Annotated in this window: 209 protein-coding genes, 2 tRNA genes, 1 other RNA gene and 2 pseudogenes (1 of these 214 cut by a window edge); 149 read left to right on the top strand and 65 right to left on the bottom strand. The window is 36.8% G+C overall.

What is annotated here, in order from left to right:
* Positions 1-10: 10 nt before the first annotated feature.
* The 11 genes and pseudogenes from E4O04_RS06505 to E4O04_RS06555 all read right to left on the bottom strand — a co-directional run bounded on the left by E4O04_RS06505 (position 11) and on the right by E4O04_RS06555 (position 9910).
* Complete coding sequence (locus tag E4O04_RS06505; RefSeq protein ID WP_253710655.1) at positions 11-1135, bottom strand: tetratricopeptide repeat protein; 1125 nt, start codon at positions 1133-1135, stop codon at positions 11-13.
* Complete coding sequence (gene ispG, locus E4O04_RS06510) at positions 1132-2295, bottom strand: (E)-4-hydroxy-3-methylbut-2-enyl-diphosphate synthase (RefSeq protein ID WP_253710656.1); 1164 nt, start codon at positions 2293-2295, stop codon at positions 1132-1134. Before ispG ends, E4O04_RS06505 begins: the two co-directional genes overlap by 4 nt.
* Positions 2296-2348: 53 nt before the next feature.
* Positions 2349-2459, bottom strand: a pseudogene (locus tag E4O04_RS06515) (methyl-accepting chemotaxis protein); the annotation flags it as partial.
* A 46-nt stretch (positions 2460-2505) separates the two neighbouring features.
* The gene (locus E4O04_RS06520; RefSeq protein ID WP_253710658.1) at positions 2506-3474 is read right to left on the bottom strand and encodes a cache domain-containing protein; all 969 of its coding nucleotides are present in this window, start codon (positions 3472-3474) and stop codon (positions 2506-2508) included.
* 43 nt (positions 3475-3517) lie between these two features.
* Positions 3518-4594, bottom strand: coding sequence for a phosphoribosylformylglycinamidine cyclo-ligase (gene purM, locus E4O04_RS06525; protein WP_253710660.1), 1077 nt, complete (start codon positions 4592-4594; stop codon positions 3518-3520).
* 33 nt (positions 4595-4627) lie between these two features.
* On the bottom strand, positions 4628-5932 hold the full coding sequence (gene purD / locus E4O04_RS06530; RefSeq protein WP_253710661.1) for a phosphoribosylamine--glycine ligase: 1305 nt from the start codon (positions 5930-5932) through the stop codon (positions 4628-4630).
* A 157-nt stretch (positions 5933-6089) separates the two neighbouring features.
* Entirely contained in the window at positions 6090-6467 is a 378-nt protein-coding gene (locus E4O04_RS06535) for a hypothetical protein (RefSeq protein WP_253691362.1), read from the bottom strand.
* An 88-nt stretch (positions 6468-6555) separates the two neighbouring features.
* On the bottom strand, positions 6556-7437 hold the full coding sequence (locus E4O04_RS06540) for a DNA-methyltransferase (RefSeq protein ID WP_253710664.1): 882 nt from the start codon (positions 7435-7437) through the stop codon (positions 6556-6558).
* Positions 7438-7442: 5 nt separating this feature from the next.
* Complete coding sequence (locus E4O04_RS06545; RefSeq protein WP_253710667.1) at positions 7443-8270, bottom strand: type II restriction endonuclease; 828 nt, start codon at positions 8268-8270, stop codon at positions 7443-7445.
* A gap of 13 nt (positions 8271-8283) precedes the next feature.
* Positions 8284-9165, bottom strand: coding sequence for a DNA adenine methylase (locus tag E4O04_RS06550; protein WP_253710669.1), 882 nt, complete (start codon positions 9163-9165; stop codon positions 8284-8286).
* Positions 9166-9220: 55 nt separating this feature from the next.
* Positions 9221-9910, bottom strand: coding sequence for a hypothetical protein (locus E4O04_RS06555; RefSeq protein WP_253710672.1), 690 nt, complete (start codon positions 9908-9910; stop codon positions 9221-9223).
* A gap of 189 nt (positions 9911-10099) precedes the next feature.
* On the opposite strand from E4O04_RS06555, the gene E4O04_RS06560 reads away from it, so the two are divergent.
* Positions 10100-11575, top strand: a complete 1476-nt coding sequence (locus tag E4O04_RS06560; RefSeq protein ID WP_253710675.1) for a 4Fe-4S dicluster domain-containing protein — start codon at positions 10100-10102, stop codon at positions 11573-11575.
* 9 nt (positions 11576-11584) lie between these two features.
* On the opposite strand, the gene E4O04_RS06565 is transcribed toward E4O04_RS06560, so the two are convergent.
* Complete coding sequence (locus E4O04_RS06565) at positions 11585-12139, bottom strand: TIGR01440 family protein (protein WP_253710677.1); 555 nt, start codon at positions 12137-12139, stop codon at positions 11585-11587.
* A 35-nt stretch (positions 12140-12174) separates the two neighbouring features.
* Positions 12175-15021: a phosphoribosylformylglycinamidine synthase subunit PurL gene (gene purL / locus E4O04_RS06570; protein WP_253710679.1), complete on the bottom strand. Its 2847-nt coding sequence runs from the start codon at positions 15019-15021 to the stop codon at positions 12175-12177.
* 236 nt (positions 15022-15257) lie between these two features.
* Between purL and E4O04_RS06575 the strand changes: the two genes are divergently transcribed.
* The 9 genes from E4O04_RS06575 (at position 15258) to E4O04_RS06615 (ending at position 24248) form a co-directional block, all read left to right on the top strand.
* Positions 15258-15872 (top strand): TM1812 family CRISPR-associated protein, encoded by a 615-nt coding sequence (locus E4O04_RS06575; RefSeq protein ID WP_253710682.1) that lies wholly within the window; start codon positions 15258-15260, stop codon positions 15870-15872.
* Positions 15873-15884: 12 nt separating this feature from the next.
* Positions 15885-16826 (top strand): hypothetical protein, encoded by a 942-nt coding sequence (locus tag E4O04_RS06580; RefSeq protein ID WP_253710685.1) that lies wholly within the window; start codon positions 15885-15887, stop codon positions 16824-16826.
* 86 nt (positions 16827-16912) lie between these two features.
* Positions 16913-17152, top strand: coding sequence for a patatin-like phospholipase family protein (locus E4O04_RS06585; protein WP_253710687.1), 240 nt, complete (start codon positions 16913-16915; stop codon positions 17150-17152).
* A 61-nt stretch (positions 17153-17213) separates the two neighbouring features.
* Positions 17214-17909: a patatin-like phospholipase family protein gene (locus E4O04_RS06590; RefSeq protein WP_371922283.1), complete on the top strand. Its 696-nt coding sequence runs from the start codon at positions 17214-17216 to the stop codon at positions 17907-17909.
* 3 nt (positions 17910-17912) lie between these two features.
* Positions 17913-18842: a cyclic GMP-AMP synthase DncV-like nucleotidyltransferase gene (locus E4O04_RS06595; RefSeq protein WP_253710690.1), complete on the top strand. Its 930-nt coding sequence runs from the start codon at positions 17913-17915 to the stop codon at positions 18840-18842.
* On the top strand, positions 18830-19474 hold the full coding sequence (locus tag E4O04_RS06600) for a hypothetical protein (RefSeq protein WP_253710693.1): 645 nt from the start codon (positions 18830-18832) through the stop codon (positions 19472-19474). The genes E4O04_RS06595 and E4O04_RS06600 overlap by 13 nt, the downstream gene beginning before the upstream one ends.
* A 46-nt stretch (positions 19475-19520) precedes the next feature.
* Positions 19521-21887: an AAA family ATPase gene (locus E4O04_RS06605; protein ID WP_253710696.1), complete on the top strand. Its 2367-nt coding sequence runs from the start codon at positions 19521-19523 to the stop codon at positions 21885-21887.
* 6 nt (positions 21888-21893) lie between these two features.
* Complete coding sequence (locus E4O04_RS06610; protein WP_253710698.1) at positions 21894-22178, top strand: hypothetical protein; 285 nt, start codon at positions 21894-21896, stop codon at positions 22176-22178.
* Between the two features lie 12 nt (positions 22179-22190).
* On the top strand, positions 22191-24248 hold the full coding sequence (locus E4O04_RS06615; RefSeq protein ID WP_253710700.1) for a VWA domain-containing protein: 2058 nt from the start codon (positions 22191-22193) through the stop codon (positions 24246-24248).
* Here E4O04_RS06615 and E4O04_RS06620 read toward each other — a convergent pair.
* A complete protein-coding gene (locus tag E4O04_RS06620; RefSeq protein WP_253710703.1) occupies positions 24245-24946 on the bottom strand; it encodes a DNA alkylation repair protein in 702 nt (233 codons plus the stop codon). The two genes, E4O04_RS06615 and E4O04_RS06620, sit on opposite strands and share 4 nt — an antisense overlap.
* A gap of 98 nt (positions 24947-25044) precedes the next feature.
* Between E4O04_RS06620 and E4O04_RS06625 the strand changes: the two genes are divergently transcribed.
* From E4O04_RS06625 to E4O04_RS06665, 9 genes are all read left to right on the top strand, one after another.
* A complete protein-coding gene (locus E4O04_RS06625; RefSeq protein ID WP_253679674.1) occupies positions 25045-25317 on the top strand; it encodes a BrnA antitoxin family protein in 273 nt (90 codons plus the stop codon).
* 28 nt (positions 25318-25345) lie between these two features.
* Entirely contained in the window at positions 25346-26659 is a 1314-nt protein-coding gene (locus E4O04_RS06630; RefSeq protein ID WP_253684751.1) for an ABC transporter substrate-binding protein, read from the top strand.
* A 5-nt stretch (positions 26660-26664) separates the two neighbouring features.
* Positions 26665-28788, top strand: coding sequence for a methyl-accepting chemotaxis protein (locus tag E4O04_RS06635; RefSeq protein ID WP_253684750.1), 2124 nt, complete (start codon positions 26665-26667; stop codon positions 28786-28788).
* A gap of 80 nt (positions 28789-28868) precedes the next feature.
* Positions 28869-29933 carry a flagellar motor switch protein FliG gene (locus E4O04_RS06640; protein WP_253710706.1) on the top strand — a complete coding sequence of 355 codons (1065 nt, stop codon included), beginning with the start codon at positions 28869-28871 and terminating at the stop codon, positions 29931-29933.
* A gap of 64 nt (positions 29934-29997) precedes the next feature.
* Positions 29998-30678 (top strand): tetratricopeptide repeat protein, encoded by a 681-nt coding sequence (locus E4O04_RS06645; protein ID WP_253684748.1) that lies wholly within the window; start codon positions 29998-30000, stop codon positions 30676-30678.
* The gene (gene mfd / locus E4O04_RS06650) at positions 30679-34146 is read left to right on the top strand and encodes a transcription-repair coupling factor (RefSeq protein ID WP_253710709.1); all 3468 of its coding nucleotides are present in this window, start codon (positions 30679-30681) and stop codon (positions 34144-34146) included.
* Positions 34147-34171: 25 nt separating this feature from the next.
* Entirely contained in the window at positions 34172-35161 is a 990-nt protein-coding gene (locus E4O04_RS06655; protein ID WP_253710711.1) for an ABC transporter ATP-binding protein, read from the top strand.
* Complete coding sequence (locus E4O04_RS06660) at positions 35158-35913, top strand: ABC transporter permease (protein WP_253710714.1); 756 nt, start codon at positions 35158-35160, stop codon at positions 35911-35913. The genes E4O04_RS06655 and E4O04_RS06660 overlap by 4 nt, the downstream gene beginning before the upstream one ends.
* A complete protein-coding gene (locus E4O04_RS06665; RefSeq protein ID WP_253710717.1) occupies positions 35914-36687 on the top strand; it encodes an ABC transporter permease in 774 nt (257 codons plus the stop codon).
* Between the two features lie 18 nt (positions 36688-36705).
* On the opposite strand, the gene E4O04_RS06670 is transcribed toward E4O04_RS06665, so the two are convergent.
* The 13 genes from E4O04_RS06670 to E4O04_RS06730 form a co-directional block, all read right to left on the bottom strand.
* Positions 36706-37281, bottom strand: a complete 576-nt coding sequence (locus E4O04_RS06670; RefSeq protein WP_253710720.1) for an HDOD domain-containing protein — start codon at positions 37279-37281, stop codon at positions 36706-36708.
* 12 nt (positions 37282-37293) lie between these two features.
* Positions 37294-38598 carry a TldD/PmbA family protein gene (locus E4O04_RS06675; protein ID WP_253710723.1) on the bottom strand — a complete coding sequence of 435 codons (1305 nt, stop codon included), beginning with the start codon at positions 38596-38598 and terminating at the stop codon, positions 37294-37296.
* Positions 38598-39980, bottom strand: a complete 1383-nt coding sequence (locus E4O04_RS06680; protein ID WP_253710726.1) for a TldD/PmbA family protein — start codon at positions 39978-39980, stop codon at positions 38598-38600. Before E4O04_RS06680 ends, E4O04_RS06675 begins: the two co-directional genes overlap by 1 nt.
* Before the next feature lie 14 nt (positions 39981-39994).
* Entirely contained in the window at positions 39995-40261 is a 267-nt protein-coding gene (locus E4O04_RS06685) for an HPr family phosphocarrier protein (RefSeq protein ID WP_253684740.1), read from the bottom strand.
* Between the two features lie 12 nt (positions 40262-40273).
* Positions 40274-41263 (bottom strand): HPr(Ser) kinase/phosphatase, encoded by a 990-nt coding sequence (hprK, locus tag E4O04_RS06690; RefSeq protein WP_253684739.1) that lies wholly within the window; start codon positions 41261-41263, stop codon positions 40274-40276.
* 75 nt (positions 41264-41338) lie between these two features.
* Positions 41339-42439, bottom strand: a complete 1101-nt coding sequence (locus E4O04_RS06695) for an ISAs1 family transposase (RefSeq protein WP_253687638.1) — start codon at positions 42437-42439, stop codon at positions 41339-41341.
* A 136-nt stretch (positions 42440-42575) separates the two neighbouring features.
* Positions 42576-42866: an HPF/RaiA family ribosome-associated protein gene (locus E4O04_RS06700; RefSeq protein ID WP_253676748.1), complete on the bottom strand. Its 291-nt coding sequence runs from the start codon at positions 42864-42866 to the stop codon at positions 42576-42578.
* 88 nt (positions 42867-42954) lie between these two features.
* The gene (locus tag E4O04_RS06705; protein ID WP_253710740.1) at positions 42955-43812 is read right to left on the bottom strand and encodes a murein hydrolase activator EnvC family protein; all 858 of its coding nucleotides are present in this window, start codon (positions 43810-43812) and stop codon (positions 42955-42957) included.
* The gene (locus E4O04_RS06710) at positions 43812-44348 is read right to left on the bottom strand and encodes a cyclic nucleotide-binding domain-containing protein (RefSeq protein ID WP_253710743.1); all 537 of its coding nucleotides are present in this window, start codon (positions 44346-44348) and stop codon (positions 43812-43814) included. The genes E4O04_RS06705 and E4O04_RS06710 overlap by 1 nt, the downstream gene beginning before the upstream one ends.
* A 19-nt stretch (positions 44349-44367) precedes the next feature.
* The gene (locus tag E4O04_RS06715) at positions 44368-45564 is read right to left on the bottom strand and encodes an HD domain-containing protein (RefSeq protein ID WP_253710746.1); all 1197 of its coding nucleotides are present in this window, start codon (positions 45562-45564) and stop codon (positions 44368-44370) included.
* Complete coding sequence (locus tag E4O04_RS06720; RefSeq protein ID WP_253684735.1) at positions 45561-46370, bottom strand: hypothetical protein; 810 nt, start codon at positions 46368-46370, stop codon at positions 45561-45563. The genes E4O04_RS06715 and E4O04_RS06720 overlap by 4 nt, the downstream gene beginning before the upstream one ends.
* An 11-nt stretch (positions 46371-46381) precedes the next feature.
* Positions 46382-48067, bottom strand: a complete 1686-nt coding sequence (gene recN, locus E4O04_RS06725) for a DNA repair protein RecN (RefSeq protein ID WP_253710749.1) — start codon at positions 48065-48067, stop codon at positions 46382-46384.
* Between the two features lie 61 nt (positions 48068-48128).
* On the bottom strand, positions 48129-48560 hold the full coding sequence (locus E4O04_RS06730) for a bacteriohemerythrin (protein WP_253710751.1): 432 nt from the start codon (positions 48558-48560) through the stop codon (positions 48129-48131).
* Positions 48561-48671: 111 nt separating this feature from the next.
* Between E4O04_RS06730 and E4O04_RS06735 the strand changes: the two genes are divergently transcribed.
* The 9 genes from E4O04_RS06735 (at position 48672) to E4O04_RS06775 (ending at position 62577) form a co-directional block, all read left to right on the top strand.
* Entirely contained in the window at positions 48672-50165 is a 1494-nt protein-coding gene (locus E4O04_RS06735; RefSeq protein ID WP_371922284.1) for a hypothetical protein, read from the top strand.
* A 19-nt stretch (positions 50166-50184) separates the two neighbouring features.
* Entirely contained in the window at positions 50185-52209 is a 2025-nt protein-coding gene (gene tkt, locus E4O04_RS06740) for a transketolase (protein ID WP_253710757.1), read from the top strand.
* 48 nt (positions 52210-52257) lie between these two features.
* Positions 52258-53685 (top strand): TldD/PmbA family protein, encoded by a 1428-nt coding sequence (locus E4O04_RS06745; RefSeq protein WP_253684730.1) that lies wholly within the window; start codon positions 52258-52260, stop codon positions 53683-53685.
* Positions 53685-54983, top strand: coding sequence for a metallopeptidase TldD-related protein (locus E4O04_RS06750; RefSeq protein ID WP_253710760.1), 1299 nt, complete (start codon positions 53685-53687; stop codon positions 54981-54983). Before E4O04_RS06745 ends, E4O04_RS06750 begins: the two co-directional genes overlap by 1 nt.
* A 32-nt stretch (positions 54984-55015) precedes the next feature.
* Complete coding sequence (locus tag E4O04_RS06755) at positions 55016-56620, top strand: ATP-binding cassette domain-containing protein (RefSeq protein ID WP_253710762.1); 1605 nt, start codon at positions 55016-55018, stop codon at positions 56618-56620.
* Positions 56621-56730: 110 nt separating this feature from the next.
* The gene (locus tag E4O04_RS06760; RefSeq protein WP_253684727.1) at positions 56731-58278 is read left to right on the top strand and encodes a helicase HerA-like domain-containing protein; all 1548 of its coding nucleotides are present in this window, start codon (positions 56731-56733) and stop codon (positions 58276-58278) included.
* 15 nt (positions 58279-58293) lie between these two features.
* Positions 58294-58851 carry a signal peptidase I gene (gene lepB / locus E4O04_RS06765; protein WP_253710764.1) on the top strand — a complete coding sequence of 186 codons (558 nt, stop codon included), beginning with the start codon at positions 58294-58296 and terminating at the stop codon, positions 58849-58851.
* Positions 58839-60701, top strand: a complete 1863-nt coding sequence (locus tag E4O04_RS06770) for a penicillin-binding protein (protein ID WP_253710766.1) — start codon at positions 58839-58841, stop codon at positions 60699-60701. Before lepB ends, E4O04_RS06770 begins: the two co-directional genes overlap by 13 nt.
* Positions 60682-62577, top strand: a complete 1896-nt coding sequence (locus E4O04_RS06775) for a motility associated factor glycosyltransferase family protein (RefSeq protein ID WP_253710768.1) — start codon at positions 60682-60684, stop codon at positions 62575-62577. Before E4O04_RS06770 ends, E4O04_RS06775 begins: the two co-directional genes overlap by 20 nt.
* Here the strand turns inward: E4O04_RS06775 and E4O04_RS06780 are convergent.
* Positions 62553-63047 carry a CPBP family intramembrane glutamic endopeptidase gene (locus E4O04_RS06780; RefSeq protein ID WP_253710769.1) on the bottom strand — a complete coding sequence of 165 codons (495 nt, stop codon included), beginning with the start codon at positions 63045-63047 and terminating at the stop codon, positions 62553-62555. The genes E4O04_RS06775 and E4O04_RS06780 overlap by 25 nt on opposite strands.
* A gap of 32 nt (positions 63048-63079) precedes the next feature.
* Between E4O04_RS06780 and E4O04_RS06785 the strand changes: the two genes are divergently transcribed.
* Genes E4O04_RS06785 through E4O04_RS06800 form a run of 4 tightly spaced genes read left to right on the top strand, consistent with a single transcriptional unit; the run spans position 63080 to position 67552 of the window.
* Complete coding sequence (locus tag E4O04_RS06785; protein ID WP_371922285.1) at positions 63080-64231, top strand: PilZ domain-containing protein; 1152 nt, start codon at positions 63080-63082, stop codon at positions 64229-64231.
* Entirely contained in the window at positions 64228-65400 is a 1173-nt protein-coding gene (locus tag E4O04_RS06790) for a hypothetical protein (protein ID WP_253710773.1), read from the top strand. Before E4O04_RS06785 ends, E4O04_RS06790 begins: the two co-directional genes overlap by 4 nt.
* On the top strand, positions 65394-66935 hold the full coding sequence (locus E4O04_RS06795; RefSeq protein WP_253710775.1) for a ComEC/Rec2 family competence protein: 1542 nt from the start codon (positions 65394-65396) through the stop codon (positions 66933-66935). The genes E4O04_RS06790 and E4O04_RS06795 overlap by 7 nt, the downstream gene beginning before the upstream one ends.
* On the top strand, positions 66932-67552 hold the full coding sequence (locus E4O04_RS06800) for a YigZ family protein (protein ID WP_253710776.1): 621 nt from the start codon (positions 66932-66934) through the stop codon (positions 67550-67552). The genes E4O04_RS06795 and E4O04_RS06800 overlap by 4 nt, the downstream gene beginning before the upstream one ends.
* Here E4O04_RS06800 and E4O04_RS06805 read toward each other — a convergent pair.
* The 3 genes from E4O04_RS06805 to E4O04_RS06815 are packed head-to-tail and all read right to left on the bottom strand — an operon-like array spanning position 67511 to position 69856.
* Positions 67511-68203, bottom strand: a complete 693-nt coding sequence (locus E4O04_RS06805; RefSeq protein ID WP_253710778.1) for a FecR family protein — start codon at positions 68201-68203, stop codon at positions 67511-67513. The genes E4O04_RS06800 and E4O04_RS06805 overlap by 42 nt on opposite strands.
* Before the next feature lie 29 nt (positions 68204-68232).
* On the bottom strand, positions 68233-69405 hold the full coding sequence (locus E4O04_RS06810; protein ID WP_253710781.1) for a hypothetical protein: 1173 nt from the start codon (positions 69403-69405) through the stop codon (positions 68233-68235).
* Positions 69406-69415: 10 nt separating this feature from the next.
* Positions 69416-69856 carry a hypothetical protein gene (locus tag E4O04_RS06815; protein WP_253684716.1) on the bottom strand — a complete coding sequence of 147 codons (441 nt, stop codon included), beginning with the start codon at positions 69854-69856 and terminating at the stop codon, positions 69416-69418.
* 157 nt (positions 69857-70013) lie between these two features.
* Here E4O04_RS06815 and E4O04_RS06820 point away from each other — a divergent pair, with 157 nt between their 5' ends.
* The 15 genes from E4O04_RS06820 to E4O04_RS06890 all read left to right on the top strand — a co-directional run bounded on the left by E4O04_RS06820 (position 70014) and on the right by E4O04_RS06890 (position 87580).
* A complete protein-coding gene (locus E4O04_RS06820; protein ID WP_253684715.1) occupies positions 70014-71777 on the top strand; it encodes an ATP-binding protein in 1764 nt (587 codons plus the stop codon).
* A gap of 113 nt (positions 71778-71890) precedes the next feature.
* A complete protein-coding gene (nrdR, locus tag E4O04_RS06825; protein WP_253684714.1) occupies positions 71891-72355 on the top strand; it encodes a transcriptional regulator NrdR in 465 nt (154 codons plus the stop codon).
* Positions 72356-72385: 30 nt separating this feature from the next.
* The gene (locus E4O04_RS06830) at positions 72386-74512 is read left to right on the top strand and encodes a ribonucleoside triphosphate reductase (RefSeq protein ID WP_253710783.1); all 2127 of its coding nucleotides are present in this window, start codon (positions 72386-72388) and stop codon (positions 74510-74512) included.
* A 44-nt stretch (positions 74513-74556) separates the two neighbouring features.
* The gene (hflK, locus tag E4O04_RS06835) at positions 74557-75513 is read left to right on the top strand and encodes an FtsH protease activity modulator HflK (protein WP_253684711.1); all 957 of its coding nucleotides are present in this window, start codon (positions 74557-74559) and stop codon (positions 75511-75513) included.
* A 4-nt stretch (positions 75514-75517) separates the two neighbouring features.
* Positions 75518-76573, top strand: coding sequence for a protease modulator HflC (gene hflC / locus E4O04_RS06840; protein WP_253710785.1), 1056 nt, complete (start codon positions 75518-75520; stop codon positions 76571-76573).
* Between the two features lie 115 nt (positions 76574-76688).
* Positions 76689-77315: a periplasmic-type flagellar collar protein FlbB gene (locus tag E4O04_RS06845; protein ID WP_253684707.1), complete on the top strand. Its 627-nt coding sequence runs from the start codon at positions 76689-76691 to the stop codon at positions 77313-77315.
* Between the two features lie 22 nt (positions 77316-77337).
* The gene (locus E4O04_RS06850) at positions 77338-78813 is read left to right on the top strand and encodes an MBOAT family O-acyltransferase (protein WP_253710787.1); all 1476 of its coding nucleotides are present in this window, start codon (positions 77338-77340) and stop codon (positions 78811-78813) included.
* Positions 78814-78827: 14 nt separating this feature from the next.
* Entirely contained in the window at positions 78828-80219 is a 1392-nt protein-coding gene (locus E4O04_RS06855) for a DUF459 domain-containing protein (protein ID WP_253684703.1), read from the top strand.
* 75 nt (positions 80220-80294) lie between these two features.
* On the top strand, positions 80295-81149 hold the full coding sequence (gene ispE / locus E4O04_RS06860; RefSeq protein WP_253684701.1) for a 4-(cytidine 5'-diphospho)-2-C-methyl-D-erythritol kinase: 855 nt from the start codon (positions 80295-80297) through the stop codon (positions 81147-81149).
* A 64-nt stretch (positions 81150-81213) separates the two neighbouring features.
* Complete coding sequence (gene spoVG, locus E4O04_RS06865) at positions 81214-81501, top strand: septation regulator SpoVG (protein ID WP_253684699.1); 288 nt, start codon at positions 81214-81216, stop codon at positions 81499-81501.
* Between the two features lie 80 nt (positions 81502-81581).
* Positions 81582-81654 (top strand) — tRNA-Gln (locus E4O04_RS06870).
* Positions 81655-81724: 70 nt separating this feature from the next.
* The gene (locus tag E4O04_RS06875) at positions 81725-82360 is read left to right on the top strand and encodes a 50S ribosomal protein L25 (protein WP_253684698.1); all 636 of its coding nucleotides are present in this window, start codon (positions 81725-81727) and stop codon (positions 82358-82360) included.
* Positions 82361-82503: 143 nt separating this feature from the next.
* Complete coding sequence (gene tilS, locus E4O04_RS06880) at positions 82504-83859, top strand: tRNA lysidine(34) synthetase TilS (RefSeq protein WP_253707015.1); 1356 nt, start codon at positions 82504-82506, stop codon at positions 83857-83859.
* A 9-nt stretch (positions 83860-83868) separates the two neighbouring features.
* Positions 83869-85905 (top strand): tetratricopeptide repeat protein, encoded by a 2037-nt coding sequence (locus E4O04_RS06885; protein WP_253707017.1) that lies wholly within the window; start codon positions 83869-83871, stop codon positions 85903-85905.
* Complete coding sequence (locus E4O04_RS06890; RefSeq protein WP_253688105.1) at positions 85883-87580, top strand: S1C family serine protease; 1698 nt, start codon at positions 85883-85885, stop codon at positions 87578-87580. The genes E4O04_RS06885 and E4O04_RS06890 overlap by 23 nt, the downstream gene beginning before the upstream one ends.
* 10 nt (positions 87581-87590) lie before the next feature.
* Here E4O04_RS06890 and E4O04_RS06895 read toward each other — a convergent pair whose 3' ends face one another.
* On the bottom strand, positions 87591-88832 hold the full coding sequence (locus E4O04_RS06895; RefSeq protein WP_253707019.1) for a S41 family peptidase: 1242 nt from the start codon (positions 88830-88832) through the stop codon (positions 87591-87593).
* 106 nt (positions 88833-88938) lie between these two features.
* Between E4O04_RS06895 and E4O04_RS06900 the strand changes: the two genes are divergently transcribed.
* Positions 88939-89394 (top strand): PepSY-like domain-containing protein, encoded by a 456-nt coding sequence (locus tag E4O04_RS06900; RefSeq protein WP_253707021.1) that lies wholly within the window; start codon positions 88939-88941, stop codon positions 89392-89394.
* 244 nt (positions 89395-89638) lie between these two features.
* Here E4O04_RS06900 and E4O04_RS06905 read toward each other — a convergent pair whose 3' ends face one another.
* On the bottom strand, positions 89639-90403 hold the full coding sequence (locus E4O04_RS06905) for an Rpn family recombination-promoting nuclease/putative transposase (RefSeq protein ID WP_253707023.1): 765 nt from the start codon (positions 90401-90403) through the stop codon (positions 89639-89641).
* Positions 90404-90623: 220 nt separating this feature from the next.
* On the opposite strand from E4O04_RS06905, the gene dnaG reads away from it, so the two are divergent.
* From dnaG to rodA, 10 genes are all read left to right on the top strand, one after another.
* Positions 90624-92411 carry a DNA primase gene (gene dnaG / locus E4O04_RS06910; protein WP_253707025.1) on the top strand — a complete coding sequence of 596 codons (1788 nt, stop codon included), beginning with the start codon at positions 90624-90626 and terminating at the stop codon, positions 92409-92411.
* Positions 92404-94266 (top strand): RNA polymerase sigma factor RpoD, encoded by a 1863-nt coding sequence (gene rpoD, locus E4O04_RS06915; protein ID WP_253707027.1) that lies wholly within the window; start codon positions 92404-92406, stop codon positions 94264-94266. The genes dnaG and rpoD overlap by 8 nt, the downstream gene beginning before the upstream one ends.
* A gap of 13 nt (positions 94267-94279) precedes the next feature.
* A complete protein-coding gene (locus E4O04_RS06920; protein ID WP_253707029.1) occupies positions 94280-95110 on the top strand; it encodes a zinc ribbon domain-containing protein in 831 nt (276 codons plus the stop codon).
* Between the two features lie 8 nt (positions 95111-95118).
* Positions 95119-95464: RNase P RNA component class A (rnpB, locus tag E4O04_RS06925), an RNA gene on the top strand.
* A 16-nt stretch (positions 95465-95480) separates the two neighbouring features.
* Positions 95481-96416, top strand: coding sequence for a tetratricopeptide repeat protein (locus E4O04_RS06930; protein ID WP_253707031.1), 936 nt, complete (start codon positions 95481-95483; stop codon positions 96414-96416).
* Between the two features lie 17 nt (positions 96417-96433).
* A complete protein-coding gene (locus E4O04_RS06935) occupies positions 96434-97468 on the top strand; it encodes a rod shape-determining protein (RefSeq protein WP_253688098.1) in 1035 nt (344 codons plus the stop codon).
* Between the two features lie 5 nt (positions 97469-97473).
* Positions 97474-98337 carry a rod shape-determining protein MreC gene (gene mreC, locus E4O04_RS06940; RefSeq protein ID WP_253688097.1) on the top strand — a complete coding sequence of 288 codons (864 nt, stop codon included), beginning with the start codon at positions 97474-97476 and terminating at the stop codon, positions 98335-98337.
* Between the two features lie 4 nt (positions 98338-98341).
* The gene (gene mreD, locus E4O04_RS06945) at positions 98342-98851 is read left to right on the top strand and encodes a rod shape-determining protein MreD (RefSeq protein WP_253688096.1); all 510 of its coding nucleotides are present in this window, start codon (positions 98342-98344) and stop codon (positions 98849-98851) included.
* Complete coding sequence (mrdA, locus tag E4O04_RS06950; RefSeq protein WP_253688095.1) at positions 98848-100701, top strand: penicillin-binding protein 2; 1854 nt, start codon at positions 98848-98850, stop codon at positions 100699-100701. The genes mreD and mrdA overlap by 4 nt, the downstream gene beginning before the upstream one ends.
* Positions 100698-101999, top strand: coding sequence for a rod shape-determining protein RodA (gene rodA / locus E4O04_RS06955; RefSeq protein WP_253688094.1), 1302 nt, complete (start codon positions 100698-100700; stop codon positions 101997-101999). The genes mrdA and rodA overlap by 4 nt, the downstream gene beginning before the upstream one ends.
* Positions 102000-102052: 53 nt before the next feature.
* Here rodA and E4O04_RS06960 read toward each other — a convergent pair.
* Both E4O04_RS06960 and E4O04_RS06965 read right to left on the bottom strand, forming a co-directional pair.
* Positions 102053-102125, bottom strand: a tRNA-Met gene (locus E4O04_RS06960).
* Between the two features lie 53 nt (positions 102126-102178).
* Positions 102179-103174 (bottom strand): phosphate/phosphite/phosphonate ABC transporter substrate-binding protein, encoded by a 996-nt coding sequence (locus tag E4O04_RS06965; protein WP_253688093.1) that lies wholly within the window; start codon positions 103172-103174, stop codon positions 102179-102181.
* A gap of 75 nt (positions 103175-103249) precedes the next feature.
* Here E4O04_RS06965 and E4O04_RS06970 point away from each other — a divergent pair, with 75 nt between their 5' ends.
* The gene (locus tag E4O04_RS06970; RefSeq protein WP_253688092.1) at positions 103250-104305 is read left to right on the top strand and encodes an aldose epimerase family protein; all 1056 of its coding nucleotides are present in this window, start codon (positions 103250-103252) and stop codon (positions 104303-104305) included.
* Here E4O04_RS06970 and E4O04_RS06975 read toward each other — a convergent pair.
* Positions 104302-105729: a hypothetical protein gene (locus E4O04_RS06975; protein WP_253707033.1), complete on the bottom strand. Its 1428-nt coding sequence runs from the start codon at positions 105727-105729 to the stop codon at positions 104302-104304. The two genes, E4O04_RS06970 and E4O04_RS06975, sit on opposite strands and share 4 nt — an antisense overlap.
* A 128-nt stretch (positions 105730-105857) precedes the next feature.
* Between E4O04_RS06975 and E4O04_RS06980 the strand changes: the two genes are divergently transcribed.
* The 7 genes and pseudogenes from E4O04_RS06980 (at position 105858) to E4O04_RS07010 (ending at position 111835) form a co-directional block, all read left to right on the top strand.
* On the top strand, positions 105858-107162 hold the full coding sequence (locus E4O04_RS06980; RefSeq protein ID WP_253707035.1) for an NCS2 family permease: 1305 nt from the start codon (positions 105858-105860) through the stop codon (positions 107160-107162).
* A gap of 27 nt (positions 107163-107189) precedes the next feature.
* Complete coding sequence (locus E4O04_RS06985; protein ID WP_253707037.1) at positions 107190-109907, top strand: valine--tRNA ligase; 2718 nt, start codon at positions 107190-107192, stop codon at positions 109905-109907.
* Positions 109908-109912: 5 nt separating this feature from the next.
* Positions 109913-110431, top strand: a complete 519-nt coding sequence (locus tag E4O04_RS06990) for a histidine phosphatase family protein (protein ID WP_253707039.1) — start codon at positions 109913-109915, stop codon at positions 110429-110431.
* Positions 110432-110565: 134 nt separating this feature from the next.
* Positions 110566-110745, top strand: a complete 180-nt coding sequence (locus E4O04_RS06995; RefSeq protein ID WP_253707041.1) for a type II toxin-antitoxin system HicA family toxin — start codon at positions 110566-110568, stop codon at positions 110743-110745.
* 16 nt (positions 110746-110761) lie between these two features.
* Positions 110762-111154 (top strand): type II toxin-antitoxin system HicB family antitoxin, encoded by a 393-nt coding sequence (locus E4O04_RS07000; protein ID WP_253707043.1) that lies wholly within the window; start codon positions 110762-110764, stop codon positions 111152-111154.
* 27 nt (positions 111155-111181) lie between these two features.
* Complete coding sequence (locus E4O04_RS07005; protein ID WP_253707045.1) at positions 111182-111433, top strand: CopG family transcriptional regulator; 252 nt, start codon at positions 111182-111184, stop codon at positions 111431-111433.
* Positions 111411-111835, top strand: a pseudogene (locus tag E4O04_RS07010) (type II toxin-antitoxin system VapC family toxin). Before E4O04_RS07005 ends, E4O04_RS07010 begins: the two are co-directional and overlap by 23 nt.
* A 105-nt stretch (positions 111836-111940) precedes the next feature.
* Here E4O04_RS07010 and E4O04_RS07015 read toward each other — a convergent pair.
* The gene (locus E4O04_RS07015; RefSeq protein WP_253707049.1) at positions 111941-112378 is read right to left on the bottom strand and encodes a GNAT family N-acetyltransferase; all 438 of its coding nucleotides are present in this window, start codon (positions 112376-112378) and stop codon (positions 111941-111943) included.
* A gap of 106 nt (positions 112379-112484) precedes the next feature.
* Here E4O04_RS07015 and E4O04_RS07020 point away from each other — a divergent pair, with 106 nt between their 5' ends.
* From E4O04_RS07020 to E4O04_RS07085, 14 genes are all read left to right on the top strand, one after another.
* A complete protein-coding gene (locus E4O04_RS07020) occupies positions 112485-113423 on the top strand; it encodes a helix-turn-helix transcriptional regulator (RefSeq protein ID WP_253707051.1) in 939 nt (312 codons plus the stop codon).
* 160 nt (positions 113424-113583) lie between these two features.
* On the top strand, positions 113584-114336 hold the full coding sequence (locus E4O04_RS07025; RefSeq protein WP_253695083.1) for a hypothetical protein: 753 nt from the start codon (positions 113584-113586) through the stop codon (positions 114334-114336).
* A gap of 191 nt (positions 114337-114527) precedes the next feature.
* Positions 114528-115394 (top strand): CPBP family intramembrane glutamic endopeptidase, encoded by an 867-nt coding sequence (locus E4O04_RS07030; RefSeq protein ID WP_253707053.1) that lies wholly within the window; start codon positions 114528-114530, stop codon positions 115392-115394.
* Between the two features lie 155 nt (positions 115395-115549).
* Complete coding sequence (locus tag E4O04_RS07035; RefSeq protein ID WP_253707055.1) at positions 115550-115801, top strand: hypothetical protein; 252 nt, start codon at positions 115550-115552, stop codon at positions 115799-115801.
* 44 nt (positions 115802-115845) lie between these two features.
* A complete protein-coding gene (locus E4O04_RS07040) occupies positions 115846-116679 on the top strand; it encodes a CPBP family intramembrane glutamic endopeptidase (protein WP_253707056.1) in 834 nt (277 codons plus the stop codon).
* 74 nt (positions 116680-116753) lie between these two features.
* A complete protein-coding gene (locus E4O04_RS07045; protein WP_253688085.1) occupies positions 116754-116984 on the top strand; it encodes a hypothetical protein in 231 nt (76 codons plus the stop codon).
* A 35-nt stretch (positions 116985-117019) separates the two neighbouring features.
* Positions 117020-117304 (top strand): hypothetical protein, encoded by a 285-nt coding sequence (locus tag E4O04_RS07050; protein ID WP_253688084.1) that lies wholly within the window; start codon positions 117020-117022, stop codon positions 117302-117304.
* Between the two features lie 40 nt (positions 117305-117344).
* Positions 117345-117866 carry a hypothetical protein gene (locus E4O04_RS07055; RefSeq protein WP_253707057.1) on the top strand — a complete coding sequence of 174 codons (522 nt, stop codon included), beginning with the start codon at positions 117345-117347 and terminating at the stop codon, positions 117864-117866.
* Between the two features lie 17 nt (positions 117867-117883).
* Positions 117884-118150 (top strand): hypothetical protein, encoded by a 267-nt coding sequence (locus tag E4O04_RS07060; protein ID WP_253688082.1) that lies wholly within the window; start codon positions 117884-117886, stop codon positions 118148-118150.
* A gap of 14 nt (positions 118151-118164) precedes the next feature.
* The gene (locus E4O04_RS07065) at positions 118165-119664 is read left to right on the top strand and encodes a radical SAM protein (RefSeq protein ID WP_253707058.1); all 1500 of its coding nucleotides are present in this window, start codon (positions 118165-118167) and stop codon (positions 119662-119664) included.
* A 6-nt stretch (positions 119665-119670) separates the two neighbouring features.
* Positions 119671-121293: an ABC transporter transmembrane domain-containing protein gene (locus E4O04_RS07070; RefSeq protein WP_253707059.1), complete on the top strand. Its 1623-nt coding sequence runs from the start codon at positions 119671-119673 to the stop codon at positions 121291-121293.
* Between the two features lie 81 nt (positions 121294-121374).
* Positions 121375-122163 carry an ABC transporter permease gene (locus E4O04_RS07075; RefSeq protein ID WP_253707060.1) on the top strand — a complete coding sequence of 263 codons (789 nt, stop codon included), beginning with the start codon at positions 121375-121377 and terminating at the stop codon, positions 122161-122163.
* The gene (locus tag E4O04_RS07080) at positions 122144-123166 is read left to right on the top strand and encodes an ABC transporter ATP-binding protein (RefSeq protein ID WP_253707061.1); all 1023 of its coding nucleotides are present in this window, start codon (positions 122144-122146) and stop codon (positions 123164-123166) included. The genes E4O04_RS07075 and E4O04_RS07080 overlap by 20 nt, the downstream gene beginning before the upstream one ends.
* A gap of 31 nt (positions 123167-123197) precedes the next feature.
* Positions 123198-123989: an ABC transporter permease gene (locus E4O04_RS07085; protein ID WP_253707062.1), complete on the top strand. Its 792-nt coding sequence runs from the start codon at positions 123198-123200 to the stop codon at positions 123987-123989.
* Between the two features lie 50 nt (positions 123990-124039).
* On the opposite strand, the gene E4O04_RS07090 is transcribed toward E4O04_RS07085, so the two are convergent.
* From E4O04_RS07090 to E4O04_RS07100, 3 genes are read right to left on the bottom strand one after another with little or no spacing between them, the layout of a single operon-like run.
* Positions 124040-124831, bottom strand: coding sequence for a helix-turn-helix domain-containing protein (locus E4O04_RS07090; RefSeq protein WP_253707063.1), 792 nt, complete (start codon positions 124829-124831; stop codon positions 124040-124042).
* Positions 124824-125411, bottom strand: coding sequence for a GNAT family N-acetyltransferase (locus E4O04_RS07095; protein WP_253688074.1), 588 nt, complete (start codon positions 125409-125411; stop codon positions 124824-124826). The genes E4O04_RS07090 and E4O04_RS07095 overlap by 8 nt, the downstream gene beginning before the upstream one ends.
* A 29-nt stretch (positions 125412-125440) precedes the next feature.
* Positions 125441-126043: a PadR family transcriptional regulator gene (locus E4O04_RS07100; RefSeq protein WP_253688073.1), complete on the bottom strand. Its 603-nt coding sequence runs from the start codon at positions 126041-126043 to the stop codon at positions 125441-125443.
* A 180-nt stretch (positions 126044-126223) separates the two neighbouring features.
* Between E4O04_RS07100 and E4O04_RS07105 the strand changes: the two genes are divergently transcribed.
* Positions 126224-126478, top strand: coding sequence for a DUF6364 family protein (locus tag E4O04_RS07105; protein ID WP_253707064.1), 255 nt, complete (start codon positions 126224-126226; stop codon positions 126476-126478).
* A 203-nt stretch (positions 126479-126681) separates the two neighbouring features.
* On the opposite strand, the gene E4O04_RS07110 is transcribed toward E4O04_RS07105, so the two are convergent.
* The 8 genes from E4O04_RS07110 to E4O04_RS07145 all read right to left on the bottom strand — a co-directional run bounded on the left by E4O04_RS07110 (position 126682) and on the right by E4O04_RS07145 (position 136796).
* On the bottom strand, positions 126682-127251 hold the full coding sequence (locus E4O04_RS07110; RefSeq protein ID WP_253707066.1) for a DJ-1/PfpI family protein: 570 nt from the start codon (positions 127249-127251) through the stop codon (positions 126682-126684).
* 99 nt (positions 127252-127350) lie between these two features.
* Positions 127351-127737 (bottom strand): thioesterase family protein, encoded by a 387-nt coding sequence (locus E4O04_RS07115; protein ID WP_253707068.1) that lies wholly within the window; start codon positions 127735-127737, stop codon positions 127351-127353.
* Positions 127738-127858: 121 nt separating this feature from the next.
* Positions 127859-128890: a hypothetical protein gene (locus tag E4O04_RS07120; protein WP_253707070.1), complete on the bottom strand. Its 1032-nt coding sequence runs from the start codon at positions 128888-128890 to the stop codon at positions 127859-127861.
* On the bottom strand, positions 128871-129509 hold the full coding sequence (locus E4O04_RS07125; RefSeq protein WP_253707072.1) for an ABC transporter ATP-binding protein: 639 nt from the start codon (positions 129507-129509) through the stop codon (positions 128871-128873). Before E4O04_RS07125 ends, E4O04_RS07120 begins: the two co-directional genes overlap by 20 nt.
* Before the next feature lie 17 nt (positions 129510-129526).
* Positions 129527-131515, bottom strand: coding sequence for an excinuclease ABC subunit UvrB (gene uvrB, locus E4O04_RS07130; protein WP_253707074.1), 1989 nt, complete (start codon positions 131513-131515; stop codon positions 129527-129529).
* A complete protein-coding gene (locus tag E4O04_RS07135; protein WP_253707076.1) occupies positions 131512-133011 on the bottom strand; it encodes an NAD(P)H-hydrate dehydratase in 1500 nt (499 codons plus the stop codon). Before E4O04_RS07135 ends, uvrB begins: the two co-directional genes overlap by 4 nt.
* Before the next feature lie 13 nt (positions 133012-133024).
* Positions 133025-134896 (bottom strand): ribonuclease catalytic domain-containing protein, encoded by a 1872-nt coding sequence (locus E4O04_RS07140; RefSeq protein WP_253707077.1) that lies wholly within the window; start codon positions 134894-134896, stop codon positions 133025-133027.
* Positions 134897-134927: 31 nt separating this feature from the next.
* Complete coding sequence (locus E4O04_RS07145) at positions 134928-136796, bottom strand: hypothetical protein (RefSeq protein ID WP_253707078.1); 1869 nt, start codon at positions 136794-136796, stop codon at positions 134928-134930.
* A gap of 282 nt (positions 136797-137078) precedes the next feature.
* Here E4O04_RS07145 and E4O04_RS07150 point away from each other — a divergent pair, with 282 nt between their 5' ends.
* Genes E4O04_RS07150 through coaD form a run of 3 tightly spaced genes read left to right on the top strand, consistent with a single transcriptional unit; the run spans position 137079 to position 138212 of the window.
* Positions 137079-137291, top strand: a complete 213-nt coding sequence (locus E4O04_RS07150) for a DUF2281 domain-containing protein (protein WP_253688061.1) — start codon at positions 137079-137081, stop codon at positions 137289-137291.
* Entirely contained in the window at positions 137291-137680 is a 390-nt protein-coding gene (locus E4O04_RS07155; protein ID WP_253707080.1) for a type II toxin-antitoxin system VapC family toxin, read from the top strand. The genes E4O04_RS07150 and E4O04_RS07155 overlap by 1 nt, the downstream gene beginning before the upstream one ends.
* A 49-nt stretch (positions 137681-137729) precedes the next feature.
* The gene (gene coaD / locus E4O04_RS07160; protein WP_253688059.1) at positions 137730-138212 is read left to right on the top strand and encodes a pantetheine-phosphate adenylyltransferase; all 483 of its coding nucleotides are present in this window, start codon (positions 137730-137732) and stop codon (positions 138210-138212) included.
* Between the two features lie 30 nt (positions 138213-138242).
* Here the strand turns inward: coaD and E4O04_RS07165 are convergent, their stop codons facing one another.
* Genes E4O04_RS07165 through E4O04_RS07175 form a run of 3 tightly spaced genes read right to left on the bottom strand, consistent with a single transcriptional unit; the run spans position 138243 to position 140127 of the window.
* Complete coding sequence (locus E4O04_RS07165) at positions 138243-138902, bottom strand: YoaK family protein (RefSeq protein ID WP_253688058.1); 660 nt, start codon at positions 138900-138902, stop codon at positions 138243-138245.
* Between the two features lie 52 nt (positions 138903-138954).
* Entirely contained in the window at positions 138955-139506 is a 552-nt protein-coding gene (locus E4O04_RS07170; protein WP_253688057.1) for a hypothetical protein, read from the bottom strand.
* Positions 139507-139509: 3 nt separating this feature from the next.
* On the bottom strand, positions 139510-140127 hold the full coding sequence (locus tag E4O04_RS07175) for a V-type ATP synthase subunit E (protein ID WP_253688056.1): 618 nt from the start codon (positions 140125-140127) through the stop codon (positions 139510-139512).
* Positions 140128-140271: 144 nt separating this feature from the next.
* On the opposite strand from E4O04_RS07175, the gene E4O04_RS07180 reads away from it, so the two are divergent.
* Together E4O04_RS07180 and E4O04_RS07185 are read left to right on the top strand one after the other, a co-directional pair.
* Positions 140272-140625 carry an ArsR/SmtB family transcription factor gene (locus E4O04_RS07180; protein WP_253688055.1) on the top strand — a complete coding sequence of 118 codons (354 nt, stop codon included), beginning with the start codon at positions 140272-140274 and terminating at the stop codon, positions 140623-140625.
* Positions 140626-140627: 2 nt separating this feature from the next.
* Positions 140628-143018, top strand: coding sequence for a heavy metal translocating P-type ATPase (locus E4O04_RS07185; RefSeq protein ID WP_253707082.1), 2391 nt, complete (start codon positions 140628-140630; stop codon positions 143016-143018).
* Positions 143019-143099: 81 nt separating this feature from the next.
* On the opposite strand, the gene E4O04_RS07190 is transcribed toward E4O04_RS07185, so the two are convergent.
* The gene (locus E4O04_RS07190; protein WP_253688053.1) at positions 143100-144350 is read right to left on the bottom strand and encodes a DUF4026 domain-containing protein; all 1251 of its coding nucleotides are present in this window, start codon (positions 144348-144350) and stop codon (positions 143100-143102) included.
* A 175-nt stretch (positions 144351-144525) separates the two neighbouring features.
* Here E4O04_RS07190 and E4O04_RS07195 point away from each other — a divergent pair, with 175 nt between their 5' ends.
* Complete coding sequence (locus E4O04_RS07195; RefSeq protein ID WP_253688052.1) at positions 144526-146361, top strand: methyl-accepting chemotaxis protein; 1836 nt, start codon at positions 144526-144528, stop codon at positions 146359-146361.
* Here E4O04_RS07195 and E4O04_RS07200 read toward each other — a convergent pair.
* A complete protein-coding gene (locus tag E4O04_RS07200; protein ID WP_253707083.1) occupies positions 146350-147294 on the bottom strand; it encodes an RluA family pseudouridine synthase in 945 nt (314 codons plus the stop codon). The genes E4O04_RS07195 and E4O04_RS07200 overlap by 12 nt on opposite strands.
* A 61-nt stretch (positions 147295-147355) precedes the next feature.
* On the opposite strand from E4O04_RS07200, the gene E4O04_RS07205 reads away from it, so the two are divergent.
* From E4O04_RS07205 to E4O04_RS07265, 13 genes are all read left to right on the top strand, one after another.
* Complete coding sequence (locus tag E4O04_RS07205; RefSeq protein ID WP_253688050.1) at positions 147356-147844, top strand: divergent PAP2 family protein; 489 nt, start codon at positions 147356-147358, stop codon at positions 147842-147844.
* Between the two features lie 5 nt (positions 147845-147849).
* On the top strand, positions 147850-149301 hold the full coding sequence (locus E4O04_RS07210; RefSeq protein ID WP_253707085.1) for a hypothetical protein: 1452 nt from the start codon (positions 147850-147852) through the stop codon (positions 149299-149301).
* Positions 149298-150584: an SLBB domain-containing protein gene (locus E4O04_RS07215; RefSeq protein WP_253688048.1), complete on the top strand. Its 1287-nt coding sequence runs from the start codon at positions 149298-149300 to the stop codon at positions 150582-150584. Before E4O04_RS07210 ends, E4O04_RS07215 begins: the two co-directional genes overlap by 4 nt.
* Positions 150581-151615, top strand: a complete 1035-nt coding sequence (locus E4O04_RS07220; protein WP_253707087.1) for an RnfABCDGE type electron transport complex subunit D — start codon at positions 150581-150583, stop codon at positions 151613-151615. The genes E4O04_RS07215 and E4O04_RS07220 overlap by 4 nt, the downstream gene beginning before the upstream one ends.
* On the top strand, positions 151608-152093 hold the full coding sequence (locus E4O04_RS07225; RefSeq protein WP_253707088.1) for a hypothetical protein: 486 nt from the start codon (positions 151608-151610) through the stop codon (positions 152091-152093). Before E4O04_RS07220 ends, E4O04_RS07225 begins: the two co-directional genes overlap by 8 nt.
* Positions 152094-152687: a hypothetical protein gene (locus tag E4O04_RS07230; RefSeq protein ID WP_253707089.1), complete on the top strand. Its 594-nt coding sequence runs from the start codon at positions 152094-152096 to the stop codon at positions 152685-152687. It begins immediately after the preceding gene.
* The gene (locus E4O04_RS07235; RefSeq protein WP_253707090.1) at positions 152684-153223 is read left to right on the top strand and encodes a hypothetical protein; all 540 of its coding nucleotides are present in this window, start codon (positions 152684-152686) and stop codon (positions 153221-153223) included. The genes E4O04_RS07230 and E4O04_RS07235 overlap by 4 nt, the downstream gene beginning before the upstream one ends.
* Before the next feature lie 91 nt (positions 153224-153314).
* The gene (locus E4O04_RS07240) at positions 153315-155198 is read left to right on the top strand and encodes an alpha-amylase/4-alpha-glucanotransferase domain-containing protein (RefSeq protein ID WP_253707091.1); all 1884 of its coding nucleotides are present in this window, start codon (positions 153315-153317) and stop codon (positions 155196-155198) included.
* 439 nt (positions 155199-155637) lie between these two features.
* The gene (locus E4O04_RS07245; RefSeq protein WP_253707092.1) at positions 155638-156780 is read left to right on the top strand and encodes a nucleotide-binding protein; all 1143 of its coding nucleotides are present in this window, start codon (positions 155638-155640) and stop codon (positions 156778-156780) included.
* 11 nt (positions 156781-156791) lie between these two features.
* Positions 156792-158978, top strand: coding sequence for a FapA family protein (locus E4O04_RS07250; RefSeq protein ID WP_253688041.1), 2187 nt, complete (start codon positions 156792-156794; stop codon positions 158976-158978).
* An 11-nt stretch (positions 158979-158989) separates the two neighbouring features.
* The gene (gene lgt, locus E4O04_RS07255) at positions 158990-160006 is read left to right on the top strand and encodes a prolipoprotein diacylglyceryl transferase (protein ID WP_253688040.1); all 1017 of its coding nucleotides are present in this window, start codon (positions 158990-158992) and stop codon (positions 160004-160006) included.
* Positions 159999-161990: an NAD(+) synthase gene (locus tag E4O04_RS07260; protein ID WP_253707093.1), complete on the top strand. Its 1992-nt coding sequence runs from the start codon at positions 159999-160001 to the stop codon at positions 161988-161990. The genes lgt and E4O04_RS07260 overlap by 8 nt, the downstream gene beginning before the upstream one ends.
* A gap of 9 nt (positions 161991-161999) precedes the next feature.
* Positions 162000-162623: a DedA family protein gene (locus E4O04_RS07265; protein ID WP_253707094.1), complete on the top strand. Its 624-nt coding sequence runs from the start codon at positions 162000-162002 to the stop codon at positions 162621-162623.
* Positions 162624-162635: 12 nt separating this feature from the next.
* Here the strand turns inward: E4O04_RS07265 and E4O04_RS07270 are convergent, their stop codons facing one another.
* The 5 genes from E4O04_RS07270 to E4O04_RS07290 all read right to left on the bottom strand — a co-directional run bounded on the left by E4O04_RS07270 (position 162636) and on the right by E4O04_RS07290 (position 168789).
* Complete coding sequence (locus tag E4O04_RS07270; RefSeq protein WP_253710824.1) at positions 162636-164612, bottom strand: ABC-F family ATP-binding cassette domain-containing protein; 1977 nt, start codon at positions 164610-164612, stop codon at positions 162636-162638.
* A 4-nt stretch (positions 164613-164616) separates the two neighbouring features.
* Complete coding sequence (locus E4O04_RS07275; protein WP_253688037.1) at positions 164617-165936, bottom strand: SH3 domain-containing protein; 1320 nt, start codon at positions 165934-165936, stop codon at positions 164617-164619.
* Between the two features lie 26 nt (positions 165937-165962).
* Positions 165963-166778, bottom strand: coding sequence for a phosphoribosylformylglycinamidine synthase I (purQ, locus tag E4O04_RS07280; protein WP_253688036.1), 816 nt, complete (start codon positions 166776-166778; stop codon positions 165963-165965).
* Positions 166778-167479, bottom strand: a complete 702-nt coding sequence (locus E4O04_RS07285; RefSeq protein ID WP_253688035.1) for a late competence development ComFB family protein — start codon at positions 167477-167479, stop codon at positions 166778-166780. Before E4O04_RS07285 ends, purQ begins: the two co-directional genes overlap by 1 nt.
* A 71-nt stretch (positions 167480-167550) precedes the next feature.
* Positions 167551-168789 carry an HD domain-containing protein gene (locus E4O04_RS07290; protein ID WP_253707095.1) on the bottom strand — a complete coding sequence of 413 codons (1239 nt, stop codon included), beginning with the start codon at positions 168787-168789 and terminating at the stop codon, positions 167551-167553.
* A gap of 205 nt (positions 168790-168994) precedes the next feature.
* On the opposite strand from E4O04_RS07290, the gene E4O04_RS07295 reads away from it, so the two are divergent.
* Together E4O04_RS07295 and E4O04_RS07300 are read left to right on the top strand one after the other, a co-directional pair.
* Positions 168995-169705, top strand: a complete 711-nt coding sequence (locus tag E4O04_RS07295; protein ID WP_253688033.1) for a flagellar filament outer layer protein FlaA — start codon at positions 168995-168997, stop codon at positions 169703-169705.
* A 21-nt stretch (positions 169706-169726) separates the two neighbouring features.
* Complete coding sequence (locus tag E4O04_RS07300; protein WP_253688032.1) at positions 169727-170461, top strand: flagellar filament outer layer protein FlaA; 735 nt, start codon at positions 169727-169729, stop codon at positions 170459-170461.
* 74 nt (positions 170462-170535) lie between these two features.
* On the opposite strand, the gene E4O04_RS07305 is transcribed toward E4O04_RS07300, so the two are convergent.
* Positions 170536-171201 (bottom strand): DUF8091 domain-containing protein, encoded by a 666-nt coding sequence (locus tag E4O04_RS07305; protein ID WP_253688031.1) that lies wholly within the window; start codon positions 171199-171201, stop codon positions 170536-170538.
* Positions 171202-171225: 24 nt separating this feature from the next.
* The gene (locus tag E4O04_RS07310; RefSeq protein ID WP_253688030.1) at positions 171226-171465 is read right to left on the bottom strand and encodes a hypothetical protein; all 240 of its coding nucleotides are present in this window, start codon (positions 171463-171465) and stop codon (positions 171226-171228) included.
* 168 nt (positions 171466-171633) lie between these two features.
* Between E4O04_RS07310 and E4O04_RS07315 the strand changes: the two genes are divergently transcribed.
* The 36 genes from E4O04_RS07315 to hisS all read left to right on the top strand — a co-directional run bounded on the left by E4O04_RS07315 (position 171634) and on the right by hisS (position 213424).
* On the top strand, positions 171634-173358 hold the full coding sequence (locus E4O04_RS07315; RefSeq protein ID WP_253707096.1) for a cation:proton antiporter domain-containing protein: 1725 nt from the start codon (positions 171634-171636) through the stop codon (positions 173356-173358).
* 286 nt (positions 173359-173644) lie between these two features.
* Positions 173645-174067, top strand: coding sequence for a nucleotidyltransferase substrate binding protein (locus E4O04_RS07320; protein WP_253707097.1), 423 nt, complete (start codon positions 173645-173647; stop codon positions 174065-174067).
* Between the two features lie 29 nt (positions 174068-174096).
* On the top strand, positions 174097-174408 hold the full coding sequence (locus E4O04_RS07325; protein WP_253688005.1) for a nucleotidyltransferase family protein: 312 nt from the start codon (positions 174097-174099) through the stop codon (positions 174406-174408).
* A 21-nt stretch (positions 174409-174429) separates the two neighbouring features.
* Entirely contained in the window at positions 174430-175731 is a 1302-nt protein-coding gene (gene aepX, locus E4O04_RS07330) for a phosphoenolpyruvate mutase (protein ID WP_253707099.1), read from the top strand.
* Positions 175732-176868, top strand: coding sequence for a phosphonopyruvate decarboxylase (aepY, locus tag E4O04_RS07335; protein ID WP_253707101.1), 1137 nt, complete (start codon positions 175732-175734; stop codon positions 176866-176868).
* Positions 176861-178711 (top strand): 2-aminoethylphosphonate aminotransferase, encoded by a 1851-nt coding sequence (locus tag E4O04_RS07340; protein WP_253707103.1) that lies wholly within the window; start codon positions 176861-176863, stop codon positions 178709-178711. Before aepY ends, E4O04_RS07340 begins: the two co-directional genes overlap by 8 nt.
* A gap of 95 nt (positions 178712-178806) precedes the next feature.
* Positions 178807-180024 carry an ATP-binding protein gene (locus E4O04_RS07345; RefSeq protein WP_253707105.1) on the top strand — a complete coding sequence of 406 codons (1218 nt, stop codon included), beginning with the start codon at positions 178807-178809 and terminating at the stop codon, positions 180022-180024.
* Between the two features lie 31 nt (positions 180025-180055).
* Positions 180056-181852, top strand: coding sequence for a sulfatase-like hydrolase/transferase (locus E4O04_RS07350; protein WP_253707107.1), 1797 nt, complete (start codon positions 180056-180058; stop codon positions 181850-181852).
* A 15-nt stretch (positions 181853-181867) separates the two neighbouring features.
* A complete protein-coding gene (locus E4O04_RS07355) occupies positions 181868-182719 on the top strand; it encodes an ABC transporter permease (RefSeq protein WP_253707109.1) in 852 nt (283 codons plus the stop codon).
* Positions 182720-182725: 6 nt separating this feature from the next.
* Entirely contained in the window at positions 182726-184012 is a 1287-nt protein-coding gene (locus tag E4O04_RS07360) for an ABC transporter ATP-binding protein (RefSeq protein WP_253707111.1), read from the top strand.
* A gap of 9 nt (positions 184013-184021) precedes the next feature.
* On the top strand, positions 184022-185284 hold the full coding sequence (locus E4O04_RS07365) for a CDP-glycerol glycerophosphotransferase family protein (protein ID WP_253707113.1): 1263 nt from the start codon (positions 184022-184024) through the stop codon (positions 185282-185284).
* 32 nt (positions 185285-185316) lie between these two features.
* Entirely contained in the window at positions 185317-186240 is a 924-nt protein-coding gene (locus E4O04_RS07370) for a hypothetical protein (protein WP_253707115.1), read from the top strand.
* A gap of 74 nt (positions 186241-186314) precedes the next feature.
* Positions 186315-187661 (top strand): sulfotransferase family protein, encoded by a 1347-nt coding sequence (locus E4O04_RS07375; RefSeq protein ID WP_253707117.1) that lies wholly within the window; start codon positions 186315-186317, stop codon positions 187659-187661.
* Between the two features lie 14 nt (positions 187662-187675).
* Positions 187676-188701, top strand: coding sequence for a glycosyltransferase (locus E4O04_RS07380; protein ID WP_253707119.1), 1026 nt, complete (start codon positions 187676-187678; stop codon positions 188699-188701).
* A gap of 15 nt (positions 188702-188716) precedes the next feature.
* The gene (locus E4O04_RS07385) at positions 188717-189064 is read left to right on the top strand and encodes a WxcM-like domain-containing protein (RefSeq protein ID WP_253707121.1); all 348 of its coding nucleotides are present in this window, start codon (positions 188717-188719) and stop codon (positions 189062-189064) included.
* A gap of 1 nt (position 189065) precedes the next feature.
* Positions 189066-189500, top strand: coding sequence for a sugar 3,4-ketoisomerase (locus E4O04_RS07390; protein WP_253707123.1), 435 nt, complete (start codon positions 189066-189068; stop codon positions 189498-189500).
* Complete coding sequence (locus tag E4O04_RS07395; RefSeq protein ID WP_253707124.1) at positions 189488-190486, top strand: GNAT family N-acetyltransferase; 999 nt, start codon at positions 189488-189490, stop codon at positions 190484-190486. Before E4O04_RS07390 ends, E4O04_RS07395 begins: the two co-directional genes overlap by 13 nt.
* Positions 190487-191230, top strand: a complete 744-nt coding sequence (locus tag E4O04_RS07400; RefSeq protein ID WP_253707125.1) for a methyltransferase domain-containing protein — start codon at positions 190487-190489, stop codon at positions 191228-191230.
* A gap of 27 nt (positions 191231-191257) precedes the next feature.
* Complete coding sequence (locus E4O04_RS07405; RefSeq protein ID WP_253707126.1) at positions 191258-192364, top strand: DegT/DnrJ/EryC1/StrS family aminotransferase; 1107 nt, start codon at positions 191258-191260, stop codon at positions 192362-192364.
* Positions 192365-192367: 3 nt separating this feature from the next.
* On the top strand, positions 192368-193765 hold the full coding sequence (locus E4O04_RS07410; protein WP_253707127.1) for a glycosyltransferase: 1398 nt from the start codon (positions 192368-192370) through the stop codon (positions 193763-193765).
* Position 193766: 1 nt separating this feature from the next.
* Entirely contained in the window at positions 193767-195113 is a 1347-nt protein-coding gene (locus tag E4O04_RS07415) for a hypothetical protein (RefSeq protein ID WP_253707128.1), read from the top strand.
* A complete protein-coding gene (locus E4O04_RS07420) occupies positions 195110-196111 on the top strand; it encodes a glycosyltransferase family 2 protein (RefSeq protein WP_253707129.1) in 1002 nt (333 codons plus the stop codon). The genes E4O04_RS07415 and E4O04_RS07420 overlap by 4 nt, the downstream gene beginning before the upstream one ends.
* A 14-nt stretch (positions 196112-196125) precedes the next feature.
* Complete coding sequence (locus E4O04_RS07425; protein WP_253707130.1) at positions 196126-196875, top strand: glycosyltransferase family 25 protein; 750 nt, start codon at positions 196126-196128, stop codon at positions 196873-196875.
* Positions 196876-196884: 9 nt separating this feature from the next.
* Entirely contained in the window at positions 196885-198195 is a 1311-nt protein-coding gene (locus E4O04_RS07430; protein ID WP_253707131.1) for a sulfotransferase family protein, read from the top strand.
* Positions 198192-199208, top strand: coding sequence for a glycosyltransferase family 2 protein (locus tag E4O04_RS07435; protein ID WP_253707132.1), 1017 nt, complete (start codon positions 198192-198194; stop codon positions 199206-199208). Before E4O04_RS07430 ends, E4O04_RS07435 begins: the two co-directional genes overlap by 4 nt.
* On the top strand, positions 199189-199833 hold the full coding sequence (locus tag E4O04_RS07440; RefSeq protein WP_253687983.1) for a glycosyltransferase family 25 protein: 645 nt from the start codon (positions 199189-199191) through the stop codon (positions 199831-199833). Before E4O04_RS07435 ends, E4O04_RS07440 begins: the two co-directional genes overlap by 20 nt.
* Positions 199834-199859: 26 nt before the next feature.
* Positions 199860-202544, top strand: coding sequence for a membrane protein insertase YidC (gene yidC, locus E4O04_RS07445; RefSeq protein ID WP_253707134.1), 2685 nt, complete (start codon positions 199860-199862; stop codon positions 202542-202544).
* Positions 202545-202776: 232 nt separating this feature from the next.
* Positions 202777-203148, top strand: a complete 372-nt coding sequence (locus E4O04_RS07450; RefSeq protein WP_253687981.1) for a hypothetical protein — start codon at positions 202777-202779, stop codon at positions 203146-203148.
* A 12-nt stretch (positions 203149-203160) separates the two neighbouring features.
* Positions 203161-204378 carry a CDP-glycerol glycerophosphotransferase family protein gene (locus E4O04_RS07455; protein ID WP_253707136.1) on the top strand — a complete coding sequence of 406 codons (1218 nt, stop codon included), beginning with the start codon at positions 203161-203163 and terminating at the stop codon, positions 204376-204378.
* Positions 204372-207080, top strand: a complete 2709-nt coding sequence (locus tag E4O04_RS07460) for a YidC/Oxa1 family membrane protein insertase (protein ID WP_253707138.1) — start codon at positions 204372-204374, stop codon at positions 207078-207080. Before E4O04_RS07455 ends, E4O04_RS07460 begins: the two co-directional genes overlap by 7 nt.
* A gap of 8 nt (positions 207081-207088) precedes the next feature.
* Positions 207089-207913: a glycosyltransferase family 32 protein gene (locus E4O04_RS07465; protein ID WP_253687979.1), complete on the top strand. Its 825-nt coding sequence runs from the start codon at positions 207089-207091 to the stop codon at positions 207911-207913.
* Between the two features lie 8 nt (positions 207914-207921).
* The gene (locus tag E4O04_RS07470) at positions 207922-208992 is read left to right on the top strand and encodes a glycosyltransferase (RefSeq protein ID WP_253687978.1); all 1071 of its coding nucleotides are present in this window, start codon (positions 207922-207924) and stop codon (positions 208990-208992) included.
* Positions 208993-208997: 5 nt separating this feature from the next.
* Entirely contained in the window at positions 208998-209987 is a 990-nt protein-coding gene (locus tag E4O04_RS07475) for an NAD-dependent epimerase/dehydratase family protein (protein ID WP_253707139.1), read from the top strand.
* A 49-nt stretch (positions 209988-210036) separates the two neighbouring features.
* Positions 210037-210912 carry a glucose-1-phosphate thymidylyltransferase RfbA gene (gene rfbA / locus E4O04_RS07480; protein WP_253707141.1) on the top strand — a complete coding sequence of 292 codons (876 nt, stop codon included), beginning with the start codon at positions 210037-210039 and terminating at the stop codon, positions 210910-210912.
* 18 nt (positions 210913-210930) lie between these two features.
* A complete protein-coding gene (rfbB, locus tag E4O04_RS07485) occupies positions 210931-212019 on the top strand; it encodes a dTDP-glucose 4,6-dehydratase (protein WP_253707143.1) in 1089 nt (362 codons plus the stop codon).
* Between the two features lie 58 nt (positions 212020-212077).
* Complete coding sequence (gene hisS, locus E4O04_RS07490) at positions 212078-213424, top strand: histidine--tRNA ligase (protein ID WP_253687974.1); 1347 nt, start codon at positions 212078-212080, stop codon at positions 213422-213424.
* On the opposite strand, the gene rlmB is transcribed toward hisS, so the two are convergent.
* The 3 genes from rlmB to E4O04_RS07505 are packed head-to-tail and all read right to left on the bottom strand — an operon-like array spanning position 213421 to position 216520.
* Positions 213421-214197: a 23S rRNA (guanosine(2251)-2'-O)-methyltransferase RlmB gene (rlmB, locus tag E4O04_RS07495; RefSeq protein ID WP_253707145.1), complete on the bottom strand. Its 777-nt coding sequence runs from the start codon at positions 214195-214197 to the stop codon at positions 213421-213423. The two genes, hisS and rlmB, sit on opposite strands and share 4 nt — an antisense overlap.
* Positions 214198-214200: 3 nt before the next feature.
* The gene (locus E4O04_RS07500; protein ID WP_253687972.1) at positions 214201-215613 is read right to left on the bottom strand and encodes an MBL fold metallo-hydrolase RNA specificity domain-containing protein; all 1413 of its coding nucleotides are present in this window, start codon (positions 215611-215613) and stop codon (positions 214201-214203) included.
* Positions 215614-215671: 58 nt separating this feature from the next.
* Entirely contained in the window at positions 215672-216520 is an 849-nt protein-coding gene (locus tag E4O04_RS07505) for a hypothetical protein (RefSeq protein ID WP_253687971.1), read from the bottom strand.
* Between the two features lie 93 nt (positions 216521-216613).
* On the opposite strand from E4O04_RS07505, the gene E4O04_RS07510 reads away from it, so the two are divergent.
* From E4O04_RS07510 to E4O04_RS07540, 7 genes are read left to right on the top strand one after another with little or no spacing between them, the layout of a single operon-like run.
* Positions 216614-217243 carry a hypothetical protein gene (locus E4O04_RS07510; RefSeq protein ID WP_253687970.1) on the top strand — a complete coding sequence of 210 codons (630 nt, stop codon included), beginning with the start codon at positions 216614-216616 and terminating at the stop codon, positions 217241-217243.
* Positions 217244-217255: 12 nt separating this feature from the next.
* Positions 217256-218158, top strand: coding sequence for a tRNA (adenosine(37)-N6)-dimethylallyltransferase MiaA (miaA, locus tag E4O04_RS07515; protein ID WP_253707147.1), 903 nt, complete (start codon positions 217256-217258; stop codon positions 218156-218158).
* A gap of 37 nt (positions 218159-218195) precedes the next feature.
* A complete protein-coding gene (locus tag E4O04_RS07520; RefSeq protein ID WP_253707149.1) occupies positions 218196-219878 on the top strand; it encodes an ABC transporter ATP-binding protein in 1683 nt (560 codons plus the stop codon).
* Complete coding sequence (locus E4O04_RS07525; RefSeq protein ID WP_253707151.1) at positions 219871-221499, top strand: ABC transporter ATP-binding protein; 1629 nt, start codon at positions 219871-219873, stop codon at positions 221497-221499. Before E4O04_RS07520 ends, E4O04_RS07525 begins: the two co-directional genes overlap by 8 nt.
* 40 nt (positions 221500-221539) lie before the next feature.
* Positions 221540-222358, top strand: coding sequence for a glutamate racemase (gene murI, locus E4O04_RS07530; RefSeq protein WP_253707153.1), 819 nt, complete (start codon positions 221540-221542; stop codon positions 222356-222358).
* Between the two features lies 1 nt (position 222359).
* Positions 222360-223307 carry a ribosome small subunit-dependent GTPase A gene (gene rsgA / locus E4O04_RS07535; RefSeq protein WP_253707155.1) on the top strand — a complete coding sequence of 316 codons (948 nt, stop codon included), beginning with the start codon at positions 222360-222362 and terminating at the stop codon, positions 223305-223307.
* A 9-nt stretch (positions 223308-223316) separates the two neighbouring features.
* A complete protein-coding gene (locus E4O04_RS07540) occupies positions 223317-225746 on the top strand; it encodes an endonuclease MutS2 (protein ID WP_253707157.1) in 2430 nt (809 codons plus the stop codon).
* Positions 225747-225799: 53 nt separating this feature from the next.
* Here E4O04_RS07540 and E4O04_RS07545 read toward each other — a convergent pair whose 3' ends face one another.
* Positions 225800-226993 carry a transglutaminase-like domain-containing protein gene (locus E4O04_RS07545; RefSeq protein ID WP_253687963.1) on the bottom strand — a complete coding sequence of 398 codons (1194 nt, stop codon included), beginning with the start codon at positions 226991-226993 and terminating at the stop codon, positions 225800-225802.
* 113 nt (positions 226994-227106) lie between these two features.
* Between E4O04_RS07545 and E4O04_RS07550 the strand changes: the two genes are divergently transcribed.
* The 4 genes from E4O04_RS07550 (at position 227107) to E4O04_RS07565 (ending at position 230008) form a co-directional block, all read left to right on the top strand.
* On the top strand, positions 227107-228471 hold the full coding sequence (locus E4O04_RS07550) for a glycoside-pentoside-hexuronide (GPH):cation symporter (RefSeq protein ID WP_253707159.1): 1365 nt from the start codon (positions 227107-227109) through the stop codon (positions 228469-228471).
* Between the two features lie 87 nt (positions 228472-228558).
* A complete protein-coding gene (locus E4O04_RS07555; protein ID WP_253707160.1) occupies positions 228559-228822 on the top strand; it encodes a type II toxin-antitoxin system RelB/DinJ family antitoxin in 264 nt (87 codons plus the stop codon).
* Positions 228823-228861: 39 nt separating this feature from the next.
* Positions 228862-229518 carry a response regulator transcription factor gene (locus E4O04_RS07560; RefSeq protein ID WP_253707162.1) on the top strand — a complete coding sequence of 219 codons (657 nt, stop codon included), beginning with the start codon at positions 228862-228864 and terminating at the stop codon, positions 229516-229518.
* Between the two features lies 1 nt (position 229519).
* Positions 229520-230008 (top strand): ATP-binding protein, encoded by a 489-nt coding sequence (locus E4O04_RS07565; RefSeq protein ID WP_253707164.1) that lies wholly within the window; start codon positions 229520-229522, stop codon positions 230006-230008.
* Here the strand turns inward: E4O04_RS07565 and E4O04_RS07570 are convergent.
* On the bottom strand, positions 230005-230686 hold the 3' portion of the coding sequence (locus tag E4O04_RS07570) for an ABC transporter permease (protein ID WP_253707166.1). 1940 nt of this gene lie beyond the right edge of the window; only the last 682 of its 2622 coding nucleotides appear in the window; its start codon lies beyond the right edge, outside the window — the gene reads right to left on this strand; it ends in the stop codon at positions 230005-230007. The genes E4O04_RS07565 and E4O04_RS07570 overlap by 4 nt on opposite strands.

A 230686-nucleotide genomic window follows, 5' to 3' on the forward strand; every position in this document is an offset into this window, starting at 1 on the left:
ATATTTACTCTTATAACGATTTTTTGTTTAGCTGTTCTTTCTTATATAAGGCTTCTTGTGCATATTTTATTGAAGGAATAGATTCTGCCAGCTTTGAATAAAGATAAGATGCTTGTTCAAAATTTCCGTTTTTTGAAAGAGCATCTGCAAGATTCATAAAGGACCTCCAAAAATTTTGTTTTTCGGCCCACAGTATTATCTCAGGTTTTCGGTTAAGTTTATGAAGTAGACTTGCAAATTCCGTATATTCGTAATTATAGTCATCTTTGGAGATAACATCATCAAGATTTGTTATTGCTATTATGGAAGCTAAAACAGCAGTTGCAAGAGATCTTCTTGTTTTGCCGGCTTCCAAATATATGTCCGTTAAATCCATGTAGGCTTTTAAGGCTATCGGATTACGGTTTCTGTACAACAAAAAGAATTTTTCCGTTGTTTTTTCTGAGGTTATTGTTTTGATCATCGCTTGAAGGGCATCGCTTTCTAAATTTGTGGTTCCGTATATCGGGTCCTCGGTTAAAACAAGCAAAAGGTATTTTTCCTGTTCGTCGTACTTACGCAAAAGCTTTGATGTGTCGGCAAGTGCGTAGATTATATTGAAGCGCTCTTCGGGAATTTCCAAAAACATGCGTGCATTCCATGCCTCTTTATAATAATGCATTGCTTGTTCATAGTCTCCTTCTGCAAAATAAATTTTACCTGCCATAAAATCGGTTTCAGGAAGGGCTTTTCGTTTTTCGAGCCATGACATTAATTTTGAGATAGACTTATCAAAAAATACCGGCGGATGAGTTAAAAAAATATCATCCAAGATTTTACATGCATCATAGTCTTCTCTCTTATTTAAGATTGCATAGACGTCCGAAATGTTATCTCCCTCGAGTTTTACTCTTTTCGGCTTTAAGGCATTGAACATATAATTGTATTTTTCTTCTATTTGTGCCTTATGAAGATCTCGTGCCTTATTTGTTAAGTGAAGAGCCAGACCGAACTCTCCTTTTTCAATTTGAATTTTTGCCTGTTCTAAAAGATGCCAGGGCTTTTCGTTTTTATCCACTGCTTCCAGACAAAAAACGGTTGAGTAAAAATAAAAAATACATAATGCAATAAAAATAGTTTTTAATTGTTTTTTCATAAACTTTGAAGCTCCTCATTAAAGGCCTTATCTACTGCCTCAATTTTTTCTTCTTCGGTTAAATTTTTTAAATCTAAACGTTTAATAATTTCTCCGTGTTTAAATATTATAACGGAGTCTTCGGCTCCGGTAACTCCAAGATCTGCGTGTTTCCCTTCTCCGGGGCCGTTTACCACACAGCCCATTACTGCAATGCTTATATCTTTTTTTTCGGATAAGAGTTTTGTCTGCCAGCGTTTTACAAAACCTTGAACATCAAAGCCCTTTCTTCCGCATCGCGGGCAGGATACAAGTCTTATTCCGCCCTGCCTTTTACCGCACTCGGCTAATATCTCTCTTCCAGCTATAATTTCATTTTCGCAAGAGTCGGAAAGGCTTACTCTTATTGTGCTTCCTATGTTTTGCTCCAAAAGCCTGTAAAAGGCTATCGTGCTTTTTACAATGCCCTGAATCAGGGGGCCTGCCTCGGTAACTCCAAGGTGAAGGGGATTATCGAATTTTTTAGCAAAGATTTCGTTTGCTCTAACCGTTTCCCATACATTGGAGGCCTTCATTGATACTACGGCATTTTTAAAATTTGCTTTTTCAAAGATTTCCAGTTCTTGTGCTGCGGCTTCCGTTAAGGCCCCGGCTCTTAAAGCGGAAATCTCATCCTCAAAGGCTTTTTTATCCATACTGAGGTTCTGTTTCACTTTCATTTCTTCTATTTGCTTTTTTAAGGCGGAAGGAAGCGAACCTGAGTTTACTCCTATGCGTATTACTGTTCCGGTATCCTTTGCTTTTTGTATAACCGCCTGAGTTCTTTCTTTTGAACCGATGTTACCCGGATTTATGCGTATTTTTGCCGTGTCCCCGTCCATGCACCTTAGGGCCAGCTTATAATCAAAATGAATATCTGCCACAAGGGGCATCGGAGTCAGGCGGGTGAGTTTTACAAATTGTTCCGCAGAATCCATGTCCGGCACGGCAAAGCGTACAAGATCACATCCTAATTGCTCGAACTCGTTTAGGCTTTTTGCAATATAATTAAGATCCGCACCCAATAGGCTTTCTTTCCACATGGTCTGAAGTAAGATTGGGGAAGAGCCTCCGAGAGTAAGTTTTTTAACCTGTCCTTTTCCGCCGATTTCAATTTTTCGCGGTACTATTGTCGAGTTCATATCAGTTCATTATCGGCAGAAAAGGTTCTTTGTTTTAATTGGAATTTATTCTACGCAAAGCCATTTCCTGTTTCGCCTGCACGGGCAGCTTCGATTCCGGTATTCATAGATAACAAATTTGTTTGAGCTGCGATGTTTTGAATGATGTCGTCCGTCATAATTAAAAAACTGAAAATAATCAAAAGCTTGTCTTTATGGAAGCGGATTATATTACATAATTTGATTTTTAATAAAGTTATCTATTTTATTGGCTATGAGAAAAACAACAATAAGACTTATAAGTAAAAAAATAAAGCCGATTATCATCATTGTTGATTTTAAGACATTAATTGTCCCAATTAATTCTTTGAGTGGGACACTTAATATGACTGTCCAACCTGTTGTTTTCATAGGCGCATAAGAAGCCGCTTTTTTTATATTTCCATATTCATAATAACCTGATGAAGGAGTGTCCATTTCGATAGCTGTTCTTTCAAACTGTGCAAGCGATTCTAAAGCCTTATCGGTTTTTGCATCTATTTGTATATTTATCATTTTTTCAACTAGTGAGATATTTGGGTGAGCAATTATTGTACCCGTTAAACTCAGTATATAAAAAAAACCTGTTCGGCCTATTTCCAGATCGTTTATTTCTTTTGAAAGTTGTTCTGCCGGAACATCGGCACTCAATACGCCTATTAAATTTTTATCGCTGTCGTATACAGGCATGGAAAAAGTTATAAATAAATTATTGCTTCTTGTTTTATCGGTATAGGGCTCTGTAGAAATATTTTTCCCTTTCGTTGATTCTTTGAACCATAACTCTTGTGAATAGTCATTTTTAGTACCGTCAGGATGATATTTGATGCCCGATTTATCGACAATGTATAGTTCCTGTATAACGGAGTGGAATTTTGCTTCATTTAAGAGAATGTTATTTTTTTGCTGATAAGAAATAGATTTATTTTGAATTTGCGGCAGCCGCGTAAAAATTTCCATCAATTGAAAAAGCGATAAAATTTTTCCATCAAGAATTTCTGCCGTTAAAGCCGTTTTATCTTGGAGGTAAATTTCGGCTTCTTTGGTTAGTGCTTTTTGGGCAAGTCTTACTCCCAAAAATGAAAGGGAAAATCCTACCGTAAAAAGCAAAAGGCCGAGCGCAATTATCAAATTCCTCTTAATAGAATGTTCTGTTTTCATAAAAACTCCATTTATTTAAACCCATAAGTTTTATTTTGAAAATTTACTCCAACACGGTTTCGGCCTTGGCTTGAGGATTTTCTGCCTTTTCCAGTTTACCGATTATCCATGATTCCTCTCCGACAAGTTCACGGTATTTTTCAGCCATGTCGGGGGAAACTACGGCTATCATTCCTATTCCCATATTGAAGACCCTGTACATTTCGTCCTCGCTTGCTCCCGTCAATTTTTGAATTAGAGGATAAAGAGGCGGCACGGGCCATGATCCTTTTTTGACCTTTATAACCAGTCCTTCGGGAATAACCCGCGGAATGTTTTCGATAAAGCCGCCTCCCGTGATATGGGCGAGGCCTTTTACGATTTCGGGATGCTCCTGCAAAATCGGATAGATTGCATTAAGATAGGAGCGGTGAGGTTTTAGAAGAACCTCATGCAAGGGGGCCTTTAATTCGGGGTAAACCGTATTAAGATCTATGCCCTTAAAGGCTGTTCTAATCAAGGAGTAGCCGTTTGTATGTGGACTGGCCGAGGCAAGACCGATGAGGATATCTCCTTCTTTTATGTTCTGTTTGGGAAGAATTTTTTCTTGGTCTACTGCTCCGACAATGGTTCCGGCTATATCGAATTCTCCCTCCATGTAAACGCCGGGCATTTCAGCAGTTTCGCCTCCTATGAGGGCACAGCCGGATTCTTTACAAGCCTTTGCCATGCCTCCCACTATGTCGGCAATCATTTGAGGATCCAACTTTGAGCTTGCAACATAGTCCAAAAAGAAGAGGGGCTTTGCTCCCTGCACGAGGATGTCGTCAATGCAGTGGTTGACTATATCCTGGCCTATTGTTGTATAGATACCGGCCTCTGCTGCAATCTTCACCTTTGTACCGACGCCGTCTGTGGAACCTACTAAGACGGGCTTTTTCATTTTAAAAAGCTCTTCGGTACCGAAAAGACCTCCGAAGGAGCCTACATCCGAAAGGACGGATTTATTGAAGGTTGACTTAACCGCTTGGCTCATCAGGCGGACAGCTTCGTTTCCTGCATCGATGTTTACGCCTGAGGCGCTGTAAACCGAGCTTTTATCTTTGGATAGCTCTTGGCTTTTATCTTTTGTTTCGTTCATTTTCTTTTTTCCTTTTTATTTTATATTTTAAGCTTATTTTAAATGTTCCAGTCCGCGTTTTGCAATATCCTTTCTGTACTGCACCCCGGGAAAGTTTATGGTTTTTATTTTTGCATAGATCTTATCCATGGCCCTTTGTAAGCTATTATCGTTTGAGCTTATGCAAAGCACCCTTCCTCCGGCTGTAAAAATTTTGCCGTCTTTGAGTGCTGTGCCTGCATGTATTACGCTTACATCAGCATTACTTTGCAGCTCTGTGCTTGATAACTCTACCGGCTTTGATGAAAAAAGAGGGTAGCCTTCGCTTGCAAGCACTACTGTTGCCGCATAGCCTTCCTTCCATTTAGGCATTGCCGTTTCGAGTCTTCCTTCCGCGCAAGACTTCATAGTTAAGGCGAGGTCTCCGTCAAAAAGCTGCATCAAACTTTGAGTTTCCGGATCGCCGAAACGGCAGTTATATTCAAGCACCTTGGGGGCAAAGCCATTACCTTCCTTCGTGAGCATGAGGCCTGCATAGAGGACTCCGATGTAGGGGGTGCCTCTTTTTTTCATTTCTTTTATAATAGGAAGAATCGTAAGCTCTGCATATTTTTGAGCCGTCTCGTATGAACAAATTGGGGCAGGGGCGTATGCGCCCATTCCGCCTGTGTTGGGTCCCTCATCATTGTCCTTTAAGCGCTTGTGATCTTGAGAGGGCGGCATTACGGCTATCTTTTCTCCATCCGAAAAAGCGAGGATGGAAACTTCCTCTCCTTCAAGGCGTTCCTCGATAACTACCTTGTCTCCCGATGAACCGAATTGTTTTTTTACCATTATATTTTTAAGCTCGGTTATGCCTTCTTCTTTTGAGGACGGGAGGATGACACCCTTTCCCGCAGCAAGTCCGTCGGCCTTGATAACAAAGGGATAGTTCAAGCCCTCAATATATTCTTTTGCTTTTTGAAAATCGGTAAAGGATGAATATCTTGCAGTAGGAATTGAGAGGAGGCTCATCATTTCTTTTGAAAAATCTTTGGACGCTTCCAATCGGGCACAAGCCTTTGAAGGCCCAAAAAAGGCAATTTTTTTGTTTTGCTCTTTTGCTCTTGTCTTTATGAGGTCTTCGAGGCCTAAACATAGGGGAACCTCAGGCCCTACAATTACAAGGTCTATTGAAGAGCAAAGAGTAAAATCGGCAAGACCTTCGATATTTTCGGCCTTTATCGGAACATTTTCCCCCAAAAGAGCCGTCCCCCCATTTCCGGGCGCTATAAAAAGTTTACCGAGCGAGGGGGATTCTTTTAGCTTTAAAGCTATAGCGTGTTCCCTTCCTCCCGATCCGATAAGCAGTATGTTCATCTTTTCCTCCAAAATAAGGCACTGATGTTTTGAATTTTGAGTATATCAGAATAAGGGGCAATGAGCAAGGGGCGTGAAAAAGTAAAAAAACGCACCCTTACGGCATAGCCTAAAAGATGCGTTTTTGTAAATAATTTAAGGTTTTTATTTAAGAGAATTAATTTTTTTTCCCTGTGAAAGTTCCTTTCTCGTCAGAATTTATGTACCAGGAACCGGAAACTTTTTTGAATTTAATTTTTCCTTTAATTTCAAAGATGTTGGAACCTGAGTCCGATTTTGCTGAAATGTTTCCGCGTCTATCTACGTTCCCTTCGAGTTCAAAACTATGGGCTCCTGTAGTAAAAGTTCCTAAAAATCTTCCGGAAGCATCTATCGTTCCTGACCAATTTCCTGTATCTGTTTTATCAGTAAAAGTACCGCTATACTTTCCGGCATATCTTTCTATATACCATGACGTGGGGCATCCGGTCAAACTAAGCACAAGTGTAAATAAAACCAATGCACTGAGAATTAAACTTAATCTTTTTTTGTTCATATTAAACTCCTTTCTGCAAAATTTTACAGACTTTACATATCTATAATAACATAATAGAGATATTTGTGCAAGGGCTAGGTTAATTAATTTAAGCTATGGGTAAATCCGGTCCGTAGTACGGTTCTTTATTTTGTATTTCGATTATATCTTGTATAGGTTTATCGGAATATTTGTAAATTCTATTTTTATAATCCTCTCTTATCTGAAGGGAGTCAATTTCTTCCCTTCGTTTTTTTGAAAGTTCTAGAAATTCCAATTCTTTATCTATGCCTAAAAACTTTCTATCCAATAGACTTGATGCAATCCCTGTTGTGCTTGATCCTGTAAAAGGATCTAAAATCCATGCATTAGGCTTTGTTGAGGCAAGAATTATTCTTGCCAATAAAGGAAGAGGTTTTTGTGTAGGGTGTTTTCCGCATGATTTTTCCCATTTTGCTATGGCGGGCAAGCTCCACAAGTCCCTCATCTGTGTTCCTCCGTTTATTTGCTTCATCAGCTCATAATTATAAAAATGTGTAATTTTTTTATTTTTTCTAGCCCAAAGAATAAATTCGGTAGAATGGGTAAAGAATTTACAGGATAGGTTGGGCGGCGGATTTGTCTTTGCCCATGTAACACAATTTAATATTCTAAAATTTAATTCTGTCAGCATTTGTGCAGCAGAAAAAATATTATGATATGTACCGGAAATCCAAATTGTACCGTCTTCTTTTAGCTTTTCACGGCATGTACTTATCCAGCGGTAGTTGAATTCGTTATCTCTAACAAAGCCTTGCGATTTATCCCAAAGTCCTTTATTTACGCTGACCTGTTTTCCGCTATGGACAGAAATGCCGTCATTTGATAGAAAATAAGGCGGATCGGCGAAAATCATGTCAAATTGAAAATTCAAATTTTTCAGAATCTCGATGCTGTCACCTTGTAAAAGATTAAAATCATGATTTATTGATTTATAAAAAGCTTTTAACATTAATTTTACAACTCATTTTTTATTTTTTGTATGAATTCCGTAAGATTTGAAAGATTGTAAATACTTGGGATAATTGAATATGCTTCTTCCAATTTATTTTTTGCAGAAAGCCATCCTTTTCCGTCAGTGATCCAAACAAATTCATAATTAGGGTATTTGTTTATTTTCGGTGCTATTTCAGAATATGCTCTTGCTACCTCGTTTAATTTGGAACCTCCGACATTATAAAAATTTGTTTCAATAAGATAAGTTTTTTTCTTTGTAGAAACTGCAAAATCAAATCTTTTTAAATCTTGACCAAGGCTTTGAATGTCGCTAAATTCTGAGCTGTTTACTTCTGTGTTAAATTTTATTTCGGCTTTTTTAAAAGTTTGAGCAATCAAATTTGCCATATTATCGCCGCCCCTGTTTTTTCTTGCATTTGTATCAAGGCCTACTTCAATTCCGAATACATAGTCAACAAGGTTTGTGATTGATTTATTTTTTAGAATGTCAGCCAATCCTGTTTTTTCGATATATTCAATTATACCTTGAAGTGATGAAAAATAAGTTTTTAAAAATACGCATTCTCCATAATCGTTTAAGACCTTTTTATTGTCATTATCTCTTACAGCAATAAGAATATCCAATACTTCAAAAGCTGAAGGATTTTCATTGTATATTTCCGTTACCGCTTTTTGTAGATCTGTTTTTCCGATTAAGTAATTCAGTTGGTTTAATTTCATTTCTATTTTTGCCGTATTTTTTCTTACCTTTGAAAAGTCGGTAAAATAATCCAGTCTTGCATTGGTCTCGCTTAAAGTATCTATAAATGTTTGAAAATTCGTTTTCATTGTTTTTCTCCGTTTAAAAATTATAGATCAAAAGTTCATTAATATTTCCGCGTTTTGAGGCTCTGCTGTTTATCATTCTTTTTGCGGCAATGCGATCTATTTTGTATTTTTTGTATAGGTCATCAAAAAAATTATCGTCAGCATTGTTATTTTTAGGATCTGAATTACTTATAACGGCTCTTGCCCTTTTTTTTGTTATAGCATCTACAAAATCCTTAAGTTTTCTTTGTTCTTGATCAGTAAATCCAAATTCGGAATATGAGGTAAAAAAAGAAGTTTCCGAAATAGGCCGATACGGCGGATCCAGATAAACAAATGTTTTTGAATCAATAAAGTCCAAGGCCGAAAAAAAATCTGCGCAGCTTATTTGTACATTTTTTAATAATTGAGAGCATAATTTTATATTTTTTTCGTCACAGATTGGAGGCCATTTGTATGAACCCATTGGAACATTGAAAAGTCCTTTTGAATTAACTCTGTAAAGACCATTAAAGCAGGTCTTATTTAAAAAAATAAATAAGGCTGCTTTTTCCGTATTTTTTCCGGTATCTATTTTTAAAGTGTTAAATTCTTCTCGTTTTTGCATATAGATTAATTTTCTTTCGGAAAGGTTTGCATCCCAAAAAATAGATTGTAGTTCCAATAAGATGCCTATCAGTTTGTCCGGCTCTGATTGAATCTGTCTATAAGTGTTTATAAGTTCTCTGTTTATATCATTTACAAGGACTTCTTGAGGATGAAAATTAATTAATATGTCAAATAGTACCGCTCCTCCTCCTAAAAAAGGCTCACAATATTTTTCGATGTTTTTAGGATATTTTGTGCGAATTTTCTCTAATAGCTGACTTTTTCCTCCGGCCCATTTAACAAAGGGCTTTACCGTTACATAATTCATTGTCAGATTTTACCACAATTTCACATAACTTTCTACTAATCGGCCTATTTCCGGATTACTCCCTATCAAACACATCCTTCACCGTTTCTTTTTGAGCTTTCTCTTTTGCTTTTTCGTAGTCGCCTTTAAAAATAAACAAAAGGGAGCCTAGGTTAAAGCCTATATCGCAAAAGAAAAGGGGCTTCCTATCGGCATATCTAAAACCTGTTCTTGCACTTACAAGTTTTGATTTTAGAGGATATTTTCTCCCGGCAAAGGGATAGATTTCTTTTGTAATTGCAAACTCCAAGCCTGCATTTATTTGGAACCTTGAAATGATTACGGGATCGGCGGCATGAATACTTGTAAAAAGATTGAGTTCAAAGGTATCTGATATGGAATTTAAGGTATTATAGCTTAATTCCGCATTTAGCAGCGACATTATAAAAAGGCCGTGTTTTAAAAAAATTGCTCTTTGAGCGGAGTCTCCATTGATATTTTCTATTTCGTTATTGCCTCCTTTTATATCCATATAAAAAGGACTCAAGGATAAGTTAAAGCCGGAATCCAAATCTTTAAAATAAAATTTAAAGGCAGAAATATTCAGATTGAAGGCTGTCTTAGGTTTTTGTGCTTGGAAAAGTCCTCCAAGTTTTGCATCTCCCAAGGACCAATAAGGTTCAAGCTCAAAGGCATAGGAGTAGAGGGGGAGGCTTAAAAATAAAATAAAAAGTATCTTTTTTATATAATTTTTAAATAAAACCATTTTTTCAACTCCTTAAGTAAAACCAATTCATAAATTATGGAAAGTTGCCGTTATTATAAGTTTATCTTTTTTAGAATTTTTGTCAAGTTATTTTTCGATTTTCTATGTACAGGTTATTTCTTCCCCCTTGACTATATAGATATTTTTTTATATACATTTATCGTGCCTTTTTAAATCTTAGGGGAGAGTATGCTTAACATAAATAATAACACATCAAATATCAAAAGAGAAATCCTTGTCCGCATTGCAAAACTTCAGCTTGAAGGAAAACTTGAAGAGGGTGTACACTATATTCCGAGGGAAATGGTTCCGCGAAACAGTACGCCTATAAGATGCTGTATTTTTCATGACAGGGAAATAATGCGCCATCGTGTAATTGCAAGGCTCGGCTGTTCATTGGAAAACTATGATGAAGAGAAGACCTTGGCAGAATTTGCAAAAGAAGCCTTGGAAAGAAAAAAGCCGACATGGCCCATGCTCACCGTTTTAGATGAAGCCTGTAATGCCTGCGTAAAAAGCAAATTTATGATAACAAACGCTTGTCAGGCCTGCGTTGCCCGTCCCTGTATGATGAACTGCCCCAAAACTGCAATAGCAATTTCGGGAGGAAGGGCCCGTATCGATGAAGAAAAGTGCATAAACTGCGGTATCTGTTTAAAAAACTGCCCCTACCATGCCGTTATAAAAATTCCCGTTCCTTGTGAAGAATCCTGTCCTGTCGGTGCCATCTCAAAGGACGAAAACGGCAAAGAAAGAATCGACTATCATAAATGTATCTTTTGCGGAAACTGCATGAGGGAATGTCCCTTCGGTGCTATGATGGATAAGGGACAGATTGTGGATGTCATAAAGCATCTAATGAGCGGGAAGAAGGTTTCTGCCCTCTATGCGCCTGCTGTTGCAGCCCAGTTTAAGGCCGTTCCCGGGCAGCTTGAATCCGCCTTAAAAAAGGCCGGCTTCAACAAGGTTTGGGAGGTAGCTATAGGAGCCGACATAACGGCCGACCGAGAGGCTTTAGAATTTGAAGAGAGAATGGAGCACGGCCATATCTTAATGACCACCTCCTGCTGCCCCGCCTATGTCAGGGCCGTAAGAAAACACGTTCCTGCCCTTGTTCCATGTATTTCGGATACAAGAAGCCCGATGCACTATACTGCAGAATTGGCAAAAAAAGAAGACCCGGACTGTGTTACAGTCTTTATAGGCCCCTGCCTTGCAAAGAGGAGGGAGGGTTTGGAAGATGAGTTTGTAGACTATGTTTTGTCGATAGAAGAATTGGGAGCCTTGCTGACCGCCAAGGAGATAGACATTACCAAGGAAGATGCCCTGCCCGGAACAATAACGCCGACCTCGTCGGGAAGGGGTTTTGCAGCCTCAGGCGGCGTTGCAGAAGCTGTCCGAGTCCGCCTTAAAAGACCTGAAAACCTTCGCCCCGTACTTATAAACGGCCTTAACAAGGAAGGTATGAAACAGCTTTCCTCTTATGGTAAGATTCAAAGCGGAGAGCTTTCTCACGATTCGTCTACGCCCAACCTTGTAGAAGTTATGGCCTGCGAGGGCGGCTGTATAGGCGGCCCTTCGGTTATCACAAACCAAAAACTCGCCGCAAGCCAGCTAAAAAAATATGCAGAAGAAGGTCTTTCGTATTCGGGAGAAAAGAGCTAGTCTGTTTATTTAATTTTCATACACAGCCCTTGCGCCTCCGATTAGTTTGGGGCGGCTTTTGAGGGCTGTGAGTCTTGCCGAGCCTATGAGCTTGGTTTTAAGCCTTACGGGGACTTGCACAAACTTTACATGCATTCCTATTTCGGTGTCTCCTATGTCAATGCCTGCATGGGCTGTTACGTGCTCTATCATGACGGGGGACTTAAAAAGAGTGTAGGCTGCGAGGGAGGCGGCTCCTCCTGCGTGAAGGGCCGGAACTACCGACACCTCCTCAAAGCCGTATTTTTCTTGTGCCTCCTTTTCGATGACGAGGGCACGGTTTATGTGCTCGCAGCCTTGAACGGCCAAAAAGATTCCCTTGGGTTCAAGGATTGAAAGCAGGGCGGAAACTATTGTCCTTCCGGCTTCTTCATTTGAGGCCTTACCGATAACTCCTCCCGAAACCTCGCTTGTGCTGCATCCTAAGACCAGTATGTCCCCGGCTTTTAAGGATGAGGTTTCAAGGAGTTCGGTTAAGGCGCCGATAGTTTCTTCTTTTATTTTTTCTAAATCGATCCCGCTCATATTTTCCTCACTTAACCTTTGTTAAAGTAAGCCCATTAAAGTTTAAGGCCTGCCTTTCCGCAAGTTTTTCCGATTTCGTAAATTGCCGAGCCTGCCATTTCCTTTTCAAAGGCTGAACGGTTTTCTTCTGCAATTTCTACAAGGAGGCAGCCTGTGGTTTCTCCAAAGAGGCTTGCAATCTTTGAAGCTCCCAGTTTTATGTGAAAGTCACTGCTCAGCTCGGCTCCTATTCCGCTTAAACACATTTCGTAGAGGGCGGCAGCCAAGCCTCCTTCGCTCAAGTCGTGGCATGAAAGCACCAAGCCCTTCATTATGTTGGAGTGAAGTTTTTTATAAAGCTCTGCCGCTTCTTTTTTAAAGGGCGGAACTTCTCCGCTTTCTCCTTGAGGAATGCCGAAAAGTTCTGCAAAGACCGAGCCTCCGAAAGAGAATTGGGGCTTACCCATAAGGTAGATGGCAGAGCCTTCTTTTTTAAAGTCGGAACCGGGAACTTTTCCGATATCGGGAACTATTCCCATCGCCGAGATTAAAAGCGAGGGCGGAATCGAAACCCTCTCTCCTTCCGAGGTCAGATACTCGTTATTAAAGGAATCTTTCCCCGAAATAAAGGGGGTTTTAAAGACAAGGGCCGTGTCGTAGCAAGAGCGTGCCATTTCGATCAGTGCCCACATGGTTTCGGGTCGGTTGGGGTCGCCTAAGCAAAAGTTATCGAGGATGGCGGTTTTTTCGGGGTCAGCTCCGACTGCAACGGCATTTCGGACAGCTTCGTCTATCGCACTTGCTGCAGCTGCATAAGGATCCAAGAGCCCCTGCCTCGGGTTTAAGGCATTCGAGATTGCAACGGCTTTTTTTCCTTCCGTTTCCATAGGCTTTATAACGGCTGCATCCTGAGGAACATTTCCTTCGGGGCCATCATAGGGACGGAGGATTGTGCCGCCTTGAACCTCATGGTCGTAAAGCCTTACTATATCTTCCTTTGAATTTACGGCGTGATGGTTTACCACAGCCTTTAAGGCCTCATTTAGATCAGGCTCCTTATATTCGGGATATTTTATAAGAGCCCTTCCTTCTTTGGGAGGAGCCGCTTTGAGCTTTCTTTGCGGCGGGCCCGAATGTAAAAAGCCGCATGAAAGATTTATTATTTCCTTTTCGCCGAAGCGCACCTTTAAAACTGCATCTCCGGTAAAACGGCCGAGGTCGGTTAATTCCACATCGTTTGCATCGCAAAGCTTTTGCAAGGTTTCGAGTTTGTCATGAGGAACGGCGATGACCATTCTTTCCTGAGCCTCCGAAAGCCATAGCTCCCATGGAGCAAGCCCCTGATATTTTACGGGGATTCTCGCAAGGTCTACATCGCAGCCGAGGGTAGAGGCCATCTCTCCTACGGCAGAAGAATAACCTCCTGCTCCGCAGTCTGTAATTGCAGAATAGAGCCCCTGATCGCGGGCATCGATGAGTACTTCCGCAACCTTTTTTTGAATTATGGGCTCGCCTATTTGAACGGAGGAGCCTGCAACATCTCCTGTGCTTGCATCCATAACCATCGAAGAAAAGGTGGCTCCCCTAAGGCCGTCTCGTCCGGTTTTTCCGCCTAAAGAAACAATGTGGTCTCCGACAGAGGGGCTTGTGCGGTGTTTACCTCTGGGGGCGATACCTGCACATCCGCAGTAGACTAGCGGGTTTGAAGCGTAGGCTTCGTGGTAGTGAACGCTTCCGTTTACGGTCGGAATGCCCATCTTGTTTCCGTAGTCCTTAACTCCTTCGATAACGCCTGAAATTATGCGCTTAGGATGAAGGGTTCCCTTGGGAACGTTTTCTGCCGGAGTGTCGGGATGGCCGAAACAGAGAACATCGGTTACGGCAAAGGGGCGGGCCGAAACGCCCATAACGTCCCTTATAACGCCGCCGACTCCCGTGTTAGCTCCTCCGAAGGGCTCAATGGCAGAAGGATGGTTATGAGTTTCTGCCTTAAAGGAAACTTCGTATTTGTCGTCAAATTCGATTATACCGGCGTTGTCCACAAATGAAGAAAGAACCCAAGGGGCATTAATGTCGTCGGTGGCCTTTTTGATATAGGTTTTAATTATGCTGTTTACGCAAAGATCGGGATAGGCTTTTTTTTGCTCATCGTTGAGAGATGCCCCGTCAATGTCTATTTTTGCCTTAAAGGTTTTATGAACGCAGTGCTCGCTCCAAGTTTGGGCTATCATTTCAAATTCCGCATCGGTGCAAGGCCTTTTTTCTTCCTTGTAGTATTCGCGGATAGCCCTCATCTCGTGGATATCCAGAGCAGCCCGTCTTTCGTTTGAAAGGGCTAAAAGTTCCTCATCGCTCATGGAGGCTATGTCTATGGTTTCAACGCTTGTGTTAGGCCCGTTTTTTCCGTCATGTTCATGGGCCCAGGCAGGCTCTACAAAGCCTATTTTATACTGCTCTATGACATCATTACATAGAAGGTTTTTTGCAAGTTTTTCTATTTCGGTTTCGTTAAGTTCTCCCCGAATTTCGTAGGCCTTTCCGCTGGTAATTTCTTCGACGCCTCGGATTCCGAGTTCTTTTACGGCTCTCAAGGCCTCGCGTGAGGAGGAGTCCGTAACGCCGGGTTTTAAGGCTGTTTCGATATGGAAAATATTTTTTTTATCTTCGATTATAAAGCCTTCGGTTTGGCTGTACTCGTAAAGCTCATCGCAAAACAAGAAGTCGGCTAAGGTCTTCTTTTCTTCATTTGAAAGATTCCCGCGTACAAAATAAAGGTTTTCCGTACTTATTTCTTTAACGGTCTTAAAGCCCAGAACATGGGCCTGCTTTAAAAGCTCCTCATTTTTGGGCATTTGAAAGTGTAAGTCCTTCTTACTTTTAACACAAAATCGGTAAATATTCATAGACAACCTCTTAACTTCCGATGGATTTTAAATTAAGTATACTTGAAGCGAGGGAAAAATTCAAGATAGGGGGGAAGGGGAGATCGGGATTTAACCTTTTAGACATAGTTATAACCTTGTTTTTTTCTTGAAACTGAACTACAATTCTTTAAGAAAAAATGTCAACTTTTTATTAAAATAAACTATAATTTAAATAATGCTTTTATAAAATTATAGCATTTTAAAGAGGTTTATATATGAAGATTATTTTCACGACGATTCCTATGAAGGACAAAATCGAAAAACTTAAGTATCCGGTTCAAGGGTACAAGGATTTGGAATATGAGCATCCCGTAATATTCCCTGTAAATGCCGTTCTTGCAAAAACCTTGCAAAAAGGAGAGAGGGTGAAGGTTGTTCAGCTGATGAATGATTCGGGTTCAAGTAAAAAAAATGCAGAAATTTTTAAGACTGAACTTAAAGCTCTAAATGAGAAAATAGGAGCTGACATTTCTTTTTTTGATGTGATCGAAGCCTTTGAAGAAAGCAAGGAAAAACACGAAAGCCGCTTTAGAAAGCTGCTCGATTATCTTGAGCCTGATGCAAAAATAATTGCCGATATCACCTTCGGTCAAAAGACCTTGCCTATAGTACTTTTTTGCGTTTTAAATTTTGCCGAAAAATTTTTTAATGCCGAAATAAAACACATCATTTATGGTAAGGCTGAGTTTGAAAAAGGAGAAATTAAAAAGGGCAGTCAATGCATTTTTGATTTAACTCCTCTTTATTATTTAAATACTTTGACATCGGCTATGGAAGCTTCTGACGGAAAATCTGCAATAAAAACTATAGATAAATTCTTTGCTCTGTAGGAGTGTTTTTTAATGAGAGCAAGCAAAGAGAAAAAAGAAAATTTCGAGGCAGAAATTAAATACTTAGCAGACGAGTTTTTCTCAATTCCAAAAGAAGATAACTCTATTGCTTCAAAACGCAACACTTTAAAAACCGAACTTTGGATTGAGTTGTGGCGGTATTATAAAGAGATTCAATATACCGGACTTGAAAATGATGATGAGATAACTGCCGAAAAGTATAGTGATGTAATAAACGATACAATATCAAAATCTATGGAAGCATATAAGATTGAAAAGGAAACTCCTTTTTTGCATTATGTTAATGCAGCCGTTAAAAACGAAATTTCACGGGAAAGACAAAAAGAGTATTTACACGGATTAAAGGTACCGCAAAAAATATTCCGGCAATGGAAGGAGCTTGTGCAGCTTGCTCATTCACGCGGAATTGATATCAGGGATATAAATAAAATGCGGGAGCTTGGGTCCCTGCTCCATTATTCCGAAAACATATTGGAGCAAGTTTTAGACTTAGGGAAAGTGAAGATTGGTTCCGATCAAACCAAAATTGACGGCAAGGAAAGAAGTGTATTTGATATACTGGAATCGAGTATCGGAAATCCCGAAAAAGGGTTTGAAAAAAAAGAAGAGCTGGAAGCCGTTCTTCATAGGTTCATCATTATGGATAATTTTTTCCAAAAAAAACAAGAACGGGTAAAAAAATATTTGTCGGCCCTTCTTACCCTTGAATTCTTTTCTGCACTCGATGCCTTAAATAAGATGATCGGTCAAAAGCAGAATTTTTCTTTTGTAGATTTAGAATTATATGCTGAGTTGGAGGAAATTGAAGTCAAAGGTTTCAAAGTACCGGCAAAACAGGATATTGCAGCCCGCTTCAAAAGAGATAAAACCGATGCAAGCAGAACTTTAAAAAACTTTTTAAAAGAAATAGAAGAAAAAGTGTCAACTTTGTGATAGAATGCAGTATAAAAATATGATAAAAATTTGCCGATACTATAAAATTTTATTATATTGATTAAATCTAAAATTGAGGAGGGTGCATGGAAAGTAATGATAGAATTGATAAGCATAAAACTTTTAACATACTTTCTATAGATGGCGGCGGTATTTTAGGTTTATATTCTGCTGAGCTATTAAATCTCATTGAAAAAGAACTATTTAAAAACAATAAAACATTTTCTGATAAATTTAACTTGATAGCAGGTACTTCAACCGGCGGTATTATCGCATTGGCTCTTGCATTAGGTTTGCTCCCCGGCTCAAATATCCGAACTTTATAAATTTCATGGAGAAAAAATATTTCATAAATCTTATTTCAACTGTCTTTTTAAAAATTGGATAATCACAAATAGATACTCTTCTATTCCGTTACAAAATGCTCTTACCGAATTTTTTGGTGATAGAACTGTAAAGGATTGTAAAACAAATATTTGCATTCCGGCAATTGATGTATCTAATTGTCAGCCCATTATTTTTAAAACAAATCATAACGGAAATTTGACACGGGACATTGATGTAAAATTAACAGATATTGCTCTTGCAACGTCTGCAGCACCTACCTATTTCCCATTGCATAGTTTCGGCTATTATCGAGGCTTGGCTGATGGCGGTTTATGGCAAAATAATCCTGCTCTCTTTGCGGTAATAGAAGCGTGTACTTATTTTGTGGGAGAAGATAAAGCGTATGATAGTATAAATATACTTTCGATTGGCAATCCCTTATCTGCGATAAAAGAAACCGTTTCTGTAGAAACAAGAAAATCAGGTTTAATAAAATGGGCAGCAAAAATGGTTACCATGCCGATGAAAATATCTTCTTTTGGTGTACATAATATTATAAATTTCCTTTCTAAAAATGAAGCTCTGTTCATCAATAAATATTTACGTATTGAAAGTGAAAATTTACCGGATAAACCGGAATGTAAAAAACTATCTTTAGATTCTGCCAATAGGAAAACATATAGATTGTTATCGGAATTAAGTTTTAATGATTTCAACAAAAATAAAACAAATATAATTAATTTTTTTAAGGAGTAATGTATGGCAAATTTACATCAGGCATTTATTGATTTTGACAAAACCGTTAAGCTCACCGAAGCTAAAAAAACCGATATTCGGCGAAGGCGTGATGTTGTCCGCAATAAAATACGGGTATTTTTTAAAGATGAATTGAAATACAACCAGCCGAAATTTCAATCACAAGGTTCCTTTACCATAAATACCGCCCTAAATCCGATTAACGGAAATGAGGTTGATATTGATGACGGAATTTACTTACAGCATGTTTCACAAAATGAAAATGAATGGCCGTCTCCTAAAGAAGCTCATAGGCTCATTGTTGAAGCACTTGAAGATCATACAAAAGATGGGTGTGAAAGTAAAACCTCCTGTGTAAGACTTACTTATGCAAATGACTTTCACATAGACTTTCCTATTTATATTATGAAAAATGGACATGCAAGGTTAGCTAATACAAAAACCAATACATGGATTAAAAGCGATTCAAAAGATTTTAAAGATTGGTTTTATAATAATAGGAAAAATGAGCAAACAAACCGTATCATAAGGTACCTAAAAGCATGGAGAGATTTTACTAAAACAGATTTTACCAGTATAGAATTAACAATATTAGTTGTAAATAATTTTTACGGTAATGATCGTGATGATGTGACATTGTATCAAACATTGGAAAAATGTGTGACATTTCTCAATACAAACCGAGGAATAAAGAAAACTGTTTCCCCATACGAAGAGTTATGGGAGAATTATTCTGAATCAAAGAAAAATACTTTAATACAAAAACTTTCTGATCTTATGAATGATATAAAAACCGCAATCAATAATCAATCCGATAATCGATCATCAATTATCATGAGGGAACAGTTTGGAGATAGATTCCCTAAGCTGAATGACAAAACTATCACTCCTATTAAAGAATTTAGTATAGGCGCAAAACCGTGGCAATTATAGACGAAAGTATTGATTTTATACATCAGACATTTCCTGAAGTTGCCATACGGCAAGAAGCCTCATCTGTAATTTTTGAAGGACGTTTTATTTTACGCGGTAGATATAAGGACTTTATTATGGAAGCCGCTCCGCGATTAAAGCTAGTGATGGACAATAATTATCCGCATATATTACCGAAAGTTTTTGATGTGGACGATGCTGTTAAATATGATCACAAATTTCAAGATAACTCTCTCTGTCTTGCAACGCCCATAGATATTAGACTCAGATTACTATCTTCAAAAAATATTTCCGATTACATTGATGATTTTTTAATCCCCTATTTTATTTCTTATAAATATTGGGAACAATCCGGTAAAAAGATTGATATTTATGGAGACCGTAGTCACGGTAAAAAAGGAATTATTGAATCTCTCGCTGATTTTTTTAATCTTGATTGTAACGATGAAATTACAATACGGCTATTGTTTTCATGGGCTGCCAAGGTAAATAAATTTAAAAAATTGATTCCAAAGGAAAAGCAATATGGTTTTATACAGAAATACAGTAATCAAATCTCAAAATTACGGAAATTAGGAATGATGGAATTAAAAAGATATTATAAATGTTTCATAAAAGTGTCAATTTTGTGATAGAATAAACTATATATAAATACAACATAATAATAAGGAGTGTAATGTGAACTATACAAAAGAAGAAGTAATTGAAAAGATTAACAAATCATTTTATGAATTAAAAGAAAAAATACCTGAAGATGATATTTTGATAAATCGGGTGATTGAAAATGCCGGATTTAAAGGTGAAGAAAAAAATGAAATACTGGAATTATTTGGTGTAAATAAATATGCAGAGTTACTTCAAACCCTTGATCAATATGAAGCATATATTCCCGATGGGAAAAAGGACAAGGCCGTGAGAAAAAAGCAATCGGAAGAACAGATACGCAATACCATAACTGAGGAGAATAAAATGACAAAAACAAATAAAATCCACAAAAGAATAAAATCAATTATAAGCAGCTTGAATGAAGGTTTGTACGAAAAAGAAGAAGCGGTACGGCTTGCCCTGCTTACGGCAATCGCGGGAGAAAGCATATTCTTTTTAGGTGCACCCGGCTGTGCAAAGAGTATGATAGCCTGCAGTATCGCCAAGGCGTTTAAATCGGACGGTGATAAGCCTGTAAAATATTTTGAAACTCTGTTGAACCAATTTTCGACACCGGAAGAAGTTTTCGGCAATATTTCGCTCAAAGCTCTGAACGGCGAACTTGAAGATGAAAATGGGAATAAAAAAGAGGAATACCGCCGTTTAACCGAAAATATGCTGCCTGAAGCTGATATTGCATTTTTAGATGAAATTTGGAAAGCCAGTCCTGCCATTTTGAATACCCTATTGACCATTGTAAATGAACGTAAATTTCATAACGGCAGCAAGGTTATGGATGTACCCTTAAAAGCCCTGTTTGCAGCTTCTAATGAATTGCCTGCAAAAGACCGCAGTCTTGAAGCCTTGTATGACCGCTTTGTCCTCAGGCTTTGTGTCGGTTTTATTGCTGATGAAGATAATTTCTTTGATATGGTAAATGAGCCCTCTATATCGAATTTTGAGCTATCCGAAGAAATAAAAAAATTACAGATTTCCAATGAGGAATTGGAGGATTGGAAAACTCGGATTGATTCCGTTACTCTTTCAGAAGCGGCACGGGCTGTTATTTCTGCAATCCGCAAAGAATTGACAGTACAAAATGAAGCCTTGAGCGAAGAAGATAAAAAGAACGGTGAGCTCTTTGAAGCCGGAGACCGCCGTTGGAAAAAAATTGTGAGAATTCTTAAAACTTCAGCATTTTTGAATGAACGAACCGAAGTAGATTTAATGGACTGCCAGCTCATTGAATACTGTATTTGGGGTACCGAAAAACAGCGGGAAAAGGTTCGTGAAATTGTCGAAAAATGTATTAAAGAAAACGGTCTTGACTGCGACACCGCAATAGAAGAAATCAATGAACAGATTGAGCAATTTAAAACAAAAGTTAATGAAACATGGTTTGAAGAAATTGAAGAACCGGCAACCGATAAAATTGTTACTGTTGACGGACAAAAATGCTATGAATGTATCCGAACCGGAACAACCGAAACATGGTATGTTACCACAGCAAAAGGAAAACATGGTTATTATGATTATGAGCATGATGTCTATGATTCAAATAGAAACTATCGTGCTCGCTCAAACTTTCAAAAAAACGGTAATGCGATTTCCTGTTATCATAATTTTACCGTTAAAAAGAATCCTGCAAAAACACATAGAGAACAAAAAAAATTCTCGGATATTACTCAAGAAACAAAACAGAAAAATTTTGACAAAGATTACTATGCACCGATAGTAGATACCATTCAATCCGAAATTGAAGCTTTAAAAAACAAAAAAGAACAGGATGCCGAGCCGTTTAAAGCCAATCTTTTTGCAAATCAGGAGTATAATACAATTCTTACCTCAAAACTTGATGAGGCAATTCATGCATTGGAAGATGCAAAAATCAATCTTGATAAGGAACATTCACGGTATTTTAATTCCAACCTGAAAGCCGAATACTCCGTAGGCGATATTATTCTTAAAAACGGCATTGTTTTATCGTCCGAAGAAATACAAAACATAACCGAAGAACAAAAAAAGAATGTTATTGCAGTTGTGTGTATTACCGGCGAAAAGGTATTTGCAATGGGAATAACCGAAAAGAAAATGCACTGGAATTCAATTAAAGATTTTGCATCTCATTATGGTGAAAACCTGCCCAAAGAATATTCCGCAGATTGGATTGTGCCTGATAAAGAAGCTCTTAATTCAATTTGGGAAAATAGAGCAATTATTAACAATTCCTTAGAAGCAATCGGAACGAATAATACTGTTCTTGGTGATTATGAATACTGGTCTGCCGCTGCTAATGGGGATTCAGCCGCCTTTTATCAGCTTTTTGATGAAAAAGGCGTACAGGATCATACAACGAAAGATCACGAATATGCAGTCCGTGCGATACGGGAATGGAAGTAAGATACAATGAGCGGATTTATACAAGCTAAAAATGCACTTACTGCATTAAAACAAAAATTTCCTGACGGTATAGCCGATGTATCTATTCTTTCAGAGGAGCAAAAGGCATGGCTGGTTCTGCAAGTGCTTGCACTTGCAGATAGTGTGCCGCATATGAAAACTATTGTAGAGCTGAAAAAAATCCGCAACCGCTTAGCTCATGCTACAGAAGATATACCGGATAAGGAATTGCAAAAAATAATGTCATTTGTATTTGATAATATAAACGATATTGAGTGTGTCATAAACTAAAGCCGAGGCATTATGAATAAAAGAGAGAGAAATTCAAGAAATCATACCAGAAAAGCATTACAAGCACTTCAATCCATTACGGATAAATATCCTAAAGGTATTAAGGATATTGCTTCCATTTCGGAAGAATTTCGTGCATGGATTCAAGTGAAAGTGCTGCATTTGCGGGAGTGCTTAAAGAAGACCCGCTTTGCTTCTAAACCTGAGTGGTGGGAAGATATCCGATTATCGCGTAATAAAGCCGCTCATAAAACGGAAGATATGACCGACACCGAATTTGCCGATTTGTGCAATACAATATTTACAAAAAACGATACAATCAAACAAAATTTAGAAAATAATCTCAATCGTTATAAACAGCCTTCAAAGAAAAAGCGGAAGTTTGAAAACTCCGCTTCTCCGGCATTAGGATCACCATCCGAACGCAAGCAGATTGTGGATGCACTGGAAGATGCGATACAGCCTATTGAACCTAAAGAAATTGCTATCGAGTTCCCGCAAAATATCTTTGCTCAAGCAGCTGATAAAGCCGTTTCGGAAATTTTATCCCGTGACGACATAAAAGATTATGCACTAAACCATACAGGAGTTTCCGAAAATATCCAGACGGATATACTTGAATGGCTCCAAACAACACAGAGTACATTGGAAAAGGAAAATCCCTTTTTTGAAGAAGAGATTTTCCTTGCACAGCAAAAAAAACGTTCTGCACAGGATATTGCTTTGGATCTTTCAGATGAGAATTCAAAAATCCAATATCATTATAAACGGCTTCCTTCTGTAAGTAATTCAAAAAGAGGTAATATTGCCGAGAGTTTATTGAATTTCGATTTTTATAAAAAGGCATTTTCCGAACAGAAACAAATTGTAAAAAAAGAAACCGCAAAGATTAAAGAAAAAGAAGAATTTATCGTTCAATGGAAATCAAAAGAAGAATTGGAAGCTCTGCGTAGAAATTTTATTGCAGATATGGAAAAAGAACTGATAAAGCGAAAAATTCAATGGGAGCTGGAAAAGATTGAAGCTATGCGGAAATCTTTTTTGGAAAAACTATACGAAAAAATCAAAAATTTTATCCGTCTCGAAAAATTGCTCTCTCCTTTTATCAAGGATTTAGGACGATTATGGGATTTATCGCAGCAGCCGTTTGAAACAAGCGGATTTGAAATTTTGGAAAGTTTTGCACAATTACTTGAACAGGATGTATTCTTGCAGGAACTCGCTGCTCTGCTTGGAACACAAAGCCGTGCGCAAACTTTGTTTGAAAAAGAACTTCGAGATAAGACCGTTATCAAAACTGAATGGCATCCAAAGACAGCCTACCGCGGAGAAATAAACGGTCTTTGCTATTCTAATGATATTTCCGCCGCTTTACCGGCAGAACTTGCCATGCTGAAAAATCCCGCCGCAGAGAAATTGTTTCAATTAAAATTTGCTCAAAAACAGCTGCTTTCATTTGATTATCAAAATTATGCAGAAAAAGAAAAGGAGATTATCGAACAAGAAGAAGTTTCCGTTGAAAAACAGGAACCCAAAGGACCGATTATCATCTGTGTCGATACGAGCGGTTCCATGCACGGAGCACCTGAACAGATTGCAAAGACCGTTACCTTTGCACTTGCCAAAATTGCGATGAACGAAAAGCGTTCTTGTTATCTTATTTCTTTTTCTACCGGTATAGAAACATTGGATTTAAGCAGCTTTAAGGGAGCCGATGCACTTTCAAAATTAGTACAGTTTTTGCGTATGAGCTTTAACGGCGGAACCGATGCGGCTCCGGCACTCACACACGCGGTAAAACAACTACAAACAAATGAATGGAAAAATGCAGATGTTCTTATGGTTTCCGATTTTGTAATGGGCGAACTTCCGGCAGGACTTGAAGAAAAAATAAAAGCCGAACAGGAAAAAGAAACCGGTTTTTACTCGCTCGTTATCGGATCCGACGGAAATAAGCAAACACTGAAAGCCTTTAACGAAAACTGGAATTACAATCCGGGCAATACGGATGCACAAAAAGAGCTGGTACGTCAGCTTGATTCATTGCGAAGAAGAAAAACTAAAAATTAGCCCTTCACCTTCATCCCTCGCAAAAGTTCTTTTACCTCTTTAGGAATTTGATAGCTTTCGATTGCTTTTTGAATAGCCTTGTTGTGGGTGAAGGTGTCAAGTTTTTTTTCTTCGATGTATGGGATGGCTGTCTTGTATTGCTTGACGAGGGCAATGCTGAAGTACCAAGCTATCATCATGTTTACATAATAATCGTCTGATCTGATTTTTGAAACAAGCTCAAGCATTTCGGGTTTAAAATGCTCATCAAGATAATTCGATAATAAAAGCCCTATAGCGTACCTTACGGTATAGGTATGTTTCGATTTTATCCACACCAAAATTTTTTTGTAAATTTCTTCGTGGTATTTTTTAAACAGTTTGGGAGAGAAGCTGTCGCAGGTTGCCCAGTTGTCGATGTAGGGCAAAAACTTTTCGGTTTCTTTTACCGCTTCATCAAAATCTTTTATATTTTCAATAAAAAAGCAGTGCAGGTTGTTCTCTTCAAAGTACTTGTGCGGCACATCCTTCATAAAGGCCGATACCGCTTCCGGTTCCGACTTAAAAAACTCCTTTGCAAATTTACGTAAGACAGGCGTTCTTATGCCTATCATAGTATTTTCATCAATATTAGGAATCAGCTTTTTATTAAAGTCCTTGTACTTTTTATCTTCAAATGAAAAAAGTTTAGTTTGAATTAATGTTTGTTTTGTTTTCATCGAAGCTATTATACCGCTTTTTTTAATTTTTGTCGAGGAGAATAGGCCGGACTTGACAAAATACTATTTTGTATATACAATAAAATGCGGGAAAATCAATGAATATTACGGAAGCTAAGAAAAACTTAACAAAAGAAAAGATTGAAGAATTAAAAGCTTTAAATGATAGGCCGATAGATACTTCAGACATTCCTGAACTAACAAAAGCTGATTTTTTGGAAATGTACCGCCCTGTTAAAAAGCCTTTATCAATAAGACTTGATTCCGATATTATTGCTTGGCTTAAATCATACGGAAAAGGTTACCAAAGCCGTATAAATACTATTTTAAGACAAGCTATGAATACCGATAAAAAAGCAAATGTTTTTTAACGATTAATATTATACTGAGAGGTTTTATATGAAACTTTTAAAAAAGAAATCTTTATGTATTTGTTTTGTGATGTCTTTTTTAATTCTTGTAGGATGTATAAACAAAGAAAAGAAGCAGGTTACTGCCGAAATCGAATTTTGGAGTTTTCCTAATTTTACATCTGAAACAGGAGAAAGCGGCGGTTTTGAAAAAAGCCTTATCGAAGCCTTTCAAAAAGAATATCCGGGTATTAAGGTTAATTTTACGCTTATAAGTTTTGCAGACGGGCAGGCAAAAATCGAAGCTGCAATAGCTGACGGCAAGGCTCCGGATGTCGTTTACGATGCACCCGGCCGCATTCTTGCTTGGGCAGCGGCGGGCTTACTGGAACCGTTGGATGATATTCTTGCAGCCGAAAAACCTTATATTACCACAGGACTTTTGGAAATTTCCGCCGGTAAAGACAGGCGTTCGTACATGTATCCCATGCATGAAGGCCCTTTTTCCATGGCCTTCAATAAAGAGATGCTTGAAGATTTGGGACTTATAGATCTTTTACCTTATAAACGCTTGGATCGGCGCTGGACTGTAGCCGAATATGAAACGCTTCTTAGATCTTTAAGAGAAAAACTGCCTAAAGAAAAAACACCCGGAGTTTTTTATTATAAAACTATGGGAGGTGATCAAGGCACAAGGGCTTTTTTGGTAAACCTATTCGGAAATGCTAATCTTTTAAATGAAGACTATTCAAAATATATTTTTAATTCTACTCAGGCCGTAAAAAATTTGACATGGACCATAAATGCAATGAATGAAGGCCTTTTGCTTGACGGTGCAGAGCTTACTTCCAATGATGCAATTTCCATGTTTGCAGAGTCAAAAGCGGCTCACACTATTTTATATTCACCCCAGCTTAATAAAATGTATGACGGAAAACGAAACTATAAGGGTAAAGATTTTACTCCGATTTATATGCCTTTCCCGAATGATTCTTCTGCGCCTTTACTGGAATTTTTAGCAGGCGGAGCATGCGTGTTTAAAAGCTCCGATAAACAAAGAATAGAAGCCGCAAAACTGTTTTTAAAATTTGCTGCAACCGATGAAGTTTGGGCAGGTAAACTTGTAAAAGCTTCAGGAGGTTTTCCGGCTACATCTAAAATTCAAATTGAAACTTCCGATGACGAAATATTATATAATTCTGTACTTCAAAAATTCTTTGGGCAATATTATAATAATATAACCGGATTTTCAAAAATGCGGGAATATTGGAATAAGGCATTAAAGGAAGCTTCATCCGGTAAAGATATCCAAAATGTTCTTAACTCTTTTGTAAAAGATGCGGACCGTACGCTGGGAGAATAAAAATTATGAAACAAAAAAACGAAAATACAGGCGGAAGATTAAAATTATTTTCAATAAAAAATAAGATGATAGGGGTTTTTATATTTTTTGCCGTATCTCTTTTAACGGTAATATGTATAATATCGGTATACCTTGCTTCTTTTTCTCTTATGCGTAATACCGAATATTTTATAAATGAATTAGCTGAAGGTTCTTCTAAAGTTTTAAATGAGAGGGCAGATTCAATATTCAAAAAGTTGGATACATTTTCAAATATGCCGATCATTCAAGATAAGGGAATTTCTTATTCACAGAAAATTGATTTTTTTAAAAATGAAATCCAAATGCTGAAGCAAAGCGGGTGGCTTAGTTTCGGAATAAGCGGACTTGACGGTATTTTGTACACCACAGACGATAAAGAGGAAAACATAAAAAATGCCGAGTGGTTTAAATCCGTCATAAAAGGAAAATATGTAATTACGGAACCTGAAATGTCTTTAACAAAAAGAAAATATGTTTCTATAATTGCAATTCCCCTACGTGATTTACAGGGAAAAATTGTGGGCACTATTAATGCTTCCATTTTAGGCGACTCTTTATCTAATTTAATAAGCGATATAATTGTCGGTAAAACGGGGCAGGCTTATCTTATAAGTCCTTCCGGAATTATTCTGGGAAGCCGCAGGCCGGAAATTTTATATAAAAATTTTTTTGCCGAAATATTAAATTCGAAAGAAACGGATTTTTCGATATTCTTAAAAGATATGCTCACTTCAAAAAAATCGGCTGTAAAAGTTTCTAAAATAAACGGAATAAAACATATTTCGGCCCTGTCTACAATGAGATATTCGGGATGGAAATTATTGATAACGGCTCCTTCTTCAGAATTTATTTCGGAGAACGTATCCAACTTTTTAAATATTTTTATCCTTGTTGCCTTATGCGGTATACTTATTGCGGTACTTATAGGATTTTTTACCGCAAACAATATTGTTAAACCTATTAACAAAGTAATTGGAGTTCTTAAAAATATTTCTCAAGGCGAGGGTGATTTAACCGTAAGGCTGCCTCTAATTGGTAATAATGAAATTACGGAACTATCCGAATATTTTAATAGAACAATCGAAAAAATAGGAAATTCAATGCAGTCTGTAGGGCTTAACAGCCGCTCAATGGCCGAAATCGGTTCTAACCTGGCTTCAAATATGAACCGGACAGCCGATTCCGTTCATGAAATTACTGAAAATATCAACGGCGTAAAACAACAGGCTTTGACACAAGCATCAAGTGTTACGGAAACGGCCGCCACAATTGAACAGATAATCAAAACAATTAAGCAACTAAATGCCTCAATTGAAAATCAGGCTGAAAGTGTTTCACGCTCGTCGGCTTCGATTGAGCAGATGACTGCAAATATTGCTTCAATAACTAAAACCTTGGAAAAAACCGATGAACTTATTAAGACTCTTGCCGAATCAACTGAAGACGGAAAAGAAACCGTTTCTAAGTCAAATAGAGTAACTCAAAAAATTGCAGAAGAATCAGGCGGGCTTTTGGAGGCAAGCAGTGTTATTCAGCATATTGCAAGCCAAACAAATCTCTTGGCTATGAATGCCGCGATTGAAGCCGCTCATGCAGGAGAAGCAGGAAAAGGGTTTGCCGTAGTTGCCGACGAAATCAGAAAATTAGCCGAAGAGTCAAGTGCTCAGGGAAAAACAATTACGGCGACTCTTAAAGCTTTAAGCGGCGAAATCGATTCCTTATCTGCATCTTCTAGAACGGCTGAAGAAAAATTCGGCTTAATTTTCAATCTTTCAGAACAAGTAAAATCTATGAGTGAATCTTTAACGCAATCAATGCGTGAACAGGAAAATGCAGGTGTAGAAATTTTAAATGCAATAAAAAATATTAATTCCGTAACTATTGAAGTAAACAACGGCTCGGCTGAAATGTTAAGAGGCGGTGAGCAGGTTGCTGAAGAGATGACTAAATTAGATGAGTTAACCCGAAAAATTACGCTAAGTATGAATGAGATGGCTTCGAGTGCTGTCCAAATAAGTGATGCAATGAAGGAAGTCAATGAAATTACGCAAAAAAATAAAATCAGTATTGAGAATTTGGCATTTGAGGTTAATAAATTTAAAGTATAGAGCTCCTTGAACAATTTATAACTTTTCTTTACCCTTGCTATTTAGAGCTAATCTATGCTATAATAGCCCCTGAGGTTTTTATGAGCGATATTGAAAGTCAAATGCTAAAGAAGGGGCTTATAAAGGTTCCCATTGCTGAAAGTACGGAAAAAGAAAGTCCTTATAAGAAGGTTGCAAAATTCCTTTTTATAATCGGGGCGGAACAGGCGGCCGATGTTTTACGGCAGCTCAATAAGGAGCAAATAGACAAGGTTGTAGCCGAGCTTGTTACGGTTCAATCAATAGACAAAAAAGAAGCCTACGATATTCTAAACGAATTTAACGATATCTACAATAAAAACAAAAACCTTTTGGGCGGTGTCGATACGGCTAAAACCATTTTAACAGAGGCCTTCGGCGAGGCCAGGGCTGAAGAGATTCTTGAAAGTGCCGTGCCTCCCAAGATGCCTGTGCCCTTTGAATATCTTGAAGGCATGGATAAAGACCGCCTGAGCCGAATACTGCAAGGCGAGCTTCCGGCTACAAAGGCCATAGTTCTTTCGCAATTGGAGCCTAAGCAGGCCGCTGCCTATATAAGTTCCATCGAAGATGAAGACGAAAAAAAAGACATCATTTTGCGTCTTGCAAAGCTTAAAAAAATAGATGTAGAAGTTCTCAATCAGGTAAGCGAGGCCTTAAAGAAAAAACTTGCCGATGTAAATTTAAACCGCACAAGCTCAGTTGACGGGGTTTCCGTCTTGGCCGATATTTTGCGTAAACTGGATTATGAGACTGGTTCCAATATCTTGGATTCCCTTGATCTTGAAGATGAAACCTTGACCGAAACTATAAAGCGCAGGCTCGTTACCCTCGATGATGTTATAAACATGTATCCAAAGCACATTCAGTACCTTATCTCTCCCATGACCGACAAGGAATTGGCTCTTTTAATTCATAATCAAAGTGAAGAATTCAGAAAAGTAATTTTAGCAAATATGTCTAAGAGCCGAGCTTCTTTGGTGCTCGATGAAGAACAGTACATGGGGCCTGTTCTTAAACGCGATCTGAATAATGCCGTCGACCTCTTCTTAGCCCGAGTTAAAAATGAAGCAGAGCGGGGCAGGGTTTCCATCGTAAAAGACGAAGAAGATAAGTTCGTGTATTAGACAGGCTTGTGCTCCCCGATTGAATAAAATATAAATTTATGTAAAATACTATACGGAGAAAATTATGATAACCGGAAAACGTTTTAAATTTATTCTATTAACTTTTATTTTTACTTCAGGCCTTTTTTTTACGGAGGCCGGCCTTCTTTTTGCACAAGATAAACCTGACGCTCTAAAGCTTTATAGGCAGGGCCGCAGTCTTGATTCTATAGGGAGACGGGATGATGCCAGGACTGCTTATTTATCTGCTATCGAAATTTGCCGTAACGAATTAAAGGTAAATTCTAAAAACATGGATTCTTATGCCGTATATACGTGGTGTCTTTTTCGATTAGGAAGATATAAGGACACTGAGCTGGTGTGTAGTGATGCCTTAAAAATAGGGAAGGATGCCCGAATTATCGAAACATTAGGGGAAGCTCAGTTTTTCCTTGGAAACTATAAGGACTCTTTGCGGAACATGGAAATGTATATCGAAATGGCTCCCAACGGAGAGCGTATAAGCGTTGCCCATTTTTTTGTCGGCGAAATTTACCGAAATACCAAAAAGTATCACAAGGCCGATATAGCTTATTCTATTTCGGTTCACTTGGAGCCTTCCAACTCTCTTTGGTGGTATAGACTCGGAATCGTCCGTGAAGCGGCCGGGGAAAAAGAAGGTGCGATTGCGGCTTATCAGACAGCCGTAAAACTCCGTCCCGATTTTAAGGATGCAGCTGATGCCCTCAAACGAGTAAGAATTTAAATGCCTCAGCCTCTAATAGATTCCTTACAAAGTTCTATCCGCTCATGGAAGGATATGAAAAATGCCTTCGATGAGATAGATGAAAATTCTTATCCCTACAACCTCACAGGGATTTCGGGAGGCCTTTTCGGTTTTTTTTTAACGGAGTATCTGTATAGAACCCGCAAGCCCGTCCTCGTTGTAGTGCCTACCGAAAAGGAAGCTGAGGCCGTAAGGGCCGACTTGGATTTTTCCGGAATAGAAAATTTTGTTTTGCCTTGGTGGGGCTCTCTTGCCTATAGGCCGATTTCGCCGACGGCTCCCGTTTTTTCGGAAAGAGCCGAAGTGCTGATCCGTTTGTTGGAATCCGGGAATGAATCTTATGCAAAAAATAAGCCTCCCGTTTTTATTAGCTGTCAGCGCTCTTTTTTAACTCCGGTTCCTCCGGCCGATTATTTAAAACAAAACAAGGTAGAAATCTCTGCCGGTTCAAGTTTGGATATTTTAAGCGTTGCAGAGCTTTTAACCCTTTGGGGGTATACAAGGGTTCCTCGTGTAAGCGTGAGGGGGGAGTTTGCCCTGCGCGGTGAAGTCTTGGATATCTGCCTTGCTTCCAATTCGGGCTCCGAAAAAACGGCCTACCGAATTCAATTTGATTTTGACAGGGTAGAAAAAATAAAGAGCTTTGATATAGCAAGTCAGGGTTCTTTAGAAGAACATAAAAAGATTAACCTTTATCCCGTAAAAGAAGTTATTTGGAATGACGAGCGTATCGATTGCTTGGAAAAAAATTTAAAAACCTATTCGGAGTTCTCCGAAAACATTTTAAAGATTGTTGATGCCTTAAAAGAATATAAAACCTTTGAGGGAGAAGAAATTTTTTATCCGCTTGCATTTGAAAAAAGCTCTTCAGTTTTGGAATATGCGGAACTAAATGAGATTCCTGTTTTTTATGCCGATTATGACAGACAAAAAAATTCTTCCGAAGTTTTACTTAGAGAATACATGGGGCTTTATAAAAAAACAAAAACTCAATTTGACGAAAACGAAAAACGAAAGGCCCTGATTTCGGAATATCCCGAACCTCAACGCATCTTACTTCAATTTGAAAGCAATGTACAAAAATATAATAAGTCGATTTATTTTAGAACGCTTGCTGAACAAGAAAATAAAACAAAAACTCTTAAATTTAAAACCGATCCGCCCCGCAGTTTTTTCGGGAACATAGTTTATTTGCGGGAAGAATTAAATAACCTTTTAAACGATAATTGGTCTATCTTTGTATTTGCCGAAAGCGATAATCAGGCTCTCCGTATCGAAGAGATTTTGCATGAAGAGCGGATAAAGATTTTGCCATACAACCTTTCAGGCGGCTTCGGTATTCCCGGCCTGAAAATTTTGGTAATTCACGAAAACGAAATTTTCGGCCGCCGCAGAAGAATTCCAAAATCGGTAAAGACTGCAAAGAGTTCCGTTATCGATACTTTCATCGAATTAAATCCGGGAGACTATGTTGTTCATGTAAATTACGGCATAGGAAAATTCCGCGGTATCGAGCGTGTTAAAATTTTAGACACTGAAAGAGATTATATAAATCTTTTATATGCAAACGATGAAACCGTTTTTATTCCGATTGAGCAGGCCGACCTTGTTCAGCGTTATATAGGAAACGAAGGAGAGGCTCCACACCTCGATATCCTCGGCTCCAAGTCTTGGGAGAACAGAAAAAACAAGGTAAAAAAATCGGTTGAAGATATAGCGGCAAAACTCATCGACCTTTATTCCAAAAGAAAGGCGAGTACCGGTTTTGCTTTTCAAAAAGACGATGAATGGCAGACGGCCTTTGAGGCTGCCTTTCCTTATGAAGAAACCGATGACCAGCTTACCTGCATAGCCGAGGTAAAAGAGGATATGGAAAAACCCGTTCCTATGGATAGGCTTATCTGCGGTGATGTAGGTTACGGTAAAACCGAGGTTGCAATGCGCGCGGCTTTTAAAGCCGTTATGAGCGGAAAGCAGGTTGCCTTTTTGTCTCCTACAACTATTTTGACGGAACAGCATTTTGAAACTTTAGATAAGAGGTTTAAAAACTTTCCCGTAAAGCTGGCCCGTCTTTCCCGTTTTGTTCCAAAGGGAGAACAAAAAAAAGTTTTGGAAAAATTAAAAAAAGGCGAAGTTGATATTTTGATCGGAACTCACCGCATAATTCAAAAGGATGTTGTCTTTAAGGATTTGGGTTTGATGATTGTCGATGAAGAACAGCGCTTCGGTGTTAAGGATAAGGAAAGATTAAAACAGATGAAGCACAATGTGGACTGTCTTTCTCTTTCTGCAACTCCAATTCCGCGCACCCTTCACATGTCTCTTTTAAAAATAAGAGACATGAGCGTAATTGCAACTCCTCCTCAAAACAGAAAGCCTGTCGAAACCGTTATTGCCGAGTTCAATGCCGAAAAAGTTGCCGAGGTTATAAGGCGGGAATCTTCTCGGGGCGGGCAGGTTTTTTATCTTCATAACAGGGTTGAAAGTTTAGATGAAACTCTTTTTATGCTTCAATCCCTTTTGCCTGAGATTATGATTGAGACAGCCCACGGTCAAATGTCTCCGAACCAACTTGAAGAAATTTTTGAACGGTTTAGTATGGGCGGTTTTCAGGTTTTAATTGCGACCACCATTATCGAAAACGGTATCGACATTCCGAATGCCAACACCATCATCATAGACAGGGCCGACATGTACGGAGTTTCCCAGCTTTATCAGTTGAGGGGAAGGGTAGGCCGCTCCGATAAAAAGGCCTATGCCTATCTTTTATATCCTGACGATAAGGCCCTTTCCGAAATTGCAATGAAGCGGCTTCAAGTTATTTCCGACTTTACCGAGCTCGGTTCCGGCTTTAAAATTGCGATGAAGGATATGGAAATAAGAGGAGCCGGAAATCTTTTGGGCAGGGAACAATCGGGCGATATTTATTCCGTCGGCTTCGATTTATATTTGCGCCTTTTGGATGAGGCTGTTCAAAAACTTCAAAACCAAGATTATGAGCCCGTTCAAGAATCCGTTATCGAGCTTGAGTACTCGGGCTTTATCCCCGATTCCTATATTTCAAGTCCCGAAACGAAGATGGAAGTTTATAAAAAGATTGCCGCCGTTAAGGTTCAAGGAGACCTCGACCGAGTCTACTCCGAAATTCTTGACCGTTTCGGTCCTGCGCCTTCCGAAGTGGAAAGTCTTTTGGCTCTTTCCGAAATAAAAATTATCTGTAATCATCTTTCGATTGCAAGCCTAAAAGAAAGAAAGGCCGCCGTCCGCATAGAGTTTGCACGCGTATCAAAAATCTCGGTAGATAAACTTTTGCGCATGATAAAAGAATCTGCAGGGCGTGTAAGTCTTGACCCCAAAGCTCCGAATGTCCTCATTCTCCAAACCGGCAAGATAGGCCTAAAAGAAAAAAGTGAATTTATCCGCGAAAAACTCGGCAGCTTGATGTAGGGTAAACCGCAAAGGAAAAATAATTATGCTTGAACTTAAAGATATCAATAAAACATATAAAACTCAAGAAAGAAGATTCGGATTTTTAGGTATCGTAAAAGATATGTTTAAGGCCGATTATTCTGAGGTTAAGGCTTTAACGGATATTTCTTTTAAGATTGAGAATAATGAAAATGTTGCGATAGTCGGCAAAAACGGTTCAGGGAAATCGACTTTGATAAAAATTATTTCGGGTATTTTGCGGCCTACGAGCGGAGAAGTTTTATTTAATCAAAAAAATATTTATGAAAATCAAAAAGAATACAAACGGAATATAGGTGTTATTTTCGGTCAAAGAAGTCAGCTCTACCAAAATATGATTTTTAGAGAATCTTTAGAGCTTTTTAGGCTTATTTATAAAATCGAAAAAGATGAAGCAAATAAAAGGCTCGACAGTCTTATCGATTTGCTTAAGCTTGAAAACCTTTTAAAAAAGCCCATTAGAGAAATGTCTTTAGGACAAAAAATGAAGTGTGAAATCGCTTTGGTTTTATTTCATAATCCTAAAATCCTTCTTTTAGATGAACCGACAATAGGTTTGGATCTTGAAGTAAAAGAACAATTTTATAATCTGATAAAAACTTATAAACAATCTAATGATATTATTTTAATTTTAATTTCTCATAATTCCGATGATATAATCAATCTGTCTGAAAGATTGTTGGTTTTAAACAACGGAAGATTACAAGAAGATATAAGAACTCATGAATTTATAGAAAATTACGATAAGTCTAAAATTGTTACACTTTTGTATAAAAAGAATATTGATTTAACCCAAAAACTACAAAACAATTTTAATATAAGAGAAAAAGATCTTCAAAAAAACAGTATTTCATTTGAAGTTGACAAACAGATTACAATGGAAGAAATTTTTAATTCTTTAGATGATAAAGAAAATATTTATGATATAAAAATTGAAAATGAAGATTTTTCTAAAATTTTATTAAACTATTACAAGGATAAAAAAACGGAATGAAATATTTACTTGGAATTATTTATTTAAATATTAAACAGCACTTGTATTTTAAAATATCGGCCGTTTTTTCTATATTTTCCTTGTTGTTTTTATTTTTAATAAAATCTTCAATTTGGTCGCAAATAGGAAATACGGATTATATTTCTTATTTTGCAATTATAACTATAGTCGGTTCTTTTATCGTCGTAACTACCGATAGATATTTTCAAACTATTTATCAAACCGGTTCTATTTCTTTTCTTTTATTAAGACCGATTAATTTCGGTCTTAATATCTTTTTAAAAGATTTTGCGGCAGCTATTACAAGATTTATATTAAAATCTCTGCCTTTGCTTATAGTCTTAATTTTATTTTTTGATGTGAATATCTATTACGGTGCCGTAAATTTAAGTTTATTTATTTTTTCAGCTTTTTGTGCATATTTATTTAATTGGTTTACGGCTTATATTATAGGTTTGTGCGTTTTCTTTTACGGTAATAATGAGGGGTTTATTCAAATTAAAAATATTTTATTTTTATTTTTTTCAGGTTCCTTGATTCCTTTTGATTTTTTTCCTAAAACTTTGCAAAAAATTTTAAATTATTTACCGTTTCGAGTGCTGTATCAAATTCCTATTGAGGTTTTAAACAGCAGCAATTTAAAATCATTTAGTTTAATATCAAGACAATTATATTGGATATTTTTTCTTTTGGTGGTTACCTGTATTTTTCATAGAAGGGCAATAAAAAAAATAGAGATAATGGGCGGTTAGATGAATTATTGTTATAAACTTTTGGTTTTAAAAATAAAGGAACAGCTTTCTTTTAAAAACGATTCTGTTTTATGGTTAATTGTTCGAGTCTTAAATTCCATAATGGGAATATTGGTTCTTGTTTTTATTTTCAATAAAACTCTTGATATAAAAGGTTTTAATAGAGAAGAATGTTTGTTAATTTATTCTTTGTACACAATTTCCGTCGGTATTTTTTATTGTTTTTTTGCTTGGACACTTTGGTATTCAAATACTTATATACTGCAAGGTAAATTAAGTTTGGTATTAACTCTTCCGGTTAATCCTTTTTTGTACATCACTTTTGATAACTTTGCCTTATCTGAAGTTTTTGGAATTGTTACAGGTTTATCAATTTTTATATATTCGGCTTATACTTTAAATTTAGGCATAATAACCATCTTATCCTTATTCTTATTTTTAATTGCAGGAACTTTCGGTATTATCGGCATATTTTTGATAGTCTCATCTTTTTCTATAAAATATCCTAAAATAGAAGAAGCTTTTTCGCCCCTAATGGATATGCTCGATTTTGCTCAATACCCCATATCTATTTATAATGCGTTTATCAAGTTTATTTTAACATACATATTTCCTGTCTCAATGATAGCATTTTATCCGGCTGCTTTTAGCTTGCATAAATATTCATTTAATATTAAATTTATTCTTTTACCGATGTATTCCATAATTATATTTATAATCGGTTATCTATTCTTTATGAAAAGCATAAAAAAATATGAAGGAACAGGAGCTTAGGAGAAATTAAAATGAATCTTACACTCCGATTCCGAGATTATCTATATCCAAGCCGGATTTTTGTTCAAAGTATTTTTTTAGTTCGATATGTTTGTCCCATTTGTCTTGAGGATAATAGCCGTGGCGTTTTTTGACATCGCTCATTCTTTCTTCTATTTTTGTTGAGCCTTGAGGCAGAGCAATGCTGTCGCATAGCTGGATGAGTCTGTCGTAATCATCATATTCGTATTCGTCGATAAGCTTTTTTATTTTTTTATAAGCTTCCGGGCTGACATCATTTTTGCCTATGTAGGTTTCTATATCTTTTATGGAAAAGGAATGAGTTATACATACTCGGGCTGCTTCATCATAGCCTAATTTCATAAGATATTCATAACCGTCTATCACATGGGCTAGGGCGGTTACGCCCTCCTGCCGTCCTATATCGTGGAGAAGTCCCAAGATATAAGCCTTGACGGGATCCAAGTCCTTACAGGCTGAAGCGATTTTTTGTGCGCACTTGCCTGCAACTATGGAGTGTTCCCGCCAAGGACCGGGATTTTTTAAACAAGCCTCTTCAAGTAATCTTTCTGCTTCTTCTTTAGAAGGTAACACTTTTTTATCGTTTTACTTTCCTGAAATAGTAATCCCTGTAGAATGCATCCACGGAACTATTGCATTTCCATAGTCTACTTTTTCTTTTGAAACCGAAATTATATCGCTGAACATTTTTACGATGTTTCCGGCTATCATCGTTTCGGAAAGAGGTTTTGTAATTTTGCCGTTTTCGATGAGGTAGGAGTTTTTTGCAATACCCGAAAAGTCTCCGTTTGCCGCAGGGCTTCCGCCTGAAAAACGTCCGAGTAAAATTCCCTTTTTGACGGCTTTAATCATATCTGTCTTTGCCGTATTTCCGCTTTCGATGATTAGACCTTCTCCTCCCGAAACGCAGCGGGGAAGTCCGGTTTTTTTGGAACCGTAAAGGCTCAAAACAAAGTCTTTTAAAACTCCCTTTTCGATGAGGGTTTCGTTTTCGGCCTTAAAACCGTCTCCCGTATAGAGGCTTTCAAGTTCCGTACCCGGCTTTCGAGGGAATGAATGGAGGGTAAATAAATCCGATAATACTTTTTGGTTTAATTTATCCTTCCAAATAGACGTGCCGGTAATGAGAGGCATGTCGCTCATAAAAAGCCCCAGCATGGTACCTGCAAAATCTATCATACTCATAGGCGTTATAATTATATCCCCTGTAAAGGAGCCTGAAAGAGGGGCGGTAATAGTTTGCTCGCAGTTTTCCCTCATAATCTCATCGAGGTTTCCCCAGTCTTTTAAGGGTTTATCCAAATTAAGGTGAGCGGCTCCGCTATAGTTAAAGCTGCTTGTTCCCTTGCCGTCTTTTGCAAAGAACATTGCAGCAAAATTATATATGCCTGAGCTTTGCGTAAAGCGCACTCCGTTCGAGTTTGCAAGAACTTTTTCACTTCGTGTGAAGTCCAAAATACATTGGTTTAACTGGAGGGTAGGATAGGTAGATTTTGTATAATCCAAAAACTCTTTGAGCCTATCATACATTTTTTCGTTATTGGGTTCGCTATCTCCGTAAGAAAGAGTTTCTGCCTTTTGCATAGGAGAAATATCGTTTCCATCATCTTTTTCGGAAGAGCGTGAAAGGGAAACTGCCTTTGCCGCGTTTTCTTTTAATGCCTTTTCGCTTAAATCATTTCCTGAAATATGCCCCTTTTTGCTTTCAACAAGGGAGGTCATCGCAACGGAAATATCCGTAGTACTCCTGTAAAGGCTTAAACGGCCTGCATCAATATTCATTTCGCTTTTTACGCTTTTTGAAACCCTTGTTACTGCCTTATCGGCTCCCTCTTTTTTTATGGTCTCCAAGATAAATTCCGCATGTTTTATTCCGTCAAATCCGCTCATTATTCACGTCCTCCTACTCCGATTTTACACTTGATGGCAGGCCCGCCCATTCCTACATTGATGAGCTGCTTTTTTCCGCACATGCCGGCATTGCTCCAACTCATATCGTCGCTTACCATAGTTACGGTTTTTAGCATGTCGAAGGCAACTCCCGCTATTGTGCAGTCCTTTACTGCTTTGCCGATTTTTCCGTTTTTAATTTCATAGCCTAAAACTACGCCGAACATAAATTCGCTTGTAGAATCGGCCTGCCCGTTTGAAGAGCGTACAAAATAATATCCGTCATCGATGCTGGCTATCATATCCTTAAGCTTATCTTTGCCGGGAAGGATGGCCGTGTTTCTCATGCGTACTAGTGGTTCATCAGAAAACTCGTTGGCTCTGGCATTGCCTGTCGGGTCTACTTTGAAGATTGCTGCCGACTGTTTGTTATGCATGTAGGAGCGCAAAATTCCGTCCTTGATGATTACTGCATCTTTTGCGGCAACTCCCTCATCATCTATCCAAATCGGAACAGGGCAGAGATTGCCGTTGTACTCATAGGCAAAGTCTACGAGGGTTACGAGAGGTGTTGCAACTTCCTTATTCATAAAATCTGCTGCGATAGAGCCGGACATTACAAAGTCGGATTCCGTGGTGTGGCCGATTGCTTCGTGGGCAAGAATACCTGCAAGGTCGGGGCCGAGAACTACGTCGTGAACTCCCGGACGGGCATAGACTCCGGCTGCCTTTTGTTTTAGGTTTTCAACCATTTCGTCTATCTTGGAATAGTAAAGAGAAGGTTCATCGAAAAGGTTTTTAAACTGGCCGCAGCCTCCGAAAACATCGTAAAGGTCTATGGGCTGTCCTTCCGAAAGGAGCTTAAAGCTCATCATTAAATTTGCCCTTGAAATATAGGTGTGGGCATCGGCCTTGTCCGAGGTAATAAGATGCCTTTCGGTTCCGTTTGCCGAGATTCTAAAAATTCTTGATTGAAGTTCGGGATATTTTTTTGCCGTGTAGTTTTCAAGGTCTTTTATAAAGTCTATAGCTTCCTTTTGATCGGCATCCTTGGAAGGATCGTATTTTCCGTAGGTTCCCTGTCCCGTAAAGGCAGGAAGTTCAGCTTGACCGCTTCCCGTTTTTTTAGCTAAGAACTTAACGTTTTCGCTTGCCACTTTTATAGAAGAGGCTATGGCCTCATCCGTCTGCTCAGGAGATGAGGCAAAGCCCCATACTCCATCCTTAAAAGCGCGGGCACAAACCCCGGCTTTTCGGGCTTGAACATTGTTTACAAGATCTCCGTTTAAAGCTGCGACAGTCATAAATGTATCATCTTGAACTCGAAGCTCTGTGTACTCCGAAAAAAGCCTTGCATGACTCTTTAAATCATCAAATTTCATGGTCTTCCTCCATTTTATTCTTCTTCAAATTTATTGTTAAAAATAGTTTCGATTGCCTCGCAGGCCTCAGCTTCATCGGGTCCGTCACAGGTTAAAGTTATCTCCGTGCCGTAGGCTGCTGCCATAGTAATAATTCCTATTACCGACTTGGCATTGATTTTTGCGTCTTCCCTGCATAAAAAAATCTCCGAAGAAAAGTTGTTCGATTTTTGTGCAATGAGAGCTGCGGGGCGGGCATGTATTCCTGCCCGGTTTTGAACCTTAATAATTTTTGAAATCATAATTTAATCCTTTTAATACGTATCGTCATCAGTGTAGTAGGGTGCCCTTGCCGAATCGGTTTCAATCCATCTGAGCACATTTCTGCTGAATTCCCTTGCAGAAAAATATCCCATACTCTTTAGTCTTTCATTTTTAGCTGCCGTTTCCAAAATGATCGGCACATTCCTTCCCGGTTTTACCGGTATTTCCAACATAGGAATCTTAACGTCAAGAATTTCGGTTGTAAGCTGTTCCGTTCCCAATCTGTCATAAACTTTTTCTGCATCCCATTCTTCAAGCTTTGCAACCAGCTGAATCTGCTTTATTTCTCTTATAGCACCTATACCGTAAAGCCGGCGTATGTTTATAATCCCTAAGCCCCTTATTTCCATGTGGTGGCCTATAATCTTATTGGCTCCGCGGCCTACAAGGGTGTTTCCGTTTATGCAGGAAATCTCGACTACATCATCGGCCACAAGACGGTGTCCCCTTTCGATTAGCTCAAGGGCCGTTTCGCTTTTTCCTACGCCTGAGCTGCCCATTATGAGGATTCCGAGGCCGAAAACCTCTACCAAGACCCCATGAATCGAAATTTTAGGGGCAAAGATATTTGATAAAATTCTTAAAAGGCGCAAGGCCAGCTCATTTGATGAAAGGGTTGAAATCAAAACCGGACAATTGTGCTTGTCGCTTATTTCTAAAAATTCCTTAGGCGGTTTTAAATCGTTTGAAAATAAACAGCATGGAATTTTAAAGGAAAACATTTTTTCGATTGTGGATAGGTCTTTTTTTTCTGTAAGGGTGGCAAGATAGGCATATTCTCCCCGTCCGAAAAGCTGTACTCTTTCATTTGCAAATGAATCGAAAAAGCCTGAAAGGGCAAGTCCCGGACGGTTTATATTAGGCTCGATAATCTTATTTGCAAGGCCCATTCTCCCCGATACGCAGGTCAATTCAAGGGAGTCATGTTTTTTAAGGTCTAATTCCAAAAGGTTGAGCACCGAAAAGCTTATGTTAGCCATGTTTTTACTATACACATTTACGGCTCTTTTGTAAACAGACCTTGCCTGATTTTCCACGGCTTACGCATGAATTCCTTAGCTAAATAAAACATTAAACCTAAATGAATCATCAAAAGTACAAAGCATTTTCTTCCTTTTCAGAGTTTTACCATTTTGATACATTTTTATTCGATTAAAGCAAATCCTCCTTAAAATTGCTATGTTTTCAGCAGTATTTTTTTCTCGAATTTGACATTCATCGTCTCTAAATATTACATCCAGCGACCAGTGTAAAGTGTTTTCTATTGTCCAATGTGTTCTTACAGCTGTTACAAACTCATTTATATCCTCTATGCTGCTAATAAAGTAACGCTTTTCACTGTATTGTTTGCCTTTGCACCTTACAGTGCTTTTGACCATTCCAAAACTCTTTAAATTTGCCCATTTATTCTTATCTGCAAACCAGTTTATATTAGTTGAAAGAAAGTATTCTCTTTTTTCTTCTCTGCCATGCCCTATATCCAAGGTTTCAAATCTTAAAAGTGTGTTTTGAAAGTCTTTATCTTCTATAGAAAAATAATCTTTTACATCATTATACGCTGCCGGCTGATTTTCTTTTAGAGCCAATACATAATCACATTTTTTCTTTGTGATTTCTTTTGCTATTTCTTTTTGACACCCCATGGCATCTATAGTAATTATCGAGCTTTTTAGTTTTAAAAGGTTAAGGAGTTCAGGAATTGCTGTGATTTCATTCGATTTTTCAGCACATTTTATTTGTCCTAGTACAACTCCCGCTTCGTGAGCGAATGCACTTACCAAATGAATACCTCTACTTTGTTCACTTGCACTTCCACGTAATGTTTTTCCATCAATGTGAATGTATGAACCTGTTGGAATATTAAGGGATTGTTCAATCCACGAGATAAAAAGGCTTTGAAATTGTTTGGGATTAATCATCGCAAGGACTCTTCCTATGGTGTCGTGCGAAGGAACTCCATTTTCTAACAAGAGTCCTACCTCATTTTTTAGCCAATCCTTTTTTACTTCGGCAAATTCCCCTATTTCAAATACAGTTTGAACTCCGCTACAAACAGCACACAGTGCTATTACCAATATTTCGCTGATTAGATGTTTTACTTTGCCCGACTGACGATTATCATTAAGTTCGTTAAAATATTCTTTTAATGTTTTCATACTTTAAATATCGGCTATTTTTTTTCATGCGTAAGCCGTGCCTGATTTTCTGTCTCTTTTAAAAATTTAAGAGCTTAGAAAATAAAAAGGGGAGCCCCTTAGAGCTCCCCTAAAAATTTAAACCTTAAGCCTAAGTTTATTTCTTTTCTTGAACCTTGTCCTTTTCTTTTTTGACTTTTTGGTCGGCTATATCCATCATTTTATTGACGCCGGCCTCAAACTCATAGTTTTCGGTTGAAACATGGGCTGTGCCCCCCCACCTAAAGTTAATTGTTGTGTCGTAGATAAACTTTTTATCCAGTTTGATAAAGCACTGAATGTCGGTAATAAGATTATCCGCATATTCAATTCTTTTAAACTTTTGATCAAGATAGTTTTTCTGATCCTCGTCCATCGTAAATTTTACTGCTTGAATGTTAATGTTCATAATTTCCTCCACACAATTTCATTGTACTTATAGGATACTACACTTTTGCCGAAAAGTCGAGCATTAAATACAAATAAATGGGAAAAAATTAAAGACCTCTCGGGGCCTTTGCAGGATCAATGGGTTTATTTTTATCGTAGACCATAAAGTAGAGCCTGGCCTTACCTGTCAGCAACTCTACTCCTAATTCTCCCAATTTTTGGCCTACTGTTATGGTATCTCCTTTTTTGACGATGACCTTCTCCATTCCGCCGTAAACATATATGTGTTTTGTCTTAGATTGAACAAAGACGACCTGCCCGAAGCCTCGGTGAGGACCTGTAGATACGACTTTTCCGGAACTGACGGCCTTTACAGCCTGTCCTTTTACCGAATCTATGACGACTCCCGTAATTTTTCCGGACAAATACGCAACCTTTGAGGCCGGAACGGGCCAAAGCAGCTTGGAATCGGCCTGTTTTGTTGAAGTGCTCGGCTTTACGGCTTTAGAACCCTTATCCGGAGCAGTCTTTGTAATTGAAGTCTTGTCTTGCTTATCGGCTTGAACCTTATCTGTAGGAATCTTTAAAATTTGGCCTATTTTTAGGGGTGTTTTTTCGTTAAGGCCGTTTAGATTAAGAATATCCGAAAATTTGACGCCAAATTTTTTTGCCAAGGCATAAAGGGTATCTCCTTTTTGGATGACATAGGTAAGGCCGTCCAAATTGGTTTTTGTATTGGCTTTTGAAGAATTTTCTACCGGAATTATGAGTTTTTGTCCTATTTTTATCTTTGAAGGATCGCTCAAGTTGTTTCTTTTGAGAATGATATCTATAGGCGTATTATATTTTTTGCTTATAGCATAGAGGGTGTCGCCCTTTTCGATTATATGTACAACATCCTCTGCAAAGGCAGCAAGAGATAAAAATATAAAAAATAAAAGCCGTAAAATGTTTTTTTTATACATTAAGCCTCTGCATTTGGAGGATTAAACATATCAACCATAAAGGCTAAATCTTCCGGAGAGAATTCAAGATTCTTTTCCTGTACCCTCTCTTCATTTGTAGTATTGAGTTTTTGCAATAAGCTAAAAACTATATAGGTTAGGATAACGTTTCCTGCCTTTGGATGAGCATTTATATATGCTGTAAATTGCTCCTTAGATATAAGTAAGATTGTCGAAGGATCTAAGGCATTTACGGTGGCCGTTGCAGGCTGATCTTTAAAGAGGGAGGTTTCACCGAAACTTGCATTGTTTTGTAAAATGCCGATTTTAACATCTCCCCATTTTCCGTTTTTTACTATTTCAAGCTTTCCGCTTAATAATACAAAAAAGCCCTTGTTTTCGGTGCCCTCGGTAATAATGCTTTCGCCTCGTTCATAGGAAATAATTTCGGAAAAATCTATTATCTGCATTAAATCCGCATCTTCAATGCACGAAAAAATAGCGGTTTGCTTTACTTCTTGGAAAAAAATGTCCCTATCCATTTCTACCTTGTTCATATCTACTCCCTATCTCCCATTAACGGTATGCATTAAAAAATACATCCGTGCTTAAATTATTTATCTTTGTTCCTACGGGGTAAGCCCCCAGTATGTTTTTGCGGCCTTCTTCCAAATGCTTGGAGGTAATTCCGTATTTTATTGAGCTTTCAGCTTCAACAAAGGCAGCGATCTGGTCGGCAACTCTTACCAATCTTCCATCAACAGCCTTAAATTTCTTATCGACATATTTTTGAGACAATTCTTCAAAATTTACAATTTTAACCTGTTTGTCTACAATAACCCTGTTTTCAAATTCATCGGATATATAATATAGAACCTCGTCTATAAAAGATTCGTCCATCAAGGGTAAAAGCTCATCCTTGACTATGCGCTCCTCGATTTCTTTTACGACGGCAGGGAGATGATCTGTTGCCTGTTTTACAGGCGAAATGATATCCCTTGTAACCGCTTCAGGTAAATCATGAAAAAGGGCCGAAAAGAAGTTGTTGTATCTTCTTTCCTTGTTTATGTTTAAGTCGTAACACATTAAGAGGGTTAGGGCAGCCACATAAAAGGAGTGGCCCAGCACTGTTGTCGGGGGAACTCTCGGCGTTTGATTCCATCTGACTTGAAATCTTAGCTTTTCTATTTCGGTTATAAGTTTATGAGGATTTTGGTTTGCAAGTAAAAGCTGAATGCCGGTTAAATCCATAAACTCACATATTTCTTCTTTTAAAAAGCCGTCTATTTCGGTTAGGCGGAAAGCTTCGTTTACCGGTTTTAGCATTTCGAATTCTCTTATCGTAGAATACTTATGAGCTGCCCGCGAAACCTTCCATGTTATGTCATCTTTATCGGGTTCTTTAAAAAGATAGGAATGAAATTTACTCTTAAATTCCCCGTCAGGAAAAAGGTCATTATACTTTTCGAAGATCCATTCGTTAATTTTTTTATATTCTTCAGGATATTCTTTGCGGATTCTCCTTTGGACAGGAGCTTTGATGTCGCAAAGGGCTATTTTTCTTAAAATATCGAATACTGAACCGTCGATTATTTTATCCCAATCAATTGTTTTTCCTTTTTTTTCTTCGTATTTGCCGATTATGTAGGCCAAAAAGGTTTTTTCGGCCGTTTTGTCCATTTCGACTATTTCAAAGGGCCGGATAAGATCGTTCCAGCGCTGGATAGAGAAAGCTTCAAATAATTTTAAAACGGTTTTTGTCGTAAAAATCATTTTTTAGGTTTATCCTTTTGCTTTAGATCCTTTTCCATTTTGTCTTTCCAGATTTCGATTTTACGTTTGATTTCTTCAACTTCTCTGTGTTCATTTAAAACCATGTGCACCCTTCTTAAGCCTTCCAAAAAAAGGATTGCAGTGCGGAAGTCGCTTATGTTGTTTGTAACGATTTCGTATTTTTCGCGGTATTTGTCGGCTGCCTTTGTAAAAAGCTTTTTTACAAGGCGGAGGTGATAGATGACTGTGTCATAATCTTCCGCAAGAGGGTTTAATCCGGTTTTGCTTATTTCCTTTAGGTCCATGATGTTTTTGGCTACTACCGCAAAACGGGCTTCTATATCTATAAAAGACCAGCGCCATTTTGTGTTTTCTCCATAAGCATCTATTACCAAGTTTATCACCAGGCCGAGCTTTCGTATAAGATAGTATCTTTGCTTTTCGGTAATCTTTGAAATTTGAGCAACCCCTTCTTCATATTCGGAAAAGGGTGCATCTATGAGGTCGGTTACAATTTCTTCAAGATAGATTATGGGCTTATATAGGGTCTTTCGTGCTTCATTTAGAATGTTTTCGTTTTTTCCTCCAAGGAGGGCTACAGAGAGTCTGAATTTGGCCAGATAAAGGGTTGCCAAGTAGATCATCTCGTCGGCAAGTACAAGCCTTTTATAGGCGGCGCCGAAGGTGTCTTTTTTTATAAGCGAAAGAATATTTTGTTCATGCTTTAAAACTTGGTTTATTACCTGCTCATATTCATAAACCCGTTTTGTATACAGTTCCCTGTTTCCGCTTTTTTCCCCTTCCACAACAATCTCCTCTATCGGACATATTTTAAAAGAAGCTCTTCAGCATGTCTGAGAGATGCTTCACTTAATTCGTCTCCCGCCAGCATTCTTGCTATTTCTTCAAGCCTTGCCTTACCTGAAACGGCAGCTGCGGAGGTTTTAGTAGTTTGCCCTATCGTATTTTTTTCTATCTTAATATGATTATCGGCATGAGAAGCTATTACCGCAAGGTGCGTAATGCAAAGAATTTGCTTTTTTTTCGACAGCTTTTTCATATGGGATGCCACATTTACAGCAACTTCTCCGCCGATACCCGTATCGATTTCATCGAATATTAAGGTATCCGCTTCATCCCCTGCGGATAAAACGGTTTTTAAGGCCAACATAACGCGGGAAAGCTCTCCTCCCGATGCAATCTTTGCAAGAGGACGCAAGGGTTCACCTGCATTGGGGCTTATCATGAATTCTATATCGTCAAAACCGTAAGGATTTGCCGAGAGTCTGTTCCCTTGAGGGAGCCTTGTATCTACCCTCACCTGAAACTTTGTTTTTGGCATTCCTAAATTGGAAAGCACTTCTTCAACATCCTTTTGAAGTTTAGAAGATGCTGCTTTTCGTTTTTCGGATAGGTTTCTTCCAAGCTTTAAAAGTTTTGACTCCAAAATGCCTATAGCGTTTTCAAGTTCGGCCTTTCCGGCTTCCCGTTTGGTAAGCCCCTCAAGCTGTTCTTCTGCACTTTGGGCATAGTTTAAAACGTCTTTTATCGTTGCCCCGTATTTTTTTGTAAGCTTATATATTAAAGAAAGCCTTTCTTGTACTTGTTCAACCCTTTCAGGATTAAAGGTTTGATTTGAAAGATAGGAATCTATAGAAGAGCTTATATCGTCCAGCTCATAATAGCTTGTTTCCAGTCTTTTTGAAAGGTCTTCAAGTCCTTCATCGCAATTTTTTGCGGCTTCAAGATGGTGTAAGGCTTTTTTTGTAAGACTGATGATGCCCGCCTCATTGGAAAAAAGCTGAGATGCCGTGTTTAAGGCTTCAAAAAGTTTTTCAAATTGGCTTAATTTTTTTTCTTCCGCTTCCAGCTCTTCCTTTTCATCTTCCTTTAGCTTTGCCTTGTTTATTTCATCGATGGCAAACTGCAAAAGTTCCTGTTTTTCGGCCAGTTCTTTTTCGGAAAGGTTTAAGCCTTCCAGTTCCGTTCTTTTTTCGGCAAGTTCAGCATAAAGAGAGGTGAACATTTTAACTTCATTGTTTATGCCTGCAAAGCTGTCCAAAAAACGACGGTGTTCTGCAATTTTAAAAAGAGATTGGTGGTCATGCTGGCCGTGTATATCGACTAAAAGAGAGGTAAACTCCTCAAGTTCATTCCTTGTTACCGGCGTGCTCTGTATCCAAGCATTGGATCGGCCGTTTTGCTTTAAATTTCTGCGTATAAGAATTCGGTTGTCTTCGGGTTCGATTCCGTGTTCGCCAAGCCACTTTAAGGCCTCGCTGTGTTCACTCCCGATAAAAAAACTTCCCGATACGACGGCCTCATCGGTACCTGAGCGGATAAGGTCTGTAGTTGTTTTTCCTCCAAGCAAAAGGGTCAAAGAGCCTATCAATATCGACTTTCCCGCACCCGTTTCACCGCTTAAAACGTTTAAGCCGTTTTCAAATTCTACAAAGAGGCTGTCTATTAAAGCTATGTTTTTTACCGATATATTTTCAAGCATTTACTTTCCTTAAATTACAACGCTCTTAAGTATAGACTAAAATGAAGCAAATTTCAAGTGATTAAAATTCGGCTTCGGGGTGATTTGTATGAATGTATTCGGCCCACTCATGGTCGGCTCCGGCGATGTGATCTACCAGCCATTTGCCTAAAAAGTCATAGAATTGAAGGCCGGTTTCAATATTGCCTGATGCCATGGGTATAATGGCTTCCTGTATTTTTTTTATAAAAGAGTTATGGATGGATGCATGTTCTTTTAAGCCGGGATATCCGTATTCTTTCATTACTTTTTCTTCTTCTTCAAAGTGATAATAGGTGTAGTCGGACAAGTTTTTTATTATTTTGCCGATTTTCAGCTTGTATTCTTCTTGAGATAATTCAAACAAATTTTTAAACTGTCCCATTATCGATAAAAGTTTTTTATGATGTAAATCTATTGTATTATAACCTACGCTTAATGAGTCTTCCCACTCAAAACCTATAATCTCACTCATAAGCCTATTGTAACTTATTATTAAAAAATGTCAAGTGAAGGGAACTTTATTTAAATTTTTAGTTTGATGCAGTTTACGATTTTTCTTCGATCTTGAAAAAAAAAGATGAATATGCTAAAATGCCGGACAATGTTTGACCGATTAGAAACCTTATTGCCTGAAATTAATCTATTTTTAAAAAATGTCGGAGAAGCCTTTACTCTTGAAGATCTTAAAAATTTTATCGGTCTAAAGAATTTTGATGATTCTAATCTGGGGGTCTTTTTAATTTCCTTGTCGCTTGCTTATTTTTTTCCTGATCCCGATTCGGATAGCGGGGTATGGATTAGCAAGCACGGATTTTTTACCGGCAAGAAATTTTCCGTTCAAATTTCAGATACGGAAGATGAAATGAAAATTTTTATCCCCGGCTCGCGTTTTTTACCCTTTTTACCGGCAGATAAATATGTTCATGAGGCAAAGCTTTTTTATGAGGGAAAAGAAATTCCCAAGCGCAGGGTGTATTTGAGTTTTGATAGACTTTCTTCCTTCTATTTTTTATATACCGAAAGCGATCTTTCCAATGTTTTATGTGAAGACTATGAAGAAAATGTAGAGACCTTTTCTGGTTTGCATGACAGTTTTAATCCCGAAGCCCGGTTTGCCGTAAGTGCTTGGGACTTTTCGGCTGTTTTTGATAAATGTAATTTTAATTATCCTATGCGTCTTTTTGTGCATATCAAGGATTGGTCTGGTGCGGAATTTGAAATTTTAAAAGAACGGCATGAATTTTTAGAAGAGAATATATCAAATTGGTTTGATCTATTTGAAGCGGCAGTCCGCTCCTCCTTAAAAATCCTGCCTATGGAATCTACAACTCAGGATATCTTATCTTTTGCTTACTTTTTGGGTGAAGATGCTCTTTTTAATGAAAATTCGGCACCTATGGAATTGTTTTTTGAGCGTAAGGATGTGTTCGGGGTTATACCTTACGGTATCGAGGAAAAATTTTGGGTCTTGGATGAACCTATAGCCGTCCCGGCTAACTGGTTTTATTATCCTTATAACGAGACCAAGGAGGACAATTTTTTTAACTCTATAAATAGGCCTGTTACAGAGGCCGTTATAGACTGCTTTGTTTTGGATTTTTTATCTTCAAATTATATGGCCCGCTTTGATGATGAGGTAAAAGGACTTTTTATAAAAGAGTCTTTAGACCTTTTCATACCGGAATTTATGAATAACCATAAAACCTTATCTTCAAAGTGTAAAACCTATTTGGAGATGCATTACGATTATTGGGTTAACCTATATAATCCCTTTAAGGACGATGGTTCAAAAGATTTACGTTCAGACTTGGTAGACTTTTATAAAAATCTTATCGTATTTTTTAATGAGCTTGATGAACGTAAATTAAAAACATCGGACTTTGACGGTCAATCAGCCTTAATGATTTGCCAAATTTTTGACAAGGTTTTTCAGTGGACCGAATTCGTTTCTTCTATCGAAGCGGAAGATTATAACTTTATTGAAGTAATATCTATGTCTCTTGAAAATTTATCTTATGTCTATACAGATGTAAAAGTCGAGATAATCAATAAACTATCGGCTCTTACAAAAACATAACAAGCTTGGAGGTTTTTTTATGAACAATGCACTTGATGCTATAGCTCTTTCAATCAAAAGTCTTTCGATGGACGCAATCGAAAAGGCAAATTCCGGCCATCCGGGGCTCCCTCTGGGAGCTGCCGAGTTGGGTGCGGCTCTTTATGCCAAAATATTAAAACACAATCCTAAAAATCCGGATTGGAAGGATAGGGACCGCTTTGTCCTTTCTGCAGGTCACGGCTCGATGCTCTTATATTCTGCCTTGCACATTTCAGGCTATGATGTTTCTATTGACGATATAAAGAGTTTTAGGCAGCTCGGTTCCAAATGTCCCGGGCATCCCGAATACGGCGACACTCCCGGAGTTGAAACTACCACGGGCCCCTTGGGTCAGGGTATTTCTACGGCAGTAGGTATGGCCATCGCCGAAAAAATGCTTGCCGCCCGCTTTAACACAAACGAACACAAAATAGTGGATCACTACACCTATGCCCTTGTCGGTGAAGGCTGTTTGATGGAAGGCGTATCTTCCGAAAGCTCAAGTTTGGCAGGCCACCTAAAATTAGGAAAGCTCATCGTTTACTACGACGAAAATAAGATTACTATTGACGGTTCTACCGATCTCACCTTTACCGAAAACATTGAGGAAAGATACAAGGCCTACGGCTGGCAGGTATTGCGGGGCTCGATGTACTCCTTTGAAGATATTGAGCGGCTTACTCTTGAGGCCAAGAAGGATGAAAGGCCGACCCTTATCATCTTAAAGTCGGTTATAGGGCAGGGTGCTCCGACTGTTGCAGGTAAAAACAAGGCCCACGGCGCTCCTCTCGGAAAGGAGGGCCTTGCCGAAGCCAAGAAAAATCTCGGCCTTGAAGGCAAGGGAGACTTTTATGTTGCGGAAGAAGCCTATGCCTTCTTTAAAAAGAGAAACGAGGAATTAGCCCAAGCCGAGGCCGAATGGAACAAGACCTTTGAGGCTTGGTCAAAGGCCAATCCCGAAAAACGAAAGGAATGGGATCTTTCCTTTGCTCACGGCGGAGCCGATGAAGCCATTGTAAACTCTGTTAAGCTCCCCGAATTCAAAAAGGATGAGGCGATTGCGACCCGTGCCGCCTCAAAAAAGGCCTTAAACGAGTTTGCAAAGGCTCTTCCCAATCTTGTAGGCGGTTCTGCCGACTTGGAAGGCCCCAATGCGGTAGGCTTGGAAGGCATTTCTGCCTTTTCGCCTGAAAATCCTTTAGGCCGCTACCTTTATTTCGGCATCAGAGAATTCGCAATGGGTACAATTACAAACGGAATCCAGCTTCACGGCGGGTTTAGAGCCTTTTGTGCGACCTTCTTGGTCTTCGCAGATTACTTAAGACCGGCTCTCCGTCTTGCAGCCTTGATGAAGCTTCCTTCGATCTATGTTTTTACCCATGACTCAATCTTTGTAGGCGAAGACGGCCCCACCCATCAGCCTATAGAGCTTTTAGCCTCCTTGAGGGCTATCCCGAATGTGCTTGTTTTACGCCCGGCCGATGCGGAAGAAGCCGGAGAAGCATGGAAAGAGGCTCTCTTACACAAGGACGGTCCAGTATGCCTCATCCTAAGCCGCCAAAATTTACCTGTCTTGGAAAAGTCGGATCTTTTTTGGAGAGAGTCGGTTAAAAACGGTGCCTACATTGTAAAGGATGTTGAAGCTTCTGCCTGCGGCTGTACCCTGGGTAAGCCTGACAGGACTCCCGATGTAACGGTCCTCGCTACGGGTTCCGAGGTAAGTATGGCTGTAAAGGCTGCAAGTCTTGTAAAGGATAAAAAGGTCAGGGTTGTCTCGGTTATGTCGAAAGAAAGATTTGAAACTTCTCCTAAGGACTTTAAACATTCCGTTTTGGGCGGATGTAAAAAACATATCCGCGTTGTTACCGCAGAAGCCGGAGTTGCCCAAGGCTGGGAAGGCTGGACAGGCTGCAAGTGCGACAATTTTTCGATAGAGCGCTTCGGCACCTCAGCTCCCGGCGGAAAGGTTGCAGAACACCTCGGCTTTACGGCAGAAAACCTGGCAAAGCTGATAGAGAAGTAAGATAGTTTATTTTGAGCTTTTAAGCTCAAGATTGGAGGTATTATAAAGATGACTCAAAAGATGAGTAAGTTTTTAAAGGACAGTAAGCCTGTCTTAAAAAAACTGGTAGAAGAGCTTTCAAAGGAATTTGAATATGTTTCGATTTTAGGCTGCGACTCAAATGGAAAGTCTTATTCGGTACGCAAAACGGCCGTTTCGGTAGGAGATTCTTTTTCGACGGAAAGGGGCTTTGTCTTGCGCGTTTATAACGGGCTTGGGTACTCCGAGTATTCCTTCGATGTGGTTGATGCCGAATCTGTCAAAAAAGAAATAAGGCGCATTGCAAATGCCGATATCGCATTTTTTAAATCGAAAAACCTTGAGGGTCTTAAGTATCCCGTAATCAAGGAAGAGGCCTTAACGAAGAGCTTTTATGCCGAGGTAAAAGAAAGCTTTGATTCTATGAATGATGAGCAAAAGATAAAAAGGCTTGAAACCATAATGAAGCAGGGCTTTGACTACTGCCCCGAAATGATAGATTTTCAGGTTAGGTATGAAGAAGTTTCCGTTTGTAAAATTTTCCTTTCGCAAAAAAAAGATTTGGAGCAGGCCTACGCTTACGCAATTTCTTATCTTGTTCCGTATTTAAAAAAGGGAGAATCCGTAAAGTACAGCTTCCAAGCTTTTTCGGGAAACTGCGGCCTTGAGATTTTACACGAGGTTGAAGACAATATCAAAAAAAGCATCGATTCTACAAAGGAACTTTTGGATGCCGAAAGGATTAAGCCGGGAGTTTACGATATTATCTGTAAGCAAAATGTTACAGGTCTTATAGCCCATGAAGCCTTCGGACACGGGGTCGAGATGGATATGTTCGTTAAAAACCGAGCAAAGGCTAAGGAGTTTATCGGCAAAAAGGTCGCTTCCGAAATTACCGACATGCACGACGGGGCTGCAGCTGCCGAGCAGGTTTCTTCATATCTTTTTGACGATGAAGGAGTCTTGGCTCAAGATACGCATATTATCGAAAAAGGAATTTTAAAGCGGGGAATCTGCGACACCCTCTCAGCCTTAAGCCTCGGCATAAGACCCACAGGTAACGGCAAAAGGGAATCCTTTGAGCGCAAGGCCTACACCCGAATGACAAACACCTTTTTCAGCACAAAAAATTCTTCCCTCGATGAGATGATAAAATCGGTCGATTCGGGTTATCTTTTGGACGGCTATTTTAGCGGAATGGAAGATCCTAAAAACTGGGGTATTCAATGTGCCGTCGAAAAGGGTTACGAAATAAAGGACGGAAAGCTTACAGGCAAAATAGTCGGCCCGATTTTTTTGACAGGCTACGTTCCCGAACTTCTTTCTTCTATTTCGATGATTTCGGGAGAGGAAGACTTTGAATTGGGAGGCTCCGGTTTTTGCGGAAAGGGTTATAAGGAATATGTAAGAACCTCTGCAGGAGGCGGATATATTAAGGCTCGCGGGAGATTGGGATAATGAAAGATAAGATAATTTCTATTTTAAAGAATAAAAAAAACATAGACGGATACAGGCTTGTCCTTACAAAGATAAGATCGGGTGAGATGTTTTTGGTAAGGGATAAGATGGATATGAACCGCGGGAAAAATGTTCTTCATGCCTCGCTTACGGTTTATAAGGATTTTGAAGAGGCGGGAAAAAAATACAGGGGTTCTGCCGATGTAAGCCTTTCGCCCACAATGGACGATGAGGAAATAAACAAAAAGATTGAAGAAGCGGCCTTTGCTTCTCAATTTGTTAAAAACGAATGGTATCCTCTTAGCCGTCCTTCTTCCGAAAAGGCCTTTGCTCTTTCTTCTTCATTCGATACCGAAAACTTAAATGAAGAATTGGTCAAGATTCAAAAGGCAATTTATAAAAAGCGCGATACGAAGGCCGAAATCAATTCTGCCGAAATCTTTATCGACAATATGGAAGTTCAAATAGTAAACTCCGAAGGAGTGGATGTAAGGTTTAAAAAATATAAGGGCTATATTGAAGTTATAACCGACTGCTCTATCGGTAAAGAAGAAGTTGAAATTTACGGAGATAATTCTTTTTCGACTGAAAACGAAAAGCTTGTCGATGAAATGGTCTCGGAGCAATTAAAGGAAACTGAAGAAAGGGCACTTGCCGAAAAGGCCAAGCATCTTAAATCGGTAAACGTAATAATCACAAATAAGGCTGTTGCCCCCTTCTTTGACTTTTACATTTCGCAAGCCTCGGCTTCAATGGTTTATACAAAATCCTCCGCAGCTAAATTGGGAGAGAACTTTCAAGGAAGCGGGGTAAAAGGAGACAAGGTTAATATCAAGCTCGTTCCGGATATGGCTGGTTCTCCTTATTCTTCCCCCTATGACGGAGACGGCCTTCTTTTAAAAGAGCACGAGCTTTACAAGGACGGCATCGTAAAAACCTATCACGGCTCTATAAAGTTTGCCCATTACCTAAATGTGGAGCCTACGGGCAATATATCTAATTTTGAAGTTGCTGCCGGAGCTAAAACGGAAGCCGAACTAAAAAAAGGACCCTATGTTGAAATATTAACCTTTTCCGACTTTTTTCAAGATGCGGTAACCGGAGACTTCGGCGGCGAGTTTAGGCTTGCCCGCTATTTTGACGGAAAGGATATTCACATAATAAATAACGGCTCAATTTCGGGAAACATGTTTGAAGCCCAAAAAGAATTTTACTTTTCAAAAGAAAGGGTTCAACATTCAAATTATTTCGGCCCCAAAAGCGTTATGATTCCGGGCATGGAAGTTTTAGGAGATTAGTGCCCGCCCGAAAGTTTTTATTGGAGGAAGTTATGTCTATATTTAAGTTAATACTGTCTAAGAAAAAAGAATTATTTATAATTACGTTTTTTATGATAGTAGCCCAGCTCTTGTCGCAAGGAATTCCCACTTTAATAAAATTTATATCCGATAGTTTTATTGACAGTACGCCATTGATAGTTTTGTTGGTAGCGGGAGGCTTGACGGCCGCAGGATTTGTACAATATTTTTCGGATTATTTTGCAGATAAATATTATTGGAAATTTACAAACGGTATCGGTTTGGAATTATTAAAAGAATTTTTAATGATAGTAATGAACTGTAAAACTTTACACCTTTCTAAAATGAACCCTGATGAACTATCAAGAATGGCAACAAGCGATATTCAACAGTTAAAAGAAGCTGTAATTAAGCAATATTTTATATCCATAAGTACCGTCATTAAGGTGCTTACCTTATTATTGTTTGTTTTGCTATTGGATTATAAATTGGGTTTAATAACGATTATTTGGTATATACTTTTTTATTTTGTAAGTAAAAGGCTTGTAGATAAAATAAGTAAGGATAGAATAAATGAAAGAGCTGACTATACGGAAGTTATGGCTTTAGCAAAGGATGCCGTATATGGAAATTTTGATTTAAAATATTACGCCTCCTATGAAGGCTTTTTAAAACATTTGGAAAAGATAAATAAAAAATATATTTCGTCTCATATTTCTCTTATGCTGACAAGTTCTCAATCCCGCTATTTAAAATATATCGGAAACTTTACAAGTATAGCCATTATTATTTGTTATAAAACTTTTATATCTCCCGATGTAAGCACGGGAACCGTTTTGGCAATGTATATGTATTCCATAAATTACTCTGCCGTCTTTAATAGTATTTTAACATTAAGAACTTATTCAAAAGATGTTAAGGCTTTAAAAAAGCCTGTAGAAGACTTTTTTAAATCGGCAAGGGAAAAAGAAAATGCCGGTTCTATCATTTGTGAAAAAATAAATAATATAAACTTTAAAAATGTAAGTGTTTCTTATGATGATAAAAATGTCTTCGGCAATTTTAATTGTGAATTTACAAGTCATAGAGTTTATTTAATAAACGGTAAAAGCGGAGCCGGAAAGACAAGTTTAATCAATGCGCTTTTAGGAGAAATTGATTATGAAGGTTCTATTTTTTTTAATGATATTCAATTTGAAAATATCGATAAAAATTCGTTAAAAGAAAAAATAGGGATTATCCATCAAAATATCTATTTAATCGGCGGAACCGTCAAAGAAAATATTTTATTGTTTAATGAGAAGTTTTCTGATAAAGACCTTGAGACGGCCGCAAAAATTGCAGGTATTAAGGATTTAACGCAGCACATCGGTACGAGCGAAATTGATAAGGTTTCGGGTGGAGAAAGAAAGCGGATTGCTTTGGCCCGCCTGATGCTTGTCATTGCCGAAAAGGATTTAATTATTCTGGATGAAACATTTGCGAATTTGGATATAAATTCCATTCAATCAATTTTAAAGGAAGTCCTTAATAAATCTAAAGATAAGATTCTAATTATCATATCCCATGATGAAGCAGTACAAAAATTCCTTAGCGCTAATACCGATTTAACGATAGTAAGGATTGGGAGTGAATAAAAATCCTTAACTATGATTTAAGGATTGATATTATATCCAAATTGATTTATATTACATACTATAAAATCGGAAGTCAATCGGTTTAAACATAATTTCTTGGGAGCTTATGTATGGAAAAAGGAATTTTTATCGGATTGGGCGAGAGCAGGGTAGAGCTTTTGGCTGATCGTGCAAATAGGCACGGCCTCATTGCCGGGGCTACGGGAACGGGGAAGACTATTACCTTAAAGGTAATTGCTGAGGCCTTCAGCGATATGGGTGTCCCTGTTTTTTTACCCGATGTAAAGGGAGACTTATGCAGTTTTGCCGAAAAGGGTGAAGCTAACGAAAAAATAAACGAAAGGTTAGGCCTTTTAGGGCTTTCGGAATTCGAGTTTAAATCCTATCCTATACGCCTTTGGAGTATCTTAAAAGAAACAGGCCATCCCATACGTACGGCCATATCTGAGATGGGGCCTCTTCTTTTGTCAAAGCTTTTAAATTTAAACGAGGTTCAAGCAGGTGTTCTCAACATTGCCTTTAGAATAGCAGATGAAGAAGGCCTTCTCCTTTTGGATATAAAAGACTTAAAGTCGATCTTGGTTTATATAGGCGAAAACAGCAAGGATCTAAAGCTTAAATACGGTAATGTTTCCGATTCTTCAATAGGCGCAATTCAAAGAGCTCTCCTCATTTTGGAAGGGGAAGGGGCAAATGATTTTTTTGCAGAACCTGCCTTGGAGCTTGCCGATTTTTTTAAGCTTACCTCGGACGGGAGGGGCTATATAAATGTTTTAAATTCTACAAGCCTCTATCAAAGACCCAATCTTTACTCGACCTTTTTGCTTTGGTTCTTATCCGAGCTTTACGAAAACCTCCCCGAAGCGGGAGATACCGAAAAACCTAAAATCGTTTTCTTTTTTGATGAGGCCCACCTTCTTTTTAATAATCTGTCTTCGGCCCTCATCGAAAAGATAGAAACCATGATAAGGCTTATCCGCTCAAAGGGCGTTGCAGTTTTTTTTGTTACGCAAAATCCTGCCGATGTGCCTGAAAGTATTTTAAGCCAGCTGGGAAATAAGATACAACATGCTCTCAGGGCCTTTACTCCCAAAGACCAAAAGGCTATAAAGCTTTCGGCCGAGACCTTTAGGACCAATCCCAAATTCGATACGGCTAAGGTACTTACCGAGCTTAAAACCGGCGAGGCTCTGGTTTCCCTCTTGCAGGAAGACGGAAGCCCCTCTGTAACTCAAAGGGTTTTAATTGCCCCTCCAAGAAGTAAGATAGGCACTGTGGGAGAAGCAAAGCTTAAAGCTATTGTCGAAGAATCCCCTCTGTTATATAAGTACAAGGATATAATAGACAGGGAATCGGCATACGAAATTCTCATGGAGCAATTTGAAGAAAAAAAACTGGTTGCCGAAAGGGAGCTTGAAGAAAAACGCCTCTCTAAAGAAGCTGCAGCTAGGGCAAAAGAAGAGGCAGCCTTGATCAGGGCAGAGAATGCCAGAATACGGGCGGAAAATGCAAGGCGCCGTTTGGAAGAGTCTCAAAACCGAAAGCAAAGAAGCGAGGCCGGAAGGCTTGGACGGGTCTTAGTGGACAGTATGACCCGAACCGTAGGCCGCGAAATTACGCGAGGAGTTTTCGGCTCGATAAAAAAGATGTTTAAATAGAGCAAGGCTAAAAAAGTGCTTAAAAATTATAAAATAAAATTCCTTTATTTTGTTTGTATTATATTTTTTCTTATTTTACTCAAAGGCCTTCTCCTTGATATCAGGCGTGTTTCTGGTCCTTCTATGGAGCCGGCCTTAAGGGATGGGGATTATGTTATTATTTTTAAGGCCGCCTACGGGATAAAGCATCCCTTAAAAAATAAGTACCTTATCCGATGGGCTTTTCCTAAAGTTCAAGATATAATCGTCTACCGAAAAGACGGCAGGTTTACGGTAAAAAGATGTTTAGGTATTCCGCAAGAGCCTATAGAATTTTATCGAAAATTAGGCTACAATGGCTCTTATGATTATTCGATGAAGGTTTCCGGAAAAGATATACCCTTGACGGCTGTACAATTCGATAATTTGGGCGGAATGATCCGGGGCGGAAAGGCTATGAAGGAGGTCTCGTTTATTCCTGCCGGAACGGTTTTGGCCGTTGGGGATAATTTAGATGCTTCACGGGACTCCAGAGATTACGGCTTTGTCCTCGTTGACGGTATTTACGGTAAGGTTTTTATATGGGAGAAGTAGATAGTTTTATTTCTAAAGGCAGGTTTTGGGCTTTTGTAGGCATAGTAATAGTATTCACATGTTTGCTTATACTCCAGTTTGCAAAGTACATGATAATGAAAGAACCTATAGTTATTAAGCCTAAAATTTCCACCGAGCGCGGTACAATATACGACAGAAATAAAAAAATCCTTGCAGTTCAAACGACTGTTTATAATCTTTATGCCGATAAGACCTTAATGAAAAAACCTGCCGAGGCAGCAAAGGTTCTTGCCCCTGTTTTAATGCAAAACGAATCGGAGCTCTTAGAAAAAATTCAAGATTCCAAATCCAACTTTCTATATTTAAAAAAAAGAATGAGCGAAAGTGAGAGGGATTTAGTTAAAACCCTTATAGATGAAAATAAATTAAGCGGGCTTAGGTTTGAATCGGTTTTTAACCGTACCTATCCCGAAAACACCTTAGCCTCTACAGTTGTAGGCTTTTTAGGTGATGACGGGAGGGGGAAGACAGGTGTAGAATACTCCCTTCAAAATATCCTCTCCCCTCCGCCTGAAACAAAGGGATATACCGGTAAGGGCTATGATGTTTATCTGAGCATAGACGGAAACATTCAGTACATGCTCGAAAAAATTATATCGAAAACTATGGAAGAGACAAGGGCCGAATCTGCCGTTTTTCTTGCAGTTGATGCAAAGACCGGCGAAATACTTGCCTATGTAAACTCTCCTTCTGCCTCCCTTGCAAACTTTATCGAAAGCACTCCTGAACAACGTCTTGACCGTCCTGCAAACTATGTTTATGAACCCGGATCGGTTTTTAAGATATTTTCTATGGCTGCCTTCCTAGAGCTAGGAACTACTAAGGACGGTGAAGTCTATGACTGTAATGCTCTTTTTGAATTTAACAGGGCTAAAGTAAAGCCGATAACCTGTTTAAAGACTCACGGAAGGGTCAGCCCTCGGGATGTAATCCGTCTTTCTTGTAATGATGCAACTGCCCAGATTGCCGACATTACCGAAAAAAATGCCTTTTATGAAAAGATTAAACTTTTCGGCTTCGGCTCTAAAACCAATATAGAGCTTCCCGGAGAGACGGCCGGTCTTCTTGCCCCTCCTCAAAATTGGTCTGTCCGCACAAAGCACACAATTGCCATTGGTCAGGAAGTAGGAGTTTCCGCCCTTCAGCTGGTTGAAGCTGCGACGGCCTTTACAAATAGAGGTTCTACTCTCAGACTTTCTCTTATTTCAAAGATTGCCGACAAGGAGGGAAACATTGTCTATCTTCATAAGCCCTCGGTTTTAAACAAGGTTATATCCGAAAAAAATGCCGATCTTCTTTTAAGCTATATGAGAACAGGTTCTATAGAGGGTATAGCTTGGAGGGCCTCTATCAACGGCGTTCCCATTGCCGTAAAAACCGGAACTGCACAGATGGCAAACGAAAAGGGCGGCGGTTACAGTAAGACCGATTTTATTTCGAGCTGTATAGGAATTTTTCCGGCTGATGATCCTAAGATTATTTTATATACGGCCGTCATAAAACCCGTCGGACAAATATACGGCTCCATCATTGCGGCTCCTGCAATTTCAGAAGCCTCGAACGAAATTATCGACTATCTTGGACTTGCAAGGGAAAATGCCCCCACCGTTGAACACACGGGACGGATTCCCATAAGCGAAAATAAACCTGTCGTCTTAAAAGATAAGATGCCCGACTTAACGGGAGTTCCCAAAAAACTTTTACTTGAGCTTCTTTTACAAAAAGACTTTGCGGTAAAAATTACGGGCGACGGGTATGTGACTTCTCAAACGCCTCCGCCCGGAACTCCTCTTAAAAAAGGAATGAAAATTGAGCTCAATCTCGAATAAAGAAAATTTGATCTATAATGCAAAGCTTTTTTTTAAACGTTTTCCTGAACTTTGCACTGCCTTGGGCCTTGACTCTGAAACCGGTATTAAAAAATTTGCCGAAAAAATCCCTGAAACTTATACCCTCGAAGAAGCAAAATTAAAAGAGAAAGATAAAAAGATTTTTACTGCGCGCATAAACGGAAAATATATTCACTCAAAATATAATCCTATAAGCGAAGCCGAAAAAAATATCTCCCTCGATTTTTTTGAAGATAAAAAGACTAAAAGCTCTTGTGTTTTTTACGGACTCGGCTTGGGCTATACTCAGGAGCTTTATGCAAAAAGCAATCCTAAATCCTCCTTGATTATAATTGAGCCCGATCTTTTTGTTTTTTTTCTTTTTTTACAAAGCCGCCCCTTGGATGATTTTTTTATGCACGAAAATCTGATGCTTCTTTTAGGCCTTTACCCGAAAGACATCTTGGATTTTTTTGAGAGCAAATCTTTTTTTGATATTCCCGTGTTTAAAATTCAGTCCCTGATTGATGTAAGCCCTTCTTGGTTTTCCGAGCTTGAGGCCTTAAAAAAAAGGCGGAATGAAAAGACAAATTTAAATAAAAATACCTTAAAAAAATTCGGAAAACTTTGGCTTAAAAATTTTTTTAAAAATATCAGCCGCACTGAAAGTCTTTTAGGAATCAACAAAATAGAAAATATTTTTTCTTCTTACCCGGCCTTGATAATTGCGGCGGGGCCCGGCTTAGACAAGACCATAAATCTTATAAAAGAAAATGAAGATAAATTTATAATCATTGCAGCTGATACGGCCGTAAGGGCCTGCCATAGGCAAGGTCTAAAACCGGACTTTATTCTTTTAATGGATGCCCAATATTGGAACTGCCTTCATCTTGCAGATCTCGATATTTCGGATTCGATTCTTATTACCGAGTCTTCAGTATATCCGGCCGTTTTCCGTCTTAAAGCAGCCGCCGAATTTTTATGCACTTCCATGTTCCCGCTTGCCCAATATATAGAAAATGCTATAGGCGAAAAGGGTAAGCTTGTTACAGGCGGTTCGGTTGCAACAGCCTGCTGGGATTTTGCAAGAATTTTAGGCTGTTCCGAAATTATTTTTGCCGGCCTCGATTTGGCCTTTCCCGATTTTCAAACCCACTTTAAGGGAAGCCGCTTTGAGGAGGATTTAAATTCATTTTCAAACCGTTTTTTCCCTTCTGAAACGGCCTCGCACCTCAGCCTTTATTCTGCCTCGCCCCAATTAAAGGAAGGCTATGAGGGGAAGGTCTTAAGCGACAAGAGAATGCAGATGTACGCTTGGTGGTTTGAAAGTAAGATTGCCGAATTTCCCGATGTTAAAACCTATAATCTTTTACCTCGCGGCTTAAAAATCCCGAATATGCCGGCTATAAATATGGAAGACTTTTTAATTAAAGCTAAGGCTTCGCCTCTTTCCAAAAAAATAAAAATCGATAAGATGAAGGCTTTAATTAACCTGACCTCTAAAAAAGAAGATAGCAGAACTTCTGCAAGCCTTTCCTCGGCCTTAAAAGAACTAAGTTCCGATTTGGAAAGAACCATGAATCTCGCAAAAGAGGGTATGGATATATGCCGAAATATTTTAGATTCTTTACAAGCCGGAAAGCCTCTTGAAGATTCTGTCATAAGCAAAAGCATGGAAAGCTTAAACCTTATCGACGAAAAAATAAAAACCGATAAGACCAACACAATAATAGGCTTTGACCTCTTGCTTGATGAGGATGAAAATAAACCCATTGACGGTAAATCTTTTACCTCTATTTCTGAAAAAAGTTTTTTAATATATAAAAAGATATATGAGACCTGTGCCTTAATCTATCCTTTAAAAATCAAAAGATAGATGATTCCGTTGTGGACTGCGTGTAATAATATAATACAAAGGGCAGCTTTTATACCTGCCCTTGCTATGCTGCATTTGGTTCCGAATTTTTTTTGTATAAGAATATATAATATTCTAAAAATTATACCTGCCGCCATAGCATAAAGTACATTAAAGAGACCCAAATAACGGTGAGCTAAAGCAAAAAAGATTATAGGTAATATTTCTGAGGCTGTTATATAGGATTTAAAAGCTTGAGGATTTTTTCCGTAAAAGCTTTTTATTCTATAGGGCAAATATATTCGGTATAGAATTTCCTCATAGGCTGCAAAAAAAACTATCTTTGATATAAATAGCAAGATATAAAAAACTCCTTCCGGCTGAGGCGGCGAAGTAAAAGCCCTGTTATTTAACATCGGGGGGAGAACAAAAATGATGAAAATGAAGATAAATTCAAATAAAAACCTTAGAGTCTTCTTATCAAAATGCATAATTTATGATATTATATCATAAAGAGATAAACATGTATATTCTTATAGTTTTTGTGATTGTATTTCTTTTATTGGTAGCTTTTTCGTTTACCCTTCCGGGAAGACGTTTTTTGGATTCAATACGTTTTTTTACCGAGGGGAAAGACAGGGGATTTTTATTTTCTAATCTTTTATTGTTATGGCGGACAGCCAATTATGTAGGCCTTGAAGACAAAACACGTCTTTTTTGGTCGGTTGCTGCCTTGGACGAGTGTATCCGCTTTATTGCCCGTCAGGTTGAAAACAAGCTGGATGCCGATGTTTCCCAAAAAATGCAGATTTTACTTAACAAACTCTATGATTACCGTACAAAGATTGAGTTGGAAGAGGTTCAAAAAAAGCGAAGGCTTGAATCGACTCACGAAATTTATATCGGCCAAATTTGCATTCTCTTTGTGCCGCGAGAAACAACCGTTTACGGCAAGCTTATGGCAAACACTAAGGATGAGCTTGTATTTGCCCTGTTTGATGCATCTGCAGAAAGAGCCGAAAAAGTTAATTGGCAAAATAAGGCTATAAAAGTTTATTTTTGGAAACAAAATGATGCAGGATATGTTTTTGTTTCTGAATCCGCCAAGGCAAAAAAAATAGATGACCGTATAGAAGTTTATGTTAAACATTCAAAAAAAATTGTGCGTACACAAAAAAGAAAATCGGTTAGAGCTTCATGTGATATTGAAGGCTTGATGTTTCCTCTCCGGGCCGGTGATCCTTATAACTCCGATTATGAAACTCAAGGAGGTGTAAAAACAAATGTAAAGGATATATCGGAAGACGGAGCTATGTTTTTTGTAAGAGGCAAGGCTGCAAAGGGTATTCGAATGAAGCTGCAATTTAAACTAAAAAATACCGAGATTGTAATGTGCGGTAAAATTGTCCGTTTTGTATACGATCAACCATTGAATAAATCAAGGATACACTTTCAATGTGAATTTTTAGATCAAAGAATGAAAAATGCTATTTTATCTTACATATATAACATAGCCGTTGATGATAATACCGGATTTATAAGCAATATTTTAGATGAAGAAAACGATGCTTTGTCAAGCAATAGCCAAGAAAGAAAAGATGGTAATTTTTTGCAGGATGATTTAATGGAAGATCAAATACTTTATGATTTTGCGGAAGGTAAAGGTTCTATATGAAAAAGATAGTTTTTGTTTTAGTTTTTATCTTTTGTGTTTTTTCTATTTTTGCTGTAGATAAAGAAGAGCTTTTTAATTTACGTAAAGATTTTATTTCTACAGGAATAGATGTAAAAGTTGTTATTTTGCGTTCACTTTCACAGTCTGATGATAGAAATTTAGTTCCTGTATATCAAGATGCAGTGGAATATGTTAAAAATTCTTATGCAATATTACAAAATGATGAAAGATTGTTAAATATAGGTATAATTGCGGTAACCAAGCTTGGAGAATTAAATGAGGTAAAGTCCTCTGCAAATATACGCTACTTGTTTTCTACGGTTGAAAATGAAGACTTTCAAATTGCCTGCCTAAAAAGCCTCAGTAAATTGGTTCAAAAAGATTCAGCCTTTACAGACTATCTTAATTCGCTTTATGATGCAGGCTTATCCGATTTAATTTCGGGTAAGGCTTTTAATGTGAATCTTTTGACGGTTTATGCTGAAGCTCTCGGGAATTTTGCCGATCCTTCTTCTTTTGATGTCTTGGTTAAAACCTTATTTTATCCTGTAAATGATGGTTTAAAAGATACGGTAAAAACCGCATTAAATAATATTTCTTTTAATTATTTTGATGAAATTTTGGCTAAAACAATACAAAAAAACATACAATATATATGGACACTGTATTTATTGGCAAAACAAAATAAGCGTATTGACGGCGCTGAGCTTGGAAGGATTAGTGAGCTTGTAATTGATTACGGTCTTAAAAATCTAAAAGGCCCGGACCTTGAGATCTCTGAAAATTTGATTGAAGAGACCTTACCTGTTTTATCTGTTTTAAAGTGGAGTAAGGCTTCTTCTCAGGTAAACAAATTTTTTTACTATGCTCAGGGCTTGCGTAAAACAAGCCCAAGGGGCGATGAATTACTTATGAAGATAATCGATTGTATGGGAAATTTAGGTACAATCGAATGTTCGCAAAATTTGTCAATATTTTTAGGTGTGTTAAATTCGGAAACCGAAAAAACAAAGCAATACAGTGAGCCCCTGATGCTCAGTGTAATTACGGCTTTGAGAAAGCTTGGGGACAAGACCGCATTTGACTATCTATTGTATGTTGAGTATTTAAATTATTCTGAAACGGTTAAACAAGCTTCTCGAAATGCCATAGAGGAGTTAAAGTGGTAAATGAAAAAAAATTAAGGATCTCTTGTAATTTTTTTGTATTAAAACCGGTTGTGCTGTCTGCTTGTGCAGCAATACTATCTTTTTATTTTTTTTGTGCAGTAGAAAATTATTTTAATAAATTTTTAATAAGCTTTATTTTTATTTTAAGTTTTATAATCGGTTTTATATTTAGAAAAAAGAAGTCTTGTTTTATATTTACGGGGCTTTTCATAGGAAGTCTTGCCGTATTGCGTCTCTTTTTTCTATCTGCAGAGCCTTTTTCCCTTGCCGAATTAGATAAGGTTGAAAGCATCCGGGCAGAGCTTACAGGAGAAGCCTATCCTGCAGGTGAAAAATACTATGCTGCAAGTGCCAGACTGATATCTTTTTCATATAAGAATGGGGCTAAATTTTCTGCAAGAGGAAATATAAAAATATTTTTTCCTTCGGAGCTGGTATTACAAAATAATGCTTACGGAATTTCGTCCTACAAGGCCGGTTCAAGAAAAGAAGCTTTAACCAATTTTTCTAAGGGCGTAATATTTGAAACTGCGGGACGTTTCGGTGCAAAGAAAAACGGCTTGAGCCCCTTAGCCTTTTTTGGCGATAAGTCCGTGCCGGAATTTTTAGGCTGGAGATCGGCTGTTTTAAAATTAAGAGCTTTTTTGCGTTTTTACCTTATGCGTTTATTGTCAGGGTGGGGAAGTGCAGGGGCCTTACTTTTAGCCCTTCTTTCTGCAAATAGAGACTTTTTGATTCTTCCTGTCTCGGAAGCTTTTAAAAATGCCGGCCTTGCCCATGTTTTAGCCCTTTCCGGAATGCATGTTTCTTTGGTAAGCTTAACTGCCCTGCAAATGGGGTCTATATTCGGAAAAAAAAGCCTCGCAATAAAGTTTTCTTTAGTTTCTATCATTCTCTTTGTTTGGTTTGCAGGAGCTGCCCCCTCGTTAAACCGTGCCTTGGGGATGATGATTTTAATTATAATAGGCAAGTCTTTGGGGCTGCAGCCTCCCATGATTTCCGTTTTATGTACAATGCTCATTTTTCATATTGCCGTAAAACCAGATGAGGCTCTCAGTTTAGGCTTTATGCTTTCTTACGGTGCCTTGGCCGGTATACTAGTCTTTGGAAGCGCCGTATATGATATCCTAAACGGAAAAATCCCTCCTAAAATATTGGGGAGCTTTTCGGCTTCGGTAGGTGCGCAAACCTTTACAGCCCCTATCGTAATAAGCAAAATAGGGGTCTTGGCTCCGATTGGTATCATTGCTTCTATAGTTGTGAGTCCTCTTATATCGGCCTTTTTAATTTTAGGTCTTGCGGCAATTTTTATTTCTATTTTATTTCCTTTTACAGGCTTTATTTTTTCTTATTTATTGAATGGCTTTTATGATTTTATATTTTTTATTATTCAAATTTTTGCACTTTTTCCTCTTATGACGGCGGATACTTTTTTTGATAGTTTGGCATTTGCTTTGCTTCCCTTTACGGCCGGCATAATTTCTATGTTTTATTCCGACAGGAAATTAAAAAAGAGGGAGAATCTTTTAAAATGAAAATTTTAATACAGTATGCTTCAAGTGAGCTCAACGTAAAAAATTCAAGATTTTTAGCCGAAATTTTTCCTATAAATTCGGCATCTGAAGCCAGAGAGCTTTTAAAAATCCAAAAAGAAAAGTATGAAGATGCCCGTCATGTTGTTCATGCCTTTGTTACAGGCGAAAACGGAGAAGTCTTGGGCTGTTCGGATGACGGAGAACCTTCGGGGACGGCCGGAAGACCGGCTCTTGCAGTGCTAAAGGGTTCAGGAATTACAAATATAATGCTTACAATTACACGCCGGTTCGGAGGTACTCTTTTAGGTACGGGCGGTTTGGTAAAGGCTTATTCGGATTCTGCAAAGCTTGTCTTGAATGAAGCTCAAACCGAAGAACTTATCAAAAAAGAAACTTTTCAATTTGAATGTTCCTATTCCGCATGGGAAAATTTAAAGAGGCATCTTGATGAGTTTTCCGTTGAACAGGTAGAATTGGCTTATGAAGAAAAGATAAGATTTAAAGGTCAAATCCCGGCAGAAAAAAAAACGCCCTTCGAAGCCTTTATTGAAAATGCTTCAAAGGGCGGTATAAGTTTAGTCTTCCCAGCCGATATTAATGCTGACTGTTGTTACTGATGATGCAATATCTACTGCATCCTCCATGGTCAAGCTCTGAGGTGTCATTGTAGGTGAATTAGCCTCTGCTTCGGCAAGAGTTTGTACAGATTGCGGTAAAACATCATTGGCCTTAATGTTTTGGGCAGGAGTTACCATACCTGTATCGCTTATGATAACGGAGTCACCTATCTGAACCCTTGTTTCAAGGCCGTCGTTGTTTGCATAGTACCATGAGCCGCTTGTTCCTATTAAAAGACCGTCCGAGCTGATTTCACCTGATGTTCCACGGACAGAAGCCGTTGCAACAGGAGTTTTTACCTTAAACTCAACCTTTTTTGTTGAAGCCGGTTTTACATCAGCCTTTACCGAACCTACATTGAGATAGACTTCCGAAGAAACTGCTTCATTTTTTTTCGCTATTTCTTCAATTGTAAGTCTTGTCATAGGCCTAACCGTAATAACCGAACCGTCAATTTTTAAAGTTAGTTCGGACTTAAACCCTGTAGAAATCATGCTTCCCGATTCAATTTTATTTCCTGTTTTTGCAGGAATCCATTTTCCGCCTTTTTTTATTTCTGCCTTTCCTTTAACGGCTACTACTTCGCCATCCATTGCCATAAGAGAAAAGGTAAGACAAAGAAGGCTGATAACAATAAAAATCTTTTTCATTTTATTCTCCTATAAAAACTATAAAAACTTTAGAAAGAAATTATGCCCTTTAATCCTACTCGGGCATCAAACTTTCCATTTTTTCCTATGAACATACCTAGGTCCCCGCTTAGAGTTATATCTTGAAGTATTGTGTATTTGACCAATGCTGTCCATTCCAAACCCCTTAGAAATTTTATTCCTCTTGGTTTAGATTCTCCATACGTCATAATGTTGAATTCGGTACTTAAGAATAGATCAGGTATAGGTTTTATGCTCCCATTTAATCCCGTTTTCCATAGATCGCTGCTTTCAATAAACCTCACATTTGAAGCATTTGAAAGTGTAAAGGTTTTAAATTCTTTCCTTCCTCCGGAAAACAATTCACTTTTTAAACCTATTTTTGAACTATACTTTTCAAAATAATAATTAAGCTCGCCTAAGATAAAAAAGCCTGTTTTTGCTTTCCGTTTATCCCTTGTTATAATTGAAGATGATATTGAGGTATTATAAAAAAGTCCTTTTACTATAGGTCCGTTTACAGATATGGATATATAGTTATTTGTTGATTTTGCATTCGTTGTTGCAATAAAGGAACTTAAATCCAAGTCTACCTTGTGGCGCAGCGAAGCGAAGGGCAGTCTGAATAATGCGGACATATGAACAAAAGAAGGTGAAAGCTTGTAAACTTTTGTATCCTTTTCGGTTATGGACTTTATATCTACTGCAGTTGTGGGGTTTACATAAGCATTTACAAGACCTGTATACCCAAGATTAAAAAACATTGAAAACCGAGGCATATCATATGAAACATAAACACCATCAATATTTTGATTTAAAATCTTTGCCGTAATATCCGATATATTGTATCTTCCTGCATCAATATTCAGGCTGTTATCGCCTATGGGAATCAGAAAGCTGAATTTTAGCATATCCAAGTTCGCTATATGCATAAGGTGATTGTTGACGTCAAATTCACTTTTAGGTTTTATAGTTTTTTTTAAATTCAGCAAATATGAAGACTGAACGGCAAAGTTATAATTTCCTTGTTTATCGAGGTTTTGTTTGGCCCAAAGAGATATACTGTCGAAATGGGTTAGATTTGTGGTTTGTTTGCTAAAATCAAGCCCAACACCGGTTTTAAAAATTCCGCCTGCTTCAAAGGCTGAAAGACTCACCGAAATAATCAAAAAGAAAAATATAAGGCTTCGTATTTTTTTCATTTCTTTCTCCTTATTTATCTGCTTTGGGCATTATTTTTGCCAGTAGATTAATTGCCGCAAAGGGTGTGATATTTGAAGACGGAACCGTTTTTTGCGGTATTATCTTCATTATCTTAAGCTGCCTAAAAGCATAATGCGGACTTTTTGTAATTCCATACCATAACCCATGTTTTATTGAAGAGTATTGTAAGGCTAAATTTGAAAATTCGTCAAATCTAATCGGCTCATCATATTTTTTGTTTTCAAACATCTTAAGACCTTTAAATTTATCAAATGCAGCTTGATAAGAATCGGTTTCCTTAACCTCTCCAATTGCCGTTCCTACTAGGTAACATGCTTGACCTCTTGTCAAAGTCTTAGACTGCAAAATCTCATCAACTTTTTCTGCCGATTGAGCAAAAACAAGAGATCCAAGACTCAAGCATATTAAAACTAAGTAAAGCTTTTTCATACTTCCTCCTCAACTTCTCATAAGCTAAACTAATTATAGCACAAAAAACAAAAAATAACAATCAAAGCGGAAAAAAAATACAATTATAAATTGCAATCAATTTCTTCTTGAAATTTTATTTTTTTTGTTGTATGGTTATTGTAAGGCGGGAGGGATTATGGCAGCAGGAAAACAGCTGATTAAAGAAAATAGTGCCTACATAGATATTTTGCCTGAATGGGCTCAGGAACTTTCCAGAAAATATTGTTCAAAAACTGCAAACCTTTACTTTGTACACGGAAATATAAGAGATTTTTTGCCTCACCAAATAACCGAATACGGGCATAATTTTTTATTTGTAAAAATAAGGGACTATATTTCCGAGGTTCTTTTTGGAAATCAAGATATAATAGTGTATTACGATAAATCCGGAGGAATTTCTTTTTGTACATCGGACATGGAAAGATCCTATCTTGAAACAATGCACAGAACCTATCCCGATGTGCCTCCTGCGGCCTTTTTGTCCCGCGATCCGGAAGAGGCTTTTTCATACCTTGAAAGGTACTTTGTGCTTAATTTCGGGAAAAATTTGAGGATTGTGCTTATTGTAGACTATGCCGAAACCATAATTCCGGCCGATGAGATAGGAAATTTGGATGAAACCGACAGGTACTGCCTTGTTACCCTAAACAGGTGGTCTCATGAGCCTTCTTTTACACGGGAAGATATCTCCATAATAATGCTTACGGAAAACCTCACAGACTTAAATCCGCGCCTTACAGCCTCTCCTTCTACAATAAAGGTGCGTATTCCTCTGCCGGATGCTGCCGTGAGGGTCAATTTTTTGGAACATCTAAGACGTACTGAAGAAATTCTTTTAGCCGAGAGAGGCTTAAGTCCTGAAAGAATGGGAGCTCTAACCTCGGGACTAAATCTTTTAAACCTTTACCAGCTTGTGGGGGAGTCCTATCAAGATGATAAACCCATAAGTTTGGATTATTTGGCAGCCAAAAAGAGGGAGATTATCGAAAATGAGGCCGGCGGCCTTTTGGAATTTATAGATACCGATTATGACCTTTCCCTTGTTTCAGGCCATGACTTTGTAAAAAAGCGTTTTAAAATAGCTGCAAAGGCCTTAAAGGCTGCAAGAACCGATGTGCTTCCCATGGGTTATCTTATTTCGGGGCCCATAGGTACGGGAAAAACCTTTATAGTTTCGGCCTTTGCAGGAGAGATAGGCATTCCCATGGTTAGGTTACGCAACTTCCGCTCCCAATGGCAGGGGGCCACCGAATCGAATCTTGAAAAGGTCTTAAATATTTTGCGGGCTATGTCGCCTGTGGCTGTAATGATAGATGAGGCCGATGTAGTGCTTGGAAACCGCACTGCAAACGATGTATCGGGTACTTCGAGCAGGGTCTTTGCCCAGATAGCGAATTTTATGGGAAACACTGCATACCGGGGAAAGATTATCTGGTTTTTGATTACCTGCCGCCCCGATTTGATTCCTGTCGACTTAAAACGGCAGGGCAGGGCTGAAGAGCATCTGGCTCTTTTTTACCCCGAAACCGATGCCGAAAGGTTAGATCTTTTTGAAACCCTCCAAAGAAAGCTCCGTATCAAGCTCCATGAGGTAAACTTAAATTCTGTTATTAAAAAGATTAAATTCGATGTATCCGGTGCAGATATTGAAGCCATACTTGTGCGGGCAAAAATGAATGCAACTGTTGAAGGCCGTGCTATGGTTATACAAAAAGACTTGGAGGAAACTATAGCCGATTTTATTCCGCCTTCTTATCCCTATGAGATAGAACTGCAAAATTTGGTAGCGGCAATAGAGTGCACAAGCAAGGAGATGGTCCCGAAAAAATATCAATCGATGCAGCGTTCGGCCATGTCTGCCGAAATATTCGAGATAAAACAGCTTTTAGGCGAAAAATAATTAAATATCGGCTTGACACGCTATATATAGTGTGTTATCCTGTAGGATATATTTAGATACGCTATTTTTGGGAGGGATGGATGCCGGCTTTTTAGGCATCCTGTAAGTAAAGTATGAGATGTCCGCATTGCGGAAATTGCGACGATAAGGTTATGGAATCGAGAACTCTGGCTCAAGGGGCTTGTATACGCAGAAGAAGAGAATGTCTTGCCTGCGGCTACCGCTTTACAAGCTATGAGCATATCGAAGAAAAACCCTTTATGGTTATCAAAAAGGACGGCCGCAGGGAACCCTTTGACCGTAAAAAACTTGAAAAGGGCATTGAAAGGGCTCTTGAAAAGCGTCCCGTTTCATTAAACTCTATAGAAAATATTGTTACCGAAATTGAAGATCAGGCAGTTTTAAGTTCCGGCCTTAACAAAGAAATAGAAACCACTGCTCTGGGTGAAATGGTTCTGTCTCATTTATATTCAATAGATAAGGTGGCCTATATCCGCTTTGCCTCAGTTTACAAGCAATTCAGCAATTTGGATGAGTTTGTCAGCGAGGTAAAAAAGGTTCGAAAAATAACTAAATAATGTAAATAAATTGGGAGGTATTAAAAGTTTATGGAGGAAAAAACTACAAATCAAACGGTTTTTCCTGAGTGGAAGTCCTTTTTAGGTACTATGGAAAAAGCAAAGCCTGAAATTTTGCGTTCTGTGGTAAAGCGATCGGGTGAGATTGAGGCGTATAACCGAAAAAAGATAGAAAAAGCTATCAATAAGGCTATAGCTGCTGTTGAAGGAAGCCCGAATGACGAAAAGGCTGCTTTTTTAACCGACAAGGTCGAAGAAAAGCTTAAAGCTATTATGGCTTCACGCTATGCCCATTCTATCCCTGCAATTGAAGAGATTCAGGATGTTGTAGAGCTTGTTTTAATAGAACAGCAGGAAGCCCGTCTTGCAAAGGCCTATATTCTTTACAGGGCAAAGAGGGAGGCCGTGCGGGATGCGGAAAGCCTCATGCTCAATATCAACAGCACCATGGACGGCTATTTAAGCCAATCCGACTGGCGCGTAAAAGAAAATGCCAATGTAAATTTTTCATTGGGCGGTCTTATTCTTCATAACTCCGGAACCATTACGGCAAACTATTGGCTTAAAAATATATATACGCCTGCCATTGCCGAAGCCCATATAACGGCAGCCTTTCATATCCATGACCTTTCAATGTTTTCAGGCTACTGTGCAGGCTGGTCTTTAAGGCAGCTCATCCACGAAGGCTTGGGCGGTGTTCCCGACAAGATTACCTCAAAGCCTCCAAAACATTTATCGACTCTTATTCAGCAGATAGTCAACTTTTTAGGCATAATGCAAAACGAGTGGGCCGGCGCTCAGGCCTTCAGCTCCTTTGATACCTATTTGGCTCCCTTCGTAAAAAAGGATGATATGAACGAAGCAAGCGTAAAGCAATGCCTTCAAAGCTTTGTTTACGGAGTAAATACTCCTAGCCGCTGGGGTTCTCAGGCTCCCTTTACAAACATAACCTTGGACTGGGTATGTCCTCCCGACCTTGCAAATCAAAAGGCCGTTGTCGGAGGCGAGACTCAAGACTTTACCTACGGCGACTGTCAAAAAGAGATGGATATGATAAATAAGCTCTTTATCGAGCTCATGCTTGAAGGGGATGCCGCAGGCCGAGGTTTTCAATATCCGATTCCGACTTATAACATCACTTCAGATTTTGATTGGACAAGCCCTAATGCAAAATTGCTTTTTGAGATGACTGCCCGGTACGGTACGCCTTATTTTCAAAACTTTATAAATTCCGACTTAAACCCGGGGGATGTCCGTTCTATGTGTTGCCGGCTTCAACTGGATAAAAGGGAACTGCGTAAAAGAGGAGGCGGTCTTTTCGGTTCGGATGAGTTTACAGGCTCCATAGGGGTTGTTACCATCAACATGCCTCAAATAGGATATCTCGCAAAAACCGAAAAGGACTATTTTGACCGATTGGACTATCTTATGGATATAGCAAAGCAAAGCCTTGAGATGAAGCGTAAGGTAATCGAAAAGCTCTTGGAAGGCGGCCTTTTCCCTTATACAAAAAGATATTTACATCATTTAAATAACCACTTTTCGACTATAGGAATTTGCGGTATGAACGAGTCCTGCTTAAACTTTTTGGGAGAGGATATTGTGAGTGCAAGAGGAAAGGCCTTTGCCGAAAAGGTTTTAACATACATGAGAAACCGCCTTGCCGACTTCCAGGAAGAAACAGGCAGCTTGTTCAACCTTGAAGCCACTCCGGCAGAGAGTACCTCTTACAGACTCGCACGCCACGATAAAAATCAGTTTCCCGATATAATAACTTCAGGGGATGCCGAGCCTTATTACACCAATTCAAGTCAGCTTCCGGTTGCCTACACTACAGATGTATTTGAAGCCTTGGATCATCAAGAAAGTTTACAGCGTAAGTATACGGGCGGAACGGTTTTTCATATCTTCTTGGGCGAGTCTATAAAGGATTGGGAATCATGCAGGGATCTGGTTAAGGCTGTTGCTAACAATTACCGTATTCCTTATTTTTCAATTTCGCCGACATTTTCGATATGCCCAATTCACGGCTATCTTGAGGGCGAGCATTTTGAGTGCCCTTATTGCAAGCGTGAAAAACAGGCGAAGCTTGAATTAAAATTGGCTGAACTTGAAAAAGAAAAATCTGAAGTGTTAAGTACGGTTTCTAAAAATTAAGGTTTTTAGAAAGAAAAAAAATAAATTCTTCATGGAGGAAAAAAATGAAGCAAAAAAAGGTTGACCCTTCAAGGGTTTTTGGAGCTTTACGTACAATAATAGTATTGATAGTTATAGCTCTTATAGCCTTTTCGGGGATAAAGGTTATCCCTACAACAGATAACGGAGTTGTTACCCGTTTCGGTAAATATACAAGGACCCTTGCTCCGGGGCTTAACTTTGTAATTCCCTTTGTAGATCAAGTTTATAAGGTTCCTATTAAGACCGTTCAAAAGGAAGAATTCGGATTTAGAACATCGCGGTCGGGAGAAAGAAGCGAATATCAAAATTCAATGCTTCACGAATCTTCGATGCTTACAGGAGACCTAAACATTATAAATGTTGAATGGGTTATTCAGTATAAAATAGTTGATCCTAAGGCCTGGCTTTTTAATGTAGAAGAATCTCAAAGAAATAAAACAGTCAGAGATGTTTCAAAATCCGTTGTCAACAGTTTGGTGGGCGACAGGGCTATTATGGACATAATCAGCTTGGACCGCGACAGCATCGCAGTTTTGGCTCAAGAAAAAATGAATGAAAAATATAAGCAGATGGGACTTGGGATTTCCGTTTCATCGGTTCAGCTGCAAAACATTGTTCCGCCTGAGGAAGTTCAAGCTGCCTTCGAGGACGTAAACATCGCAATTCAAGATATGAATAGGCTAATAAACGAAGGAAAAGAAGCCTATAATAAGGAAATTCCTAAGGCAAAGGGTGAAGCTCAAAAGATGATTGAAGAAGCAAGAGGTTATGCTTCCGAAAGGATAAACAAGGCTAAGGGTGATGTTGCCCGATTTAATGCCGTTTATTCCGAATATGTAAAGGCTCCCGACATTACGAGAAGAAGGCTCTACCTTGAGACTTTGGATTCTATTTTTAAAAATAATGAAAACGTTACGCTCATAGATAAAAACTTAAAAAGCTTTTTACCTTTAAAAGATTTAAATAAGGGAGGAAATTGATTTTATGGAAAACTATGAAAATGTAAATGCTGAAGATGTTCAATATGAAAAATCTTCTTCCAAAAATAAGATAAAGCCCGAAAAAACAAAAAAAGATAAAAAAGGACTCGGATGGTTTTTCTTTGCAGTTATTATAATTGTTTTATTTTTATTCTTAAAGCCTTTTTATATTTTAAATGAGGGAAATGTTGCCATCATCACAAAATTCGGTGCTGTTGTAAAGACCGAAAAAGAAGCCGGCCTTCATTTTAAAATGCCCTTAATTCATACCGTAAACAAGTATACGGCTAAGCTCCTGCGCTTGGACGGTGATCCTCAAAAAATTCTTACTTTAGAAAAACAATATCTCAAAGTAGATACCACCAGCCGATGGCGTATAGTTGACGTAAAAAAGTTTTATGAATCTCTTACCACCTATGAAAGTGCTTATTCCCGCCTTTCGGATATTGTAGATTCATCGGTTAGAGACATTATTTCGGTGAACAGTCTTGCCGACGTTGTTCGAAGTTCCAATATTATAAATGAAAGCAAAAACAATGAAGAGTTTAACCTTGAAAATGCCGAAGTTGATCTAGGCTCGATAAAAACCGAAAAGGTTAGCTTTCCTGTGATAAAAAAAGGCCGGGAAGCTCTTGCAGATGAGATTTTAAAGAGGGCAAACAGCCAGCTTGGAGAATTCGGTTTGGAAGTGGTTGACCTTATTTTTAAAGGAATTAAGTATTCGGATGAGCTTGAAAATTCCGTGTTCAGCCGAATGATAAAGGAAAGAAACCAGATTGCAGGAACTTTTAGGTCTACGGGTGACGGCGAAAAACTTAAAATCTTAGGGGAATTGGAAAACGAAAAACGGACTATCTTGTCTCAGGCCTATGCCGAAGCTGAAAGGATAAAGGGCGATGCGGATGCAAAGGCTGTTGCAATCTATGCCGAAAGCTACGGCAAGTCTCCCGAATTTTACAGCTTTTGGAAGAGCATGGAAATTTATAAAAATTCCTTGCCCGAGACCGAAAAAATTCTTTCAACCGACATGGAATATTTTCAGTATCTGTATAAGCATTAACCTTAGAAAAAGTTTTTCCGATATTGTATAGGAGGTTTGATAAACAGTTCGGCACAAATGGTGCCTCTCTGTTTATCTGACGAGTTTTAAAAAATTTTTATGGGAGGTAAAAGTTTTGAGAAGAAGCGGAACTATAGGACGAATTATTGTTCTTTTAATATTGATTATTTTACTCGTGTTCGGAGGCCTATTGTGGTTTGACTATTTAGGTCTAATCAGCTCACGAACTTTGTTTTCTCCTGTTTACTCCCTTTTCGGCTTAAAAACTGCTGAAGGTATTGCTCCATTAGATGCCGATGAGATGGCTGATTTGGAAAATGACCGCTACGAAAAACGTCTTTTGGCTTTGGAAGTCCGATCGCAGGAACTGGATAAACGGGAAGAAGATGTTCAATCGAAAGAAAATGAAAATAAACAGGTTGCCGAGGAACTGGATGACCGCAGGCTGGCTATAGAAGAAAAAGAAAAGAATTTTAACCTTTTAATGGTGGAGCGGGATTCCCGTGAAGCCAATATAGTTCAAATAGCAAAATATATTAACGGTATGCCTCCTGAAAAGGCTGTTGCCAACCTCCTTTCGATGGATGATCAGGATGTAATAGATGTGCTTAGAGCCGTAGAAAAGATGGCAATAGAGGAAGGTAAAAACTCTTCGGTTGCTTATTGGTTTTCTTTGATGCCTGCTTCCAGGGCTGCAGAGATTCAGCGTAAGATGGCAAATAAGCCTGTTACCTTCCCGTAATAGGTAATTTAGACTTAAACCAATGTTTTTTCCTACGATTTCGTTTGCCGTATTTTTTCTCTCAGTGTTTTTTTTATACTGGTATATTTTTAGGCAGGAAAAAGAACGGAAAATACTTTTGACGGCCGCCTCTTATTTTTTCTATGCGATGTGGGATTGGCGTTTTTGTATCCTGCTTTTTGTTTTTACCCTTATAAATTATTTTTACGGCTTTCTTATCGATAAAGAAAAAAATTACGTACCCAGAAAGGCTATCGTAATCATTATCTGCATTCTCGATATTTTGTATTTGGGATTTTTTAAATACCTTTACGGACTGCTTTCGTATTTAAATACCTTTTTTCCCGATATGTACTCAGTATCGCCTTTTTTAAGCCATGTACGCTCTTGGTCTCTTTTACTTCCTGTAGGTATTTCTTATTATACCTTCCGATGCATGAGCTATGTCTTTGATATCTATCTTTGTAAGATAAGGCATGTCAAGTCTTTTTGGGATTTTTTACTCTATGTATCGTTTTTCCCCCAGCTGTCCTCAGGCCCCATTGTTCAGGCCGAATATTTTTTTAAGGACATTCCGAGAGCTCTTAACTGTGACAATGAAAAAGGAGCAAGGCCCATAGCCTTCGACAATGCAATTGTGCTTTTAATTTCAGGTCTTTATAAAAAAATGATAATTTCAAATTTTTTAACCATCCTTGTGACAGATAAAATTTTTGCAAATCCTTCATTTTATAATACATGGGAGCTCATTTTTGGGGTGCTATGTTATACGATTATTATCTATGCCGATTTTTCGGGATACAGCGACATGGCGATAGGTATAGGCATTCTTTTAGGCTTTAATACCCCTGCAAACTTTAACCGCCCCTATGTTTCAAAGTCAATCACCGAATTTTGGAGAAGGTGGCATATAAGCTTTTCTTCATGGCTTCGCGACTACCTTTATTTCGGCTTAGGCGGCTCCCGTTTTGGCCTTGCTCGGGCTCTTTTTGCGCTTTTTTTTACGATGCTCATTGCAGGTCTTTGGCATGGAGCTTCATGGACCTTTTTGATTTGGGGAGCGATGCAGGGAACAATGCTTTGTATCGAGAGAATTTTTTCAGAAGTGAAAAAAAAGAAAGCCTTAGGAGGAGAGCCTTTAGGTGAAAAACAAAATGTAAAAAAAGGTTTTGATTTTTTGAAAATTATACCGGTCTTTATATTTATAAATATCAGCTGGCTTGTGTTTTTTTCGTCATCTCTATCGGAACTGAATTTATATTTACGATCCTTGGGAAATGTGTCTCAGCCCTTTCAAATTATAAGTCCCTTTATTCTTTTAATCTTTTTTGCAGGTCTTATTTTACAGCTTCCTTCGGAAAGTTTAAGAAAAAAAGCTTTTACGATATATAGCCGTCTTCCGATGATTTTCAAAGTTGTTATCACCGTAAGTTTTTTAGCTGCCGTTTATGCGGTTTCAACTTCGGGCATCCCCCCGTTTATCTATTTTGCGTTTTAGGTGAGGGTTAACATATGAAGCTAAAAGATACAATAAAAAAAATAAATGATGTTTTTTCTCTTAAAATAAAACCTAAAAATAAAAAATCTTTCTTTTATTCTGCCAACAAGGCTCTTTTGTTTTTTTTACTTTGTATTTTTTTCTTTATGCTGCTCCTAGGTAAATCCTTAGACGATTTTTCATCTAAAATAAAAAATCCTTATGCTGCAGAAGTGTTTAAGACTGTTGTGAAACCTGTTTCTGGTTTGTCGCAACAACTGAAACTGGATAATATTATTCCTTCTGCAAGGATTCTGTTTTTGCGCTATGCAGGTCTTGAAGGGCTAAGTGATTGGGATTCTTTTTATTATATGGATTCGGAAGAATTAATCCGCAGGGAAAAGCTTTTAGTCTTAGAGAACATAGGAGAGAATATCGATAAACCTCAAAATGAAAAATCTCCCATAGACAGTCTGCAAAAAGACTTGGAAACTGCAAGAAACGGTTTATCCGAGGAATCAAAACCGGAAGATACCGCAGCCGTAAAAAAAATGGTAGATGAGCTTGAAGTAAAACTCGAAAATTTAAATATTCTTTTAGATAAGCTAAAAATTCTCGAACAGCTTAGAATTGCAGAACTTGAAAAGCTGAGGCTTGAGCAAAAAGCATTAGAGCTAAAAAAAGAAGATATATCCGAAACTGCCTCCAAAGAAGGAGAGGCAGAAAAGGCTGATGAACCTAAAAAGGTTTATACCTATAATACCGAAAAACCCTTGCGTATCCTAATGATAGGAGATTCTCAAATGCACAGCATTGCTGCAGGTTTTTTAAGGCTTACGGGTCAAAATTCTTCGATAAAGGTAAAAGAAATTTCCGTTCACTCCTCAGGTTTTATAAGAAGCGATTACTATAACTGGCCTAAAAAATTAAAGAATGTGTTTGAAGAAAGTAAGAATGAACCCTATGATATTGCCGTAATTTTTTTAGGAATGAATGATTATCAAAATTTTTATGCAGACAACGGCAAGGTCCTCGTAAAAGAAACCGAGAACTGGGAAACGGCTTATAGGGATAAGATAAAAACTCATTTGGACGTTTTGTTTGCAAATACAAAAAAAGTATATTGGCTCGGAATGCCTGTTGTCCGGGATAAGATATACAATGCCCAATTACTTTATATCGAAGACTTACATAAAAAAATAGCATCTGAATACTCCGAGATTATTCTTAAAAAATTCTCTCTAAGCAGTATAGTTCCGGGGGATGGTGTCCCTTATACCGATACCCTTAAAAACGCCGAAGGTAAAAAAATAAGGCTCATGAAGGATGACGGGCATCATTATACTATTTCCGGCGGAGAATATATTATGAGTTCATTTTTGGAGCTTCTTTATAAGGATTGGGATCTGGAACCCTGCAAGCCTTAAAAAATCATAATTTTGCCGTTAATTTCCTTTATTTTGTATTGACAAAACTTTATAATTGGATATAATGCTTAGGACATGATTAAAAGTGCGATTAGCCTTAAAGCTCATGCAAAAATTAATCTGCATTTGGAAGTTTTAGGAAAGAGAAGTGACGGGTTCCATGACCTTGTAAGTGTTTTTGCTCCGATTTCTCTTGCCGACGATCTTTTAATGCAAAGAAAACCGGATAAAAAAGAATGTAAGGTGCTGTCTCCATTGGCTGAATTGCCGGCAGAGAACACCATTACAAGAGCTTATGAAGAGTTTAAAAGCTTTACCGGTATTTCTGAAGGTGTTACCGTGAGGATCCTAAAAAGAATCCCTGAAGGCGCCGGATTGGGAGGCGGATCTTCCGATGCCGCTTCGGTTTTGCGGGGGCTTAATGAGATGTTTTCTACTCGTTTACGGGAAGAAGACTTAAGAGCTATAGCTTTGAAAATAGGAAGCGATGTTCCGTTTTTTTTGGGAGATGGAGCTGCGGTTGTAAGAGGCCGCGGAGAAGAAATAAAAAGAGTTTCCGTTTCTTCAGATTATTTTGGGATTTTGATTTATCCCGAAATAAAAAGCGCTACGCCCAGGGCTTACAGCCTTTTAGGCCGTAAAGAATCGGAGATACTGAATCCTGCTTTTAATCCTGAGCTTTTTTGCGGCAAAGACTGCCGTGAATGGCCTTTTTTTAACAGCTTTGAAGATGTTCTTTTTATTGAATATCCTGCAATAAAAAAGGCAAAACTAGACCTTTTAACTTACGGGGCCGACTTTGCTCTTATGAGCGGTGCCGGTTCTTCGGTTTTTGGACTTTTTAAAGATGAAAAAGCAGTCAAAAATGCTTATTCCAAGCTTTTTGCTGAATATGGCCGATGTTTTTTCTTCTTGTTACTTGCGTTCTGATAGAAAGCGTAGTAAAATATTGGTAGGTAAAGATGTTACCAATATTTTATGCAAGGAGGACAGTATGGAAATTACAGAAGTCCGTGTTCAGAAAGTGAGTCCGGGGAGTAGTTTAAAGGCTTATGCTAATATTACGTTCGATGATTGCTTTGTCCTTCATAATGTAAGAGTGATTGAGGGTAATGACGGTTTGTACATTGGAATGCCGAGCCGGAAGCTGAGTAACGGTGAGTTTAAAAATATAGCTCATCCTATCACTGCCGAGTTCAGGGAAAAAATGACAAAGGCTGTTTTGGAGGTTTACGAAAAAACACCTGTTATGCCCGGGCAAGATGCTGAGGCTGGAATCTAGCTTTAGCAGTCAATTTGCGATGTAATAATAGTTTTTTCTGTTTTTGGATACAATTTAGCTTTTAGCTTTTTGTATATATTTGGGACGTCGGCAAGTGGTAAGCCAACGGCTTTTGGTGCCGTCATTCCGTAGGTTCGAATCCTACCGTCCCAGTTTTGAGACCGCTTTTATCGGCGGTCCTTTTTGCAAACTAAATAATTGGTAGTAGAGGAGTTCTGGGATTATGGAACAGAGACTGTTAAATGCGAATGAAAGATCTACATACGGTAAAAATGCCGCTGTAAAAATGAGAAGAGCGGGAAGAATTCCTGCAGTAATGTATGATAGGCACGGCAAATCCGTTTCTCTTGATGTTGATGAAAGAGAATTTATGAAACTTTTTAAACTTGTTACCGAAAGTACTATTGTAACATTAAATGCAGCGGGAAAGGATTACGAAGTTTTTATTAAAGATTTTCAGCATGATATTGTTACGGATAAGATTAAACATATCGACTTTTACGAGGTAGAAAGAGGAAAGACCTTACGTACAAAGGTTAAGATCAGACTTGAAGGTTCTCCCGAAGGTGTACGTCATGGCGGTATTCTTGAGACAGGTATAACCGAGCTTGAACTTGAGTGTCTGCCTAAGGATCTGCCTCCCAGAATCGTTGTTGATGTTTCAGCCCTTGATGTAAATCAGTCGCTCCATGTCAGGGATATTAAACTTCCTGAGGCTGTTACCGTTTTAACAAGCGATGATATAACTGTTGCAGCCATCAAGTTTGCTGCAGCCGAGACTTCAACTCCTGCTGCTGAGGCCGAAGGCGAAGAAGCTGCTTCTACTGAAGCTGCCCCTGCTGCAGAAGAGGCTAAATAAGTCTTATTTTTATGAATAAAAACCTTCCGCTTCCTTAAGTTAAAGAACGGAAGGTTTTTTTGTTTATTCTGTATTTTAAAAAACTGATTTTTTCCCCTTTCATAACTGTTGACCATTTTTATAAATTATGTAAAATCTATCATATGGTAAAATCGTTTTTAAAAGAAGTGCTTCTTGGCTTTTCCTCCCTATCCGATAAAAAGATCGGCCGAGATGCCGCTCCTGTAAGACTCCTGCTTGCCGTTTCCGGAGGAGCCGATTCTATGGCCATGCTTTCAGCCTTCTTGGAATTAAAGAGCGATATAAAAGCCGAAATTTTTGTCATAACCGTAAACCACAATATAAGGCCTGAAAATGAAACCTTAGGCGATGCACAATTTGTTTTAGACTTTTGTAAAAATAAGTGCCCCTGTATCTTAGCCGAAATTCCTAAAAATAGGGTATTCGATGAAGCCCGAAGCAGAAAAACGGGAATTGAAGATGCTGCCCGCTTTTTGAGGTACAATGAGTTTGAAAAGACGGCGGATTCCTTAAATGCCGATTATATTTTGACGGCCCACAACAAAAACGATAATTATGAAACAGTTTTGATGAGGCTCTTTCAAGGTGCCGGTCCTGAAGCCCTTATGGGGATTTCTCCAAGACGGGGCAGATTTATCCGCCCGCTTCTTAATATTAGCCGGTCAGAAATAGAAGAATATTTAAAAGAAAAAAATATCCCGTGGAGAGAAGATGCTACTAATTTTGAGACCTCCTATCTTAGGAACAAGGTCAGGCATAATCTTATTCCTGCTTTGACCGTTTGTTTTGACGGCTGGCAAAGCGGCTTGGATAAAAGTTTAGCAAAAATCAGGGCTCAAAACGATTTTATTACTGACTCTTATAGAACAAAGAAAGAAGCATGGATATTGGATAAGAACAAAAAAGGGGACGCCTGCTGCCGGTGTAAATTTCTTTTTTTTGTAAGCCTTGAAGAAGCCTTAAAACTTAAATTTCTTCAAGAAGGTCTCATTCTTTTAAAAGGGAAAAGAAGAATCCCTTACTCGGTTTTTGAAGATTTAATGAAGCTTTCAGATACAAAAAATATAATTTTTTCGGGCGGCTTTTGTATAAAAAAAGAAGGAGATTCGGTCTTGCTTTTTAAGGATGAAAATGATGAAAAGCCGGGGGACGTCTTTTATTCTATTTGGATCGATAAGCCTTGCTCTTTTGACACGCCCGCAGGAACATTTAAGGCTGTAGAAACTGAAGACGGTTTTTTTATAGTGCACGAAAGCGATAAAACTTGCGGTATAGGTCCTTTTAAGCCTCCCTTTTGTGTGCGCTCACGCCTTTTCGGTGATGAGATAGAGACCTCTTACGGTTCAAAAAAATCGGTAAAAAAGATTATAAATGAGTGGAATATAGACTACGAAAATAGAAATATTTTGCCGATAATCGAAGAGGGCGGGGTAGTTAAAGGAATATACGGAGCCGTTTTCGGCAAAAAGTTTTTATAGGGGTAAAAGATGACATCTTGTAAATTTTATGATTTTAAACTCAAATATAAGATTTTAGCCTTTTTTCTTTTGATTTTTATGGGGCTTTATGCCGATCAAAGTGAGGGGGTAAATTTATCGGCTGCCCTATCATGTTTACAGAATTCTGCTAAGCTCTTTACCGAAGAAAAATGGCAAGAAGCCTTGTTTGAGGCCCAGCTTGGTGAAGTGTATGATCCTAAAACTGCCGATTTTTTATATATCCAGGCAATATGCGGTTTAAAATTAAATCAACCCAACGAAGATATATTGCAAAAAGCCGATGCCGCTTGTGCCGACGGAATGATCTGGCGCTTATACGATATAAATGCCGCCCGTTTATTGGCTGCTCAAGTCAATACAAGAATGTTAAAATACAGGGAAGCTTTGGAACTCGTCAAGCTCTTACCCTTTGAGTCGGCTGAGGCTGACTATGTAAAAGCTGATGCCCTCTACGGCTTGGGGCGATATGATGAAGCCAAGCAGCTGATATCCGAAACCTTAGACCGCTGGGCATTTGATTCCCGTTTTGCAAAATTGTTTTTTCTGAGAGAGCGCGGAAAAAAAGTGAGTTTTTTCGGTAAAAAATTGGCCGGACATATAATTTCCCGGCTTTATGCGTGGCAGGATGAGGACCCATCTCTTCTTTTACTTGCAAGTCCCTTTGAAACAAAATCGGAAGAAAATATCAGACGCCTGAAATTATATCGAGGTATGTATTTACCTTTTACCGAATCGCACGATCTTAACGATTTGTATAACCGCTCATACTCTACCTTACTTTGTCTCAGATACGGTATAATAGATGAGCAAACGGCTGTAAACGAATTTTTGTCGGCTAAGGTTTATTATTTTAATCCGATTTTGAAGGAATACATCCTTACTCAAGCTATGTATGAGTCTCATTTGGTTGAACTTTTACGCTTGGTTGTAAATTCCAAATTGAGAAATGAGCTTAAAAATTTTTTATCGGTCTATGAGGGATTGATTGTTGATGATGAAAACGGGGACTTAATTATCGATTCTAAAATTTATTATAAAAACGGCAGGCCTTGGTGTGCCGAATTTGACAACTTCCAAACAGGATATCCCGAATACACTGTAGAATGCAATTTCGGTGTTCCATCCGTAATTTACGGGAAAAAAAATGAATATTCGGTGTCCTATGATTCATATCCTGCCGTTAAAAATTTTATCAAAAACGGTAAAAAGTATACTATGCGCCCCCTTGATCTAAAATGGGCGCCGATAGAATTAAAAGAATTAAACCTAAAATTATATGGTGTGCACCAAAAACAACAGGCTTTCTTTTCTTTAAAAGTCGATAAAAGTATAAGAAGTATACATGAAGGCTCCTTGATTTACTCCTCGGCCTTTTCTGAAGAAAATACCCCGTACATAGACGGAGGCATAAAAAAAATATTCTTTGATAAGGGTATCCCGATAAAAGCCGAGGTAAGTGTTGCAGGAGCGCTGTACTCTCAAACGAATTACAGAAGCGGCTTACCTGTCTTTGAAAATGCAGATAAGAATGGGGACGGTTATTTTGAAACAAGAATTGAGTATGATCGAAACGGTATATTAAAAAGAATGGATATAGATTTAAATAAAAACAAACTCTATGAATATTCCGAATATTATGAAAAAGACGGTGTTGTTACAAAGGTTTGGGACAGCGATGAGGACGGTTCCTCTGAAATTAAATATATACAATATGAAAACGGGGACTCTCAAACCGAATGGATTCATCCCAAGCTTAATAAAATAATCCGTGTTAGTTATAAAAAAGGTATTCCGGTACGGTTATTTGACGGAAAAGAAAATCTTATGCTGATTCCTTCGGATAAAGGAAATGTATTTTGGCTTAATAGAAGTCCTGTAAATATCGAAAAAGTAAACGAAAAAATTACTGAAATATTTAACCAAACAACCCTGCCGGTTGTTTCCTATATGTTTAGTATAAATAATATCGAAGTTTTTGCCGTACGCTCCGGAGGGTTTGTTTTTGCTGAAATCGTCAATGAGTAAACTTATTTTTTCTCTTCTCTTTTTATTGATTTTTTCTTGTACTTCAACCGAACATACCGAATATGTCGATTATTCGGATAGATCCAGTGTATTATATCAGGTTGACTACGCCGAAAGACTCCTTAAATCGGGTAAGATAGCTGATGCACTAATCAGATCTCAGATTCTGCATCTTAACACAAAAAATTTTGAAGAAGTGGACAAGATTAACTTAAAATCGATAGAAAAAACTGAAGCCGCATTTTTAAAAAGCATAGATGAAAAAAAATGGGATGAGGCTGTCCGCTACTTTAGGTCTCTTACTGCAATCGGAAAACGCCCTGCCGGGTGGACTGAAGAGCGTATCTTTGAAGAAAGGAATATCTTATGGAAAAAAAATGCCGATCTTCCTCTTTTAAACTTGCAAAATAAAAAAAATCCTCTGTCCGGCCAATCATCTTCTTTTCCTCAAAATATAGATGAAATGATAAAGGGCTCTCTTACCGTTTGGGTAGATAGGGGGGCACGTATTCAAAGAGGTTATGCCTCGCCCGACATTGTTATAGGTTCAGGTTTTTTTATAGATTCCCGCGGTTATTTTATTACTAATTATCATGTTATCCAAAGCGAGGTTGATAAAAAATATAACGGCTATTCTAGGCTTTATATTAAGTCGCCTGATAATCCCAATGTGAAAATTCCTGCAAGGGTTGTAGGCTGGGATCCCCTGTTTGATTTGGCCTTGGTAAAGACCGAGTACACACCTCAGTTTATTTTTAACCTTGGTTCTTCAAAGGATTTAGGTGTAGGAAGCCGAATTTATGCAATAGGCTCTCCGGCCGGTTTGGAAAAAACGCTCACCTCAGGTATAATATCGGCAAAATACCGCAGACTTTTTTCTATGGTAGATATAATGCAGATAGATGCTGCCGTTAATCACGGAAACTCAGGCGGCCCTATAGTGGACGATAAGGGCCTTGTTCAAGCCGTAGTCTTTGCCGGCCTTGAAAGAAACGAGGGCCTTAATTTTGCAATCCCTGTTGAGCTTTTAAAGGCTATTCTTCCCGATCTATATAAGGGCGGAGAAGTAAGACATTCTTGGCTGGGCTGTCATGGCCAAAACCAAAAAGGCTCCAATGCAGCTGCTGGAGTTCCCGCCGGGGTTCTTGTAAACTATGTTCTTCCTGACGGTCCTTTTTCGATCTCGGGCATAAATGAGGGCAGCGTAATAAAAGAATTTAACGGTGTTCCTGTAAATTCGGTGGAAGAAATACAGGCAAATTTATTATCGATTGCTCCCGAAACTATAGTACTAATTAAAGGTTTTCAAAAAAATGAGGCCGGTATTTATGAAGAAAAAACTTGGCCTGTTTTATGTGCCGAGCGGCCTTTATATCCGGGCATTTCGGTTTTTAGAAAGGACAGCATAGCAAGATCTATGCTTCCCGTTTTTGGGTTTAAACTTGAATCGGTGGGTAAAAGAAATTCTTATAGGGTTTCTGAGGTTATCCCGGGAAGCTTTGCATCGGAAAATGCCTTTGGTGTAAATGACTATATCGAGATTAACGGAAAAAGATGGGATGAAGACAATGAAGAGATTATTCATGTGAATATCTATACAAAAAAGGTTAAGGCCGGTTACATGGACAGCTTTATGGTTTTAAGTGCCTACCTCGATAATCCGCTTTTCTTTTAAAAGCTTTGTATTAATTAGTTTTTTCGATTATTTCAAGACAGGTTTCTAAGGCATATTTTTGTTTTGCAGGGTAGTCGGGGGCGGTTCCTGTTTCCGCATTGTTTGAGCCGTCAGGGTTTAAGGTGTAGAACATATCATATTTAATAAGCATTCCGCTTTTGGGAAATTTCAGATAGACAGGATGAATGGGTAACAAGCCCGATCCCCCTGTATTTTCGCCCACAAGACTTGCAAAGCCTGTTTGCTTACAAAAGGCAGCAAAGGCATCTGAGGCAGAATAGCATTTTCTATTTACAAGCACCCATATTTTTCCGTCAAATTGAAAATCGCTTCTTTCAGGCTCTACGGTATATTCTAAATCATAGGCTTCTTTAAAAGAAGCTGCCTCTTCTTTATTTAAATTTTCCAAGTGCGGCAAATTCTTTCTTTTTGAAATTTTTGCAGGGAAAGTCCATCGATCTCCTTTTAAGAAAAATGGAAGGTAGCGGTCGGAAAATTCCGAAGGGTTATAAAAAGCAATCATCTTAAAAGTCTTTGCTTCTTTTATCAGAGGAGAAACTAAAAATTTCTTCCATAAAAAGGTATAGCCTCCTCCGTTATCCCTTAAATCTATTATTAAATGTTTATATTTGTTTTTTGTTATTTCTTTTTGATACTTTTCAAAATCATTCCAATCAAAATTTTCTGTAGGTAAAAATGCCGGTATTTTTATATAAAAAATATCGTCTTTTATTTTTTTAAATACGAATTTCGCTATATCTTTCTTTTGTTTTTCATATCTTTGTACGGCAGTCATATATTCGGCGTTAGAACCTAAACCTTTTGTATAAAAGGCCTCGACTCTTTTATCTTTTTTTATATAGTGAAAATCTTCATCTCTTTTATTTTCTAAAGAAATTGTTTCAATATCGTTTTTATATGAGCCGTAATCTACAATTCCCAGATGACCAAAAAAATGCTTGTCTGTAATTCCGGAGCATATTATACCGTAAAATTTCATATAATCGATTTCGGTTTTTAAGTTTTTTAATTTTTCGGCATAATATTTTTTTATTGATTTTAAATCGGCTCCGTTTCTTATACATGTATTTTTATTGGGATAGCCCTTCTCGATAAAGTCCCAAAAATATTCGTAATCGGTTTTCATTTCTTTTAAGGGGATAAAACGCTCTTTATCGCCCTTTGAATAATTTGAACAAGAAAATAACGAAATACTAAACACAAAAAAAAGCACAAAATATTTTTTTATCATAGTTATATTATTAAAGATAATTGATTGATTGTCAAGGTAAAATTTGATTTGCCGCTTTCCTCTTATTTGATTATATTATTCATACCGTTTACACGTGGAGGTGTTTATGAAAAAACAATCTGTGATCTTTAGAAGGCATGTTTTTTTGTTTGCCGTATTGTTGCTCTTTTCTTCCTGTATGCTCTATGGAAAAAGTAAGCTTATAGAGTTTAGCAATTTACCCGAAAAAGCTCAAACCTATATTAAAACTCACTTTCCTGATGCAAAACCTTTAAAAATTGAAAAAGAAAAGGACGGCTTATCGGTTAAGTATGAAGTAGAGCTTGACAACAAGATTGACTTGGACTTTAACTCTAAAGGCGAAATAACCGGAATTGACGGTAACTCAGAGCTCCCTGATTCAGTTATACCAAAAGAAATTTTAGATTATGTCAAAAAGAATTATCCCGATAATTATATCATGGATTGGCACCTTGAAAAAAAGACCCAAGAAGTTGAGCTTAACAGCGGCCTTGAGCTTAAATTCGATTTAAAGGGAAAATTTTTGAGGATAGATAAATAGAGGAGGAAAGGGAAACTTGTTCAGACGCAAGTTTCCCTCTCCCCCTGTGACCCCCTCTCCCTTCAACGGCTGCTTAGGGGCTCTGCCCCTAAGAACCCCGATTTCAGGCAAGTTTTGAGCTAATTTTTTAATTGAGATAAAAGACAGACGATTTAAGCAAATTCAGAGGTCGGGCTAGGGGAGGGCGTTACTAAATTTGTTATTAAGACTTTTAAAGAAGGGCTTAATAAAAAAACTTATAAAACTACAATTTTTCTATTTCGGATTCGGAAAGCCCCGTCATTATTAAAATTTCAGACACTGGATATCCTCTCTTTTTCATAAGTTTTGCTGTTTCCTTTTTAACTCTATATTCGGTACTATCCTTAATATCCATTTCAAAAGTAGATAATAATCTGTATTCTTGTCTTGCCTGTTCGTTTTGTTTTACTGTTTGTATCATTTCTTCTATCCCCCTTGTAAATTCATTATTTGTTTTACCTGTTTTAAGGTATGTTAAAAATTCCTTTAGTTCTTTGTCCTCAGTGTTTTTAAAAGCTTCCGCATTTATTATAACCTTTTGTGTGCCATCTTGTAAAGGTGTATTTTTGTCCTCTATACAAAGATTTTTAAAAGTATAAACAGGCCTATTTTTGCCTATAACATCAAATAAACAGATAAAAATTATAAAGCTGTCGTTTAAGTTGTTATAGGAATTGCCCTTATCCAAAAAAGAAATATCTAGGGCTGCTTGGTAAAATCGCATTCTTTTTGGGATATTCCTTTCATTGCTTACCTGCATTTCCACATCATAAAATTTACCGTTTTCTGCTTGCACCAAAACATCAAACCTTACGGATTTTGCCTGTTCATAGGTGTTAATACTATGCTGCACCGAAACATACGCAATTTTACCTATTGTATCAAATAGTATCATTTCAATAAGTTTTTTACATAGCTTTTGGTTTTGCATAACCTTACAAAACATAAAATCATCCTGTAATGTCAAATCTTCAAATCTTTTTACCATTTGTTTTCTCCTAATTTTTTCATATTTCTCCTCCTCATTATATTTGTAGGATTTATTTGAAAAAAATACTAAAATTTCCGGATAAAATATTTATTATTAAAACTTTTAAAAATTCCTTTGCGTTCCTTGCGGTTGTATAAAAACCAACCAAACCTCTGTGCTTGATTTTTAAGCCTCTTTATAGTAAAATCACTTACCTAAAAAACTTAAGGAGTGATAAATGCCTAAGATAAGTTCAAAAACAGTCGATGCAGTAACCGAAATGACCGATATTGTATCCCTTGTCGAGAACTATACCCGCTTGGAAAAGCGGGGGGCTAACTGGTGGGGCTGCTGTCCCTTCCATAATGAAAAAACTCCGTCGTTTAATGTTGTTCCCGATAAAAGGATGTATTATTGTTTCGGTTGCCACAAGGGCGGCGGAACCATCAACTTTTTGATGGAGATGGAAAAGCTTTCCTTTACTGAAGCAGTAGAGCGGCTTGCAAAAAATGCAGGTATTGAGGTCATCTATGAGGGCGGCTCCTATGTTCCCGATGAAGGGGCAAAACTTAAAGACGAAATCTTAGAACTTTACGGCAAGGTTGCAGGCAGCTTTCATTTTCTTTTAACTCAAAATCCTTTGGGGAAAAAAGCCCTCGATTACCTTCTTTCCCGAAATGTTTCTCCCGAAATAATCGAAAAATTCAATCTGGGTTATTCTCCTAAAGACCGGTACTGGCTTCATAAGTTTTTGTTGTCAAAAAATTACTCCGAATCCCTGCTGGAAAAAACAGGACTTTTTTCTAAAAACTATAAAAATATAGCTTTTTTTTCCGATAGGCTTATGTTCCCGATTTGCGATCGTCACGGAAAAACAATAGCATTCGGAGGCCGTATTTTGGAAGGAGAGGGACCTAAGTATCTAAACTCCTCGGATATGCCTCAATATAAAAAAGGAGAAACCGTTTTTGCCTTTCATCATGCTCTGCCTGAGATCCGAAAATTGAAGTCGGTAATATTATGCGAGGGCTACATGGATGTTCTAGCCTTTTTTCAGGCCGGAATCGAAAATGCCGTGGCTCCCTTGGGAACGGCCCTTACCGAAGATCAGGTAAAACTTTTAAAATCCTTTGCAGATACATTTTATCTTGCCTTTGATTCGGACTCGGCCGGACAGGAAGCTTCTTACAAGGCTATAAAAATTTGCAGGGGGCTGGGGGTAAATGTACGCGTTTTGTATATGAAGGACGGAAAGGACCCTGCCGAAATTCTACAAAAAAAAGGAAAAGAAGGCTTGAAATTTCTTTTGGAATGTGCTATAGTAGACGACGATTATCTTATACAAATTGCGTCCATGAGATTTGATATAAGCAGTCCGGAAGGAAAGGCCGGAGCTATAGCCTTTTTGTTTCCGTATATTGAGGTCCTGGAATCCGATATTCAAAGGGAGTCTGCAATTTCTAAACTTTCATCGGCCTTTGGTGTCAGTCAACAAGCAATTTTCGGCGATTATGAAAACCGCGAAAAAAAGGCTCTAAGGCATATAGTTGACGAGGTAAAACAAAAGCCGGTAAATATAAGAATGAATGCCGAGTTACGATTGGTGCTTGCCGTTGCGGCAAATACTGATCTGTTTTCCCGTTTGCGTTCCGAGTTGAGCCCTGATGATTTTGAGGATTTTTATGCCAGACATTTGTTTATTGTTTTAGAAGAATGTTATAGAGATGGTGCCTATACTTATGCAAATCTAATGCACAGATGCGGGGAAGAAAAATTAAAGGATATTGTTTCTCAGACAATTTCTAAGGGTGAATTCGCCGACAACTCTGAAAAGGTAGTCGATGACGGCATAAATTTTATAAAACAAAATGTTCTACAAAAACAAAAAGACAAAATCATAGGCAGATTAAGGTTATTACATGGAGAAAAGAATGTCGATACGGTAAACTTGACAAAAGAACTAATGGAAGAAAAAAAAAGTATCGACATTCAACTAAAAAAATTAAAGGGAAAGGTGTATGACTGATCTCGAAAAGAATCCTGCGATTATTAAACTTTTGGAATATGCCAAAAGGAAGCGCACAATAGGATTGAGTGATCTTGATGATCTACTGCCCGAAGACTTAATGTCTCCGGAAACTATACCCGATATTCTGGATATTTTGGAAGGCGCCGGTATTCAAATAAAAAATGAAGGGGTATCCGAAACCAATTCGGAAACCGACTCCGATTTTCAGGGCGGCAATGATGAGGACTATCGTTTATTGGATGATGCATATGAAGAAGACGATGATGACGATATAAAAAGTCCTTATTCGGATGACGTCGAAACTCCGTATATCGAAAAAGAAAAGCCCAGGCATGAGACGGCAAAAAAACTGGTTAGAACTTCTCACGAAGCCGGAGTTGACGATCCGATTAAGCTTTATCTTCAGGAGATAGGCAAGGAAGATCTTTTAACTGCCGACGAGGAAGTTTCTCTTTCAAAAAGCATGGAAGACGGAGAGTCCATTATCAAAAAGGTTATAAAAAATTCCGGTATCTTAATTCCCGAATTTTTTGTAATCGGACAAAAGGCCTTTTCAAAGCTAGACCCTGCCGAGTCCAATAAGCCGCGCAAAGAGTTAAGTGAAGAAATGGCCGAAAAAAAGCGTCTCAAGCAGGTTTACGGCGACAGCTTAAGGAACATATATTCCGAAATTAAGCAATATATGTCCTTAAAAAAGCACTGGTATGACAGAGAAACCTTGGAAAGCTTTTTGGAAAGTCCTGAACTTCAAGCTTTGCGGAAGAAGATTTTTAACAGCCTTAAACGTATTCACATTGAATCGGAAGAAATAGAAAAAATTTCAGACCGCTTTATCGAAGCTACCGAAAAGGTTCAGGACTATCAAAATAAAAAAGAAAGAAAAGAAAAACAGCTGGGCATTAAAAGCTATGCCGATTTAAGAAAACTGGGTAAGCGGCTTGCAATTCCTCGGGAAAGAGAAAAACTCGAAAAAGAACTTAATATTTCGGCCAATGAAGTAAAGGATATATACACTCAAATTCAGGTGCTGACTCGTAAGATACGCAAGGTAGAATACGATTTTGAAGCTACGGTAGATGAGGTTATTGAGCTTACTTCAGAAATCAAAAACGGCCAGAGGATGCTTAAAAATGCAAAAGATAAGCTCATAAATGCAAACTTGCGTCTTGTCGTTTCGATTGCCAAGAAGTACATAAACAGGGGACTACAGTTCTTTGATCTTGTACAAGAGGGAAATATAGGGCTTATAAAGGCTGTTGAAAAGTTTGAGTACAGGAAGGGATATAAATTTTCTACCTATGCTACATGGTGGATCCGTCAGGCTATTACCCGCTCAATATCGGATCAGGCACGTACAATCCGTGTTCCTGTTCACATGATTGAACAGATAAACAAGGTAAACAGAGAGTCTCGCCAGCTTATGCAAAAACTAGGCCGTGAACCCAATGATGATGAGATAGCCTTGCAGTTGGGCTGGTCAATCGAAAAAGTTAAGCAGGTTAAAAATGTCGCAAGAGAACCGATCTCTCTTGAAACGCCTATAGGTGAAGAAGAAGACACCCTTTTGGGAGATTTAATTGAAGATAAGGGAGTTGAAAATCCTTCAAACCGAACCGAACTTACTCTTTTACAGGAGCAGCTTGAAATGGTTCTTTCAAGTTTGCCTGAGCGCGAACAGGAAGTTTTAAAAATGCGCTTTGGTATTGAGGGAGGCTATCCTCTTACCCTTGAAGAAGTAGGCTTATACTTCGACGTAACGCGTGAAAGAATAAGGCAAATAGAAGCAAAGGGATTAAGGCGCCTGCGCCATCCTAAACGCAGCAGAAAATTAAAAGATTATCTTGATAATTAAAGGGGTGTAATTTATGGATAATGATGTATTGGAAAAATTGAGAGCTTTACAGGATATTCTTGCTCGAAAAAATGAACTTGAAACGGAGATTTTGGATGCCCCAAAGGCTCTTACACAGCAGGAAGAGCTTTTGGAAAAGTTAAAGTCCGGTTATATCCAAATGAACAGCGAGTATGAAGAGCTGCGTAAAGGTATTGCCGTTTTGAAGGCTGATCTTTTTGAAGCTGAACAAAAGAGAGAAAAGGCCGAAAAAGCGATGGATAATATCGAAACTCAGCGCGAGTATGAAATCTTGCAAAAGGAAATCGATGATTCTACTACAAAGGCCGAAACTATAAGAAAAGATCTTCTAAGGCTTGAAAGTCAGTTTAAAATTTTAGATGCAAACATTAAGCAGGAAGAAGAGCTTATTACACAAACCGAGAAAGAACTTGAAGAACATAAACAGCTCTTGGACTCGGAGGTTTCCGAAAAACAAAATAAGGTAGAACAGTTGAAGCAGGAAGAAAAAAAACTTTCTCCGGGTTTGAGCGATGAAACAATGTTTAAATTCGACAGAATTATAAAGAATAAACATGGCGTCGGTATTGTTTCCGTTCAAGGAAATGTTTGTATGGGCTGCCACATGATTCTTCCCGCTCAATTTGTAAATGAAGTAAGGTCAGGTCAGGATATAAAATTCTGCCCCTACTGTAGCCGTATTCTATTCTATGAGGAATCCGAATTAACAACCGATCAGGAAGCATATTTTAATGATTCCGATATGGAAGGGCTGCTTGATATTGGTGATTCTGCAAATGAGGATTTCCTTTCAAGCTTTGAAGACGGTAAAGACGACGATTAAATAATTTTGGGATTAAGGGAACCGCTGCATTTGCAGAGGAAAGTCCGGACTCCTTCGGAAACGATGCCGGCTAACGGCCGGGGAACGGAAATGAAAGTTTCCGTTTACAGACAGTGCAACAGAAAGTAAACCGCCGCATTTTGCGGTAAGGGTGAAAGGGCGGGGTAAGAGCCCACCGCGTTTTCGGCAACGGAAACGGCAATGTAAACCTCATCGGGAGCAAGGTTAAGCAGTAAAGAATCTCCGATTCTTAATTTACGGGTTAACCGCGATAAAGGTCTGCTGTAAAGCAGAGTTAAGAAAGATGGTTCCGTCTGTTTTACAGAAACAGAATCCGGCTTATTAATCCCTTTTTTTAGGTATTATAAAAATGGAATTTGCAAAAGGAAGATCACATAAAAATTTCTCAAACAAAAAAAGAGGTTCAAAAAAATTTTTTATAATTTTGCTTTTTCTCTTGTGTGCGGCTTCTGCCGTCTATTTTTTATATATCTATAATAAAAACTATGCAGGCATACCTTCCATGAAAGAGGTTTATGCCGATTGGGCCGAAAAAAATTACGAGAGCGTATATCAAAAAACCGAAAGTATTTTAAAAAGAAGGGCATATGACGGTGAGGCCTTGGCTATGAGGGGCTTTGCAGCCTATTATATCTTTGCAGAGCAAACCGATTTTTCCGTAAGCTATGCTTATCTAAATGATTCTATCTTGAATTTAAGACAGGCGATGTACTGCGTTTCAAAATCCCAACAGTCAAAAATTGCCTATGTATTGGGAAAGGCTTATTATCAAAAGGGATATTATTATGCAGACCTTGCTCTAAAATACTTGGATATTGCATATAATTCCGGAGAAAAATTTGCAGATTTATCGGAATTCAGAGGCATGTCGGCATCTCTTTTAGGGGAGCCTGAAAGAGCTATCGATGCTTTTTCGGATGCCCTTGCAAATAGCCCTTCAGACTTATTGTTTTTTGCTCTTGCCGAAAACTATATTAAGATTTCGGATAAACAAAATGCGAAGTTGTACTTATTTGAAACAATAGATAAAACGAAGGATACACTTTTAGAATTAAAATGCCGATATTTATTGGGTAGTTTATTTATCGAAGAGAATAAGATAGATGATGCTGTAAAGGAATTTAATACCATTCTTGAAAAGGATATGACCTCAGCCGATGCTCATTACGGCTTGGGTGTTGTATATGAACTTCAAGGAGATATGATAAAGGCCCGTGCAGAATGGCGGAAAGCTCTTAAATTCGATCCGCTCCATGTAAAAACACGGGCTAAACTAAATTTATAAAAATTTTGGGGGATGAAATGGGCTTTTTTAAAAGATTTTCAACAGATATAGGAATAGATTTGGGAACATGCAATACTATTATCTATGTGAACGGAAAGGGCATAGTAGTGAATGAGCCCTCCGTTGTTGCCGTTGAAAGGGGTACAAAGAGGGTGGTCGCCGTAGGCTCCGAAGCTAAAAGAATGCTTTGGAAAACTCCGGGAAATATTGTGGCTATTAGGCCATTAAAGGATGGGGTTATTGCCGATATGGACACTACCGAAAAGATGATCCGCTACTTTGTTTCTAAAATTTTACCTAAGCACCGTTTTGTTAAACCCAGAATGGTTATAGGTATTCCAAGTTGTATTACGGATGTTGAAAGTAATGCTGTTTATGAAAGTGCCATGAAGGCAGGGGCCGGAGAGGTTAAGGTTTTGGAGGAATCTTTGGTTGCAGCCATCGGTGCAAATATTCCTATTCACGAGCCTGCCGGAAATATGGTTTGCGATATCGGAGGCGGTACTACCGAAGTTTCGGTTATTTCCCTTTGCGGCATGGTTGTAACAAATGCTATCCGGGTAGGAGGCGATGAGTTCGATCAAGCCATCATTAAGCATGTCCGCTCGGTTGATAATCTTATAATCGGAGAGCAGACAGCGGAAAGAGTAAAGATAAGCATAGGCAACGCTTCTCCCGAAAAAACAATCGAAAAAGTCGAAATTAAAGGTACCGATGCCATCACGGGACTTCCCCGCCGATTGGAAATAGACTCTGTTGAGGTCAGGGAAGCTCTAAAAGAACCTGTTACACAGATTGTTGAAGAGATTAAAAGAACCCTAGCCCAGACACCGCCTGAACTTACTGCCGATATTGTTGAAAGAGGAATTGTAATGACCGGAGGAGGTTCTTTATTGAAGGGTCTTCCTAAACTTATAGCTAAAGAAGCCCGTGTTCCTGTAATCTTGGCTGAAAATCCTATGGACTGTGTTGCAATAGGTGCCGGAAGATATTATGAAGTGTTTAGGGATATGACTGTTGACCGCAGTCTTTATGACAGCTTAAATAATTAGACCCTATGAAGAAAAAACTTTCGTTTAAACTAAATCTTGAAGTTTTTCTTTTAATTTTATTCCTTTTAATCTCATCCGTTCTTATGGCTTTTTCCGGCGGTTCTTTTATTTTGGATTTTAAAAGATTGGCTTTTTCGGTAAGTGCCGGAACGGAAAAAGCTGTTTACAATGTTTCCTCCTTTGTGGGGGAAAGCGTTTCTTCGGTTAGGGAATTATGGGATTTAAAAGCAAAGTATAATGAGCTTACAAAGCAGCTTGAAAAATATGAACTTTTGGAACGCTCTAATGCCGATGTAAAAAGAGAGAATAATGAGCTGCGTACCCTTCTTAAATTTACCGACACCATCCAAATAGCAAACATTCCTGCCGAAATAATAGGTTATGATCCTAACGCTCTGTATTCCGGGATGATTATTAACAGGGGGGTAAAGCACGGTGTCAGAAAAGACATGCCTGTTATAGCCTTCCAAAACGGAAATATGGCCCTTGTAGGAAAAATTTTACAGGTAGGAAGGGGGGCGTCCATGGTTATACCTATCTATGATTATCAGTGTCATGTTGCAGCAAAAGTTGACCTGGTGAAACATCGCGGGGTGGTAAGCGGACAAGGCTCGGAAGATTCGCCCCTAGTTATGAAGTATATAAAAAAGAGGGCAGGAGATGATATTAAAATAGGCGATAAAATAATTACCTCCGGATTTGATGATGCTTCGATTTTCCCAAAAAATATTCCTATAGGTTATGTTTCTAAAATTAAGGCCCTTGATTATGAAACCTCGCTTGAGCTATATGTAAATCCTATAATAGATTTTTCTTGTTTGGAATATGTATTTGTGCTTGATACTTCAAAAATAGAAAAGGAGTTTTAATAAATTGAAAAAAGTTATTTTGTGGACTTCTTTAAGCGTTTTTTTTATAACCTTGCTTCAAACGGCTATTTTTTCTCATATATCTTTTTTTACTGTGCTGCCTGATTTGGTTTTGCTTACCGTTATCTACATTGCAATTTCCAACGGATCTCTTACAGGTTTGATTTGCGGGTTTATTGCAGGTCTTTTAGCCGATTTTTTGTCGGCAGCTCCCATAGGGTTACATTCATTTATTTTTACTCTGACAGGATACTTAATAGGAAAATTTTACGGGCTTTATAACTTAAACAAGGTAATTTTTCCCTGTGTTTTAGGCAGTCTAGGCTTTATACTTAAGGTTATACTTTTATTTGTTTTAAAGATACTCTTTGGGCAAAACATTCATACCTATGACGTTTTTTCGATAAACTTTGTCATAGAAGCAGCGGTAAATGTTTTTTTTACTCCCTTGGTATTTTTATTTTTTAATCTCTTTCCTCAAGCCTTTATATCGAAGGAGTATAGCACAATATGAAAAATACCGAAGACAGTTTAAATTCACGGCTTAGGTTATTTTCAATCTTCGTTTTTTTTATTTTGATAGCTTATTCCTATAAACTGTTTTCTATGCAGATTATTCATGGGGATCAATTTAAGAAAAAATCTCAAAATATTTCGAAAAGGACAACCGTTATACCTGCTCAAAGAGGCGAGATTTTTGACAGGGAAGCAAATACTCCTATGGTTTTAAATATTGACTCCTTTGCGGTTGATATTGTTCCGGGCGAGGTTCCTCGTCAGGAATTTGATACCGTAATAAACAGGCTAAGTTCGATATTAAAAATTCCGGTTTCGCAAATAGAAAAAAAATTACCGGTAAGTGTCAGAAGAGATTTTAGATCGATAGAAATAAAATCGAATGTCGATTATTCTACTATTGTACAGGTTGCAGAAAGTATAGATTCTCTTCCGGGGGTTTCATGGCACTCGAAGCCTGTCAGAAACTATGTAGATACCCGCTCTTTTTCCCACATAATAGGATATGTAGGAGATATTACCACGGACGAATTGACCCGTTTTTATAATAAAGGATATACATCAAACAGTATTATAGGCAAGGCCGGAATAGAAAAGCAATATGATGAAATTTTGCGCGGTACCGATGGGGTGGAATATCGGACGGTAGATGCCAAGGGAAGATACATAGAAAATACTACGGTTGTAACACCTCCTAAGATGGGGAATAACCTTGTGCTTACCATTGACAAGAGGATTCAAAAACTGGCGGAAGATGCATTAGGTCCCAGAATAGGGGCTGCCATAGTCTTGAAACCTACAACAGGAGAGGTTTTGGCAATGGTTTCTTATCCTTTTTTTGATCAAAATATCTTCGGTAAGGAAATTACAAGTTCTCTTGCAAAAGAATTGTTTGAAAATCCTAATAATCCGCTTTTGAACAGGGCAATAGGGGCTAATTATCCTCCTGCTTCTACTTTTAAAGTTATAATGAACACAGCCATTTTAAATGAAAAAGCTTTTCCGGCTGAAAACACGGTTCCTTGTTTGGGAGAAATTGAATATGGAAACCGTGTATTCAGATGTCATATAAGGAAACCCGGTCATGGAAAATTGGCCTTAAACGAAGCCTTGGCAAAATCTTGTGACGTTTATTATTGGACTGTGTGCCGCGATTACTTGGGTATCGAAAAAATCGTCGATTATGCGAAACGTTTTGGTTTAGGTCAATCTACCGAGATAGACTTACCTAATGAAACTCATGGTGTGCTTCCATCACCTAAGTGGAAGGAGCGCCGTTTCCATGAAAAATGGCTTAACGGAGACACAATGAATATGTCGATAGGTCAAGGCTTTACTCTTGCTTCCCCGCTTCAGGTAGCAAATATGGCCTGCATGGTTATAAATAACGGAATAATTTATAAACCCCACCTTTTAAAAGAAATAAGGGATCCTTCAAGCGGTGAGGTTATAAAAACTATTCAACCTGAAATTCTTCATCAAGAAAATATAGGACAGGAGATCTTTCAACAAGTCAGACAGGCCATGAATCTTGTTACGATACAGGGAGAGGCCCGCTTTCCCATGAAAAATCCCATGTTCCGCCTTGCAGGAAAAACGGGAACTGCTGAAGTCGGTTTAGATGATAGTTGGCATTCATGGATGGTCGCTTACGGTCCCTATGATGCGCCTCCTAAGGATATGGTAGTTGTCAGTGTTATTGTCGAGGCTGTAAACGGATGGGAATGGTGGGCCCCATATGCTGCCAATATAATACTGCATGGAACTCTTGCAAATCAAACCTATGATGAAACTATAGACTATCTCGGATTTAGACAACTCCCTGCAGTTGTAAGGAGAAGCGAATGAACATACGCAAAATTACAAACTTTGATTATTTATTATTTTTGGCTGTTGTTCTTTTGTCGTTTATAGGCATACTTTTTATTTATTCTTCAGGTGTAAACTCAAGCGGTGAGCTTGTTTCTAAGGAATATAAAAAGCAGATTTTATGGGCTTGTACCGGTATTGCTTTACTCTTGCTTTCATGTATTTATGATTATAGGCGTATAAAGGACAGAACCTTTTTAATTTATTTATTGGGAATGCTTTTGCTTTTGTATACAGGGATTTTTGGAACTGTAAGGCATAATGCAAGGAGCTGGATAGGTTTAAAAAATCTCGGCATCCAGCCTTCCGAATTTATTAAGCTTATTTTTATTCTTTTTTTAGCTTATTATTTGGAAAAATCTCAAAATGAAGAACCTTTGAAACGTTTTATAAAGGCCATGGCAATAATGTTTGTGCCTGTTGCCCTTATTTTAAAACAGCCCGACCTTGGAACCGCAAGCGTATATATTCCGATTTTTTTGATAATGTGTTTTATTGCAGGTATACCGCTGCGTTTTATCCTCTATGTCTTTTTTCTTGGGGTATTAACAATAGTGTTTACCCTTATGCCTCTTTGGGAAGAAGTAATTTTAAAGACAAGTCATATTATGACAAATATTTTAAAAAATTCTCAAGTTTCTATTATTATTTTGTTTGCGATGGGTATCTCAACCGTTATTGCTATGATAGGTAATGTTTTACTAAAAAGAAGATATTATTATTGGATAGCCTATGTTCTTTCGCTTATCACTATTGCTTTTGCAGGGTCCATAGCCGGGGTGAGGGCTTTAAAAGAGTATCAGATGATGCGTTTAATTATTTTCTTGGATCCCGAAGTAGACCCGCTAAAGCACGGGTGGAATATAATCCAGTCCATCACGGCTATCGGTTCAGGCGGTTTAACCGGACGGGGCTATCTTATGGGAACTCAAAGCCACTACCGGTATTTGCCCGAGCAAAGTACCGACTTTATTTTCAGTATTTTATCGGAAGAATGGGGATTTTTAGGAGGTCTTTTTGTTTTTTCCCTTTATAGCATAGTTTTTTTTAGATTTTTTCTTTCGATTAAGCGCTGCGATGACCTTTTTGGTAAACTTATTGTTTCAGGCATCTTATCCATGTTCTTTTTCCATTTCTTTGTAAACGTAGGTATGGTCATGGGTATAATGCCTATCACAGGTATCCCCCTCTTGTTTTTATCTTACGGCGGCTCCTCTCTTTGGACAGCCATGATTTCAGTCGGCGTCGTTATCGGAATAAACTTGCGGCAGTTGTAGAAAAAGACTTAAAAATAAAAAAAGGCACTCTTTTGAGTGCCTTTTAATTTGGTTAGCAGGGAGAGGACTCGAACCTCCGACCTCCGGGTTATGAGCCCGACGAGCTGCCAACTGCTCTACCCTGCGACGTGGGGCAGAGTATAGCATATAAGCATCATTATGTCAAGCCTTTTTTTAACTTATTTTGTTAAATTTCTGATTTTATCGTACCAAGCATCTGTGGTTTTGACAAGCTTTGTTTTTTCCGTGTATTTGGGGTACATTCCCTGTTTATCGGCTCCCTTTATTTTAAAAATGCCGGGGTTGTTTGCCGTTTTTTCGGATATAAGGGCTTCCTGTATTTTTTCCTGTTCTTCGGGAGTCAGGGTTTTTGTGTTCATAACAATGGGTGCATTTAAAACCGGAATCGATTGGATTACGGTAATTTCGCTTCCGGGGAATTTTCCGAAGGGGTCTACAGCTCCTTTAACAACCTTGTAAGCTGCTCCTGTTTGATAGGCTTCTCCTGCAATTAAATCATAGACACCTATTGTTTGAGGAATTGCAAAGGCTGCAGCATCTGCATCCTTTCTAAAAAGGTTAACTTGAGAGCCTTGATGGGAGCCTGCAAACAGCACCTTAGAAAAAACCGATGTGTCATGAATAAGCTCGTCGGTACTGTTTAATCCGAATTTTTTTACAAGAAGGCTTGCAGGAATTACAAATCCCGATGTAGAACTCGTGGAAACAAATGAAATATTTTTTCCTTTTAAAAGGGTCAAATCATAATCGTTCCCATTTTTGTATTGAGGGGCATCTTCCGTTCTTACTGCTATAAGGCTATAGTATAAAGCGTCTTCTAAGGTTCCGCTTGGGCCTGAATTGGTGGCCGCAGGTACGATGGCCGGATTTCTTTTATGGGCATTTATATAACCCTCGGCACCTATGTAGGCTATATCTGCATTTCCGGATATAATTGCTTCCAAAGCAATATTATAATCCGTTGTAGTTTTGATTTCGACCGGACGGCCCACCGCTTCGCTTATTATTTCCATAAAAGCCAGCCTTGCATCCTTCATGGCATCGCTTGATTCATTAGGTAAAAATACCATGGTAATAGGTTTTTGTGTCTTTTCTTTAGCACAACCGAAAAATAGGCAGATAGCTGCCAAAAGTAATATAATTTTGTGTTTCATAAAATTCTCCGTGCCGCATTCTATCATATAATGCGATAATATGCTATACTTATTGTATATCTTGGGAGGATAGGTATGAAGATAACGACAACCGAATTCGGATCATTTTCAAGCGGAAATAAGGCTTTATTATTTACTATTTTTAACGGAAAAATGATGCTATGCGCCACTAATTACGGAAGCTGCATTACCGGAATCCTTTTGCCGTCAAAAAACGGAGGTTTTGATGATGTTGTTTTAGGATACTCAAGTTTTATCGGCTATGTAAATAATTTCCCCCGTTTCGGCTCCTTTATAGGCCGATATGCAGGCCGAATATCGAATGCCGAATTTACTTTAGGAAATCAGCAATATCTTTTGACGCCGAATGACAGGGGTAAGCACTGTCTTCACGGAGGGTATCCTTTTTACGATAAGATGCTGTATGAGGCAAAGACCTTTAAAAACAGACAGGAAGCAGGAGTTGTTTTTTCCCGCACCTCTCCCGATGGAGAACAGGGCTTTCCCGGAAATTTGCAAACGGAAGTAAGTTATTCTCTTACCCCCGATAATGAGATTATTATAAGATATAAGGCTGTTTCGGATAAAACAACACCTGTCAATTTTACCAATCACAGTTATTTTAACTTAAATCCGGCCGGAATGCAGTCTAACGGTTCCTATGTTTCGGTTTTAAATCATGAGGTTCAAATATTTTCAGAGCAATATCTTGAAACCAATCAAGAGCTTATTCCGACGGGAAAGTTTTTAAATGTAGAAAATACGGGCTATGATTTTAGAAAACCGAGGCTTTTGAGCGAGGGGGTACAAGAAATAGGCGGAAGTTTTGACAATACATGGGTTATCAAAAAAGAAGTCAGTGATCATAAGACCTTGGCTGCAATAGTAAAAGAGCCCGTTACCAAAAGGACCTTAACCGTTTATTCGACACAACCCGGTCTTATAATGTATACAGGCGGGTTTTTGGACAATGAGCCCGGTAAGAACGGAGATGTCTACAATAAATTTTCAGGTATTTGCCTCGAAAGTCAAGCCTTCCCGGATTCGGTACATCAGCCTCACTTTCCCAATACCGTAATTAAACCCGGTGAGGCTTATAAACACGAGACTCTTTGGCATTTTGCATTTTAAAAATTTATTTTGTATGAAAGGCTTCCTTTTATAAAAGGCTTGGCGCTTTCCAATATTATTTCTCCCTTAAAAGAATTTAATGTCAGCTTTGTCTTTTTTATAAATTCTGCCTGGGTTGAAAATTTAAAGACCCCTTCTTCCCAAGCTATATACGGAGTCTTATTTATTTTTATTATTCTATTTTTTTGCATAAAGGAAGAAGAAAGACTTATATTGAAGGCCTTGTTAAATTTTATTTTAATATCCGACGAAAAAGAATAGTTTTTTACTATAAACGGATTTTTGGATTTGTCTTCCAGTTTTGTATTTCCTTTTATTGAAAAAGCTGTATTAACAAAAAGTTTTATAGGAATTTTTATTTGTCCTTTAAGGTCCCATTCGGCATCCTCATAATAAACCTCTCCCTTAAATTTAAAATTTGTAAGGATGATGTCCACGCCCATTCCTCCCGCATGGGAATTTTCATATAATTTTTTCTTTTTAAAATATTTGCGTAAAAAATTATATGAAAGGCCGATATCTAAAACTCCGGTTTCAATTTTAGGCTGAACGAAGGCCTTTAATGAACCGTCTCTTTCAAATAAGGTTCCCGTATTCAGCATAAAATACTCGCTTTGAAAATTGTACTCGGCTCTTCCCCAAAAATTTAAATTGGAATTTAAGAGATTTTTATTGTTTCCATGCAGAGCCCGGTAAGGAAGTTTGATTCCGCCTGCTGCTGAAAATATGGAAGCGGTGAAGCTCCTTTTTTCTCCTAGGATACATTCTAATGAATAAAATTGATCATAATTCGGTTTTATGATATTAAATTGAGAGTAGGCTGAATTTGTTAAGGAGGAAAGAATGCTGAAGTTTACCAGGTAGTCTTCATTATCATTTTTGTAGGCTGCACAAAAAGAAAGATTCGGCCACAGTTCTTTTTGTTTTTGTTCGGAAAAAAATACCAGATTGAAATTTTTTATTGCAAATTCCGTTCCCAAGCTCGCATCGAATTTTGATTTTGAGATTCCTATCAAGTATTTGGGAGGAAGGCCTATTCCTTCATAAAAAGGCTTTTTTTCAAAACTGTCTTTAAAAAGCATCCTGTTTAAAAAACTTGATTTTGTAATTCCTCCGTAAAAAAACGAAAGGGCAGGATAAAGCTTTTTCTTTTCCCTGTATAGGAGGGGGCTGAATTTTAAGCTAAAACCTTGGGGTATGAGGGCAAATTTAGGCCGATGGTCCCGAATTTTTGCTGACGTATAGACCTCAAAAAAAGGATTTTTTGCTTCTGCCGTCAAGCTGTAGTCAAGGTTAAGATCAATACTCTGTGTAAGAGAAAAAGCAACTTTTTCTACAGGTATTTCCGCATGTAAGAGGATGCTGCATAGCATCATCATTGTGCAAATCTCAAAGGATTTAATAAAAATATTTTTTGTCTTCATACCTATATATAGTTTTTTTTTGTATTTAATACTAATTTTTAAAATTTATTTTATCTAAAAAAATAAAATTTGTATATTGCTGTAAATAAAAAATTATGCTACAATGCGCCAAGGAGAATTTCTTAGTTATGGAAAGATTTTTTAAACTTAAAGAGCACAATACTACCGTGCGCACCGAAGTCATTGCGGGTATTACTACCTTTTTGGCAATGGCTTATATTTTGGCCGTAAATCCGGGAATTTTAAGTGAAGCCGGAATGGATAGAGGTGCCGTTTTTACTGCAACCGCTCTGTCTGCCGCTATTGCAACTCTTGCTATGGGCTTTTTAGCTAATCTGCCTGTAGCCCTCGCTTCAGGGATGGGGTTAAATGCCTTTTTTACGTATAGCGTTGTTATAGGCTTAGGTTATTCCCCGTCTACGGCATTAACTGCCGTTTTTTTAGAAGGCGTTCTTTTTATTTTGCTTTCGCTTGTAAATGTCCGTGAGGCTATAGTAAAATCCATACCTGTCAATCTTAAAAAGGCTGTTGCCGCGGGTATAGGTATCTTTATTACCTTTATTGCCTTTCAAAATTCAGGCATAATTGTCGATAATCCTGCAACTCTAGTAGGACTCGGAGAATTCACTTGGGGCTCCCCTGCAGTTTTAGCTCTTATCGGTTTAATTATAACCTGTGCTCTTTTTATTTTAAGGGTACCGGGAGCGATCTTAATAGGTATTTTAGTTACAACCATAATAGGTATTCCCTTAAAGATTACCGTTCCCTTCGGAGGCTGGGAAGGCTGGTCTCCTTTAAGTCTGCCTGCAGCTCCTGCAATGTTCAATTTTGAATTTTCAAATGTGCTTTCTTTTAAATTCTTTATTGTATTTGTTTCATTCCTCTTTGTAGATATTTTTGATACGGTCGGAACCCTCGTCGGTGTTGCAACTCAGGCAAACCTTGTAGATAAGGATGGAAATATTCCTAAGATTAAACAAGCCTTTTTATCTGATGCTATCGGAACGGTAGTAGGCGCCGCCCTTGGAACCTCAACAGTAACAAGTTATGTAGAAAGTACCGCCGGTGTTGCGGCCGGAGGACGAACCGGTTTAACCTCTGTGGTTACAGCCCTTATGTTCATCGTTGCCTTGTTGTTTTCTCCGATTTTCCTATTGATTCCTGCTGCGGCCACTGCTCCTGCTTTAATAATGGTAGGCTTTTTGATGATGACCCAAGCCAGCGAAATCAACTATAAGGATCCTACAGAGGGTATACCCGCATTCTTAACAATGATTATGATGCCCTTTACCTATAGCGTTGCTGAAGGTATCGTATACGGCGTTTTGGCCTATGTTATCTTAAAATCAATTAAGGGTAAATTCAAGGAAATACCTCTTATTACCTGGATTTTGTTTGTAATCTTTATGTTAAGATTTTTTGTTAAATTCTAAGTATTTTAAAAACAACCGGAGAAAACAATGAGCGAAAAATTACAGGCGATTGAATTGGAAAAATCTTATAATCCTAAAGAATTTGAAGAGCGTATTTATTCCTTTTGGGAAGCCAATAAGTGCTTTAGGCCGGTAAAAAAGAAAACAGGCAAAAATACCTTTACGGTCGTCATTCCGCCTCCCAATGTTACGGGCGTTCTCCATGTAGGCCATGCCCTCGATGAAACCTTGCAGGATGTAATTGTCCGCTATCACCGCATGAAGGGGGATGAAACTCTTTGGATTCCCGGAACCGATCATGCAGGTATCGCAACCCAATCCGTTGTAGAAAAAAAATTGAAGGCTGAAGGCAAGACGAGGCACGATCTAGGAAGGGAAGCCTTTGTAGAAAAGGTTTGGGAAGTTAAAAATGAGCATCACTCGATAATAACAAAACAGCTCCGCAAAATGGGCGTTTCGGTTGACTGGGAAAGAGAACGCTTTACATTGGATGAAGGCCTCTCTCAGGCTGTAAGGGAAGTCTTTGTTTCTCTTTATGAAAAGGGGCTCATCTATCAGGGAAACTACCTTGTAAACTGGTGCCCTTCATGCGGTACGGCAATTTCCGATGATGAGGTTGAACATGAAGAGAGAAAGGGTGGCATGTACCATATTTATTACGAATTGGCTGACGGGGCAGTTTTACAAAATGAAGAAGGCGAAAAAATAACAAGAATCGAAATTGCGACCACCCGTCCCGAAACCCTCTTGGGAGATACAGCCATCGCAGTTCACCCCGAAGATTCCCGCTATGCATCCATCATAGGAAAGGAAGTAATTCTTCCTCTCGCAAATAGAAAGATTCCTGTTATTGCCGATTCTTATGTTGACAGGGAATTCGGAACAGGTGTCGTAAAGATAACTCCTGCCCATGACCCCAATGACTGGGAAGTAGGCAGGAGACATAATCTTCCGGTTCTCAATATCTTAAACCCTGACGGAACCTTGAACGAGGCTGTTCCGGAAAAATACCGCGGCCTTTCACCTGAAAAAGCGCGCAAGGCAGTTATCGAAGATTTGGAAGCCTTGGGGCTTTTTAAAAATGAAGAAAAAATAAAGCACGCTGTAGGCTGCTGTTACCGCTGCCACACAACTATAGAGCCCTATGTTTCAAAGCAATGGTTTGTAAAAATGCAGCCCTTGGCAGAAAAAGCCTTAGATGCATGGAAAAAAGGCGATGTTGTTTTTTATCCTCAAAAATGGGAGAACACTTATGCTCACTGGATGAACAATATCCGCGACTGGTGTATTTCCCGTCAGCTTTGGTGGGGACACCGTATTCCTGTTTGGTACTGTTCCGATTGCGGCAAAACAATAGTAAGCCGCACAGACATTACAGAGTGTCCTCACTGTAAGTCAAAAAATATAAGGCAGGATGAGGATGTTTTAGACACCTGGTTTTCAAGTTGGCTTTGGCCCTTTGCGACCCTCGGCTGGCCCGAAAAAAGCGAAGACCTCGAACGCTTTTTCCCGACATCTGCCCTTGTTACGGGACACGATATAATCTTCTTTTGGGTCGCGAGAATGATAATGGCTTCCTTACAGTTTACCGGGAAGGTTCCTTTTAAAGATATTTTTATCCACGGCTTGGTTATGGATAAACAGGGCCGCAAGATGAGTAAGAGCTTAGGGAACGGAATTGATCCCCTCGTAGCCATCGAAGAGTATGGGGCTGATGCCATGAAGTTTACTCTTACCTTTATGTGCGGCTCCCAAAGTCAGGATTTTTTAATCGACATGGAAAGCTTTAAGCTCGGCTCGAAATTTGCCAACAAGGTTTGGAATGCTTCGCGCTATATTTTAGGAAACCTTGCAGGAAGAACCATTGTGCCTGTAAGCCGGGAAAATTTAAAAGAACTTGACCGCTGGATCTATCACGAGCTTAACGAGGCAGCTCAAGTCGTAAGGGCAAGCCTTGATTTTTACCGCTACAATGAGGCGGCTCAAAAGGTTTACGAATTCTTTTGGAATAATTTTTGCGATTGGTATGTTGAAGGAACCAAGCTTTCATTTAAATACGGGGACGAAAAAGAGAAGGATAGGGCAGCCTCGGTGCTTCTTGCCGTCTTGGAAGAATCCTTACGCCTCCTTCATCCGTTCTTGGCCTTTGTTACAGAAGAGATTTATTCCAAACTGCCTAAAAATTGTGCCGAAGGCGCCTTGGCCCGTGCCGAAATTTTAATGACCTCCGATTACCCGGAAGAAAAAAAAGAGCGCATAGACGCGGCCGCTTCCATCCGCTTTAGAACCATGCAGGAAATAGTCCGCAACATCAGGGCCTTACGCTCCGAATGCGGCATAGATCCTCAAGTTAAGCTTAAAGTTTCTATTTATATTGAAAAAGATTCTCCTGCCGAAGCCGCCCGTGAAAATGCCGAAATAATTAAAATGCTTTCAGGTCTTTCCGAGTTGGATTTTATTGCTTCGCTTAACGAAAAAACGGCTTCTTCAATCGGTGTAGTGGGAGCGGGTTTTGAAGCCTTTTTGATAACGGGAGACTCAATCGATATCGAACAGCTAAAAAAGAGGTTTGAAAAAGAGCTTGAAAAAAGTGAGCAAAATGCTTCAAAGATAGATTTAAAACTCAAAAACGAGAATTTTGTCAAAAACGCTCCGAGCGAAGTCATCGAAGGCGAAAAAGAAAAGCTTACAGAATTTTTACGCCGTATCGAAAAACTTAAAGGCTATTTACAGGGAATGGTTTAAGAAAAATGTTTTATTTTTTACGGCATGGCGAGAGCGATGATATCAATCGAAATAAAAAAATATACCAAGGCTTCGGGGTAAATCTTTTACCTTTGAGCAAAGCCGGTGTAGAGCAGATAAAGGCAGCTTGTAAAGATAAGAGGCTTCAAAGAGCTGATATTATCCTGAGTTCCCCTTATACGCGAGCCGTGCAGACAGCTGCAATTTTATCTAAGGAATTGGGAGCAGATATTGTAATTGAAACTGATTTACATGAATGGCTGGCCAATAAGAATTTTATTTATGAAGATGAAAAAACGGCTTTTGCCTATCATAAAGCCTACTATGAAAATAATGGAAAATATCCCGACTGTAAAGATGAGCCTTGGGAAACTGCCGAAATGATTAAAAATCGCGTTCTTAAAGTTCTAAAAAAATATTCCCATTATAAAAAGGTAATAGTAGCAGCCCACGGGATGATGATTGAAACCGTTACGGGCTGCCATCATCCTTATCACGCTGAAATTATTGAGTTTGAGCTTTGAGAATTTTGGTATAAAATATTCTTAAAGCAAAATTGCAGATTGGGATTTAGACAAACAAAGATTTTATTTCATCTCAAAAAAATACTTGACAATACGTGTTAACACGTGCTATAATCTTAGCACAAGGTTGAGTTATGACGTCCAATGAAATCATAAAGCTGTTAAAAAAGGCCGGATATGAAATAATAGCCGGAGCAAAACATGACAAAGCAATTCACAAAAAAATCGGAAAAATGATAGCAATACCGCGTCATAAAGGTGATATTCCAAAAGGAACTGCACATAATATTTTAAAGGAAGCCGGTATTAAATAGGGCGAGGAGGTAAAGAATGAAATATACATATCCTGTTATTTTTGAAAACGATGACGGAAAAATAGGGGTTAGAGTTCCGGATATTTCCGGCTGTTTTACATTCGGAGACACGGTAACTGAAGCTATAGAAATGGCAGAGGATGCCATAGCTATGATGCTCGTCCATTATGAAGATAATAATCAAGAAATACCGAATCCCAGCAATATATCTGAAGTAAAAGTAAAAGACGGATTTGTAAACTATGTTATAGCCGATACCGATAAATGGCGCAGACAGTTCTCCGAAAAATCGGTGAAAAAAACGGTTACACTTCCTGCGTGGTTAAATTACAAAGCCGAAAATGCAAACCTTAATTTTTCGCAAGAATTGCAAAATGCCCTTAAAGCAAAATTACATGTTGGGGTGTAAAGTAAATATTGTAATATGGAGGTCTATATGACAACAGTTAGATTACCCATAGAATATGAGCAAAAACTTAATTGGTTATCTACCTCAAAGAAAAAGAATAAGAGTGATTTAATAAAAGAAGCTCTTGATATGTTGTTCCGCAATGAAGAGGCTGAGATGAATTCTTATGAGCTGGGAAAAGAATATTTCGGAAAATACGGGAGCGGCAATTCAGATTTATCGGTTTCTTATAAACAAAAAATTAGGGAGAAAATAAATGCTAAATACCGTGCTCATTGATCAGGCCCCCTCATAGCCTTGTTTGATAAGGACGATAAATATCATTTAAGTGTTATGGAGTTTATCAAAGACGGTAATTATAGCTTTGTATCGACAATTGCCGTATTGACCGAAGTAATGTACATGCTTGATTTTAATATAGAAGTTCAAATTAATTTTTTAGAATGGGTAATGAAAAAGGGGCTTATAATTCATGATATCAATCAAAACAGCATCAAGAGAATTTCCGAATTAATAAATAAGTATTCCGATAGACCCATGGATTTTGCAGATGCAACATTAGTAACTGCTGCCGAAGAAAGAGGAATAAACCGGATAATCAGTATAGATTCCGATTTTGATATTTACCGCCTGCACGGTAAATCAAAGATAGAGAATATATTTAAAAAGAGATTTAGATAAGCAAAATGCCCTTAAAGCAAAATTGCAGATTGGGATTTAGCCAAACAAAGGTTTTATTTAACCGCAAGGGGTGCAAAGAACGCAAAGAATTTTAATGGCTGTATGTCATTTTAAGAATTTTCCCATTTGAATAAAATTATCGGCAATATAAAATCCTGATTTTTTATAAAAATGTATATGAGCTTCATCGTTCACACTTGCAAGTTCTATAAGCGAGGCTCCGCTTGATTTAACAATATCTTCTAAGGCTTTTATCAGTAATGTGCCGTATCCTTTATTTTGATGTTGTGCATCTATTATTATTTCATCTAAAATGTATCCCAATAAATCATCGAATTGTTTATAATATCCTAGAATAAAGCCTATTAATAATTCTTCTTTATACATACCCGGACACATTGAATCATTAATCGTAATAAGTTGAGCGATTCTCTTACAGGCTTTTTCTTTTGTCCAGCAGCCGTTTTCAATGTTATTATAATAGTTAATATAAATTTCTGCTATTTCATTAATATCTTCAATTGTTAATTTTCTATATTCCAAATCAGGCCTCATTAAGTGCAAAATAATTATCCTTTATTTTACATAAGTTCTGCATATTTTTCAATGCCTTGCTTTTTTGTAAAAAATCGCTTATAATCGGTTTTCAATGAAACTTGAACGCATTCTCGAAATAATTATATACTTACTAAACCACGAAAAGGTTTCTGCAAAATATTTAGCTGAATATTTTAATGTGTCGGTGCGTACTATTCAGAGGGATATGGCAAGCATAGCAGAAGCCGGAATCCCTGTGTATACGCTGGGCGGAAGATACGGCGGCTATGCCGTCTTGGAAAATTACAAAATAAAAAACATCAACATCAAAAACAGCGAACAGCAGATTATTATAAACGCTTTGGAAAGTCTTGCGACCTCATACACAAACGATAAGCTCAATTTTTTAATCCAAAAATACAATGCAATTATCGAAAAAGAGGGCGGGCAAAAAGTATTTTGGGATTTTAGCGTTACAAAAGAAAATAAAAAAGTGCAGGGTTCCAATATGCTTTTAGAAGAGGCTATCAACAGTAAAAACTATATTGTTTTCGATTACCGCAATTCCGAAGGGAAAAGCTCCCATGTTTGCGCTGAGCCTCTTGCCATTCATTATAAATGGTATGCATGGTATTTATTTTCATACATCAAAGAAAAAAAAGAATATAGAACCTTTAAGGTTGCACGGATGCAAAATCTTGTTCTCTCAAAAGAAAGGTCTTTTATAAAACACGGCGACATACAACAAAAAATGAAAGAAGTCGAGCTTGCCTATTATAAAACCTGCATCGATATAGAAATCGCCTTTGACGAAAAAGAAATTCCTCTTATCGAAGAATACTTCCCCGATTCCGTAATCGAAAAAAAATCTTTTCAAAAATACAAAACCCATATTCGTGTTCCTGCAAGGGAACGCTTATGGAAGGCTCTTCTTCTCAGCTTCGGGGATAAGGTAAAGGTTATCTCTCCAAAAAATTACCAAGAAGAACTTATAAAAACAGCAAAAACTTTTTTATCCAATTACGACAAAAACCTTCTTGGAAGTATTTGATTTGATGAAAATAAATAAAAAAGTATTTTTTTACAAATTTATCTTGACATGCGTCGGAAACCATGAGATAATTATAATAAGTGAAAATACTTAATTCTTTTATTTTATGGTAGAGACTTACCGTAAAAACTACATTTTTTATTTTTTATGGGAGGAAAATATGAAAAAAAATATAACACTAATATTTGTAATAATTTTATTCTTTACATCTTTTTGTGTAAATTTGAATGCTGAAGAACAATCTCTTGTACTGTATCATGATTCTAGTGATGTCAATTTATTTAATTTATATGAGAATTTGTATAAAGATATTACTGAAAACTGGTTAGAACCGTATATGAAAGCAAAAACGGAATTTGAGAAAGCGGAGGCAGAAAAGAAACGTGCAGAGCGTGAATTGAGTAAAGCAAAGTCGGAGAAACAACGCGCCGAGCAAGAATTTAAAAAAGCAGAGGCAGAAAAAAAACGTGCAGAACAAGAATTTGCAAAAGCCGTTAGCGAGGCAGAAGCTCAAAAAAATATGAAATTATCTTTGGGTAGTATTAATAATATTCTAAAAAATTACCATGAATTAACTTCAAAATTGAATAAAACCGACTGGTCTTTATTTTTTAAAAATAAGAAAATTGAAGATATTTTGTGGACATTGGAAAATGATTCGCTTCCGGCTGAGGTTACATCTGTTTTTTCGGAATTAAACCTTGATGTAAAAAAGACAGCTTTACAATTGGCTGTATTACAATATTGTTTTTTTGTACTAAAATGTGAGAAAATGTTTGGAGATAAAATAAAAGAAACCGATCAACCTTCAATAATCTCCGAAATAAGAAAAGCAATAAGTATACAGGATTTTAGATTAGTAGAAAAAAATTATTATAAGATTGAACAAATCTTAGATGCAGCTAAAGAATAAAATATAGAGCTCCTTATAAAACTCTAATTGGCTTTTTCTTATGACCTTTAGTTTCATAGTGAAAAACTTCAGACGTGTCTCTCCAAAAGCTTACCGAGAAGAACTTATAAAAACAGCAAAAAGTTTTTTATCTAATTACGATAGATTTAAAGTAGACAACGAAAGAAAATATAAACTTATGGAATAATTATATGAATAAAAAAATAATAAAAGATCTATGTATTCTTTTTATATTGTATATTCTTGTTTTTTTTATGCTTTCTTATGTCGGTAAATTCCTTTTTAAAAATTTTTATAATTACTATTATATTTTATTTGTTAAATATAATGGAATTTTTGGCATTTTATTATTTTTACTGTTTATAATCATTTTCTATTTATTTTATTCAAAAGATTTAAAGATAATATTTACTTATAAAAAATTAAATTTCTCTATTATTATAAAAGGGATGATTTATCTGTCATCAATCACGATGATATATTATATAATATCATTTATTTTTGATAATTCTTTTCTTTTTAATTTTTTTAAATATTTTAATGATATTTTAACGGGTAAAAAAAATATTACTGTATATGATATTTTGATTTTAGAAAAATTACAAAGACCTCGTTTTGAACCTTTTATGCTTATAAGTACCGTAATCATTGGCCCTATTTTTGAAGAAATATTTTATAGAGGACTTCTGTATAATAAATTAAAAGAAATAAGCAATGACTTCATTGCTGTATTTATTTCTTCAATGTTTTTTGCTTTTTTACATATACCGGGTTATGGATTTAATATAAAAATGTTTTCTCTTGTGCTTGACGGTATTTTATTGGCTTATTGTTATGAAAAAACCAATAATATTTATGTCCCTATTCTTATTCATTCAATTAATAATTTTTTTATATTTTTATTTCGGTATGTATATTTTTATTTTTTAATAGTTATTTATTTTATAATTTTTATTGCCGGTATAATAATAGCTATACAAGAAATAAAAAAATACCTAAAAGTGCGAAAAACTTTTAATCTTGTACAATCAGATTCTCTATCGGAGAGTGAAAAATAATGTAATCGGTATATTTAAATGTGAAAAACATTAAAATTTGTTAAATAAAATTGAAATTTTTATAAATTTCGTAAATTTACGCTTGACGGGTGAAATTTTATATGATAGGCTTAAGTTAGACATCGAAGGAAAATATAAACTTATGGAGGATTTATATGAAAAACACACCATTACTTAAAATGAAAGGTATAACAAAAGATGACGGTATTATTTTAAATGACGGTCTTATTCTTGATGGAATAAGTGATTCATTGAACGATGAAAAAGCTTGGGATGATGGTATTAAGCCTATGGGAGGTGTTATGGAAAGAAGAGACCCTAGATGGCATAGTGGTGATCATGGCCCTGGTTGCTGTGCAGGCGGAGGTTCAGGAAATATAATTACAGAAAAGGAAATTATTTTGTAGCGATATTATTTTTCCTTCAATGTTCTTATTATAGGGTATGGATTATGAATAAAAAAGTAATAAAAGATCTGTGCATTCTTTTTATGCTGTATATTCTTGTTTTTTATATAAATTCGTATATTCATAAGTTTTTATTAAATAATTTTTATAATTGCTATTATGCTTTATTCGGTAAATATAATAAAATTGTTGACCTTCTAATATCTTTACTATTTATAATTGTTTTATATTTATTGTATCTAAAAGAAATGAAGATAATATTTACTTATAAAAAATTAAATTTCTTTTTTATTGTAAAAAGTTTGATTTATATATTATCAATTGGAATGATATATTATATAATATACTTTATCTTTGATAATGCTTTTCTTTTTAATTTTTTTAAATACTTTAATGATATTTTAACGGGTAAAAAAAATATTACTATATATGATATTTTGATTTTAGAAAAATCTCTAAAACCTCGTTTTGAACCTTTTATGCTTATAGGTTCAGTAATTTTTGGTCCTATTTTTGAAGAAATACTATATAGAGGGCTTATGTATAATAAATTAAAAGAAATAAGTAATGCCTTTATTGGTGTACTTATTTCTTCAATACTTTTTGCTCTTTTACACATACCAAAGTACGGTTTTGGAACAAATACATTCTTTTTATTTTTAGTAGGAATTTTATTGGCTTATTGTTATGAAAAAACTAATAATATTTATGTTCCTATTTTTGTTCATTCAATTAATAATTTTTTTATATTTTTATTTAACTATGTATATTTTTATTTTTTAATAGTTATTTATTTTATAATTTTTATTATAGCCCTCATAATCTTGATAATTGATATTAGCAAATACGTAAAGATGAGAAAAAGTTTGAAAATTTGAAAAAAATGCTTTTTTTCATAAATTTACCCTTGACAAAGGTAAAAATGTGGTCTACTATGTAAGTGGAGGAAGCTATGAATTTGGATAAACTAAGAAAAGATATCAAATCGGGCTCGCTTGATTTATCCGATATTAAAAATATTGATATTTTATATGGAAAACTTGGATTCTACAATGCTAGGTATTGTTTTTTATCGATATTTGAAACTTTAAGACTTGGGGACAAGTGTATACCCAGCTGTATGGAAGGCTGTTCTCATGGTTGTATGGATTGCTGTGCGAGTAGTAAACAAACGGTTTTATAAATATAATTTTTGTGTGCTAAGTAATGGAGGTGTAAATGCAGTTATCTAAACTAAAACAGGGTATCAAAGACGGGAACCTTGAAGCTTCCGAGTGGAATGAAGTTTTGATGAATTCGGGTTTTGCATCTTATTTTAATTCTTATTTTTTAACTGGTGTATGTAGAAAATCTTGCAGCAACGGCTGTTCATCAAATACAATAAACGGAACGATTAGGTTGTCTGACTTTAAAAATTGCGGTGTTTCCTGTGCCCCGTCTTGTGCGGTTGTTTCTTGTGCGACATGTACTTTATCCTGCCCCATAAGTATGGCTTTAGGTTAAATAAAATTTATTTAAAATAAATACTTTGGAGGAAAATAAATTGAAAAAAATTATTGATTGCAGCTTCTTCTTTTTTATTCTGCATATCCTTATTTTGTCGTGTACGGTAAGTAATTATGATAAAGCCGTTTTAAGCGAAGACAATGTAAAAAGTTTTATTGAAAATCATGAAAGGCTTTTTGCCGAAATAACGGCAGCCGATATAAAGGCTTGGATAGCAGTTGACAACGAAATAAGTATGTCTGATCTTTTTAAGTCTATATGTAAAAAAACGCCTCCCAAAAAAATACAAAAGATTTTTAAGCAAAACGGTCTCAATCCTAAACTGGGGCATTTACAGCTTGCCGTTTTACAATATGGAATAGTTGCCGATACAATCGAAAAAACTCTTGCAGAAATTTCAAATGAAGAACGTACCCAAGAGCAAAAAGAAAACGATAAGCAAACCGTAGGCTGGCTTAACGAAATAAAATCTCAAATAAATTCCGATGATTATGAATTGATAAAAAAATATTCTGCTGAATTATATGAAATTTTTAATCAGTTAGAAAATAATCTATAAAACACCGGAGGGTGATTATGAATTTATCCGATCTGAAACAAAAAATAAAAAACGGTGAACTTGATTATAAACCTGAAGATACGGCTATGGATTCGGTTTTGAAATTCTTTGTTTTTAGTTATTGTTCCCTAAAATGTCAGCCGGGATGTTCTGTAAGCAGTACAGTAAAAGACAACAAACCATGCGGTATAGCATCCGCATGTGCGGAAGGCTGTGCTGCTTCATCTTGTGCATCGAAATGTTTTTACGGCTGCTCTAACGGGAAAACCATAGGTTTATTTTAAAATAAAAAGATTCCATGCAAAACTTCAACCCGAATCAAAAACTAATCTATAACCCCGAACTTCGCTTTAGAAAAGAAGAACACCGCTGTGTTGCATATACAATAGATGACTTTTTTTATTCTCCCGATAAGGTAAGTATTTTGCTTCCGCAAGAAGTTATTATGCTCTTACTCTTTGACGGTGAACATACCTTCGGCGAAGTTGCAAATAACATGGCTTATGTTTTTGGAATGGAATCAAATGATGATGTTGATTATAAAAAACTACTTTTTAATTCGCTTGAAGCTCTCGAAAAACGTACCAATATTCAGCCCTTGGTTATGGATATTTCCGAAGTAAAACCTGCTATTTTAAAACAAACTCAAAACCGTTATCCCGATCCGTCAGCCTTTATAATTCCTAAAGAAAAAATTATTTTTGATCCGCGTGATTTACGGCTTTCAGCTCCTCTTTCGGTAAATTATAACGTGATGACCTCCTGCGGCTTTAAGTGCAAGTACTGTTACCATCCCCTTGTGCCTGTAAAAGAATTAATCCCGCTTGAACGTTTAAATATTATTTTTAAAGAACTAAAAGAAACCGGATGCGAAAGTTTTATGCTCACAGGAGGAGACCCCATGCTCCGCCCCGACATAGATGAGCTTATGCAAAGTTTATACGAGCACGGGCTTTTATATTCTCTTTCAACTAAATCGATTATAAGTGAAGACAGAATAAAAAAATTGCGTGAAAAGGCGGGCTTAAGGGGAATGCAGATAAGCCTTGATGCCGCCGACGGTAAAATAGTTAAAAATGTTTTAGGTATCACCGATGATGAGTATTTTTCAAAAGCAATTCAAATGATAAAAAACTTACAAAAACACGGTATTGAAGTGCGTGTAAAGGCTGTTTTAACTTCGTATAATGCAGACGGCTTAGCCGATTACTTAAACCTTCTTAACGATTTGGGAATTAAACGGATGCAGGTTGTTCAATACGGAAGAAGCGGTACGCGGCATACCGATGATCTTTATCCGAGTGATGAGCAAATGAAAAGAGCGAGCGGTGTTGTCAAAGAATTTAAAGAAGCACATAAGGATGTGGAGCTTACGGCAGGCGGATTTGAAAAAGCCTATGATGAGCCTGTAATAGTCGAGCAGGTTACAAAAGAAAATATCTTTGAAAAAAGAGCAATTTGTAATGCGGGGCGTTTTTCTTTAACCCTAATGCCGAACGGTGAAGTTTTTATTTGCGAACAGCTTCCTTACGATAAGCGGTATGTATTGGGAGATTTAAAAACGCAAAGCCTTGCAGAATGTTGGAACGGGGAACTTATGCAAAAATGGCTTAATCCGCCCGAGCGGAATATTTTTGCCGAAAACTCGCCGTGCAAAACCTGCCCGGAAGAATACTATAACGAATGTCATAAGGTGTACAGCCGTTGTTTGCGTTTTATTTATGAGCACACAGGCGATACTCTTACGGCGGATATAAAATGTCCCCGTTATTATTTTGAAAAAAGAAGAATAACTTAAAATGGAATGAATACAAAATTATCTCGTTGGGCTGCCTCATTTATAAAGCCGTTTTTTTTGGCCTTGTTTTTTCTTCTTTGTTTTTCTCTTATCGGTAATTATGCATCCACCTTTGAACCTCTATTTACGGGGAAGATAATCGATGCTTTAACCTTAAAAGATAGGACGGCTTTTTTTTCCTTTTTAAAGATCATTATTCTTTTCCAAATTGCAGGGCTTGCTTTTTCGCTTTTAAGTTCTTGGTTCCGGTTTTTGCTTCAGCGTAAAATGACCGTTTATACCGAAAGCCGTCTTTATTTAAACCTCTTACATTTACCGCCTAAGGGAAGTTCCGAGCAGGATTCGGGTAAACTTTTAAATCTTTTTTTATCAGATTTAGGCATAATGACGGGTATCTATACTTATCAAATTCCTTCGATAATTACCTCCATTATTATGATGGGTATAATAGGTTTTAGGCTCTTTAAAATAGATATTTTTATTTTTTGTCTTACGCTCATAGTTTCGGTTATTCCCGTTTTTTTGGCAAAATATTTTGGAACAAAGCAGGCTGCGGTAAATGAAGCTCAGCGTAAAAGGCAGGATGAGTATACTGCCTATATTAGCGAAACGATACGGGGTTTACAGGAGATAAAAAATCATTCTTCGCAAAAGTTTTTTATTTATAAGTTTAAAAATATTTTAAAATATATTTTTATTCACGTAAAAGAATCTACAATTATCGGAATGCAGTCTTCCTCTGCTTCTTTTTTTACTAATTTTACCATAAACATTTCTTTATTTGCCATTATCGGTTTAACCGTTCTTGAAGGAAAAAACACCGTCGGCACTATTACCGCAGCCCTCATGTATTCTCAAAAATTTAGAAGCCTTGTTTCTTCATGTGCCGAAACTTATAAGGGAATTATAGTTTCCTTTGTTTCGGTAGAGCGCTTAAAAAGTATTTTTGATGAAAGACAAAATTTTTTTTCGCTCATAAAAGAAGAAAAAGATACTTCAAACATAAAAAAAATCAAAATAGAAAATGTAAGTTTTGCTTATAAAAAAAATAATTTTCTTTTTAAAAATCTAAATACCGAGTTTAAATTCCCAGGTCTTTATCTTATTAAGGGAGAGAACGGTTCAGGCAAAACTAGTCTTTTTAATATTATTTCGGGAAATATTAGTCTTAAAACTGAATCGGTATTAGAAGGTAAGATTATTTTTTTTAATATTGCTTCAAGGCTTTCGTATATAAGTCAAAATCCTTTTATTTTTTCCGGTACTATAAAAGAAAATCTATTATTCGGTAAAAAAGCCGATATGCTTACAATAAACGATGTTTTGACAAAAACAAAACTAAATAAGGTTATCGATGTGCTGGACAAGGGGCTTGACACACAATTGGGCGGAAAAGAACATATCCTTTCGCAGGGGCAAATTCAGCGTCTTGCCTTAAGCCGCTGTTTTTTGCAAACCGGCGAGGTTATCTTATTCGATGAGGTGGAAAATGCCCTCGATTCTGAAACAAACCTCGCATTAAGCTCTCTTTTATCCGAACTTAAAACGCAAAAACTTATTTTAATGATAACACACCGCTCCTCCTATGACAGCATAGCTGATGGAGTGTTTACTCTAGGTAAAATTTAAAACTTTTTTCTCCAATTACGACATATAGTTGTCGCTCTTTTGTGATAGTATTCATCATAAATTTTAGACGAGTAGAGTGCGATGAAAAAATATTTTTTAATATCGAAGGCATATTTTAAAGGTTCCCTTATGAATTTAATGGAATATAAATTTAATTTTATAAGCGGCGGAACCTTTGAACTTGTATGGATGCTGATGTATCTAATTTTTATAAACACTATTTTTATTCACACAAAAACGGTGAACGGTTGGGATAAGTACCGAATGCTGATGCTTACCTTTCAAGGCGGACTTATGGATTCACTTTTTACTTTTTTGATAGTACCGGGATTAAAAAGATTACCCGAAATGATAAATACCGGCACCTTGGATTTTATCTTACTAAAGCCATTGCCGCCGCGTTTTACTATTTCGTTTAACGAATTCGATATTCCTCAAATAAAAAATATCTTCATAAATATTGCAGGTTTAATTTATTGTTTTATCGAACTCGATATAGAAATGACGCCATTAAAATTATCGCTTTATATTTTGCTTTCGCTTAACGGCTTTTTTTTAATTTATTCGATTATGTTTATATTGATGAGCTTAGCTTTTTGGTTTATGAGAATGGATATTGTTATGGGAATAGGCTCGGAACTCATTACAATCGGAAATAAACCCATGCAGATATATCCCGGCTTGATTCAAAAAATACTCATATTTGTTGTTCCGCTTTTTATTTGTTTTAATTTTCCGATTTTATTTGCCGTAGAAAAATTACCGAGGTACTACATCGGGGTTTCTTTTGTTTCGAGTTTTTTCTTTTTTATATTGTCAAATTTTATTTTTAAAAGAGGAGTAAAGCACTATGTCGGATCAGGCAGTTAATAATGTGAACAGTATTGTTGCAGAAAATATTTGCAAGACTTATGCTTATTATAAAAAAGATGCAGGTCTTAAAGGAAGCATTAAAAATATATTTAAGCGGGAAAAACTTTATAAGTCTGCCGTTAAAAATCTTTCTTTTCAAATTCATCAAGGTTCGATAACGGGTTTAATCGGTTTAAACGGTGCAGGAAAAACGACAACGCTTAAAATGCTGTCGGGTTTAATATTTCCGACGGAAGGAAAGATTTCCGCATTGAATTTCAATCCTTTTGAAAAGAAAAAAGAATATTTGCGTCAAATTTCAATGGTGATGGGAAATAAGAGTCAGCTTTGGTGGGACTTGCCGGCTGTGGATTCTTTTGAATTGAATAAAACTATTTACGAACTTGAAGATGCCGATTATAAAAAAACGCTTAACACGATGATCGAAATACTCGGTGTCGAAAAACAGCTGAACGTTCAAGTGAGGCGGCTTTCTTTGGGAGAGCGAATGAAGATGGAATTGATAGCAGCTCTCATTCATAAACCGAAACTTATTTTTCTTGATGAGCCTACAATAGGACTCGACATCATTACACAATATGCTATACGGGATTTTTTAAAACAGTATTGCAGTACATATCATTCCACGCTTATATTGACAAGTCATAATTTTAACGACATTGTTTCTCTTTGCAGCGAATTGATTTTAATAAACAACGGAGAAAAAATATATTCCGATTCATTTGTTCATTTTAAAAACGAGTTTTTAAATAAAAAATACTTTATACTAAAATTAAAATTCCCAAACGCTGAAAAAATTATAAAAATCTTGCACGAAAGGGAAGGGCTTTTTGCAGAAAAAAGAGGAGAAGATACCGTTAAAATTTCTGCCGATGCTTCAGATAGCTTGGATATATTAAAAAGTATTTCCAATGATTTTATCGAAGAGTTAAGCGATATTACCATTGAAAATATATCGATGGAAGATGTTATCAGAAAATTATATACGGCGGCCGGCTGATTTTTTATTTAATTATTTTAAGGGAAGAATTATGAATATCTATTATAAAGTTTTTAAGACAAGTTTAGCTAATCAATTGGAGTACAGGGTTAATTTTATTTCGGGGTTTATATTTTCGCTTTTTCCTTTTACTGTTAATGTGCTTTTATGGCTTGCCGTCAGTTATCAAAGTACGGATATGCCTCTTGAAGCAGGCGGAATTGTTTCTTATTATTTTTTAACCTTAATAACATACAATATCACCTCAACCGTTTCTATATTTAAAGTTTCGGACGACATAAGGCTCGGTACCTTAAATACCTATCTTATAAAACCGTATAATTATGCACTTTACCAACTTGCTTCCGATTTACCGCATCGTTTTGTTTTTATTACGATGAATGCTCTTCCTATTTTGATTTTATATTTTTTACTGTCGCCTTATTTTGTGTTTAATTTTTTTACATGGAAGATTGTGTTTTTTACGCTCTTTTTATTTGCAGGTTATCTTATCAATTTTTTAATCGATTTTTTGATAGCTCTATACAGCTTTTACTTTTCGCGTGTTTCTTCACTTTACACTTCGATAAGGGTACTTAAAAATATTTCTGCCGGTATTATTTTTCCGCTAATCCTTTTGCCCGAATCGGTATTTAAGGTTTTAAAAAACTTACCCTTTGCCTTTATTTCCCATATCCCCGTAAGTTTTTTGCTTGATAACGAATCGCTTTATGGAGCTTTCTTCTATTTGCTTAAAGCCGCTTGTTGGATAGCGGTATTAAGTGTTTTTTGTGCAATAGTATGGAAAAAAGGCTTAAAAAAATATTCCGCTTATGGGGGCTAAATATATAAAGTCCCTTCTAAAAAATTAGGTATAGATTTTTAAAAGGTGTCTTACAAATCTTTCCGCATCCGGGCAGGGCTGATTCCGTAGGTTTCTTTAAACGCTTTTTGAAAATAGCCGTCCCCGTAGTAGCCGACCGCCTGTGCTATTTCTACAATGGATAATTCATCATTATAAAGCAATTCAAGCGCTCTTGTCATTCTTACCTTTTGCGTGTATTCATTTATTGTCGTGTTAAAACAATCTTTAAAACCCGTTACCAAAGAGACAATACCCAATAAAAGTAACGGATTTATTACCGCGTCTTCCATGGTATGAGCAATAACCAACGGCCATACGGATTTTGTAATTCTGAAAATTTCCGTATACATTATCGTCCAAACTGTAACTACGATTGTTCCTATCAAAAAAAATGTCAATCTTCCAACAGGTAAAGTATTTTGTATTTCACTTTCGGAAAGAAATATCATAATATAAGGCAAATGCCAAAGCCGCCATATAAATCCGATAAGCAAATATATTTTTAAATCGGATAATTTTAACTTTAATAATTGATTTGTAAGATAAGCTCTCCACACGGATTCTTCAAATATATTTTTTATAAATTGAATTGTAATCTGTGTAAACAAAATTCCGAAATAGGCCGTAAGACCTATACTCATATTGGAAAATCTGATACCTTTTGTTATTACGCCCAGTAAAATAACAATTATAGTAACGACCGGATATACCAAAAAACTTATTAAATATAATTTATCGACAAAATATCCTATCCAGCCGCAAAGGGTACTGAAAATTGTAAAAATAATTATATTTCGTTTAGTTCTATTTGTGTTATTCATCTTCTTTTTTATACTCCATAAATATTTTTTCTTTAAATCCTTTTTGCTTGCCAAACATAACTTTATCTCGTTTTATTTCGATAAAACCTAATTTAGTATAGCAATTAATTGCTGCATAATTTGTATCTACCACATCCAAAAGATAGTTTGTATAACTTGTTTCGGATATTACTTTTGTTATCAAAAAAGAAGCGATACCTCGGCCTTGAAATTTTTGTCTGACAGCTGCAAATTCTATAAAGCCTATAGTTTCCGATTTACAGTAATTAATTTCAAAGTCTTTGAAATTTGCCATGTATAAAATCCGGCCGACAAAGGCTCCGAAATATTTTTGAGCTGCTTTTTTTGCTCCATTTATAGCTCTTCCTTTAATATCTGAAAGTGCTAAAACTCCGATAATTTCCTGTTCAGTTTCTATCAGATAAAAACAATTTATTCTTATGCATTCTTTAAGAAAACTTTCTACTTTATTCTTTCCGACTTTATTTATAAATTCGGAAAAATCTTTTTGAAATGCATCGAGAATGCAATCGACAATTTTGTTTCTATCAGATTCTTGTGCTTGTCTTATTTTTTTCATACGGAATTCCTTTAATGCCTGTTTGTTCTTTATATTCTTTTTTTTAATTTTTTAAACCATTCTATATTAAAAGCAGCGATGTCGATTCCATAGTCCAAGGCAGCCATCGTGAATGTACCGATGTCTTCGATGCTTTCGGATATATTTTTTTTATGCAATGCTTTAATTCTTTTTTGATACTCTTTATCGGTAAGTAAATAATTCTTTAAAGCTGCTCTTTCATCTTCAACATTTATTGACTCTTTTACGGATTTTAATGCTGCATAGTCTTTTTCTAAGGAGACAATAATTTGATTGATCAAATATTTCCGGTTTTCCTTCGGAACATAACCCATAAAAAGAAGTTTTGCAAAATCCATATTCTTAGTTTTTGAAGTATTAAGCGGCACCTTTATCCAATCTATTAATGCCTTTTGCCCGATGTCGGTTATTGAGTATCTTTTTTTATTTACTCCTTTTTCGACCAGTTCTTCAAAACTAACCATATTCAGTTCAAGCAATTTTTTAAGAGCTGCCTGAATGCTTCCAAGGCTATCACTGCACATAGACTTAAAATTATTTTTGATAACATTTTTAATTTCGTATGCAGTCATCCTGCGTAGCAGTAAAATTCCTAAAATTATTTTATCCATAAGACACCTATCGATTTTCTATATATCTTATAGTAACATACCTTTTAGGTATTGTCAATGCTTTTACTATATTATTTTTAAAATAATTTTTATGATGCCTTATATATGGGAAAAATTAATAACCGGAAATCTTGACGGATATGTGTTTTTTGGTATATACTACATATGTGGAGGTTTTTAATGCTTACAAAATTGACACTGACGATAGATAAGGATATAGTGGAAAGTGCAAAACGATACGCAAAAAAAGAAAACCGCAGTATTTCCAAACTTGTAAGTGAGTATCTAGAACATATTTCCGGTGCAAAAAAAACTTTTCTTACAGGTAATAGCTTAAATGCTCCCTTGACTGAGTCATTATCCGGTATGTTCACTGATAATGGAAAGCCCTATAATGAGCTTTTAACTGAAGCCTTATCGGATAAGTATTTATGATAAAAAAAGTGTTTATAGATACAGGCATACATTATAACGAGAAATACTACCGACTATAAAGCGGCTCAATTACGCGTATGTTCGCCTGAAAATTTTATACAGCTATTCAGGTAAAGGAGTAAAGAATGTTGCTGTGTTGTTTTATACTATATCTTAGGGCATTAGATGATTGAGTTAAAAACAATTGATATATAAAAGATTTACTACAGCCCAAAGATTTGGGGCGGTATGTCAAGGCCAAGCATTTTACAAAATTGAAGTCCAAACTTTGCAAAATTAAATGCAATAGATGTAACTATCTTATCTGTTACAATATATCCATCTTCTATAGGATTTTTTATACAATCGTCCCATCCTTTCATTTTATCAAGATCTTCGTTTGTAAATCCTTCTTCAAATAAATCTTCTTTATTTACTCCTGCCATAAACGGTTTTCCATTAAGCATTTCGGTTTTTACTAGTAAGATAGGAGCAATTGATATTGCGCCAATTATTTTATCTTTAAATTTTTTTATAAAATTTAAAATATCTTTATCTTCTATTGCAGATCTAATATCGGCTGCACCAGGCAATAGAAGGCTATCATATTCATCAATAATTATTTCATCAATTGATCTATCTGGTAATACAGTTAAACCTTCTTCACTTTTAATTAAATCTTTATATTTGGCAAATACTACTACCTCTTTATTTTTTAAAGCTAAACCTTCAAGAGCAACACTAATCTCAAAGTTACAATAGGTTTCATAAATTAATAAAGCCGTTTTTTTCATTTATTTTCTCCTTCATAAATTATCATCATTTATATAATCTTAGTTCCTATTTTCATATCAATTCTCCATTGCGGAGATACGCCGTCATCTCCCCAATATTTACTTCATCTTTTCATTTGTCTTTTTTTGAAATTTTTCATTGTTGACGATAAAGCGCTCGTGTGTTCCTTCTCCGATCAAACCTGTTTCGTCATAGGCCTTTACCGAAAAGATAAGCTTTTTTCCGTCTATGCCGGTAAGTTCGCTTTCGCAATAAACTTTCATACCGAGCGGCGTTGCAGAAACATGCTTTATTTCCAATAAGATGCCGACAGTTCCATGTCCTTCTTCCAAATAATCCTGCACGCTTTTCCATGCAGTTTTTTCCATTAATGCAATCATCGCAGGGCTGCCGAATACTTTCAGTGTTCCGCTTTCCAAACTTTCAGCTGAATGATTTTCATTTACGATAATTTCTTCTTTTCCCTTAATACCTGTTTTTAACATAATAATTCCTTTTTCGATATTTTATATTATAAGTTTTAATTTTTCAAGCACTTGAGAGTTTCTAAAAATTTATCTTGATAGTCTGCATTGATGGTGCCGTCTCTATCTAAAAATGCTATTTTCATATTAATTCCGTATTCTTTATAAAAAGTCTATAAGTTATACCGAAATAAATTCCGTATATGACAAAAAACGGAATGAGGGTGAATATAAAATGAATAAAACCTGAGGCAAGAAGGCCTGTATGAAACCAAAAGAAGTTGCCTACAAAAACGGTAATCATTCCGCTTAATAGAATACCTAAAAGCGCCGGAATACAAAAATAAAAGGCGAGCTGTTTTAAAATCAATTTTTTTAAGTCTGAAGGCGAAAGTCCCAATTGAAAAAGAATTGTGTAGCGGAAGCGGTATTTTACTGCATCCGAAAGTTGTTGTATGGAAAGCACGGTTAAAACTGCACACATAAAACTTGCTGCAATGTAAAAAAGCACAAAGGAAATCATGGTGATAATCGGGAGTACCTCAGTAAAAAGAAATCGGCGGCTTACCAAATAATCATCGGCCATCGTCATTATTTTATCATCACCCGGTGCATAACCTTCTCCGTCCGTTTTATCCGGGTTTTTCAGTTCCTTTAATAATGAATCGGAAAGTTCATTATCAAAACGCAAAGCCGTAACGGAATAAAATGGGTTTAAATCTTTTTTATACGAATCGGCAACTACAAGAATGTAGTCGCTTCCGTAGTGTCCGTTTTGCGAAATGCCTTCATCATAAACGGTCTTGCATTTTAAAAAGTTTCCATTCAGTGATATGCTCTTATCTTTATCAAAGCTATCTAAAAATTTTAAAAGTACTTTTTTGGTGTGAAGAATATATTCTCCTTGTGCTATATTTACAGGTTTTAAGTCTAAGGACGAGCGGAGTTCATTATAATCGCTTAAAAGCAAAAAGGTGTGGGTCGGGTAATAATATCTTTTATATCCCGTATCGGACATTTCCATTTCTTTTTTTAAAAAGAGAGGTAAAGCCGATTGACCATCGGTGTAAATCGTGTGCGTAATTCTTTCGGTTATAGTTAATTCTTGTTCTATTAATTTAACATATTCATCAAAACTATAATCGGGCGTTTTATTATAAATGATAATTAGCATAAGAAGCGGAAAATACGTCATGTGTTACCATCAAAATGCTGGTGTGCATTTCGCTGTTCATTTTTTGAAAGGTTTCTAAAAGAATTTGTGCCGAATGAGAATCTAAGGCTCCGGTCGGCTCATCTGCCAAGACAAGGCCGGGCTTATTTGCAATAGCCCGTGCACAGGCACAGCGCTGTTTTTCTCCGCCTGAAACCTCATGCGGATATTTGTTGCGAAGTCCGTAAATCCCGAAATTCTCTTGTAATTCCTTTGCCCGCTCCAACATTTCTTTTTTGCTTTGCTTGTTAAGGCTCAACGCAAGTAAGATGTTTTCTTCTAAGGTTAAGGTGTCAAGGAGATTGTAATTTTGAAAGACGAAGCCTAAGTTGTTTTTTCTAAATTCGGCAAGGTTTGCAGCTGAAGCTTTTGTAAGCTCAAAATCTCCGAAAAGAACGCTCCCTTCCGTAGCCGTGTCGATTGCAGCAATGATGTTTAAAAGGCTCGTTTTTCCGGAACCCGACGGCCCCATAATCGCAATAAACTCACCGCTTTTTACTGTAAAGCTTACAGAGTCAAGCGCCTTTGTAATATGCGATGTGCCGTATTTTTTTCCTACATTTAAAATTTTTATATCCATAAATTCCTACCGGCTTCCTAGCTTCCTATTCTTCTTACTTCTTCTATCTTATCTCTTATAACGGCAGCCTCTTCAAACATGAGCATGTCGGCGTATTCTGCCATTTGGGCTTCGAGTTTTTTGATAAGTTTTTTTCTGTCGGCAGGGTTTAAAATATTTAGGCTGCTTATAAGGGGGCCGGCCTCTGCAAGGGCTGCTTCTTTTTTGATTTCGTTTTCTCTGGTTAAAATATCTTCGATGGCTTTTTTTATTGTCTTGGGCGTTATACCGTGTTCCTTGTTATAGGCTTCCTGAATTGAGCGGCGGCGGTTTGTTTCTTCGATTGTTTCTTTCATCGCATCGCTTATTCTGTCGGCATACATAACAACCTTGCCGTTTTCGTTTCGGGCGGCACGTCCTACAATCTGAATAAGACTCGTAGTAGAGCGCAAAAAACCTATCTTGTCTGCATCGAGAATTCCTATAAAAGAAACTTCGGGTAAGTCGATACCCTCTCTTAAAAGGTTGATTCCTATAAGCACATCGAATTCCCCTGCACGCAGTCCCTTTAAGATTTCGACCCTCTCTATTGTTTCAACCTCGCTGTGAATATATTTTACCTTTAAGGCAAGGCCGGTTAAATAATCCGTGAGGTCTTCGGCCATTTTTTTTGTAAGGGTCAAAATCAAGCTTCTTTCTTTTTTTGCAATGCGCTTCATAACCTCATCATAGATATGCTCCATCTGTCCTTCGCTTTTATGAATCTCGATGATAGGATCTAAAAGACCTGTGGGGCGTATTACTTGCTCGACAATGCGTGTAGAATATTTTATTTCTTTTGGGCCCGGCGTTGCGGAAACAAAGACTGCCTGATTCAGCATCTTTTCAAACTCGTCGATTTTTAAGGGGCGGTTGTCTAAGGCGCAGGGAAGACGGAAGCCGAAGTCGACAAGGTTTTGTTTTCTGCTCCGGTCTCCCTCATACATGGCTCCTACCTGCGGAAAGGTAACATGGCTTTCATCCATGAACAATAAAAAGTCTTCAGGGAAATAATGAAAGAGGGTTGCGGGAGGCTCTCCGGGTTTTCTGTTTGCTATGGGAGCCGAGTAGTTTTCGATGCCGGGGCAATAGCCCATCTCCGAAAGCATTTCTATATCGTACTCGGTTCTGGTTTTTAACCTTTCGGCTTCAAGGAGTTTTCCTTCTTTGTGTAAAACGTTCAGCCTTTCTTCCAATTCTTTTTTTATTCTTTCAAGGGCATTGGGAATGGCATCTTCGGGCATTACAAAGTGCTTTGCAGGATAAATGGAAAGCTCCTCATATTCTTGAATTACCTCTCCGGAAATAGGATTGAATTTTCTTATGCGTACGATTTCTTCCCAATCGAATTCGACTCTGTAGGCATCTTCCATGTAGGCCGGAAAAATTTCCATAACGTCGCCTTTGACGCGGAAGCGGCCCCGCTCGAGGACTGCATCGTTTCTTTCGTACTGCAAACTTATAAGCTGTTTTTTTAATTTTTCGATTTCGGTGTTCACGCCCTTTTCTATGGTTATGCGTAAATCCCTCCACGATTCGGGAAGACCTAAACCGTAAATACATGAAACTGTAGAAACTACTATAACATCCTTTCTTTCCATAAGGCTGAAAGTTGCCGAAAGACGGAGGCGGTCAATCTCGTCGTTTATTGAAGCGTCCTTTTCTATATAAAGGTCGCGGGCAGGAACATAGGCTTCCGGCTGATAGTAGTCGTAATAAGAGACAAAGTATTCGACGGCATTTTCCGGGAAAAAGGTTTTAAATTCTCTGTACAGCTGGGCTGCTAAGGTTTTGTTGTGGCTTATGATGAGGGTCGGTTTTTGCACGGCTTGAATTATATTTGCCATTGTAAAAGTTTTCCCCGAGCCCGTAACTCCTTTAAGGGTTTGAAATTTATCGCCTGCAATTATCCCTTCTGAAAGAGCCTTGATGGCTTCTCCCTGATCTCCTGAGGGTTTATAATCCGAAATAAGTTTAAACTGCTTCATTTTATTTTACCTGATCCGATTATTTTGTTTTCTTCTAATTGCTCACCTTCCAATTTTTCCAAATTTTTGATGAGCTTGCTTGCCGTTAAGCTGTAGCTTGCTTTTGTATTTTGAGAAGCAAGGCTGTGGGCGAGGCTTCCTGTAATTGCGGCATCGAGGGGTCTGTACCCTTGGGCTAAGAGGGAACATATAAGACCTGTGAGCACATCTCCCGACCCCGCCTTTGAAAGAGCGGGAGAGCCCAGCGTGTTGATAAATATTTTTCCGTTATGGGCGATTAAGGTATTAGCCCCCTTTAAGACTAGGACAAGTTTAGGGAATTTTTTTGAAAAAGTTAAGGCTAAGGGAAAGCGTTTTTTTTGTATTTCTTCAATGCTTAAATTTCCAAGATTTGCGATATTTAAAAGTGAGGAAAATTCTTTTGGGTGAGGAGTTAAAACTGCCGAGCTTAGTTTCGGTAAAATTTCTTTTAATTCGTTATAATAAAAAACATCTGCATCAAGAACCATTGGAATAGATTGTGATTCTTTTATTTTTAGAACGGAAAAAAGATCGTCGTTTTTTCTTCCAAGGCCTTGACCTATGGCTATGCTTGTAAATTTATTTATGCCTGATTTGCAGACTTCAAATTTGCCGTCATACATAAAATCTGCTTTTAGGTTTTTAGGACTTTCCGGATTTTCCCCTATCAATGTTACAAGGCCTGAGCCGAACTCCAAGGCAGCAGAGGCAGCCAAAAGAGAGGCTCCGCTTTTTTCTCCCATAATTATTCCTGCATGCCCAAAAGTTCCCTTATGGGTGTTTTGTTTTTTTCTTGAAGGGAGCTTTAAGTCTTCTTTTTCGAGTAAAAAAACATCGGCTCTTTGTTTTTTCTCGTAGGAGGAGCGGGAGAGGCCAAGGTCTATCACCTCGATTTTTCCCGTAATATCCTTTGCTTCATCGGAATAAAAGGCCTCCTTTAATGCGCCCATCGAAAAGGTCATGTTACATACAACAGCATCGGGACTTGCTTCTCCATCAAGGTTTAAGCCGCTCGGTATATCGCAGGCAATCTTAAAAGCCTTGACCTTATTTAGCTTTTCTATTGTTTTTTTATCCTCTTCTTTTAAAAATCCTTTTAAGCCCGTTCCTAAAAATGCATCAAAAAGAAGATCAGATTCGGGCAGGATATTTTTTGCTGTTTTGATATTCAAGGCTTTTAATCTTTCGTATTGCAGCTTACACAGTTCCGACTTAGGTTCTTTTAAAAGTACGACATGAAGATTAAAATCATCGGCCAAGATTCTTGCAAGGGCTAAACCGTCCCCGCCGTTGTCGCCTGAACCGCAAAGAATCTGTAAAGTTTTTTTTGCTTCTCCTTTTTTTAGGGGAAAAAGATTTTTAATTTTTTCTGCGGAACCGCGGGCGGCATTTTCCATTAAGATTCCGTTTTTTAAATTAAAATCTTCTTCGGCTCTTTTATCCAATTCTCTTAAAGAATAAAAAACATTTTGCATAGGTCTTGTCCTTTTACACTTGCACAAATCTTACACTCAGATTCGGAATATCTATATCCTCCGCTTTTACGTTTATGCGCTCGTTAATCGATAATTCTTTTTTTAATCTCATCTCGGTTTCATAGCCGATAGACGGAATTGAAATGCGGGCCGTGTTTTTTATTGTTTCGAGGATTACGGCTTCTCCCTGCCAGTCAGGATTTTGTAAAAGATAGATCAAGGTCCAGTGTTGGCGGGATGCTCTTTCGGCATAAGAACAATTTTTGCCTGCAATGTCTCCTGCGGCTATACGCATAAGAAGGTCATCGGTTTTCATCACCTCTTTTCCGTCGATAAATTTTAAAAGCTGTTGGTGGGCAACCAAGTCGCCGTAGCGGCGGAGGGGACTTGTAATTTGGCTGTACATTGCAATTCCGAGGGCAGAGTGCATTGCAGGAATTGTGCCGACATTTCTCGGCCGCATCGTCTTTCTTTTTCGGTATTCGCCTGCAAGCCCATCGGGAAGTTTTTTAGGAAGTTCGGGAGCTTCCTGACTTACAAATTGAAAGGGAATATTGTTTTTAAAGGCAAAGCGGGCAGCTGCCTCTCCTGCAAGGAGCATCATTTCCTTTATCATCAAAAAAGATTCGGTAAAATTATAGGGGTTTATAAAAACTTTTTGAGTTTCATTTTCGGTTTCTACCTTTATTTGAACTTCGGGCATGTCTATCGAAACTGCTCCGGCCGCTTCCCGTTTTTTTCTGTTTTTTTCCGCTATTTCAAAAAGAGACTTTAGGCTTGCACTCGTCTTTTCTTCATCAGCCTTTTCAAAACTTATACAGCTCACCCTTATCTTGGTACGCAAAATATCTACGTCGAGAATTTCCGCCGCCTCGTTTAATTTTAGTTTAAACGACAGGGCATAGGAATCGGGGTGGAGACCGAGGGCAAAGGCATCTACTGCCGATTCTCCCAACATTCGGGACACTCCTTCAGGAATGTAGAGGGTGGCTCCCCGTTTTCTTGCATCTATATCGCTTTTGGAATCGGGGGTAATTATGTCGGCCGGGTTCGCAATATGAATCCATAAGTGTTCTCCGTCAAAGCAGACGGCATCGTCGGGATCGGTGCTGCCTTCATTGTCGATTGCATAGGCTGTAAGATGTGTGAGGTCTTCGTATTTTTCGTTATGCTCGATAGGAGGCAGGTCCAGCTTTGGAGAATTTAAAGGATGCTTAAAGCGGGTGGGGTAAGGATTTTTTTCGATCTTCCAATAGCCTGTCCGGATTAAAATCTTATGAGCCGATTCCGGAGTTTCTTTTAAGTGAGCTTCATTTAAGAGCTTTGACTTGTCGGTTTTTTCCAAGGCGAGGGCTTCTATTTCCTGCAAAAAGTGAGAATATTTTTTTAAGTCGAAAGTTTCTCCCTTTTTTTCCTTTATAAATTTGGATAGATCGTTTATAAAGTCTTTTCTTTCTTGCTCTTCCGCTTGTTTTTCGGTTTCTTTTTTTATTGCGGCAGCGGCGATTGCCTCGGCTTCTTCCTTTGTTCTTATCTTAATCGGAAGGTCAGGGCTTTCTGCAATAAAAAGAGGAGAGGCCGATACCAAAAGCCACGCCGCCCACATCTGTTCGGGTTTTAAATCTTCCCAAACCAGTTCGGCTATCTCCGAAAAGAGGGCAGAGCCTTCTTCAAAAAACTCGGCTGCTTCCGTAAAATCCGGAGCCTGGCAGGCTGCTGTTAAAACGGTTTTTAAGGATGCGGAATTATTCGTGGTTAAAAGAGAAAAATCTTTTTCGCGTACCTTTTTGATTCCTGCTTCCGTTTCTATTTCAAATTTACCGTCGGTCTGTCCTTTTATTAGTGCCGGACGGTTTTTATATAAGACGATTGCATTTGTATTCATTTTTATTCCTTACAATAAACTATGGCAAATATTATGATTCAAGTTTTGTGATAAAAATCTGTCTTATAAAGCCATTTAAATAAAGAACCTGAATTTTATTTGCCTTATAAAAATAGTTTTCCAAATCTCCTGACATATAAAGAGAGGGGCCGAAAAAACTTTCAAAAGATTTTCTGCTTTCGCCTACTCGTAAGTCATTCGGCAACGACAAAGTAGAGTCTGCAAAAATCGAAATTTTTTCTATATTGTTGTTTGTTGCAGTCGAAATTGAAACCTCGGCATTTAAAAAATCATAGAACCATTTTTCGGAAAAATAATTGTATTTTATTCCTGAAGGTTTTCCCCAATATTCTATTAAATCGTCTGTGGTGTCTTCAAGTTTAATTTTTTTTAAGATAATGGGCGTGTATTTTTCCATAGAGAAAATCAGAGGTCTTAATTGTTCTCTTGCCTTTAAGGCCTTGTTCACTTCGCCTAAACCAAAAAGCATTCTTGCATAATTAAAAATAATAATTCTTTTATCTATTATGCTTCCCGTAATTAAAAAAAGGCTGTCCGTATTTGTTGCCGTATTTTTTATCATCGGCTCCAAAAGGAGCTTTGCCTTGGTATAATCTTTTTGTGAAAGGTATAAAAGCGAAGCATAGTTTGTGCTTGCAATCATACTTTTCGTTCCGCTTTCGCTTAAATATGCTTTTTCTGCAAGAGAAAGGGATTCGGCCTTATCGTTGATATTGGGAGAATAAAAAAGAAGCATCGCATAGGATGACTCCATCCCCGATTCTCCGATTGAATTGAGATAGTTTTTATAAGCTCTTACTGCTTCATCATAATCGTTTATATTTCCGGGAATGCCCGTTTCATCTTCTTTTCGTTGGTCTATCAAAAGGCTTTTCGGGTCAAAATTTAAGATTTCATATTTGGTGTTTAGTTTTTTTGAAGTTTTCATTCCTGCAGGGTAGGCAGTCAAAAGGTTTTCTTTTGAAAGTCCCGCCTCCCATTTTTTATGGGCTGCTATTGCTGCCAGGCGTTTAAAATACATATTGTTCGGAAAGGCTGTCCGCAGGGCTGAGATTCTTTGTTTTGCATCTTCAACGGCATTTTCATCATCGCTTCTGACGGCATCAAGCACATAGTAAATTTCGTCTGCAATGGCTTCGGCCTCATCCTTGTGTTTAAGTAAATTACTTATCCGCTGTTGCGGTAAAAAGTTATCGGTAAAAAAAGTTTCAAATCTTTTTGCGTAATTGGGATCTGTTTGAATTCTTTTTAGTTCTTCAAGATGGTTATAAAAAATGTTTGAATCGTATCCTGCAAGTTTTAAAAGAATCAGGGTAAAGCTGTCTGCCGTTAAATTATATGATTTTAAAAGTTCGCCGTTTTTTTCTCCGCTTCTTCTCGGATCAGAAAAATAGACCGGCATATTGTCAAGGGCAAAAGATGCCGCTGCATGGGCTAAAAAGGCGGAAAGCATTTTTTCTCTTTCAATGTTTAAGTTTTTTATTCTTCTTGGCGAGGCAACCAAATTTTCTGCAATTTTTGCTTCAATATAGTCCAATAAGCCTGTACTTACCAGGATAGTTCCGTCAGGGTAAATTTTACATTTGATTATCTGACTTTCTTCGATAATGAGGCGCATCCTTCCTCGGTAAAGCTCATTATTCCTTATGAGCATAAAAAGAGAGGCATTGAGCACCTCCTGCCAAACACCTAAATTTTCTGCAGATATTTCGTTTAGTGAGGCTGCTGCGATTTCGTTTCTATAAAAATCCATGGCATCGGATCTTATTTCTTTAATTGATTTGTCATTTTCTTGGGCAAAAACCGGGGCGTTGCCTTGAGAAAATATTAAAATGAGAATAAAACAACAAAGTTTTTGTATAAATTTTCTTTTCATCATTTGCATATAATAGCACAATATAGGATTTTTAGCAAGATTTTGGGACACCTCTATAAAAGGTTTTCTTCCGATATGCTTTACCGGTTAAAATATATTCTCACTTATTTTTAGCTGGTCTTTTAATTTTTCATAAAATTCAATGTAAAATAAGAGCTTATCTTTCCATACTTTTCTGCTGATTTTGTTCCCAATTTCATATTTAACACAAGGAAAAATTCAATAACGATATCTGGAAAATTTTATGAATTTATTATATAATTAGGAGTATATGGGAGGTAATATATGCCTTATACAGTTTTAGAAAAAGAAATTGCAACGCTTCCTCATGCCGCAATAAGTGAGGTTGTTGATTTTATCCGTTTGATAAAATTGAAATTTCCTGAAGAAAATGCAGTTTCTGAAAAAAAATCTCTTTTTGGCGTTTGGAAAAATGAACCTTTTTATATGTCTCCGGATTTTGATGAGCCCCTCGAAGATTTTTCGGAGTATATGTAATGAAGTATTTACTCGATACCCATACAGTTCTTTGGTATTTATTTGGAGATGCCCGATTGCCGAAAAGTGCTAAAGATAGAATTGAATCTAATGTTTGTTTTTACAGTTATGCTTCGTTTTGGGAGATTTCAATAAAACAAAGTAAAAAGAAATTGGAATTTACTCGTACTGTATATGAAATAGATGACATGTGCAGACGTGCCGGATTTATAAAACTTCCTATTACTCTTGATGATTTCAATAGAATTCGAAATCTTCCTTTTCAAGAAAATATAAGACATAATGACCCGTTTGATAGAATTTTAATCGCACAAGCAATTGAAAATGATTTAACAATAGTAACTGCTGACGAAAATATTCCTTTATATGATGTAAAAACTGTTTGGTAAAAGATATAACCTGTTGATTAAAGCCCCCATAATATGTTAGAGTAGACTAATGGTAAAAGCTGTTTTTGCAGGGTCCTTTGATCCGCCCACCTTCGGGCATTTAAATGTAATTGAAAGAGCTCAAAAGATATTCACCGAGGTGCATGTAGTAATCGCCGTAAATAACAACAAAAACTATTTGTTTTCGGGCGAAGAGCGTAAAAATATGATGGAAGAACTTACCCAAAAATGGGATAATGTTTTTGTAAATACTTGGAATTCGCTGATAGTAAACTATGCCGAAAAAATTGGGGCAAATGTTTTAATCCGCGGAGTGCGGAATGTTTCCGATTTTTCCTACGAATTCGATCTTGCCGTGATGAATAAGGGTTTAAATCAAAAGATAGAAACCGTTTTTATGGTTCCCGATACAAAGTACTTTGTACTGCGTTCAAGCTCCATAAAGGAATTGGCAGCTTTCAAGGGAAATCTTTCCGGGATGGTTCCTCCCATAGTCGAAAAGGCCTTAAAGGAAAAAATAGATAGAATATAATACCGTAAGAGCCAATGGGATTAAAATGGTTTAAGATGCTTTCCCTTTTTTCCTCATCACAAAATAGTAAAGGCCTGCAATAAAATAAAGCCCGGCTGCGATTAGAAAAAACGAGTCGGTTTTGATAAGGCTTGCTATAATTCCTCCGCTTAAGAAAAAAAGAATGTTAAGGCTGTAAAATAAAAAAAACCGGAATTTGTCTTTTTTGCCTCGGAGGCACATAGCCAATGCAAAGGCTGCATCTGTGAGGTAGCCCGTTATGTGGGTGGTTCTTACAAGGATGTCTCCATAAAAGATAAACATGGCATTTTGAACTCCGGCAGCAAAGCTTAGGGCTGATGTTTTAAGGTTTTTGGGCACTTGGGTTTTGAACAAGGCCAAGCTTAAAAAAATTAAGGCAAGACTCATCAATAAGATGCCGTATCTTTTTTTTAATGCAAATTTTCTTTCGTGGAACAAGAGGCCCGACAAAAAAGCTCCTGCAAAAAAGGCAAGAATAATGAAAATAAGGGCTAAAGCTTCTTCAATGTTTTTATTTCCGATTGAAAGGGCGAGATGACTCACGTTTCCCGTATGATGGCTTACAGGCAAAGAAAAGCTTAGAAGAGCCCCCACATTTATAAAACCCGATAAGAGGGTTAAAAAGGCTATCCATATTTTAAATCTCAAGTCTTTTAAGCGGCCGGGCATAATCAACCTATCGGCGTATAATCCGGTCTATTTTTTAGGCCCGGATATACGCTTATTTTTCTTCATCAAGAATGGTATTGTATATTGAAGAATACTCTTCCTTACCCTTTACTGCCTCGAATTTGGAAGCTCTTTCCCTCAAAAGGAGTTTAATGGCATAGGAAAACACGCCGTCAGATGAGAAGTTGTCTGCACCTCTTACCGTATCGGCTGCCTGAAACCTTGCATTATCCAAAAAGGTTTCGGCTTCAAGAGGGTTTTGTATTGCCGCTGCCGTTCTTGCAATTTGTACCGGTGTAAAAGCTGAAGAAAGCAAGATCCTCTCATCATAGGAAATAGGAACTTCCCATTTTAGTTTTGCCGAGCGTACCTGCTCAAGGGCTATTCTAAGGGAGCGTTCAAACTCATACCACTTATCCAAATAGGCTGAGCCTGTACAGGTGTCTTCCCTAGGCGGTTCAAGGGACAAATTTTCCAAAATTTGAGCATCCTTTTTTGAAAGAGAGTGCAAGGCAAGTTCTTTAAAAGCCTTAAAGCTCATAGGAGGCTGGAGATTAGGAAATATTGAAGGCAGTTGGGCCGTCAAATAATAATAAGTTGCCACCTTTTAAAGCTCCTTTGCCGCATTCTTTAAAATTTCAGCTGTTTTTGGGCTTAGGTATGACGAGAACAAATCTGCAACAGCTTCTGCCGAAAAGTCATAATAAGCGGCTCCATCCTTAGTACCTATTTTAAATCCGCCTGCGGTCTTGCTGTCGGCTTTAAGTTCAAGACCCTTAGCAATGTGCTCTTTTAAGGCTGCACCTAAAGAGGATTCAAGTTCTTTAAGATCCTTGTCTGAAAGAATTACGGATAAGTCTTCCGTATTGTCAGCCTTTACCCAGCCCTTGACTGCTTCGGGAATTAAGTTTTTAAGAACAGATGAGTCATAATTTTTGGATGTTTCAGCCTTGATAATGGCATTAAGTTCATTTAAAAGACCCTGTCGAAACGAAATAAGAGTATTTCGGCTGGCTTGATCTATTGAAGATTCTGCAGCTTTTTGGAATCTGAGAGCTTCAGCTTCTGCCTTTTTTACGCTTTCTTGTGCTTCTGCCTCTGCTTTTTCGATAATACTTTTTGCTTTTTCCTCTGCTGCTCTGATAATTTCAGCTGCTTTTTCATCTGCAGCAGCAACTCCGTCTTTTTTTATCTTATCAACAAGCTCTTGCAATTGAACTTCCATATATTTCTCCTTAACAAAGTTATGCTTTCAACATTGTAACAGAAAAAGTAATTCTTAGCAAGATAGGACTTGACAATTTTTTTAAATTTATTATAATGATAGATGAACAAATGAACATTTGTTCATATGAATAGATGAGGTAATATGATAGAAGATGATGAAATAGGTGTTTCTGATGAAGAAACGGTATCTCATGCGAGGGCTAAGATGCCTGATGAGCAAACTATGAGCGATTTAAGCGATTTTTTTAAAAACTTCGGCGATTCCACAAGGATTAAGATAGTTTCCGCTCTTATTTCGGGGGAACTTTGTGTGGCAGACCTTGCAGAGGTTTTGGAAATGTCCGCTTCGGCTGTTTCTCATCAGCTTAGAATTTTAAGGCAGGCTAAAATAGTAAAAAGCCGCCGTAACGGAAAACAGGTTTATTACACAATAGACGATAACCACGTCGGAATCCTCTATTCCGTCGGCTTGGAACATATAAGGGAGGGTAGATAATTATGGATTATAAAAAAGAAAACGAACACAATCATGATGAACACAGACATGAACATGATGAACATTGTTCTTATAGACATGAGCACAATGCAAAAGATTACAGTATGCGTGGGCATGAGCACCACGAGCACGGCCGTCATGGGTACTGCAATGATGACCATCACGAGAATGAACACCACAGCCACGATGAGCATCATAATAACTGCGGTTGTTCTCACGATCATCACTCACATGATCATCACGAACACAATCACAATGAACACGGACATAGTCACGATGAGCATTGTGCCTGTCAACATGACCATCACGAGAATGAACACCACAGTCACAATGAGCACTGTGGTTGCGGGCATGAGCACAATGCAAAAGATTACGGTATGCGCGGGCATGACCATCACGGACACGACCATCACGATCATTCAGGCTGTGGGTGTGAGCATCATCACGGCTCTTCAAAAGAGATGATAGTTCAATTCGGTATTTCAGCCCTTTTGTTTGCATCAGGTATTTTTACCCGTGTTCTTTTTCCGGAAGCCGGAATAAAAATTCAAAATTTCTATCTTGCCTTTTCGATTCTTTTATTTGCAGCGGCTTGGCTTACTGCAGGTTACAAGGTATTACTGACCTCGGTAAAAAATATTTTAAAGGGGCAGGTTTTTGACGAAAACTTTTTAATGACGGTTGCCACCATAGGCGCCTTTATTTTAGGCGATTGGACCGAGGGTGCCGCCGTTATGCTCTTTTACAATTTGGGTGAGGTGGTACAGCACTCTGCTGTCGAAAAATCGAGGCGGTCAATTGTCGACCTCATGGATCTCCGCCCCGACTTTGCCCGTATTTATAAACCGGGTGAAGAAGAAAAACTTGTAGATCCTTCAAAAGTAGAGGTTGGTTCCCTTGTGCTTGTAAAAGCCGGAGAAAAAATTCCCTTGGACGGAATCATCTATGAAGGAAGCGCCGAGCTTGATACTTCTTCTATGACCGGTGAAAGTCTTCCGCGTACTGCAGAAAAAGGCAGCCGGGTCCTTGCAGGCTTTGTAAACTTAACAGGAGTTATAACGGTAAAGACAACCGCTTCTTTAGAAAATACAGCCGCCTCAAAGATGCTTGAACTCATTGAGTCTGCACAAAACAGAAAGGCTAGGGTAGAGCGCTTTATTACCTCCTTTGCAAAGGTTTACACTCCGATAGTTACAATAGGAGCTGTTCTCCTTTCTGTTTTACCGCCCATAGTAAATGCTCTTATTTTTTCTATTCCTTTAGCAGGTTGGGAAAGCTTTGCGCCTTGGGTTTCGCGCGGTCTTGTATTTTTGGTTATTTCTTGTCCCTGTGCCTTTGTAATTTCCGTTCCTCTAGGCTATTTCGGCGGAATAGGAGGAGCTGCAAAGAAAGGTGTTTTGATTAAGGGGGCGGACTATATTGATGCTCTTTCAAAGGCTGATAGTGTAGTCTTCGATAAAACGGGAACCCTCACTAAGGGTGTTTTAAAGGTCTTAGCTCTAATGCCTGCAGATAAAGTAGAAAAGGATGAGCTTTTAAAATTAGCCGCCCTTGCGGAATTTAATTCTCATCACCCGATAGCTAAGGCTGTGCAGGATTGTGCTCTTGTTAATTTGCCTGAAGAAGAAACAAAGACTTTTGCGAATGCAGAACTTATTGATTATTACGAAAAAGCCGGAAAGGGTATTTCGGTAAATTACAGGGGCAAGAATCTTTTAGCCGGCAAAAACTCTTTTATAAGCGAATCTATAGGAAGCGACATTTCTTTATACGGAGACGAAATAGGAGGAACCCAAGTCTATGTTGCCTATGACGGCCGATACATGGGCTGCCTCATCCTAACCGATACTCTTAAAAACGAATCAAAAGAAGCCGTCTCAGACTTAAACAAGCTGGGACTTTCAAGAATAGAAATACTCACAGGTGATAACGAAAAGGCGGCTAAAAAAATTGCAGAAGATTTAGGTATAAAAAACTACACCTCAATGCTTTTACCCCATGAAAAGGTCTCACGGTTTGAGGAAATTTCGGATGAGGTTAAGGCTAAGAATAAAAAAGCCTCTGTCGTCTTTGTCGGGGACGGTATAAACGATGCTCCGGTTCTGGCCCGTGCCGATGTCGGTATAGCTATGGGCGGCATAGGCAGCGATGCCGCTATTGAGGCGGCTGATGTTGTTCTTATGAATGATAATCCCCGTCTTGTTGCAGCTGCCGTAAAACAGGCGAGGTTTACCCGAAAAATCGTTTGGCAAAACATAGCCTTAGCCTTCGGTATAAAAATAGGTTTCTTAACCTTGGGTGCCTTAGGTCTTACTAATCTTTGGGCCGCTGTCTTTGCAGATGTCGGAGTTGCTCTTTTGGCTGTATTTAATTCTCTAAGAGCAAAAAGATAAGTTTATTTAAAAAAGTGTAAAAAGATTCCGGCTCGGTTTTATATTTAAATTTCCGAGCCGGTTTATTTTTATAAAAGATTATCATAAACGGTATACATCATCAGGGGTTATCATTTCTGTTCCTGTATAAATAATCCAATCGCTCATATATTCTATATTGTATTTTGTTATAGTATCTTTCTTTATCCCTTTTACATAATAGGCATCTTGAATAGATTTTACGGTAAGCTCTGTATCGGAAATTTTTTGAAGTTCAAACCAAATATATTCTATTTCATTTTCCGCAGAGTAAAATTCCTTATCCACAGGAATGGATATTTTTACAAGAACGGATGATGCTTTGTTTTTAAAATGTGATTTTACAAATGCGAAACGCTCTTCAGCTAAAATCTTTTTCCTTTGCATTTCTATATCCGAAATAAAATAAATGGGATTTTCAAGTTTTTTCTTTTCAAAAACGCTTATATGACGGTAATTTTTTTCCTTGTATTCGGCTATTGAAGTAAATACAAAGACGGCAAGATGACTGTCATCCGTATGTTTATTATCGGGAGAAAGAGCCTCCGGAATTCCGATATTGTTTTTTTGATAGTAATTTAATGCGTCATTATAAGTAATAATAGAACAGATAATGGGCGTGTGATCTTCCAATATACCTATGTATGCACAATTTTTATCGGCTCCTCCTAGTAAGTTTAAGGCTAAATTTTGAAGTAAGAGGGAGTGCTCTATACAAAAATCTGGCTTGGAATCTAAAATATCAAGTTCATTTAAACCATATCTGGATAATCCGTGAGTATGAAGCCAAATAAAATCTCCCTTTTTATCGGGTACGGCATGGATAGAAAAAATGTATAGGGGACAAGGTGTGACGGAAGATTTTGCTGCTTGTTCAACCCATTTTCCTGAAAGAACATTTATAGAATCGGAATCATAAACTGCAAGAAGGTTTTTATTTAAAATTTCCGCTATAATTTTTATTTGAAGGTGATAAGAATTAAGAGGTGTACCATTGCAGAGCAGTTCAGTCAAAACAGCAGTCTTTGTGTCCCTTATATGTTCTTTTTCTTTTTCCGTAAAAATATGACTGTACATAAAATCTTTTAAATTTTCCGATGAAAACTCGGTAATGCTTATTGAAAGACTATATTCATTTTCTTTATAAAAAATTTTAATATGCAGTTTGTTTTTTGTTTTTTCAAAATCTAAAATTTTAAAACTATTATTATGCTGCAGCTTATTTTTAATTAAATCGATTTCCTCCGGTCCTTGTTCGGTTTGAAAAGGGGTACAGGGGATGGCATACATACACGATACTTTTCTATTTTCCATCTTTTTCCTCCTAAAAGATCACCCCACCGCAGATAAATTATACAATAAAAATTTTTATACTGCAAGATAAAATTTTAAATTATTTTAATTGTAGTTATGATAAATCAAATTTTTATCCTTGCAGAATATAAAGAAAAGGTTTAAAATTACGATATACCTAATAAGGAGATTATTTATGGAAAAAGTTAATGCAATTATTCCCCCTCCGCCAAAAAAGATTTTAGTGTTTGATCTATTTACCAACCTCGGGTGGATTGCCGGTAATTTTTTTACTTCTATTTTTGTAGGAAGTTCTACTAATTTGAGGGCTGTTGTAAGCTCAAAGGCCTTTATAATCGGTATGCTGATTGCCGTTTTAAGTCCTATCATAAAACAAAAACTGTTTTTTCCTGCGATTATAAATTGGGAAGAAAATCCCGAAAAAGCAAAAAAAAATATATTAAGGTATGAAACCTTTTTATTAGTTATCCCCTTGCTGTTTACCGCTTCCGTGCCGCTTATCTCTTTGGAGGTTGGAATTATTGGCGAAACCGGTTTGTTTTTGTCCTCTCTTTTTAGTACCATAGGGAATATATTCTTGCTGGGTACTATATTTTCATCAAGTACCATTAGAGCTTTTGAAAGATGGGTTTCCTTTATTCCCGTTGAAGAAGAATTCTTATCGTTTTCGATGATAAAAAAAATTACTATTGCAAGTATAACCTGTATTATCGCGGTCATCCTCCTTGTACTTGCTCCCATTGTCCGTTATGAAAATCAAAATATTTATGAAAGACTTATAAGTTCCGTTTTACCCCTGTTTATTTACAGTTTGGTTTTATCGGTGCTAAGTTTGGGAATAATAGTAAAATCTATTGAAGTTCGAATTTTTTTGATTCAAAGAATAGTAAAGGATTTGGCTGACGGAAATTATAAGAGGGACCCTGTTGCAAGCTGGAACAGGGATGAGATAGCTCTTTTACTGGTAGATATCGGTAAGCTTTTGAGTTTTAACAAAACTTTTATAAGGGATCTTAATGAAAGCGTAGGCCTTTCAGGGGACACGGCCGAGTTTCTTTCTGAAAACATGGATAAAACCTCTGAGGCTGTCAGAAAGATAACCGATAATATTTCTTCTGCCAGACATCATATCCAAGATCAATCTTCAGGTGTTGTAAAGATGCAGGGAACCTTAAAACAAATGGCCTCAGGTATAGAAAAATTAGGAAAAAATATCGAAAGCCAATCTGCAGCCGTTACTGAATCTGTTGCAACAATAGAAGAAATGGTTTCCAATATTCAGTCCGTAACAAGAACCGTAAAAGAGAATGTCGACTCCATCGAAAAATTAAACGCTTCTGCCGAATCCGGAAATCAAGCCGTTTCGACAGCACACACGATAGCAAAAAATATTACCGATGATTCCGAAGGCCTTTTGGAGGCTTCCAATGTTATTCAGCATATCGCAAGTCAAACAAACCTTCTCGCAATGAATGCGGCTATTGAGGCGGCTCATGCGGGAGAGTCCGGAAAGGGTTTTGCCGTAGTTGCCGATGAAATCAGAAAGCTGGCTGAAGAGTCCAGTGTGCAGGGTAAAACGATTACAACCGTATTAAATAATCTCAAAGCCAAGATTGAAGAGCTTAACTCAGCCGCCGAGACTACTGAGATTCAATTTGCCGAAATAATGAAAATACTTTCGACGGTAAATGACGGAAGCAGCTCTATAATGCATGCTATGACAGAGCAAAGTTCGGGAAGCAGCCAAGTCTTGGATGCCGTAAAAGAGATAAGCGATATAACTTATGACGTAAAAAACGGCTCCTTAGAGATACTGAAAGGGAATACCGAGGTCAGCAAAGAAATTGCAAAGCTGGTAGAAATTTCTCAAATGATAGACCAAGGAATGAGCGGTATAGGAAGCGATACCGGACAAATAAATGAAATTATAACTCAGGTAAGCGAAATAAGCGGAAAAAACAAGGAGGCCGTCGCCAAGGTTATGAAGTACCTGTCTAAGTTAAGTTTTTAAGTTTGTCAAATCTGCCTTAAATAAAATTTGAACCGCCCTCTTAAAATTTTCGGGAAGTGGGGCGGTGATCTCTTTCGGTAAGTCATCCAAAAATTGTTCTTTAAAACTCAATTTATAAGCATGTAAAAAGTATGTATTTTTCGACAAATCTTGCAGCACTATTTTTTTTTGTTTTGAGCCGTATTTTTTATCGTTTAAAAGAGGAGTGCCGAATTGGGAACATTGTATTCTTATTTGGTGCTTCCTTCCGGTTATAAGATTAAAGAGGACAAGGCTTAAATTTTCTTCTTTTGAAAAATCAAGGATTTTTATGAGGCAAAGACATTCTTTTCCGTCGATTCTGCTTTTAAATTCGTTTAAGGCCGGTTTTCCCTCGGTTATTCCTATGTAGAATTTACCTATCTTCCCTTCTTGCAGGGCCTTTGAAAAGGCTTGGGCTCCTCTCAGGCTTTGCGAAAAGGTTAGGATTCCGCTTGTATCCTTATCCAGTCTATGCAGTGCCCCTATTTTAAAGGAAAGACTTTTTTCTTTAGGCGGAAAGTATTTTATAACGGTCTCACAAAGACTTTTTTCCCCATGTACAAGCTCTCCTCTTCTTTTGTTTATAAAGAGCAGGTCATCGGTTTTTAATAGGACATCCGGTTTTTCAGTCCCTTTTAGGGATTTATTTTTACATAAAGTTGAAGAATTTATTTCAGCCATGGCAGGGTTGTCCGTTAGATCAAATAGGCTTAAATCCATAGTTATTTCATCGCCTTTTTGAGTTAAGTAGGCTCCGTTTTCTTTTTTACCGTTGACTCTTATCTTTCCTCTGCGCATTGCCGAATATACACCAGAGAGAGGCATCTTTCCTAAAAATTTCCGTATTACGCGGTCCAATCTCCGGCCTGAATCGTCTTCACCTATATAAAAAATCTTATTTTCTTTGCTCATTTCTATATTATATACCATTTACAGACTTGACAAAAGAGCTATTTTGTAGAGAATTAAAGATATGTTGGAAACGATGTATAAAACGCAATGGAGCCTCTTTTTTTCTAATCCGATTTTTTTGTCGGCTATAACAAGCTGGATGATGAGTCAGGTTATAAAGACTATTTTTGCATTATTCAATGCCTCAATAAAAACCCCTATTGATTTTGTAGAACTGGTGCTTTGGCGTACTGGAGGCATGCCTTCAAGCCATTCCGCTCTTGTAGCGTCTTTAACGGTAAGCATAGGTATAAGGCAGGGATTTGACTCGGATCTGTTTATTTTTGCTTTGTTCATGGCAATTATAGTTATACGGGATGCCGTGGGCGTAAGAAGATCCAGCGGTTTGCAGGCTAAGGCCTTAAACGATCTAGGTTCAAAATTTGCCGAAAACAATGAGGGGTATCACTTTAGGGCCGTAAGAGAAATCCAAGGCCACAAGCCCGTTGAAGCAGTTGCCGGCATTATTCTTGGTATAATCACATCAATATTATTTGCTTATTTTGGATAAGAGTCATGGATCAGCCTAAAAAATACATCTTCGGCCTTGATATTATTGCAGGTTTTTTATTGATTTTCTCTTTTTTCTTGTTAATCTTTGTTCCGATGAGCTCAAGGTCTACGTTGTGGAAGGATTACCGTATCCTTTTTTTACCTATGGAGGTAAATGAGCCTGCTATTTTGCAGGCAGCCGAAGAAAACGGTATTACAGGGATAATTTCTTCTCAAACAATAGAAAACCGTTTTTCCGATTTGGAGGAACAAGGTTATACCGGATACCCGTTTACCGATAAGGAACGTTATACCCAATGGTTTATAAATGATCAGGAAAATATCAGGTATATGTATATTCCATCCGATAAGCACATAACTAAGGACTTTTTTAGGTTTTTAAAGCACAATACGGCATATTTTTTTATAGAAAACGATTCTCCTTTTTCAATGTTTCAGTTTTGTATTGCTTTAATATTTTTTGCAGTATCTTTTTTTTATACAAGCCGCAAAAAAAATTATTTTTCCGCAGCCTTTCCCTTTGTCCTTTATGCGGCCTTTCAGCGGGGGATTTTAGCTCTTTCTTCTGCCATTCTAATCATGTATACCCTTGCATTTTGGATGGAAGCTATAGGCGCCTCGTTAAAATTTACAAGGGAGCAGCTTTTATCCAGAGTCAAAAAGAATCCTCTCTTGGTCTTTTTCCCCTTTGTTGCCTTGATAATCGCAAAATTCAACAGTAATATTTCGCTTGTTCTTTTTATTTTTGCAATATCGATTTCAGCCTCTTTTACATACATCATAGAAAGATTAAGCTTTTTTATTGAAGAGAAAATAGATACACAAAAAATTCATAAGACAATAAGAGCCTATGTAATGAATCCCAAATCGGTTGCAAAATTTTGGAATACAAGGCATTTATATATCGTTTCTTCTTGTGCCCTTTTTTTTATTGTCTTTTCGGCCTTGTTTTTATATTTCAGTTTTAATAAAACCATAAAGGCATATCAAAATACCCTATATCTCCCCATGCCTGAAACTTCGGTTGGATTTTCTGGCTTTTCAAAAGAGGCCTTTGATGAATTAAAAAGGATAAGGACAGGAGACGAGCTTCCTGACCTTGGAAACCTTATTTCGGATACATGGAATGCAAAGGTTATCCCCTTTACCCGCCTTGACCTTTCTCCTCAGGAAAAGGTTAGTTTTAACGATTTTTCTGTAGACGAAAAAGGAGTAGTAACGGAAAAAGACGGCCTTGTATTCAATTTTGACGATGAGTTTATAAAGAGCGTTATTTCATTTAGGACCAGCCCTTCTATCGAAGATCTGCTTTACAGTCAGGGAAGGTTTATCACGGCTTCTTATGCGCCTAAGAAATTTCCGCTTAACCGTTATAATAGTGCAGCGTTGCTTGTTGCCCTTGTTTCGGCTATAATGCCGTTAATGATTATATTATTGAGAGTGTTTGAAAAATGACGGAATTTTTAAGATTTAAACGGGGTAAAGAAGTTTTAGAATACCCTAAGCTGCCTGCCTCGTTTGAAGGAAATGCCTTTTTGCCTCAAAGGGCCTTTATACCTATAGCCTTTGATTCTAAAAAGCCGCCGGAAACCCTTGTTATGAGGGGGGAGACCGTAAAAGAAGGTCAAATTATCGCCCGTACCGAGGAACCTTTTTCGGTAGGCATATACTCTTCTATTCCCGGAATCTTGTATGACTTTGTTGACTTCACCCTTCCTGACGGAAAGCTCATTCATGCTGCAGCCGTAAAACTTGAAGGGGCTTTTGATATTCTCGGCCGGCCCTCTGCCGATTATCCGTGGAGAACTTCTTCTCATTCTGAAATTATAAGGGCAATAGGTTATTCGGGAATTTTAAATACGGCCGATCTTTCGGCATTGCCCCTTATTTATCAGGTAAGAAATGCTTTAAAAAAGGGAAATGCCGATATCTATATAAACCTCTTCGATAAAGATCCATCTTCGGGTATCGACTCAATCCTGTTTGATAGTTTTTTTGAAGAGGTTGCAGAGGGGCTGGGTATAATGGCTAAGATTCTCAATGCAGCTTCGGTAACCTGTATTCATAAGCTGATGAAAAAAGATCTTTTTAAGTTGGAAAAAATTTCGGAAACTTGTGAGCCTTTTTGTAAGGTCAAATTTATAAATGCATCCAATGATTATCCCTTTGTTCAAAATAATTATTTTGCAAATAAGGAAAATCCTTTTTTAATAGACATTCCTACAGCTATGTATACATATGAGGTTGTAAGAACAAACAATCCTATTACCTCCGTTTATGTGCTTGTAACAGGTAAGGCTATCAATGAGCCCAAGGTCTTAAAGGTTAAGATCGGTACGCCTATAGGGAATCTTATAGAAGAGTGCGGAGGCTTTAAGACCATGCCGGCACAGATTATATTGAACGGGCTTATCGGCGGTTTATCTGCCGATACTTTGGATATACCCGTAACGAGTACCTTAAAATCGATTCATATACCGGGGAAGGATAGTATAAAAAAACACTCCATAGAAGAGTGTATAAATTGCGGTTTATGTTTTAGTTCTTGTCCTCTTTATTTGGAACCTAAAAAAATAGTCAAATCCATTGAAGCTGAGGACTTAAACGAGGATATTGTAAAACAAATAAAGATTTGCAGCGGCTGTGCTTGTTGTTCCGCCTGCTGTCCTTCAAGAATTCCCCTTTGCTCCATTATTTTAGAGATGTCAAAAAAAATTAAAAAAGGAAGTATTCTATGAAATCTTATTCTAACCTGTCTTTGACGGCTGCTCCCTTTGTGTATACGCGTCTTCCGGTTTTTAGAATTAATATTGCCGTTTTATCTCTTTTAGGTATCCAAATTTTAATTTTAGCTCTGACTGCCGACTTTTATGCTCTTTTAAATATTGTCACTGCCGTTATGGGCGTATTATTTGTAGAAAATTTACTTAGATACTTAGCTTCCTCTAAACTAAGCTTATCCCTCGATATGATAATTTCCGGCTTGTTGATAGGTTTTTTTATGCCTACAGGTATAGGCTTTATCTTTGTTTTTATTTTAAGTGCTTTTTCTGTTTTTATTGTAAAAACCATGTTTGGAGGAACGGGGCGAAATTGGTTAAATCCGGTTGCCTTTGCGGTATGCGCTGCATATATTTCCAGACCGGAGGCCTTTCCTCCGCTGATCTCAGACTTTTCACTCTTAAGTGAAAAAGGCAGTTTTTTTGCAGTGATGGAAGCAAACGGCCTTATAAAACTTAAAACGGATTTTACGGTTACCTCTGCTCTTAATTCCCTCTTATTACACGGGGTAGGCGTAACCCTTCCTGAAGGCTATATAAGCCTCTTTTTAAATTCTACATCATCAATACCCGCTTTCCGTTACAATATAGTTACACTGATGTCGTCGATAATATTGTTTTCTATCAGGGCCGCAGATTATATTCTCCCGGCGTTTTTTTTGGCAGCCTATGCTCTTTTAGTTTGGATCTTCGGTATGGTGCCCGTTTCAAATATTTATTTTACCGGAGATATATTGTCTGCCGTTTTAACTGGCGGTGTTTTATTTGCAGCATTTTTTGTTATGACGGAACCCGCATCTTCTCCCAAAACCAAATACGGAAAGGCTATGAGCGGATTTTTTACAGGCATTTTTGCCTTTTTTATATGTGCCCATGGAGCATCGCCTGCAGGAATCTTCTTTGCCATAATTCTAGGCAATATTATTTCTCCTCTTATCGAAAAATTTGAGATAAAAATACAGGCTAAAAAAAGGAGCCTTTATGAATAATTCCAATATTGAACAGATAAAAAAATACCTCCTCCTTTTTGCTTTTTTTATTGCTGCAGGACTTATATTGTGGGGAAGCGGTTATATAATTTCAGGGCTTAAAAGCGATGTTTATTTACAAGATGCAGACTATATCTTAAAAAATTCGCCGCTTTGTTCGGAATATCAAGATGTAGAATTTATAAAAGCCTTAAATCCCTCCTCTTTAAATATGAATTTTTGTAATGCGGTTTTTGAAGTAAGAATGAAGGATAAAAAGGGCTATGCCGCCTTTGTAAATATGAGCGGTAAATACGGTATTTATCAAGGAATGTTTTTGTATTTTGCAGAAAAATGCTTTTTTTGCGGCTTAGGAGGCCGAATAGCCGATAAACCGGCTATGTATTACGGTATAACTTCTCTGAATATAAAAGTTTCCGAACAAAAATTGGAATCTGCCTTTAAACGGCTTGAGATAAAGAATAAGGAGGAAAAATAAATGGCTGCAAATAAAAAGTTGATAGTCTTTGTTTTCGGCCTATGTCCCATAATTCCTGCAGCCTCAAATTTTGCTTACGGAATTGTTTTAGCTGTTTCATTGTGGGTTATATTCTTTTTGGGACTTTTGGGAAACTACGCCGCAAAGCTGATGGATATTAACCGTTTTAACTATCTGTTTGTAAGTATATTTATGATTACAGGTACTGCCTTGGTAAATGCCTTGATGGAAGGCATATTACCTATAATACACGGCCCCCTTCAAGTATACACTTATATACTGACATTTTCGTACATTGTCTTTTTGGGTTTAAAACAATATTATGAAGACTCGGAATCATTGGATATACCTATATGGTATTCCGTCTTGATTTTAATTTTATCCGCTTTAAGGGAATTTTTTGCTTTCGGCTCAATTTCTTTTCCTGTTTCATCGGGCTTTTTATCGCTTCGTTTGCCTTATTTTTCAAATCATCCTCTGTTCCGTTTTTTAGGAACCGCTGCCGGAGCCTTTATCATCCTCGGTTTGATAATCTGGATTTATTTTTCCGTTACAAAAGAATTGCCGACTATTAAGATTGGAGAAGAAGAATGAGTCTGATTATATTTTATACCTTTGTATCTTCAATTGTTTTTGTATATGGAATAGGCTTGGAATGTCTCTATGTTTATCTTGAAAGCCCAAAAAAAATATACTCATTTTTTATTAAAAATGTCATAGCAGTTTTTATATCGGTCAGTCTGATTTGGGGGCTATGCCGCTATGTTTTAAACCCTCTGGGAGTCGGCTTTTTGCTTCCCGTTTTAGCTATAAGTTTTTTAGAATCTTTGAATTTGATTTTTAAGCTTATATGGCCTAAGTTTATCTGTTTGAAACCTGAAGAAAAGATTTTTAGTTGGGGGCTGGTATTTTTTTGTCTTTATCAGGCCTCTACTTACCTAGAGTGTCTTGCCTTGATTTTTTCGGGCTTTTTTAGTCTTTTTGTATTTTTGTTTGTTCTAAATGCAATAAAGCAAAAAACAGCGGATAATGAGACTTTTACCGAATGGAAAAAAGCTTCTCTTTTTTTGATAAGCATGGGTCTAATGTTGACAGCCTTTTATCTTACTGATCTATCGCCTTTTTTTTAATTTTGAGCAGTTTTTGAAAAACGATGCAGGATTGACAAGGCTTTGCTTATAATTTATAATTGAAACATTGTAAAAGTGTAAAGGGGTTTTTGTGGAAAAGAACAGTAAAAAAAAGTTGGAGATATGTTTTGCCGTTCATGCAGACTATAACGTAATTGATGAGTTTTCAAAAGAAGATTATACTCAAGACTACAAAGATTTTTTTTCAAACTTATATTCTTCTCCGTCTATTCCCTTTACCCTTGTCTTTAGCGGCAGATTTTTGGAATGGATACAGCGTAAAAATCCCTCTTTTTTCGATGTTATTTACGAAATGCACAATAGAAAACAAGTCGAAATGCTGGGAAATGCCTTTTATGAGCCCTTTATTTCGATGATTCCCTCATCGGACCTCATAGGTCAGATAGAGTACATGACGGATACTTTGCGCAAACATTCTTACAAAAGACCCCGCGGCATGTATCTGCCCTATTTTGCATGGAATCCCAATGTTCTTTCCAATTTACAAAAATGCGGAATGGAGTATTGCCTGCTTGATTCCCGTTTTTTTATTAAGGCCGGTTTAAATGCCTTTGCTCCGGTTTGTATGGAAGACGGCGGAAAAATATTATTCGGTATTCCTTCTACCTATGAATTTGAAAATACCGATTTACAGCCGGCTGCCTTTTATGACTTTTTATGCAATTATGCAAGTGTGGTTACCGAGACAAGCGTTGTAGTATTCTTATCAAGGGAAACGGCTGTTAGATTTTTGGATAAATCAAAGGATAAAAAATCGTGGATGGAGGAATTTTTTGAACGTGTTTCTTCTCCCGACTCCGTTATCTCGCTCACTCATACCGGGCAAATACTTAAAAACAAAAGGATATATCAAAAAGGTTTTATATCCTCAAATGCAATATTTTCAAATCAGCTTGTAAACACTTCCGTAAAGCAGCTTTTAGCAAATAAGCCCAACGTCTATGCCATGTACGCAAAGATGATCTATGTGCATAGTCTTGTAAATCAGGTCCGGGGCGATAAGGCCCGTAAAAACAACTCCTCATTGGATTTGTGGAAGGCTGAAAGCGGAATACTTTTTAATTTGGATTGTAAGCATAAAAAATATAATAGGGATTTAAGGCAGTACTGCTACCGAAATTTGCTTTTAGCCGAAAAACAGACACGAATTCCCGGTGTTTTTGCAGATTCTTTAACCAGTTTGGATTTTGATCTGGATGGTGTCAAAGAGTTTATATCTCAGCGGGAGCATCTTAATATGTATATTCACGCCATGGGCGGGAAGATTTTTGAGATGGATGTATTTTCCGCCTATAAAAATTATGCAGATATTTGTTCCGAAGAGACCGGCCTGTTTGTAGATCATCTTATATCTTCGGATGAGCTTGAGATAATTAAAAAGGGTGATTTTAAGACTGCCGTTGCCAAGCCTGTTTTTTGCGAAAATCTTTATCAGGATGTGAAATTCGACAGGGTTAAATTTGAACTTTTAATGAAAACTGAAGGAAGTTTCCGCAGCTTTAATCAGTTAGTATCCTTGCGTAAACAATACAGCTTTAATGATCAGGGAGTGCAAGTTCAATATATTTTAAAAAATGAAAGCCCCTTTAATCTTTCGGCTTATTTTATGGTGGAGATAGATCTCTCTGTGAGCCCTGTTGAAAAAAAACTTCCGAATGTTTCTGTTTATGCAGATGATCAAAAATATGAGGCCTCTCAAGAAAAAAATACCTTTTCAAAGGTATCTTGGATTCAAATAAACGAACCTGAAGGAAAAACAGTCTTCACAATAGAATCGAATGAGGCTGCAGAGTGTATTATTCTTCCCATATACGAAAAAATTCCTGAGGCAAAAAATCCTATTATGGGAATAAGAAATCTGTTTTTTTGGAAGGTCGATTTAAATTCCGGATTTGAAACGGAAAAGCTTCTTTTCTTTAAAGTGGATGCAAAAAAATCGGGAAAAGAAAAATAAAGCCCTCTATCCCTCTTGACCGCAAGGCTTTACTTACGTAAACTGTAAGTATGAGACGCGTTTTGCCTTATATACTTTACATATTAGCATTGGCAATTGAAATAGTCAGGGTTCTCTTATTTGCCTATATTGAAAAGACATTGCCTTGGCCTTTGAGTATTGTTGACTGGGTTTGTTTTGTGCTCTTATGTATACCGGCCGTGTTTTTCTTTTTATTATTGCATCAAGAAAAGGATTTTCATCAACTTTTAAGGATGATTGCCGTCATTAAATTTTTGTCCATCATTGCGGCATGGTTTTTTTTGATAAAAACTGCGCATTTTGTAAGTCTGACGGATTGGACAGCCGATATGTTTATTTTACAGACACGGACAACAAGGTTATTTTTGTATATTGATACTGTGATATTAATTTTATGCTTAAAAAGGGAGAGGTCTTTATGCAAATAATTCCTATTGCCAGCGGAAAGGGCGGTGTAGGTAAGAGTCTTATAGCTGCAAATCTTGCAATTGCATTGGGGCAGGCAGGTAAGAGGGTAGTGTTGGCAGACCTTGATTTAGGAGCTTCAAACCTTCACTTGGTTTTAGGTATTCAAGGACGCAAAAACGGCATAGGTACTTTTTTAACAAAGGCTGCCGAATTTAAAGATATAATAATCGAAACAGAGTATGAAAATGTAAGGTTTATCCCGGGCGATTCCGAAATTCCCGGATTTGCCGCCTTAAAAATATATCAGAGAAACTCTTTGGTAAAAGAGCTGTTAAAGCTTGAAGCCGATTTTTTGGTTTTGGATTTAGGAGCAGGTACTCACCTGGGTATCTTAGACTTTTTTTTACTATCCCCTCAGGGAATCATAATTACCTCTCCTTCAGTAACCTCAACCCTCGATGCCTATGTTTTTTTAAAAAATATTGTGTTTAGAATGATGTGTTCTTCATTCCCTGCAAAATCTAAGGGCGGTATATTTTTTGAAAAACTAAAAAATGATGTTCCCGGTATGCAGCGCCTTTATATTCCTTCAATAACCCAAGAATTGATGTCCTTGGACCCCGAAAATACTAATAAATTTTTAAATAAATTTTCACATTTTAAGCCGCGCATTATAATGAACATGATGGATGATCCAAAGGATGCTGAAAAAGCTATGAAGATACGCCGTTCTGCAAAGCAGTACCTTAATATTGACCTTGAGCATCTTGGGGTAATATACACGGATGCCGTTCAGGATAAGGCTCTTTCTTCAAGACTTCCGGTAATCAGGTACAAACCTCAGTCCATGATTTCTCAGGCTATATACCGAATAGCCGATAAACTTATTCAATCTGAAGCCGAAAATTATAGTGGAGAAGACTTTCAAGAATTTTCAGATTATTCTTTTATGTCGGCTGAAGCTGAGGCTGAAACGGATTTTAAGTCTAAGATGGAATATTTGGATGACTTGATAGGAGGAGAGGTCTTGTCTTCGGGTGAAATGAGCGAAATTATAAAATCTCAGCAATTTGAGATAAATGTGCTAAGGAATGAAAATTTATTGTTAAAAACAAAAATAGCAAAGGCTCTTAAGCAGGGCTTTAAAGTATAGGAAAAAAGTTTATGGAAAATAAGTTGTGGACATTAAAGAAAAATAACAGCGGGAAGTGGTTTTTAACCTTTACAGCCTTACTTGAGCATGAAAATTGCCCCTCAGCTGATGATATCCATCTTGAGGCAAAAAGAAACGGAATAAAAAGTTCATCCCTTGTTAGTAAAAAAACTATTGAAGACTATTTAAAAAAACATACCGGCTCAGGCATAGAACCGATTCCTCTGCCGCTTGAACTTGATCCCAACTTTGATGCGAGGATTACGGCAAATAACGATAAAACTGCGGCCTATCTTTATGTACGAAAAGCCGCCGATTCCGCTAACGAAGTGGATATGTCCACTATAAGCAGACTTCTGCAAAGAAGTAATATTGCAAATATCGATACGGCAAAGGTAAAAGAGGGTTTAAGCGATTTTATAAATTCTTCAGAGATGGAATTTTCCATGCAGATTGCTGAAGGAGCTCCTCCAAAAAGAGGACCCGATAAAAAACTTATCACTCATTTTGAGCAAATACCTGACCATGAGGTACAACGTCTGGCAGACCGTTTAAAAAGACCCGATTTACGTACCCCTGATGTAGAAAATCCCACAACAGACCAGGATTATCCTCTTTCCGAGGCCGAAACCCTTACCGTTGTAGAAAAGGGAGACCTTATTTATGAGGTGGAAGATGCAGGATTGGGAGAAGCCGGTGTTGACGTATACGGTCAATCTATTCCGGGCCTTCCCGGCAATGATCCTTTTTTCTTGGATTTACGAAATATAGTACAAAACCATTCCGAGCTGCGTGCAGGAGTTACCGGTCTTCTTTTAATAGCGAATACCGAACGAGGCTTGAAGATACGTATAGTTCCGTATAGGGATGCTAAGGTGAGAGCCGTAATAAGCCGTGATAAGATGGAAGCCTCTCTTATTTTGCAGTCGGGACTTGGTGCCGGAGAAAGGCTTTCGGTAATAGGGGTAAAAACTGCCTTAAATGAAGTTAATCTGCTTGATTCAATTTCGGAGACAAGAATAAACGAGATTATCGAATCGGCTAGAAAGGCAAACGATGAATGTGAGTTTGTAATCTTAAGCGGAACTCCCCCCATTGCTCCCGGCTCTTATCGGCTTGAATGGTCGGTTAAATTTAATGAAGAACTTAGTACGGCAACTGTCGAAAAAGATGCTCTGATTTTAACGGCCCGCCTTTTACCTAAGGGCGAAAAGGGAAAAAATGTTTTCGGTGAACCTATTGATCCGAAAAATGCCGAACCTACAGATATACCGGCTAATGACGAAACCATAAAAGTTACCGAAGAAAAACACGTAATTAAATTTCTTGCGGCAGAATCGGGAGAGCTTTCCTTATTCAATAATGCCCTTTCAATTTCATCGCTTAAAACCATTCAAAGCGATATAGATACCAAATTCGGAGATGTAAGTTTTCCCGGCAACCTGATTATTACGGGCGATATTAAAGATGATGTAAAGGTAAAATCAAAGGGAAAATTGACAATTACCGGTACTGTAGAAAAGGCCCTGATTTATTCGGAAGACTCCCTTATTTTAAACGGAGGCATAAACGGAAAGGGCAGGGGTACTGTTTGGGCTAAGGATAAAACCACTTTACAATATGCAGAAAATGCAAGAGTTTTTTCGGGCGGCGATATAAGCATTGCTTCTTACTGTTTTAAGTGCTTGGTAAAAACAAACGGGACCGTGCATTTGACGGGCAGCCCGGGTGTATTGCTCGGCGGAAGTATCCATGCTGCAAAGGGTGTGTCGGTTCATGATCTGGGAGCCGAAAAAACCATAAGAACCATTATCTCGTTCGGGCAGGACTATTTAATAAAGGATGAAATTGAAGTCCGTGAAAAAGAAATAGAAGATAATAACGCCGAGCTTGCAAAAATTGAAAAAGAATTACAAACAAATCCTCCGAATATTGATGCTCTAAGACAAAAAAAGGTTAAGCTCTTAAAAAGAAACAGTGCTCTTACAGTCCGCATATTTAACCTAAAAGAAAATTTTGAATTTCACATTCCTTCAAAAATAAAGGTTACAGGCTCTGTTTATCCCGGTGTCGTTCTTGAAAGTCACGGCCGCTATTTTGAAGTTATGGAAACTCATCACAATGTCTTTTTTGAGTTCGATGAAAAAAACGGACAAATTATATGTTTGCCTATTAAAGAAGTTGAATTAGAAAAATAAGGGGTTTGACGATGCTTTTAGCTATACAATATCCTTCATGGCTTCATCCCGAAATTATTCCGGGACTGCCCTTTTTTAGATGGTACGGTCTTATGTATCTTGTTGCCTTTGGTGTTGCATATTTTTTGTTTTCTTATCAGGTAAACAAAGGGGAATTTGAAAGATATTCGCTCAGCCAAAAGGCTATGACAAAAGATGACATAGCAGACCTTTTTATATGGGGAATCTTTGGGCTTATTTTGGGCGCAAGAATTTTCGGAACCCTTGTCTACAATCCTGAAACCTATTTAAAAGCCCCTTGGCTGATTTTTTGGCCCTTTGCAAGGGATGGGGCCGGAAAACTCATTTTTGTCGGACTTCAAGGTATGTCTTACCACGGAGGTTTTATAGGCGGTTTTTTGGGAACTGTGCTTTGGACAAAAAAATCTAAATTTAAATTTGCCGCCGTTGCAGATCTTATGGCCGTTTCAATTCCTCTAGGCTACACCTTCGGCCGTCTGGGTAACTTTGCAAACGGCGAGCTCTACGGAAGAATAACAACAGCTAAAATAGGAATGATTTTTCCTCAAGCGCCTGTTTCGGACCGGTTTTATTTGGCCGAAGGCTGGGTAAGAGACTTTGCCGAAAAAGCCGGTCTTGCAATTCAGGAGGGAGCTTTAATGATAAACTTGCCTCGTCATCCAAGTCAGCTATACGAGGCTTTTTTTGAAGGAATTGTGCTTTGGCTTATCTTATGGCTTCTTCGCAAAAAAAAGCCCTTTGATGGTTTTTTGGTTTGTATTTATACTCTGGGCTACGGCTTTTTTAGATTTTTTATCGAATATTTCCGCCAGCCGGATGCCAACAAGGGCTATCCCATATCTTTAGGATTCGGGGCTGCAAATATCTATGTTTATGAATCTTGGAAAAACATATCTACAGGGCAAATACTATGCAGCTTGATGATTTTGGGCTCTCTTGCTGCGATGTTTATTCTGTATTTGCAGGATAAAAATGTAAAAGAGAAAAAAGGGAAAAACAATGGATAAAAAGAAGGGCCTTAATTTTTGTATTGAAGAGCTGGGCTTTTACCGTGTTTCAGTTTCTTCGCCTAAAATTTCTCTTGCAGACATAGACGAAAATTTAAATCTCCATCTTCAGGAGATTAAAAAAGCCGAGAAAGATGGTGCAAACCTGATTCTTTTTCCCCAACTTTCGATTACAGGGGCATCATTAGGCTCAGTTTTTAAACAGTCTCTTTTAATCGAAAAAGCCTTTGATGCAGTAAGACTTATAGCCGAAAAGACTAAGCAATTTTCTATTTTGTCCGTTGTGGGCCTTCCTTTTTTGTATAGTAATAAACTTTATTCTTGCTCGGCGGTAATCGGGAGCGGAAGGCTTATAGCCCTTGTGCCGCATCTTCCTTCAGAATTTTTAAGTCCTCATTTTTACGATTTTGAAGATGAACCCTGTCTGGTTCCATTTTGCGGAGAAAATATTCCTTTTGGAAAAGATTTTAAATTTATTGTAAGCCATAAGGATTCTTATAATCTTGGCAAGGGTTTTTCGTTTTCTTTTGATGCTTCTTCTTATTCGGATCTTATTTTAGCTCCGCTTGCTGAGCCTTCAAAACCTCTTGGTGCGTCTGCTATGAGGCAAGGGTATAAGGCCTTTTCTGCCGCAAAAAAATCGGCCCTTGCCTTTGTAAACTGCGGAATCGGGGAGTCTGTTTCGGATTATATTTTTGCAGGAGAGTGCGGCATATTTGAAAACGGAAAGGAACTAAGGTTTACTCAAGGTTTAAAAGACCCGCTTTTGCAAAAGCTGTCTCTTACTTCAAAAGAAGAACCTTACATATCTTCCGATATCGATATGGAATTTTTAAAGGGGCAAAAACTAGGTTTGAAGTTTTCAAAAAAGCCTGCTTCCGATTGGGAAATTTTAATAGAAAAAGAAAAGTTGAATACTAAAAAGACTTTAGATTATTATGTACAAAAAAATCCTTTTTTACCTTATTGCGATGATCTTCATAAAAATTTTATATATAAGAATTTCTTTTCGGAGCTTATTTTTTTCCAAGGCTCTGCCCTCGCAAGCCGCCTTCAGTTTATAGGCTGCTCAAAATGCGTGGTAGGCATTTCAGGAGGCTTGGATTCTTCTTTAGCCCTCCTTGCATCTGCATATTCCCTTAAACTTTTAAACATTGATTTAAAAAACCTCTATGCTGTTACAATGCCCGGCTTTGGGACAACCGAAAAAACAAAGAACAATGCTTCGGCTCTGGCAGAAATTTTAGGCTGTACTCTTTTGGAAATTCCTATCGGGAAGGCTATGGTTCAGCACTTTTCAGATATAGGGCAGGATATGGATAATCATGATATTGCTTATGAAAATGCCCAGGCCCGTGAAAGGACCCAAATTTTGATGGATAAGGCGAACCAAATCGGCGGAATTATGGTTGGGTCAGGAGACCTCTCTGAGGCAGCCCTGGGCTGGATGACATACGGGGGCGACCAGATGTCTATGTATGAGGTCAATTCTTCAATTCCAAAGACCCTTTTAAAAGATTGCATCCTTGCCTTTGCCGAAAATAAGATTTTCTTTGAAGATGAAAAGAAAAACGCAGCCTTTTTTGAGCTTCTATCAAATATTATAAATACGCCTGTAAGCCCTGAGCTTCTTCCGCCTAAAAACGGAGAAATTTCACAAAAGACCGAGGATATAATAGGCCCATATCAGCTTCACGATTTTTTTATTTATCATGCAATAGGGAACGGTTTTTCTCCTAAAAAGGTTTATTTTCTTGCCCTTGAAACCTTTAAGGATGACGCTTATTCTGAGACCGAAATTTTAAAATGGCTGAATATTTTTTATAAGAGATTTTTCTCTCAGCAGTTTAAAAGATCATGCAGTCCCGAAGGAGCCTCCGTTACCGGTTTTTCTCTTTCTCCCAGAGGAGCTTGGCTTATGCCCTCCGAAATCTCGGTAAAAATATGGCAAAAAGAGCTTGAATTTTTAGTTAAAATAATGTAACATACCGATATGCTGGCAGCTTTTTTGAATTGGATAGGTAACTATATAACTTATTTTCCCTTGGTAGTTTTTATCGGCCTCTTCCTTGGAGGCTTTAATATACCTATTTCGGAAGACGTTCTTGTTGCAATGTCAGCTATTCTTTCACAAGGTGAAAAGGCTTCAATTCCCCATTTTTTGTCTGCTCTGTACTTTGGTGCCATTATAAGTGATTGTATGGTATATGGCTGGGGGAGGCTTATTGCTAAGGGTTCCATATCGATGGGCCTTTTTTCAAAGATTATAACAAAGGAAAACACTTACCGTCTTTTAAAGTCTCTTCAAAAACACGGCGTGTTTACCTTTATAGTTTGCCGCTTTATCCCTTTCGGAGTTCGGAATGCCGTATCTATGACGAGCGGTTTTGTAAAATACCCATTTTATAAATTCCTGATCTATGATTCAATCGCTGCAGTATGCAATATTACCGTATTATACAGTCTGGTTTACTTTTTCGGAAGCAAGGGCGGCGATTTTATGAAGATATTCGGCATCGTAATGTTTGTCCTATTCTTGGCTGCCGGCGCCTATCTTGTCAGCTCCGGAAAGCTCTTTCAATTTGCCGACAAAAAACTCGACCAAGAAAAAAAATAAGCTTATTCCGATTTAGCCATAGGCTTCCAACTTGGCAGCTGCGTCTGCCCAGCTTTCCGAAAGTTCTTCAGCCCTTGTTCTCAGCTCCTCTATTTTTTTCTGCACGGCCCTGCTTTTTTCGCCGTTGGAATAGACTTCGGGTTCGGCTAGGAGGGCTTCATTTTCGGCTATTTCCGCTTCGCATTTTTCTATTTCGTTTAATAGCCGCTCTTCTTCTTTTTCTAATTTTCTTCTTTCCGAGCGGAGCTTTTTTTGCTCCTCATAGGAAAGTGCGGCCGAGCTTATCGGCTGAGCTGCTGCTTGAGGTTTTGTTCCATTTACGGAAGTTTTGGAGTCGTCATCGGCTTCTTCTTGCTCAATGCGGTAAAGATAATAATCGTAGGTTCCCGGAAAATTTCTTATCCTTGAAGGCCGGAATCCTTCTTCATCGGCCTTGAGTTCCAAGACTCGTGTTGCAAGGTCCTGTATAAAGCCCTTGTCGTGTGATACAAAGATTACGGTTCCGTCAAAGCGTTTTAGGGCATCCAAGAGCACATCCTTGGAGTGTAAATCCAAGTGGTTTGTGGGTTCGTCCAAGATTAAAAGGTTCAAGGGTTTTAAAAGAAGAAGGAGCAGGGCAAGCCTCGATTTTTCTCCTCCCGATAGTACCGAAAGGCTTTTATAAATATCGTCCCCTCGGAACAAAAAGGCTGCAAGCATATCGTATAGTTTAGGAACAAGTTCGGTAGGGGCCGAGCGTTCGAGGAGATCTATTATGCTTTCGCTTCCCGTAATGGTCTCTGATTCGTCTTGAGAAAAATAGCCCATTCTAACCCCGGCTCCTTCTTTTAAGCTGCCCGTAAAATCCTTATCCTCTCCTGCCAGAATACGCAAGAGAGTTGACTTGCCTGCTCCGTTTTTTCCGGCTAAAACAAGGCGTTCTCCCTTTTCGACTGTCAAATCCAAATTTTCGATTACCCTGTGAGTACCGGATGCCGTTACGTAGGCCCTGCTTATTCCTTCTGCCTGTAAGACAATTTTACCCGAATGAGGGGCCGGAGGAAAGCTGAAGCGTATTTTTTTTAGGTGCTCGGGAAGCTCTATCCTTTCCATCTTTTCGAGCCGCCTTATTCTGTCCTGAACCAAGGCGGCTCGGCTTTCCGTATACCTGAATTTTCGGATAAAGTCTTCGGTTTTGGCAATTTCTTCTTGCTGCTGCTCATAAGCTTTGATAAGGCCTTCAAGTTCTACAGTCCTTATTCTTTCATAATCGCTGTAGGTTCCCTTATATTTTTTTAAGTTTCCCTTAAAAAGCTCGTAAGTTTCGTTTACGGTTTGATCCAAAAAGTAGCGGTCATGGCTTACAAGTAAAAAGCCTCCCTTAAATTTTTTAAGCCAAAGCTCAAGCCAAGAGCGGGCTTCGATATCGAGGTAGTTCGTGGGCTCGTCAAGAACAATTATATCTGCATTTTGTAAAAGAACCTTTGCAAGGGCTATGCGCATTTGCCGGCCGCCTGAAAATTCTTCTGTGTTCTTATTAAAATCGGAAGAAGAAAAGCCCAAGCCGCGTAAGGTTTCATCGATAAGGCCTTTTTTTGCATTCCAGCCCGAATTTTCAAGCCTTGTTTGCAAGGCGTGATAATCGTTTGCCAAGGCTAGGAGCTTTTGCTCGTCCTTTTCTGTTTTCATCTTTTCGCCTGTCTCATCCATGGCTTTGATAATATCGTAGCCGTAAGCAAAGGCCGTTTCGGCCTCTTCTGCCAAGGTTTTGCCCTTGTGGACTATCCCCGACTGAGGTAAGTAGGCTATTGATGTATATTTTTCCGAGGCTATCTCCCCAGAGTCGGCTTTCATCTGACCTGCAACAATCTTCATTAAGGTAGATTTGCCGCAGCCGTTTGCTCCCGTAAGGGCAGCCTTTGTTCCGGCCGTTAAAATTAGGGTAACGTCTTTTAAAATGTCTCTGTCCCCAAAGGCAAGGGAAATCTTTGAAAGCTGTATAAAGGGCATGGCTTTAGTTTGCTGCAAAGAACAAGATCACCGGATCTAAACTTCTGCGTGTTACAATATTATCCTGTATACTTGAAGACTCTACTGCTTCAAGGCGGAGCCCCTTGGATGAAATACTGTACATAAAGACAACGGGCTCGGATGTTTTTTCAAACCGAAAACTCAAAGCTCCCTCATAGTCCGATAAAAGCTTTTTGTCCAAAAAATGCTTTAAACTAATCTTGCCGGAAGAACCTGCTCCCGAAGGTATAATAGAGGGAGAGAGAAGGTTGTAACCGCTCCAAATAAATTGACCGTCAGACAATATTTTCAAAGAACCGAAATTTTCCGATGTAAATTCGGATGAAGTTTTTGCTATTTTTTCTATTACCGCTTCTCTTCTTTTTATTTCTTTATTGATAATATTTTCAGGTGTGGCATTTAGGGTGATAAAGTTTTCCAGCCTGAGTTTTCCGTTCTTATCGGAAAATTCGAGAGTGATGATATCCTTACCTCTTATCTGCATCGAAAGATTAGAGCCTTCAAAGAGATACTTGTTTCCGATTTTGATAACCTTGGTATATGGAAAAGAAAGCCTTGTGTTTTCAAGCTCGACTCTTGCAATACCTGAGCGTAAACCCGGAAAAAAGCCCCATGTCAGGCTTATTTTATCGAGATCAACCTGCCTGTTGTTTATCATCTTTCTGTAATGTTCGGGATACCAAAATTCGTTTAGAACAGCATCAAGTTCTGCATCTTTTTCTTGGGCTAAATTCGAGTTTTCGGATGACTCAGTTTCTCTTTCATCATAGATATTTAGATTATATGAAAAACACCATCCTCTTACTCCATCCTCGGTTAGAACCTCATACCACTGGCCGTCCATAGGTTTTCCGCCTTTCAAAACCGGAACCCCTTCTCCGAACCAAAGAATCTTTACAAGTTGTCCTAATTTTAAGCGGTAAACCTGATTTGAGGTATTGTCGGGGTTTGAGCGCATCGGAAGGCCGTCTAACTTAACCCTTGCATAAGCATGTTTATGATCGGTTAACCTTGCCTGAAATTTACCTGCATCTTTTTTTGACTCAAAAAAGGTAAGCTGCCAAAGGGGAATCTCTACTCTTAGCGATGTTTTTTCGTTTAGGCCTACAATGTAAACCTTTTCAATATTAGATTTTACATAAACAGGTATTATATCTCCTGCAGTAAGGTTATATTCGGGAATTGACCAGTTTACTACACCGTAACCAAGCTTTTTTGAACACGAGCCGAAAAAAACAGACGATGCTATAGCAGATACTAAAATAAAAACAAGCAGTTTCCATTTTCGAAAAAAATTATTCATGCAAATACCTCAAAATATTTCTTTTTTTATAGAACATAATTGACTCCGGCCTTCCACATATCAAGGCAGAGTCTTGTGCGTTCCTTTTCTTTTTCCGAATCCCTTTCTCTTATAACTACATTATTTTCGGGATGGGGCATGAGGCCGAGCACATTTCCTCGTGTATTGCATATGCCGGCTATATCTGCAAGAGATCCGTTAGGATTAAAAGGGTACTCTCCGTTTGCAGGAAGGCCTTTTTCGGCATCCCTTCCTCCGTAAACCAGCGCAACCTGTCCTTTTTCAAATAAATCATCAAGAGTTTTTTGAGAATCGGTCAAAAAGCGTCCTTCGCCGTGGGCTATTGGGCAGTGTATATTGCCTTTTAGGTCCTTTGTCCAAATACAGTTTGATTTTTGAGGAATCATAGTTGTAAAGCGGCATTCAAATCTTCCCTGTTTATTATAGGTTAGGGTAGCTTGTCTGTTTTTATAGCCGTCCTTATCCAAAATAACCTTTCCGTCTTTTTCTTTTCCGGGGAGGATGCCTGACTTTACCAAAACCTGAAAACCGTTACAAATGCCTATGACCGGCTTTCCCGTTATTACGAATTCGCTTACCTCATCAAAAAAGTAATTGCTTAAATCGAGGGCAAAAAGCTTACCTGCTCCAAGGGCATCTGCATAAGAAAAGCCGCCCGGAATTACAAGAATTGCATAATCCTTCCATTTTTTTTCTTTTGCTTTAAGTTTGTTTATATGTACAATCTCAGGTTCTGCTCCGGCAAGTTCTAAGGCTCTTGACGCATCTCCATCCCTATTTGTACCTGTTGCGTGTAATACTAAGGCTTTAGGTTTCATCATTATTCTTCCTCACTGTGTTCGCATAAAAATAAATTTTTAACTTTATAAAAGTTTGAAGAGTCCAAAGGAGACTTTATCTTATCATCAGCCTTTACTTCAATATCAAATGAAAAATTGGTCGGATCAAAACCTTCTTTTTCGGCCCTAAGAACAAAAATGAATTTTTGTACATCTCCTGCCTTTTCGGCCGGTATTGATTTCGGACAAAATGTATAAGCTCCCGGAGTCTTATTAGATATTGTATAAGGGTTGTCCCACAGAATACTCATCTGGGGTACAAGTTCTCCGTTCATTTTAAGACTGACCACAGCATCTTCCATAGGATTAAAGTTGCTTCCGTCTAAGATATTTCCTGTTATGGCAGGAAAATTAAAAACCGGAGTATTTTCGTCTTCGATTATGGGCTCATGGTCATGAGGCCTTTTTGTAGAAAGTACCCTGTGCATACCCTCAATTACCAAACTTGTAATATCGGCCATGATCTGGACCTTTTCCGTTTTTTCAAATTTTAAAAAGTGAGCAAGGCCTCTCCCGGATTTGATATAGCGGGGTTTAACCCGGTTGAGTACATAGCACATGGTGTCAACTCTGCATTGCATACAACTGCATGTAAGCCAGCTTTCTTTTTTTTCTTCGGCTTCATCAAATAGTTTGTTGACTTCGGTATATACCAAGTCTTCCATAACATTATGAATGATCATAAATACTCTCCTTAGGCTAATCGGCTCATCTTTTTTTCAATATCGACGATTTGATTTATTCTACCCGATATTTAAAAAATCGGCAAGATTGTTTGCTTAAGATTTGAGGTTTTTTTATGAATTTTATCCGAAACGGCTATCCTTATTTTTCTCAAAGAAGGAACAAGGGTTTTGATAAATTCCTTTGAAAACACGGTAGAACTTTCGCTGAATACCTTCTTTTCATCCTCTATAAATAAGTCCGATTCAAAAGAAATTCGTTCAGGTATATCTATAACAATCTCCTCACTGCCTATTTTAATTCCGGTTTTATTTGAAAAATATTCTGCTAAGGTTTCTTCTGCCGTTCGGCGTTTGTACAAGTCTTCCAAATTTCTGTGCTTCGGATTCTCACCTTGAAAGGCTTCCTCGGCTATAATATGATAGATTTTACCGAGCCTTAAATCTTGGGCCGGCTTTTTTTCGGGATAGTTAGTCTTTTCCAAAAGTCTGAAAATCCCCTCATCATCTTGATGATATAGGTCTTCGGGAGAAAATTTTTCCCTTTCGATTCCTGTAAATATGGCTTTTTTCATCATAGCCGTTGCTATACGCACATCCTTGTGCCAGTAAACCGACTTATACATAAGATATTTTGAAAAGAGGATACTTTCTACGCTTAATATTGCCTTTGATTCTATCTTTATGCCGTTTTTTTTGTCGGGAATGAGCTGTGAAAGGATAAAATCCGTATCCTGAATTCCGTAAGGTACTCCGCAATAAAAGGCATCCCTATTAAGATAATCAAGTTTATCGGGATCTAAGACACCTGAGAGCAGCTTTTGAAAAAAAGCGGTTTCGGCATCATCTTTGCCCTCACCGGTTATTATAGCTGCTGTCCGCTCGGGGGCTGCTCCTATTTTGGCTACTTCAGAACGCAGAGGTTCTTTTAAAATAAGCTCTCCCGTAAGTTCCTCATGCTCTTTTAGCTTTAATTCTTTAAGGGAATGGGTAAAAGGAAAATGGCCGAGGTCGTGGAGGAGGGCAGCCGCTAAAAAGGACATAGCACCTTCCTTTGAAACCCAGACATCAGCTCCTTTTTTTAACAAAATATTGAGCATTTTTAGGGCTATATTGTAAACTCCGATACTGTGCCCTGCCCTTGTATGGCTTGCACCGGGATAAACAAGCTCTGCCGGGCCCAGCTGTTTTATATTATATAAGCGCATAAAGGGGACTGTCTTTGTTACGGCATATAATTCATCATTCATCCATATGTGCTTCCATATAGGATCGCGGATGGGTTTCGAAAAATCGTTTAATTCGGTCATAAGGTAATTGATATTCTAACATAAATTTGATATAATGTCGATAACAGGGATTTTATGTTTGAATACCCCTGTAGAAACGGATTGAATTTGCCGATACTCACTATGTGTCCTTATTTTGCAGAAAATATTGTTTTTTGTTTGACAAATAATGTTTTTTACAATATAATACAACACAGAGTTTGAAACGAAACAAAAGGAGTTATACATGAAACATGGCGGTTTAGTTTTTGCGGGCATTGCTTTAATGTTGTTGTTCGCATTTGCACCTTTAACGGCGCAGCAAGGTTCGATTAATTATCAAACTTATATGGTCGATACATTCGATAATCCTGACGGCCAGGGTTGGGCTTATCAGGCTGTTGGAAGTAAATTTATTACTGAAGGTTATCCCAAGGTTCAATATCTTAACGGAATGCCTCATGCAGTAAAGGTAATGAATGATGATGCTGAAAATGCTAAATTTCTTGGGCTCGAGTTTAAATTTAACCGAAAAGGCGATAACTGGGTAGATATTGTTCCCACCAAAGACGGTAAACCCTATGAAATGCCCTTTAAAGGAAATGTTCACCGATTGGATATGTGGGTTTGGGGTGCCGGTTATTATTATAACATAGAAATCCTTGTCCGGGACTGTGAAGGAAGAACTCATACATTACCCCTAGGTTATGTTAACTTTAAAGGCTGGAAGAATATGCATGTGACAGTTCCTACAAGCATACCTCAGGCATCCAGATATCTTGGAAATAAAAATAAGATGACTTTTGTAGCTTTTAGAATCAGAACTGCTCCTTTTGAAAGAGTTGATTCATTTAAGATATTTTTTGATGAATTTAAAGCCTTGACGGATGTCTATGTCGATTCTTATGACGGCTACGAATTGGCTGATCAATCTTTTGACGGTGAAAAAACCGAATAGGCTCAGCGTGGAGGTTAGATAATGAAAAAGAGTATAGCTATAATTTTGTTTTTGGTAGGTTTTGTTGCATTTTCTTTTGCCCAGCAAAATGATTTTTCTACAATAGATGCTGCTGATCCCAATAAAATCGGTATTGATTCTGCCGAGCAGAGGATTAAAGAAGTTTCTATTGAAAAGTTTGAAAGTGAAGGTACTTGGTATGCAAAGATGTCGGCTGATGAAGGTGTAATCCGCTCCAGACTCTTTAACGGTAATCCCATGAATAAGAAGCCTATTCCTGCAGAAGAAGGGCTTGAGCTTACCGATGAAAAAGTTCTTGGTGTAAAAGTTTCTTTTTATCGACGCGGTTATAACTCCTTTGAAGTTCATGCAACAAAGGCTCTCCCTGTGGAGGGAATTGCAAAGACTGCAAGTGTTTGGGTTGTAGGCCGAAGTTATCCCCACACAATGAAATTGATAGTAGAAGACTTTTGGGGAAAGAGATTTGAGCTTTATGTAGGAAAACTCAATCATTCCGGTTGGAAGCTGATGACTGTCGCTATTCCCCCGCAGAATTCTGCCGGAAAGACAGGTATCATCCAAAAGGACTATCACTACGGCACAAGCATGGGACTTAAGATTGTAGGTTTCCGAGTTGAATGTGATCCTGAAGAAGCTTATGGTCATTATTACATCTACTTTGATGATCTTCGCGTTGTAAGCGACTTATATGAAGTTGATATGCGCGATAAGGACGATATGTCGGATAACTGGTAAAAATTTTCCTTGAAACTTTAAGTTTTATCATAGAAAAAGGTTAAAAACTCCTATGGATGTTTTTAACCTTTTTTTTATATCTTCTTATAAAGCTTAAGCCTTTCTCTTTTGCCCTCTGCTTGTACAAGTTCCGCCTTGCTTAAAAACCAGCTTGTATAAGAAGCATATTTTTTTGCTCCAATTTTTTTTATATCTTGGTTTGTAAATTCTTCAGGGAGAAGACCCAGGACTTTTTTGCATATAGCCTTCATATTCTTGTAGTCTTCGGTGCTGTGTATTTTTATAAGTTTTTTATTTATGACTCCGGGGCGGTAAGCTCTTCTTTTTTTAGCTCCCGTATCAGTTTTTATAATCTCAGCGCTTATATATACAAGTTTAAAGCTTAAGTTTTTATTGTCTATCAAATGATAAAGACCTGAAAGTTCTTTAAAGATTTGAAAAAAGGATCCGTGTTTAGGGCTTTTTCTCCTATGCCGTGTTGAACCGTCCTCATTTAAAACTTGTATATATGAATCGATTGCTATGGGGTAGATGATTAAAACCTTGTGAGCCGGTAAAAATTTTTCTAACTTTAATCTTAAAGCGCTTAAATTTGCGGTTTGTATTTCTATTACACGTCCTGTATCGCAAAGAATATCGCAGATGCTGCCTAAAAGAGGCTGCTCCATTTTTCCGTTTTTTGGACAAAAGTATTCTTTTAGGCTTTTATGCAAGTCACTTTCGTTATAGGTATTTATCATTTGGTTATAGATGATTGTGAGTCTTTAGACATAATCTAAAAGCTCTTCGGCATCAAGCTGTTCTACAACATATATAATTTGAACTATTCCGCGATTTTCGATAGTACGTTTACTTTGTACCTGATAAACTATCATCTTATTTGTAGGAAGTCTCTGAGGCAGCTCGTTTCCGTTAATGTCTAAAAAGGCTCCTATAGATACGGGGCCTCCTATTTCTTGTTTTTCTCCGTCAGGGTAAATTATATAATATTCATACAGGGTCATAGGATGAGTTTACACTCTTTTTAAGTCCTTGTCAATTTAGTGAAAACTTTTGTTTCAATCTCTCCGAATAAAAAAGTGCTATCCGATAAAAACAAATATTAAAAAATTCGAGCTTTTCTTACATAATCGTATTTACATTTTTTTTTGAAAGGGATAATATTTATGATTATGAATAAATTGGCTGAATTCCTTCCCGCTTTTATGCAGTTTTCACGGCTTGAAAATACAAATCTTATTTTACTTTTGGGCATAATATTGCTTTTAGGTGCTCTCGGAGGAACCGTTTTTAAAAAAATAAAGATTCCTCAGGTTGTAGGCTACATTGTAATCGGTATAATAATAGGGCAATCCGGTTTTCAAATTTTGTCGGCACAAGTGATTACTGCCTTGGATCCCTTGTCGAGCATTGCCTTAGCTCTTATCGGCTTTTTAATCGGAGGGGAGTTAAAAACAAAGGTAATCAAAAAGTACGGAACTCAATTTGTAGGTATCTTGATTTTTGAGTCCATAGTTCCTTTTATGACGGTTTCTATAGTAATTTTTCTTGCTGCATATTTTGTTACAAAGAATTTTGCTGCCTCTATTTCTTTAGGTTTAATTTTGGGTTCAATATCTTCTGCGACAGCTCCTGCTGCAACGACTGATGTCTTGCGCGAAAACAGGACAAGAGGCCCCTTAACAACCACCGTCCTAGGCATTGTTGCCATGGATGATGCCGTAGCCCTTGTGCTATACGCCCTTGCTTCTTCAATAGCTGCTTCTCTTTTGGGGGCTCAAACGGCAAGCTTCGGAAACCGGATTCTTTTGCTCTTATACAATATCCTAGGCTCTATCTGCTTGGGAAGCCTAATAGGCTTTTTATTAAGTTTGATTATCAGAAATATGATGACCGATTCAGGCAGAATTTTGGGTTTTTCATTGGGCTGTCTCCTTCTTTCTACAGGTATTGCTTATCTGCTTAATCTGGATACCATCTTAGCTGCAATGGCCTTAGGTTTTTTTATGGTTAATTTTGCCCCTGCAAAAACTCGTTCCACTTTTACCTTGGTAGAAAATTTTACGCCTCCCATTTATGTGCTTTTTTTCGTTTTGGTCGGGGCTAAATTGAACATTTGGAATGTAACACCCTTTGTCGGTTTTTTGGCTCTTTTATATGTTGTTTTGCGAACCTTAGGAAAGACCATAGGTTCTATTCTGGGTTCCATTATTACAAAGGCTCCCGAAACTGTTAGAAAATATCTGCCGTTTTGTCTTTTAAGTCAGGCAGGTGTTGCCATCGGTCTTTCTATTTCGGCGGGACATGATTTTTCAGATACGATAGGTCCTACAATCCTTCTTATAATTACTGCGACAACCTTTCTAGTTCAGCTTGTAGGTCCTATTTGTGTAAAATACGGGGTAAAAAGATCCGGAGAATGCGGTCTTGATGTTACCGAAGAGGATTTAATGAAGACCTTATCGGTTGGGGACGTTATGCTAAACGGAAAAACAATTTGTTCTCCCGATTCTCCTGCAGTTATTCCTGAAAATGTTCCCTTAAGTGCTATAATAGGTTCATTTAGCCGCAGTCCTAACTTAAATTATGCAGTTCGAAGTAGTGACGGCACTCTTGCCGGTATGATAAGTTTGGAACACCTGAAGGAAACCTTAACAATGACTGCTATTTATGACTGTGTTTTTGCCATGGATATCATGCAGCCTGCCGATATCGTTTGCTCGGAAAAAACAGGCCTAAAAGATTTATATGAGCTTTATACCGAAAAAGATATCTATGCTGTTCCTATAGTCGGCGATAATGGAGAACCTATTGGTATGGCTGAAAAAGATACCGTAGATCATTTTTTGCACAGAAAAATAATAGAATTGCATAAAAACGACTATGATCAGGAGTAAAAGCTGGTGTTTTGTTTTTTATTTTAAGTAGGTGTAACCTATTGAAAATCTTTGTTTTTTATAGTATTATCACAGTGTATTAAAGTTTTTCCGGCATTGGAATCTGTTTCGGCGATCTTTTGCAGGCAGCTGGTCATTTTTTTTAAGATGAGCTTTTTTATAAAAATTATAAAAAAGCAAAGGTTTCTTATGCTCTTTTGAAAAAAAGAGCTTTTTTTATGCGTGAAATCCTGTTAAGCTGCCTGCGGGAGAGTGATTAATCTATTTAAAGTTTTTAAGAGTTAATATGATGAACCATATCGAAAATATCCGCTGGAAACAGCGCTTTCAAAATTTCGAAAAAGCTTTTTTGCTCTTAAGGGAAATTGTCGAGTCAAAAGATAATTTATCCGAATATGAGGCTATTGTTCAGGAAGGTATTGTACAGCGGTTTGAATATACTTTTGAACTTCTCTGGAAAACTCTAAAGGATAAGATGGAGTTTGACGGCATTAGTTTTGAGCGTATATCACCTAGGTATGTTTTTAAGGATGCTTATAAAAGTAAATATGTAGATGAAATTGATGTTTGGATTGAAATGACTAACAGCAGAAATTTGATGAGTCATACATACGATTCTTTAAAGCTCCTCGAAATATTAAAAAACATAAAGGAAGCTTTTTATCCTGAAATGTTAAAAATGTACGATTATTTTAAGAGTGAAATATAGCCGGGGCGCTCTAAAGACCGGTGTGTGTTATGAAGTTTGGGCTAACGGAAACTCAAGAAAAAATATTGATTGGTATTTTAAAAAAACACATTAAAAGCGGAGAGACAATAGTTTTCGGTTCTCGTGCAATGGGTACCAATACCGAAAGAAGCGATATAGATATAGCACTGAAGAGTGTTGAATTTTTTTCACCTTATTCGCTCGGCGATTTGATTGACGAAATAGCTGAATCGGATTTTCCTTACTTAGCTGATATACTGATTTATGAGGAAATTACCAACCCTGCCTTGAAGGAGCATATTGATAGGGTAGGAATGGAGTTTATAACAAAAGAAATTTAAGTTTTATTGAGGTATTTATATATGCAAAAGAAAGTATATTTGGGACTTACCGGTGATATCATTCACCCGGGGATTATTAACATCATTACCGAAGGTGCAAAGCATGGGCATCTTATAATAGGCTTATTAACAGATACTGCTATTGTTTCGCATAAAAGACTTCCGTATCTCACTTATGAGCAGCGTAAGCAGGTTATTGAAAATATCAAGGGTGTAGGCGAGGTTATTCCTCAGGAAGATTGGTCTTATATTCCGAATTTAAAAAAGCTTAAGCCCGATTTTATTATTCACGGCGATGATTGGAAAATCGGCTCTTTAAGCAAGATTCGGGATGAAGTCATCGAAGTAATGAAAGAGTGGGGCGGCAAGGTTATTGAAGTTCCGTACACAAAGGGAATCAATTCAAGTGCGCTTGCTTCAAACATGCACAGCATAGGCACTACTCCCGAAATAAGAATGAAAACACTCCGCCGTCTTATCGAGGCTAAGCCTATTGTCCGTATAATGGAAGCTCATTCAGGTCTTTCCGGACTTATAATAGAAAATATTGAAGTGCAAAAAGATGACGGTGTACACCGCTATGACGGCATGTGGTCTTCGAGTTTAACTGATTCAACCAGCAAGGGAAAGCCCGATATAGAAGCTGTTGACCTTACAACACGTTTGCAAAGTTTAACCGATATTCTTGAATGTACCACTAAACCTATTATTTACGATGGGGACACAGGAGGCAAAACAGAGCACTTTGTTTTTACTGTTCGGACCCTTGAGCGTAACGGAGTTTCTGCCATCATAATCGAAGACAAGGTAGGGTTAAAGAAGAACAGCCTTTTTGGAACTGAGGCAAAACAGGAATTGGCTGATGTAGGCGATTTTTGTCATAAAATTTCCGAAGGAAAAAAGGCACAAGTTACAAAGGACTTTATGATAATAGCCCGTCTTGAGTCTCTTATAGCAGGTCATTCTGTCGATGAAGCCTTGGAACGGGCCTTTGCCTATGTAAAGGCAGGTGCCGACGGCGTTATGATTCACAGTAAGGAAAAACACGGAAACGACATAAAAGAGTTTTGCGGACGCTTTAGAAAGGAATACGAAAAAGTTCCGATAGTTTTAGTGCCTACTACTTATAATCAGTTTACTGAAAAAGAATTGGCTGCTTGGGGTGCAAATATAATCATTTATGCAAACCACATGCTGCGCGCTTCGTATCCTGCAATGCTTAAAGCGGCTCAGACTATTTTGGAAGCTGAGCGCTCTTTAGAAGTGAATGAATTGTGTCTTTCGATTAAACAAATTTTGGAACTTATTCCGGGAACTAAATAAATGATAAGACCTCAGTTTTTTTATGAATTGCTAAAAGAAAACGGCACGGACTTTTTTACCGGTGTCCCCGATTCTCTTTTAAAAAACTTTTGCGCATATTTAACCGATACGGCGGGAAGTAAAAATCATATTATTGCAGCCAATGAAGGCTGTGCGGTAGGACTTGCCGCAGGGCATTATTTTGCAACGGGAAGCGTGCCGCTTGTTTACATGCAGAATTCCGGTTTGGGAAATACGGTTAATCCTCTGCTGTCGCTTGCGGATGAAGAAGTATATTCAGTGCCCATGCTGCTTGTAATAGGCTGGCGCGGGGAGCCTAATGTGCATGATGAGCCGCAGCATATCAAACAAGGCAGGGTAACTTGCTCTCTTCTTGAGGCAATGGAAATACCCTATTGCATTTTAAAAGAAGAAGAACAAGAAGCCAAAGCGCAAATCAGCAACGCTTATGTGCACATTAAAACTGAAAGTTCTCCGTATGCCGTAATTATTAAAAAAGGTACTTTCGATTCTTATAAATTAAAAACAAATGAAGCTGTTCCCGCCGAGATAAGCCGCGAGGAAGCAATCGAAAAAATAATACTGAATGCTCCTTTAAATGCATGTTTTGTTTCCACTACTGGAATGGCTTCGCGGGAGCTTTACGAGCTGCGCGATAAACACGGTCAAGGTCATGCCAAGGATTTTTTAACGGTAGGCTCAATGGGACATGCTTCGCAAATTGCTCTAGGCATTGCTTTAAGCAAGCCCGATAAAAAAATATTTTGTATTGACGGAGACGGTGCTGCGATTATGCACCTTGGAGCTTTGACTACGGTCGGTACGCAAAAACCGAAAAACATGGTACATATAGTTTTGAATAACGGTGCACATGATTCTGTAGGCGGTCAGCCTACTGTAGGAAGAAAAATTAACTTGTGTGCCGTTGCCGAAGCCTGCGGTTACACTAAGGTTGTGTCGGTTAAAACTATTGAAGAACTTGAAACTCAATTAAAAGATTTATCGTCAGCTGAAGAAACTTTTTTTATCGAAGTTTTAGTTACAAAGGGTGCACGTTCCGATTTAGGACGCCCCAAGTCTTCTCCTATCGAAAACAAAAAAGCTTTTATGAATTTTTTGGAGGATAAAAATGATTAAACAAGCTGTAATTTTGGCGGGCGGTCTGGGTTCGCGTTTAAAAGATAAAACAAAAACAATGCCGAAAGGATTTTTGGAAATAGGCGGCACTCCGATTGTAGAGCAGTCGGTAAAAAAACTCCTTGCACATGGAATTGAAAAAATTATAATCGGTACCGGGCATTGCAGCGAGTATTATGACCGCCTTGCAAAAAAATATCCTGCAATTATCACTGTAAAAAATGAAAACTATGCAAATACCGGAAGCATGGGAACCCTTGAAGTTTGCGCTCCTTTTGTGGATGGAAGTTTTTTACTTTTAGAATCCGATCTTATTTATGATTCGATAGGTTTATTTTCTCTTATAAACGATTCGCGTAAAAATCTTATATTGGCAAGCGGTGCTACGCAATCGGGTGATGAGGTTTATCTTGAAGCTGATGAAAATGCCTGTCTTACCGGACTTTCAAAAAATAAAGATGTTTTAAAAAACATTTTCGGGGAACTCGTCGGTATTACAAAATTGACCGAGGGTACGTTGGATAAGATGTGCGAGTTTGCAAAAGCTCATCACAGCGATTTACCGAAAATGGAATATGAACATGCACTTTTGGAAACAGCTGAAACCGAATCCGTTGCAATCAAAAAGATTGAATACTTTGTTTGGAGAGAAATCGATAATGAAGACCATTTAGAAATGGCTGTAAAGAATATCTATCCGCATATAGTTGAAAACGAGCAGCTGCGCGCTGTACGCCGTGAAGTGCTTCTTAATCCCGGTCCCGCGACCACTACGGACAGCGTAAAATATGCCCAAGTGGCTGCCGACATTTGCCCGCGCGAAAAAGTTTTCGGTGATTTGATGCAATGGCTTTGCGATGAATTAAAGCTTTTTGCTCTAAGCCCCGAAGCCAATCCCGACGAATACGAAACGGTCATGTTCGGCTGTTCAGGTACAGGTGCGGATGAGGTTATGGTTTCTTCATGTGTTCCCGATACCGGAAGACTTTTGGTAATAGATAACGGATCTTACGGCGCCAGAATGGCTAAAATTGCCGATATTTATAAAATTCCGATGGATGTTTTTAAAAGCTCGACATATGAGCCTTTGGATTTACAAAAACTTGAAGCCGAATTTGCAACAAAAAAATATACCCACATTGCCTGTGTTTACCATGAAACAACTACTGGACTTTTAAACCCCTTGCATATTATCTGCCCTATGGCAAAAAAATACGGCATGGTTACGGTTGTGGACGCTGTCAGTGCCTATTGCGGAATGCCTATGGATTTAAAAACTTTGGGTATTGACTTTATGGCTTCTACCAGTAACAAAAATATTCAAGGGATGGCGGGTGTCGGCTTTGTCATTTGCAATAAGGCTGAGCTTGAAAAAACAAAAGATTATCCCATGCGGAATTACTATTTAAACCTTTATGACCAGTATGCCTACTTTACAAAAACGCACCAAACCCGTTTTACTCCTCCGGTACAAACCATGTATGCACTGCGTCAGGCTGTGCTAGAAACAAAACAGGAAACAGTGCGAAAGCGGTATGAGCGTTACAGTGAATGCTGGAAGATTTTGGTTGCAGCCGTTAAAAAGCTAGGTCTTAAAATGCTTGTAAAAGAAGAACATCAAAGCCGATTTATTACGGCAATATTGGAACCCGAAACTTCTAAATACAGTTTTGAAGCCTTGCATGACTTTGCTTCGGAAAATAGCTTTACTATCTACCCGGGAAAACTAGGCAATATCAATACTTTCCGTATTGCCAACATCGGCGATATTCAACCGGAGGAAATGCGCAGATTTACCGTAAAACTTGAAGAGTATATGAAAGGTATTGGAGTTGGGGTATAATACTCCATTTGTAATGGCATAAATATGTTGATGATATCGACATATTTATGCCATTACCATTGACATATTTTATTTTTTGTGTATACTTTTAATATATGCAAAAGGCGAGATTAAGTGAGGTATATTTAAGTCAGGTTGAAAGCATAAAAGATACCGATGACGGTGTTTTTCGATTTGCCTTAAATTTTCTTCCGGATATAAAAAATCATGCTCTTGTAATAAGCGGTGTAAGAAGGTGCGGTAAAAGCACTTTATTGCGTCAATTTATAAAAAAGACCGGAAAGCCGTTTTTCTATTTAAATTTTGATGATTTGCGTCTGCTTGAATTTTCCGTTTCGGACTACAGCATCTTAGATGAAATAATAGATGAAACCGGTATAAAACTCATTTTTTTTGATGAAATTCAAACTGCAGCGAACTGGGAACTGTATGTACGCCAAAAACTTGATCAAGGTTTTAAAGTTGTGCTTACGGGTTCAAATGCTTCGCTTTTAAGCAGGGAGCTGGGGACAAAACTAACAGGAAGACATATTGTTAAAGAACTTTTTCCTTTTTCATATTCCGAATACTTAACTTTTTCAAAGACAAAAAGAGGATATAATTCTTTTAAGAAATATTTTCAAATGGGCGGTTTTCCTGAGTATTTAAAATTAAAAAACCCCGAAATTTTAACACAGCTTCAAAAAGATATTTTATACAGGGATATAGCTGTCAGGTACAATGTATGGGATGAACGCTCTTTACAAAGACTCTATATTTTTTTAGCTTCACATGCAGGTTCTTTGATTTCTCCCAGCAAACTAAAAAATGTTGCCGGTGTAAAATCTCATACGACAATTTTGGAATATTTTTCCTACTTTGAAAACTCATATTTATTGAGTTTGGTTCAAAAATTTGCATGGTCGCAAAAAGCGCAAAGCCTTGCACCGAAAAAAGTTTATTTTACGGATATAGGTTTTATACGCACCGCCGGTTTTGCGTTTAGTGAAAATGCCGGGCATATTTTAGAAAACTTCGTATTTAACGAGTTGCGTAGAAAATACGGCAGTTTTGACGATAAGCAAATTTATTATTATAACGAAGGTAATTGTGAATGTGATTTTGTTATCAATCCGTATACTACCCCTATGTGTATTCAAGTGTGCTTAAAATTGGAGCATGATAACACGGAGCGGGAAATAAAAGGCTTGTTATCTGCAATGGATTTTTTCAAATTGAAAAAAGGAATAATCCTTACGGAAAATTCGCATGATGTTTTTGTGCAGGAAGACAAAAGAGTTGAAATCATGCCTGCATGGGAATATTTTGAATAATTTTTAATGGATGTTTATTTTAATTAGTGTTATGTTCTATTTTGCTTCTTTTATTTGTTTAACTATTTTTTCTGTAATTCTGTATAAGGTTGTAAATTTTAAAGAGGTAAAATTTACAAAAGCATTATTATCTGGATTTGTGATTACAATAATCGCCCAAGTAATAACATTTACTTTAATAAGAATAATTATGGGTTATAATTTGTTACAGGTAAATGCAACATTAAATCCTTCAAGATTGAAATTTGTCATAAAATTTAATGCTGTATCATTTTTATGTGAAACACTTTTGATATTTTTTATTCGTATTTTTAAAGTAAGAAAAGAGATTATAAATAAAGACTATAAACCTTTTATTTCATCAATTATTGTATTTTTATATGTGCTATTATTGATGATTTTTGTTTATATGGATTTGTTTTTTCCATCATTTAATATTGATCAATTATTATTTACATTGGGTATGCCCATAGCTGGTACAAGCTCATTAATTATTTTAGGATTTATAATAATAATAGTTATTATACCACTTTTTATTTTTTTTATAAACTATTTTTTCATAAAAAAGAAAATAAGGTTCACTTTTAAACTAAAAAGTAAATCTACACCATTTTTTCCTATATATTTTACACATAATGTGCCCTTTATATTGATTTGGGGGCTGTTTTTTGTTTTATTTTTAAATTTTAAACTTGAACTTATTGATTATGTAAAATTGATTTTAAAACCAAATTCTTTATTTTATGAACAGAATTATATAGATCCTAGAGTTGTAAAATTTAATTTTCCTAAAACAAAGAAAAATCTCATATTTATTTATCTTGAATCAGTGGAAGCTGAAGCTTCAACTACGGCAAACCCGGGGGTAAATTTAATACCGGAACTGTCTCAACTTGCAGAAGAAAATATTTCTTTTAGTCATAATGATAATTTAGGCGGTCAATTGCAGCTTGCAGGAACAGGATGGTCCATGGCTTCTCTTTGTTGTACACATTTAGGACTTCCTCTAACACTTCCAATAGGAGGAAATAGTTATGAAAACACAAAGCATTTTTTTAATGGTGCTTATGGATTGGGGGATTTATTAAAAGATAATGGATATAATTTATCTTTTACAATGGGAGCTGATGCAGAATTCGGAGGTTTAAGAGCTTTATTGACAACACATGGTAATTTTAATATAAAAGATTTAAATTATTATCGACAAAGTGGTAAAGTTTCAAAAGATTATTTTGTATGGTGGGGGATAGAAGATAAAAAAATAATTGAATATTCAAAAGAAGAGTTGATAAATCTCAGCAATGATGGTAAACCATTTATGTTTTCAGTATTCTTAGAGGATACACATTCTCCGGGTGGCTACATGGATGAGGATTGTAATCATCTCTATCAAAACCAAATTCATAATGTATTTTCATGTACATCAAAGCGAGTGGGGTATTTTGTCGAATGGATTAAAAATCAAAAATTTTACAATGATACGGTTATTGTTATTTTGGGAGACCATCTTTATATGGGCGGTGATTTATATAACAAAAAGAAGACCATTTATGAAAGACATGCATATAATGTTTTTATAAATTCCGCAAAAACAACAAAATACAGTAAAAATAGAGCCTTTGCAACTTTTGATTTTTTTCCCACAATAGTTGAAGCTTTAGGAATTGAATATGCTGGGAATGGTTTGGGAATTGGGCGGTCTTTATTTTCAAATGAACCGACCTTGCTTGAACAATATGGCGAAAGACAGCTAAATGAATTTATCAATTCAAGGTCAAGATTTTATCGTGACGAGTTATTAAACAAAAAAGATATCCCATTGGAGTAAATAAGGTGTAATTATATGTCAAAATATGAAGAATCGTGGGATTTAATTATTGAACCCAAACGAAAACTCTTGGATATACCTATACGAGATGTAATAAGATATAGGGACTTGATTGCTCTTTTTATAAAGAGAGATTTTGTTACACAGTATAAGCAGACTATTTTGGGCCCCTTATGGTTTATTATCAATCCGCTTATTTCGACGGTCATGTATGCCTTTGTATTCGGTAATTTGGCAAAGTTAAGTACAGACGGTGTTCCTCATATTTTATTTTATTATGCCGGAACTATGTTATGGTCTTTTTTTGCAGGTTGCTTTACCGATGCGACAAATATTTTTGTAAATAATGCATCTTTATTTGGAAAGGTTTATTTTCCTCGTCTTACCGTTCCTATAAGTAATATTACCGGTAATGTAACAAGAATATTGGTGCAATTTTTGTGTTTAATGGGCTTTTTTGTTTATTATTTAGTAACTTCAGATATTTTAAGACCTTCTTTGTTAGCTCTTCTTTTTCCTCTTATTTTGATTTGGATTGCAGCTGTTGCAACAGGCATGGGGATGGTTATCTCGGCTTTAACAACTAAGTATAAAGATTTAAGAATCCTAGTAAATTTTGCCTTAAATCTTGCAATGTATGCTACGGCTGTAGTTTATCCTGTATCTCAAATTCCTCAAAGGTTCCATTGGGTCTTATATGCTAACCCCATGAATGCTCCTATTGAACTTTTTAGGGTTTTGTTTTATGGGGCCGGTGGGATTCCAATGCAAGCAATTATTTCGAGTATTTTGCTGACTTTTTTCTTTTTATTTTTAGGGCTTATTATGTTTAATCAAAATGAGCGTAACTTTATTGATGTGGTGTAATGTAAAATGTCAAATACTGTAGTAAAAATAGAACATCTTTCAAAAATGTACAAGCTTGGGGTTATCAATAATGGAGCTCTTTTTAGAGACATTCAAAGCTGGTGGGCGTTAAAACGCGGAAAAGAAGATCCTCATTCGCAGATTGGTGAAGATAAATATCTAGGCTCTGATACCGAATTTTGGGCATTAAAAGATTTAACTTTTGATATTAAGCAGGGTGACAGGGTTGGTATAATCGGCAAAAACGGAGCCGGTAAATCGACTCTTTTAAAAGTGCTTTCCCGTATAACTACTCCTACTGAAGGTGCTGTAAAGATAAAGGGGAAGGTTTCAAGCCTTTTGGAAGTGGGTACGGGGTTTCATGGTGAACTTACCGGACGTGAAAACATTTATCTTAATGGTGCGATTCTTGGTATGAAAAAACGGGAGATTGACCGTAAACTGGATGAAATTATAGATTTTTCAGGTATTGAAAAGCACATAGATACACCTGTAAAACGGTATTCAAGCGGTATGTATGTCCGCCTTGCCTTTGCTGTTGCCGCTCATTTGGATAGTGATATACTGATAGCCGATGAGGTGCTGGCTGTAGGTGATGCAGAGTTTCAAAAAAAAGCTATTGGAAAAATGAGCTATCTTTCGACCTCTCAAGGTCGAACCGTATTATTTGTTAGCCATAATATGGCAGCGGTAAAGAGTTTGTGTAATAAGGGTGTCATTCTTGAGAAAGGTAGGTTGAAATTCACAAGTGATAATATTGATGAAGCGATTGGAAAATATCAGGATTTAAATATTACTAAAGTATCAGAAGAATATATTTGGCAAAATGTAAACAAATTAGAAAGTGAATTTATTACGATAAATAATATTAAAATCATTTCACGACCTGATTCTAACAATATAGAAAAGTATTTAATACAGGGTAATAGCTATTTTTTAAAATTTAATATTTTTATAGATAAAAAAAACCCTTTATTAACTCTTTATTATATCATATATACTGAACTTGGAGTAAAAGTAGTGGAATCTGCTTTTTCTGATAGTGGTAAAGAAGTTAGCGAAGCATTAAATGAGGGCGATAATATTGTCATTGCTGAACTACCTACGAAAGAATTAATGCCCGGAAAGTATAGGATTGAAATTTTATCATCTATAAAAAATGTTGAATATATTATAGATTATAACACTATAGGAATGGTAATTACATTATTACCTGATGAAAAATATACACCCCTTTATGAAAATAGAAAATCAATTCTTTTTACAAATAAGAATTGGAGTATTATGCAGTAAGGAATAACTATGCGAAAAGTAATTAATTTTTTAAAAAAACTAAATAATTCCATAAATTATGTTAATAAATTAAATAATGAATTAAGTATAAATAATGACTACTACATATCCAGAATGCTTGTCGAAAATAGAATTCTTTTAAAAAAAATGACTAACCAAAAATTAAACATAGTTCTAATTGCATTTGAACCTGCAACATGGTTAATGTTTCAATCGATCTATGACACTTTTAGTAAGTCCGATCAAGTGAATATAACGGTTTTAGTTATCCCTTATGCACACTCTACCCTACCCACCGGTACATATAAAGATGACGGTTTGCGGGAATACCTTGATACTCTTGGAATTCCATATATCTATGGATATAATGAAAAAACAAACACATGGATTGATTTATTCCAATTGCATCCTGATTATGTATTTTATCAAGCCCCTTATAATGGGATGTATCCGGATGTTTTGAAAAGTGATTATGTATGTCAGTTTGCACAAATATGCTATCTGCCTTACGGGGTGTCTATAACGAAAGGAGAAATAGAAGAAACTATTCACCCTATGGATTTTTTTGATAATGTTTTTTTTTGTTTTGTTGAAACTGAAATGCATAAACAGAATTTAATTATCTCATTACAGGATAGAGGCGGTGCTATTGCAAATCAAAATGTAATTACAGTGGGTTCGACAAAAATTGAACAATTATATAAAAACTATCAGCATTCAGAAAGAGGAAAATATTTCACAATATTGTGGACACCGCGGTGGAATACAAAAGAAGGGGTGTGTACATTTTTTGATTATTACGATTCGCTTATACAGTATACGGAACAAAATGAAAACATTAGATTAATTTTTCGTCCACACCCTTTGGCTTTTCAAAATTTTATTGCAACCGGAGAGTTGACATTAAATGAAGTTGATAACATTAAAAATAAATTTTCTGGAGAAAAATTTGTACTAGATATGTCAAGTAATTATTTATCCAGTTTTAATGAAGCAGATATATTGATAGCTGATATTACTTCTTTAATGTATGAATTTTTTCCTATGGGGAAACCTATTATTTATACACATAAAAAAAATATTTTTAATAACTTTGGCGAAGATCTTTCAAAAGGTTTTTATATAGTATCGGATAAAGAGGAGCTTTTTGATACTTTAAATTCTATTAGGGAAGGTAAACATCTGCTGAAAAAAACAATTAAACAATTAAATGATTTATATTTTTCTGACATGAATGCTTCAGAAAAAATATTGGAGATTTTGTTATCATAAATATAGTTTGAATATAGATTAGAGGATGATGAATGATATCTGTTATTACACAAAAAGAAATCCAAGATTTAAATCTTTGGCCTGAAACTACTGAAGAGTGGATTGTTAATTCTTTTTTGCTAAAAACTTCTTCTGATTTACCTGCGAAAGTTGTACAGGTTCCGTTTAAAGGTGCATTTATTACAACAATGCCTTGTATAATTCCTGATCAAGAAGTTGGGGGCGTAAAAATTGTTTCAAGATATCCAGATCGTAAGCCGTTAGTACAGAGTACTATAAATTTATTTTCTTTAAAAACAGGTCAGCCTATAGCTTTTATGGATGGTTCACTGATAACAAATCTTAGAACAGGAGCAGCAACTGCTATTGCAGTAAAACTTTTAGCAAAAAAAAATTTTAAAACTATAGGATTTATAGGTTTAGGTACTGTTGCAAGGTTTGTTATGAATAGTTTGTTGCCTATAATTAAAGAGAAAAAAATAGAAATTAATTTGTTTAAATATAAAAATCAAGCGGAAATATTCGCAAATGAATTTAGTGATTCCAAAAGAATTAAATTTAACATTATACAGGCTGAAGACAAGAAAAATTTTATTGGGTCTTCCGATGTTATAATTTCTTGCGTTACTTTTGCGGATAAATATTTTGCAGATGAACAATTGTTTCCTAAAGGAATATTGCTTGTGCCTGTTCATACCAGAGGGTTTCAGAATTGCGATAAAGTTTTTGATAGAATATTTGGAGATGATACAGAACATTTGAAAAAATTTGAATACTTTAATAATTTTAGATACTATGACGAACTTGTGAATGTTATAAAAAACGAAAGTAAAGGGCGGCAAAATGATTGTCAAAGGATTATTTCATATAATATTGGAATTGCTTTGCATGATATTTATTTTGCGTATCAGATATATAGAATGCTGGAAAGTTCATCTCGGAAAATTTTTATTTGAGTATAGGTTTGTTTATCAAAGATGTATAGTGTTCCATAGCGATTATTAAATAGAATTTTATAGGGAAATAATTAATGTCAGAATATAATGACTTTACAATAATAGGAACGACTGGTTTTGGAGAGTCTGGCAGTTCCGCATTAACAAATATACTGGAAGAATTTGAATGTGTTTCAACTGTTATTGGAGGTGCAACATTTGAATGTAAATTTTTCAGTAATAACTTATTTCAATTGGAAACAGCTTTGAGAAATGAGCTCTTTGTAAATGCCGCTGTTAAAGAAATGTTATATCAAGCAAAACTTGCATCAAATGATCAATTCTATATAACGAATTTTGGAAAAGATTTCTTTTTTAATTCCACAATGGAATACATAAAGACTGTCACAGGTTCATGGCTTGGAGGAATGTATTCAGAAAGAGACGCTGATTTAATTCCTAAGGAAGAAATTAAGAATTTTAAAAGGGCAAGATTCCTTTTTGATAATTTATACAAAAATAAATATGAACTTTATGAGCAATATTATTGGAGGCCATCCTTTCAAACACTTACTGAACAATACTATGGAAAATTTGACAATGAATTTTATAAAAAAACACAAGCATATACTTCAAAAATTTTTACACCAATAGCTCAAAATAAACGTTTTATTTTGGTAGATGCTCTATTTCGTCCAGAAAGCGTAATACATGAATTAAATTGGTTTTTAAATGCAAAATGTTTAATTGGAGATAGAGATCCACGAGATTTATATGTAATAAATAAAATGTATAAAGGAGAACCATATCTTCCTACATGGACAGTTGAAACGTATATTGATTGGTTTAAAACCTATAGGAGCTGTAATAGAAGAAATGCAGAGCATTTTGATACAATTCTGCAACTAAAGTTTGAAGATTTAATTTATAATTATGAAGGAAGTTTAGCAAAAATTAAAAAATTTTTAGACTTAAAAGATTCGGAACATATAAAAAAAGGACAAATATTTATTCCGGAAAAATCAAAAACAAATACGCAGTTGTTTAGAAAATATCCGAAATATGCAAAAGATATTGAAAAAATAGAGAAGGAATTGCCTGAATTTTGTTATCCTTACTCCGAAACACAAACACGTCATTTTCTTCCTGAGGAAATAAAAGGTGAGAATAGAGAAACACTGGAAGATATACGCAAAACCGTTTGTATTTTTCAAAAAACGGGAAAACTGCCGTTTTCAAATAAACAAGGCGCTTTTTTGTTTTCAAAATTAGGAGAACTAATACAAAATTTTAAAGACAGAAAAACGATATTTTCAAAGATAAAAGGCATAATAAAGCTGATATTGTTTTTTCCTTATTATCTTGCGGATTTTTATAAGCAACTTAAGTTTCTTAATGAATATCAAACCAAAAACAAAGATAAGGTTGTGGAATTTAAATAATATAAGTTATAAACATGAATGATACGATAACAGTAATAATCCCTACCTATAATAAAGCCGATTTTATTTCTCAAACAATCGAAAGTGTTTTGCAGCAAACGTATAAAAATTTTGAAATTGTTATAATTGATGATTGTTCAAGCGACAACACAGAACATGTTGTACAGAAATATCTATCTGGTAAGATACGATATTTTAAACATAAAACAAATTGGGGCCCGGGTGAGACTTTTAATGATGGAATCAAAAAAGCTCGTACTGAATATATTACGCTTATTGCAAGCGATGATATTCTTCTTCCTGCTCATTTGGAACTTGTAATAAATGAATTTAAAAAAGATAAAAAAATAGAAACTGTTTTTTCAAAGTTACAGGTAATAGACGAAAACAATAATTATTTAAATAAAATCCAAGAACCTCCTTATATTGATAAATACAAATTGTTAAACACTCTTTTTTATATTGAAAACAGAATTCCCTCGCCGGGAATAGCTTTTAAAAAAAGTTTATTTAATAAAACCAAAATGTTTAATCCGAACCTTATTCTGATGCATGATTATGATTTGAATATACGTTGTATGATGTATGGAGAAATTGCAGTTTTGCCTGAACCTACAGTTTTGTATCGGCGTTTTTCAGATAATTGCAATCTCAGCGGCGATAATAATTGGTATGCTTATTGTCACACTGCTGAAAATAACATTATATTGGACAACTATTTAAATTTAACATATACCGATATGATAAAAACTTTTCCTGATTTGGAAAGCTGTTTGGAAAAAGATATAAAATTCAAGTTTATTGCTGAAACATGCAAGAACGAACAAAAACGCTTAAGCGAATGGGCGTTCGAAAAACTAATTGAATATCTTAATACTCACCCCGATTTTTTTTGCAATAATGATCTTAATTTTCAATATAAGGATTATATAGATTTATATAAAGCTCATGCCGAAAAAAATATTATTAAATTAACTCATAAGCAAAAATTATTTAAGATGATGAAAGATACTGCAAAAATGCCATTTGGAGTAAAGTAATTTATTATTTAAAATATGAATATTATTAAACTGCCTAAAATTACCGATACAAGAGGTTCTCTCTCCTATTTGGAAAGTAATCGGCATGTTCCTTTTATAATCGCATCTGTAAAATTATTACCTGTTAAAATTGAGACGGAAAAATATCTTTTTCGGAATAATAATGCGGATTTTCTATTGCTTCCATTATGTGGAACATTTAAATTAGCCGAAAAAAATGCTGAAGCCGAATGTATTGCTGATGAAGCTGACAAAGGTATGCATGTAAGCAAAAAAGATTTTTCAATTTCCGGCTTTACGGAAAATACTGTTATATTAATTTTATGTTCAAAACCGGATTTTAATGTACGACTAGAGCTTTAAGATGATTTATTCGACTGTCGATTCTAAAATAATCGATTTGATATCACAAAATAATATAACGCACCTCAATCATAAAAGTGTTGTGCCGTTTGAGGTAAAGCGTATCTATTATCTTTACGGTGTCCTCGAGAACCAGGAACGGGGAGCGCATGCGCATAAAGAACTATTTCAACTTCTTCTTGCCGCTTCAGGATCTTTTAATGTTGAACTTGATGACGGAAAAAATAAAAAAAAAATCTTTTTAAATAGTCCGTCAAAGGGATTATTGATAGTTCCCGGTATTTGGAGGAACCTTACGAATTTTTCTTTCGGTTCGGTAGCATTAGTACTGGCTTCTGAATATTATACCGAAGCCGATTATATCAGAAACTATGATGAATTTTTGAAATACAGAAAAATAAATGAATTAAGGATACGACGAAAGTGTTCAGAATAGAATCGTATGAAAAAAAATACGAACAGCTTTGGGATGATTTTGTTTTAAATAAATCGATTAACGGAACTTTTTTACAAAGCCGAAGTTTTTTTAATTATCATCCTGAAGATAGATTTGAAGATTGTTCTCTTTTAATTTTTAATCAAAAGGACAACTTGGCTGCTGTAATTCCTGCTTGCAAGGATCCTAAGGATTCGGCTTGTTTTTTTTCTCACAAAGGTTCTACCTACGGCGGCATAGTTATCGATAAAAAACACTATTCCGGTAATAGCCTTTTGGAAATAATTGAGGTTTTTGAACAGTATTTAATAGAGAATAGATATGCTTCCGTCTATTTAAAAATAACACCGGATATTTTATCTATTGAAAGTCCTGCACTTTTGGAATATCTTTTGTATTATAAAAAATATCAACAATATTCCGAACTGAATACATATATTGATCTGGAAAATTATGATGATTTTATCCTTACCAATTTTATTCAAGGGAAAAGGACTCATGTAAATAACTGCTTAAAATTGGGAGTAGTGTGCAAAAAAATAGATTCAAATGCAGAGATAGAACTGTTGCATAAAATTGTAAGTTCAAATTTAAGGAAATATGGAGTTATTCCTGTTCATTCTTTTAATGAATTTATTTTATTGAAAGAAAAATGTGTTACAGATAATATTTCCTTTTTCAAATGTGTATTAAATGATGATATAATTGGTGGCGCTGTAGTTTTTTATTTTCCAAAAACAAAAACGATACATACTCAATATTTATGTTCTAAGGAAGAATTTGCAAAATTAAGTCCGATGAGTTTTATGTATTATTCTATGATAGTTGAGGCAAAAAAAATAAATTATAAAAAAATATCATGGGGCGTTTCAACCGAGAATTTCGGGCACACTTTGAATCAAGGCTTATTAAAAAATAAAGAATCCTACGGCAGTACTTATTCGATAAATAAAACTTTTTATAAAATGTTAACACTGGAGGTATAAATGCGAGATATAGAAAAATATGGAAAAGATTATAAAACAAAAAATGATTTTGAAGCCGTGCAGGTATCATACCGCAGAAAGAAGGTATTGGAATGTTTAAATAATGTTACCCCCAAACAAATATTAGAAATTGGGTGCGGCTTGGAACCTCTCTTTTTATTCTATAAAAACTTTACAAAATATGTCATTGCAGAGCCATGTTCTTTGTTTTTTGAAAATGCACAACAGCTGGTGACGCAAAGTGATATAGGGTCGATAATATGCTATAATAACTTTTTGGAAAATATTGAAGCAGAGCTTTCGAATTATCAGTTCGATTATATCGTTTGTTCAAGTTTATTGCATGAAGTTGAAAATCCTCGCCAGTTTTTACAAAATATTTTTAACCTTTGCATAAAAGATAAAACAATTGTTCATATAAACGTACCAAATATGAATTCTTTTCATCGCCTACTTGCAAAAGAAAGCGGTCTTATAAAAGACGAACATGATAAATCTCAGAATAATATCTTATTACAGCAGCATACAAATTTTGATATGAATATGTTAAAATCAATCTTACAAGATGCCGGTTTTAAGATTATCAATTCAGGTGACTATTTTATAAAACCGTTTACTCATTCTCAGATGAAGCATCTTATGGATATCGGTTTTTTAACAAATGAAATCCTTGACGGTCTTTATTCCATGCAAAAATATATGCCGAATCTTGGCTCTGAAATATTTATCGAAGCAAAAAAATAAATACAGAAATATAATAATAAAATAAATATGCATATCCCTTTTTTATCATTGCAAAAAATAACTGAAAGTTTTGAACCGGTTCTTTCTCAAAAAATAAATAAAGTTGTAAAAAACGGCTGGTACATTCACGGAGAGGAATGTAAAGCATTTGAAAAAGAGTTTGCGGAATTTTGCGGAGTTAAGTATTGCATTGGTGTAGGAAACGGTCTTGAAGCTTTAAAATTGATTCTCCGTGCTTACAAGCTGCTTGGTGTTTTTGAAGAAGGTGATGAAATTATTGTCCCTTCAAACACTTTTATAGCCACTATTCTTGCAGTGAGTGCCGAAAATTTGACGCCTATCTTTGTTGAGCCGAATATCGATGATTATTTAATTGATGTAAAAAAAATAGAAGATAAGATAAGTTCTAAAACGAAGGCAATTATGCCTGTACATTTATACGGCCGCTTGTGCAATATGAAAGTTATTTCTAAAATTGCTGTAAGACATAATCTTAAAATAATTGAAGATGCAGCTCAAGCTCATGGTGCACAAACAGACGGCAAACGAAGCGGCAGCTTTGGTGATGCAGCAGGCTTTAGTTTTTATCCGGGTAAAAATCTGGGTTGTTTAGGAGACGGCGGCTGTGTAACTACAAATGATGATGAATTGGCGGTTATTATACGTAAACTTGCAAACTATGGTTCTTCAATTAAATATGTACATGAGTTAAAAGGTGAAAATTCCCGCCTTGATGAAATACAGGCTGCAGTGCTTTCAGTAAAACTAAAAAGGTTGGATGCAGATAACTCCGGAAGAAGGCAAATTGCCGAAATGTATAATAACGGTATTAAAAATAAAGAAGTAATTTTACCCCTTATTCATAAAAAAGAAGAACATGTCTGGCACATTTATTCTGTTCGAATTCAAAACAGAAAACCTTTTATTGAGTATTTAAAAGGTTACGGAATTGAAACAGCCATTCATTATCCTACCCCTCCTCATAAGCAAATCGCATATAAAGAATACTCGCATCTTAATCTGCCTATCACAGAAAAAATACATGCGGAAGTGGTTAGCCTTCCTATGAGTCCTATGCTGACAGATGAGCAAGTGCAGTATGTTATTGAAAAAATAAATGATTGGCATGAGTAAATTATGCAAAATAAGGAAAAACAAAAGCTTCTTTTTATTACTTATACTCATTCAAATGGCGGCGGTGCTGAAAAAGTATTAACAACCTTAGTAAACAACCTTGATTCTCAAAAATACGACATTTCTATTTTTGAGATTGTAAATTATAATGCAAAAAAAGAGCCATTGAATTCTAATGTTGAATTTTTAGGTTCTCTATATAGTATTTACACCCCGTTATATATTAGACAGATTTGGGATTATGTATTAGAGTTGCATCCCGGAATAATAAAAACTCTAAAAGAATTGGATGCAGATATTGTTATATCATGGAATTATCAGAAACCTTCCTTTATGTTACCTGCATTTAAAGATAAAAAAGTGATCGCATGGTTCCATGGTGCGATTGATGATCTTGATTATACGCATACATCGGAAAGTGATAAGTATTACCGTGCACTGCAGCGAAATGTATGGAAAACGGCCGATAAAATTATTACAATTTCAAATAAATCTATTGCGTCTTTGGAAAATATTTTTCCTGAGTATATTAATAAAGCAAATATAATTTATAATCCTATTGATTTGTATGATATACAGAAAAATTCTAAAGAAATTCCGGGGTTTAATTTTAAAAATTATGATTTTCCATTTTTGGTTTGTGTCGGAAGATTAGATCGTAATAAGAATTTCTCTTTAGCAATAAAAGCAGTTGCAAAATTAAACAAAGAAAGTTTAAATTGCGGTCTTTTAATAATAGGTGAGGGGGATGAATTCCAAAACTTAAAAAATGAAATAGAAATATTTGGTTTATCCGATAAAATTTTTATTTTAGGTTATCAGCAAAATCCTATGCCGTATTTAAAACAATCAAAAATATTGTGTGTAGCTTCTTTTGCGGAGGGATTTCCTACTGTAGTGTGTGAGGCAATGGCTTTAGGTAAGCCCTTTGTTACGACTCCTGTAGCGGGTGCATCGGAAGAATTGGCTTATGGCGGTCGATGCGGTTTAGTTGCCGATTGGGATGTTGATGATTATACCGATAAATTGAAAATTCTATTAACCGATACAGCTCTGTATAATCAAATGTCGGAAAACTGCTTGGAAAGAATAAAGGATTTTTCTGTTGAAAATACTGTTTTGCAATTTGAAAAGCTGCTTGCCTCTTTACCTGAAAAGCAGACTGAAGAAAATATTTTGCTTACAAAACAAGAAGCTTTTAAAAAAATAAAAGCCATATATGTGTGGTACCCGAATGAAATAATGAAAAGAATAAAGTTTTCTATTGGTAGGTTTAAAAATTATGGAACTTTTTATCATTTTCTTTTACTTGGATACCATATATTAAGTTTAATTTACTATACACTTTGTTCTCCTTTAAGAGTTTTTACCGCAAAAAAGGCTTTATTTGAGCAAAAATAATATGACTAATACAGATCCTTTTATTTTTTTAACTTGTACAGGTTTTGGTCTCACAGGCAGTTCTGCTGCTACCAATATTTTGGAGGAATTTTCATCTGTAAAGAGTTTTGGTAGTACATTTGAGTGTACTTTTTTGCATGAAACTGATGGCCTTTTTGATTTAGAAAAAGCTGTTACTGAAGGCCACAGATTAAAAGGTGATTTGGCTGTAAAACGCTTTTTAGCCTTATCAAAAAAATTAAATGAAGATTATTATTATAAAATGTATTTTAATGACCGTTTTTATTCTTGTGCAGAAGACTTTGTTGAGTCAATAATCAAGTGTAAGTGGAACGGTTGGTGGCATAGATCTCTTGAAACAAAAAAAATATCCGCCAAAGAACATTGGCGGTATTTTTTTGCAGATTTGTTTTTTAAAAGCTTGTATCAAAATAAAATATTTGAAAGTTATGAACCTGATGGATGGACTCCTTCTTATCATCCAATATCATCTTATTATTATATAAATAATATACAGGATTTTTATGAAAAAGCAAAAGAGTATATCAGAAATCTTTTTTCATGTTTTACACCTGCTTTTAATAGTAATTATATTTTGTTTGATCAGCTGATACCTGCATACAGTATTCCTGATTATGCTCATTATTTTGATTTTATTAAAATATTAGTGATTGATAGAGATCCGCGTGATCTTTATGCCATCAATAAAACAGAGACCGGTGAACAGTTTATACCAAGTGGAGATGTAGACATATTTATTAGGTGGTATAAAGAAACTCGTTTTGAAAGATACAAAATAAACACCGAATGGAAAGATAAAGCATTGTTTATTCCGTTTGAATCTCTTATATATGATTATGATTCTTCTCTTGAAAAAATAAAAGCATTTACGGGATTAAGCACCGAAGAACATACACGAAAAAAACAGTATTTTGATCCTGCAAAATCTATTGTAAATACTCAAGTATATAAAAGATACCCGGCACTTAAAGAAGATATTAAAAAAATAGAAAATGAATTAAAGGAATTTTGTTTTCCGTTTGAAAACTATCCTCAGATATCGATACCTGAGTTCCCTGATACGCACATTTTTATTGAGGATATTCAAAAAGCTGCTGAATATGTACAATATAATGGGAAATTACCTGTAGAATACAAAACTAAAACATTCTCGTTACTTCTGAATTCAACCCATTTTATAGCAACGATAAAAAGTTTTAAAATTCGAAAAACGGCAAAATTAAAATGTAAAGGTATAATCAAAGCCTGTATATATGTACTGCTATTTCCATTTGAATTGATATTTCTTACTATTTGTTTTATGTATTGCCGAAGGAGTAATGCATGAAATTTTCGATTATAATGCCCGTATATAATACGGGAAAATATGTTGAAACGGCAATTTTATCGGTATTAAACCAGACATATTCCGATTACGAATTGATTTGTGTTAATGACGGCTCAACGGATAGGTCAACAGAAATACTTAATAAATTTGCCAATATTGAAAAAGTTTTTATCATTAAAAATGATTATAATGCCGGCCCTTTAGCAGCTAGGATTACCGGAGTGGCATTCTCTAAAGGTGACTATATATTATTTTTAGATAGTGATGATTGGCTGGAACCAAATGCCTTAGATACTTTATTTTGTTTGTTAAAAAAAGAGTCTTGGGATTATGTTGAATTCCCTTATTATGAAGTAAGAAATAATATAAAAAAAAGAAACATTTTTTCTTGCGAAGACAAAAATAAGAATATTATTGATATTCTGCTTTCTAATGCGAACCATACCATCTGGAATAAGTGTTTTGATAGTTATTTTCTTAAATCTGTTTGTGAAAAAATAAAGTCTTTTTTTTCTATTGCCAGTGAAGATTACTACCAAATATCTATTATAGAGTACTACGCAAAAAAAAGAAAAAGAATTCATACTCCGTTATATAATTACCGTCAGGATTCCGGCATAACAAATTTTGTCAATTTTAGTAATCCTGAAAAATTTAAACTTATAGATATGAGTTTGAATAATGTATATAAAAATCTTTGTGATTTTTTTATATCTGAAGAGTGTAAAGGCTATATTTGTTATATTAAAGATTTTAATGATAGCCTATATACTACAGCATTAAAAAATACAACATCACAAGAAGTTATCAATATAATAAAGACTCGATTTGGTGAAACCGGCTTTATGTTATTATTGTTAAAGGAAATAAATAATCTTGATACGCAAATAAAAGAAATAAAAAGAATATATAGACCTCTCGTACCTTTTTCAAAATTAATTAGGCCTATGATGAATATTTTACGACGATGTCGAGAGTATATTGCAGAAAGAAGGTAAGTTATTTAATTTAAATGAAAGTTTTTATAGTCAATCTAAAAGAATCTACAGATCGCCGTCAACATATGATTGAAGAGATGAAAAAGACAAATCTTCAATATGAGTTTTTTGATGCAGTAAACGGTAAGGATATAAAAAATATAGAAGAGGTTTATGATCAGGAATATGCTGTGACAAAGGCCGGCGGTCCTTTAAATTTAGGTGAGATAGGTTGTTGTATGAGCCATCTTTTAATTTATAAAAAAATGATTGATGAAAATATCGAAAGAGCTTTGATACTAGAGGACGATATTATTATTAGTAAAGAGATTGATGAGATAATAAAAAAAATATTGAAAATTGATTTGCAAAATAGTATTATACTTTTGGGGCAGTCTTCAAAAAAATTAAAAAAGAAGATATATAAGGCAAAATTAGATTCTTGCTACATATTATTTAAAATCTTTAATTCTGGATATGGTGCTTATGGGTATATTATAGACAATAAAGCCGCAGAAAAACTTTATCATTTTAACTATCCTGTAAAATATGCGTCAGATATGTGGCATGTATTTTGGAAATTTATAGATATTTATGTTCTTGAACCTTATTTGATAGATTATAAAAGAGACGGTTGTTCAGTAATTGATTCCTATTCTAAACGTACCTATGACTTAAAGAAAACCAATCATTCAATATTTTATATTTTTTTTAGAAAATCAATTAGTTTATGTAAAAAAATCTTTTGGTTTTTACGTGATTCCATATATCGTATTATACCATAGGGATAAACAATGCAGCAAATAATAACATGTACAGGTTACGGATTTACCGGAAGCTCTGCAGCAACAAACATTATAGAAGAATTTGAAAATGTAAAAAGCCTTGATGCGGGTTTTGAGTGTACCTTTTTACATGAGCCCGATGGTATTAGAGACTTGGAAACAGCCCTTAGAGAGGGGCATCGTCTCAAAGTTGACATGGCTGTCAAAAGATTTTTGAGGCTTGTAAATATACTTAACTCACAAATTGAATTTAAAAAATATTTTAACGGAAATTTTGAAAAACATTCTATAGACTATATTGATTCTATATGTACGGCCCAGTGGATGGGTAACTGGCATAGGGGGTCTGATACTGTTAAGTATTCAAAAGAGGATTTACTTTATTATAATTTGGCAAAACAAGTTTTCCTTAATGAGTACTCATATAAAAATTATTCTTTATATGAGCCTGATACGTGGCATCCCACATATCAGATGAGGAATAAGACCTTCTATGCTTTTTTCGATGATTCTTTTTATGATAAGACTCAAGGTTATATTAACAATCTTTTTTGTGAAGTTTCCGTTCATACTGATGCAAAAAGAGTTTTGGTAGATCAGTTTTTTCCTGCCTATAATATATCGGAGTATTTGAAGTATGCTCCTCAAACAAAGATTGTAATTGTTGACCGTGATCCGCGCGATCTTTATGTGTTAAATAAAAGCTCATGGGGAGAGCCTTATATTCCGACTGATGATGTAAATACCTTTATAAACTGGTATAAGGGAATACGTTTTTCTCAAAAAATAGAAGTTGAAAATAAAGATGTTCTTTTGCTCCGTTTTGAAGATCTTATTTTTAATTATGAAAATTCTTTATTGAAATTGAAAACCTTTCTTGAACTTAAAGATGAAGAACACATTAAAAAAGGTTTTTATTTTAACCCTGAAAAATCTGTAAAGAATGCATATAAATTTAAAAATTATCCTCAGTGGGAAGATGATATTGTAAAAATTGAAGAAGAACTGGCTGAATATTGTTATGATTTTCCGGAAGGATTGGATAAGGGAATTAAGATAGATAAAAGTAAGCCTGTAGAGAAATATATTCAAGATTCTTATGAACTTCAGGGTAGAAAGGAGTTGTCTGAAGAGTATAAAAATAGGGTATATAAGCTTTTGTTCGGTATGACATCTTTCGGAAGTGTTTGTGAGAGCTTTAATCATAGAAAGACGTTAAAAACAAAGCTTAAGGGATTTATAAAATCTTTTATGTTTTTTCCTTTTTTTTTGATTGAGTTTCCATATATGATTTTTAGTTATTATAATTTAAAAAAATGAAATTCAGTATAATAATTCCGATATATAATCGCAGCCTTTTTATAGATGAAACATTATCCGGTATTTTGAATCAGACTTATGCTGATATTGAGATAATTTGTGTTGATGATTGCTCTACGGATGAAAGTTTACAAAAGATAGAATCATATGCAGTAAAAGACAATAGAATAAAGGTAATCTCTCATTCAAAAAATCTTGGGCCTCATTGTGCAAGACAAACAGGTGTAAGTAATGCTTCGGGCGATTATATTCTTTTTTTGGACTGTGATGATGCTCTTGAAGTTTTTGCCTGTTCATCCTTGCATAGTATACTCTCAGAAACGGATTATGATGTTTTGGAATTTGCTTATAAGCATAAGAAGGCAAAAACCGTATCTTTGCCTGTTCCTTTTATTACGATAAATAATCTTTTTGATAGTTTGGTACATTTTAAAAATCCGAGGGCGGGTACTGTTTGGAATAAGGTGTATAAAAAGGAATTATTGCAAAAAGCTTTTTCAAAAATGCAAAGCTTTTACTCGGTAATGGGCGAAGATCTATATGAATCGGTTATAATCGCTTATTATGCAAAAAGTTATACTTTTATAAATGCGCCCTTAGTTTTGTACAACGATGAAAGCGGAATTTCAAATAAAAAAAATGATTTATCTTCAGTAAAAAAAAGTTTAGACTCTATAAAAGCTAATCTTGATGCTTTTAGCTTTTTTTTTAATACTCATGCCGGAGAGAATACCGATGCGGTTTTGTATATTGAAAGACAATATTTAAAGTATATTTTTTATATACAGATTTTAATGAATACTCAAAAAAAAGATTGGCGTGTTTCTTTAAATTTATTATCCGGCTGTTTTAGTGAAGATACACTTTTACATTATGAAAAAAAGATAAACAAAACCCAATTAAGTTTATATCTTGAACTTATTAAATATAAAATAAATATATTTCTTAGGCAGCTTATGCCATACAGACTAAAAAAAATTATAAAGGATCTTTATGCGAACTTTTGTGCTTAATTTAGAACATAATATTGAAAGAAAAAAATATATGCAGGAACTCCTTAAGGATCTACCAATTGATTATGAATTCTTTCCTGCTGTTTACGGTCGTAATATAAAAAATATAGATGAAATTTATAATTCGCAATTATCACAAAAAATAACTAAAAGACAGTTGAGCTTAGGTGAGATAGGTTGTGCTTTAAGTCATAAAGCTATTTATAAAAAAATGATTGATGAGGATATCAGTCAAGCATTGATATTGGAAGATGATATTGCCATTTTACCTAATTTTTTTGAAGTTTATACGGCTATTTCTCAAATTAATGTTGGGAATAAAGTAGTTTTATTGGGAACTACAGCTAAAAAACCTATGAAAAAGTTGTGGAAAAAAAAATTATTTAATAATTATTCAATGTATCTTGTCTTAAACAGTTATGGCGGAACATATGGATATGTTATTGGATTAGATGCTGCAAAAAAAATATACTATAGTAATGAAAAAGTGTTTACTGTAGCCGATAACTGGAAATATTATCGCAGATTTTCTCAAATATGGCTTATATCTCCCTCAATTGTAGGAGTTAACGAAGTTTTTACTTCTGAAATTGGTGATGATTTACGTCATTCAAAGTCAACCTAAAAAATATTAACTATGTGAGTTGTAAAATGATGATTTTTTTATATACGCTTTTTATATATCCGCTTGAATCGATTATCGAATTGATTTTTTTGGTTGCATTTAAAATTTTTAATGAGAATGTAGGCGGCGCAATAATTATAGTAAGCTTATTTGTAAATATTGTTACCTTACCCATTTATGCTGCTGCAGAAGAATGGCAAAATAAGGAGAGATTATTACAAAAAAAATTAAAGAATAAAATTAAAGATATAAATGAGGTATTTAAGGGTGATGAAAGATATATGATTCTTTCTGCGTATTATCGCCAAAATAATTATCATCCCCTATATTCTTTGCGTGGCATGCTGGGACTGGTGTTTCAAATTCCTTTTTTTATTGCAGCATATCATTTTCTATCGGAACTTGCATTATTGCAAGGATCTGATTTTCTTTTTTTGCGTAATTTAGGAAAGCCTGATGCCTTGCTCAATATCTTATCATATAAGATAAACTTTTTGCCGATTTTAATGACCTTGGTCAATCTTTTATCTGTTATGATATACACCAAGGACTTTTCGATAAAAGAAAAAATACAGCTATATATTATGGCCTTAATTTTTCTTTTTTTGCTTTATGATTCTCCTTCGGGTTTGGTTTTCTATTGGACTCTTAATAACATATTTTCATTAGGAAAAAATATTTTTGCAAAATTTAAGTATAATAAAAAAATATGGTACTTGTTAGGGCTTATTTTCATTGTAACGGGAGGTGTTTTTTTTATAACTCGAGCTCAAAAACCAATTGTTGTTATTCTTATTATAGGAATAATGATAATGTATATTTTAATTCCGTTTTTTATTAAACTTTTAAAGTACTTTATAAATTCAATAACATTTTTTAAGGATATAAAAGCCGTTAATTCTCTTTTTTATTTTTCTATAGTTTCAATAACTGTTCTTTTAGGTGCCGTAATTCCTTCCTCTTTGGTTGCTTCTTCCGTTCAAGAATTTTCCTATACAATTCAGTATCAAAATCCTTTTTATTTGCTTTGGATTACCTTATTGCAAGGTTGCGGCTTTCTTTTTATTTGGCCCGCAATACTTTATCGCTTGGCAAATGTGAGGGTTAAGCCGTTTTTTTCATTTATCGCTTTTATTTTTTTGGTTTGTTCTGTAATTAATGTTTTTATATTTCAAGGTAATTACGGCTCGCTTACAGGTTTTCTCTCTTTTGCGACTGATGAAGTTCTGATTCATTCATTACAGGAGAATGTGATTAACTTACTTTCTCTTTTTTTGAGCATTGCACTCATAGTAGTTCTTCTTAAGTATAAACTTTCTCAAAAATCTATTTTTGTGTCGAAGATTTTACTTGTTTCTTTTTTGACCCTCTCTTGTATTAATGCAGTAAAGATATATTCGGGCTATAAAAATGTTACAAAACTTATCAAGATAGATAAAAAGAATAAATCTATAGGACATATCGAAAAAGTTTACGGTTTTACTAAAACCGGTAAAAATGTATTAGTTTTTATGCTTGACAGGATGCCCGGTATTTTTATTCCGTCTATTTTTGATGACTTTCCTAAAATTTCAGAGAATTTTACGGGCTTTACCCTGTATCCCAATACAATTTCTTTTGGCGGTCATACTTATATCGGTGCGCCTGCTCTATACGGTGGGTATGAATACACTCCTGCGTCTTTTAGAAAAAATACGGATTCGAATCGTGATATGTATAATGAATCTCTTTGTGTTATGCCCCGTCTTTTTTCGGAATCAGGTTGGAATACGGTTATTACCGATGCCTCGCTTGCCAACCATAGTTGGATACCCGATAATTCCATATTCGAACCTTATGATGGTGTTAAAGCTTTGAATATGGAAGGAAAATATGTAGGGGAGTGGATTCAAAAGCATAAAATCGGTATTCAGCATAAAGTTCTTCCGTTTTCGGAAACATTGCGGAACACAATAAGATTCTCTTTTTTAAAAGCCTCTCCTTATCTTGTACGTAAACGGCTTTATAATAATGGCAGGTATTTGCAAAGTAAACCATCTGCATACGGTTTATTTGATTTTGTTGCAAAAATTGCCCCTCTTGAATTTATTAAGCGTGATATAAGTACGGGATATGATAAGGATTGTTTTAACTTAATTGTTAATAATGTTTCTCATACGCCAATATCTGCTTCACAGGCTCGTCTATTTTGTTCGGATGACTTTATAAAAAAATGTGAAGAGAGGTCCGCAAATGAGGTTACTTTAAATCATTATATATCGGATGCTTATCTTTTTTTGATTCTTGGTGATATGATGAAAATCTTAAAAGAAAATGGTGTATATGATAATACAAGAATTATTTTTGTTGCCGATCATGGATATGGAAATTTAATTTTAAATAATTCTATATTTGATACTGATTTTAAGGATAAAACACTTCAGCAGACTTATTATATGCCTATTTTAATGATGAAGGACTTTAATGCTTCCGGTGAACTGAATCTTAATATGGATTTTATGACCAATGCTGATGTTCCGATAATGGCAACAAGCGGTTTTGAGAATATTACTTTGCTTACAAAAAATCCTTTTACAGGAAAGACATTTAAGGAAACCAAAGAAAAAACAGAAATTGTGATTGGTAATTTCTTAGAAGATGATATTTTAAATATTTATCTTAAAGAAAAAAATATTTTTGTTGAGTCCAATTGGATGAAGATAAAAAAATAAATTCTATTAAATTGTGATGGTTGGATAATATGCTGGATTTTTTGTATACAATTTTTATCTATCCTGTATACATGTTCGTAATGAATATACTTCTGAACATTTTTATGCAAATTATTTAGCCCATGAAGAATGTGCAAAGTTTTTTAGTTTTTTAAAAGAAAATGATTGCTATGATAACAGTCGTATAATAATTGCTGGTGATCATGGGAAACATTCAATACAAACAATATTTATGGACTTTTTAAAAGATTTTGATAAATCGGATTTTGAATCTATATCATATTTTATCCCTTTACTAATGATAAAAGACTTTAACATGAAAGGAGAACTTAGAGTAAATAATAGTTTTATGACCTTAGCGGATATTCCTTTTTTGACAGTTAAAGGTTTAGATGAAAAATTACAAAAAAATCCTTTTACAGGAATATCTTTTAAAGATAGTCAATGTAAAAGTCCTGCAAAGATTATGACAGGCGGTGATTGGCAGGCTTATTATCAGCTTGAAATGACGAAATTTAAAGACTCTGAGGGTAAGTGGGCCTTTGTTAAAGATAATGTCTACGATCCTAATAATTGGAGTAAAACAAATTTTAATAAGGAATAGGAGAATTTTATTATGCTTCCATTGTTATATATTGATCCGGGCACGGGCAGTATTCTTTTTTCTATTGTAATAGGACTAATTACAACTCTATATTTTTTGACAAAAACGGCTATAATAAGATTAAAAGTCTTAATCTACAAGGATAAAACAAAATTTAACGAAAGTAAAACTGGTTTTGTTTTTTACTCTGAGGGCAAACAATACTGGAATGTATTTGCTCCTATATGTAATGAATTTGAAAAGAATAAGGTAAAAGTTCTTTTTTATACATCTTCCGAAGACGATCCTGTGTTTTTACAAAATTATGAGTATATAAGTTCTGAATATATAGGAAAGGGGAATAAGGCCTTTGCCCGCCTTAATATGTTAGAGGCTGATATCTGTTTAATGACTACGCCGGGATTGGATGTATATCAATTAAAGAGATCTAAAAAAGTAAAGCATTACAGCCATATTCTTCATGCCCTTGATGATGCTACAAGTTACAGACTCTTCGGTCTCGATTACTTTGATTCGGTTCTTTTATCAGGCGAGTATCAGATGCAGGGAATAAGAGAGCTTGAAGATTTGCGAGGTATAAATAAAAAAGAACTATGTGTAGTAGGCTGTCCTTACTTGGATGTGCTTAATGAAAAATTAAAAAAATTGCCTCAAAAAAATGAGGGTTTTACCGTTTTGATTGCTCCTTCATGGGGTGCAAACGGTATTTTGTCAAAATATGGAGAGCAACTTCTTACACCTCTTGTAGAAACCGATTGGAATATTATTGTCCGTCCCCATCCTCAAAGTAAGACTACCGAGGCCGGCATGCTAAAAAAATTAGAAGAAAAATACAAAATAAATGATAACCTTTCTTGGGATTATGAACCTGAAAATATTGCCTCTCTTTCAAAAGCCGATATAATGATTTCCGATTTTTCGAGCGTTATATTTGATTATTCCTTTTTATTTGATAAACCATTCTTATACTGTAATAACGAATTTGATCATCGCCCTTATGATTCAGGAGATTTAAAAGAGCTGCCATGGAAGTTTTCTATATTGAAAGAAATAGGAAGGGAGTTAAAATCTACGGATTTTACTGATATAAGAAAAATTATTCAAGAAACTTGCGAAAGCTCTGCCTTAAAAGAAAACAGATTAAAAGCTAAAGATACTGCATGGCAAAATAGAGGACTCGCAGGAGAAAAGACGTATGAATTTTTAATGGAGCTTAAAAAAACATGCTGAATTTTTTGTATACAATTTTTATTTATCCAGTATATATGTTTGTAGAGTTTATATTATTTATAGCAAATAATATAACGCAAGATTACATAGGGTTATCAATAATTATTTTAAGTTTAGGAATAAATTTAATAACTTTGCCGATTTATAATGTAGCTGAAAAGTGGCAGGAAAAAGAGCGGTTTATTCAAAAAAAAATGAAACCTAAGGTAAAGGATATCAAGTCTGTGTTTAAAGGTGATGAGCAGTACATGATATTGTCAGCATATTATAGACAAAATAGTTATCACCCATTGTATGCACTAAGGAGTCTTTTTGCCTTATTTATACAGATACCTTTTTTTATAGCAGCATACCAACTTTTATCGGAGCTGCCTGCATTAAAAGAAACTTCTTTTTTATTTTTAAATGATTTAGGTTCTCCTGATAGATTGGTTAATGTAGGTGCTGTTTCATTGAATCTTTTGCCTATATTAATGACGGTAATAAATCTTGCTGCCTCTGCCGTGTATACAAGAGGATTGGAGTTAAAAGATAAGCTTACCCTGTATGTGACGGCTTTTTTATTTTTGATATTACTATATGATTCACCATCGGGATTGGTTTTATATTGGACGCTTAATAATATTTTTTCATTATTTAAAAATATTTTTTATAAGATAAAGTTAAGTAAAAAGACTTGGTTCATTATTGCTATTGTAGTTGCAGTAGTTTTAACTATAGTAATTGCTTTAACAGCTACTCAAAGAAAACCTATATTTATAGCTGTTGGTTTTACAACTCTTCTTTTGATATTTCCCTTTGTAAAAAGGTTACTTTTATATTTTGAAAGTAAACAAAAGATATCTATTTTTGATAATGATAAAAAAAGATTTTATATTTTTATATCGGCTGTTTCTGCTTTTCTTATTTTTATAGGGCTTGTGATTCCCTCCACAACAATTGCCAGTTCTCCACAGGAATTTGCTAATTTTGATAATTTTACAAATCCCTTGGGGATTCTTTATTTTACATTTATACAGACTTTTGGTATATTTGTTTGGGTTTTATGTTTGTATAAACTATTTTCAAAGACAGTTCAAAAATATTTTTCATATATTGCTATTTTTATTTTAATAGGAGCTTTAATAAATACCTTTATTTTTACCGGTAATTATGGAGACATCAATAAATTTCTTGTTTTTGAAAACTTTGTGCTGTTACATCATGGAGCAAAATATTTTATATTGAATATTTTAACCTTATTTATAAGTATAGTTATAGTTTCATGTTTTTTATACTCAAAATTCGTAAAATTTTTGCCTTCAGTTCTGACTATCATTGTTATAAGTTTTTTAACAATAGCCGGATTTTCAGGTATAAGTATTTATAAAGAATACCGTCGCTTGCAAAAGACGGATTTAAAGCCTGTTATAAATAATAAGGTTATAAATAATAAAGCGTACAAAGTAAGTAGAACCGGAAAAAATATTTTTATCCTTATGTTAGATCGCTCAATGAATTTTTTTATTGATCCTATTTTTGAAAATAATGCTCTTGTAAAAAAGGAATATACCGGTTTTACTTTGTTCAAAAATGCTATTGCCTTTGGAGGCAGTACAAATTTAAGTGCCCCTTCATTGTTTGGCGGCTATGAATATACTCCGGATAATATTAATAAGAGAGATAAAGAGTTACTGGTAGATAAGCATAATGAAGCTTTAAGCGTGCTCCCTAAACTTTTTAGTGAAAATGGCTGGAATGTAAGCTTTACTGATCCTCCTTGGCTTAATTATTCTTGGATTCCTGATTTATCTGTCTTTGATAAATATGATATGATAGCAAAAAATATTGACTATCCTGGAAAGTATAGCCAAACTTTATTAAAGAATTTACATTTTTATGATAGCCATGAAATATTACATGGAATACGTCGTAACATGTTATTTTTTTCATTTTTTAGAGTCTTACCATCGGAAATACGAAGAGTTTTTTATTCTACCGGTAACTATGCAAATGCTATGCTGCCTCAGTATATTAAAATGGCCTTTATTGATTCTTATTCAGCTCTACAAAATGTAAAAGAAGAGATCGAATTTGTTGAAAATACAAATTGTATAAATATAATTGTAAATAATATAACACATGAACCTCCTAAACAATCCGATATTAAAATATTGGAAAAAGAATTTTTAATACCTCTTGCAGATAAATATTGTTTAAATGAATATACTTCTGAACATTTTTATGCAAATTATTTAGCCCATGAAGAGTGTGCAAAGTTTTTTAGGTTTTTAAAAGAAAATGATTGCTATGATAACAGTCGTATAATAATTGTGGGTGATCATGGCAGATATTCTATGAAAACAAAGGATATGTTTTTTTTAAAAGATTTTGACGGTACGGGATTTAGGCCTGAAGAACTTATTCCTCTTTTAATGGTAAAAGATTTTAACTTAGAAGGAGAACTTAGAGTAAATAATGCTTTTATGACTTTAGCTGATATACCTTTTTTAACGGTTAAAGATTTAGATGAAAAATTACAAAAAAATCCTTTTACAGGAATATCTTTTAAAGATAGTGAAATGAAGACCCCTGCAAAGATTATGATAAGCGGAGGCTGGCAGGCTGATAAGGAGCTTGAGATGACTAAGTTTAAAGTTTCTGAGCATGATTGGGCTTTTGTTAAAGATAATGTCTACGATCCTAATAATTGGAGTCATTAGGAGTCGAAATGAATTATTTACAGGAAAAACGGATAGATAAAATGATTCCAAAGGTAATTCATTATTGCTGGTTTGGAGGGAATCCCTTACCTCAAAAGGCTCTCAAGTGTATTGAATCATGGAAAAAATTCTGTCCAGAATATGAGATTAGAGAATGGAATGAAGATAATTATGATGTAAATAAAATACCGTATACGGCTCAAGCTTATCAAGCAAAAAAGTATGCTTTTGTAAGTGATTATGCTAGATTCGATATTTTATATACTTATGGCGGAATTTATTTTGATACTGATGTTGAAATTATTAAACCCATTGATAAAATTATTGAAACCGGAGCTTTTTTTGGCATGGAAAAAATAGGTGATGTAGCAAGTGGATTGGGTATAGCTGCTCCTCCTAACGAACCTTTATATTTTGAAATATTAGAATCCTATCGAAAATCTTTTTTTATAAAACCAAATGGTAAAATGGATCTTACTACTGTAGTGATACGTGTGACGGATATACTAAGGCAATATGGATTAACTAAAAAGAATAATATTCAAATAGTTAAAAATATTCACATATACACTCCTGATTATTTTAATCCTAAGGATGCCAGAACCGGTAAAATTACGATTACTTCTAATACACATACGATTCATCATTTTGATGCTAGTTGGACACCTCCTTTAAGAAAAAAATATATAAGATACTGTCAATATTTTATTCCTAAAATTGGTAGTATACTGACACATATTATTTTTGCTCCATTGCATATAGTATGTATTATTCAAGAAGTAGGCGTATTTGGATTTTTTAATAGATTTATTAGATATAAAAAAAATAAATAGATGTAACCATGAAAATCTTACACATAATTACTAATACAGAACTCGGCGGAGCTCAAACCGTATGTATTTCGTTGGCAAATATGGCTTCTAACGAAGGAAATACCGTTGCTGTAGCTTCAATGGAAGGCGGGTATCTTTGGGATAATTTAGATTCTTCAGTTATACGATTTAAGATAAAAAATATGGTAAAACCTATTAGTTTGTTACCTGATTTAAAATGTTATTTTGAATTAAAGAATGAAATTAATAAATTTTCTCCGGATATCATTCATCTTCATTCCAGTAAGGCTGGTGTTCTTGGTCGTCTTGCAGGGAGAAAATACAAGAAAAGTATAATTTATACTGTTCATGGTTTTGATTCTATACGTCTGAAGCATAGATTTTTTTTGCCTTTGGAGAGATTTTTACAGAAATATTGCGGTGCAATAGTAGCTGTTTCTCATTATGATAAACAAAATTTGCTTAAGGAAAAAATAACACACAAAGTAAAGACAATTAGAAATGGAATTGTAAAACCTGAAGAAGAGGCGGCTATTCCGTTTGATATTGGCAAATATAAAAAAGTCGTTATAACCATTGCTCGTATCGCATACCCAAAAAAGTTTCAAAGCTTTTTATCTGTTGCTTCAGATCCTGCCATGAAGGATTATCTTTTTGTTTGGGCAGGCGGTTCTGCCGAAAAATCGATGGAAGAGATAAAAAAAGAGTTTTCAATCCCTTCCAATGTTTTATTGCTTGGAGATTGTCCTAATGCATCAGGCCTTTTGCCGTACTGTGATCTTTTTGTCTTATTTAGCAACTATGAAGGTCTTCCAATGACTATTATTGAAGCTATGGCTCAAAAAAAAGCTATTGTTGCATCTAATGTTGGCGGAATTCCTGAGCTTGTAGATAATACAAACGGATTATTGATTGAAACTGATGAAGATGCCGTTAAGGCAATAAGTAATATCTTGCAAGATAATGAAAAGAAGTCTAAAATGGAAAGAGCTTCATTTGAGAAGTTTTCGAATTTTTTTACTTTAGATATTATGTGGAAAAATTATCGTAATTTATACAAAGAAATAGCAAAGGGTTAAAATAAATGCACATAGCAATAATAGGCGGTTCCGGTTTTATAGGAACAAGATTGACAAAGAGACTTTTATTCTCCGGTCATAAAATTAAAATTCTCGATAAGCAGGATAGTAAGTATTACCCTGAATTTAGAGTCTTTGCTGATGTAAGAGATGTTGATTTTTTAAAAAAAGAATTATCTTCCGATTTTGATTGTGTTATTAATTTAGCAGCCGAGCATAGGGATGATGTTGAGCCTAAGAGCCTCTATGATGAAGTAAATGTTGCCGGTGCCGAAAATGTATGCAAGGTTTGCTCTGAGTTGGGGATCAAAAAAATTATTTTTACAAGCTCCGTTGCCGTTTATGGATTTGCTCCTCTTAATACAAATGAAATGGGTGAGATAAATTATTTTAATGATTACGGCAGAACCAAGTGGCTTGCCGAAGGAAAATACCGTGAATGGCTTGAAACCGGTAAAGAAAACTCGCTTACCATAATCAGACCGACTGTTGTTTTCGGAGAGCAGAATAGAGGAAATGTTTACAATCTATTAAGGCAAATCAGTTCAGGTTTTTTTCCCTTTGTGGGTAAAGGAAAAAATAAAAAATCAATGGCCTATGTTGAAAATGTGGCAGCTTTTATCGAGTTTTGTTTAGCTAATGGAAGCGGTGAACACTTATTTAATTATATCGATAAACCTGACTTTGATATGAACTCTCTTACTAATGAAGTTTATAAAATTCTAGGAAGTCCTAATCATAAAATTTTCCACTGGCCTTATTGGTTGGGCTATTTCGGCGGGCTTTGCTTTGACTTACTTGCAAAAATAACAGGAAAAAAGTTATCGATAAGCTCAATCAGGGTAAAAAAATTCTGTGCCGATACTCTTTTTGATTCTGTAAATATTTTAAAAACCGGGTTTAAGCCTCCGGTTTCCTTGGCTGATGGTCTAAGTAACACAGTAAGGTATGAATTTATTGATAAGGTTCAAGATCATGTTTTTCATACCGAGTAGAAACGTGTTATATGTTCCTATATCATCAATTTTTTGATAGGGGGTATTTATGAAAGCTATAATTTTAGCAGGCGGTGCAGGAACCCGTTTGTATCCGCTTACCAAGGCTGTTTCAAAACAAATTTTACCAATGTATGATAAACCAATGATTTATTATCCCTTGTCGGTTATGATGCTTGCCGGTATACGCGAGGTCTTAATTATCTCTACACCTAGAGACATAGGGCTTTTTAAGGAGCTTTTCGGTGATGGAAATTGGCTGGGTATGAAGTTTGAGTATGCCGTCCAAGATAGACCTCGAGGTCTTGCTGATGCCTTTATAGTCGGTGAAAAATTCATCGGTTCCGATTCTTGTGCCCTAGTTTTGGGCGATAATATCTTTTATGGGCGAGGTTTTAGCAGTACCTTGACGGATGCTGTTTTATCCATAAAAGACAACGGCGGAGCCTTAATTTTCGGTTATTATGTTAAGGACCCGAGAGCTTACGGCGTGGTTGATTTTGATGATGAAGGAAATGTTTTGACTATCGAAGAGAAACCTCAAAATCCAAAATCAAATTATGCAATTCCGGGCTTGTATTTTTATGATAATGAAGTAATCAAGATTGCAAAATCGGTAAAACCTTCGGCCAGAGGCGAGATTGAAATTACATCCGTAAATAATGCTTATCTGGATATGGGTAAATTGAGAGTGGAAAAACTAGGCCGAGGTATGGCATGGCTCGATACGGGAACTTATGACGGTCTTTTAGAAGCCTCAAATTTTATTGCAACAATTCAGAAGAGGCAGGGAATGTATGTCTCATGTATAGAAGAAATAGCATATTTACAAAAATGGATTTCAAAGACTCAGCTTTTAAATTTATCTTCGTCTTATAATAATGAGTATGGAGATTATCTAAAATACATTGCAGAGAATTGTTAGGTTAAGGAGTTAATCTAAATGCGAAATCTACAAAATATTTTGGTAACAGGCGGAGCCGGTTTTATCGGCTCCAATTTTATCAGAACCTTATTAAAAAAGGAAACCGATTTTAAGGGCCGAGTCATCAACCTTGATGCTATTACCTATGCAGGGAATGCCGCAAACCTTTCCGATGTTGAATCCGAATTCGGCGGAAGCCGGTACTTTTTTATTCATGGAAATATCTGTGATAAAGAAATCATAAATAAGATTTTTACCGAATATAATATAGATACTGTTGTTAATTTTGCAGCCGAAAGTCATGTAGACCGTTCTATTTTGGGGCCTGAGGTTTTTTTAAAGACAAATGTTTTAGGTACATTTAACCTTTTGGAAACAGCCAAGCAATTTTGGAAAAATTCTGACGGGACAATGCGTGATGATGTTCTTTTTCATCATATAAGTACTGATGAGGTTTACGGTTCATTGGGACATCAAGGTCTTTTTGAAGAAACAACAGCCTATGATCCTCGCTCTCCTTATTCTGCAAGTAAGGCATCCAGTGATCACTTGGTAAAGGCTTACTTCCATACTTACGGACTTCCTGTTACAATTTCAAATTGCTCCAATAATTACGGACCTTTTCAGTTCCCGGAAAAGTTGATTCCGTTGATGATTTTAAATATGCTTGAAGGTAAAAATCTTCCCGTTTACGGTGACGGCAAACAGATTAGAGATTGGATTCATGTCGAAGATCATAATGAGGCTGTCAGGCTCATCTTAAAAAAAGGAAAGACCGGTGAAACCTATAATATCGGCGGAGAAAATGAATGGGAAAATATAAAACTTTTAAATAAACTCATTCAAATTGTTTGCAAAAAAGCAGGACTTAGCGAAGAAACTGCAAGGAAAACCATTAGCCATGTAACAGATAGGCTCGGCCATGACCGCCGATATGCCATTGACTGTACAAAAATAAAAAAAGAACTTAACTGGAAACGCAATTTTGATTTTGAAGCAGGACTTGAAAATACTGTTGACTGGTATTTAAATAATAAAGATTGGATAGAAAATGTCCGCTCCGGTGAGTACCGTAATTGGATAGAAAAAAATTATAAGGAGAGATAAATATTGGCGGTGTAGTATAACCCTTGCCCAATCTAAAAAAATATTGTAAAATAGACCTATGAGTGATTTAATACAACCAAAAGTTTTAAAAGGATTTAGGGATTTTCTTCCTGCGGATGAGATTGAAAGAGCTCTTCTTATGGAAAGGTTGGTAAAAGTTTTTAGGGATTACGGCTTTGTGCCCATCGATACTCCGGCCTTGGAATATTCCGAGATTCTATTGAGAAAGAGCGGAGGGGAAACCGAAAAGCAGGTTTTCCGGTTTAACGACAACGGCGGAAGGGATGTGGCTATGCGCTTTGATCTAACCGTCCCCTTAGCACGCTTTGTTGCGGAACATAAGTCTGAAGTTTATTTTCCGTTTAAACGCTATCATATCGGAAAGGTATGGCGAGGCGAGAAGCCTCAGGCCGGGCGTTATCGCGAATTTTTGCAATGCGATTTTGATATTTTGGGCTCAGACTCGGCTGCCGTTGATTTTGAAATTTTACGCCTTATTAAAAAGGCTTTAAATGAGTTAGGTGTTTTTAACTTTAGAATCCATGTTTCGCATAGGGGAATATTTAACCGTTTCTTAAAGTCTTTAGATTTATCCGGAGACAGCGAAGAGATTCTACGTACTGTAGATAAACTTGCCAAGGTAGGGGAGGCTGAGGTTTTAAAGCTCCTCAGTAGTATAAGCTCCGAAGAAAAGGCAAAAAAAATATTGGCCTATATTTCCGGTGTGAGCAATGAATTAAAAAGCGAGGACTTTGAAAAGACCCTTTCCCGCCTGGAAAGCCTTGCCGGCGGTCCCGATGAAGATACAAAACGCATGAGGGATATCTACTCCTTGGTAAAGGCTGTAGGAATTGAAGACTATATAGTTTTGGATCCTTCTATTACCAGAGGTTTGGATTACTATACCGGTGTTGTATTTGAAACCTTTTTAACCGATTTACCTTCTATAGGTTCCGTTTGCTCCGGAGGAAGGTACGACAACCTTACGGCTCTTTACATGAAGGAGAGTATTACCGGGGTTGGGGCTTCCATCGGGCTTGACAGGCTTATAGCTGCCCTTGAACAGCTGGGTCATCAAAAAACAAAGGCCAGCTTTACCGACCTCCTCATTTTCTCTTTACCTGAAGATGATCAGGTTCTCTCGTATAAGATAGTAAACTTTTTTGAAGCCGAAAAAATAAATGCTGAAGTATATCCTGAACCTAAAAAGATGAATCATCAGTACGCATATGCCGAAAAAAAGGACATCAGGTGGGGACTTTTCTTAACCAAGGATTCTTGTGCGGAAGAATTCGATAAGAACCCTAAAAGTTTTAAGGTAAAATTAAAGGATATGACCAATAGAACTGAGGATGAAATGCCTCTTAGCGAAGCCGTAAAAAAGATAAGAACCGCAAAAAATTAAACTAATTTTTTCCGGCTTATCTCATAAAAGAGAATACCTGCTGCGACGGAGACATTTAGGCTGTCAAGTTTTCCCTTTGTTGGAATTGACACTATCTCGTCGCAGGTTTCTTCTACAAGGCGGCTCATTCCCTTTCCCTCGCTTCCCATAATAAGGGCTGTCTTTTTTGGGAACTTGATATCGGGCAGCGACCTCCCTCCTGCATCTGCCCCGTAAATCCAAAAACCTTCCTTTTTTAGCCTTTCTACGGTGCGTACCGGATTGGTTACCTCTACAAAGGGAACCCAGGCTGACGCCCCTGCACTTACCTTGCTTATAATCTCAAAGCCTCCGGCACTTTTGTTTTCGGGAACTATTATTCCGTCTATTCCGAATTGATCTGCGCTCCTTATGATGGAACCCGTATTGTGAGGATCCGTAATGGAGTCGAGGATTACTACAAAGGCAGAGTCCTTTTCTGCAAGCTTTGCAAAAAACTCATCTATGCTCATTCCTTTTTTTTGATTTTCAGTCTCCGTTACAAGCACAATCCCCCTGTGATCCCTTAGCTGTTCAGGCAAAGCCTTGGTAAGAGAATCAAGAAAGTAATTTTCTTTTTTTTCAATCTTTAGATTTAATTTACGTGCAGTCTCTAAAATCTTTTTTACTCTTGGGCCCTCTTTGGAGTAAAAAATTTCGAGGCTTGACTTACCGCTCTTTTCTTTTTCGATTCTATTTTTTTCAGCTCTTAAAATCTCGTCTATAGCGTGAAAACCTGTAATTGTTTTTTTCATATGCTAGTCCAGATTATAAGTTTCTCCGTATTTTACCGTTTTTACATCCTTGTAACCGTTTTCGTTTAAGTATTGGGTAAAATAGCTTTGAGCCTTAGGTTCTCCGTGAACCAAGAAGATTGTTTTAAGCTTAGGATTCTCCAAGGAGTCGAGCCACTCTCTAGACTCAAAATAATCTGCATGAGCACTGAAGGCGTTTATCTGTAAAATTTCAGCTCTCACCTGATGCCATTCACCGAAAATTTTTACTTCAGGCTCTCTGTTTTGAAGGCGGCGGCCCAAAGTGTCTTCTGCCATAAAGCCGACAAGCATTACCTTTGTGGAAGGCTTTTCGATGTTGTTTGCAAGATGGTGGGTAATTCGCCCGAATTCGCACATGCCGTCTGCACTTATTATTACCATGGGGCCGTCAATATTGTTCAATTCCTTGGACTCGGATACACTCGTTATAAATTTGAGGGAGTTAAAACCGAAGGGATTTTTATGATGAGTCAAAAAGGCCTCATGCGTTTCTTCATCATAGCATTCGGGATGAACCTGAAATATACTCGTTGCGTTTACAGCCATAGGAGAGTCAACATAGATAGGAATGTCCGGAATTATTTTTTTGTCTACCAAGAGGTGAAAATAATAGACTATTTCCTGTGTTCTTTCAACGGCAAAGGCCGGAATTATCATCTTTCCCTTGTTTTCTACAAGTTCCTGTGTTTTTTCGGCAAGAAGTTTTAAGGCATTGTCAGTGTCTTCATGGCGCCTGTTACCGTAGGTGCTTTCAATAACTATATAATCGACAGGCGGAATTATATCCGGATCTCGGATAATGGCCTTGTTTTTTCGGCCTAGGTCTCCTGTAAAGGCTATTTTTACTTCTTTTCCTTCGGAATCCTTTGCCGTAATTAAGGCCATGGATGAGCCTAAAATATGTCCTGCATCGTAGAATTCCAGCCGGACATTGGGACCTATCCATGTAGGTCTGTGGTACGATATAGTTACAAACTGATTGACTGTCTGAATTACGTCTTTTTCATCAAAAAGAGGGACCCATTTAAATGTTTCTCCTTTTTTTGCAGCCTGCTTGGATAAATATTCCCTATCCCTTGCCTGAATTCTTGCAGAATCCATCATAACAAGGTTAGCTATATCTCTTGTTGCAGGAGTTGCATAGATGTTGCCGTTAAAGCCGTGTTTTCCTAAAAGGGGTAATAGTCCGCAATGGTCATAGTGGGCATGGGTTAAAATGACAGCCTCCAATTCCGGAGCCGGAACATTAAAATCCCTGTTTTTCTTGTCTGCTTCAGCTCTTTTTCCTTGAAAAGCTCCGCAGTCTATCAAATACTTATGCCCGTCAACTTCAAGAATGTGTTTGGACCCGGTAACTTCTTCTGCAGCACCGAGCGAGTAAAATTTAATTGCCATAAGCTAAGCATACATCATAATCGGCGAAAAATCAAGACTTTTGCTATTATTTTTTCTCTCATTGCCATATGTGGTAGCTGTGTATGTATTTTATAAAGCTGAGATTTCCTAAAATGAAAAGGGTAAGCCCTATGCCTAGGAGGGTATAGGATGATGTGTACAAGAGAACCGAATAACCGATTAAGGCTCCTGTCAGCGAAAGAGCTGCAAATAAATACTCTTTTATGTTTTTTGTGATATAGACAAAAAAGTAATTTACACAGGCCAAAATCGCCGCTATTAAAAACAAGTATATATATGAATGACCGGCCTTAATATCCGAAAGAAAATATCTGTTTATATAAAAATTGTTTATAGGCATTGACAGGCATATCAAAAAAGATATAAAGAAAACAAAAAAGAAGACCGAGGAGATTTTTCTAGTTATTATTTTGTTGGCAAAGATGCCTGCCATAAAAAGAGACATAATTCCCGCTAATCTAAAAAAATATACCAGCCGGGATAGGTTTGCTATACTATCCAGCACTATATTTGAAAAGTTATACAGCGGAAAAATCAGTCTTATACTTTCAAAGCTTATGCATATGGTAAACATGGCAAAGAAGGATATTTCGATTGCATGAGTCTTTTTAAAAGTAAAGTATACGAAGACTAAAAAGCCGAGCGATAAAAAAGGAAAGGTTAAGATTCCTATTAATACCGCATAGTTGTCATAGTTATTTTTCGATAGATTGAGTATAAATTCAATAATACTTAAGCTTCCTGCAGATTTTGTGCCTGATACCAAGGAGTTATCAAGGTTTCTGTTAAGAACAATCCCGACAAAGGATATTAAGGATAATATAAGAATTAAGGCTGTAACCGATATGGCGACTAGGCGCGCTCTGTTTCTTCCTGCAATTGTCATATTAGAGCAGTATACCAGTAAAAAAAATATTTGTAAAGGTCAATTATTCAAAAATACTTGATATATTGGTATTTTTGTGGTAAAATGCTTCCTATGAATTTTGTTTTTATTTTAGTTTTGCCCTTAGTTTTTTTACTCTACGCCCTATTTTCAAAGGAGCAGGGCGGCAAGTTTGCAGCCTTTTTATTCGGTATTTTGGGCGGGATAGTGTCATTGATAATTGTTTCTTTTTTCCCTTTTTCGAGCCTGCAAATTTCATCTTACTTGAGCTCCCATTTATGGCGCTTTTTCTTTCAGTACTTCTTTTTAAACGCTCTTTTTGGATCGGCATTTTTCTTTTTGATTTCATGGTCGCTTTCCGAAGATGTGTTGAGTAACAGCTTATCGGCTCTATTCGGCATTTTTAGCTCCGTCTTTGCCTATTTATTTTACGGAAATATCAATACTCCGGACTCGACAGAGCTTATCTTATTCCTCCTTATAATAATAGGTTCCATCCTTATTTTTGATTTTGTTTACTATATTTTAGCGGCCAATTTAACTATTTCCATGGATTTTATAGTTTATCTAATAGCCTTTATTTCTTTTATCGTTTTTACCCTTTTAGGCTCATATGCTCTTGCCGCTTGGTACTTATCCGAATCTTCAAATATGCATATTTTTGTTTCTTGCGGTATGTTTTTGCTGGGAGCGGTTCTTAATATTGTGCGGAACAGGTTGTAAACTTTTGATTTTATGAACCTCGATTTTATGTCTTTATCTGATAAACATAATTCTGCCGTTGTTTTGGGAGCTACAGCAACAGGAAAGACCTCCTATGCCGTGGGTCTTGCAAGGGAACTTGGCGGCGAAATTATTTCTGTAGATTCAAGACAGGTTTATAAAGGGCTTGATCTCGGTACCGGAAAGGACTTGGACGAGTATGGAGAGGTGCCCTATCACTTAATCGATATCTGCACCTTGGAAAGGGAGTACAATGTCTTCGACTTTCAAAATGATGCTTACAAGGCCTTTGAAGATATAAGGATGAGAAAAAAAATTCCGATCTTTGCGGGAGGAACAGGGCTTTATCTCGATGCCCTTATAAGGGAGTATGAGCTCATTCCTGTTCCGAAAAATGAAGAACTGAGGGTGTCCTTGGCCGGTAAGAATTTGGAGGGCTTACAAAAAGTTTTTTTTGAATACAAGGTTCCGATGCATAATAAAACCGACCTTGAAAACATGGATCGGCTTATGCGGGCTATTGAAATTGCCGAATATAAAAAGACCCATCCCGATGCAGCCGAGATACTAAACGCAAGCCGCCCCGATATCCGCCCCCTTATAATCGGCCTTAAATATCCGCGGGAAATTTTAAGGGAAAGGATAAGGCTTAGACTCATTCAACGTATAAATGACGGAATGATCGAAGAAACTGAGAGGCTTCACAAAGAGGGATTTTCCTGGGAAAGGCTTGAAAGTTTGGGACTTGAGTATAAATTTACCGCCCAATACCTTCAAGGCAAAATAGACTCGAAGGAAAAGTACATTGATTCTCTTTACCGTGCTATTTGTCAATTTGCAAAAAGGCAGGAAACTTGGTTTAGACGTATGGAAAAAAACGGAGTAAAAATAGACTGGATTTTAAAAGGACTGTAATTAATTTTATGGAGAAAGTCTTTATTGGAGGATATTTATGGAGCTAAAAACTCTTATCGGTAAATATAAAAGATCTTACATTGTTTTTTTTACAGGCTGTGTTCTTTCCGGCTTTGGGCAAATTTTTATGAGCATTGTTATGGCCTTTGCTATAGGAATGATGCAAAATCCTACACTTGAAGAAATAAAAAGCCGTATCGGTTTTGTCGCTGCAGGAAGCCTTATTATGGGGCTTAGCCATTTTTTTATAATACGCCTTAGTTTAAATTTTAAGCGGAATATTCAGCTGGAACTTAGAAAAATAGCCTTTGCTAAAATTTTAAAAAAATCTTATTCCGAATTCAATCTGAAATCAAAAGAAAACTATATTTCGAATTTGGTAAACGATATAAATCTTTTTAGAAGCGATTATTATTCTTCCTTAACCGCTCTTATAACTTCTATATCCTCCGTAACTCTTTCTTATATTCTTTTAATTTATATCGATTGGTTTTTTGCTCTCTTGGTTTTATTCATAGCCCTTATTTTTTTATTTATAGGAAAGTTATTTGAAAAACCGACAGTGAACTTAAAAAAATCTGTTTCGGAAAATAACGAAAAATTTTCGATTGAAGTTTCCAATGTTTTAAACGGCATTGAAATTTTAAAATTAAACGGTGTTGAAGACAGTTTTTGTAATAAAACAATTAAATCGATCAAAAAAGTAGAAGGCTATAAGCAAAGGTTTAATTTTCTTGAAAAATTTCAAGAAAATTTTTTCAGCCTTGTGGGTTTGTTTTTACGGGTGGGTATTTTGGCTTATTGCGTAAAAAAACTGATTATGGGTTATGACTTAACCTCTGCTGCCTTGCTTTTACAGCTTTCAAACCCTGTAATGTTTTCTTCAAGAACAATTTTTCCTAAAATAAATAAATATAAGGCCGCAAAAGAAATATATACCAAGATAACAAAGGATGATGTGGCTGAGCTTATTAAAACTAATACAGAAGCTCTTAAAAGAGATCCTATCGGAGTTAAGGATTTTAATTTTAAAGATAAAATTGAAATTAAGAATTTAAGCTATACATATAAAGACAAGGAAGTTTTAAAAAATATCTCTTTTGAGATTTTGAAAAATAAAAAATATTTGATTCGGGGTGTGAGCGGTTCGGGAAAAACAACCCTTATAAATCTTTTATCAAAAACTATGGAAAATTATGAGGGAGATATTTTTGTTGACGGTATTAATTTAAAAGATATTTCTCCTTTATCGTTTAACGAAAAAATAGCCTTTATTTTTCAAAATGTTTTTTTGTTTGAAGATTCAATTAAAAATAATATTTGTCTATATAAGGATTATCCTCAAGATAAGTTTGATTTTGCAGTTGCGGCATCGGGCTTAAAAGATTTTATTTTAGAAAAAAAAGAGGACACAATTCTTTCCGAAAACGGTAAAGATTTATCCGGAGGTCAAAGACAAAGAATTTCCATAGCAAGGGCCGTAATAAAGGACTCGGAAATTCTTTTTGCAGATGAGGCATCAGCCAGCTTAGAAGAAAGTTTAGGCCGTCAAATTGAAAACGATTTATTAAGGCTTGACACTACACTCATCGCAATCTCTCACAGGTATTACGAAGGCATAAGCGAAAAATATGATTATGTTATCGAAATAAAAAATAAGAGCCTTGAAGTATTTCCGGCACAAAAATATTTTCAAAGTGAGGTAAAATCAAATGATTAAAAAAGCAATTCGAAAATCCTATCCCATTTTATTTGTAACCCTCCTTTTTGCCTTGACCGGGGCTGTGCTGCAGCTGCGTGCCTTATATATTACAAAGGACTTAGTGGATAATGCCTTGAGTATAGACCGCAGTATAGATTTTTTAAAAATAAATGCCGTAAAGATGGTTATTTGGTCGGCTTTTTCAATATTCTTTGTTTTGGCCGGTAATTTTTTTCAAAGCCTTTACTATAGAAAAGCCGTTGAATATGCAAAAACTTTTTATCTAAAGACCATCTTCAAAAAAAAGATAAACGAATTTCAAGCTGAAAATACGGCTAAATATTTTTCGAATCTTACAAACGACATGGAAAGGATTGAAAACGAGTACATTATGTCCTTATATGAAATCCTATATATGATTTTTCAAGCCCTTATAAGTGTAGGAGTTCTTTTATATGTAAACTATGTCATTCTCCTTGCAGGAATAGCTGTCGGCCTTATATTTGCAGTAATGGCCGCCTTGATGGGTATACCTATGCAAAAGCACGAAAAACAATTATCGGATATCTTAGGAAAATACACGGAGTACGTAAAAGAAATTCTTTCGGCATTCCAAATTATAAAAACAAACAATCTTCAAAAAAAAGCCTCAGATGATTTTTATCATAAGTCAAAAAATGTTGAAGATAAAGAATTTTTTGTAGGTAAACTTACTTCGTATATTTTACTTATAATGGTTTCAATACTCTTGCTCTTGGTCTTGGGTATAATATTGGGCGGTATTTATCTTGTATACTTAAAAATTATTACGGTGGGTACCTTGCTCTTTGCCCTCTCTCCTATGACAAAAATCGTAAACAGCTTCGGCAATGTGGGAGGACAGATACAGGCTATTGTCGGTTTAAAAAAAGTATTTGAAACAATAGACAATAATTTAAAAAATGCCGACACTTATGAAGAAACAATTGAGCTTTCTTCTTTTAATTCTTCGATAGAATTTAAAAATGTTTCTTTTAACTACGGCGAAAATGAGGTCTTAAAAGATATCGTCTTAAAATTCGAAAGGGGCAAAAAGTATCTGATAGTCGGCCCCTCAGGAGGCGGTAAAACCACTGTGCTGAAACTTTTGCGCAAATACTTTAATCCAAGCAGCGGAGAAATTTTAGTTGACGGCGACAACTTAAAAGACATAACCCCTCTTTCTTATTTTAAAAATATAGCAAATATAGAGCAGCAAGTTTTTTTGTTTGAGGACAGCCTTTATAATAATATTACTCTTTATAAAAATTATTCCCAAGATGAAATTAAAGAGGCTGTTAAAAATGCAGGCTTAAGCTCCTTTGTCGAAAACTTGCCCGGAGGATTGGACTACAAAATAACCGATAACGGTAAAAATATTTCGGGCGGCGAAAAGGCCCGAATAGCCATTGCCCGAGGCTTAATTACAAGGGCAAAGTTGATTTTCTTGGATGAGGCCTTTGCAAGTCTGGATATGGAAACCGCTATCCGTATAGAAGAAACCCTTCTCGCCTTAAAAGACGTAACCGTAATTAACGTAAGTCATGTTGTGTTCGATAAAACAAGGGTACAATACGACAATGTAATTACGGTAAAAAATAAGGGTGTTGAAGTAAGTTAAGAGTTAATATAGACTCGTATAAAAGTAAATGGAGTTTGATTTGAAAAAAGAAAAAAATATTCAATATGTTTTTATCGACTCAGGCATAGGAGGCCTTCCTTATCTAAGGCACTTAAAAGAAATTGAGCCTCAAAGTTCTTGTGCCTATGTTGCAGATACAAAACATTTTCCTTATGGGGAAAAAACACTCGAAGAGGTAATAGAGTATACTCAAAATCTTGTAAAAAAGATAATCGAAGAGCTTAGGCCTTCGGTTATAATCATAGCCTGTAATACGATGACCGTTTCGGCTCTTTCTCACCTGCGGGAAAAATTCGACATTCCCTTTGTGGGCACGGTTCCTGCCATAAAGCCTGCAGCCTTGGCAAGTAAAAATAAAAAGATAGCTGTCCTTGCAACCGAAAGAACTGTAAACGATATTTATGTTCAAAACCTCATTGACGAATTCGGAGCTGATTGTAAATTCTTTATGCGTGCCGATTCAGTTTTGGTCAGTAAGGTAGAAAACTCCCTGCTTTCGGTAAGTGAGGAAGATAAGAAATCTGCAATCAGGCCTGCGGTTGAGTTTTTTAAGTCGGCAGGAACCGATACGGCAGTCCTAGGCTGTACTCACTTTTTACACTTGAGGGATGAGTTTAAGGCCGTCTGTGAACCGGATATAAGGATTGTGGACTCATTGGACGGGGTTGTTAACCGGGCGCTAAAGATATCTCCTCCTCAAAAATTAAAGGATGAGAACTTAAAATTAAAAAATATTCAAAAAGATATTTTTTATATCACCTCGGAAAAAACTGAAGAAAATACAAAAAAGTATTCCGCTTATGCGGATCTTTTTGGTATGGTTTTAGGGTATTTTTAAAATGAAGGGATTGGTTTTAAAAGGATCTAATAATATTTTTTTTGTTGAATGTGAAGACGGAAAATTAAGAAACTGTTCCATTAAGGGAAAGATCTTAAAAGATTCTGCTCTTTACTATAATCCTCTTGCTGCAGGCGACCTTGTAAACATTGAGCCCGATACTCACTCGGAAGATGAGGGCTTGGTAACAGGCTTGATCGAAAGAAAAAATTCTTTTTTGCGTTTAAACCAAAAACTGAATATGCCTCAGCTTTTAGCCGCAAATATCGGCCTCCTTGTTTGTGTTGCCTCTGCCGCAAATCCTCCCTTCCGTCCGCGCTTTGTAGACAGGATCTTAGTGCAGGCCGAGATTCAAAAGATTCCGGTTTTAATTGTGTTAAACAAGTGCGATCTAAAAATAGCGGATGATGTAAGAGATAGGATGGAAGATTGGAAAAGGCTGGGCTATAAGACGATTGAAGTTTCGGCAAAGGAGGGCAGGGGAATGGACAACTTAATAGAGGCCCTCTCGGCTAAAACTTCTGCCCTTGTCGGACAATCCGGAGTGGGGAAGAGTACCCTCTTAAATTTTATAGCCCCCGATTTAAATTTAAAAACCTCTGCAATCTCGGATAAGTATGACAGAGGTACTCACACTACAACTCAGGGAGAATACTTTAAAATAAGAGCCCTTACCTCAAAGGGCAAAGAACATTCGATAAACATAATCGATACACCCGGCGTGAGGAACTTTGCAATTTACGGTATAGGGCCTGAGGATACAGGTCTATATTTTCCCGAAATGGAAAAGCTCATAGGCTCATGCAAATTCGGCCTTTCCTGCACCCATACCCATGAACCCGGATGTGCCCTTTTAGAAGCCTTAAAAAAAGGTGATATTCATAAGGATAGGTATACGAGTTTTGAGCTTATAAATAAAGAATTACAAGAAACGGTAAAAAAATATTAGGAAGGATTTATGACTGAGCATACGCTGGAAGTTTTACAGTTTTCGAGGATAAGAGAAATTATTGCATCATATTGTGTAACGGATGAAGGAAAAGAATTTTGTTTAAAAAAGAATCCTGACACGGATACAAAAAGAATAGAAGAAGAAAAAAAATTAGGGATAGATTTTTTAAATCTTTTAAGGGCATATAAGGCTCCTTCGATTAAATACCGCCCTCCTGTTCTTCCCTTTCTTGAGGGTATCGATATTGAAGGGGCTGCCCTTGATATCGAAGGCGTTTATTCGGTCGGGCTTTTGGCCTTGTCCGTTTCTTCTTTACACGAATGGTTGAGCCCTTTTTTGGAAAATGAAGAGCCGAATGAAAACTCGATTGTTTCCTTTGTAAAAAAAATACCCGATATGCTCCATTTAAAAAAGCTCGTATTTTCTTTTATAGATGAAACCGGAGAATTGCAAGACCTTCCTTCCTTGCGGGCAATAAAAAGCAAGATACGTTCCATAGAGGACGACATCGATAAGACTATGCGGAACTATTTTACAAACGATGCAACCCGCCAAATGCTTCAATCCAATCTCCCTACAGTAAAGGACGGAAGACAGGTTATAGCCGTAAGATCCAACTTTAAAGGAAGAATCCCCGGAATAATTCATGAGTATTCTCAATCGGGGCAAACCTTTTATCTTGAGCCTGAAGAAATAGTTGTAAAAAATAATGACTTGATTGCAGCCCATGCCGAATACGAGCGGGAACTCTTGAGGCTTTTACAAGAATTGACTTCTCAAATTGCAGAGCATACCGAAGAAATAAAAGAAGCCTGTGAGGCAATTACAAAATTGGACTGTATTGCAGCCGCTTCCCGATGGGCACATTCCAATAATTGTGTCTTTGCAGGCAGCATCGCTAAAAATTCTCACTCTGAAAATGAAGGAGGTATTTCCTTTTATCTTCATCAAGCCCGCCATCCCCTGCTTGGAAAGTCGGCAGTTCCTATAGATTTAAAACTATCTAAGGACGACAGGGTACTTATTATAACCGGACCGAACACCGGAGGAAAAACCGTAAGCTTAAAAACGGCAGCCCTCTTTGCCCTTATAAACCAAACAGGTTGGCCCCTCCCTGCAGGGACCTTGACCCGTCTCCCTTACTTTGATTTTATAGCCTGCGACATAGGAGATGAGCAGTCAATGGACCAATCCCTTTCTACCTTTTCGGCTCACATGAAAAATGTTTCAGAGATTATAAGACGGGCAGGAGATAAAAGTCTTATCATTCTTGATGAGCTTGGAAGCGGTACTGATCCGCAAGAAGGCTGTGCAATCGCTATGGCCGTTCTTGACGATCTTTTAGAAAAAAAAGCCTTTGTCTTTGTTACCACCCATCATGGGGCCTTAAAAAATTACGGCTACAGCAAGGATTCTTGTGTAAACGCCTCAGTCGAATTTAATCAAAACACCTTGAGTCCAACCTATCGGATCCTCATGGGAGTTCCTGGTGAAAGTCATGCAGTCGACATAGCCAAACGGAACGGCCTTCCCGAACATATAATCGAAAAGGCTCACACCTATTTGGGAAATAACAGGGCCGATGTTTCCGATCTTATAAAGGGGCTCATTCAAAAGCATGAAGACTTAAACGAATTCGAACTTCAAAAAAAGGAAGAAGAATTAAAACTAAAAGAGGATAGGCGCCGCTCCGATTTAAAGGAGCTTCAATTAAAGCAAAAAGAATTGGAACTAAAACGGGACGGAATAAAAAGGCTTGATCTTTTTTTTGAAGAAAAAAGAAAATTTCTTGAAAACCTTGTCCGTGAACTTAGAGAGGGTGAACTAAGCCGCGAAAAAACTTTAAGCGTTAAAAAATGGATTGACGATTTTGAAAAAGACTTGGGTAAAGAACATGAGGCCTTAAAACTTGAGCAATCGCAAATAGACGAAAGGATTCATACTTCAAAAGAAAAACACAAGGCTCCTCAAAATTCCAAACTTCAAGAAGGTACCCGCGTTATAATTAAAAGCCTCCGCCGTAACGGTGAACTTATCCGTGAAGAAAAAAAAGGTAAGTGGCTGGTTGCCGTAGATAACTTAAAGCTTACTATTTCGGAAGACGATATGGAGATTTGCGAAAATCAAGAAAAACTTAAACTTTCCAAACCCATTGTAAGCCTTATAAGCGACACAAGCGCTCCGGCCTCCCGCCCTTCTTTTGAGCTCCGCCTCTTAGGAATGAGGGCTGAAGAAGCTCAAAAGGCCTTGCAGGATCAAATGGATCTGGTCTTGGTGCACGGCATTACTGAATTTGCTATTATTCACGGAAAGGGACACGGAATTCTTCAAGAATTATCTCACGATTTTTTAAAAAGAAGTCCATTTGTCAAAGACTTCCGTTTTGCAAAGCCCGAAGAAGGCGGTTCGGGAAAAACAATAGTGAGTCTGGGATAGCTATGGATTTGCCGTGCATAATTAAAAGCCCTTGGCTTTTGTCTGCCTTAAAGCTAATTTGATTCAAAGTCTTCTATTACGTAAAAGTCGACGGGAAACCAGTTTTCGGGAGCAGCTATCTCATCGGCGATTTCGCCGATTGGAACATGGGCTGTAGTTTCGCAGCCCAGGTAATCTCTGCCGTTATGGGTAAAACAGGTTCCGCTTCCCTGACAGTCTACTGCGGCTATGGCATGGGACTTATTCGGTGAAACCAAAAGAACAGCATCTATGTTCATTTGTTTTAACATTAACACCATAAGAAGAGCCCTGCTGTCGCAGTCGCCTCTCTTTTCTGCAAGGGCTTGGGGGAGATTCATAAAATCGCTTCCCTTTCTGTCTCTTTCGTAATTAAAATTTTGAACCAAAAAGAGAAGTTCCTTTGCCGCTTTTTCTGCAAATCCGCTTTGATTGTTTTCGTCAAAGATTGAAGTATATACTGCAAAGGAGGCAGGCGCTATACGGCTCCAGGCATCCCTAAAAATTACCTTATAAAACCTCTGCCAAGCTGCAATTAAATTATCGTGATTTAAATACATAGTCAAAACCGAAAACTCCCTGTCAATCACCGATTGGTTTGCTTGAGCATCCGATTCATCTATCGTGAAGGAAATGTTTTTATTGTTAAAAACATAGTCGAGAGTTTTTTCTTTTGTTTTAGGATAGAGGGCTGCCGTAACCGGCCCCGGCTCAAAATAAGACATCGTATCGGTATAAACGGTATCCAGGGAAGAAATCATTAGATTTTCACACTCCTTAGCCTTATCCTTGTCGGTGTAGGTAAGAAGAACAAGCCAGCCGGTTTTATTTGGCAGCGCAAGGGTTAAAACCCAGCCTGAAAGCTCTTTCGGCTTATATTTTTCGGAAGGAGAATATAAAAAAGAAACGGACGATAAAAGAGCCTCCTTATTCCTCCATATAAAAGGAACATCCTTATGAGTCATTTTTAGCTGCTTAAAAATATGTTCGGCAGCTTCTTTTATGTTTTTAAATTGAGGCTCTTCATACAAGGCTATTTGCAGGTCAACGGGAAGGATTGCATGCTGAAAAAGATATCTTTCATTTCCTTCTCTGTCGGCTAAAACGAAATCTTCAGGGAGGTCAAGTGCATAGCCCCATGAAGGGGAATACATTTGTTCTGCCGGGAGAGAAACACTTAAAAAAAAGAAACTGCTTAGAAGCAAAAAATACCTTAAAATTTTTCTCATACTATTATAGATTATAACTTATTTTTAACAATAATACTATACGGCTTTCTAAATTTACTTTGCACATCCCTAAAAATTGTGCTATACTGTTTATGCTTAACTTTGGAGGAAGTATGAACAAAAATAGATGGACCTTCGGTCTGGGTACTATAGGACGCGATATGGTTTACTCATTGATAAGCATGTATCTTATTTTTTACATGACAGATGTAATCTATGTTCCTACAAACGTATTGTGGAGCATTACGGTTATTGTCCTTGCAGCCCGCATTTTTGATGCCTGTAATGACCCGATTATGGGCTTGATAGTAGATAATACCAAGACCAAGTACGGAAAGTTTAAGCCTTGGATAGCCTTCGGTGCCCTGACCTCGGGGATTTTAACAATACTTCTTTTTACCGATTTCGGGATTAAGGGCGGGGCCTATGCTGCCATTTTCGGTATTATCTATCTTTTATGGGGCATGACTTATACGACAAACGATATAAGCTATTGGTCGATGCTTCCTTCTTTAAGTGTGGATCAAAAGGAAAGGGAAAAAATAGGCGCCATTGCCCGTATTTGTGCAAATGTGGGGCTTTTCTTTGTTGTTGCAGGAATAGTGCCCATTACAACCGCTTTGGGCAATAAGACGGGAAGTCTTGCCAAAGGATATTTTTTCTTTGCAATTATGGTTACCGTGATTATGTGGCTCGGTCAGATTATAACCTTAATCGGTGTAAAAGAGCCCGAAATAACAAAGCCCCAAAAGCATACCTCCCTAAAAGAACTTTTAAGCGTTATCGTAAAAAACGACCAGCTCCTTTTAACGGCAATAGCCATGACCCTCTTTATGATAGGCTACATGACTACAACAAGTTTCGGCCTCTACTTTTTTAAGTACGCTTACGGCGATGAAGGTATGTACTCCGTATTTGCGGTTATTCTCGGCCTTTCCCAAATTTCAGCCCTAATCATTTTTCCGCTTTTAAGTAAATTTTTTGTAAGGCAGAACATATATACGGCTTCCATAATAATGGTCTTGGCGGGCTACCTCATCTTCTTTTTTGCACCTGTAAATACCATGCTTTTTATAGGTATTTCGGGCGTTTTGCTCTTTGTGGGCCAAGCCTTTATTCAGCTTATGATGCTCATGTTCCTTGCCGACTGCGTTGACTACGGCCATTGGAAGCTGGGCAAGCGGAATGACAGCATTTCGTTTTCGATTCAGCCCTTTATCAATAAGCTTTCGGGAGCTATCGGAAACGGCATCGTAAGTGCAGTCGTCATCCTTTCGGGAATCAAAGAAGCTTCATCCGCCGCCGAGGTTACAAAGGAAGGCCTTTTGATGATGAAAAGCGCCATGCTCGTCTTTCCTCTTTTTTGCATTGTCGGCAGCTACATCCTCTACCGCCTCCGCTATAAAATCGACGAAAAAACCTATGCCCGCATTTTAACGGAACTTGAAGAGCGCGGAGAACTGGTAAGGAAAGAGTAAATTTATCATATTTGCAAATAATTATATTGGCATTGTAAATAATTATACGTACAATATAAATATATTTTAAGACAATGGAGATTTTCTATGGCTCAAATAAATGTTAATATAAGAATGGATGCTGACATAAAAAAAGAGGCCGAACAGCTTTTTGATAGTTTGGGAATGAATATGACAACGGCATTTAATATTTTTATTCGTCAATCGTTAAGAATCGGCGGTATTCCATTTAAAATTATGAGTGACGAAAAAGATTTTTATAATAAATATAATCAGGAAAGACTAAAAGCAGCAGCTGAACGGATGAATCAAGGAAAATATATTGTGCATGACACAATAGGTATAGAATAATTGGTAATCAAATACAAATAATTCAGTGCAAAACTCATTATGGTGAAAAATAATTTGGATAAAGATTCCGATGTAATTCTTATGACCCTTCTTATAATTGAAGACGATGACCGGATACGAAAAGAGATAAAAACCTTTTTTAAGGCGGATTTTGATATTGCGGAAGCCGCCTCGATAAAAGAGGCTTTGCCCCATCTTGATTCGGATATTGTACTCCTCGATTTAAACCTTGCAGGGGAATCTTCTTTGCCGCTTATCCGCAAAATAAAATCGGCTTGCATAGTTATTTCGGTTCAAGATGATGAGCAAACGATTGTCAAGGCCTTGGAAGAAGGTGCTTGCGACTATGTAACAAAGCCTTTCAGCCTCAATGTGCTTAAAGCGCGGATACATGCGATTTTACGCCGGAACAATAATCAGGATATTTATTTGAACATAAAAAACGGAGAGCCTTTAATCCTCATCGATAAAAAAGAAATTATATTGACAAAAAAAGAGTATCAAATAATGAGCCTTTTTTTAAATAATTCGAGTACGGTTCTAACGCGCAGCCTTATTTTGGAACACATTTGGGATAGGGACGAGGCCTTTGTCGAAGATAACACGCTGACCGTTACGATGAGCCGCCTTAAAAACAAGATTGGCCGCTCAAGGATAGAAACGGTAAGGGGAATAGGCTACAGGTGGAAAGGTTAGCATGAGCGGCTTAAAAATACGCTTTGCCGTTTATTTTTGCATTTTGGCGGCTCTCAGTTTTTTTGCTTACAAAAACTTTCAGGCAAAATATACGGCTTCTCTTTCCGCCGTATTACAGTATCTTCCCAACGAGAAAAAGATTGAAGCCCTGCAAAAAATAAAGACGGAGAGCATACGGACAGAAGACATAAAAACGGAACTCCTTGAAAAACTCATGTATAGGGAGGACTACTCCTTTTTTTATCTTATGCTCTGTGCCGTCTTTGTTTTGATTTTGATTTACACGGAAGTTATCTTTAAAGATGACGGGAGCGGTATTCAAAAAGAAGCCTTGCGCTCCGTCTTTAACCGCTTTTATAAAACTCCCGATTCCAAAGGTTTCGGCTTAGGTTTAAACATCGCAAAATCCATTGCCGAAAAAAACAACGGCACCCTTTGCGCTTACAACGAAAACGGTGCCGTATTTAAATTTACGTTTTATAAAAGCTAATTATTTACTTCCTCCGCTATATTCATGCCTTGAAAGCGTTTTGCGCCAAGGCGGAAAAAGAGGTAGACGGCGGAGGCGATGAGGACGGTAAGAGCTGCGAGCACAGGATAGTTCATATAGATTAAAAAGCGTTTAAACGTAAACGAAATGCTCAATGTTCCGTACCAAAGCGTTAAGCCTGTACAAAGCGGCACGGCATACAGCACCGAGCGCAGCATAAAATAAAAATAGTCGCGCATAAGTAAGGCTTTTAGTTCCGCCTCCCGAATGCCGTACGATTTGAGCAAAAAGATTTCGCGCTTGCGGCGGGCAAAAAACATGTTTACGGCAGCGTACACGGTAGCAAGGGTAATCAAAGTGCAGACGGCACATACCGAATACAATAAAAGGGAAAGCACATCGGATTCGGACTTATTGGCCGAGCGCAATTGTTCACCTTCAACACTAAACCGCTCTTCTTCCTGCACATAATTTTTTAAAAGATTGCTATAATAGTTTTCATCGGCAAGCGGAGTGTTTTTATGCTCTTCGGTGCGGATATTCATAAAATATTGAGTAAACGTATAATCGTATTCGTTTTTCGGAGTAAAATGTTCATGCAAAAGCCGATCCAATTCTTCTGCCGGAATAAAGACCACCGCATCATAGCCGCTTGCAATTTCGTTTCTATCGTCTAAA

It is taken from the genome of Treponema sp. OMZ 799, assembly GCF_024181365.1.
GTDB lineage: Bacteria > Spirochaetota > Spirochaetia > Treponematales > Treponemataceae > Treponema_B.

Bases quoted from the DNA above. Each gene is read 5' to 3' on its own strand.
- E4O04_RS07305 (WP_253688031.1), bottom strand. From the start codon at position 171,201: ATGATAAATACCTATAACGAAAGTGACTTGCATAAAAGCCTAAAAGAA.
- E4O04_RS06595 (WP_253710690.1), top strand. From the start codon at position 17,913: ATGGCAAATTTACATCAGGCATTTATTGATTTTGACAAAACCGTTAAG.
- E4O04_RS07390 (WP_253707123.1), top strand. From the start codon at position 189,066: ATGATTTATTCGACTGTCGATTCTAAAATAATCGATTTGATATCACAA.
- E4O04_RS07550 (WP_253707159.1), top strand. From the start codon at position 227,107: ATGAACAAAAATAGATGGACCTTCGGTCTGGGTACTATAGGACGCGAT.
- E4O04_RS07020 (WP_253707051.1), top strand. From the start codon at position 112,485: ATGAAACTTGAACGCATTCTCGAAATAATTATATACTTACTAAACCAC.
- E4O04_RS06885 (WP_253707017.1), top strand. From the start codon at position 83,869: ATGACATCTTGTAAATTTTATGATTTTAAACTCAAATATAAGATTTTA.
- E4O04_RS07205 (WP_253688050.1), top strand. From the start codon at position 147,356: ATGTTGGAAACGATGTATAAAACGCAATGGAGCCTCTTTTTTTCTAAT.
- rpoD (WP_253707027.1), top strand. From the start codon at position 92,404: ATGACTGATCTCGAAAAGAATCCTGCGATTATTAAACTTTTGGAATAT.
- E4O04_RS07440 (WP_253687983.1), top strand. From the start codon at position 199,189: ATGCGAACTTTTGTGCTTAATTTAGAACATAATATTGAAAGAAAAAAA.
- E4O04_RS06630 (WP_253684751.1), top strand. From the start codon at position 25,346: ATGAAACTTTTAAAAAAGAAATCTTTATGTATTTGTTTTGTGATGTCT.
- E4O04_RS06705 (WP_253710740.1), bottom strand. From the start codon at position 43,812: ATGTATAAAAAAAACATTTTACGGCTTTTATTTTTTATATTTTTATCT.
- E4O04_RS06790 (WP_253710773.1), top strand. From the start codon at position 64,228: ATGAAAAAGATAGTTTTTGTTTTAGTTTTTATCTTTTGTGTTTTTTCT.
- E4O04_RS07460 (WP_253707138.1), top strand. From the start codon at position 204,372: ATGCTGAATTTTTTGTATACAATTTTTATTTATCCAGTATATATGTTT.
- E4O04_RS06655 (WP_253710711.1), top strand. From the start codon at position 34,172: ATGCTTGAACTTAAAGATATCAATAAAACATATAAAACTCAAGAAAGA.
- E4O04_RS07430 (WP_253707131.1), top strand. From the start codon at position 196,885: ATGCAGCAAATAATAACATGTACAGGTTACGGATTTACCGGAAGCTCT.
- tkt (WP_253710757.1), top strand. From the start codon at position 50,185: ATGAACAATGCACTTGATGCTATAGCTCTTTCAATCAAAAGTCTTTCG.
- E4O04_RS06830 (WP_253710783.1), top strand. From the start codon at position 72,386: ATGGAGGAAAAAACTACAAATCAAACGGTTTTTCCTGAGTGGAAGTCC.
- E4O04_RS07230 (WP_253707089.1), top strand. From the start codon at position 152,094: ATGGCTGCAAATAAAAAGTTGATAGTCTTTGTTTTCGGCCTATGTCCC.
- E4O04_RS06700 (WP_253676748.1), bottom strand. From the start codon at position 42,866: ATGAACATTAACATTCAAGCAGTAAAATTTACGATGGACGAGGATCAG.
- mfd (WP_253710709.1), top strand. From the start codon at position 30,679: ATGCCTCAGCCTCTAATAGATTCCTTACAAAGTTCTATCCGCTCATGG.
- E4O04_RS06745 (WP_253684730.1), top strand. From the start codon at position 52,258: ATGACTCAAAAGATGAGTAAGTTTTTAAAGGACAGTAAGCCTGTCTTA.
- E4O04_RS07415 (WP_253707128.1), top strand. From the start codon at position 193,767: ATGACTAATACAGATCCTTTTATTTTTTTAACTTGTACAGGTTTTGGT.
- E4O04_RS06975 (WP_253707033.1), bottom strand. From the start codon at position 105,729: ATGAAGACAAAAAATATTTTTATTAAATCCTTTGAGATTTGCACAATG.
- purL (WP_253710679.1), bottom strand. From the start codon at position 15,021: ATGAATATTTACCGATTTTGTGTTAAAAGTAAGAAGGACTTACACTTT.
- E4O04_RS07105 (WP_253707064.1), top strand. From the start codon at position 126,224: ATGCTTACAAAATTGACACTGACGATAGATAAGGATATAGTGGAAAGT.
- E4O04_RS07265 (WP_253707094.1), top strand. From the start codon at position 162,000: ATGCTGGCAGCTTTTTTGAATTGGATAGGTAACTATATAACTTATTTT.
- E4O04_RS07435 (WP_253707132.1), top strand. From the start codon at position 198,192: ATGAAATTCAGTATAATAATTCCGATATATAATCGCAGCCTTTTTATA.
- E4O04_RS07405 (WP_253707126.1), top strand. From the start codon at position 191,258: ATGCATATCCCTTTTTTATCATTGCAAAAAATAACTGAAAGTTTTGAA.
- E4O04_RS07165 (WP_253688058.1), bottom strand. From the start codon at position 138,902: ATGCCCGGCCGCTTAAAAGACTTGAGATTTAAAATATGGATAGCCTTT.
- yidC (WP_253707134.1), top strand. From the start codon at position 199,860: ATGATGATTTTTTTATATACGCTTTTTATATATCCGCTTGAATCGATT.
- E4O04_RS07200 (WP_253707083.1), bottom strand. From the start codon at position 147,294: ATGAGCAAAGAAAATAAGATTTTTTATATAGGTGAAGACGATTCAGGC.
- tilS (WP_253707015.1), top strand. From the start codon at position 82,504: ATGGTAAAATCGTTTTTAAAAGAAGTGCTTCTTGGCTTTTCCTCCCTA.
- E4O04_RS06815 (WP_253684716.1), bottom strand. From the start codon at position 69,856: ATGAAAAAGCTTTACTTAGTTTTAATATGCTTGAGTCTTGGATCTCTT.
- E4O04_RS07270 (WP_253710824.1), bottom strand. From the start codon at position 164,612: ATGCCCTTTATACAGCTTTCAAAGATTTCCCTTGCCTTTGGGGACAGA.
- coaD (WP_253688059.1), top strand. From the start codon at position 137,730: ATGGTAAAAGCTGTTTTTGCAGGGTCCTTTGATCCGCCCACCTTCGGG.
- E4O04_RS06935 (WP_253688098.1), top strand. From the start codon at position 96,434: ATGGGCTTTTTTAAAAGATTTTCAACAGATATAGGAATAGATTTGGGA.
- E4O04_RS06675 (WP_253710723.1), bottom strand. From the start codon at position 38,598: ATGAGCGGATTTGACGGAATAAAACATGCGGAATTTATCTTGGAGACC.
- E4O04_RS06755 (WP_253710762.1), top strand. From the start codon at position 55,016: ATGTCTATATTTAAGTTAATACTGTCTAAGAAAAAAGAATTATTTATA.
- ispE (WP_253684701.1), top strand. From the start codon at position 80,295: ATGATTAAAAGTGCGATTAGCCTTAAAGCTCATGCAAAAATTAATCTG.
- E4O04_RS07145 (WP_253707078.1), bottom strand. From the start codon at position 136,796: ATGATGAAAAGAAAATTTATACAAAAACTTTGTTGTTTTATTCTCATT.
- E4O04_RS06545 (WP_253710667.1), bottom strand. From the start codon at position 8,270: ATGAAAACGAATTTTCAAACATTTATAGATACTTTAAGCGAGACCAAT.
- E4O04_RS06520 (WP_253710658.1), bottom strand. From the start codon at position 3,474: ATGAAAACAGAACATTCTATTAAGAGGAATTTGATAATTGCGCTCGGC.
- E4O04_RS07385 (WP_253707121.1), top strand. From the start codon at position 188,717: ATGAATATTATTAAACTGCCTAAAATTACCGATACAAGAGGTTCTCTC.
- dnaG (WP_253707025.1), top strand. From the start codon at position 90,624: ATGCCTAAGATAAGTTCAAAAACAGTCGATGCAGTAACCGAAATGACC.
- E4O04_RS07470 (WP_253687978.1), top strand. From the start codon at position 207,922: ATGAAAATCTTACACATAATTACTAATACAGAACTCGGCGGAGCTCAA.
- E4O04_RS07045 (WP_253688085.1), top strand. From the start codon at position 116,754: ATGAATTTGGATAAACTAAGAAAAGATATCAAATCGGGCTCGCTTGAT.
- E4O04_RS07325 (WP_253688005.1), top strand. From the start codon at position 174,097: ATGAAGTTTGGGCTAACGGAAACTCAAGAAAAAATATTGATTGGTATT.
- E4O04_RS07155 (WP_253707080.1), top strand. From the start codon at position 137,291: ATGAAGTATTTACTCGATACCCATACAGTTCTTTGGTATTTATTTGGA.
- E4O04_RS07215 (WP_253688048.1), top strand. From the start codon at position 149,298: ATGACGGAATTTTTAAGATTTAAACGGGGTAAAGAAGTTTTAGAATAC.
- E4O04_RS07505 (WP_253687971.1), bottom strand. From the start codon at position 216,520: ATGACAATTGCAGGAAGAAACAGAGCGCGCCTAGTCGCCATATCGGTT.
- E4O04_RS06780 (WP_253710769.1), bottom strand. From the start codon at position 63,047: ATGCATTTTGATAAGAAGACTCTAAGGTTTTTATTTGAATTTATCTTC.
- uvrB (WP_253707074.1), bottom strand. From the start codon at position 131,515: ATGAAGCAGTTTAAACTTATTTCGGATTATAAACCCTCAGGAGATCAG.
- E4O04_RS07085 (WP_253707062.1), top strand. From the start codon at position 123,198: ATGAATATCTATTATAAAGTTTTTAAGACAAGTTTAGCTAATCAATTG.
- E4O04_RS07220 (WP_253707087.1), top strand. From the start codon at position 150,581: ATGAAATCTTATTCTAACCTGTCTTTGACGGCTGCTCCCTTTGTGTAT.
- E4O04_RS06900 (WP_253707021.1), top strand. From the start codon at position 88,939: ATGAAAAAACAATCTGTGATCTTTAGAAGGCATGTTTTTTTGTTTGCC.
- E4O04_RS07075 (WP_253707060.1), top strand. From the start codon at position 121,375: ATGAAAAAATATTTTTTAATATCGAAGGCATATTTTAAAGGTTCCCTT.
- E4O04_RS07465 (WP_253687979.1), top strand. From the start codon at position 207,089: ATGAATTATTTACAGGAAAAACGGATAGATAAAATGATTCCAAAGGTA.
- hflK (WP_253684711.1), top strand. From the start codon at position 74,557: ATGAAGCAAAAAAAGGTTGACCCTTCAAGGGTTTTTGGAGCTTTACGT.
- E4O04_RS07400 (WP_253707125.1), top strand. From the start codon at position 190,487: ATGCGAGATATAGAAAAATATGGAAAAGATTATAAAACAAAAAATGAT.
- E4O04_RS07355 (WP_253707109.1), top strand. From the start codon at position 181,868: ATGTCAAAATATGAAGAATCGTGGGATTTAATTATTGAACCCAAACGA.
- aepX (WP_253707099.1), top strand. From the start codon at position 174,430: ATGCAAAAGAAAGTATATTTGGGACTTACCGGTGATATCATTCACCCG.
- E4O04_RS06660 (WP_253710714.1), top strand. From the start codon at position 35,158: ATGAAATATTTACTTGGAATTATTTATTTAAATATTAAACAGCACTTG.
- E4O04_RS06905 (WP_253707023.1), bottom strand. From the start codon at position 90,403: ATGGTAAAAAGATTTGAAGATTTGACATTACAGGATGATTTTATGTTT.
- E4O04_RS06930 (WP_253707031.1), top strand. From the start codon at position 95,481: ATGGAATTTGCAAAAGGAAGATCACATAAAAATTTCTCAAACAAAAAA.
- E4O04_RS06695 (WP_253687638.1), bottom strand. From the start codon at position 42,439: ATGAAAACATTAAAAGAATATTTTAACGAACTTAATGATAATCGTCAG.
- E4O04_RS06875 (WP_253684698.1), top strand. From the start codon at position 81,725: ATGGAACAGAGACTGTTAAATGCGAATGAAAGATCTACATACGGTAAA.
- E4O04_RS06550 (WP_253710669.1), bottom strand. From the start codon at position 9,165: ATGAATTATGTAACGGTAAAGCCCTTTGTTAAATGGGCCGGAGGAAAA.
- E4O04_RS06715 (WP_253710746.1), bottom strand. From the start codon at position 45,564: ATGATTTTTACGACAAAAACCGTTTTAAAATTATTTGAAGCTTTCTCT.
- rfbB (WP_253707143.1), top strand. From the start codon at position 210,931: ATGCGAAATCTACAAAATATTTTGGTAACAGGCGGAGCCGGTTTTATC.
- E4O04_RS07030 (WP_253707053.1), top strand. From the start codon at position 114,528: ATGAATAAAAAAATAATAAAAGATCTATGTATTCTTTTTATATTGTAT.
- E4O04_RS07420 (WP_253707129.1), top strand. From the start codon at position 195,110: ATGAAATTTTCGATTATAATGCCCGTATATAATACGGGAAAATATGTT.
- recN (WP_253710749.1), bottom strand. From the start codon at position 48,067: ATGCTTGAAAATATATCGGTAAAAAACATAGCTTTAATAGACAGCCTC.
- E4O04_RS06990 (WP_253707039.1), top strand. From the start codon at position 109,913: ATGTTTTATTTTTTACGGCATGGCGAGAGCGATGATATCAATCGAAAT.
- E4O04_RS07500 (WP_253687972.1), bottom strand. From the start codon at position 215,613: ATGGCAATTAAATTTTACTCGCTCGGTGCTGCAGAAGAAGTTACCGGG.
- E4O04_RS07000 (WP_253707043.1), top strand. From the start codon at position 110,762: ATGAAATATACATATCCTGTTATTTTTGAAAACGATGACGGAAAAATA.
- E4O04_RS06685 (WP_253684740.1), bottom strand. From the start codon at position 40,261: ATGATTTCAAAAATTATTAAGGTTCAAAACCGGGCAGGAATACATGCC.
- E4O04_RS07235 (WP_253707090.1), top strand. From the start codon at position 152,684: ATGAGTCTGATTATATTTTATACCTTTGTATCTTCAATTGTTTTTGTA.
- E4O04_RS06535 (WP_253691362.1), bottom strand. From the start codon at position 6,467: ATGAACAAAAAAAGATTAAGTTTAATTCTCAGTGCATTGGTTTTATTT.
- E4O04_RS06985 (WP_253707037.1), top strand. From the start codon at position 107,190: ATGAGCGAAAAATTACAGGCGATTGAATTGGAAAAATCTTATAATCCT.
- purQ (WP_253688036.1), bottom strand. From the start codon at position 166,778: ATGATGAAACCTAAAGCCTTAGTATTACACGCAACAGGTACAAATAGG.
- E4O04_RS06965 (WP_253688093.1), bottom strand. From the start codon at position 103,174: ATGAAACACAAAATTATATTACTTTTGGCAGCTATCTGCCTATTTTTC.
- E4O04_RS07350 (WP_253707107.1), top strand. From the start codon at position 180,056: ATGTTCTATTTTGCTTCTTTTATTTGTTTAACTATTTTTTCTGTAATT.
- E4O04_RS07545 (WP_253687963.1), bottom strand. From the start codon at position 226,993: ATGAGAAAAATTTTAAGGTATTTTTTGCTTCTAAGCAGTTTCTTTTTT.
- E4O04_RS06580 (WP_253710685.1), top strand. From the start codon at position 15,885: ATGAGAGCAAGCAAAGAGAAAAAAGAAAATTTCGAGGCAGAAATTAAA.
- mrdA (WP_253688095.1), top strand. From the start codon at position 98,848: ATGAAAAATACCGAAGACAGTTTAAATTCACGGCTTAGGTTATTTTCA.
- E4O04_RS07005 (WP_253707045.1), top strand. From the start codon at position 111,182: ATGACAACAGTTAGATTACCCATAGAATATGAGCAAAAACTTAATTGG.
- E4O04_RS07475 (WP_253707139.1), top strand. From the start codon at position 208,998: ATGCACATAGCAATAATAGGCGGTTCCGGTTTTATAGGAACAAGATTG.
- E4O04_RS06805 (WP_253710778.1), bottom strand. From the start codon at position 68,203: ATGAAAAAGATTTTTATTGTTATCAGCCTTCTTTGTCTTACCTTTTCT.
- E4O04_RS07125 (WP_253707072.1), bottom strand. From the start codon at position 129,509: ATGGATATAAAAATTTTAAATGTAGGAAAAAAATACGGCACATCGCAT.
- E4O04_RS06560 (WP_253710675.1), top strand. From the start codon at position 10,100: ATGCTTAACATAAATAATAACACATCAAATATCAAAAGAGAAATCCTT.
- lgt (WP_253688040.1), top strand. From the start codon at position 158,990: ATGCTTTTAGCTATACAATATCCTTCATGGCTTCATCCCGAAATTATT.
- rlmB (WP_253707145.1), bottom strand. From the start codon at position 214,197: ATGAAAAAAACAATTACAGGTTTTCACGCTATAGACGAGATTTTAAGA.
- E4O04_RS06920 (WP_253707029.1), top strand. From the start codon at position 94,280: ATGGATAATGATGTATTGGAAAAATTGAGAGCTTTACAGGATATTCTT.
- E4O04_RS06800 (WP_253710776.1), top strand. From the start codon at position 66,932: ATGAAAATTTTAATACAGTATGCTTCAAGTGAGCTCAACGTAAAAAAT.
- E4O04_RS06995 (WP_253707041.1), top strand. From the start codon at position 110,566: ATGACGTCCAATGAAATCATAAAGCTGTTAAAAAAGGCCGGATATGAA.
- hisS (WP_253687974.1), top strand. From the start codon at position 212,078: ATGAGTGATTTAATACAACCAAAAGTTTTAAAAGGATTTAGGGATTTT.
- E4O04_RS07360 (WP_253707111.1), top strand. From the start codon at position 182,726: ATGTCAAATACTGTAGTAAAAATAGAACATCTTTCAAAAATGTACAAG.
- E4O04_RS06575 (WP_253710682.1), top strand. From the start codon at position 15,258: ATGAAGATTATTTTCACGACGATTCCTATGAAGGACAAAATCGAAAAA.
- nrdR (WP_253684714.1), top strand. From the start codon at position 71,891: ATGAGATGTCCGCATTGCGGAAATTGCGACGATAAGGTTATGGAATCG.
- E4O04_RS07370 (WP_253707115.1), top strand. From the start codon at position 185,317: ATGATATCTGTTATTACACAAAAAGAAATCCAAGATTTAAATCTTTGG.
- E4O04_RS07025 (WP_253695083.1), top strand. From the start codon at position 113,584: ATGAAAAAAAATATAACACTAATATTTGTAATAATTTTATTCTTTACA.
- E4O04_RS06730 (WP_253710751.1), bottom strand. From the start codon at position 48,560: ATGAGTGAGATTATAGGTTTTGAGTGGGAAGACTCATTAAGCGTAGGT.
- purD (WP_253710661.1), bottom strand. From the start codon at position 5,932: ATGAACATACTGCTTATCGGATCGGGAGGAAGGGAACACGCTATAGCT.
- E4O04_RS07035 (WP_253707055.1), top strand. From the start codon at position 115,550: ATGAAAAACACACCATTACTTAAAATGAAAGGTATAACAAAAGATGAC.
- E4O04_RS07225 (WP_253707088.1), top strand. From the start codon at position 151,608: ATGAATAATTCCAATATTGAACAGATAAAAAAATACCTCCTCCTTTTT.
- ispG (WP_253710656.1), bottom strand. From the start codon at position 2,295: ATGAACTCGACAATAGTACCGCGAAAAATTGAAATCGGCGGAAAAGGA.
- miaA (WP_253707147.1), top strand. From the start codon at position 217,256: ATGAACCTCGATTTTATGTCTTTATCTGATAAACATAATTCTGCCGTT.
- E4O04_RS06850 (WP_253710787.1), top strand. From the start codon at position 77,338: ATGTTTTTTCCTACGATTTCGTTTGCCGTATTTTTTCTCTCAGTGTTT.
- E4O04_RS06585 (WP_253710687.1), top strand. From the start codon at position 16,913: ATGGAAAGTAATGATAGAATTGATAAGCATAAAACTTTTAACATACTT.
- E4O04_RS06810 (WP_253710781.1), bottom strand. From the start codon at position 69,405: ATGAAAAAAATACGAAGCCTTATATTTTTCTTTTTGATTATTTCGGTG.
- E4O04_RS06770 (WP_253710766.1), top strand. From the start codon at position 58,839: ATGGGAGAAGTAGATAGTTTTATTTCTAAAGGCAGGTTTTGGGCTTTT.
- E4O04_RS06665 (WP_253710717.1), top strand. From the start codon at position 35,914: ATGAATTATTGTTATAAACTTTTGGTTTTAAAAATAAAGGAACAGCTT.
- E4O04_RS07275 (WP_253688037.1), bottom strand. From the start codon at position 165,936: ATGAATAATTTTTTTCGAAAATGGAAACTGCTTGTTTTTATTTTAGTA.
- spoVG (WP_253684699.1), top strand. From the start codon at position 81,214: ATGGAAATTACAGAAGTCCGTGTTCAGAAAGTGAGTCCGGGGAGTAGT.
- E4O04_RS07070 (WP_253707059.1), top strand. From the start codon at position 119,671: ATGAATACAAAATTATCTCGTTGGGCTGCCTCATTTATAAAGCCGTTT.
- E4O04_RS07260 (WP_253707093.1), top strand. From the start codon at position 159,999: ATGGATAAAAAGAAGGGCCTTAATTTTTGTATTGAAGAGCTGGGCTTT.
- rfbA (WP_253707141.1), top strand. From the start codon at position 210,037: ATGAAAGCTATAATTTTAGCAGGCGGTGCAGGAACCCGTTTGTATCCG.
- E4O04_RS06610 (WP_253710698.1), top strand. From the start codon at position 21,894: ATGAGCGGATTTATACAAGCTAAAAATGCACTTACTGCATTAAAACAA.
- E4O04_RS07290 (WP_253707095.1), bottom strand. From the start codon at position 168,789: ATGACCGAATTAAACGATTTTTCGAAACCCATCCGCGATCCTATATGG.
- E4O04_RS07525 (WP_253707151.1), top strand. From the start codon at position 219,871: ATGATTAAAAAAGCAATTCGAAAATCCTATCCCATTTTATTTGTAACC.
- E4O04_RS06970 (WP_253688092.1), top strand. From the start codon at position 103,250: ATGAAGATAACGACAACCGAATTCGGATCATTTTCAAGCGGAAATAAG.
- E4O04_RS07450 (WP_253687981.1), top strand. From the start codon at position 202,777: ATGGACTTTTTAAAAGATTTTGATAAATCGGATTTTGAATCTATATCA.
- E4O04_RS07310 (WP_253688030.1), bottom strand. From the start codon at position 171,465: ATGACCCTGTATGAATATTATATAATTTACCCTGACGGAGAAAAACAA.
- E4O04_RS07425 (WP_253707130.1), top strand. From the start codon at position 196,126: ATGAAAGTTTTTATAGTCAATCTAAAAGAATCTACAGATCGCCGTCAA.
- E4O04_RS07190 (WP_253688053.1), bottom strand. From the start codon at position 144,350: ATGGAAAATAGAAAAGTATCGTGTATGTATGCCATCCCCTGTACCCCT.
- E4O04_RS07565 (WP_253707164.1), top strand. From the start codon at position 229,520: ATGAGCGGCTTAAAAATACGCTTTGCCGTTTATTTTTGCATTTTGGCG.
- E4O04_RS06855 (WP_253684703.1), top strand. From the start codon at position 78,828: ATGAAGCTAAAAGATACAATAAAAAAAATAAATGATGTTTTTTCTCTT.
- E4O04_RS06625 (WP_253679674.1), top strand. From the start codon at position 25,045: ATGAATATTACGGAAGCTAAGAAAAACTTAACAAAAGAAAAGATTGAA.
- hprK (WP_253684739.1), bottom strand. From the start codon at position 41,263: ATGGCTAACATAAGCTTTTCGGTGCTCAACCTTTTGGAATTAGACCTT.
- E4O04_RS06565 (WP_253710677.1), bottom strand. From the start codon at position 12,139: ATGAGCGGGATCGATTTAGAAAAAATAAAAGAAGAAACTATCGGCGCC.
- E4O04_RS07175 (WP_253688056.1), bottom strand. From the start codon at position 140,127: ATGGAAGTTCAATTGCAAGAGCTTGTTGATAAGATAAAAAAAGACGGA.
- E4O04_RS06620 (WP_253710703.1), bottom strand. From the start codon at position 24,946: ATGAAAACAAAACAAACATTAATTCAAACTAAACTTTTTTCATTTGAA.
- E4O04_RS06895 (WP_253707019.1), bottom strand. From the start codon at position 88,832: ATGATAAAAAAATATTTTGTGCTTTTTTTTGTGTTTAGTATTTCGTTA.
- E4O04_RS07060 (WP_253688082.1), top strand. From the start codon at position 117,884: ATGAATTTATCCGATCTGAAACAAAAAATAAAAAACGGTGAACTTGAT.
- E4O04_RS07410 (WP_253707127.1), top strand. From the start codon at position 192,368: ATGCAAAATAAGGAAAAACAAAAGCTTCTTTTTATTACTTATACTCAT.
- E4O04_RS07365 (WP_253707113.1), top strand. From the start codon at position 184,022: ATGCGAAAAGTAATTAATTTTTTAAAAAAACTAAATAATTCCATAAAT.
- E4O04_RS07065 (WP_253707058.1), top strand. From the start codon at position 118,165: ATGCAAAACTTCAACCCGAATCAAAAACTAATCTATAACCCCGAACTT.
- E4O04_RS06555 (WP_253710672.1), bottom strand. From the start codon at position 9,910: ATGGTTTTATTTAAAAATTATATAAAAAAGATACTTTTTATTTTATTT.
- E4O04_RS07540 (WP_253707157.1), top strand. From the start codon at position 223,317: ATGACTGAGCATACGCTGGAAGTTTTACAGTTTTCGAGGATAAGAGAA.
- E4O04_RS06750 (WP_253710760.1), top strand. From the start codon at position 53,685: ATGAAAGATAAGATAATTTCTATTTTAAAGAATAAAAAAAACATAGAC.
- E4O04_RS06615 (WP_253710700.1), top strand. From the start codon at position 22,191: ATGAATAAAAGAGAGAGAAATTCAAGAAATCATACCAGAAAAGCATTA.
- E4O04_RS07520 (WP_253707149.1), top strand. From the start codon at position 218,196: ATGGAGCTAAAAACTCTTATCGGTAAATATAAAAGATCTTACATTGTT.
- E4O04_RS06760 (WP_253684727.1), top strand. From the start codon at position 56,731: ATGGAAAAAGGAATTTTTATCGGATTGGGCGAGAGCAGGGTAGAGCTT.
- E4O04_RS07115 (WP_253707068.1), bottom strand. From the start codon at position 127,737: ATGTTAAAAACAGGTATTAAGGGAAAAGAAGAAATTATCGTAAATGAA.
- E4O04_RS06645 (WP_253684748.1), top strand. From the start codon at position 29,998: ATGATAACCGGAAAACGTTTTAAATTTATTCTATTAACTTTTATTTTT.
- E4O04_RS07315 (WP_253707096.1), top strand. From the start codon at position 171,634: ATGAATAAATTGGCTGAATTCCTTCCCGCTTTTATGCAGTTTTCACGG.
- E4O04_RS06710 (WP_253710743.1), bottom strand. From the start codon at position 44,348: ATGAACAAGGTAGAAATGGATAGGGACATTTTTTTCCAAGAAGTAAAG.
- E4O04_RS06635 (WP_253684750.1), top strand. From the start codon at position 26,665: ATGAAACAAAAAAACGAAAATACAGGCGGAAGATTAAAATTATTTTCA.
- E4O04_RS06540 (WP_253710664.1), bottom strand. From the start codon at position 7,437: ATGTTAAAAGCTTTTTATAAATCAATAAATCATGATTTTAATCTTTTA.
- E4O04_RS07245 (WP_253707092.1), top strand. From the start codon at position 155,638: ATGCAAATAATTCCTATTGCCAGCGGAAAGGGCGGTGTAGGTAAGAGT.
- E4O04_RS07050 (WP_253688084.1), top strand. From the start codon at position 117,020: ATGCAGTTATCTAAACTAAAACAGGGTATCAAAGACGGGAACCTTGAA.
- E4O04_RS07210 (WP_253707085.1), top strand. From the start codon at position 147,850: ATGGATCAGCCTAAAAAATACATCTTCGGCCTTGATATTATTGCAGGT.
- E4O04_RS06505 (WP_253710655.1), bottom strand. From the start codon at position 1,135: ATGAAAAAACAATTAAAAACTATTTTTATTGCATTATGTATTTTTTAT.
- purM (WP_253710660.1), bottom strand. From the start codon at position 4,594: ATGAACGAAACAAAAGATAAAAGCCAAGAGCTATCCAAAGATAAAAGC.
- E4O04_RS07300 (WP_253688032.1), top strand. From the start codon at position 169,727: ATGAAAAAGAGTATAGCTATAATTTTGTTTTTGGTAGGTTTTGTTGCA.
- E4O04_RS07555 (WP_253707160.1), top strand. From the start codon at position 228,559: ATGGCTCAAATAAATGTTAATATAAGAATGGATGCTGACATAAAAAAA.
- E4O04_RS07560 (WP_253707162.1), top strand. From the start codon at position 228,862: ATGGTGAAAAATAATTTGGATAAAGATTCCGATGTAATTCTTATGACC.
- E4O04_RS07380 (WP_253707119.1), top strand. From the start codon at position 187,676: ATGAATGATACGATAACAGTAATAATCCCTACCTATAATAAAGCCGAT.
- E4O04_RS06735 (WP_371922284.1), top strand. From the start codon at position 48,672: ATGCTAAAATGCCGGACAATGTTTGACCGATTAGAAACCTTATTGCCT.
- E4O04_RS07150 (WP_253688061.1), top strand. From the start codon at position 137,079: ATGCCTTATACAGTTTTAGAAAAAGAAATTGCAACGCTTCCTCATGCC.
- E4O04_RS07090 (WP_253707063.1), bottom strand. From the start codon at position 124,831: ATGAATAACACAAATAGAACTAAACGAAATATAATTATTTTTACAATT.
- E4O04_RS07295 (WP_253688033.1), top strand. From the start codon at position 168,995: ATGAAACATGGCGGTTTAGTTTTTGCGGGCATTGCTTTAATGTTGTTG.
- E4O04_RS06680 (WP_253710726.1), bottom strand. From the start codon at position 39,980: ATGAAATTTGATGATTTAAAGAGTCATGCAAGGCTTTTTTCGGAGTAC.
- E4O04_RS07285 (WP_253688035.1), bottom strand. From the start codon at position 167,479: ATGATCATTCATAATGTTATGGAAGACTTGGTATATACCGAAGTCAAC.
- E4O04_RS07120 (WP_253707070.1), bottom strand. From the start codon at position 128,890: ATGCTAATTATCATTTATAATAAAACGCCCGATTATAGTTTTGATGAA.
- E4O04_RS07135 (WP_253707076.1), bottom strand. From the start codon at position 133,011: ATGCAAAATGTTTTTTATTCTTTAAGAGAATTGGATAAAAGAGCCGAA.
- mreC (WP_253688097.1), top strand. From the start codon at position 97,474: ATGAAGAAAAAACTTTCGTTTAAACTAAATCTTGAAGTTTTTCTTTTA.
- E4O04_RS07185 (WP_253707082.1), top strand. From the start codon at position 140,628: ATGGATTATAAAAAAGAAAACGAACACAATCATGATGAACACAGACAT.
- E4O04_RS06980 (WP_253707035.1), top strand. From the start codon at position 105,858: ATGGAAAGATTTTTTAAACTTAAAGAGCACAATACTACCGTGCGCACC.
- E4O04_RS07250 (WP_253688041.1), top strand. From the start codon at position 156,792: ATGGAAAATAAGTTGTGGACATTAAAGAAAAATAACAGCGGGAAGTGG.
- E4O04_RS07340 (WP_253707103.1), top strand. From the start codon at position 176,861: ATGATTAAACAAGCTGTAATTTTGGCGGGCGGTCTGGGTTCGCGTTTA.
- E4O04_RS07320 (WP_253707097.1), top strand. From the start codon at position 173,645: ATGATGAACCATATCGAAAATATCCGCTGGAAACAGCGCTTTCAAAAT.
- E4O04_RS07040 (WP_253707056.1), top strand. From the start codon at position 115,846: ATGAATAAAAAAGTAATAAAAGATCTGTGCATTCTTTTTATGCTGTAT.
- E4O04_RS07100 (WP_253688073.1), bottom strand. From the start codon at position 126,043: ATGGATAAAATAATTTTAGGAATTTTACTGCTACGCAGGATGACTGCA.
- hflC (WP_253710785.1), top strand. From the start codon at position 75,518: ATGGAAAACTATGAAAATGTAAATGCTGAAGATGTTCAATATGAAAAA.
- E4O04_RS07110 (WP_253707066.1), bottom strand. From the start codon at position 127,251: ATGAAAAAAACGGCTTTATTAATTTATGAAACCTATTGTAACTTTGAG.
- E4O04_RS06820 (WP_253684715.1), top strand. From the start codon at position 70,014: ATGGCAGCAGGAAAACAGCTGATTAAAGAAAATAGTGCCTACATAGAT.
- E4O04_RS07455 (WP_253707136.1), top strand. From the start codon at position 203,161: ATGCTTCCATTGTTATATATTGATCCGGGCACGGGCAGTATTCTTTTT.
- E4O04_RS07095 (WP_253688074.1), bottom strand. From the start codon at position 125,411: ATGAAAAAAATAAGACAAGCACAAGAATCTGATAGAAACAAAATTGTC.
- E4O04_RS06785 (WP_371922285.1), top strand. From the start codon at position 63,080: ATGTATATTCTTATAGTTTTTGTGATTGTATTTCTTTTATTGGTAGCT.
- aepY (WP_253707101.1), top strand. From the start codon at position 175,732: ATGATAAGACCTCAGTTTTTTTATGAATTGCTAAAAGAAAACGGCACG.
- E4O04_RS06640 (WP_253710706.1), top strand. From the start codon at position 28,869: ATGAGCGATATTGAAAGTCAAATGCTAAAGAAGGGGCTTATAAAGGTT.
- E4O04_RS07080 (WP_253707061.1), top strand. From the start codon at position 122,144: ATGTCGGATCAGGCAGTTAATAATGTGAACAGTATTGTTGCAGAAAAT.
- E4O04_RS07195 (WP_253688052.1), top strand. From the start codon at position 144,526: ATGGAAAAAGTTAATGCAATTATTCCCCCTCCGCCAAAAAAGATTTTA.
- rsgA (WP_253707155.1), top strand. From the start codon at position 222,360: ATGAAGGGATTGGTTTTAAAAGGATCTAATAATATTTTTTTTGTTGAA.
- E4O04_RS07345 (WP_253707105.1), top strand. From the start codon at position 178,807: ATGCAAAAGGCGAGATTAAGTGAGGTATATTTAAGTCAGGTTGAAAGC.
- E4O04_RS07180 (WP_253688055.1), top strand. From the start codon at position 140,272: ATGATAGAAGATGATGAAATAGGTGTTTCTGATGAAGAAACGGTATCT.
- rodA (WP_253688094.1), top strand. From the start codon at position 100,698: ATGAACATACGCAAAATTACAAACTTTGATTATTTATTATTTTTGGCT.
- E4O04_RS07375 (WP_253707117.1), top strand. From the start codon at position 186,315: ATGTCAGAATATAATGACTTTACAATAATAGGAACGACTGGTTTTGGA.
- E4O04_RS07510 (WP_253687970.1), top strand. From the start codon at position 216,614: ATGAATTTTGTTTTTATTTTAGTTTTGCCCTTAGTTTTTTTACTCTAC.
- E4O04_RS07140 (WP_253707077.1), bottom strand. From the start codon at position 134,896: ATGAATACAAATGCAATCGTCTTATATAAAAACCGTCCGGCACTAATA.